Source organism: Flavobacterium sp. Root186 (assembly GCF_001428525.1).
Taxonomy (GTDB): Bacteria; Bacteroidota; Bacteroidia; order Flavobacteriales; family Flavobacteriaceae; genus Flavobacterium.
In genome coordinates this window covers 634,385-823,737 of sequence record NZ_LMHW01000013.1, presented here as the reverse complement: position 1 = coordinate 823,737, position 189,353 = coordinate 634,385, and the positions used below count along the sequence as shown (strand labels likewise).

The 189,353-nt window shown below is 32.7% G+C and carries 170 protein-coding genes and 4 pseudogenes; 98 read left to right on the top strand and 76 right to left on the bottom strand.

Features of this window, described 5'->3' with window-relative positions; all coding sequences use genetic code 11:
* The 7 genes and pseudogenes from ASD98_RS16910 to ASD98_RS16880 all read left to right on the top strand — a co-directional run.
* Positions 1–207: pseudogene (locus ASD98_RS16910) on the top strand (glucosamine-6-phosphate deaminase); the annotation flags it as partial.
* Between the two features lie 182 nt (positions 208–389).
* Positions 390–623 (top strand): DUF3820 family protein, encoded by a 234-nt coding sequence (locus ASD98_RS16905; RefSeq protein WP_053473755.1) that lies wholly within the window; start codon positions 390–392, stop codon positions 621–623.
* A gap of 102 nt (positions 624–725) precedes the next feature.
* Positions 726–1,142, top strand: a complete 417-nt coding sequence (locus ASD98_RS16900) for a hypothetical protein (RefSeq protein WP_056206470.1) — start codon at positions 726–728, stop codon at positions 1,140–1,142.
* Positions 1,143–1,359: 217 nt separating this feature from the next.
* Positions 1,360–2,973: a CTP synthase gene (locus ASD98_RS16895; protein ID WP_056206468.1), complete on the top strand. Its 1,614-nt coding sequence runs from the start codon at positions 1,360–1,362 to the stop codon at positions 2,971–2,973.
* 82 nt (positions 2,974–3,055) lie between these two features.
* On the top strand, positions 3,056–4,969 hold the full coding sequence (gene yidC / locus ASD98_RS16890) for a membrane protein insertase YidC (RefSeq protein WP_056206467.1): 1,914 nt from the start codon (positions 3,056–3,058) through the stop codon (positions 4,967–4,969).
* Between the two features lie 146 nt (positions 4,970–5,115).
* On the top strand, positions 5,116–5,835 hold the full coding sequence (locus tag ASD98_RS16885; protein ID WP_056206465.1) for a toxin-antitoxin system YwqK family antitoxin: 720 nt from the start codon (positions 5,116–5,118) through the stop codon (positions 5,833–5,835).
* A 125-nt stretch (positions 5,836–5,960) separates the two neighbouring features.
* Positions 5,961–6,518 carry a DUF4956 domain-containing protein gene (locus tag ASD98_RS16880; protein ID WP_056206463.1) on the top strand — a complete coding sequence of 186 codons (558 nt, stop codon included), beginning with the start codon at positions 5,961–5,963 and terminating at the stop codon, positions 6,516–6,518.
* Here the strand turns inward: ASD98_RS16880 and ASD98_RS16875 are convergent.
* A complete protein-coding gene (locus ASD98_RS16875) occupies positions 6,515–8,392 on the bottom strand; it encodes a PEP/pyruvate-binding domain-containing protein (protein WP_056206461.1) in 1,878 nt (625 codons plus the stop codon). The two genes, ASD98_RS16880 and ASD98_RS16875, sit on opposite strands and share 4 nt — an antisense overlap.
* A gap of 142 nt (positions 8,393–8,534) precedes the next feature.
* On the opposite strand from ASD98_RS16875, the gene mnmA reads away from it, so the two are divergent.
* The 4 genes from mnmA to ASD98_RS16855 are packed head-to-tail and all read left to right on the top strand — an operon-like array spanning position 8,535 to position 12,751.
* Positions 8,535–9,722, top strand: a complete 1,188-nt coding sequence (gene mnmA / locus ASD98_RS16870) for a tRNA 2-thiouridine(34) synthase MnmA (RefSeq protein WP_056206458.1) — start codon at positions 8,535–8,537, stop codon at positions 9,720–9,722.
* 43 nt (positions 9,723–9,765) lie between these two features.
* A complete protein-coding gene (locus tag ASD98_RS16865) occupies positions 9,766–11,367 on the top strand; it encodes a S8 family serine peptidase (RefSeq protein WP_056206456.1) in 1,602 nt (533 codons plus the stop codon).
* Between the two features lie 8 nt (positions 11,368–11,375).
* Positions 11,376–12,320 (top strand): nitronate monooxygenase family protein, encoded by a 945-nt coding sequence (locus tag ASD98_RS16860; RefSeq protein WP_056206454.1) that lies wholly within the window; start codon positions 11,376–11,378, stop codon positions 12,318–12,320.
* 20 nt (positions 12,321–12,340) lie between these two features.
* Positions 12,341–12,751 (top strand): hypothetical protein, encoded by a 411-nt coding sequence (locus ASD98_RS16855; RefSeq protein WP_056206452.1) that lies wholly within the window; start codon positions 12,341–12,343, stop codon positions 12,749–12,751.
* A gap of 84 nt (positions 12,752–12,835) precedes the next feature.
* On the opposite strand, the gene ASD98_RS16850 is transcribed toward ASD98_RS16855, so the two are convergent.
* From ASD98_RS16850 to ASD98_RS16835, 4 genes are all read right to left on the bottom strand, one after another.
* On the bottom strand, positions 12,836–14,806 hold the full coding sequence (locus ASD98_RS16850) for a DUF3857 domain-containing protein (RefSeq protein ID WP_056206450.1): 1,971 nt from the start codon (positions 14,804–14,806) through the stop codon (positions 12,836–12,838).
* Positions 14,806–16,740 (bottom strand): DUF3857 domain-containing protein, encoded by a 1,935-nt coding sequence (locus ASD98_RS16845; RefSeq protein WP_199866307.1) that lies wholly within the window; start codon positions 16,738–16,740, stop codon positions 14,806–14,808. Before ASD98_RS16845 ends, ASD98_RS16850 begins: the two co-directional genes overlap by 1 nt.
* Complete coding sequence (locus ASD98_RS16840; protein WP_056206446.1) at positions 16,715–19,969, bottom strand: toxin-antitoxin system YwqK family antitoxin; 3,255 nt, start codon at positions 19,967–19,969, stop codon at positions 16,715–16,717. The genes ASD98_RS16845 and ASD98_RS16840 overlap by 26 nt, the downstream gene beginning before the upstream one ends.
* 226 nt (positions 19,970–20,195) lie before the next feature.
* Positions 20,196–20,633: a DUF4268 domain-containing protein gene (locus ASD98_RS16835; protein WP_056206444.1), complete on the bottom strand. Its 438-nt coding sequence runs from the start codon at positions 20,631–20,633 to the stop codon at positions 20,196–20,198.
* A 92-nt stretch (positions 20,634–20,725) separates the two neighbouring features.
* Between ASD98_RS16835 and ASD98_RS16830 the strand changes: the two genes are divergently transcribed.
* Positions 20,726–21,379, top strand: coding sequence for a CoA pyrophosphatase (locus ASD98_RS16830; protein ID WP_056206443.1), 654 nt, complete (start codon positions 20,726–20,728; stop codon positions 21,377–21,379).
* 123 nt (positions 21,380–21,502) lie between these two features.
* On the top strand, positions 21,503–22,312 hold the full coding sequence (locus ASD98_RS16825) for a 1-acyl-sn-glycerol-3-phosphate acyltransferase (protein ID WP_056206441.1): 810 nt from the start codon (positions 21,503–21,505) through the stop codon (positions 22,310–22,312).
* Positions 22,313–22,481: 169 nt separating this feature from the next.
* Here ASD98_RS16825 and ASD98_RS16820 read toward each other — a convergent pair whose 3' ends face one another.
* The 3 genes from ASD98_RS16820 to ASD98_RS16810 all read right to left on the bottom strand — a co-directional run bounded on the left by ASD98_RS16820 (position 22,482) and on the right by ASD98_RS16810 (position 24,839).
* Positions 22,482–23,114 (bottom strand): hypothetical protein, encoded by a 633-nt coding sequence (locus ASD98_RS16820; protein WP_056206439.1) that lies wholly within the window; start codon positions 23,112–23,114, stop codon positions 22,482–22,484.
* An 8-nt stretch (positions 23,115–23,122) separates the two neighbouring features.
* The gene (locus tag ASD98_RS16815) at positions 23,123–23,617 is read right to left on the bottom strand and encodes an RNA polymerase sigma factor (RefSeq protein ID WP_007810116.1); all 495 of its coding nucleotides are present in this window, start codon (positions 23,615–23,617) and stop codon (positions 23,123–23,125) included.
* A gap of 160 nt (positions 23,618–23,777) precedes the next feature.
* A complete protein-coding gene (locus tag ASD98_RS16810) occupies positions 23,778–24,839 on the bottom strand; it encodes a DUF3810 domain-containing protein (protein ID WP_056206437.1) in 1,062 nt (353 codons plus the stop codon).
* 177 nt (positions 24,840–25,016) lie between these two features.
* Here ASD98_RS16810 and ASD98_RS16805 point away from each other — a divergent pair, with 177 nt between their 5' ends.
* Positions 25,017–26,477: an aminoacyl-histidine dipeptidase gene (locus ASD98_RS16805; RefSeq protein ID WP_056206435.1), complete on the top strand. Its 1,461-nt coding sequence runs from the start codon at positions 25,017–25,019 to the stop codon at positions 26,475–26,477.
* 240 nt (positions 26,478–26,717) lie between these two features.
* Here the strand turns inward: ASD98_RS16805 and ASD98_RS16800 are convergent, their stop codons facing one another.
* From ASD98_RS16800 to ASD98_RS16785, 4 genes are all read right to left on the bottom strand, one after another.
* Positions 26,718–28,028, bottom strand: coding sequence for a DUF389 domain-containing protein (locus ASD98_RS16800; RefSeq protein WP_056206433.1), 1,311 nt, complete (start codon positions 28,026–28,028; stop codon positions 26,718–26,720).
* Between the two features lie 198 nt (positions 28,029–28,226).
* The gene (locus ASD98_RS16795) at positions 28,227–29,000 is read right to left on the bottom strand and encodes a carboxypeptidase-like regulatory domain-containing protein (protein WP_056206431.1); all 774 of its coding nucleotides are present in this window, start codon (positions 28,998–29,000) and stop codon (positions 28,227–28,229) included.
* Positions 29,001–29,249: 249 nt separating this feature from the next.
* Complete coding sequence (locus ASD98_RS16790; protein ID WP_056206430.1) at positions 29,250–31,160, bottom strand: DEAD/DEAH box helicase; 1,911 nt, start codon at positions 31,158–31,160, stop codon at positions 29,250–29,252.
* 194 nt (positions 31,161–31,354) lie between these two features.
* Positions 31,355–31,933, bottom strand: coding sequence for a non-canonical purine NTP diphosphatase (locus ASD98_RS16785; RefSeq protein WP_056206427.1), 579 nt, complete (start codon positions 31,931–31,933; stop codon positions 31,355–31,357).
* A gap of 81 nt (positions 31,934–32,014) precedes the next feature.
* On the opposite strand from ASD98_RS16785, the gene ASD98_RS16780 reads away from it, so the two are divergent.
* Complete coding sequence (locus ASD98_RS16780; RefSeq protein ID WP_056206425.1) at positions 32,015–33,793, top strand: ABC transporter ATP-binding protein; 1,779 nt, start codon at positions 32,015–32,017, stop codon at positions 33,791–33,793.
* Here the strand turns inward: ASD98_RS16780 and ASD98_RS16775 are convergent.
* Positions 33,774–34,157 carry a DUF2809 domain-containing protein gene (locus ASD98_RS16775; protein WP_056206423.1) on the bottom strand — a complete coding sequence of 128 codons (384 nt, stop codon included), beginning with the start codon at positions 34,155–34,157 and terminating at the stop codon, positions 33,774–33,776. The genes ASD98_RS16780 and ASD98_RS16775 overlap by 20 nt on opposite strands.
* 236 nt (positions 34,158–34,393) lie before the next feature.
* On the opposite strand from ASD98_RS16775, the gene ASD98_RS16770 reads away from it, so the two are divergent.
* The 5 genes from ASD98_RS16770 (at position 34,394) to ASD98_RS16750 (ending at position 38,237) form a co-directional block, all read left to right on the top strand.
* Positions 34,394–35,572, top strand: coding sequence for a glycoside hydrolase family 88 protein (locus ASD98_RS16770; protein WP_056206421.1), 1,179 nt, complete (start codon positions 34,394–34,396; stop codon positions 35,570–35,572).
* 11 nt (positions 35,573–35,583) lie between these two features.
* Positions 35,584–35,988 carry a hypothetical protein gene (locus tag ASD98_RS16765; RefSeq protein ID WP_056206418.1) on the top strand — a complete coding sequence of 135 codons (405 nt, stop codon included), beginning with the start codon at positions 35,584–35,586 and terminating at the stop codon, positions 35,986–35,988.
* Positions 35,989–36,192: 204 nt separating this feature from the next.
* Complete coding sequence (locus tag ASD98_RS16760) at positions 36,193–36,624, top strand: hypothetical protein (protein WP_056206415.1); 432 nt, start codon at positions 36,193–36,195, stop codon at positions 36,622–36,624.
* A 141-nt stretch (positions 36,625–36,765) separates the two neighbouring features.
* On the top strand, positions 36,766–37,542 hold the full coding sequence (locus ASD98_RS24145; RefSeq protein ID WP_199866306.1) for a hypothetical protein: 777 nt from the start codon (positions 36,766–36,768) through the stop codon (positions 37,540–37,542).
* A gap of 2 nt (positions 37,543–37,544) precedes the next feature.
* Positions 37,545–38,237: a hypothetical protein gene (locus ASD98_RS16750; protein WP_056206414.1), complete on the top strand. Its 693-nt coding sequence runs from the start codon at positions 37,545–37,547 to the stop codon at positions 38,235–38,237.
* 51 nt (positions 38,238–38,288) lie between these two features.
* On the opposite strand, the gene ASD98_RS16745 is transcribed toward ASD98_RS16750, so the two are convergent.
* Together ASD98_RS16745 and ASD98_RS16740 are read right to left on the bottom strand one after the other, a co-directional pair.
* The gene (locus tag ASD98_RS16745) at positions 38,289–39,803 is read right to left on the bottom strand and encodes an FMN-binding glutamate synthase family protein (protein ID WP_056206412.1); all 1,515 of its coding nucleotides are present in this window, start codon (positions 39,801–39,803) and stop codon (positions 38,289–38,291) included.
* 35 nt (positions 39,804–39,838) lie between these two features.
* Positions 39,839–40,618, bottom strand: coding sequence for an NYN domain-containing protein (locus tag ASD98_RS16740; protein ID WP_056206411.1), 780 nt, complete (start codon positions 40,616–40,618; stop codon positions 39,839–39,841).
* A 200-nt stretch (positions 40,619–40,818) separates the two neighbouring features.
* Between ASD98_RS16740 and ASD98_RS16735 the strand changes: the two genes are divergently transcribed.
* The 3 genes from ASD98_RS16735 (at position 40,819) to ric (ending at position 42,649) form a co-directional block, all read left to right on the top strand.
* Positions 40,819–41,268 (top strand): Rrf2 family transcriptional regulator, encoded by a 450-nt coding sequence (locus ASD98_RS16735; RefSeq protein WP_056206410.1) that lies wholly within the window; start codon positions 40,819–40,821, stop codon positions 41,266–41,268.
* Positions 41,269–41,292: 24 nt separating this feature from the next.
* Positions 41,293–41,814 carry an azurin gene (gene azu / locus ASD98_RS16730; RefSeq protein WP_056206408.1) on the top strand — a complete coding sequence of 174 codons (522 nt, stop codon included), beginning with the start codon at positions 41,293–41,295 and terminating at the stop codon, positions 41,812–41,814.
* A gap of 112 nt (positions 41,815–41,926) precedes the next feature.
* Positions 41,927–42,649, top strand: a complete 723-nt coding sequence (ric, locus tag ASD98_RS16725) for an iron-sulfur cluster repair di-iron protein (RefSeq protein WP_056206406.1) — start codon at positions 41,927–41,929, stop codon at positions 42,647–42,649.
* 298 nt (positions 42,650–42,947) lie between these two features.
* Here ric and ASD98_RS16720 read toward each other — a convergent pair whose 3' ends face one another.
* The 3 genes from ASD98_RS16720 to nirK are packed head-to-tail and all read right to left on the bottom strand — an operon-like array spanning position 42,948 to position 45,793.
* Entirely contained in the window at positions 42,948–43,541 is a 594-nt protein-coding gene (locus ASD98_RS16720; protein ID WP_056206403.1) for an SCO family protein, read from the bottom strand.
* A gap of 10 nt (positions 43,542–43,551) precedes the next feature.
* The gene (locus tag ASD98_RS16715) at positions 43,552–44,334 is read right to left on the bottom strand and encodes a formylglycine-generating enzyme family protein (protein WP_056206401.1); all 783 of its coding nucleotides are present in this window, start codon (positions 44,332–44,334) and stop codon (positions 43,552–43,554) included.
* Positions 44,335–44,350: 16 nt separating this feature from the next.
* A complete protein-coding gene (gene nirK, locus ASD98_RS16710) occupies positions 44,351–45,793 on the bottom strand; it encodes a copper-containing nitrite reductase (RefSeq protein ID WP_056206399.1) in 1,443 nt (480 codons plus the stop codon).
* A 293-nt stretch (positions 45,794–46,086) separates the two neighbouring features.
* Between nirK and ASD98_RS16705 the strand changes: the two genes are divergently transcribed.
* Together ASD98_RS16705 and ASD98_RS16700 are read left to right on the top strand one after the other, a co-directional pair.
* Positions 46,087–47,346, top strand: a complete 1,260-nt coding sequence (locus tag ASD98_RS16705) for an aminotransferase class I/II-fold pyridoxal phosphate-dependent enzyme (RefSeq protein ID WP_056206397.1) — start codon at positions 46,087–46,089, stop codon at positions 47,344–47,346.
* Between the two features lie 124 nt (positions 47,347–47,470).
* The gene (locus ASD98_RS16700) at positions 47,471–47,956 is read left to right on the top strand and encodes a hypothetical protein (RefSeq protein ID WP_056206395.1); all 486 of its coding nucleotides are present in this window, start codon (positions 47,471–47,473) and stop codon (positions 47,954–47,956) included.
* Between the two features lie 98 nt (positions 47,957–48,054).
* Here ASD98_RS16700 and ASD98_RS16695 read toward each other — a convergent pair whose 3' ends face one another.
* Together ASD98_RS16695 and ASD98_RS16690 are read right to left on the bottom strand one after the other, a co-directional pair.
* Positions 48,055–49,173, bottom strand: a complete 1,119-nt coding sequence (locus ASD98_RS16695) for a hypothetical protein (protein ID WP_056206393.1) — start codon at positions 49,171–49,173, stop codon at positions 48,055–48,057.
* 43 nt (positions 49,174–49,216) lie between these two features.
* Positions 49,217–50,188, bottom strand: a complete 972-nt coding sequence (locus ASD98_RS16690; protein WP_056206390.1) for a transporter — start codon at positions 50,186–50,188, stop codon at positions 49,217–49,219.
* Between the two features lie 124 nt (positions 50,189–50,312).
* Here ASD98_RS16690 and ASD98_RS16685 point away from each other — a divergent pair, with 124 nt between their 5' ends.
* The 5 genes from ASD98_RS16685 to ASD98_RS16660 all read left to right on the top strand — a co-directional run bounded on the left by ASD98_RS16685 (position 50,313) and on the right by ASD98_RS16660 (position 56,866).
* Positions 50,313–50,600 carry a DUF4834 family protein gene (locus tag ASD98_RS16685; protein WP_056206387.1) on the top strand — a complete coding sequence of 96 codons (288 nt, stop codon included), beginning with the start codon at positions 50,313–50,315 and terminating at the stop codon, positions 50,598–50,600.
* Positions 50,601–50,651: 51 nt separating this feature from the next.
* Positions 50,652–53,114: a YfhO family protein gene (locus ASD98_RS16680; protein ID WP_056206386.1), complete on the top strand. Its 2,463-nt coding sequence runs from the start codon at positions 50,652–50,654 to the stop codon at positions 53,112–53,114.
* Positions 53,115–53,411: 297 nt separating this feature from the next.
* Positions 53,412–54,695: a glycosyltransferase family 4 protein gene (locus ASD98_RS16670; RefSeq protein WP_056206382.1), complete on the top strand. Its 1,284-nt coding sequence runs from the start codon at positions 53,412–53,414 to the stop codon at positions 54,693–54,695.
* Between the two features lie 77 nt (positions 54,696–54,772).
* Positions 54,773–56,242 (top strand): oligosaccharide flippase family protein, encoded by a 1,470-nt coding sequence (locus ASD98_RS16665; protein ID WP_056206380.1) that lies wholly within the window; start codon positions 54,773–54,775, stop codon positions 56,240–56,242.
* 324 nt (positions 56,243–56,566) lie between these two features.
* Positions 56,567–56,866, top strand: a complete 300-nt coding sequence (locus ASD98_RS16660) for a hypothetical protein (RefSeq protein ID WP_053473773.1) — start codon at positions 56,567–56,569, stop codon at positions 56,864–56,866.
* 90 nt (positions 56,867–56,956) lie between these two features.
* Here ASD98_RS16660 and uvrA read toward each other — a convergent pair whose 3' ends face one another.
* Positions 56,957–59,752, bottom strand: coding sequence for an excinuclease ABC subunit UvrA (gene uvrA, locus ASD98_RS16655; protein ID WP_056206378.1), 2,796 nt, complete (start codon positions 59,750–59,752; stop codon positions 56,957–56,959).
* A 386-nt stretch (positions 59,753–60,138) separates the two neighbouring features.
* Between uvrA and ASD98_RS16650 the strand changes: the two genes are divergently transcribed.
* From ASD98_RS16650 to ASD98_RS16615, 9 genes are all read left to right on the top strand, one after another.
* Entirely contained in the window at positions 60,139–62,940 is a 2,802-nt protein-coding gene (locus tag ASD98_RS16650; RefSeq protein ID WP_304438204.1) for a triple tyrosine motif-containing protein, read from the top strand.
* 241 nt (positions 62,941–63,181) lie between these two features.
* Positions 63,182–66,217 carry a TonB-dependent receptor gene (locus ASD98_RS16645; protein WP_056206375.1) on the top strand — a complete coding sequence of 1,012 codons (3,036 nt, stop codon included), beginning with the start codon at positions 63,182–63,184 and terminating at the stop codon, positions 66,215–66,217.
* 11 nt (positions 66,218–66,228) lie between these two features.
* Positions 66,229–67,728: a RagB/SusD family nutrient uptake outer membrane protein gene (locus ASD98_RS16640; protein ID WP_056206373.1), complete on the top strand. Its 1,500-nt coding sequence runs from the start codon at positions 66,229–66,231 to the stop codon at positions 67,726–67,728.
* Between the two features lie 12 nt (positions 67,729–67,740).
* Complete coding sequence (locus ASD98_RS16635) at positions 67,741–69,345, top strand: hypothetical protein (protein WP_056206371.1); 1,605 nt, start codon at positions 67,741–67,743, stop codon at positions 69,343–69,345.
* 11 nt (positions 69,346–69,356) lie between these two features.
* Positions 69,357–71,018 carry a family 16 glycosylhydrolase gene (locus tag ASD98_RS16630; protein WP_056206368.1) on the top strand — a complete coding sequence of 554 codons (1,662 nt, stop codon included), beginning with the start codon at positions 69,357–69,359 and terminating at the stop codon, positions 71,016–71,018.
* Positions 71,019–71,089: 71 nt separating this feature from the next.
* On the top strand, positions 71,090–71,848 hold the full coding sequence (locus ASD98_RS16625) for a family 16 glycosylhydrolase (protein WP_056206366.1): 759 nt from the start codon (positions 71,090–71,092) through the stop codon (positions 71,846–71,848).
* 312 nt (positions 71,849–72,160) lie between these two features.
* Positions 72,161–72,745 (top strand): RNA polymerase sigma factor, encoded by a 585-nt coding sequence (locus ASD98_RS16620; RefSeq protein WP_053473705.1) that lies wholly within the window; start codon positions 72,161–72,163, stop codon positions 72,743–72,745.
* A 50-nt stretch (positions 72,746–72,795) separates the two neighbouring features.
* Positions 72,796–72,939: a hypothetical protein gene (locus ASD98_RS24140; RefSeq protein ID WP_165590706.1), complete on the top strand. Its 144-nt coding sequence runs from the start codon at positions 72,796–72,798 to the stop codon at positions 72,937–72,939.
* A gap of 633 nt (positions 72,940–73,572) precedes the next feature.
* Positions 73,573–74,637: a tetratricopeptide repeat protein gene (locus ASD98_RS16615; RefSeq protein ID WP_056206364.1), complete on the top strand. Its 1,065-nt coding sequence runs from the start codon at positions 73,573–73,575 to the stop codon at positions 74,635–74,637.
* 16 nt (positions 74,638–74,653) lie between these two features.
* Here ASD98_RS16615 and nth read toward each other — a convergent pair whose 3' ends face one another.
* Entirely contained in the window at positions 74,654–75,310 is a 657-nt protein-coding gene (nth, locus tag ASD98_RS16610) for an endonuclease III (RefSeq protein WP_056206362.1), read from the bottom strand.
* A gap of 98 nt (positions 75,311–75,408) precedes the next feature.
* Between nth and bcp the strand changes: the two genes are divergently transcribed.
* A complete protein-coding gene (gene bcp / locus ASD98_RS16605) occupies positions 75,409–75,861 on the top strand; it encodes a thioredoxin-dependent thiol peroxidase (protein ID WP_056206361.1) in 453 nt (150 codons plus the stop codon).
* A 313-nt stretch (positions 75,862–76,174) separates the two neighbouring features.
* Here the strand turns inward: bcp and ASD98_RS16600 are convergent, their stop codons facing one another.
* A complete protein-coding gene (locus ASD98_RS16600) occupies positions 76,175–77,635 on the bottom strand; it encodes a hypothetical protein (RefSeq protein WP_056206359.1) in 1,461 nt (486 codons plus the stop codon).
* Positions 77,636–77,725: 90 nt separating this feature from the next.
* On the opposite strand from ASD98_RS16600, the gene ASD98_RS16595 reads away from it, so the two are divergent.
* The 3 genes from ASD98_RS16595 to ASD98_RS16585 are packed head-to-tail and all read left to right on the top strand — an operon-like array spanning position 77,726 to position 79,480.
* Positions 77,726–78,490 (top strand): MBL fold metallo-hydrolase, encoded by a 765-nt coding sequence (locus ASD98_RS16595; RefSeq protein WP_056206357.1) that lies wholly within the window; start codon positions 77,726–77,728, stop codon positions 78,488–78,490.
* 12 nt (positions 78,491–78,502) lie between these two features.
* Positions 78,503–79,006 carry a hypothetical protein gene (locus ASD98_RS16590; RefSeq protein ID WP_056206355.1) on the top strand — a complete coding sequence of 168 codons (504 nt, stop codon included), beginning with the start codon at positions 78,503–78,505 and terminating at the stop codon, positions 79,004–79,006.
* A gap of 48 nt (positions 79,007–79,054) precedes the next feature.
* Entirely contained in the window at positions 79,055–79,480 is a 426-nt protein-coding gene (locus ASD98_RS16585; RefSeq protein WP_242412126.1) for a hypothetical protein, read from the top strand.
* A 133-nt stretch (positions 79,481–79,613) separates the two neighbouring features.
* Here ASD98_RS16585 and ASD98_RS16580 read toward each other — a convergent pair whose 3' ends face one another.
* The 4 genes from ASD98_RS16580 to ASD98_RS16565 form a co-directional block, all read right to left on the bottom strand.
* Positions 79,614–80,258 carry an alpha/beta hydrolase gene (locus ASD98_RS16580; protein WP_056206351.1) on the bottom strand — a complete coding sequence of 215 codons (645 nt, stop codon included), beginning with the start codon at positions 80,256–80,258 and terminating at the stop codon, positions 79,614–79,616.
* A 109-nt stretch (positions 80,259–80,367) separates the two neighbouring features.
* On the bottom strand, positions 80,368–80,694 hold the full coding sequence (locus tag ASD98_RS16575; protein WP_056206566.1) for a hypothetical protein: 327 nt from the start codon (positions 80,692–80,694) through the stop codon (positions 80,368–80,370).
* A 4-nt stretch (positions 80,695–80,698) separates the two neighbouring features.
* Positions 80,699–81,949, bottom strand: a complete 1,251-nt coding sequence (locus ASD98_RS16570) for a dihydroorotase family protein (protein WP_056206349.1) — start codon at positions 81,947–81,949, stop codon at positions 80,699–80,701.
* Between the two features lie 69 nt (positions 81,950–82,018).
* Positions 82,019–83,947 carry a BatA and WFA domain-containing protein gene (locus ASD98_RS16565; protein WP_056206347.1) on the bottom strand — a complete coding sequence of 643 codons (1,929 nt, stop codon included), beginning with the start codon at positions 83,945–83,947 and terminating at the stop codon, positions 82,019–82,021.
* A gap of 246 nt (positions 83,948–84,193) precedes the next feature.
* Between ASD98_RS16565 and ASD98_RS16560 the strand changes: the two genes are divergently transcribed.
* A complete protein-coding gene (locus ASD98_RS16560) occupies positions 84,194–85,306 on the top strand; it encodes a lactonase family protein (protein WP_056206565.1) in 1,113 nt (370 codons plus the stop codon).
* A gap of 135 nt (positions 85,307–85,441) precedes the next feature.
* Here the strand turns inward: ASD98_RS16560 and ASD98_RS16555 are convergent, their stop codons facing one another.
* From ASD98_RS16555 to ASD98_RS24430, 4 genes and pseudogenes are all read right to left on the bottom strand, one after another.
* Entirely contained in the window at positions 85,442–86,794 is a 1,353-nt protein-coding gene (locus ASD98_RS16555) for a DEAD/DEAH box helicase (RefSeq protein ID WP_056206563.1), read from the bottom strand.
* A 168-nt stretch (positions 86,795–86,962) separates the two neighbouring features.
* Entirely contained in the window at positions 86,963–87,727 is a 765-nt protein-coding gene (locus ASD98_RS16550; RefSeq protein ID WP_056206344.1) for a TIGR02757 family protein, read from the bottom strand.
* Between the two features lie 144 nt (positions 87,728–87,871).
* Positions 87,872–88,321, bottom strand: a pseudogene (locus tag ASD98_RS24435) (ABC transporter ATP-binding protein); the annotation flags it as partial.
* Positions 88,322–88,525: 204 nt separating this feature from the next.
* Positions 88,526–88,750, bottom strand: a pseudogene (locus ASD98_RS24430) (ATP-binding cassette domain-containing protein); the annotation flags it as partial.
* 114 nt (positions 88,751–88,864) lie between these two features.
* Between ASD98_RS24430 and ASD98_RS16540 the strand changes: the two are divergent.
* Positions 88,865–89,584, top strand: coding sequence for a phosphodiester glycosidase family protein (locus ASD98_RS16540; protein WP_056206341.1), 720 nt, complete (start codon positions 88,865–88,867; stop codon positions 89,582–89,584).
* 92 nt (positions 89,585–89,676) lie between these two features.
* Positions 89,677–89,973, top strand: coding sequence for a hypothetical protein (locus ASD98_RS16535; protein WP_056206339.1), 297 nt, complete (start codon positions 89,677–89,679; stop codon positions 89,971–89,973).
* On the opposite strand, the gene ASD98_RS16530 is transcribed toward ASD98_RS16535, so the two are convergent.
* The 6 genes from ASD98_RS16530 to ASD98_RS16505 form a co-directional block, all read right to left on the bottom strand.
* A complete protein-coding gene (locus tag ASD98_RS16530) occupies positions 89,970–90,272 on the bottom strand; it encodes a DUF6787 family protein (RefSeq protein WP_053473691.1) in 303 nt (100 codons plus the stop codon). The two genes, ASD98_RS16535 and ASD98_RS16530, sit on opposite strands and share 4 nt — an antisense overlap.
* A 30-nt stretch (positions 90,273–90,302) precedes the next feature.
* On the bottom strand, positions 90,303–90,743 hold the full coding sequence (locus ASD98_RS16525; protein ID WP_056206337.1) for a DUF6146 family protein: 441 nt from the start codon (positions 90,741–90,743) through the stop codon (positions 90,303–90,305).
* Between the two features lie 190 nt (positions 90,744–90,933).
* Complete coding sequence (locus ASD98_RS16520) at positions 90,934–91,497, bottom strand: DUF937 domain-containing protein (RefSeq protein ID WP_056206335.1); 564 nt, start codon at positions 91,495–91,497, stop codon at positions 90,934–90,936.
* A 103-nt stretch (positions 91,498–91,600) separates the two neighbouring features.
* Positions 91,601–92,551, bottom strand: coding sequence for a D-2-hydroxyacid dehydrogenase (locus ASD98_RS16515; RefSeq protein ID WP_056206562.1), 951 nt, complete (start codon positions 92,549–92,551; stop codon positions 91,601–91,603).
* Positions 92,552–92,674: 123 nt separating this feature from the next.
* Positions 92,675–93,745, bottom strand: a complete 1,071-nt coding sequence (gene serC / locus ASD98_RS16510) for a 3-phosphoserine/phosphohydroxythreonine transaminase (protein ID WP_056206333.1) — start codon at positions 93,743–93,745, stop codon at positions 92,675–92,677.
* Between the two features lie 92 nt (positions 93,746–93,837).
* Positions 93,838–94,911, bottom strand: coding sequence for an acyl-CoA reductase (locus ASD98_RS16505; protein WP_056206330.1), 1,074 nt, complete (start codon positions 94,909–94,911; stop codon positions 93,838–93,840).
* Positions 94,912–95,070: 159 nt separating this feature from the next.
* Here ASD98_RS16505 and ASD98_RS16500 point away from each other — a divergent pair, with 159 nt between their 5' ends.
* A complete protein-coding gene (locus ASD98_RS16500; protein ID WP_056206329.1) occupies positions 95,071–95,424 on the top strand; it encodes a 4Fe-4S dicluster domain-containing protein in 354 nt (117 codons plus the stop codon).
* A gap of 161 nt (positions 95,425–95,585) precedes the next feature.
* The gene (locus ASD98_RS16495; protein WP_056206327.1) at positions 95,586–96,743 is read left to right on the top strand and encodes a hypothetical protein; all 1,158 of its coding nucleotides are present in this window, start codon (positions 95,586–95,588) and stop codon (positions 96,741–96,743) included.
* 129 nt (positions 96,744–96,872) lie between these two features.
* Here the strand turns inward: ASD98_RS16495 and ASD98_RS16490 are convergent, their stop codons facing one another.
* Positions 96,873–99,506 carry a TonB-dependent receptor gene (locus ASD98_RS16490; protein ID WP_056206560.1) on the bottom strand — a complete coding sequence of 878 codons (2,634 nt, stop codon included), beginning with the start codon at positions 99,504–99,506 and terminating at the stop codon, positions 96,873–96,875.
* Positions 99,507–99,800: 294 nt separating this feature from the next.
* Here ASD98_RS16490 and ychF point away from each other — a divergent pair, with 294 nt between their 5' ends.
* The 9 genes from ychF (at position 99,801) to ASD98_RS16445 (ending at position 111,385) form a co-directional block, all read left to right on the top strand.
* Positions 99,801–100,895 carry a redox-regulated ATPase YchF gene (gene ychF, locus ASD98_RS16485; protein ID WP_053473683.1) on the top strand — a complete coding sequence of 365 codons (1,095 nt, stop codon included), beginning with the start codon at positions 99,801–99,803 and terminating at the stop codon, positions 100,893–100,895.
* A gap of 330 nt (positions 100,896–101,225) precedes the next feature.
* The gene (locus tag ASD98_RS16480; protein ID WP_056206325.1) at positions 101,226–101,903 is read left to right on the top strand and encodes a TIGR02117 family protein; all 678 of its coding nucleotides are present in this window, start codon (positions 101,226–101,228) and stop codon (positions 101,901–101,903) included.
* A 282-nt stretch (positions 101,904–102,185) separates the two neighbouring features.
* Positions 102,186–103,103 (top strand): YihY/virulence factor BrkB family protein, encoded by a 918-nt coding sequence (locus ASD98_RS16475; RefSeq protein ID WP_056206323.1) that lies wholly within the window; start codon positions 102,186–102,188, stop codon positions 103,101–103,103.
* 106 nt (positions 103,104–103,209) lie between these two features.
* Entirely contained in the window at positions 103,210–103,734 is a 525-nt protein-coding gene (locus ASD98_RS16470; protein ID WP_056206322.1) for an NADPH-dependent FMN reductase, read from the top strand.
* Positions 103,735–103,737: 3 nt separating this feature from the next.
* Positions 103,738–104,718, top strand: a complete 981-nt coding sequence (locus ASD98_RS16465) for a transglutaminase domain-containing protein (RefSeq protein ID WP_056206320.1) — start codon at positions 103,738–103,740, stop codon at positions 104,716–104,718.
* Between the two features lie 81 nt (positions 104,719–104,799).
* Positions 104,800–105,975, top strand: a complete 1,176-nt coding sequence (pncB, locus tag ASD98_RS16460; protein WP_056206318.1) for a nicotinate phosphoribosyltransferase — start codon at positions 104,800–104,802, stop codon at positions 105,973–105,975.
* A 161-nt stretch (positions 105,976–106,136) separates the two neighbouring features.
* The gene (locus ASD98_RS16455) at positions 106,137–108,005 is read left to right on the top strand and encodes a DNA topoisomerase IV subunit B (protein WP_056206316.1); all 1,869 of its coding nucleotides are present in this window, start codon (positions 106,137–106,139) and stop codon (positions 108,003–108,005) included.
* 283 nt (positions 108,006–108,288) lie between these two features.
* Positions 108,289–108,639: a hypothetical protein gene (locus ASD98_RS23855; RefSeq protein ID WP_128414852.1), complete on the top strand. Its 351-nt coding sequence runs from the start codon at positions 108,289–108,291 to the stop codon at positions 108,637–108,639.
* Positions 108,640–108,664: 25 nt separating this feature from the next.
* On the top strand, positions 108,665–111,385 hold the full coding sequence (locus tag ASD98_RS16445; protein WP_056206313.1) for a DNA gyrase/topoisomerase IV subunit A: 2,721 nt from the start codon (positions 108,665–108,667) through the stop codon (positions 111,383–111,385).
* A gap of 45 nt (positions 111,386–111,430) precedes the next feature.
* On the opposite strand, the pseudogene ASD98_RS16440 reads toward ASD98_RS16445, so the two are convergent.
* A pseudogene (locus ASD98_RS16440) lies at positions 111,431–112,234 on the bottom strand (AAA family ATPase); the annotation flags it as partial.
* A gap of 13 nt (positions 112,235–112,247) precedes the next feature.
* Here ASD98_RS16440 and ASD98_RS16435 point away from each other — a divergent pair.
* Positions 112,248–112,811, top strand: a complete 564-nt coding sequence (locus tag ASD98_RS16435) for a hypothetical protein (protein ID WP_242412125.1) — start codon at positions 112,248–112,250, stop codon at positions 112,809–112,811.
* A 65-nt stretch (positions 112,812–112,876) separates the two neighbouring features.
* On the opposite strand, the gene ASD98_RS16430 is transcribed toward ASD98_RS16435, so the two are convergent.
* The 9 genes from ASD98_RS16430 to murQ all read right to left on the bottom strand — a co-directional run bounded on the left by ASD98_RS16430 (position 112,877) and on the right by murQ (position 122,076).
* Positions 112,877–114,661, bottom strand: coding sequence for a cytochrome-c peroxidase (locus tag ASD98_RS16430; protein WP_056206309.1), 1,785 nt, complete (start codon positions 114,659–114,661; stop codon positions 112,877–112,879).
* 68 nt (positions 114,662–114,729) lie between these two features.
* Positions 114,730–116,208 (bottom strand): hypothetical protein, encoded by a 1,479-nt coding sequence (locus tag ASD98_RS16425; RefSeq protein WP_056206307.1) that lies wholly within the window; start codon positions 116,206–116,208, stop codon positions 114,730–114,732.
* Positions 116,209–116,370: 162 nt separating this feature from the next.
* Positions 116,371–116,997, bottom strand: coding sequence for a PolC-type DNA polymerase III (locus ASD98_RS16420; protein ID WP_056206305.1), 627 nt, complete (start codon positions 116,995–116,997; stop codon positions 116,371–116,373).
* Positions 116,998–116,999: 2 nt separating this feature from the next.
* Positions 117,000–118,922, bottom strand: coding sequence for a DUF294 nucleotidyltransferase-like domain-containing protein (locus ASD98_RS16415; protein ID WP_056206303.1), 1,923 nt, complete (start codon positions 118,920–118,922; stop codon positions 117,000–117,002).
* Between the two features lie 185 nt (positions 118,923–119,107).
* Positions 119,108–119,479, bottom strand: coding sequence for a hypothetical protein (locus ASD98_RS16410; RefSeq protein WP_056206301.1), 372 nt, complete (start codon positions 119,477–119,479; stop codon positions 119,108–119,110).
* Between the two features lie 183 nt (positions 119,480–119,662).
* Complete coding sequence (locus ASD98_RS16405; protein ID WP_056206299.1) at positions 119,663–120,238, bottom strand: DUF1572 family protein; 576 nt, start codon at positions 120,236–120,238, stop codon at positions 119,663–119,665.
* A 2-nt stretch (positions 120,239–120,240) separates the two neighbouring features.
* Positions 120,241–120,813: a pentapeptide repeat-containing protein gene (locus ASD98_RS16400; RefSeq protein WP_056206297.1), complete on the bottom strand. Its 573-nt coding sequence runs from the start codon at positions 120,811–120,813 to the stop codon at positions 120,241–120,243.
* A 67-nt stretch (positions 120,814–120,880) separates the two neighbouring features.
* Positions 120,881–121,102, bottom strand: coding sequence for a DUF6095 family protein (locus ASD98_RS16395; protein WP_056206557.1), 222 nt, complete (start codon positions 121,100–121,102; stop codon positions 120,881–120,883).
* Positions 121,103–121,263: 161 nt separating this feature from the next.
* On the bottom strand, positions 121,264–122,076 hold the full coding sequence (murQ, locus tag ASD98_RS16390; protein WP_056206295.1) for an N-acetylmuramic acid 6-phosphate etherase: 813 nt from the start codon (positions 122,074–122,076) through the stop codon (positions 121,264–121,266).
* 176 nt (positions 122,077–122,252) lie between these two features.
* Here murQ and ASD98_RS16385 point away from each other — a divergent pair, with 176 nt between their 5' ends.
* Together ASD98_RS16385 and ASD98_RS16380 are read left to right on the top strand one after the other, a co-directional pair.
* Complete coding sequence (locus ASD98_RS16385; RefSeq protein WP_056206293.1) at positions 122,253–123,395, top strand: helix-turn-helix domain-containing protein; 1,143 nt, start codon at positions 122,253–122,255, stop codon at positions 123,393–123,395.
* Between the two features lie 156 nt (positions 123,396–123,551).
* Positions 123,552–125,939 carry a TonB-dependent receptor domain-containing protein gene (locus ASD98_RS16380; RefSeq protein ID WP_056206291.1) on the top strand — a complete coding sequence of 796 codons (2,388 nt, stop codon included), beginning with the start codon at positions 123,552–123,554 and terminating at the stop codon, positions 125,937–125,939.
* Between the two features lie 73 nt (positions 125,940–126,012).
* Here ASD98_RS16380 and ASD98_RS16375 read toward each other — a convergent pair whose 3' ends face one another.
* Together ASD98_RS16375 and ASD98_RS16370 are read right to left on the bottom strand one after the other, a co-directional pair.
* A complete protein-coding gene (locus ASD98_RS16375) occupies positions 126,013–126,681 on the bottom strand; it encodes a ZIP family metal transporter (protein ID WP_056206289.1) in 669 nt (222 codons plus the stop codon).
* A gap of 93 nt (positions 126,682–126,774) precedes the next feature.
* Positions 126,775–127,539: a bifunctional 2-polyprenyl-6-hydroxyphenol methylase/3-demethylubiquinol 3-O-methyltransferase UbiG gene (locus tag ASD98_RS16370; protein ID WP_056206287.1), complete on the bottom strand. Its 765-nt coding sequence runs from the start codon at positions 127,537–127,539 to the stop codon at positions 126,775–126,777.
* A gap of 133 nt (positions 127,540–127,672) precedes the next feature.
* Between ASD98_RS16370 and ASD98_RS16365 the strand changes: the two genes are divergently transcribed.
* The 3 genes from ASD98_RS16365 (at position 127,673) to ASD98_RS16355 (ending at position 129,931) form a co-directional block, all read left to right on the top strand.
* Positions 127,673–128,836: a class I SAM-dependent RNA methyltransferase gene (locus ASD98_RS16365; protein ID WP_056206285.1), complete on the top strand. Its 1,164-nt coding sequence runs from the start codon at positions 127,673–127,675 to the stop codon at positions 128,834–128,836.
* Between the two features lie 147 nt (positions 128,837–128,983).
* Positions 128,984–129,220 carry a hypothetical protein gene (locus tag ASD98_RS16360; RefSeq protein WP_053473652.1) on the top strand — a complete coding sequence of 79 codons (237 nt, stop codon included), beginning with the start codon at positions 128,984–128,986 and terminating at the stop codon, positions 129,218–129,220.
* 18 nt (positions 129,221–129,238) lie between these two features.
* Entirely contained in the window at positions 129,239–129,931 is a 693-nt protein-coding gene (locus tag ASD98_RS16355) for an aspartate/glutamate racemase family protein (protein WP_056206284.1), read from the top strand.
* An 82-nt stretch (positions 129,932–130,013) separates the two neighbouring features.
* On the opposite strand, the gene ASD98_RS16350 is transcribed toward ASD98_RS16355, so the two are convergent.
* Genes ASD98_RS16350 through rlmD form a run of 3 tightly spaced genes read right to left on the bottom strand, consistent with a single transcriptional unit; the run spans position 130,014 to position 132,809 of the window.
* Positions 130,014–130,838, bottom strand: coding sequence for a DUF6048 family protein (locus ASD98_RS16350; protein WP_056206282.1), 825 nt, complete (start codon positions 130,836–130,838; stop codon positions 130,014–130,016).
* Positions 130,810–131,382: a DUF6452 family protein gene (locus tag ASD98_RS16345; protein WP_056206280.1), complete on the bottom strand. Its 573-nt coding sequence runs from the start codon at positions 131,380–131,382 to the stop codon at positions 130,810–130,812. The genes ASD98_RS16350 and ASD98_RS16345 overlap by 29 nt, the downstream gene beginning before the upstream one ends.
* 14 nt (positions 131,383–131,396) lie before the next feature.
* The gene (rlmD, locus tag ASD98_RS16340; protein ID WP_056206278.1) at positions 131,397–132,809 is read right to left on the bottom strand and encodes a 23S rRNA (uracil(1939)-C(5))-methyltransferase RlmD; all 1,413 of its coding nucleotides are present in this window, start codon (positions 132,807–132,809) and stop codon (positions 131,397–131,399) included.
* A gap of 333 nt (positions 132,810–133,142) precedes the next feature.
* Here rlmD and ASD98_RS16335 point away from each other — a divergent pair, with 333 nt between their 5' ends.
* Positions 133,143–134,018 (top strand): sensor histidine kinase KdpD, encoded by an 876-nt coding sequence (locus tag ASD98_RS16335; RefSeq protein ID WP_242412124.1) that lies wholly within the window; start codon positions 133,143–133,145, stop codon positions 134,016–134,018.
* Between the two features lie 371 nt (positions 134,019–134,389).
* Here ASD98_RS16335 and ASD98_RS16330 read toward each other — a convergent pair whose 3' ends face one another.
* The 3 genes from ASD98_RS16330 to epsC all read right to left on the bottom strand — a co-directional run bounded on the left by ASD98_RS16330 (position 134,390) and on the right by epsC (position 137,192).
* Positions 134,390–135,376 carry an aldo/keto reductase gene (locus ASD98_RS16330; RefSeq protein ID WP_056206274.1) on the bottom strand — a complete coding sequence of 329 codons (987 nt, stop codon included), beginning with the start codon at positions 135,374–135,376 and terminating at the stop codon, positions 134,390–134,392.
* 135 nt (positions 135,377–135,511) lie between these two features.
* Entirely contained in the window at positions 135,512–136,399 is an 888-nt protein-coding gene (cysM, locus tag ASD98_RS16325; protein ID WP_056206273.1) for a cysteine synthase CysM, read from the bottom strand.
* A gap of 1 nt (position 136,400) precedes the next feature.
* Entirely contained in the window at positions 136,401–137,192 is a 792-nt protein-coding gene (gene epsC / locus ASD98_RS16320; RefSeq protein ID WP_056206272.1) for a serine O-acetyltransferase EpsC, read from the bottom strand.
* A 190-nt stretch (positions 137,193–137,382) separates the two neighbouring features.
* Between epsC and ASD98_RS16315 the strand changes: the two genes are divergently transcribed.
* Complete coding sequence (locus tag ASD98_RS16315; RefSeq protein WP_056206269.1) at positions 137,383–138,084, top strand: DUF1003 domain-containing protein; 702 nt, start codon at positions 137,383–137,385, stop codon at positions 138,082–138,084.
* 16 nt (positions 138,085–138,100) lie between these two features.
* Here the strand turns inward: ASD98_RS16315 and ASD98_RS16310 are convergent, their stop codons facing one another.
* Positions 138,101–138,367, bottom strand: coding sequence for a DUF2752 domain-containing protein (locus ASD98_RS16310; protein ID WP_242412132.1), 267 nt, complete (start codon positions 138,365–138,367; stop codon positions 138,101–138,103).
* Positions 138,368–138,489: 122 nt separating this feature from the next.
* On the opposite strand from ASD98_RS16310, the gene ASD98_RS16305 reads away from it, so the two are divergent.
* Positions 138,490–138,675, top strand: a complete 186-nt coding sequence (locus ASD98_RS16305; RefSeq protein WP_056206265.1) for a hypothetical protein — start codon at positions 138,490–138,492, stop codon at positions 138,673–138,675.
* Positions 138,665–139,216: a Smr/MutS family protein gene (locus ASD98_RS16300; protein WP_056206263.1), complete on the top strand. Its 552-nt coding sequence runs from the start codon at positions 138,665–138,667 to the stop codon at positions 139,214–139,216. Before ASD98_RS16305 ends, ASD98_RS16300 begins: the two co-directional genes overlap by 11 nt.
* Positions 139,217–139,334: 118 nt before the next feature.
* On the opposite strand, the gene ASD98_RS16295 is transcribed toward ASD98_RS16300, so the two are convergent.
* On the bottom strand, positions 139,335–140,345 hold the full coding sequence (locus ASD98_RS16295; RefSeq protein ID WP_056206261.1) for a hypothetical protein: 1,011 nt from the start codon (positions 140,343–140,345) through the stop codon (positions 139,335–139,337).
* Positions 140,346–140,431: 86 nt separating this feature from the next.
* Here ASD98_RS16295 and ASD98_RS16290 point away from each other — a divergent pair, with 86 nt between their 5' ends.
* Complete coding sequence (locus ASD98_RS16290) at positions 140,432–141,556, top strand: cysteine desulfurase family protein (protein ID WP_056206258.1); 1,125 nt, start codon at positions 140,432–140,434, stop codon at positions 141,554–141,556.
* A gap of 50 nt (positions 141,557–141,606) precedes the next feature.
* Here the strand turns inward: ASD98_RS16290 and ASD98_RS16285 are convergent, their stop codons facing one another.
* Together ASD98_RS16285 and ASD98_RS16280 are read right to left on the bottom strand one after the other, a co-directional pair.
* On the bottom strand, positions 141,607–142,179 hold the full coding sequence (locus ASD98_RS16285) for an L-threonylcarbamoyladenylate synthase (protein ID WP_053473636.1): 573 nt from the start codon (positions 142,177–142,179) through the stop codon (positions 141,607–141,609).
* A gap of 39 nt (positions 142,180–142,218) precedes the next feature.
* Positions 142,219–143,295, bottom strand: a complete 1,077-nt coding sequence (locus tag ASD98_RS16280) for a DegT/DnrJ/EryC1/StrS aminotransferase family protein (RefSeq protein ID WP_056206257.1) — start codon at positions 143,293–143,295, stop codon at positions 142,219–142,221.
* Between the two features lie 253 nt (positions 143,296–143,548).
* Here ASD98_RS16280 and ASD98_RS16275 point away from each other — a divergent pair, with 253 nt between their 5' ends.
* The 7 genes from ASD98_RS16275 (at position 143,549) to ASD98_RS16245 (ending at position 149,360) form a co-directional block, all read left to right on the top strand.
* The gene (locus ASD98_RS16275; RefSeq protein ID WP_056206255.1) at positions 143,549–143,779 is read left to right on the top strand and encodes a phosphopantetheine-binding protein; all 231 of its coding nucleotides are present in this window, start codon (positions 143,549–143,551) and stop codon (positions 143,777–143,779) included.
* Between the two features lie 4 nt (positions 143,780–143,783).
* Entirely contained in the window at positions 143,784–144,839 is a 1,056-nt protein-coding gene (locus tag ASD98_RS16270) for a ketoacyl-ACP synthase III (RefSeq protein ID WP_056206253.1), read from the top strand.
* Between the two features lies 1 nt (position 144,840).
* Entirely contained in the window at positions 144,841–145,578 is a 738-nt protein-coding gene (locus tag ASD98_RS16265; RefSeq protein WP_056206251.1) for an SDR family NAD(P)-dependent oxidoreductase, read from the top strand.
* 5 nt (positions 145,579–145,583) lie between these two features.
* Entirely contained in the window at positions 145,584–146,669 is a 1,086-nt protein-coding gene (locus ASD98_RS16260; protein WP_056206249.1) for an aromatic ring-hydroxylating dioxygenase subunit alpha, read from the top strand.
* Positions 146,659–147,666, top strand: a complete 1,008-nt coding sequence (locus tag ASD98_RS16255) for a 3-oxoacyl-ACP synthase III family protein (RefSeq protein ID WP_056206248.1) — start codon at positions 146,659–146,661, stop codon at positions 147,664–147,666. Before ASD98_RS16260 ends, ASD98_RS16255 begins: the two co-directional genes overlap by 11 nt.
* Before the next feature lie 2 nt (positions 147,667–147,668).
* Positions 147,669–148,304 (top strand): sialic acid O-acetyltransferase, encoded by a 636-nt coding sequence (locus ASD98_RS16250; RefSeq protein ID WP_056206246.1) that lies wholly within the window; start codon positions 147,669–147,671, stop codon positions 148,302–148,304.
* Positions 148,305–148,391: 87 nt separating this feature from the next.
* A complete protein-coding gene (locus ASD98_RS16245; protein WP_056206243.1) occupies positions 148,392–149,360 on the top strand; it encodes a glycosyltransferase in 969 nt (322 codons plus the stop codon).
* A 3-nt stretch (positions 149,361–149,363) separates the two neighbouring features.
* Here the strand turns inward: ASD98_RS16245 and ASD98_RS16240 are convergent, their stop codons facing one another.
* Positions 149,364–150,383: a glycosyltransferase family 2 protein gene (locus ASD98_RS16240; RefSeq protein WP_056206241.1), complete on the bottom strand. Its 1,020-nt coding sequence runs from the start codon at positions 150,381–150,383 to the stop codon at positions 149,364–149,366.
* Positions 150,384–150,502: 119 nt separating this feature from the next.
* On the opposite strand from ASD98_RS16240, the gene ASD98_RS16235 reads away from it, so the two are divergent.
* Positions 150,503–151,366, top strand: a complete 864-nt coding sequence (locus tag ASD98_RS16235) for a hypothetical protein (RefSeq protein ID WP_056206239.1) — start codon at positions 150,503–150,505, stop codon at positions 151,364–151,366.
* A 4-nt stretch (positions 151,367–151,370) separates the two neighbouring features.
* Here ASD98_RS16235 and ASD98_RS16230 read toward each other — a convergent pair whose 3' ends face one another.
* Complete coding sequence (locus ASD98_RS16230; protein WP_056206237.1) at positions 151,371–152,444, bottom strand: glycosyltransferase family 1 protein; 1,074 nt, start codon at positions 152,442–152,444, stop codon at positions 151,371–151,373.
* Between the two features lie 84 nt (positions 152,445–152,528).
* Here ASD98_RS16230 and ASD98_RS16225 point away from each other — a divergent pair, with 84 nt between their 5' ends.
* Complete coding sequence (locus ASD98_RS16225; RefSeq protein WP_056206234.1) at positions 152,529–153,299, top strand: hypothetical protein; 771 nt, start codon at positions 152,529–152,531, stop codon at positions 153,297–153,299.
* Here the strand turns inward: ASD98_RS16225 and ASD98_RS16220 are convergent.
* The 3 genes from ASD98_RS16220 to ASD98_RS16210 all read right to left on the bottom strand — a co-directional run bounded on the left by ASD98_RS16220 (position 153,277) and on the right by ASD98_RS16210 (position 156,055).
* A complete protein-coding gene (locus ASD98_RS16220; RefSeq protein ID WP_056206232.1) occupies positions 153,277–154,065 on the bottom strand; it encodes a glycosyltransferase family 2 protein in 789 nt (262 codons plus the stop codon). The genes ASD98_RS16225 and ASD98_RS16220 overlap by 23 nt on opposite strands.
* Positions 154,066–154,067: 2 nt before the next feature.
* On the bottom strand, positions 154,068–155,132 hold the full coding sequence (locus tag ASD98_RS16215; RefSeq protein WP_056206229.1) for a glycosyltransferase family 9 protein: 1,065 nt from the start codon (positions 155,130–155,132) through the stop codon (positions 154,068–154,070).
* Positions 155,133–155,239: 107 nt separating this feature from the next.
* A complete protein-coding gene (locus tag ASD98_RS16210) occupies positions 155,240–156,055 on the bottom strand; it encodes a 2,3,4,5-tetrahydropyridine-2,6-dicarboxylate N-succinyltransferase (RefSeq protein WP_056206227.1) in 816 nt (271 codons plus the stop codon).
* A gap of 275 nt (positions 156,056–156,330) precedes the next feature.
* Here ASD98_RS16210 and ASD98_RS16205 point away from each other — a divergent pair, with 275 nt between their 5' ends.
* The 3 genes from ASD98_RS16205 to ASD98_RS16195 all read left to right on the top strand — a co-directional run bounded on the left by ASD98_RS16205 (position 156,331) and on the right by ASD98_RS16195 (position 159,129).
* Complete coding sequence (locus ASD98_RS16205; protein ID WP_056206225.1) at positions 156,331–156,963, top strand: PAS domain-containing protein; 633 nt, start codon at positions 156,331–156,333, stop codon at positions 156,961–156,963.
* A gap of 131 nt (positions 156,964–157,094) precedes the next feature.
* Complete coding sequence (ruvX, locus tag ASD98_RS16200; RefSeq protein ID WP_056206223.1) at positions 157,095–157,511, top strand: Holliday junction resolvase RuvX; 417 nt, start codon at positions 157,095–157,097, stop codon at positions 157,509–157,511.
* Between the two features lie 124 nt (positions 157,512–157,635).
* The gene (locus tag ASD98_RS16195) at positions 157,636–159,129 is read left to right on the top strand and encodes a malate:quinone oxidoreductase (RefSeq protein WP_056206220.1); all 1,494 of its coding nucleotides are present in this window, start codon (positions 157,636–157,638) and stop codon (positions 159,127–159,129) included.
* A gap of 64 nt (positions 159,130–159,193) precedes the next feature.
* On the opposite strand, the gene ASD98_RS16190 is transcribed toward ASD98_RS16195, so the two are convergent.
* Positions 159,194–161,416, bottom strand: a complete 2,223-nt coding sequence (locus ASD98_RS16190) for an FUSC family membrane protein (RefSeq protein ID WP_056206217.1) — start codon at positions 161,414–161,416, stop codon at positions 159,194–159,196.
* A 199-nt stretch (positions 161,417–161,615) separates the two neighbouring features.
* Between ASD98_RS16190 and def the strand changes: the two genes are divergently transcribed.
* The 3 genes from def to mazG all read left to right on the top strand — a co-directional run bounded on the left by def (position 161,616) and on the right by mazG (position 163,623).
* Positions 161,616–162,206, top strand: a complete 591-nt coding sequence (gene def, locus ASD98_RS16185; protein WP_056206215.1) for a peptide deformylase — start codon at positions 161,616–161,618, stop codon at positions 162,204–162,206.
* 62 nt (positions 162,207–162,268) lie between these two features.
* Entirely contained in the window at positions 162,269–162,757 is a 489-nt protein-coding gene (locus ASD98_RS16180) for a DUF5606 domain-containing protein (protein ID WP_056206213.1), read from the top strand.
* Between the two features lie 95 nt (positions 162,758–162,852).
* Complete coding sequence (gene mazG / locus ASD98_RS16175) at positions 162,853–163,623, top strand: nucleoside triphosphate pyrophosphohydrolase (RefSeq protein ID WP_056206210.1); 771 nt, start codon at positions 162,853–162,855, stop codon at positions 163,621–163,623.
* 1 nt (position 163,624) lies between these two features.
* On the opposite strand, the gene ASD98_RS16170 is transcribed toward mazG, so the two are convergent.
* On the bottom strand, positions 163,625–164,305 hold the full coding sequence (locus ASD98_RS16170; protein ID WP_056206208.1) for a Crp/Fnr family transcriptional regulator: 681 nt from the start codon (positions 164,303–164,305) through the stop codon (positions 163,625–163,627).
* A gap of 199 nt (positions 164,306–164,504) precedes the next feature.
* Here ASD98_RS16170 and ASD98_RS16165 point away from each other — a divergent pair, with 199 nt between their 5' ends.
* The 8 genes from ASD98_RS16165 (at position 164,505) to ASD98_RS16130 (ending at position 173,133) form a co-directional block, all read left to right on the top strand.
* Positions 164,505–166,892, top strand: a complete 2,388-nt coding sequence (locus tag ASD98_RS16165; protein WP_056206206.1) for a heavy metal translocating P-type ATPase metal-binding domain-containing protein — start codon at positions 164,505–164,507, stop codon at positions 166,890–166,892.
* A 114-nt stretch (positions 166,893–167,006) separates the two neighbouring features.
* Complete coding sequence (ccoS, locus tag ASD98_RS16160; protein WP_056206203.1) at positions 167,007–167,198, top strand: cbb3-type cytochrome oxidase assembly protein CcoS; 192 nt, start codon at positions 167,007–167,009, stop codon at positions 167,196–167,198.
* A 3-nt stretch (positions 167,199–167,201) separates the two neighbouring features.
* On the top strand, positions 167,202–169,388 hold the full coding sequence (gene ccoN / locus ASD98_RS16155) for a cytochrome-c oxidase, cbb3-type subunit I (protein ID WP_056206201.1): 2,187 nt from the start codon (positions 167,202–167,204) through the stop codon (positions 169,386–169,388).
* Between the two features lie 7 nt (positions 169,389–169,395).
* Positions 169,396–169,590, top strand: coding sequence for a CcoQ/FixQ family Cbb3-type cytochrome c oxidase assembly chaperone (locus ASD98_RS16150; RefSeq protein WP_053473606.1), 195 nt, complete (start codon positions 169,396–169,398; stop codon positions 169,588–169,590).
* Between the two features lie 2 nt (positions 169,591–169,592).
* The gene (locus ASD98_RS16145) at positions 169,593–170,534 is read left to right on the top strand and encodes a cbb3-type cytochrome c oxidase N-terminal domain-containing protein (RefSeq protein ID WP_056206199.1); all 942 of its coding nucleotides are present in this window, start codon (positions 169,593–169,595) and stop codon (positions 170,532–170,534) included.
* A 10-nt stretch (positions 170,535–170,544) separates the two neighbouring features.
* Positions 170,545–171,963, top strand: coding sequence for a cytochrome c oxidase accessory protein CcoG (ccoG, locus tag ASD98_RS16140; RefSeq protein ID WP_056206197.1), 1,419 nt, complete (start codon positions 170,545–170,547; stop codon positions 171,961–171,963).
* A 13-nt stretch (positions 171,964–171,976) separates the two neighbouring features.
* On the top strand, positions 171,977–172,426 hold the full coding sequence (locus ASD98_RS16135; RefSeq protein WP_056206195.1) for a FixH family protein: 450 nt from the start codon (positions 171,977–171,979) through the stop codon (positions 172,424–172,426).
* A 5-nt stretch (positions 172,427–172,431) separates the two neighbouring features.
* Positions 172,432–173,133 carry a sulfite exporter TauE/SafE family protein gene (locus tag ASD98_RS16130; RefSeq protein WP_056206193.1) on the top strand — a complete coding sequence of 234 codons (702 nt, stop codon included), beginning with the start codon at positions 172,432–172,434 and terminating at the stop codon, positions 173,131–173,133.
* Here ASD98_RS16130 and hemN read toward each other — a convergent pair.
* From hemN to ASD98_RS16105, 5 genes are all read right to left on the bottom strand, one after another.
* Positions 173,130–174,494, bottom strand: a complete 1,365-nt coding sequence (gene hemN / locus ASD98_RS16125) for an oxygen-independent coproporphyrinogen III oxidase (protein ID WP_056206191.1) — start codon at positions 174,492–174,494, stop codon at positions 173,130–173,132. The genes ASD98_RS16130 and hemN overlap by 4 nt on opposite strands.
* A 128-nt stretch (positions 174,495–174,622) precedes the next feature.
* On the bottom strand, positions 174,623–175,093 hold the full coding sequence (locus ASD98_RS16120) for a hypothetical protein (RefSeq protein ID WP_056206189.1): 471 nt from the start codon (positions 175,091–175,093) through the stop codon (positions 174,623–174,625).
* A 113-nt stretch (positions 175,094–175,206) separates the two neighbouring features.
* Positions 175,207–175,554, bottom strand: coding sequence for a hypothetical protein (locus ASD98_RS16115; protein WP_056206187.1), 348 nt, complete (start codon positions 175,552–175,554; stop codon positions 175,207–175,209).
* Between the two features lie 113 nt (positions 175,555–175,667).
* The gene (locus ASD98_RS16110; protein ID WP_056206186.1) at positions 175,668–176,090 is read right to left on the bottom strand and encodes a DoxX family protein; all 423 of its coding nucleotides are present in this window, start codon (positions 176,088–176,090) and stop codon (positions 175,668–175,670) included.
* A gap of 121 nt (positions 176,091–176,211) precedes the next feature.
* A complete protein-coding gene (locus ASD98_RS16105; RefSeq protein ID WP_056206185.1) occupies positions 176,212–177,840 on the bottom strand; it encodes an acyl-CoA carboxylase subunit beta in 1,629 nt (542 codons plus the stop codon).
* Between the two features lie 188 nt (positions 177,841–178,028).
* Here ASD98_RS16105 and ASD98_RS16100 point away from each other — a divergent pair, with 188 nt between their 5' ends.
* From ASD98_RS16100 to ASD98_RS16090, 3 genes are all read left to right on the top strand, one after another.
* Positions 178,029–178,619 (top strand): TetR/AcrR family transcriptional regulator, encoded by a 591-nt coding sequence (locus tag ASD98_RS16100; protein WP_056206184.1) that lies wholly within the window; start codon positions 178,029–178,031, stop codon positions 178,617–178,619.
* 69 nt (positions 178,620–178,688) lie between these two features.
* On the top strand, positions 178,689–179,147 hold the full coding sequence (locus ASD98_RS16095) for a hypothetical protein (protein WP_056206182.1): 459 nt from the start codon (positions 178,689–178,691) through the stop codon (positions 179,145–179,147).
* A 2-nt stretch (positions 179,148–179,149) separates the two neighbouring features.
* Positions 179,150–179,461, top strand: a complete 312-nt coding sequence (locus ASD98_RS16090; RefSeq protein WP_056206180.1) for a DUF3817 domain-containing protein — start codon at positions 179,150–179,152, stop codon at positions 179,459–179,461.
* Between the two features lie 268 nt (positions 179,462–179,729).
* Here the strand turns inward: ASD98_RS16090 and lpxD are convergent, their stop codons facing one another.
* The 3 genes from lpxD to prfB all read right to left on the bottom strand — a co-directional run bounded on the left by lpxD (position 179,730) and on the right by prfB (position 182,661).
* Positions 179,730–180,728 (bottom strand): UDP-3-O-(3-hydroxymyristoyl)glucosamine N-acyltransferase, encoded by a 999-nt coding sequence (lpxD, locus tag ASD98_RS16080; RefSeq protein ID WP_056206175.1) that lies wholly within the window; start codon positions 180,726–180,728, stop codon positions 179,730–179,732.
* 332 nt (positions 180,729–181,060) lie between these two features.
* Positions 181,061–181,507: a peptide-methionine (R)-S-oxide reductase MsrB gene (gene msrB / locus ASD98_RS16075; RefSeq protein ID WP_056206174.1), complete on the bottom strand. Its 447-nt coding sequence runs from the start codon at positions 181,505–181,507 to the stop codon at positions 181,061–181,063.
* Between the two features lie 55 nt (positions 181,508–181,562).
* Positions 181,563–182,661 (bottom strand): peptide chain release factor 2 gene (prfB, locus tag ASD98_RS16070; RefSeq protein WP_128414851.1). Its coding sequence is split into 2 segments (ribosomal slippage): positions 181,563–182,597 and positions 182,599–182,661, totalling 1,098 coding nucleotides; the frame shifts between segments, so codons are not numbered across the junction.
* A gap of 344 nt (positions 182,662–183,005) precedes the next feature.
* On the opposite strand from prfB, the gene ASD98_RS16065 reads away from it, so the two are divergent.
* Positions 183,006–184,025 (top strand): low specificity L-threonine aldolase, encoded by a 1,020-nt coding sequence (locus ASD98_RS16065; RefSeq protein WP_056206169.1) that lies wholly within the window; start codon positions 183,006–183,008, stop codon positions 184,023–184,025.
* 132 nt (positions 184,026–184,157) lie between these two features.
* Here ASD98_RS16065 and ASD98_RS16060 read toward each other — a convergent pair whose 3' ends face one another.
* Entirely contained in the window at positions 184,158–184,478 is a 321-nt protein-coding gene (locus tag ASD98_RS16060; RefSeq protein ID WP_053473588.1) for a YbaB/EbfC family nucleoid-associated protein, read from the bottom strand.
* 69 nt (positions 184,479–184,547) lie between these two features.
* On the opposite strand from ASD98_RS16060, the gene ASD98_RS16055 reads away from it, so the two are divergent.
* The 3 genes from ASD98_RS16055 to ASD98_RS16045 all read left to right on the top strand — a co-directional run bounded on the left by ASD98_RS16055 (position 184,548) and on the right by ASD98_RS16045 (position 189,089).
* Entirely contained in the window at positions 184,548–186,683 is a 2,136-nt protein-coding gene (locus ASD98_RS16055; RefSeq protein WP_056206167.1) for a S9 family peptidase, read from the top strand.
* A gap of 70 nt (positions 186,684–186,753) precedes the next feature.
* Complete coding sequence (locus tag ASD98_RS16050) at positions 186,754–187,794, top strand: PLP-dependent cysteine synthase family protein (protein ID WP_056206165.1); 1,041 nt, start codon at positions 186,754–186,756, stop codon at positions 187,792–187,794.
* Positions 187,795–188,180: 386 nt separating this feature from the next.
* Positions 188,181–189,089 carry a LamG domain-containing protein gene (locus tag ASD98_RS16045; RefSeq protein WP_056206162.1) on the top strand — a complete coding sequence of 303 codons (909 nt, stop codon included), beginning with the start codon at positions 188,181–188,183 and terminating at the stop codon, positions 189,087–189,089.
* Positions 189,090–189,353: the final 264 nt, after the last annotated feature.

Genomic DNA, 189,353 nt, shown 5'->3' with positions numbered 1-189,353 from the left:
CCGATGAGCCCTGATCAGGTTTTGGCAAAACGTCACGGAATCTTCAAACACCAGTCTCAAAAAGATGGAGTTGTTTTTCAGGGAACAGACGCCAGAGAATTTTGGCAGAGAGCTGAAGACCGAAACAGCGAAACAGCAGCTTTGTATCAGCAGCTAGGTTTAGCCACTTATGCAGCAATGGAAGCTTTCGTGAGATGGCACTACTAAGAAGCTAAGGTTCTAAGTTTTTATATTCGCTACAAATTCACGAATTGATTTGAGTATAATTCATGAATTCGTGGCGAAACACTATCTAAAAAGAAAAATTAGAATAACTTTGTACGTAATAGAAGCAAGAAGAAAGAATGAGTTTGTATTTTCTTTCTTCTTGCTTCTTTTTTCTTTAAAAAATGGAACAAGACAAAAAACTTCTCATAAAATTAGCGCATACCAAAATGCCTTTCGGTAAATACGAAGGTCGTTTTTTAATCGATTTACCAGAATATTATGTCGTTTGGTATCACAATAAAGGTTTTCCAAAAGGAGAATTGGGGCAGCAGTTACAGCTTATTTATGAGTTGAAATTAAATGGTTTGGAAGAGTTAATTCGAAATATCAAAAAGCAATATCCAAAAGGGCAGTAATCTAAAAAAAAGACTGTTTTAATTGTTAGTAACTTTGTTTCAGTGTATTAACTTCTTTTTAGTGTTTTTATATTTTTACAAGTAAATATTAAAGACCTAATAATGAAAAATAATTTTCAGTCCTCAAAAACAGGAGAAAGCGAAAGTAAATTGGCAATAATAGTGGCCGTATTAGCAATTATTTTTGTCTTTATACCACATTTAGTTTTTACGATAATTTATATAGTGCTGGCTATTCTCGCAATAATTTTCGGAGCAATTGGTTTATCACAAGCAAAAAAAGCAAACGTTTCAGCCAAACTTGCAAAAATAGGATTAGGGTTAGGAATTGGATTGATTTTTATTCCTTTAATAGTATATTTTTCTATCTTTTTTGCTGTTAAATCTGATTATGTGAAAAATAAAGTATCTCAAAGTCAGGTAGAAGCTATTAGAGAAGATATAAAACGCCATCGTGATTCTGTAATCAAGTCTGAAAAAATAAGTAAGGATACTGCTCAGGTTAAAAACTTAAAATAATTGGTTTTGGACATTATATATTGGTAATATATAAATCCATTTTAAAGATATTTCTTAAAAATACTGCTAATAAAAGCTTAAAATTATCGATTACAAAACCAAGTAATCAATCTGTTTAAAAATTTGCAAATTATCTCATTCTCTAATTGATAAATTATCTAATTAAATTTGTACTTTTGCCAAGTTTTTTACACAACTACTTACAAACAACAACAGAATGAATCAAACAAAATATATTTTTGTTACAGGCGGTGTGACTTCTTCATTAGGAAAAGGAATCATTGCAGCATCTTTAGCAAAATTGTTACAAGGAAGAGGATACCGTACAACTATTCAAAAATTTGATCCGTATATTAATGTGGATCCGGGAACATTGAACCCTTATGAGCACGGAGAATGTTATGTAACAGATGATGGTGCGGAAACAGATTTAGATTTAGGTCATTACGAGCGTTTTCTTAACGTTCCTACTTCTCAGGCAAATAACGTTACAACAGGAAGAGTTTATCTTTCGGTTATTGAAAAAGAAAGAAGAGGAGAATTTTTAGGAAAAACAGTTCAGGTTGTCCCTCATATTACAAACGAAATTAAAGACAGAATGCAATTGCTGGGTAAATCTGGCGATTATGATATTGTAATTACTGAAATTGGAGGAACTGTAGGTGATATTGAGTCTTTACCTTATATTGAGTCTGTTCGTCAGTTAGTTTGGGAATTAGGAGAAAATAACGGAATTGTTATTCATTTAACATTAGTTCCTTATTTAGCCGCTGCTGGAGAGTTGAAAACAAAACCAACACAGCACTCCGTAAAAACTTTGATGGAAAGCGGAATCAAAGCAGATATTCTGGTTTGTAGAACTGAGCACGAATTGTCTCAGGAATTACGTCAAAAACTAGCTTTGTTTTGTAACGTTAAAAAAGAAGCAGTTATTCAGTCAATTGACGCTTCGACGATATATGAAGTTCCAAATTTAATGCTTGAAGAAGGATTAGATGTTGTAGCTTTGAAGAAATTAGATTTACCTAAAAAAGCATCTCCGGATTTAAAAACATGGAATACTTTTTTACGCAGATTAAAAAATCCTAAACAAACTGTAAATATTGGTTTGATTGGAAAATATGTAGAAATGCAGGATTGTTACAAATCTATTTTAGAGGCCTTTATTCATGCAGGTGCTGCAAATGAAACTAAAGTAAATGTAATTTCTATTCACTCAGAACATATCAATATTGATAATGTTGCTGAGAAATTAAGTGTTCTTGACGGGGTTTTAGTTGCTCCTGGATTTGGTGAAAGAGGGATTGAAGGAAAAATTGAAGCAGTACGTTATGCACGTGAAAATAACATTCCGTTTTTCGGAATTTGTTTAGGAATGCAGATGTCTGTTATCGAATATTCAAGAAATATTTTAGGTTATGCTGAAGCCAATTCTACTGAGATGAACGATAAAACGCCTCATCCGGTTGTGAGTTTAATGGAAGAGCAAAAAAATGTTACAGACAAAGGCGGAACAATGCGTTTGGGAGCTTGGAAATGTGATATTAAACCAAATACGCTGGCACACAGGATTTATGGTGAAACAACCATTTCAGAGCGTCACCGCCACCGTTATGAATACAATAATAAATACGCAGATGAATTGCAAAAAGCTGGTCTAAAAGCTTCTGGAGTTAATCCTGATACTGGATTAGTAGAAATTGTAGAGCTTGATAACCACCCGTTTTTTATTGGTGTACAATATCACCCCGAATACAAAAGTACGGTAGCAAATCCGCACCCGATTTTTGTGAATTTCGTAGCTGCTGCGGTAAATGCGCATAAAAAATAATAATTAATATTCTCAGAGGTTGTAACTTTTAAGCTATAATCATAACTAATAACTTCTGACGGATAACTTTTTTAAATAAATAATGGAAGAAAAAAAATTTGACCTTAATTCAATCATTGGTTTTGTATTGATATTCGGAATTCTGATTTGGATTATGTACCAAAATCAGCCTTCTGATAAAGAAATTGCTGCTGAAAAAGCCAAGAAAGAATTAGTAGCTAAACAAGAAGCTCAGGCAAAAGCTGATAAAGCTAAAACTGTTGCTGCACCAGTTGTAGCTGCAACACCAGGCGATACAGTTCAATTAGCACAATTACAAAAAACTTTAGGCGGATTTGCATATTCTGCTACGCTTCCTTCTGCAAAAGACTCTTTTACAACTATCGAAAACGAGAAGATTAAACTTAAAATCGCTAATAAAGGTGGTTATATAGTTGAAGCTGTTCTAAAAGAATTCAAAAAATTTGAGAAAAATTCGGGACAATTAGTAGAGTTGATCAAAGACAACAATGCTAATTTAAACATTCAATTACAAACGATTGATAATAGAACTTTAAATTCTAAAGATTTATTTTTTGAACCAACGTTGACTAAAAATGGTGCAGACCAGATTTTAACAATGCGTTTAAAAGCAGGAGCTAACGAGTTTTTAGAATATAAATATATATTAAAACCAAACGATTATTTAGTTGGTTTTGACATACGTTCTCAAGGATTAAATAAAGTTTTAAATTCTTCTAAGCCGTTAGATTTAGAGTGGAATTTAAAAACATACAGAAATGAGAAAAGTATTTCTTATGAAAACCGTTATGCCGAAATTTATTACGAACATGAAGATGGGAAAATAAATTATGCAGGTTTAGGTAAACATGAAGAAGAGACAGTTGAAAAAGTAAGTTTTATAGCTTATAAACAACATTTCTTTACTTCTATTTTAGTAACAGACAAACCATTTGCAACATCTAAATTAGAATCAACTAATTTAGTGAATGATGAAAAAATAGATACGGTATTTACTAAACAGTTCAAAGCAAACGTTCCTTTAGCATTTTCAAATGGTGAAATTGATTATAAAATGCAATGGTATTTTGGACCAGCAGATTATAAAGTTTTAAAATCTTACGATAAAAATTTCCAAAAAATTATTCCATTAGGATGGGGAATTTTTGGTTGGATTAACAGATTAATTTTTATTCCGTTGTTTGGATTCCTGAGTTCAACAATTGGATTGTCATTAGGTATTGCAATTATTATCTTTACTATTATTATCAAATTGGCTATGTCGCCAATTACATATAAGTCGTTTTTATCACAGGCTAAAATGAAAGTTTTACGTCCGGATATTACTGAATTGGGAGAAAAATACAAAAAAGACCCAATGAAAAAACAACAGGAAACAATGAAACTGTACAACAAAGCAGGAGTAAACCCAATGGCAGGATGTATTCCGGCATTGATTCAGCTTCCGTTTATGTATGCATCTTTCCAGTTTTTCCCATCAGCTTTTGAATTAAGACAAAAAGGCTTCCTTTGGGCAGACGATTTATCATCTTTTGACTCGGTTGTAAAATTACCTTTCAATATTCCATTGTATGGAGACCATATTAGTTTGTTCCCAATTTTGGCGGCAATTGCAATTTTCTTTTATATGAAAATGACTTCTGGAGATCAGCAAATGGCTGCGCCTCAGCAGGAAGGTATGCCGGATATGGCAAAAATGATGAAAATCATGATTTATGTTTCGCCATTAATGATGTTAATTTTCTTTAATAGTTATGGTGCAGGTTTAAGTTTGTACAACTTTATCTCGAACTTAATTACTATCGGAATTATGTTTGTAATTAAAAATTACATCGTAGACAGCGAGAAAATTCACGCTCAAATTCAGGAGAATAAATTAAAAGAGCCTAAAAAACCAAGCAAGTTTCAACAACGTCTTCAGGATGTGATGGAGCAGCAGGAAGCAGCTAAAAAGACTCAGAATAAAAAGAAATAAATTTTAAAAATCCCGATTAGATCGGGATTTTTTTATTTTAAGAAGTGTGTTTCCTTTTCAAATAACAAATGAAAATTTTAACTTTGAAAATGACAAAACATACTTTATGAAACTAATTTTCGTTTAAGTTAAAAATTGAATACAAGATGATTTCTAAAAAAATAATAATTGGGCTGCTATTACTAAATGTTTTCTTTGTAAATGCCCAAACGGAGTTTAATAAATTAGATGTTAACGGAAAGAAAGACGGTGTTTGGAAAGGTGTTTACGAATCAAAACGCCCGAGATATGAAGGAACTTTCAGTCACGGAAAAGAAACTGGAATTTTTAAATTTTTTGATGATACTAAAAAAGGAGATGTAATTGCAACGCGCGATTTTACAGCTAATGATGGAAGCTCATATACTATTTTTTATGATCAGAATAAAAATATAGTAAGTGAAGGAAAAGAAGTTGGAAAGGAAAGAGAAGGCGAGTGGAAATATTATCACAAAGCTTCTAAGGTTTTGATGACTTCAGAAACCTATAAAAAAGGGAAATTACAAGGTTTAAGAACGGTTTATTATCCGAACGCTAAAGTTGCTGAAGAAATGACGTATGTAAATGGTTTAAAAGAAGGAAATTATAAAAAACTAGGACAAAACGGGACTATTCAGGAACAATCTGTTTTTAAAAATAACGAGTATGAAGGTGATGCTGTTTTTTATGATGCAGATGGTGCTGTAGCTTCTAAAGGAAAATTTGTAAAAGGAAAAAAAGCCGGAATGTGGCAGTTTTATACGAATGGGAAATTAACTAAAGAAGTTAACATGAGCGATCCAAAAGCTAGTTATAAAGCCGATTCAAAACCTAAAATGGGTAATTAAGCTATTTATATATTTAAATTTTTAAGCCACGAATTCACGAATTTATTATAAAACAAAAATTCGTGAATTCGTGACTGATTTTTTATCTAATTGTTTAAATTTGATTGTGCTAATATTTTGATTCAATGGATTTAAACGAACTTGCAGGAAGATTTTTTTTATTGTTTTTTTCGATTTTGGTTTTGTACTTTTTCTCAAACAGAAAAGATAACGAAACTATAAATCCGTTGATGGTTATTGTTGGTCTCTGTACTTTTTCGCTTTGCTATTTATTCACAAAAATTGAAATTGGAGTTGGGATTGGCTTTGGTTTATTTGCTATTTTTTCAATTTTAAGATTTCGAACGCAATCATTTACTGTAAATGCGATTATCTTTCTTTTTGCCACAATTACGCTTTCTATTTTAGACATTATGTATCCTTTTGAAAAAATAGAAATACTCTTATTTTTTCAAATTATCATCATTGGCTTTTATGTAGCAGCGTCTATTATCGTAAACAGAAAAGCTTCAAAATATCTCAATACTGTCGATGTGAAAATTCCGCTCATCAACGATTTCTCTTTAGAAAATGGAAATATCCGCAAAGCAGTTCAGGAAAAAATCAATATTCAGGATTTTGATTTTAAAATTGTTTTGGTCAATACAGTGACGAACGAAATAGATCTTTTAGTATTCTATTAATTATTAAATGGACGAACCTGTTTGATATATAAATCCCGATTTTCGCCAACAATTTTAAATTCTATATCTACAGGATGAAAGAGGTTTTTTCGCCAATAGCGGTACATTTTCTCTTCAATTTTACGGCTCACAAGAAAAAGCCTGCTCATTTCTTTTCTGCTTAATAAAGGCTCATTATTATTGATATTTGAGTTTGAAGTATAATCGACATCAAAATCCTCATCGTCAGTTCCGGAGTTTAAATGATACGCTACAAACTGCTCGCAGATTTCGCCTTTTTCTGGTTTTACAACAGAGTTTTCTCCTTTTTGAATATTTACTGTAATTCCGGGAAAATTTTCTCTGAAAATATTTTTCGTGATTACAACGCCATTTGCTAATTCATCTGGAAAAGAACGATGAACCAAAACTCCCATGGCAATATTTTGCTGATCGATTCCAAAAAGTTCTCTTTCATTATACGAAGCTTCATTCCATACGCTTGCCCAAACTTGTTTAATTGCTTTTTCGAATGTTTTAATGCTGTCTCCAAGAATTCCGGTTTTAGAATCATATAATCCGGCGCCGTTAAAATCGTCCAAATCTTCTGCATTTGTTGAGGAACGAAACCTGAAATTTTTGAATTTGGCATTTTTAAACGTTACATTCAATTTTGAAATTAATTCAGGATCAGCCGGTTCTTTTTTAATAGCATCACGAATCTTTTTCAATTGCTGATTTACCCAAACCGTTGAATCTTTTTTGGTAGAATTCAAGAGTTCTTTTATTAAAGGTGAAATCGATTCTTTCTGAATATGTTTTGTATAAAAATAGAACGGAATAGCGTGCGCATCTTCGGGCGTTTTAAAAGGAATTTCTTTTGAAATAGCAATCAAATAGGACATGTTTTGGGCTTTTGATCCAATATAATTAACGCCTTTTTTAGGAATTTTAGATAAATCAACTAAATCTGTAATCGTGTTGTCAATTGTCAATTTTTTCTTTTTGGAATTCGTTTTAATAACAATCTTTTTATCAGTTTCTTTTATAAAAAAAGTATCAACCTGAATTTTTAATTCTACTTTTTTAGAAAGTAATTTTTTAATGTTTTCATCTTTTAAGGCCAATGTATAAGCCATAATTGGAATTTTTCTGTTCTTGCCCAGCAGCACTAAATGACTAAGCGGCGTCTGCAATTCGTTAACAATAATTCCTCTTACATTGGGTAAAATATCCGGCGTACCGTCTAAAACTATAATTTCGTCAGGATTTGGTTTTACTTTATCGAGATCTTTGATTTTATATTGTTTTAAAATGCCGACATTACTTCCAGAAACGACTTCCTGATATTTTATTTCATTAAAAATGTAATCTGATTTTACACACGGAATTTTAAATTGTTCCAGACGAAACCATTCCATCTGCTCAGGATTATTTAAATAAAATTTTAAATTTTGACCAATAAATGTGGATTGAATTACTAAGTTGAAAAAACGTTCAATTAATGGAATTGGCATGTGATCTGAAGCGGCAAGTTCAAAAATCCATTTATCAGTTCCTTTAATATGATTGAGATTTCCCAGTAAAAAATCCCTGTCTTTTAAAGTATTGCTGTAATTCTCATTATTAAAAATTTGCAAGTCGTAATTGTATCGCAGATAATTGGTTACAAAATCATAATGCAGCGGAATCAAAGTGCTGTTGAAATAATACATTTTTTGTTTCCTTAAATCATAAACAACTTTTACCGATTCGATATTGGAGAATTTATCAGATAAAGGTTTTCCTCTAAATGCTTTATACGCTTCATAATCAGCTAAGGATGATGAATATCTTTGTGCACTTAAAGACATGAAAATGAAAAAGAATAATAGGCCGTAAATGTATTTTTTCATGACAAATGTATTGAATATTAAAAGTAAGTATTTAAACAATAAGTTTTATCTACCACGGGATTATATAAACTAATTGAAACCGATTAGATTTTCTAAAATATGGCGTATCTTTGCACCCTTGTAAAATTATAAAGATTTTAAAATGAAACGTGTAGTTGTTGGTCTTTCTGGTGGAGTAGATTCTAGTGTTGCCGCATATTTATTGCAGCAGCAAGGATACGAAGTTATTGGGCTTTTTATGAAAAATTGGCACGATGATTCGGTTACTATTTCTAACGAATGTCCTTGGTTAGAAGATAGTAACGATGCTTTATTGGTGGCTGAAAAACTTGGAATACCGTTTCAAACTGTCGATCTAAGCGAAGAGTACAAAGAAAAAATCGTTGATTATATGTTCAACGAATACGAAAAAGGAAGAACTCCAAATCCTGATGTGCTTTGTAACCGCGAAATCAAATTTGATGTTTTTATGAAAATCGCATTAAGTCTTGGTGCCGATTATGTTGCTACTGGACATTACTGCCAAAAAAGTGAAATTGAGGTTGACGGAAAAACGGTTTATCAATTGATTGCCGGAAATGATGTAAACAAAGATCAATCTTATTTTTTATGCCAGTTGTCGCAGGATCAATTGTCTAAAGCATTATTTCCAATTGGTGCGTTGACAAAACCAGAAGTTCGTGAAATTGCGGCAGAAATGGAATTGGTAACTGCCGAAAAGAAAGATTCGCAAGGACTTTGTTTTATTGGAAAAGTTCGTTTACCGGAGTTTTTACAGCAAAAATTACAGCCGAAAGAAGGTACAATTGTTCAGATCGATAAAAACGATCCGATTTATAATGTTGAAAAATCAGCTGAATTATCTTTAGAAGAAGATTTAAAAATAGAAGCTCAAAAGCTGCATTATCTTCCAACAATGGGAAAAATTATGGGCAAACACCAAGGTGCACATTATTTTACTGTTGGCCAAAGAAAAGGATTGAACGTTGGCGGAACTACAGATCCGTTATTTGTAATTGCTACCGATGTTGAAACTAATACAATTTATACTGGTTTAACTAGCAATCATCCTGGATTGTTTAAAAAAGCTTTGTTTGTTGGAGAATCCGAAGTACACTGGGTTCGTGAAGATTTGAATTTAAAAGCAGGCGAAAAAATGGAAGTTATGGCGAGAATTCGTTACCGTCAGCCATTGCAAAAAGCGATACTTCATCAATTTGAAGACGGAATGTATGTTCATTTTGAGGAACCACAATCTGCAATAACAGAAGGGCAGTTTGTTGCCTGGTATTTAGAGAATGAATTAGTTGGTTCGGGAGTAATTTCTTAGCTTTATACTTTTTTACGAAGGATTTCCTTTTAAAAGAGTATATATGAAACATAGCTTTACTTTTCTTTTATTATTGTTTTCGATTGTAATGTTTTCTCAGGAAGAAGATGCCTGGGTATATTTTACAGGAAAACCAAATTCGCAGGATTTTTTCAATAATCCCTCGCTGACTCTTTCGCAGAGATCATTAGATCGCCGTACGGCACAAAATATTGCATTAAATATTACGGATGCACCTCTGGAAACTACTTATGTAGATCAGATAAAAGCAAGTACAGGTATAACTGTAAAGGCTCAGTCTAAATGGTTGAATGCTCTTCATGTTAGAGGAACTCAGACTAATATTGATGCATTAAAACTGCTTTCATTTGTTAGTAAAGTAACTTTTGCAAATAAGAATTTGAATGTAACTTCAAAAAAAGTTTCAGAAAACAATATTGCAGCGGTAAAAAATAAGCTGGAAACTACAATTGATTATGCATACGGAAGTTCTGCAAATCAAATTCAAATGCTTAACGGACAAGTTTTGCATCAACAGAATTATACAGGTTCCGGAAAAGTAATTGCAGTTTTAGACGGAGGGTTTCCAGGCGTAAATACAGCAGAACCTTTTAAGCGACTTCGTGACAATAATTTAATTTTAGGTGGCTATGATTATGTCAACCGAAACACAAATTTCTATTCTGGAAGCGATCACGGAACTTTAGTTTTATCAACAATGGGTGGTTACATAGAAAACTCTTTGGTAGGAACCGCTCCAGATGCATCTTATTATTTATTTATTACTGAAGATGGTGCATCAGAAAATCCTGTTGAAGAATCGTACTGGGTTGAAGCTGCAGAACAGGCAGATGCTTTTGGAGTGGATATAATTACAACTTCATTGGGTTATTTTGGCTTTGATAATGCAAATTATAGTCATACTTATAGTGACATGAACGGCATAACAAATTTTAGTACAAAAGGTGCTGAACTGGCTTTTAGCAAAGGAATTATTGTTTTGGCTTCTGCCGGAAATGAAGGGAATACTGCTGAAAAGCATATTGGCTCACCTGCAGATGGCGTATCTGTTCTTACAATTGGTTCAGTAAATTCTGTAAAAGTTAAAGCTCCTACTAGTTCTATTGGTCCAAGTTTTGACAATCGAATAAAACCAGATATAATGGCACAAGGAGTGGCCGCAGTAGTTTCAAGTACTACGGGAACTATTGGTACGGCTAACGGAACTTCTTTTTCATGCCCAATTATGGCAGGAATGGTCGCTTGTTTATGGCAGGCTTTTCCAACGAAAACAAATCAGGAAATTAGACAAATGATTATTCAATCTGCAGATAAATATACTGTTCCGGATAATAATTATGGTTACGGAATTCCCAATTTTGGATCGACTTTAAGCGTTGATACTTTTCAGTCTTCATCGGATTTTTCAGTTTATCCAAATCCGGCGAAATCCAATATTTCTTTTTTGTTTACTGATGAGACTGCTTCTGTGTCCATTTATTCTATTTTGGGACAAAAGCTGATTGAAAAAGAAATAACAAATCAAAATCCGGTTCTTTCTGTTGAAAGCTTAACCAGCGGACTGTACTTTTATACTTTTAAATCTGGAGCTTTGCAGAAAGCAGGAAAAATAATAAAACAATAATAGTTTTAATGAACAGAATTACACAGCTTTTCAATATAAAATATCCAATCATTCAAGGAGGAATGATTTGGAATAGTGGTTATAAATTAGCATCTGCAGTAAGTAATGCGGGAGGTTTAGGTTTAATTGGAGCAGGATCAATGTATCCTGATGTTTTAAGAGAACATATTCAGAAATGCAAAAAAGCAACTGACAAACCGTTTGGCGTTAATATTCCGATGTTATATCCCAATATTGAAGAGATCATGAATATCGTGGTTGAAGAAGGTGTAAAAATCGTTTTTACATCGGCAGGAAATCCTAAAACCTGGACTTCATTTTTAAAAGAAAAGGGGATAACGGTAGTTCATGTTGTGAGCAGCAGTGTTTTTGCACTAAAAGCACAAGAAGCAGGTGTTGATGCCATTGTTGCCGAAGGCTTTGAAGCTGGCGGACACAACGGTCGTGACGAAACTACTACTTTAACTCTAATTCCGATGGTTAAGGAAAAAATACAAATTCCAATTATTGCCGCAGGCGGAATCGCAACAGGAAGAGGAATGCTTGCGACAATGATTTTAGGTGCTGATGGAGTTCAGGTTGGAAGTCGTTTTGCGGCATCCATAGAATCTTCGGCTCACAATAATTTTAAAGAAACTATAGTTAGTATAAAAGAAGGAGATACTCAATTGACTTTAAAAGAATTAGCTCCGGTTCGATTGGTAAAGAATAAATTTTATAATGATGTTCAGGCTTTGTATGAAAAATGCCCTTCTAAAGAAGAATTAGCAGCACTTTTAGGAAGAGCAAGAGCCAAAAAAGGAATGTTTGAAGGTGATCTTGAAGAAGGTGAACTTGAAATAGGACAAATTGCCGGACTGATTCATGAAATTTTACCTGTAGAACAAATTGTTCAACAAATGATAGCGGATTTTAAAGCTGCATGCCAAGAAAAAGCTACATTTGAGTTTTAATTACCTGCAAGAAATATTTTATGAATTCTATTCGCACTTATATACTAGTATTGTTTTTGGCTTTTGGATTACAACAGGTTCAGAGTCAATCCTATCATTTTAAAACTTCAGGATTTAGTGTTTTAGAAAAAAATGAAAAAGGAAAGTGGGGGCAGTGGTCTAATCTTGATTTGGTTAATCTTTCTGTAATTCTTGATACTGACAAACACAGGATTGTAGTATATTCTCAGGAAATACAGCTTTTTAGTATTCTGGATTATATCGAACGAGAAGAAAACGATACAGATATTGTGTATTCTTTTATGTGTAAAGACAATGACGGACGAGAATGCAAACTTTCAATTATTACACGTAAAAAACAAGATAACCGCAAACAGCTTTATATCAACTACGACGATCATATTATTGTTTATAATATTTTTACGGTATAAAGAAATAATTAAAATACAAAACCCGACAATTTAAAAACTGTCGGGTTTTGTTATTTAAAGCAACATTATAATTACTGAAAAACTTTATTGTGTTACGATAACCACAATTTTATTAAAATCTGCAGCTGCATTTATAACTGCTTTGTACTGGTCGAAGCTGGTTAACGGGTAATTGATAATATTGTAAAACTCTGTGTTTTCAATTGTTACCACGTTTTTGTCTTGAGAATAATTACTTGTAAAAGCAGCTTCAGTTTTACCATTAAGATCTGTTTTGAAATTCATTACAAATTTATCCAGGTTTTTAATGGTTGCACCTTCGGGTAAAATAATTTTAATTTTTCGGGTGTAATAATGCGGATAATCGATTTCTACAGGAAGCGCTCTTTTGTTTTCCTGATAAAATTCCATTTGTCTCCCAATTGTCTGCCCTACAGAAAATAAATAATTTCCTCCAGCTTTTTGCATCATTTCTTTTCCATCAAATGTTAGATTTAATTTATATGGTTTTTTACCAATAAATTCAGTACCATCATTCTCTGTAGTAAGTGTTTTATATTCAGTTTGCAGCGTATAATTTTCAGAAATGGTTTTTAGCATGGTTTGATATTGATCGTTAGAAACAAAATCTTTTATTGGCTGAAAATTTAAACCAGAATATCCTCCATAAGTCATATTACTTGTAATTAATGGATTTTCGATATCTTTTGTAAAATCGGCTGTAATATCCATGTAATCATGTGTAATTTCTGTTCCCGGAATTTCAATAAAATTTATTTCTCCAATTCCCATAGAGAGACCGGCAAAAATTTTCTCTTTAATAAATAAACCATTATTGTTTCCTAAATAACTAGGGAAGAGTGGTAGTCTGTATTCTACTTCAGTAGGTGTTAGGTATTTTTTGATATTTGGAAAGTAAAACAAAAACTCATCTAAATTTTCGTAACTCTCAAAATCTTTATCAAAAGGAATTTTATATCGATTTGAGGTAAAAACAAGATTCTGTTCGATTTTAAAATATTTAAAAACCGCAGCATATAATTTAATAATATCTAAACTGTTTGCTTGTTTTGAGCTGATAATATCGCTTAGACCAGCTTTAGAGTCTGCGTATTTATCATAAATAATTGTTTTTTTAATCTTATTTTCAATGTTCCAGATTTGTTCCTGAGGATCTTTAGACACAGGAATATTTCCGCAGAAAGATGTGATAGCCTTTTCTTGTTTTTTATCCAGTACAGGATTAATTAATTCAAAGGTTGTTGTGGCATATTCTTTAAAATTGCTTAGGTTTTTTTGACCTGAATAAAGATTTGCATCTAATTTGTATCTAAAGAGTTTTAGTTTTACATCTCTATTAGAATATGCTTCGTCATCATTTAAGCCTATAATATCTTTTTCAGAAATAGTTAGAACTTTTTTATGTTCAAACTTTTTTTCATCTAAAACAGGTTCACTTAAACCGTTATAAGATTTGGTTTTGAAAACAAGATGAGCCGGAGTGATTAATTCGAAGTTAAATTCGCTGATTGGATATTCATCCTGCATTTTAACCGTGTTTCCTTTTAAATCTGGTGCTTCTTCTATAATATACAATTTTTCAATAACAGAACCTTTTTCAAGTCCGTTAATCGCAAAGTAATTGTATTTCATTCCTTTTTCCTGATCAACTTCTTCTTTAATGTCTTTTTTATCCAGAACGCTTATTTTTCCATTCTTTAAAATTACACGCACTTTTGTAACCAAAACATTTTCGTTATCACCAAAGGGAATATAAATTTTGTTATTTCGTTCGATGGCATCGTCTGAGTTTATATACTTTTTTTCATGTATCAAACGGTATTGTTTTGCAGTGTTTTTGTCTACTACAACTTCTATTTTTAAATTACGGCTTAGAATTACTTCCTTTTCGTTTTCATAATTTTTAGGAATTTCAATCTTTGTATCTTTTTCGTTCCAGTTATAGTCCTTAAAAGTGTAATCCTGAGCAAAGAAAAACGTAGTGTTGAGCAATGCCGCAAAGAAAAAAATGGTTTTTAATAATTGTTTTTTCATTATTTTTCGAGTAAAATTATAGTTTCGTTATAATTAGTTTTTAATTTTTTGATTGTAGCATTCCAAGGCTCAAAATCAGGTTTGTTCAGTAATAATTTCTTTACCGTAAGACTTACATTGAGATATAAAATATTGTTTTTCAATTCATAAATGAAATTTGCTTTTACATAATCATTATCTAAATCAAAGTTTTTTGGCAGATATTTTATAGTATTATTTTTTGGAATTTCTAATGTATACTGCGTTGAGAATTTTGTTAAATATTCAAATTCGTATGGTGAAACGCGATCTTTTGAAATGATTACTTTTTCTAAAAATTTATCAAGGAATAAATTGACATATGTTTCCTTATCTACTTTTACAATATAATTATCGAGATCAAAATTGTAACTTATGGTGTATGGTAAATCTTTATTAGAAAGGTTTTCTTCTTTAAAATCCTTCAGGTTAAATTTATTATTGCCTTTTAAAACTAAAGATTTAATCATATCCTGGCGTGTTTTGTTTGATGCATCGCCAATTTGCATTAAAACATGACTTCGGTTGTAGCCATAACGATCAATTTTTGCGTTTCCGATTAATTTACTGTTTTCAATTTTTAGGTTTACAACTTCCTTAATTTCATTTAAATCGCCTGAAATGACTGGAACCGGATAAATCTTGTATTGATCATTTTCTGTAAAAAGAACTTCTTTTCCCTGAATAAAAGCAGTAGGAATTCCGTAACGGGTTTCTTTATCTGTACCATCAAGAAAAATATAATCATTATCTTTTTTAAAAATTGCGATCATATGATTGTCTACAGACGGAGTGGCCAAATCATTGTAAGAATAAGGAATACTTCGGGTTCCAATCCAGGCAATAGTTACATTTTTTAGACCCGCATATTGAGACATAGTAGATATTAGGTTTGCCATATCCTTGCAGTCACCAAATTTTCTTTCAAAAACTAAGCTGGCTTCACGAGGAATAAAACCTTCATAACCATCCTCAAAAGCAATATATTTGATGTTTTCTTTTACCCAATAGAAAATACTTTTAACTTTTTCTTCTTCTGTATTTTTCTCTTTTGTAATGTCAAGTGTAAGGGCTTTTAAATCAGGATCTTCTTTTTTGTTTAGATCTTTTACAAATGATTTGTAATAGTTGTATAATTCATTTATCTCGCCTAAAACCGGAGTCGTTTTATTATTTATTGTATACTCCTTAATGTAGAAATCAACATGAGGTACTATATATAAATATCCGGGAGCACTATCTTCAAATTTAGCTGGTTTTATGTTTGAAGAAGCCCATTTGTGTATCAACTTCCCTTTTTTTTCAGTTTTAGAATAGGTAATCGTTTTATCCGGATCATTAAAAATTTTATAATCTATAACAACATTTTTGTCTGTTCTCACTTCTAAAACAGAATTTTGAATAGGCAGACCTCCTCCAAATATATATTTATGAAGCAAATGCGGGTCTAAAAACTGAGTCTGGTAATGATAAACTTTTTTAGCTCCGGGTTCTATGCTTGGAAATGTAAGCTGACGTTCTTTAACGTCATTGTAGAATATAGAGCTTTGCTCAGATTGTTTTTCAATAGTCTGAGTTACTTTTAGTTTTTTTTCTTTTCCGTTATCACTTAAGACCGTATAAGCATCATAACTTTTTAAGGGAATTAATCCAGAATAGGAAAAAGATTCCTTGTTATTAATGATACCATTTTGATTCAAAATCATTGACTCATAATGTGTGTCTTGTAAAATTTTCAATCCATTGTTTTCAATTGAAATATCATACAGTTCAGAGTTATCAATGACAACTTCATTATAATCCGGATATAAAATTTTAGTATCCTGAAAAGACTTTTGTGCTGTAATTATAGTAGAATATGCAACAATAAAAATGGTCAGGAAAAAAGATTTATTTGATAATATCGACCAATTCATCTGAATCATATTTTTTAGTTTGTACTAGTTTTCCAGCGTTATAAATTAATGTGTTTCCGTGTAATTCGTCATTTTTTAGCGAAATGTCTGCCCATAGCTGTCCATCTTCTTTAAAGTATTGCTGCTGACCGTCGTAGTCATTATTAACAAAATGCTCTTTTTTATAGATTTTTCCATTTGCATAATATTCAATACGATCACCATCAAGCACGCTGTTACGATAGTTACATTCATAATCTGCTTTTCCATCGATATTGTTAATGATAAACTTGCCATCAATATTTCCTTTGACAATATTAAACTGAATAGCAGTTTTTCCATTAGGATATAATGATGAGACTTGTGCCGTTTGATTTTCAATTAAAACTTTTTCGTTTAATTCGCCAGTCTTATTTTTTTTGATAAAGAATTTTGGAATATTGTTTTCATATCCTACAATTAACACTGGTTCGCCTTTCTGATTGAAATAAGTCACATTTCCTTCATCAATATCGTTCAGGTGATTACTTTCAGATAACTTAGATTTGTTACTGTAATATCTTGTGGTTTTTCCGTTTTCAAGACCAAGAGTATATTCTAAAGTCAGCCTTAAATTACCCACATAATCGTAATACTTGTTTAAGCCATTTAATTTACCATTGTAGTAATTGTTCTCTACCAGAATTGACCCCAGCGGACTATACGCTTTGTAAGCGTTTTGAAGAACACCATTTTTGTACTCGCTCTCTACAATTTTAGTTTTAAGTTTGTCTTCTGCAGTAAATTTTCCGTTTAATACGCCATTAATGTAATTGCAGTTTTTTGTATAAATTCCATTATTGAAAGTCGTGCTAAAATTTCCTGTTTTATTTTTAAAGTCAATACTATTTTCAATCTTGTCATTGCCATCAAATGTATTCGTGTGAGTTAAATAACCGAATAAATAAGTATCAATACTTGATATTTTTCCGTTTTGAGAGTATATAATTTTATCAGAATTAAATTCGTTGTTAATTATAAAACCTTCTGAAAGGGTTTTACCATTTGAGTAAAAAGTTGTAAAAGGACCATTTTGCTCTCCTTTATCATAATGATAAATCTGGCTTAATTTATTAGCACTATAAACCTCATAAATCCCGCTAATTGTGTCGTTAACAAAGTTATTTATAGAAGAAACATCTCCGTTACGAGTATAATTTGTAGCAATACCATTGTTTTTTCCATTGCTGTATGACTCTTTTAAGCGTACTATTTCTGAACCATATAAATACTTCCATTCGCCGCTCTTTTTTCCTTTTTCAAAATTCCCAACTATACGTGGTGACCCATTATAGTTTTTTACTTCGAAATTCTTTTTACTTAAACTAACTTCTGTCCCCGCAGGAGATTTTGCAGTAAATTGAAGCCCCGATTTTAATTCACCAGCTTTGTATTTTTCTTCAAAAAATTTATTTCCCTGATTATCAAAGTAGGCATAGCTTTCCATTTCTTCTTTATTGTTGTATAAAGTTTCAGATGACTTGTTGCCATTTTCGCCGTATTCAACAGACTTGGTAATTTTACCGGCAGTATAACTGTTTTCTCTTTTTAAAGTTTTGTTTGGATAATAGCTTTTAAATGTTCCTTCGATCACTCCGTTTTTATATAAAGCTTCAGATTGAATTGTTTTACCATCATAGTATTGAACATAATTACCTTCAATACTATCATTAATACAACTATATGTTTCTAAAATATCTCCTGATTCATTGTAATGAACATATTTACCATTCAGTTTGTTTTTAGAATATTCCATTTCACTTTTCTTGGTTCCGTTTTCATACAAACAAATAAAGGTCCCGTCTTTTTCTCCATTAATGAAATTTACTTCACAATTTTTACCTCCGTTAGGATAATATGATGTGCTGAGTCCATTTAAAACATCATCCTTATAATTCTCAGTTAAAGAAATATTTCCATTTTCATAATAAGTAGTTCTTTTTCCGTTTAGTTTTCCGGCTGTAAACGATTTTTCTTCAATAAGGTTTCCTTTAGTATTAAAGAATTTTTGTAAACCATCGAGAACGCCGCTTTTAAAATTAAGTTCGCTTCCTAAATTTTCATATTCATTTAGATATTTACATTTACCATCAAATAATCCGTCTACTTGTTTTCCAACTATATATGGTCTGTGCTTGTCAATAGAAACGATTACCTCTTCGGTATTTCCAAACATATCCAGATTTCTTTTTCCAAAAACGGACCAGAAGTCTTTTTGAATATAATCATCGTTAAAAGAGTTAATTTTTTTCTTTTGCTTATTTAATTCCTTGCCAACTCTGTCTTCTATAGAAAGCAGACTATAATAAGAATAACCTTCTAACTGATTTTTTTCAACCATTTGTTTGATCCATGGAATGTAGGTTGTTTCAAAAAAACCATCTTCCATTTTATGCCCGGCAGCATATTCAGCAACAGCCTGAACTTGTCTGGTTAGATTATCATCTATGCTTGATTTAATTTTATATACTTTTTTTAAGGGTAATTGATTTCTTAAAATAGTTTCTATTTCTTCAAAATTATCACCAGATTTAGAGAAAACAACTTTATTATCAGCGATATAATTCTGACCATAGTTTGCATTTAAATTTGTGATAGCCTGATTAGCATAAGGACCCATTGGAGAAAGAACCAGATAAGTCATAAGTGCTAATGTACCTTCGGTAATTTTCCCGTTATCAAAAGCTGTAACTCCTAATAAATAATGAGAAGATGCATGGTTTGGGTTTTTTGTAAGGATGTCCTTTAAAACATCTACAGCTTTTTGAGATTCGTCTTTTCGTATATATAGAACAGCGAGATTGTACAGAAATACAGATGAATTGCCTAAATATTTTTTTCCTTCGTTGAATATTTTTTCAGAAGCTTCATATTCTTTTTCATTACTTAAAAAAATAGCATAAATCTGAAAGAGTTCAGGATTTTCGTCCATTTTTCCTTTTTTATGCAAATCTTCGAGAAAAGCTTTTAGTTCACTTTTTTTCTCCTGTGCACTAAGTGTTAATGCAATTTCATACTGAGCAGTTAAGTATTTAGGATCAGTTTTACTAATTTTTTTGTATTCCTTTAATGCTTCATCATATTTTTTTTCATTGTGTAAATTGACACCTTTATTAATAATGGAATCGGTGTTGTACACAAAAGCATAATCAGTTTGGGAATAGTTTTTTGAAAATAAAATTAAAAAAAGGAACAGTAAAAATTTTCTCATTGTATAGGTTTAGGTTTTTCCAAATATAAAAATTTTGACCTAATATGCACCTAGTATAAATACTTCTTTATAAATTATTTTTACAACCGAAAAAAAAACTTTGTACGGCTATGTTATATGGCTTAATAGAAGTAAAAAAAATACCCCGGCAAATTTAAAAATCCACCGGGTTCGCTATATAATAAAAACTTAGAACCTTAGCACCTGAGAACCTCAGGACCTTTTTCTAAGATTCAATATCCTTAATAAATTCATCATATTCCAGATAAAACATTTCAAGAGCATGCATGTTTTCGCTGAAGAAATCAAAAATAGCATCCCAGTTATTGCGATTGCTAAAACCCACTCCCAGTTTTTCAACCCAAATTCTGCTGATAGTTTTACCACTTTCTAAAGTGTAGTTTTTCTCGAAAACTAAATCTTTAATAAATTCCTCTTCGAGAATATTTTTTAAAGCTTCTATTTTTTCAAAATAAGCATTTCGTTTTTCATCGCTTCGGTGTTCGATGTCAATTAAAACCTGCGCTTTTTTATTGTCTACATAAAATTTAAAAGAGAAATCTTTGATTTTGGTATCATAAAGAACCCATTTTCTTGGATACTTTTCTGCAAAAGCAACCCAAAATTCCCTTTTTATTCTTTGTGATTCTTCTCTGCTGTACATTTTTAAGGCTTTGTTTTAGAAAACTTGTAGAACCGCATTTTCTAGAGTATATTTATATTTTTAATTTGAAAGTACAAAAATAAACTTTGAATATGGATTTTCAAGATTTTTTGCAATATGTTCCTAATTTAATTCCAGTTGAACTCCCGGCAGAATCCTCACACGCAAAAATGGCGCCTCTGGAACGCATTCAGGCGTTGAAAAATTTAGATATTGACGCAAAAAATCCAAGAATTGCTGCCGTTATGATGTTGTTTTATCCCAAAAAAGAAAAAACACATTTAATTCTAATTGTTCGAAATGCATACAATGGTGTTCATTCTTCGCAAATTGCATTTCCGGGCGGTAAATATGAACTCACAGATCGTGATTATCAGGAAACAGCTTTAAGAGAAACTAGCGAAGAAGTTGGTGTTCTTCCTGAGAAAATTGAAATCATAAAGCATTTTACACCTATGTATATTCCGCCAAGTAACTTTCTGGTGCATCCTTATTTAGGAATTGCTAAAGAAGAACTTGCATTTTATCCCGATGTCCGAGAAGTAGCCGATGTTCTCGAATTGCCATTATCTGTTTTTTTAGATGATGAAATTATAATCGAAACCAAATTATCAACTTCTTATGGAAATGATATTTTAGTTCCTGCATTTAATATTCAAAACCATATTGTTTGGGGGGCAACCGCAATGATTTTAAGCGAATTGAGAGATGTTCTAAAATTTACTTTTTCAGAAAAATCACAATAACCTTAATTTAACATTTTGATAATCATTGAGATATGGATTTATTTCGTAAATTGTGTATTAGTATTGCTAAAAGAATAATTTTTGTATGTTTGCGACTTAACCTAAAAAATACAAAACAACGTTATGGGATTGTTTAAACGAAATCCTTTTGGGCATATATTATTCATCAAGAAATGGTTAATCCGTATTTTGGGAGCCATGACTCATAGAAGATATAGAGGTTTTAATGAATTACAGATTGAAGGATCTGAAATTATTAAAACACTTCCGGAAAGAAACGTTTTGTTTATATCCAATCACCAAACTTATTTTGCAGATGTTGTGGCGATGTTTCACGTGTTTAACGCAAGTTTAAGCGGACGTCAAGATACTATTAAGAATATTGGTTATTTGTGGCAGCCCAAAATGAATATTTACTACGTAGCAGCAAAAGAAACAATGCAGGCCGGATTACTGCCAAGAATTTTAGCTTATGTGGGAGCAATTACCGTAGAAAGAACATGGCGCGCAAAAGGTGTTGATGTTACTGAAAAACGTGACGTAAACCCAAATGATACCGAAAATATCCGTATTGCCCTTGAAGACGGCTGGGTTATTACCTTTCCGCAGGGAACAACAAAATCTTTTAAGCCGGTTCGTAAAGGAACAGCGCATATAATCAAACAGCATAAACCTATCGTAATTCCTATTGTTATAGATGGTTTCCGTCGTTCTTTTGATAAAAAAGGACTTCGTATGAAAAAGAAAAATATCCTGCAGTCTTTCATTATCAAAGAACCTCTTGAAATTGATTATGAAAACGACACAATCGAAGAAATCGTAGAAAAAGTAGAATACGCTATCGAACAGCACCCATCATTTTTAAAAGTAATTCCAGCCGAAGAAATCAAAGCGCAGGAAGAACTAAATAAATTTAGACAGTGGGAGTATTAGGAATTTTAGATTTCTGATTTTAGATTGTTTTTTTTGTTTCAAGTTTCAGGTTTCAAGTTTCAAGTTTCAAGTTGCCTAAATAAAACTTAGAACCTTAGTATCTCAGAACCTTAGAGCCTTAAAAAAGGAAATCTTTGAACCTTTGTGCCTCTGAACCTTTGTACCTAAATTAAAAATCTATTTTCTTCAACTCCTTATAATTCACGTATAATCTGCGTAATAAAGTCCCGTACAACAATCTGTAAAAACACCAGAACAATCCAAAGAAACCTAATATTACTAAGGTTAAAATTCCAATTGTGGTAAACATTGCTTTTCCGTTCATAGCAAGTTTTTCTCTTAAAAAAGCCATATCAGGATTGTAAACAAAAGCAATGAAGAAACTTAAGATCGATGTAATTACAATCATTCCTAAATTGTACCAAACATAATACTGAACTGTTTTTCTGGTTCTTAAAATGGCACTCATTAAAGATTTGGTGGCAACAGTTGTAGAAATTGTAGTGTAGTTTTTATAAAAGATAAATACAAATATCAACCCGACTAAATAATTTAAATAAGTTAAATATTCAAGCGTAACCACAATTTCAGGATGATTTATTTTTCGCAAAACATCATCAGTATTGATAAATAAGTTTGAAAAAGTCCAAAACGAAATCTCCAAAATACTGATAATCAAAATCCATTTCACAATTGAAGATGATTTTTTGTGAATCATTTTATAGATTTCTTTTTCAGAAATTTGTTCAAAAGAATCAGAGTTCTTTTTCCAGTCTTTTTTTAGTAAATCCAGTTCTTTCATAATAATTTTTAAGGATTTAGTATTTTTTTAAGTTTCCCTTTAATTCTGTTCATTTTCACGCGCGCATTCACTTCGCTGATTCCTAAGGTTTCGGCTATTTCTTGATAATCTTTGTCTTCTAAATACATAAAAACTAATGCTTTTTCGATGTCGTTAAGCTGATAAACAGCTTTGTACATCAATTTAATCTGTTCTTCCTCTTCATAGTTGTAATCAACATCTTTTACAAAATGCTGATGACTCTCATAATCTACGGTAGATATGGTTCTTTTGGTTTTGCGATATAAGGTAATGGCAGTATTTAAAGCGACACGATAGGTCCAGGTCGAAAATTTACTGTCGCCTCTAAATTTTGGATAAGCTTTCCAGAGCTGAATAGTGATTTCCTGAAACAAATCTTTATGAGCATCTTCGCCGGCAGTATATAATCTACAAATTTTGTGGATTATATTCTGATTTGCCTGCAATTGCGCAACAAATGACTGTTCTAGATTTTCGCTCATAAAAGTATTAGTAGTGTTGAAATCATTTTTGTTACAGGGCTTGACTTTTTTTCGCCACGAATTTCACAAATTTCTCAAATTGCTTCTCAAAATAGTAAAGATAAAGTTGAGTTTTAGTTTTTATAAATTTGTGATAATTCGTGCAATTCGTGGCAGCTTGCTACAGTTGTCGCGTTTTGTAGTAATTAATCATCAAATCTATAAACTTACTGTAACTTTCCATTCCATCTTTCTGATTGTTTGATTTTAAGAAACTATCATATACAAAATGAAAACCTTCATCAATAAAAGTATCATATTGTTTCCAAAAATCCTGACTTTCCTGATAATTTTTTAAAATACCCGGATTAACCTGTTTTTTTAAAATCTCGAAGATTTTCTCGTTTTTAAACTTCCAAATTCCCAGGCAATAACGCAAAGCAAAACTATATCCTGAATATTGAAAATATAAATTGTCATTTTTTACAGACGCCAAAACGCCTATAAAATTACATTCGTTCTCACTGGCAAAACCTATCTGATGTGCCATTTCGTGAGATGCTGTAAGCGGAAAAGAATACATTGGTAACAAATTATTCACCTGTGCCTCATTTGTAAAAGGGTTCAAATAACCGCCAAATCCCATATAAGTTAATGGTACACTGAACAGCGATTTTTTTACGCTTAAAGTCTCATATTTAAAATAAGGATGTTCTTGAGCTAAATTGTCATATCCATTTAAATTTATCTTAAAAACTTCTTCCTGAGTATATGGAAAACTAATTTTTTCGCTTTTGTTTTTTGTAATTTTAAACTGAATTTCATTCGTTTTGACAATCAGTCTTTTTGTAAAGGCCAATAAATCAGCATCGGTATATTCTCTTTTAATTTCCATTTTTTCGAAAAGAGGTTTGCGATAATAATTGAAAGCCCAAAGCACATGAAAGAAAAAGTAAAAAACAGAAATCTTGCCTATAATTTTTAAAAGATGATCTTTCCAATCTGTCTTCCATGTTTTTCGAATTCTCCAAAACCAGCTTATCATAGATAAGATTAAAACTGCGTAAATACAATCGCCAACAGAAAATGAAATTTTGCCTAAAAGCATTCTTGAGAAATGCGAAATTCTAATGTATAAATTATTGCTGTAAAGGCCTTCTACAAAATCAGGAAAAAATGGCAGGATTTTTAAAAAGATAATCTGAACTAAAAGAAATAAGGGTAAAATATATTTTGATTTCACAGTACAATTTTTGGATACGTAAATATAAATACAATTATTATAACTAAAAAAGAATTGTATTTGTGGAATTTGGTTTTAAAGATGATAATTAGTGGTAATTCGTGAAATTTGTGGCGAAAAAAAATATAAACTTTGTAACTTTGACATTCTTAATTGTTAAACTTCAAACAAAATATAATGAGTCAGGAAATAAGAAATCTGGAACCAAAAACACTTTGGAACAAATTTGCAGATTTAAACGCCGTTCCGCGTCCGTCAAAGAAAGAAGAGCGTGTAATCGAGTTTATGAAAAACTTTGGAAACAGCTTAGGTTTAGAAACTTTTGAAGACGAAATTCGAAATGTAATCATTAGAAAACCGGCAACTCCGGGAATGGAAAACCGTAAAGCCATTGTAATGCAAGGTCACTTAGATATGGTTCACCAAAAAAATGCTGATACCGTTTTTGATTTTGATACGCAAGGAATTGATATGTATGTGGATGGTGACTGGGTTCGTGCTCGCGGTACAACGCTTGGTGCTGACAATGGATTAGGAGTGGCAACAATTATGGCAATTTTAGAAAGCAAAGACATTCCGCATCCTGCAATTGAAGCTCTGTTTACAATTGATGAAGAAACTGGAATGACTGGTGCTTTAAATTTAAAAGGAGGAATTCTTCAAGGTCAGATTTTATTGAATCTGGATACTGAGGAAGATGATGAAATTGATATAGGATGTGCTGGTGGAATCGATGTAACGGCTACAAGAGGTTATAATGAAGAAGAAGTTCCGGAAAGCTCAGTTGGTTATACTATTACCGTAAAAGGCTTAAATGGAGGTCATTCTGGAATGGATATTCATAAAGGTTTAGGAAACGCTAATAAAATCATGAACCGTTTATTATTTGATGGTTTTGAAAATTTTGGATTACAGGTTTCTGAAATTAACGGAGGAAGTCTTAGAAACGCAATTCCTAGAGAAAGCGTTGCTAAAATTATTATCTCTCAAATGTTTGATGAAGCGTATATTTATGATATGCAGGAAATTATTTCTGATATCAAAGCAGAATATAAAACAACCGAACCAAATTTATCTATAGAGATCGTAAAAACTGATTTACCTGAAAAAATAATGGATTTAGGTGTTCAGGAAGGAATTATCAGAGCGATTTATGCTGCGCAAAATGGAGTTTATAAAATGAGCGCCGATATGGCTGATTTGGTTGAAACTTCAAATAATATTGCTCGCGTTATTGTAAAAGACGGAGAAATTTTGGTGGGATGTTTAACACGTTCTTCTGTAGAATCTTCAAAATTTGATTTGGCTAATTCGTTGCGTTCTGCTTTTGAATTAGTTGGATGCGAAGTTGAACTTGCTGGTTCTTATCCAGGATGGACTCCAAACGTAAATTCAGAAATATTAGAAGTTTTAAAAGAAATTTACGAAAAGCAAAATGGCGAGCAGCCAAAAGTTGTGGCTTGTCATGCTGGTTTAGAATGCGGAATTTTAGGAACAAATTATCCGGATATGGATATGATTTCTTTTGGGCCAACCATTCACGGAGCACATTCTCCAGACGAAAGAGCTAGTATTTCATCTGCGCAAAAATATTGGAAATTTGTATTAGAAATCCTTTCGAATATTCCAGTTAAATAAAGTTTTAAGTTTACAGTTGCAGTTTTCAGTTTCACTAGAGACTGAAAACTGCGACTGTAAACTAATTAATCTCTTTTAGGAGAATTTTTCTTCTCTCTTTTTTCTTCTTTCTTTTCTTTAGCCGTTTTTAACGGTTCTTTTTTTGTCGTTTTTTTAGCATCCTGACTCTTTGCCATAATATTTTGATTTAGATAATTAACTTATTTTAAAGTAAATATAAGTCCTATTTTTGATTTTATATTATTTATTTTGTTGATATACTTCAATTGAATCTTTTGCGAGTCTTTCTTTTAGCCATGCTTTTAATTTTTTTTGCGTTTCTAAATTGATATCTTTTTTGCTTTGGTAAAGAATAATTGGAATTACTTTCAAGTTATCTGTTTCAGTTTCAAAAGTATAATTTCCAATTGCAAGAGAACTTAATTCAGGAAACAGAATCTTTGCTTCATTGTTAATTTGATTGGTGTTGAACTGATATTTAGATAATTGATTTCGAAGATTGTTAATAATAACATCTTTTTGGTCTACGACATTTTGATTGTTGTTTATTTGATTCAGTATATCTTTTCTTAAATTCACTGTATCTTGTCTAATAATCAGTTTTGTATTGGTTATGTTATAATCTGCCAGTTTTTTATTGAGATCGGAAATTTCAATATCGTTGAATTTTTTAGTTAAAAACGCCAATTCAATTCTTCTAGGGCTGACATTATATCTTATTTTTTTATAAATAATAGGGTAATCATTGTTTAGGAATTCATTCTGAATAAAAACTTCAGTTTTAGAAGTATAGCTTTTTTGATCATACAATTGATAGGCAAAATAAATACTTGGCATAATTAAGAGTAAAATTAAAACTGACACGCCGTATTTAACTCGTTTTTCATGTTTCAAATCAAGTTGTTTTGCAATTGGATAATTTAAGTATTTGACGATCATAAAAGTTGCAATACATATAAAAACACAATTGATAGCATAAAGGTACATTGCACCCAGGAAATACATATAATTTCCAATTGCCAGGCCATAGCCGGCTGTGCAAAGAGGAGGCATTAAAGCAGTTGCAATAGCCACTCCGGGAATTGGGTTTCCTTTTTCTACTCTTGTTACGGCTATTACGCCTACTAAACCTCCAAAAAAAGCAATTAAAATATCGTAAATATTTGGGGATGTTCGAGCTAATAATTCGGATTGAGCTTCTTTAAACGGACTAACATAAAAGTAAATTGCTGAAGTGGCTAAACTTACTGCGGTTGCGATTATAAGGTTTTTAATTGATTTTTTTAAAAGTTCAAAATCATACATTCCTAAACCAAAGCCCGCACCAACAATTGGTCCCATTAAGGGTGAAATTAGCATTGCTCCAATAATTACAGCAGTTGAATTTACATTTAAGCCAACAGAAGCAATAATGATAGCACAGGCCAGAATCCAAATGTTAGAACCCCTAAAAGATACAGAACCTGATATGTTTTCTATTACAGATTTTTTGTTTTCTTCTCCTTTATGAAGATCAATAAAATTTAAGATTTTTTGAGTTAGATCTGTCATGGTATTTATTAGAATTACAATCGAAATTCCAATTTTCGATAAAAGTAAGTATGTCTAATTTAATGAAAAAAAGATTAAATACTGCGTTTATCCATTTAAATCTATAAGACAGTAGAAAAAAATAAAATTGTTTTTTGACGAAAAAAAATCCTCAATTTTTAAATTGAGGATTTGTGCGTTTATTATAAAAGTAAAATTTTAATTCCTTTTTAATACTTTATATTGTTCATAGCAGCCACTTATGGCATCTAAAATCTGTAAGTCATTTGCAGATTGAATAAAGGCATCAGAATAGTTGCAGCGATGCATGATTTCAGGAATTTCATCTTTGCTAATTCCCAAAAGAACTGCTATGGTTTCACGATCGTATTTAGTTTCTAAAAGATTTCTAATTGTATCGTCTTTTTTCATGTCCTTAAGTTTTTTAAGTTCCCGGCTGTTTTTTCCAAAGAAATTATAAAGCATATCAGCAGGATTAAAAATAGAACCCAATACTTTTCCAAAAGCATTTGGAGAATATTCACCAGCTTCATAACCTTGTGTAAGGCCTGAAATACTGTAACGGTAATTTTCTTTCGTTGGGATTAACTTCGAATCAATTTCAAGATAACCGGTCAAATTAAAAGGAGCAATAACAACTTCTTCAAGAGCAATTGCTTTTTCAGTAAGCTGAATTCGAGTTACTTTATTTTTTATCCAGTCATTTGTTACTCTGATTCTAAGAGATTGAAATCCTAAAAGAGAGAAATGAATTGTATCATTAGGCTGTACATCAATTTCAAAATACCCTTTTGCATCAGATTTTGCGCCGCGTACTTTATTGGTGTTAATGATATTTACATTTGAAAGAGGCTGTTTGCTATCATCATTTATAATATAACCTGAAACCCTTTGCGGAGTTGTAGATTCAGCATCTTGTGCAAAACTTATGGCAGAGAATAGTAAAAAAAAGAAAACTGCGAAATATTTCATATCCTGATTTAAAGCACTAAAAGTAGTAAATCGAGATTAATTATTTCGCAGTCTTTGAATATAATTATCAGAAAATTAACAAAGCAGGCGGTCTCGCTTTTAGTATTAAGTAAAAAGGATGAGAAAGATTTAAATTAAGTTATTAGAATTGCAAAACTCATCAATTCAAATAAAGGGCTTCTGCATAAAAAAAATCCCAAATTCCAATTATGTCTGGAATTTGGGATTTTGTATTTAAGATAATTAAAATTAATCTCTTCTTGGTCTTCTTGGTCTTGGTGAATCACCAAAGCTTTCAGAACGTCTTGGAGCTCTATCAGAACTTCCTTCGTTTCTTGGAGCTGAGCTTCTAAAACCACCTTCTCTTTTAGGAGCAGATGAATTTCTATCGCTTCTGAAACCACCTTCTCTAGGAGCTGAATTTCTGTCGCTTCTAAAACCTCCTCCAGAACCTTCACGTCTTGGAGCAAAATTTCCTTCTCTTCTTGGGCCTCCAGAGCTTCTTCCGCCACCAGAACGTCCGTTATGGTCACGTCTTCCGCCGCCGTCATTTTTAGAAATTTCAACATTAATACGACGTCCTTCTAATTGTACGTTGTTTAATACTTCCATAACTTTATCAGTATGCTCAGGATCAGTGTTAAAGAAAGAGAAACCTTCTTTTACATCTACTTTGAAAACGTCATCACGACCTAAGTCTAACGTTTCTTTCAGGTAATCTTTAAGAGTCATCCAATCGAAGTTGTCTCTTGAACCAATGTTTACAAAGTAACGAACTGCTCCGTTATTATTGAATTCTCTTGGCTCAGAATCGCTTCTTTCGCGTCTTTCTCCAGATTGAGTTGAAATATCTCTGTTCTTTTTGTAGTAAGCAATAAAACGGTTAAATTCTACTGAAACCATTTTCTTAATCAATTCTTCTTTAGATAAACCTTCAAGAACATTGTTAATTGCTGGTAAATAGTTGTCAATTTCGTGATCAACCTCAGTATCCTTAATTTTGTTTGCTAAGTGCAATAATTGAATTTCGCAGATTTCAATTCCAGATGGAATAGATTTTTCTTCGAATTTTTGTTTGATGATTCTTTCGATAGAAGAAATTTTACGCAACTCACTTTTTGTAACAATTACAATAGAAGTTCCTAATTTTCCAGCTCTACCAGTACGTCCAGAACGGTGATTGTAAGTTTCAATCTCGTCAGGAAGCTGGTAATTTACTACGTGAGTAATATTATCAACGTCAATACCACGTGCAGCAACGTCAGTAGCAACAAGCATCTGAATTTGTCTTCCACGGAAAGATTTCATTACACCATCACGTTGCGCCTGAGATAAATCTCCGTGCAATGCAGCAGCGCTATATCCATCTTCAATTAATTTTTCGGCTACAGCCTGTGTATCTCTTTTAGTACGACAGAAAACCACAGAAAAAATATCTGGATTTGCATCGGCTAAACGTTTTAAAGCTTCGTAACGATCACGGGCATTTACTAAGTAAAATTCGTGAGAAACTGTTGCAGAACCTGAGTTCTTAGCACCAACAGTAATTTCTACCGGTTCGCTCATGAATTGTTTTGCAATTCTGGCAACCTCTTGCGGCATAGTTGCAGAGAACAACCATGTGCTTTTTTGATCTGGAGTATCTGATAAAATAGATACGATATCCTCATAAAATCCCATGTTCAACATTTCGTCAGCCTCATCCAAAATACAGTAATCTATATTTTTAATGTTTACTAAACCTCTGTTAATCATGTCTTGCATTCTTCCTGGAGTTGCCACAATAATTTGTGCTCCTCTTTTAATGTCTCTAGCTTGCTCTGTAATACTAGCCCCGCCGTAAACTGCTACCACATTAATACCTTTCTCGTATTTTGAGTAGTTTTTAAGTTCGTTGGTAATCTGTAAACAAAGTTCTCGTGTTGGCGATAAAACTAATGCTTGTGTATTTCTGTTGTCAGCATCAATTTTTTGAATTAGCGGAAAACCGAAAGCTGCCGTTTTCCCTGTCCCTGTCTGAGCCAACGCAACCATATCTGTGTCTTTTTCCAATAATAGGGGAATCGCTTTCTCCTGTACTTCTGACGGATTCTCAAATCCTAGATCTAAAATCGCCTTCAGTAACGATTCATTCAATCCTAATTGTTCAAATTTATTCATATGTGTATTTAAAATAGGGTGCAAAATTACTGTTAATATTCCACATAAACTAATGCATTTTTAAGAATTATACATTTGTTATGATTTGATTATCAAAAAGTTATGTTTATCGCAAAATCAATTTGATAAGAAAATGAATAATTTTACGTCTAGTAATATAAAATTTACCCTTTAAAATGTTGTATTTTAAACAATTATTTTGTGGAGTTCAGGAAATCAATTAGTTGCTGAGTTGCTTTTGCACGATGACTGATTTTATTTTTGATTTCTGAAGATAATTCGGCAAAAGTTTCACTGTAATTTTCAGGCTGAAATATCGGATCATACCCAAAACCATGATTTCCGGTTTTATTTAAAGTAATATTTCCTTTTGCCAAACTGGTAAAAAGATGCTGCTTTCCTTCTAAATTTAAAGCAATAACGGTCTTGAACTGTGCGCTGCGGTTTTCTTCATTTTTTAAAGCCTCCAAAAGCTTGTTCATATTATCGTCGGCATTTTTTTGTTCTCCGGCATATCGTGCGGAATAAACTCCGGGTTCTCCGTTTAAAGCTTTCACTTCCAAACCGGTATCATCAGCAAAACAATCATAACCATATTTTTCGGTTACATAATTGGCTTTTAAAATCGCATTGCCCTCGATTGTATCAGCAGTTTCAGGAATTTCTTCGTGACAGCCAATATCTTCTAAGCTTAATAATTGAATAGATCCGTTTAGAATGCTTTGAATTTCCTTGATTTTATTTAAATTATTTGAAGCGAAAACCAGTTTCATATTTTGTATATTTAGGTGTAAGACTATTTAAACACAAATTTAGAATTCTTATATTTGATATATTACCTAAAATTAAAATAAATGCAATTATCAGTACTGTATAAAAAAATAATGCCATTTGTAAAACCGTACAAAAAAATGGTAATTGCAACTTTACTGCTCACATTTTTAGGTTCATTTGCAGCGCAGGTAAATGCCTTAATATTAAAATATACAGTTGACACAATCAATAATTTAATGGTCGCGCATGAACCTTTATCAAAAGGATTTCATTTATTGGGTATAATTAGTATCGTATTGCTTACTAAAGAGTTGGTAAACTCAATTGTACAATTCGGGCAAAAATTCTACGGAGAAAAACTCCGTATTTTTATAACCCGTGATATCTCGCAGACAATTGTAGAAAAAATTCTAAGTTACAGAATGGAGTTTTATACTTCTGATGAAAATGAAAGCGGAAAACTCCAAACCAGAATAGATCTTGGGATTAGCAGTTTAACACGATTAGTTCAAAACTTTTTTATTGATATTCTGCCCTTATTTGCCAATGCTTTTGTGGCTTTGGTTATTATGTTTTATGCCAATGTTTATGTGGGTTTGGTAAGTTTGTGTATTATTCCGATTTACTTTTACATAAGTCAATTACAAGCTGCAAAACTGAGCGGTTTCAGACGAAGAATGCGTAATTATCGCGAAACCAAAAATAACGGAATCATAAGTTTAATAGAATCGATAACAGTAATTAAATCTTTTGTGCGCGAATCGACTGAAGCAGACCGCCATGAAAAAATTCAATACGAAATGACCGAAAATCAACTGGCAACCAGAAAAACCAGTTTTATTTTTGAAAGTATTAAAAGTTTTGTCGAGCAGATAGGAGTGGTGATTATCATAATTTTGACTGCTTATTTTGTTTTAAATAATCAAATGACAATTGGTGCCATAATGTTTCATATTATGTTGTTTAATAATGTTTCGTCGCCAATTAGACAATTGCACCGAATTTATGATGAAGTAAACGATGCTTTAATTTACTCAGAAGGTTTTTTTGATATTTTAGAATCTGAACAGGAAATAGAAACCAGCGGCGATTATATTCCGGAAAAAATTACCGGATTAATTGAGGTAAAAAATGTTGATTTTGTTTATCCAAACGGAACTCAGGCACTTTATGATATTAATTTTACAGTAAAACCTAACGAAACGACTGCTTTGGTTGGATTAAGCGGAGCCGGAAAAAGTACGATTATTAATTTACTGGATAAATTTTATCAGCCTTCATCCGGACAAATCTTTTTAGATGGAATTGATTTAGTGGATTATGACACTAATTTTCTCCGTAAAAATATTGGATTAGTACTTCAGAAAAATCACATTTTTAAAGGCACAATTGGGGAGAATATTTTATACGGAAATCCGGAAGCGTCACAACCGGAAGTTATTGAAGCTGCAAAACAAGCCTACATTCACGAACAAATTATTCAATTGCCAAAAGGCTATGATTCTGATGCGCATTTACTTTCTGGAGGACAGCAGCAGCGGATTGCTATTGCGAGACTTTTTCTGAAAAATCCGCCTATAATTTTTCTGGACGAACCAACCGCAAGTTTAGATGCAATTGCTACTGAACAAATTAAAAAATCTTTAGACGCAATTAAAAAAGACAGAACTGTGATTATTATATCGCATAGCATTTCTCAAATTATCGATGCCTCCAATATTATTGTTTTAGAAAAAGGAAGATGTGTCGAAAAAGGAACGCATGATGAATTGTATGATAATAAAGGAGCATATTATCAAATATTCATGGCAATGGCGAACAGCTTAAATATTGAGAAAATTACGCAGACTTTTGATTGAGGTAATTCAAAGCCTTTTTTTCAATAAGAAAAGCGATAATAATTCCAAAAGTATAAGCTAAAATATCTGACCAGAGAAAACCTTGCCCCAATACATATCTTCCAAAAAGTGTTTTTCGAAGTTCAATAATCCATTCTGCCTGATAAAGCTGCAAAAACTCGATGCAGTAACATAGTAAAAGAGAAAATAAAGCAACTATAAGGGCTTTTTTATTTGGAAGAAATATTCTAACCAAAAAATAAATCATAACGGCATAAAGAAAGTCGCCAATCCATAAAGGAATAAAGGAGATTTTCCTTGAAAGGATTCCAAGAAGAATGGTGCAGAGAAATAAAACGAAATACTGGATTCTGGATTTTTTCAAAGTTCTAGGTAGGTTTGGTTAGGAGCAAATGTATATTAAATCTGTTTAAATCTGCGTGCCATTACGGTCCAGCTTTTCAACTTTTGTTAGTGCGGTTGCTTCCGTTCCTCGCAATGACAAGAAAAAAAGTAAAATAAAATACATTTTTAGGGAACGAAAAATACAAAGACTAAAATAAGTTTACTTTATTTCATAAATTTATCGTTTCGAAAAACTATCTATCTAAAAATAACCACATGAATGCAAAATTTTTTACTCTGATTACAGCTTTATTTCTTCTTGGAAATCAGGGTTATTCTCAAAAAGACAATTCGTTTAATGTTAAAAGACAATTGGATTATTGCGCAGAGCAGGCTTCAAAAACATTAAAAGTAATTCCGGATGACGGAACTTCGCCAAGAACGGTTCCGAATGGAAGCAAAGACTGGAAATTTGTAAATTACAAAGACTGGACAAGCGGATTCTGGCCTGGAGAATTGTGGTTTTTGTATGAAGCTACAAAAGATAAAAAATGGGAAAAAGAAGCAGATAAATTTACTCGTTTCTTAACGCCTTTGTCTGTTAGTAAAGCTGCCGATCACGATTTGGGTTTTCAGGTTTTTAATAGCTTCGGAAACGGATACAGATTGACAAAAAATGCAGCATACAAAGAAATCATTTTAAAAACAGCCGATACTCTGGCAACACTTTTTAATCCAAAAGTGGGAACAATTCAATCTTGGCCTCACAATAAAATGGGAGGCCACAACACAATCATCGATAATATGATGAATTTAGAATTGTTGTTTTGGGCATCTAAAAATGGCGGAAATAAAAAACTGTATGATATTGCTGTAAAACATGCCGAAACGACAATGGCAAATCATTTTAGACCAGATAATACTTCATATCACGTTATAATTTATGATTATGAAACCGGTAAAAAAATAAAAGGAAGAACCGCGCAGGGTTATAGCGATGATAGTATGTGGGCGCGCGGGCAGGCGTGGGCAATTTACGGATTTACAATGGTTTACAGAGAAACAAAAGATCCTAAATTCCTTGATTTTGCACATAAACTGACTCGTGTTTATCTGGATAAATTGACAACAGAAGATTTAGTTCCGTATTGGGATTTTAATGCACCAGATATTCCAAATGCTCCAAGAGATGCTTCTGCGTCAGCAATTGTTTCTTCTGCACTTTTAGAATTAAGTTCTTATACGAAGGATAAAACACTGAAAAACGAATATTTGACAAAATCTAAAAAAATGATTGTTTCGCTTTCAAATAATTACCAAAGTCACGATGTGAATTCAGCATTTTTATTGCATTCAACTGGTCATAAACCTGCCGGAAGCGAAATTGACTGCTCTATAAACTATGCAGATTATTATTATCTTGAGGCTCTTTTAAGACTTCAAAAATTAAAATAAAATTTTAAATTATGAATAGGAAAGTAAGTCAGATTATATGTACCGTTATTATGGTTTTGATGCTTGTAAGCTGTAAAAACGCAAAACAAAAACTTCAGGAATATGTAATAACTTATAACAGTACAGCTGCAAATTTTAAAGCTGAAGATGTTACGCTTACAACTGCAAGAGGATATATTAATGATGATAAAATCGAATTGCGATTTGAAACTAATTTAGGACAAAATGCAGCTAATAAAGCAAAAGCGGAGTCGTCGTTTCCGAAACTATTAAAAGAAATGATTAACAAAGATCAAATTCCTAAACAACTGGTTGAAGAAGGTGTTCAGTTTGATACCTATTTTTTAGCCGATGATAATACCGTTTTTGTAAAACAAATAATCAACAAAGAATCTCTGGCTGAATTGCTAAAATAATATTCAGCTTATATTTATTAAATCCTCTTCAAACAATTTTAAAGAGGATTTTTTTAGTTATTAAGTTAATTCTTTTCATTCTTTCATTAAGACAATTGATTTGTAGTTAAATAGTTACATTTTAAACTTTTACGGCTTCACTTTGCTTTTGTGTTATAATTTTGTTATGTTTGAGTTAAAAATAAACCAAAAACCTAAAAAATTATGAAAAAAATTACCCAAATCGCATTTGCTTTTGCTATTGCATTATTGCTGGTAAGTTGTAAAAATACCAAGCAAAAAATTCAGGAACATGTAAGTACCTACAATAACTCATCTTCCATAAAAGGTAACGGGATTACCAGTACTTCTGCGAAAGCATTTTTAAATGATAATAAAATTGAAATTAGAATTGAGACAAACTTAGAAGGTGATGAAGCTAATAAGCAGGCCGCTGCTAATTCATTTCCTGATTTGCTAAAAGAAATGATTAAGAATGATCAGATCTCTACAGAATTAATTGGCGAAGGTGTAAAGTTTGATGTTTACTTTTTGGCCTACAATAATATTATTTTAGCTAAAAGAACAGTTGATAAAGAAGAATTAGCAGTTTTAGAAGGAACTGCAGCAGGAAATAAGGAAACAGCCAAACTTTAAGTTAAAATTAAAGTATTGAAAATAGCCTCTTTGTAAATCAGAGAGGCTATTTTCTTTTGGTTAAGAAAAATAATTCTTTTGGATTAATTCTAACATTAAGTTATGTTTGTGTAAAAGTCTACTTAATAAAATTTTAAAACTATGATCAAAAAAATTACCCAAATCACATGCACGATTGCTATTGCTTTGTTTTTAGTAAGCTGCAAAAATACCAAGCAAAAAATTCAGGAATACGTTAATACGTTTAATAATTCGAGTGCGCTTTTTCATAATGATATTATCAGCAGCGCAAGTGCAAAAGCTTTTTTAAATGAAAATAAAGTTGAAATAAGAATTGATACTAATTTAGAACAAAACGAATCCAGTAAATCTATTTATAATCAAATGTTTCCGGCTTTACTTAGTGAAATGTTGAAAAGCGATGAAGCCTCAATGGAACTAATTAAAGAAGGAGTTACATTCGAAATGTTTTTTTTAGCCAATAATAGTACAATACTTGCTGAATTGAAAGTAGATGAAAAAGAGTTAAATCGAATATTAAGCAAAAATGCTACAACTTCTATAGATAGAAAAGAACTTTCAAGTTCTGGTATGAATCCTGAGATGCAGCAAATGCTGGCTATAATGAACCAAAATATGCCAATTGTAAATGAAGACGGAACAAAAATCCTGAAAATTGAAATTAGCGATAAAAATGAATTGGTTTATAAAATTGAAGTGCCAAAACAATATTCTGAATTGCTTAAAGGAGAAGGAGCAAAAGTTTTAATGAAAGAAAGTATTTTGAGAAGCAGTGATTTAAAAACTATTCTGGGGTCTATACAGCGTTATAACATTACAACAATAAAATATGTATACCAGGATACAAAGGGTAAATTGGTAAATGATATTGTTTTGACAGGAAAAGACTTGAAATAATCATGGACGAAAGATCAACCTGGAGAACCGTATTAAGTGTTTTATCTGTTATAATTTTAGGTGGCAGACTCTTGTATACTTGTTCCAATATGAATAAGCCCCGTTATGAAAATGATCCTGTAATGGAAAGTTTTCGAAATTCTCAGGAAGCCATGAAAGAGAATTTTAGACAGCATCAAGAAATGCAAAGGAAAATGTCTAATGCTATATTGTATTCTAATTATGAAAGTTTAGATAGTTTATCGGCTTTGCAAAAAGATAATTACGGTATTCAAAAGCTAGCAAAAGATTCACTAATATACATTGCATTAGATACTCAGATAAAAATACCAAAGGATTTTTATCTTCAAAACAGGCACGATGATTCCTTGCGAATGGCGTTTAAATCGCCGGATAATCTAAATGTTTTTATTCACGATTTTGAATCTAAAGGAGAAATAGAACCAAGTTTTAAAAGCTTAAAAAACAGTGCTAATCTGCAAAAGTTTAAAGTAGAAAATACTATTGGAGATGTTAAGGCGATATCATACAAAATAACCAAAGAAAGTAAAAGATATAATGGTTATGCTTTATGCTTTAAAAACGACGGATATCTTAATTTCTACGAATTCGAAAGTAATAAACTTCCTCTTGATAAATTAAAAGGGCGTGCAATTGAATTCTTTTCTCAAAATTTGAAAGAGAAGAAAAAATAGATTTCTTAAAATTAAAAAAGCCTCTTTGTAAATGCAAAGAGGCTTTTTGTTTTAATTACGTTTGGTAACGTTTGTCAAATTATCAGGGAAGTACAATTCTGATAGATTTGTAAATTCATCACCACGCATAAAGATATTAATGTCTACATCTGCAAAAGATGTTTTTCCGGCCGCGGCCAAAAGTTCGTTTGCAGAATGAAGTGTATTTTTATGAAAATGATAAACACGATCTGATTTATCGGTTACAACCAAACCTTTCATCAGCATTTTGTTTTGAGTGGCAACTCCGGTTGGACACTCATTATTATGACAGCGCAAAGCCTGAATACAGCCCAAAGAGAACATGAAACCTCTAGCACTATTACACATATCTGCTCCTAAAGCAACGGCGTGCAGGATTGAATATCCCGAAATAATTTTTCCGCTTCCTATAATGCGTATTTTGTCACGAATATTTAAACCAATTAATGTTTTGTTTACGAAAATCAAAGCCGGTTCAAAAGGCATCCCTACGCCATCTGCAAATTCTAAGGGTGCAGCTCCGGTTCCACCTTCGGCACCATCAACCGTAATAAAATCAGGGTAAATATCTTCGGCGATCATTTCGTGACAGATTGCCTCAAATTCAGCTGTGTTTCCAATACATAATTTAAATCCAATAGGTTTTCCATTTGATAAATCACGTAATTGTTTCACAAAATGCAGAAGTCCTTTAACATCAGAAAAAGCATGATGTCCGGGAGGAGAAAGGATCATTGTGTGTGGCTCAACACCTCTTATTTTAGCAATTTGTTCCGTATTCTTAGCGGCCGGAAGTACACCGCCATGTCCTGGTTTTGCACCTTGCGAAAGCTTAATTTCAATCATTTTAACATTCGGAAGATTGGCTTTTTCTGAAAACTTTTCAGGGCTGAAATTTCCTTCGGCATCACGGCATCCGAAATATCCGGTTCCTATCTGCCAGGTAATATCTCCGCCTCCGGCAAGATGAAATTCAGTTAAACCTCCTTCTCCTGTATTTTGATAAAAGTTTCCTTTTTTAGCACCAATATTTATGGCACGAACCGCATTTTCGCTCAGTGAACCAAAACTCATGGCCGAAACATTAAATAAAGAAGCTAAATAAGGTTGTTTACAATCTTTTCCGCCAACTAAAACACGCGGTAATTCTTCATTTACTTTTGCCGGAAAAATAGAATGCTTTATACCTTCATAAGTTTCAGTATTTAAGTTTTGCTGTGTTCCAAAAGGCGTACTCGAATCAATATTTTTGGCTCTTTGATAAACAAGTGAGCGCTGGTTTCGTGAAAAAGGTTTTCCGTCTGTAGATCTTTCGATAAAATACTGCTGAATTTCCGGAGCAATCATTTCAAATAAATATCTGAAATAACCCAAAACCGGAAAGTTCCTTAAAATAGCATGTTTTTTTTGAGAAGCATTATAAGCTCCAATAATCAATAAAATTGGGATAATAAAAACGAGTAGATAACCTCGACCCGTGTAATGATAAATTGCAAGAACAATTAGAAACAATAAGAATCCGTAAATAAAGAATTTTTTTCTCATGTTTAGATAATAATAGTAATAAGGTAATAATTTAATTAGTTGAACCGTAATCTGACATAGACATGTTTAATGCCTTTTTTATCAGATTCTCTTTCGTCGATTTCAAGAATATCGGTTAATGATTTGAGCATTGGCGTAAGCTTAGAATAACCATAATTCCTTGGGTCAAATTCTGGTTTTTTCTTTACTATCAAATTGCCGACATCGCCAAGAAATGCCCATCCGTCATCATCTTCAATATCTTCAATTGTAGCTTCGATAAGGTCAATGGTTTGTTTGTCTACTTTGTGAAGTGCTTTTTCGGCAGGTTTTTCTACAGGTTTTTTGGTGTCTGTTGTGGCTGCTTTTGGTTTTTTCTTTTGAATGGCGCCGTCTAAAACCTCAATATAAATAAATCTGTCACAGGCAACAATAAAAGAACTTGGGGTTTTCTTTTCGCCAATACCAATTACTTTCATACCAGATTCTCGAAGCCTAATCGCCAGACGGGTAAAATCGCTGTCGCTGGAAACAATACAAAAACCATCTAATTTTCCAGAATAAAGCAAATCCATCGCATCGATAATCAATGCCGAATCCGAAGAATTTTTTCCAACCGTATAACTATATTGCTGAATAGGAGTAATAGCATGCTCCAGTAAAACCGCTTTCCATCCGTTTGCATTTGGCTTGGTCCAGTCTGCATAAATTCGTTTTGTTGTTGGAGTTCCAAACTTTGCAATTTCTTCCATCATCCCCTTTACATTGCTGTAGGGCACATTATCCGCGTCAATAAGAACAGCTAATTTTAATTCTTTTGAATTGCTTACAGGCATTTTTTAGGTATTAGAAATTAAGTACAATCAAAGTTAAAATTAAAATTCGTTTTTAGGTGAATTTGTTGGTGAATAAGTGTTTTTGACCGTGTTAATTATTTTGGTTATAAATAAGGTTTCTGTTATAAAAATTAATTAAAGATAAATTTGTCTTTTATAACAAATTTGAATACATTTGTAAGGAATTAATTAATCAGTATATGTTTTCAAAAGCGTGTGAGTACGGAATTAGGGCTTCTATTTTTATAGCAACCAAATCTTCGGAAGGAATTAGGGTTGGAATAAAAGATGTTGCTAAAGAAATTGATTCGCCTGAACCTTTTACTGCCAAGATTATGCAGATTTTAACTAAAAACGGAATCATTTATTCGGCAAAAGGAGTAGGAGGCGGTTTTGAAGTTTCGAACGAAGCATTAAAATCGATAAAATTAATTCAGATTGTCGATGCCATTGATGGAAATGCTATTTATAAAGGCTGTGGAATTGGCCTGAAAGAATGTTCTGAAATTCATCCTTGTCCCGTACACAATCAATTTAAAAAAATACGCGAACTGCTTTTGGCTATGCTCACTAATACCACTTTAGAAGAGCTGGCGCTTGGCGTAAATTCTGGAGATTTTTATTTAAAGATCTTTAATAAACCCGAATAAATCTTATAATTTAAATACATAATAATGAATAAAAGAGTCACAATTTCGATGGTAATGCTAATGGGATTTTTAGCAGTAACTTCTTGCGGAAAGAAAGAAGCAGCTCCTGCTGAATCAACAGAAATAAATGAAACAACATCAGATGAAGGTGTAAAGCCCGAAGCTGGAATTGAAAACGTTTTGGTTATTGAAGGAAATGATCAAATGCAATTTAATAAAAACGAACTAAAAGCTGTTGCCGGAAAACCTATTAAACTTACTTTAAAACATGTAGGTACAATTCCAAAAGAAGCTATGGGACATAATTTAGTAATTTTGCAGGAAGGAACAGATGAAGCTGCTTTTGCTGCAAAAGCGATAGAAGCAAAAGCTACAGATTATATTCCTGCTTCTGAAAAAGCTTCTATTGTTGCTCATACAAAATTATTGGGCGGAGGTGAAGAAGATACTATCGAATTTACAATTGATAAAAAAGGAACATACAACTTTTTATGTACTTTTCCTGGTCACGTGGCTATGATGAAAGGAGTATTAATTGTCGAATAAATTATAAACTCCAAGCCTTATTTTGGTATGGAGTTTTTTTTAAAACCAATAAAAGATAATTTTGTCTTTTATTTAAAGCAAAAAGAAATATCAATATTAATTTTTACGAAAAATGGAAAATTTAAAAAACAAAACCATCGGATCATTTGTGGCTCAGGATTATAGAACTGCTGCTGTATTTTCTAAATATAAAATAGATTTTTGCTGTAAAGGAAACAGAACGGTTTCTGAAGTATGTGAGAAGGAAGAAATTAATTCTGATGCACTGCTTCAAAGTATTTATGATGTTTTGCAATCAGAAAATAACAGCGGAATTGATTTTAATTCATGGCCTTTAGATTTATTAGTAGATTATATAGAAAAAACGCATCATCGTTATGTGGAAGAAAAAACACAGGTTCTGTTGACTTTTCTAGATAAATTATGCAAAGTTCACGGTTCAAATCACCCTGAATTATTTAGAATAAATGAATTATTTACTGGATGCGCAGGAGAATTGGCTCAGCACATGAAAAAGGAAGAACTGGTTTTATTTCCTTTTGTAAAAAGAATGGTAAAAACGAAAGTTGCCGACGGAATTTTATCACAGCCTTCTTTCGGAACGGTTTCAAACCCAATTGCCATGATGATGCACGAACATGAAAATGAAGGAGACCGTTTTAGAGAAATTGCAGATTTGACTAACAATTATACGCCTCCGGCTGATGCATGCACGACCTATAAAGTGACTTATGCAATGCTAAATGAATTTGAACAAGATTTACATAAACATATTCATTTAGAGAATAATATTTTGTTTCCAAAGGCGGTTGCTCTGGAAGAAGAATTTGCTTAACTATAATTTTAACTACAGAAGAAAAACACCGATAATAATACTATTTATCGGTGTTTTTTATATAGTGAATTTGTTATTTTCAATGAATTGAGATTTACTTAAACACATAGAAACATAGGTTTTAGAATATTTATAAAAAGAGAATTTAAAAAAATCTAGATTTTTACACATAGCTATTTTTGTTAATGCAAATGAAATGTCTTTTTTAAGTTTACAAAATCTATGTTTCTATGTGCTAAAAAAAAAGCATACCAAAAAATATGGATATGCTTTTTCACTAATCAACCTATTCAAAATTTTAAATCTTTTCTGCTTCTTTATTTATAGTTTCAATTGTTTTTTCATTGTTTACACCTAAACCTTCCTGCTGAAAAACTAATTCTCCATCTGGATTAAAAACGCTTATAATATTAGAATGCGAAAAATCTACAGGAGATATTTGTTTGTAATTAACGGCCAAAACAGCCGCAAATTCGCGAGTATCTTCTTCAGATGAACGAAGAAAAAGCCACGGATCCTGATTCATTTTATTTAAAATGGCAAAAGCTTTTAATTTTTCCGGCGTATCTGTTTTAGGATCAATACTTACTAAAATAAGTTTTACATTCTTTTTGGTGTTATTGTTAAGTTTTGCTTCAATATCCCGCATATCTGCAACTAATCTTGGGCAGGCGGCTTTGCAGCTTGTGTAAATCATTACCATAACAAGTACATTTCCTCTAAGGCTTTTAAGTTCAATATCATTTCCGTTTTGAGTCGTCCATTTTGATGGAAGATTATAGATGGATAAATCACTTATTTCCTTTTTTGTTACCGCAGTCTCTTTTTTATTTTCTTTACAGCTTTGTGCAGCAAACAGAAGAATAAAAACCGCAATTATTGTTTTTTTCATTGAAATTAATTTAAAGATTAACTTTTCGTTTTGTTGAACTGGCACACCTAAAACCAAGATTTCGGGTTGAATATTGCGCTTTAAGGCTTCCTCTAAAAGCGTAACGCATAAATGCAGCATAATCCGTTAAATCTGATGCATTTACAGAAGCGCTTCCGCAGAATAAATTGGTATCGCTGCTTTTGTCTTTTCTCGATTCTCCGGATAAAAAGATGCTGTTAAAATCGGATGTCCATTCCCAAACCAAACCATGCATATCGTAAACTCCCCAATAATTTTTAAACGTTTTTCCCACCTCATTTTCATAAGTTTTCGACTTTTCATACCAGGATAAAATGTAATTATTGAATTCTTTTTTGGTTCTGGCATCAATTGTTTTTGCATCGGACATCGCGGCATATTCCCATTCATCTATTGTTGGTAAACGTTTTCCCTGACATTCGCAGTATTTTTTTGCAGCAAACCAGGAAACAGCTGTTATCGGAGAATTTGATTTTGAACTGCCAAAATCAAAATCATTTTCCCAGTAAGACAAATAAGTTTTATCGGCAAAAATTCCTTTAATTTTTGATTTACTATACCCTGGATTTTTTTTAATGAAGCTCAAAAAGTCGGCATTGGTAACAGGATAAATGTCTAAATAAAAAGATGCTACAGATACCGGTTTTTTTGAAGAGGCTCCGTAAAGAGGAACAAAACGTCCCTCTTTAATCAGAACCATCCCAATTTCCTGAGCTTTTGTTATGCCTGTAAGCATCAGGAAAAAGGCAAGAATGAAAATATGTTTTTTCATGCTTTATTTTTGATTATTAGCGCAGTGCTTTTACCATTTCCGGAGTAATTTCTGTTTTGTTATTACCCCAGCTGTTATAGATATAAGTAAGAACGTTTGCTATTTCATCGTCAGATAAATTTTGGGCAGGCATTACATTATTGTATTTTTTTCCGTTAACGCTTACTTCTCCCGTTAAGCCATGCAAAATTGTTTTAATAGCACGTTTTGAGTCGGCATTTAAATAATCTGATTTTGCAAGAGGAGGAAAAGTGTTCGGAATTCCCTGTCCTTCAGATTGGTGACAGGCGAAACAAGTTGTACCAAAAATTTCTTTTCCAATTTTTATTCTCTCTTCGGTAGTTCGTTTAGGTGTTGCAGCTTTTGCAGTAGTACTTTCAGGCATTTTTTGAATCGTTCCGCCTTCTGGCAGATAAATTCCTTCCTGAATCGTTCCGGAATAAATGTTTTTATTTTCTTTTCCTTCCACTTTCAGCATTCCTAGCGCTCCTTTATTAAAGGCTCTAAAAATAGAATGGTCAACCAGAATAAAAGTTCCCGGAGTTTCTACTTTAAAGTCTACAATTGCAGCACCGCCGGCCGGAATTAAAGTGGTTTGAACGTTTTTATTAATTACGTTTCCGCCCTCAAGATGAACGTGGTCGAATATTTCTCCAATAACATGAAAAGAAGATACTAAGTTTGGACCGCCGTTCCCTACATATAAACGTACTGTTTCTCCAACTTTGGCCGTTAGCTCGTTTCCGTTTGTGAGCGAACCTACTTTTCCGTTAAATACAACATAATCAGGAGTTTCTTTTACGGCTTTATTCATATCGAATGGCTGCAGACCTTTTACGCCATATTCGCCCTGCGTATAGAAATCGCCCTGCATAACATAATATTCCTTGTCAACAGGAGGAAGCCCGCCTTCTGGTTCAACCAAAATTAAACCATACATACCATTTGCAATATGCATTCCCACAGGTGCTGTTGCACAATGATATACATACAATCCCGGATTGATAACTTTAAAGCTGAAAACTTTTTCATGTCCCGGGGCAACAAGAGAAGAAGTCGCTCCCCCGCCAGGTCCGGTTACAGCATGTAAATCAATATTATGCGGCAGTTTATTGTCGGGATGGTTTTTTAAATGAAACTCTACTTCATCGCCAACACGTGTTCTGATAAAACTCCCCGGTACAGAGCCTCCAAATGTCCAATACGTATATTTTACTCCATCGGTCATTGTACCTTCCTGCTCTTTGATTTCCATGTTTAATTTTAGTTTCATGGCAGTTCTGTTTCCCACGGGTTTTGGCACCATTGGCGGAGCCGTAAGTTCAGCATTCATTTCTCCTTCGGTCATTATATCAGTATAATTTACTGATTCTTCTTTTTTACAGCTTCCTAAAAGAATAGTAAAAAGTAAGCATAACAACATGTTCATTTTAATCGAAATGTCATTTTTCTTTTTCATAAGGTTTTGGTTTTATTTAGTTTTAAATCAGGAGTAAAAATAAAGGACTATTTTATCTTTTATTATGATAAAAGTCATGAAATACTTACTAATAAAACCTTTATATTAAATTAATGCGTACACTTTTATTACACTTAATTGTTTTAAATTCAATTCTTTAAGCAGATGTAAATTTTTTGTAAATTAATATTTTGATATTTTTTTAATAAAAACAAATGCCCAACTCTATTTTAGAATAATAATCATTATTTTTGCGACCTGTATAAATAAAATTATTACTTCAAAATATATTTATGGTAAAAGATTTATTCGAAAGAATTCAGGACAATAAAGGACCTTTAGGAAAATGGGCTTCTCAGGCAGAAGGTTATTACGTTTTCCCAAAGTTAGAAGGAGAGTTGGGTCCGAGAATGACGTTTCATGGAAAAAATATTTTAAACTGGAGTTTAAATGATTATTTAGGTTTAGCTAATCATCCAGAAGTTCGTAAAGCAGATACAGAAGCAGCAATTCAATATGGTGCGGCTTATCCTATGGGAGCTCGTATGATGTCTGGACACACAACTTATCATGAACAATTAGAAAATGAATTAGCTGATTTTGTAATGAAAGAGTCAGCCTATTTGTTGAATTTTGGTTATCAGGGAATGGTATCTATTATTGATGCCCTGGTTACAAAAAATGATATTATTGTTTATGATGTAGATTCACATGCTTGTATTATTGATGGTGTTCGTTTGCATATGGGTAAACGTTTTACATACAAGCACAATGATCTTGAAAGTATGGAGAAAAACCTGCAGCGTGCTACTAAAATGGCCGAAGAAACAGGCGGAGGTATTTTATTTATTACCGAAGGTGTTTTTGGAATGCGCGGACAGCAAGGAAAACTGAAAGAAATTGTTGCAATGAAGCAAAAATACAATTTCCGTTTATTAGTTGATGATGCGCATGGTTTTGGGACACTTGGTAAAACAGGTGCCGGAGCAGGTGAGGAGCAGGGAGTTCAGGATGATATCGATGTTTACTTCTCGACTTTTGCAAAATCAATGGCAAATATTGGAGCTTTTGTTGCTGCAGATAAAACAGTTATCGATTACTTAAAATACAATTTACGTTCGCAGATGTTTGCAAAAGCATTGCCAATGATTCAAACAATTGGTTCTTTGAAACGTTTAGAGTTATTGCGTAATTCATCTTCAATTAAAGATAAACTTTGGGAAAATGTAAATGCATTACAAAGCGGTCTTAAAGAAAAAGGATTCAATATTGGAGACACAAATACTTGTATTACTCCGGTTTATTTAGAAGGAAGTATTCCTGAAGCAATGGTAATGGTAAACGATTTAAGAGAAAACTATGGTATTTTCCTTTCTATTGTTGTTTATCCGGTTATACCAAAAGGAATTATTTTGTTAAGAATGATTCCAACGGCTTCTCATACTTTAGCAGACATCAAAGAAACATTAACTGCTTTTGAAGCTATTCGTGAGAAATTAGTTAACGGAATTTATAAGGAAATTGCAGAACGTACAACAGTAGACGTTTCGTAATTAATTTAAATAATAGATTTCCTTAAGTGGAAATTATGTAAAAAAATCCATTTGTTATACGAATGGATTTTTTTTATTTAAAGTAACTTTAATTCATAAATCACAAAATAAAAAACTCAGCATTATGAAAAAAGTATTAACACTAACGACCCTTATTTTAACGGTTCTTATTTCCTGTAAAAAAGAAACAACTACTACAGAGCCCGTACAAATTACACCAAGCCCTCCAAAAGAGGCTGAAATTGCCGAACCGGCTGGAGATCAATGTTACGCCTGGAGAGCAAATGGAAGCGTAATTGAGATGAGTTTTAATGTAAATTCTCACCAAGAAGTAAACGGAAAATTAAGCTATAATTTGGTAGGAAAAGATAAAAATGAAGGAACACTGATCGGAAATATGAAAGGCGACACCATAGTTGCCGATTATACTTTTAATTCTGAAGGTGTTTCATCAATTAGAGAAGTTGTTTTTTTACAAAAAGACGGAACTCTTATTGAAGGATACGGAGATGTTGTACAAGCCAATGATAAAGTATCATTTAAGGACAAAACAAAACTAAAATTTGATCAGAAAAATACGCTGACCAAAGTAGATTGCAAAGTGGATTAATGAATTGTTATTAAAGTGAAAAATCCATTCGTTTTGGGGGCGAATGGATTTTTTATGTTTACAGAAAACTGAACACTGAAAACTGCGACTGAAAACTTTTATAAGTACTTCAAATAAGTCTTTCTCTGGCAGTGAATTTTTGGGTCAAAGTTTTTCCAAAGTAAATGAATTGCGGTGTTTTCAGCTAATTCTGGAGTTCTAATGCAATTTTGAATTCCTTTTTCAGAAAAAGTTTTGAAATATTCATCAAAAATAATAGCTGTAACACCTTTATTTTGGTAATCAGGATGAACTCCAATAAGGTAAAAAACAACATCTTTACTTTTCTTTCTTGCCTTTAAAAGATGAAGAAAGCCAAACGGAAAAAGTTTTCCTTTAGCTTTTTGTAGGGCATCTGAAAAGCTTGGCATCACAATACTAAAAGCAACTAAATTATCATCTTTATCCACTACAAACTTTATATATTCAGGATTGATAAAGCTGATGTATTTCTTTTTAAAATATTCTTTTTGAACATCTGAAATCGCCACAAAAGAAGCTAGTTTAGCATAAGATTCATTAAACAAATCAAACATCTTGTCCACATGCGGCATTATGTCTTTTGTTTTGGTGAAAGTTAACGATCGAAGTCCGTAACGTTTTTTAATTAGTTCCTGAGCTTTCAGGAAAAATTCTGGTTTTACATTAGAGAAAGGGAAAATACTTTCGATATATTCTTTCTCAATTTGAAATCCTAATTGTTCAAAATGAGTAACATAATAAGGATTGTTATACCAGGTAATCATGGTTCCCATCTGGTCGTAGCCTTCCGTCAGAACTCCAACTTTATCTAAGTTAGAAAACCCCATTGGGCCTTCGGTATGTTCTAGATTATGTTTTCTTCCTAATTCGTAAACTTTTTCAAGAAGTGCTTTAGTAACCTCGATATCATCAATAACATCAAACCATCCAAAACGAACTTTCCTCTTATGCTGATTATTTACTTCTGCCCAGTTTATAATAGCCGTAATTCGTCCAACAATTTTATTGTCTTTGTAAGCTAGATAAAAATAAGCTTCTGCATTATCAAAAGCAGGATTTTTAGTTTTATCAAAAGATTCTAATTCATCAGCAATAATAGGAGGAACCCAATACGGATTGTCTTTATAAAGTGAGAACGGAAATTTTATATATTCGGTTAGTTCTTTTTTAGTTTTGGCTTCTTTTATTGTAATCATTAAGGTGGTATTAGCTCCTCTTTAAAAGGTTTGATTATTAAATTTATTCGTATTTAGCTTTACGTTTTCTTTCTTTTTCCTGATAATCTATTTGTTCTTCTTTATTATCTGAATTTTTCTTCGCTTTGTCTTTGTTTTTATTAGCGATTTGTTTTTCCTTGTACCATCCGTCATATCTCCACGAAAATCCAACTCCTCCATATAAAATAGAAGGTGTGTTTTTGAAATTAGTACTTATAGAAGCGTCAACCTGCATATTTGGAGACAAGAGATAGGCCGCACCGCCGCGAACAATGGCATCACTGTAAAAATCGCTTTTGTATCCTTGATTTTCAACAAAACCAGACCATTTGTCATTAAATCCGTGTGTTAAAGTTAAAATATAACCATAACTTGGGTAATCAGTACCAATATAATCTGCAATAATATTGGTTACAAAAACCCATCTTCCGCCGCCAAATAAGTTTTGAGTAACTAAGGCAACTTTTGGGGAAATATCTCCATTTGGAGAAAAATAATATGGATTATCTGCGCCAACAAAATTTGCACCGGCAAAAATAGAAACAGCCGGAATTAGTTCGCGCCATTGAAAACTGTGGTTTGCTTTGTAGCTATAGATATTAGCTTCTTTTTTGTAGTTTTTATAAGGATCATAAATTAGGTATTTTGCTCCTAAAACGGTCTGTCTGAAATTATTTTTTTTGTAGCTGGTATATGGAGTATCAAAGTTTTCCATTTGATACTGAACATCTAAAATAAATTCCAGCTGCTCAAAAAAAGCACCATACCTAACGGTTAAATCTGTACCAAAACCGGTAGCGTCATAATCTAATAAATCGTGTTTTTCTTTAATGCCATAAACACCAATTTCGCCCTGAATAACTGATTTTCCAACCGCATAAGCCGACATAGTTTCTCCCGGACGATTCGAATTAATCACATCTGTATATTGTGCGAAGAAAAATTGTGGTATTAAAAAAAGAAACGCAAAGAGTAAGTTTTTAATTTTCAACATAAATGTATTTTTTGATTAAAAGCTATAACGCATTTCAAATGTACTATATTTTATTATTTATTTAAGATTGATATTTTAATTTTAAACAACGGATTTACTAATTTTGGAAAAAAATTATATGATCATGCAAGAAGCATCTTTTACAAATTTGTTTAAAACGATAATGTGGATTATTGCGTTTTATTATATTTTTAAATTTTTAGCCCGAATCTTTTTGCCGGTATTAGTTAAAAAGGCGGTTGAAAAAGCAGGAGAAAATTTTCAAAGACAACAACAATACGGTCAGGATAATTCTTGGCAGCAAACACGTAATAACAATAATGATGAAATAATCATTAATACTGCTAATGCCAAAAAGCCGCGTGAAACCAAAAAGGTGGGCGATTATGTTGATTACGAAGAAATAGATTAAGTTTGCATCCTTGTAGTATTAGGATTCATCATTTAACCAAACCAGCCAAAATTGAAAATAGTAAATAAATTCTATCCGCACGCCCTTGTAATCCTGGGCTTCATTCTCGTTTCATTAATTTACTTTTATCCTGTTCTGCAGGGAAAACAAATTTACCAGTCAGATATTGCTCAATACACTGGAATGGCCAAAGAGCAAAATGACTTTAGAGCAGCAGAACATGCAGAGCCTTATTGGACAAATTCTGCTTTTGGCGGAATGCCTACATATCAGTTAGGAGCAAATTATCCAAACGATTTTGTGGGTAAAATAGATGATGTTTTGCGTTTTTTACCTCGTCCGGCTGATTATTTGTTTCTGTATTTCTTAGGGTTTTATGGTTTGTTGTTAGTTTTAAAAACAGATCCTTTAAAAGCTTTTATCGGCGCGATTGCGTTTGGTTTTTCTACCTATTTAATTATTATTCTGGGTGTTGGACATAATGCAAAAGCGCATGCAATTGCTTATATGCCATTGGTTATTGCCGGATTTATACTTGTTTTTCAAAAAAAATATATTTGGGGAGGTTTGCTCACCATGTTTGCGGTAGCGTTAGAAGTTAATGCAAACCACTTTCAAATGACCTATTATTTATTGATTTTTTTATTGATACTTTCAGGTTATTTTGCTTTTACTTTTATAAAAGATAAAGAATACAAACCGCTTTTAATTGCAATTGGAACTTTGGCTGTAGCCGGAATTTTTGCAATTGGTGCTAATGCAGGAAATTTATTGGCAACAAGTGAATATGCTAAGTTTAGTACACGAAGCAACAGCGAATTAACTTTCAATCCTGACGGAGGTAAAAAAGAAAATGAAAACGCTTTAAGCCGTGAGTATATTACGGAATACAGTTACGGAATTGCCGAAAGTTTCAATCTAATTGCTCCAAGACTTTTTGGAGGTTCCAATCATGAAAATATAGGTAAAGACAGTAGTATGTATACATTTATGACTGATCATAATGTAGAACCTTCTAAGGCAGAAAATTTTGTTTCAGCAATGCCTGCTTATTGGGGAGATCAGCCAATTGTTGCTGCTCCGGCGTACATTGGAATTGTAGTATTCTTTTTGGCAGTCTTAGCTTTATTTATTGATGACCGAAAAATTAAATATGTTTTTCTTTCAGGAGCATTATTCTCGTTAATACTTTCCTGGGGAAAAAATTTCTCACTGTTAACAGATTTCTTTATTGATTATGTGCCAATGTATGATAAGTTTAGAGCTGTATCATCTATTCAGGTAATCTTAGAATTATGTTTACCAGTTTTAGCAGTAATGGGAATTCAGTCGTTTTTTAAAGCAAAAGACGAACCTAAATTACAACAAAAAGCGCTTGTACAAACTGGAGTTTTTGGATTGGGAGTTATTTTAATTTTAGTAATTGCCAAAGGTTTCTTCCATTTTTCAGGAAGCAGTGACAACTATTTTCTTCAGATGTACGGACAAGAATTTGTTGATGTTTTAATAGAAGATAGAAAGTCTTTATATTCTGCAGATTTGCTGCGTTCAGGATTCTTTATCTTAGTAACATTTGGAACTTTATGGCTGTTTATTAAAAACAAATTTTCGCAGACAACAACTTTAGTTATCGTTGCTCTTTTAATGATTTTTGATTTGTTTTTTGTAGATAAAAAATATGTTTCTGCGAAAGATTTTGTCAGCCCTGTTCAAATTGCAGCTCCTTTTCAGGAAACACCTGCTGATGCTAAAATTTTAGAAGATACAACTCATTACAGAGTTTTTGATATAGATGGAAACATGTCGAGTGCGACAGCTTCTTATTTCCACCATTCTATTGGAGGATATCATGCTGCAAAACCAAGAAGAATGCAGCAATTGTTTGATTACCAAATTGGTAATAGATCAAAAAATATGAATCTTGAAGTGCTTAACATGTTAAATGTTAAGTATGTAATTCAGGCTGATTCTACAGGTGCACCAATACCAGCAGTTAATCCTGATGCAAATGGAAATGCTTGGTTTGTAAGTGCAGTTAAACTTGTAAATAAACCAGATGATGTAATGAAAGCTTTAGATCATATTGATACTAAAAAAGTGGCTGTTTTTAACGTGCATGAGCATGAAAGTAAATTTCAAAATGCCCGAATGAAGAAGCAATGGGACACAACCGGAACAATTAAAGTAGTTCAGTACAAGCCAAACTATATCAAATATCAATCAGATAATGCAAAAGATGGTTTAGCTGTTTTTTCTGAAATCTATTATAAAAATGGCTGGAATGCTTATATAGACGGAAAATTGACAGATCATTTTCCAGTTGATTATGTTTTAAGAGCAATGGAAATTCCGGAAGGAAAACATAAAATCGAATTTAAGTTTGAACCGCAGGTTATTAAAACAGGTGGAACAATTAATCTTGTAAGTTCAATTGGAATGTTTGTACTTTTAATTGGAGGTATTTATTTTGAGCGAAAAAAACAGAAACCAAATAAGAGTGAATTTAAAGTCTAATTTTTAGATGCTAATTTCAAAAATTTTAAAAATAGTTGTCTTTGTCATTTTTGATTTATTCGTATTTGTTTTTTGCGGAATTTATATGATGGGATATGATGACTTTTACAATGAAAGCCAAGGAGAATATTTTAGTTTTTCAAGTATGAAAACTGAATATAAAATTGTCTGGGGTTTTTATAATTTTTGGATTTTCTTAAACTGCTTACTTTTAATTTACATTATATATAAAGTATATAAGAAATTAGCTTTAAAATAAACTTTAACTTCGCACTTTAAAATAATAAACGATTTTCCTTGGAACAAAAAAAGCTCTTAATTATAACCTATTACTTTCCTCCAGCTGGTGGGCCGGGAGTACAGCGCTGGCTGAAATTTGTAAAATATCTGCCAGACTTTGGCGTTCAGCCTATTGTTTATGTTCCGGAAAATCCAACTTATCCAATTGTTGATGAAGGCTTAGTGAGCGAAATATCTGATAAAGTAATTGTTCTTAAAAATAAAATTTGGGAGCCTTACCAGTTAGCTTCTGTTTTTTCAAAAAATAAGACCAAAAAAATCAGTTCTGGAATTTTTCCACATAAAAAAAAACAGACCTTTTTAGACAAAGCTTTTCTTTGGGTACGTGGAAATCTTTTTATTCCTGATGCGAGAGTTTTTTGGGTAAAACCTTCTGTTTCCTATCTTGAAAAATATATTAAAGAAAACAATATTGATACAATTGTAACGTCGGGCCCGCCGCACAGTTTGCACTTAATTGGTTTAGAACTAAAAGAAAAATTAAATGTAAAATGGTTTGCAGATTTCCGCGATCCATGGACAACGATTGGTTATCATAAGGCCTTGCGTTTATCCAATTATGCCACTAAAAAACATAAAAACTTAGAGTATAAAGTACTTAACTCTGCTGACACCATAATTGTAACAAGTAAAACTACTAAAGCCGAATTTCAGGCTATCACCAATAAACCAATTTCAGTAATTACAAACGGTTACGATATTGAGAACGTTGATAAACAAACCTTAGATGATAAGTTTACACTTGCTCATATAGGTTCGTTTTTATCCGACAGAAATCCTAAATTTTTATGGGAATGTCTGGTTGAATTACTTCAGGAAATTCCAGATTTTAAAACGCATTTCGAAATTAAATTAATTGGCGCCGTAAGTCAGGAAGTTTTAGATTCTATCGAAGAATTTAAACTGAACGATTATTTAAATTTATTAGGATATGTTTCGCATAAAGAAGCTATTGCCCACCAAAAAAAGTCTCAGGTTTTACTTTTAATCGAAATAAACTCTGAAGATACCAAAAGTATTATTCCTGGAAAATTATTTGAATATATGGTCTCCAATCGTCCAATTATTGCAATTGGACCACAAGGTTCTGATTTTGCCGATATTATAAAAGAAACCAATACAGGCGTATTTTTTGATTATTCAGAAAAAGCGAAGTTAAAAAGTGTAATTTTGGACTTTTATAATCAATTTTTGGAAGGAAAATTACAAGCTAACGGTGTTGGTTTACAGCAATATTCCCGAAAAAATCTTACTAAGCAGTTAGTACAGTTGATTCATTAAAACAAGAATTTCAAAAATAAAAAGAGAGCAGAAAATCAAAAATCTAAACTCTACAATCTAAACTCTGCAATCAAAAAATGGGTATTGTCTTAAACCAGTCTTTTAAAAACACTATAATAACATACATTGGCTTTGGAATTGGGGCCATTAACACACTTTACCTATATCCAGTTTTTTTAGGCGCAACTTTTTATGGTTTAACTAATTACGTGACATCTTGTGCCAATGTGATTATGCCCTTGTTTGCAATTGGAATGCAAAATACTTTGGTTAAATTTTATTCACAATATCAAACTGAAGAAGAGAAATCCCGTTTTTTATCGTTTACTGTTCTATTCCCTTTACTATTAATAATTCCGCTTTTACTAATTGGTCTTGTTTTTTATGATGAGATTTTATTCTTTGTTTCAAAAAAGAATGCGATTGTAAAAAGTTATATATGGTTGATACCATTTATAGGATTGTGTATGGCGTATTTTGAAATTTTTTATGCCTGGCTGCGAGTAAATATGCATTCCGTTTTTGGAAATTTTGTTAAGGAAGTAGGCTTACGATTATTTTCATTGTTTCTATTGATAGGGGTTTACTACAATTGGCTTAGTGTAGAAGGTTTTGTGTACGCAACAGCAATTCTATATTTTTTGGCATTCCTGATAACCATGTTATATGCATTTAGTATTCAGAAACCAACTTTTCAGTTTACCATACCAACAAATACAAAAGATATATTAGTCTATACTTTTTATATTATTTTATCCGGAAGTGTTGCTAATTTGCTTTTGGATGGTGATAAAATGATATTAAATCAATATATGCAGATTGAGAATATCGCCTTCTATTCTGTGGCTACGTATATTGCTCTGGTAATTTCTGTTCCAAGTCGTGCAATGCATCAAATTGTATATCCAATTACGGCAAAATTAATGCACGAGAACAAACATGATGAATTGAATTTGCTTTATAAAAAGACCTCAATAAACCTGCAGATGGTTGGAGGTTTTGTAATGCTTTGCATATTTGTAAATATTAATCAATTGTACGAATTGGTTCCAAAAGAATACAGTGGAGGTATCGCAGTTGTATTTATGATTGGTTTATCTAAATATTTCGATTTGATTTTAGGAAACAATAATGCGATTATTTTTAATACTAAATATTACCGAATGGTATTGTATTTAGGATTAATGCTGGTTGTATTGACTGTAGTTTTAAACATGATTTTTATTCCAATTTTCGGGATTTTTGGTTCAGCTTTCGCAACTTTATTGTCTATTACATTATATAGTTTAGCTAAATTACTTTTTGTTGTCAAGAAACTTCATTTATATCCTTTTACAAAAGAAACACTTTCTTCAATGCTGCTAACGTTTGTATTGTTTCTTGTTTTCTATTTTTGGGAATTTCCATTTTATCAGCTTATTAGTATTGCCTTAAAATCAATTTTGGTAACCATTCTATATGTTTATCTAAACTATAAATTCAATATCTCTCCAGATATTAATAAGGTTATTGATAATATTTTTAGAAAGATCGGAATAAAGATTTAGGAACTTTTACTATTCATATGACTTTCAATTCCTAACTTGATTATTTAAGGGTGCAATTTTTTCATTATTGAAAATAAAAGCTGCTTTTTTATATAACATATTGAAAATGTGAAGGAATTCTTAAAAAATTCGCTCAATTTATTTTGTAATTCAATTTATTACAATTAATTTTATGTAGATTTTTATTACATCTCTTTCATTGACAGTATGAAAAATATTTGCATAAGGGCAATAAAAGTGGTGTCTTAATGTTTTTTTAAATTAAATAGCTATCCAAAATTGTTAAATTTAAGTATCACATGCAGACAAACCCAACAAATGATTATGAAAAGCAATAAGCTAAGTCAGGAACAAAGTGTACAGGTGTTTTCCAATATGATATCGAACAAAGTTCATAACGGATTTACATTAGAAGAGAGAAATGATGAATTACTTTTTGCAGTTCTTTCTAAAGGAGGAAAAGTAGTTAACCACAGTTTAAATTTCATGATTTTTTGTTTAACCCTCGGATTATGGTCATTTGCCTGGCTATATCTAACATTAGAGGCTTCCAAACAAAAAAAGGTATTAGTTGCCATTGACGAAGATGGTTTTCCTTTTGAAGAAAAATGCTTAGTAGCATAAATATTTTCGGTAAAATAGTTTAGCCATAAATTACAATCTAGATGAATGTAATTTATGGCTAACTTTTTTTATAATAATATCGGTTCTAGTTTATAATTTATCTTTTAAATAAATTCCTGTAACAGATTCTTTTATTTTAACAACATCTTCTGGCGTTCCAGTTGCTAATAAATGTCCTCCATTTTCGCCGCCTTCAGGGCCTAAATCAATAATCCAGTCGGCACATTTTATGAGATCTAAATTATGCTCAATTACAATTATCGAATGCCCTTTTTCAATTAAGGCATCAAATGAAGCCAATAATTTTTTAATATCATGAAAATGAAGTCCTGTTGTAGGTTCATCAAAAACAAATAGTGCTTTATCTTTTGTTGCACCTTTTACTAAAAATGAAGCTAATTTAATACGCTGTGCTTCACCACCGGAAAGAGTAGAAGAAGATTGCCCTAACTGAACATATCCTAAACCAACATCTTGCAGAGGCTGTAATTTTTGTGTAATTTTAGACTGCTTGTTTCTTTCGAAGAAAGCAATTGCATCATCAATTGTCATGGTTAGAATATCGTTGATGTTTTGATTATCAAAAGTAACTTCGAGAATCTCTTTTTTAAATCGTTTTCCACCGCACGTTTCACAAGGCAGCGAAACATCGGCCATGAATACCATTTCGACATTTATAGAGCCTTCTCCCTTACAAGTTTCGCAGCGGCCTCCGTCAACATTAAAAGAGAAATGTTTGGCCTGATATCCTCTTATTTTTGATAATTTTTCTTTTGCATATAAATCACGAATATCATCATACGCTTTTATGTACGTGACAGGATTTGATCTTGAACTTCTTCCAATTGGATTCTGGTCAACATACTCAATATGTTTTATTTGGGAAAAAGAGCCTGAAATATCACTGAACTGTCCCGCTTTTTCTGCAGCATTCTCCAGTTTTTTCTGCATAGCAGGAAATAAAATTTTCTTAATCAGCGTACTTTTTCCGCTTCCGGAAACTCCCGTTATAACCGTTAAAACATCCAAAGGAAAAGTAACATTAATATTTTTAAGATTATTTTCTCTGGCACCAATAATATCAATATGATTTTTGAATTTTCGTCTTTTCTTTGGAACAGAAATTTCTAAATCACCATTTAAGTATTTTGAAGTAAGAGAGTCTGATTTTAAAATTTCCTCATAAGTTCCCTGTGCAACCAAATTTCCTCCAAAAGTCCCGGCTTCGGGACCAATATCAATAATCATATCGGCAGCTTTCATGATATCCTCATCGTGTTCTACTACAATAACAGTATTTCCTAAATCGCGAAGAGAAAGTAAAACCTTAATTAATCGCTCAGAATCTTTTGGGTGAAGGCCAATACTTGGCTCGTCCAGTATATACATCGAACCAACCAAACTGCTTCCTAATGAAGTAGCAAGATTAATACGCTGCGATTCTCCTCCGGAAAGTGTAGCCGAATTTCGGTTTAATGTAAGGTAATCTAAACCAACTTCTGTCAAAAATGATAAACGATTATTGATCTCAACCATCAAGCGTTTGGCGATTTGCTGTTCGTAAACATTCAATTCGATGTTTTTAAAGAAAGTAACCAAATGTCTAATTGGAAGATCGACTAAATCTGAAACCGTTTTTCCGTTGATTTTTACATAGGAAGCTTCTTCGCGTAAACGTTTTCCACGGCAGGCGTGACATTTCGTTTTTCCGCGGTAACGCGAAAGCATAACACGATTTTGTATTTTATAATTTTTTTCTTCAAGTTCTTTAAAGAAATCATTCAGACCCTGAAAATATTGATTTCCTTTCCAGATTAACTCTTTTTGATCTTCTGAAAGTTCAAAATAAGGTTTGTGAATTGGGAAATCAAATTTATAAGCATGTTTTACCAGTTCATCTTTATACCAGCTCATACTTTCGCCGCGCCAAGGATAAATTGCACTTTGAAAAACGGATAAAGAAGTATTTGGTACAACCAAATCGGTATCAATTCCAATAATATTTCCGTAACCTTCGCAAACAGGACAAGCTCCGTACGGATTATTAAAACTGAACAAATGTACGTTTGGTTCCAGAAAAGTAATTCCGTCTAATTCGAAATTGTTAGAATAGGAAAATCTTTTTTCTGAACCTACTTCCTGAAGGAAGCAAATTCCTTTTCCTTCAAAAAAGGCAGTTTGGACGGCATCAGAAAGACGATTATAAAACTCTTCTTCTTCTTTAACCACAATACGGTCAATGATTAATAAAATGTCTTTATTATCCAGTTTATGTAACTCTGTTGGAGTAAATTCATCTAAACGAACCATTTCGTTATCGACTAAAATACGAGCAAAACCTTGCTGTAAAAGCACCTTAAGTTTGTCTTCAAGCAAACGGCCTTCTTCTAAATGAATAGGGGAAAGCAATAGCCAGCGGCTGTCGATTTCGAGTGTTTTTACATCAGAAACAACATCTGTTACGGTATTTTTTTTGACTTCCAGACCTGAAACGGGCGAATATGTTCTCCCAATTCTGGCGAATAAAAGTTTAATATAGTCGTAGATTTCTGTAGAAGTTCCAACGGTAGAACGAGCATTGGTTGTATTTACTTTTTGCTCAATTGCAATTGCAGGTGCAATTCCTTTTATGTATTCTACTTTTGGTTTGTCTAAACGTCCCAAAAACTGACGTGCGTATGATGATAAACTCTCAACATAACGACGCTGTCCTTCGGCATATAAAGTATCAAAAGCTAAACTTGATTTCCCTGATCCCGAAAGCCCTGTAATCACTACAAGTTTGTTTCTCGGAATAGCAACATCTACATTTTTTAAATTATGTACCTGTGCACCTTTTATTATAATATTTTGCTTTGGGTCGAGTGTAGAAAGATCAATTTGCATAAAAAAAGTCAATTTTTACAAAAGTAATCAATTTTGAATAGAGTTTTGTTAAGGATATTGTTCCAAATCTTAACAGAATTACCATGTTTGGTTTTGGTTAAATCAGATAGTTTAGTCATTGATTTCTATCAAGTGTGAGGGATATTGCTGTAATCCGTTTCCCGTGGTTGAAACCACGGGCTATATTTGAATATGTTTGAGAAATTGTTTGAAAACATAGTCAGCGGTTTCAACCGTTGGACGCAAGGCATATCATCACAATCTGTTTCAGGTGGTTGAAACCTGTGCTATGCTATAAAATCTTTTATTTTACTAAAAATTATTGTTTCACTTTAAAATATGCTATTTTAGAACTGTTTTAGTAATATTTAATATCCTGACCAAATTTGAAAACTAAACTATCTACCTTATTGTTTTTGATGAATTTCTTGCTTTTTTCGCAGGAACTTCCACCAATTGTAAAATATTCTTCATCTGTTTACGGAGCCGGAAATCAGAGCTGGATGATTTCTCAGGACGATGAAAATTATTTGTATTTTGCAAATAACGATGGACTTTTAGAATATAACGGAACCAGCTGGCAATTGTATCCGGGACCCAATGAAACTATTATCCGGTCTGTAAAAGTCATTGGAAATAAAGTATATACAGGAAGTTATATGAATTTTGGTTATTGGACCAGAAATGAAAACGGTAAATTAAAATATACATCACTAAGCGATAAAATTAAAAGTAAAATTTTAGACGATGAACAGTTTTGGAATATCTTAAAATACGATCAATGGATTTTGTTTCAATCTTTAAACCGAATTTATATTTATGATACTAAAACCAGAAAATTCAATATCATCGCACCAAAAAATGGTGTTATAAAGTCATTTTCGGCAAAAAATGCTATTTATTTTCAAACGATTAAAGAAGGGCTTTTTGAAATTGAAAGCGGAAGGGCAAAATTAGTTTCAGATAATCCAATTTTAAAGAAATTTACAATTGCGAATGTTTTTACGACTGATGATGGGTTGCTGGTTCAAACGCAGTTGGACGGAATTTACAAACTGGCTGGAAATTCCCTAACCAGAGTTGCTACAGATGTTGATGCAGAATTAAAATCAAGTTTCGTTTACAGCAGTCAGCGTCTTCAGGATGGAAGTTTTGCTTTAGGAACGGTTTCAAACGGAGTTTTTATTTTATCTGATAGCGGAAAACTAAAATATCACCTCACACAGAGTAAAGGTTTGAGCAATAATACAGCTTTGTCTCTTTTTGAAGATAAAGACCAAAATTTATGGGTTGGACTGGACAACGGAATTAACTGTATCAATATTCAATCACCAGTACACAGTTTTACAGACGATACGGGCGTTTTAGGAACGGTATACGCATCGGCGGTTTTTAACGGAATGCTTTACATTGGCACAAATCAGGGATTGTTTTGTAAACCAACCCAAAGTAACGCTGAATTTAAATTTATAAATGGAACAAAAGGTCAGGTTTGGTCACTGTTTACGTATGATAATACACTTTTTTGCGGACACGATTCGGGAACTTTTATAATTACAAATGATTCGGCAAGAAGTATATTTTCGGGTTCTGGAACATGGAAGTTTGAACCTTCTCCAACAAATAAAATTCAGTTAATTCAAGGGAATTATTACGGACTTTCAGTTTTAGAGAAAGTAAATAATCAATGGATTTTTAAAAATAAAATTCAGGGTTTTGATTATTCATCTCGATATTTTGAAATTACAAAAAATCTGGATGTTTATATAAGCCACGAATACAAAGGGATTTTTAGATTAAAACTCGATAAAGCGCTTTTAAAAACACATGATTTTTATACCTACAAATCTCCGGAAAAAGGAATTAGTGCTAGTTTGACCACTTTTAACAATTCAATTTATTATGCTTATAAAGGCGGGATTTTTAAATTAAATCCTAAAACAAGACAATTCGAAAAAGATACTGTTTTAAGTTCGATTTTTGAAAAAGACGAATATACATCGGGTAAATTAATTGTAGATCATTCCAATAAAATTTGGTTGTTTTCTAAAAACTACATTCATTATTTCTCTGCCAGTAAATTGAGCAATCAATTAAAACAGAATATAATTCCTATTCCGTCCTCATTAACCAATTCGATGCTGGGCTATGAAAATATTACACAAATTTCAAAATCAACGTATTTAATAGGCACAACAGACGGTTATTATACTTTAAATATCGACGATTTAAGTTTTAAAAATTACGATGTTTTTATTACCGATATATTGATAAATAAACAAAACGAAACGTTTAAAAATGTTGGTATTCAAAGTGAAGGTAGTTTTGATTCTGATGAAAATAACATTACGCTTAATTATACCGTTCCGGAATACAATAAATACATCAATTCTGAATATCAATATCTATTAGAAGGTTTTCAGGACGACTGGAGCGAGTGGAGTACAAAAGCTACGGTGAATTTTAAAAACCTTTCGCCGGGAAAATACACCTTTAGAGTGAGGGCAAAATATGCCAATACAATTCTGCAGAATACTGCTGTATATACATTTGTAGTTTTAAAACCTTGGTATTTGACCAATTTAGCTTGTTTTGTTTACTTTCTTTTGATTTTGGCAATGGCTTATTTTATTAATAAAGCATACCGAAATTATTATCAAAAGCAGAAAGAAAAACTTATTGAAGAAAATAATCTTTTACTGGAGATTCAGGAGCTTGAAAACGAACAGCAATTGATGAAACTTCGAAACGAACAGCTTTCGCAGGACGTTGATAATAAAAACCGTGAACTGGCGGTTTCGACGATGAGTTTAAACAGTAAAAACGAATTGCTGGCTTTTATTAAGGAAGATTTAAAGAAAACGTCTCAAAATGACAGTTCCAATATCAAATCTGTAATTAGTACCATTAACAAAAATATTACCGAGGAAGATTCCTGGAAGATTTTTAAAGAAGCCTTTGACAGCGCCGATAAAGATTTCCTAAAAAGGATCAAACAAATGCATCCGGCCTTAACTCCAAATGATCTTCGTTTATGTGCTTATCTTCGATTGAATCTTTCCTCAAAAGAAATAGCTCCAATGTTTAATATTTCAGTTCGAAGTGTTGAAATAAAAAGGTATCGTTTGCGCAAGAAAATGGATTTGCAGCACGAAATCGGTTTAGTTGAATATATTCTTGCTGTATAGGAATTCCAAAATTGGCTTAAAAAAACTATACATTACCACAACATTATGCTTTTGTTGGGAAATTGTAGCGGAAATGTTAAAGAAATTAACATTCACAAATTATAGCTACAGAGCGGTTTATTTTGTGATATCCTGAATTAAGACTAGATTTTTTTATGATGTATGTTTTTTGTTGAGGTTAATTTTATCGTTTTCATAAAGGGAACAGATAAATTTAACTTTCAATAAAAACTAACTAATTATGAAATCTAAATTATTACTAACAGTACTGCTGCTATGTACATCTTTTGCTTTTTCGCAGAACTTGGACGTTTCAGGTACAGTATTAGATGCGTCTGGCTTATCATTGCCAGGGGTAAATGTAAAAGTTAAAAATTCGTCTAAGAGTACAACCACGGACTTCGACGGATCTTTTAAACTAACCGATGTTCCAAAAGGAACTACAATTGTTTTCAGTTATATAGGTTACAGAACACAAGAAGTTGTGGTTTCTGGAACTAAGGTAACTGTAAAAATGGCCGACGACGCTAAGTCATTAGAAGAAGTCGTGGTTATTGGTTACGGTACTCAGAAGAAAAGAGAGGTTACCGGAGCCGTTTCTGTAATAGACAGTAAAACACTTGATGTTTTAAAACCTATTCGTGTTGAGCAGGCTTTACAGGGAACAATATCTGGTGTAAACGTTACGACGCAGTCAGGAGCGCCGGGAGCACCGCTAGATATTCGTATTCGTGGTATTGCTACAAACGGACAAAATGCACCAACAGCTATTATTGATGGCTATGTAGGAGATTTTGGTTTGTTGAATCCAAATGATATTGAAACCATCACCGTTTTAAAAGATGCTCAGGCTGCAATTTACGGAACTATTGGAGCAAACGGAATTATCTTGATTACTACTAAAATGGGTAAAAAGAATACTAAAACTAAAGTTTCTTTTAACAGCTATACAGGATTTCAGGAAACGTCAAGAAAACTTCCAACTTTAAACGCAACAGAATATGCATTGCTTTTAAATGAAAGCTATGCAAATGGAGGTAAAGACTTACCTTATCCAAATGTTAGTGCGCTTGGTAAAGGAACAGACTGGCAGGATGAAGTTTTTCAACATGCTCCAATCATAAATAATGATTTGACTATTTCTGGAGGATCTGAAAAAATCACTTATTCTATTAGTGGTTCTCATTTAGATCAGGAAGGTATTGTTGGCGGAGACAAATCAGGTTTCTTAAGAAATACTGCAAGAATTGCTTTAGGTGCGGATTTAAGCGATAAAATCAAATTAAAATCTAATGTTATCTATACTTATTTTACGAGAAAAACATTAAACGAAAATGGTTTAGGATCAGTTCTTTTCAATGCATTAAACGTTCCTGCAACTTTAAAACCATATAATGCTGACGGAAGTTTTTCTTTAGTACCAAGTACAACAGGTTTAGGAACTGAAATTATTAATCCGTTAGCGCAAATTGCTAATACTTATAACGATTATAATTATAAAAAGTTAAACGGTAACTTTGGTCTTGACTTTAAACTTTTCAAAGGCTTTACATTATCAAGTTCAATAGGTTTTAATACTTCAAATAGTGAATCGAAAGTTTTTGGTAAACAAATCAGCTATGGCGGAAAAGTATTTGATGTACAAAGAAGTTCAGTTACTCAAGGAGCTGTAAACGACAATGATTATTCATTTGACCTTTTTGGTACATATAATGCAAAGATTGCAGATTCTCATAACATTACCGGAACTTTAGGAACGACGATCTATAAACAATGGGGGAATGGTCTTTATGCTACTGGTTTTGATGTGCCAAATAACACTTGGGAAAATGCAGATATTTCTTTAACAAAAGGAACTTCAGAAACACTTACAAATAGTTCATACACATATGATCAAAGAAGACTTTCTTATTTTGGAAGACTTCAGTATGATTATAAAGGTAAATATCTACTTTCTGCAATGATTAGACGTGATGCTTCTACAAGATTTGGTCCAGGAAATAAAGTAGGTTACTTTCCTTCTTTCACGGCAGGTTGGGTAGTATCTGACGAAAACTTTTTTGGAGAACCTAAATTCTTAAATTTCTTAAAATTAAGAGCAAGTTACGGAACATTAGGAAATGACCAGATTCCTAACTACGGCTATTTAGGATTATTAACTGGTGAAGCAACCTATGTATTTAATAAGACTTTAGTAAACGGAACAGCAAATGGACAAACGCCAAACCCAGATTTAAAATGGGAAGAAGCTCAAAAGTTTGACGTTGGTTTAGACTTAAAAATATTAAATGATAAAGTATTTATTGTTGCCGATTATTTTATTGATACCAGAAAAGATTTGTTGATACCAAATATTCCGGTTTCAGGAATTAATGGTACAGGTGCACCAGGGGCAAGTTCTCCTACTTTAAATGCAGGTACAGTTAGAAACTCTGGATTTGAATTCTCAATTGATTATAAAGAAAAATTATCTGATGCGTTTTCTTTCAGCGTAGCTTACAACGTAACTTTCCTAAATAATAAAGTAACAGAAGTAAACAACGGAACCGGATTTCTTGAAGGCGGTGCTTTTGGTGTAGGACAGCCAGCTCCTTCGAGAATGGAAATTGGTAAACCAATGGGTTATTTCTACGGATATAAAACAGATGGAATTTTCCAAAATCAGGCAGAAATCGATGCACATCCTTCACAATTAGCTTTAGGAGCAAATGCTGCACCTGGAGATTTACGTTATGTTGATGTAAATGGCGATGGAGTAATTGATACAAAAGATAAAACAAATATTGGTGATCCAATTCCAGATGCAACAATGGGTTTCAATTTACAATTGAACTATAAAGCACTTGATTTTGCTGTGTTTACATTTGCATCTGTAGGAAATGATATGGTACGTAATTATGAAAGAACACTTTCTGATGCTAATCGTTTAAATTATGTTTTAGACAGATGGACAGGACCGGGAACAAGTAATTCTACTCCAAGAGTAACAACAGGAGCAACGGCAAATAATGTTTTTTCAAACTATTTTGTTGAAGATGCTTCTTACTTAAGAATTCAAAATGTACAAATTGGTTATACATTAAATCCTGCAATATCTCAAAAAGCTGCAATTTCAAAATTAAGACTTTATGCAGGAGTAAATAACCTTTACACCTTTACAAAATATAAAGGTTTTGATCCGGGTGCTTCAAACGGAGCTCCAATTGGAGGAGGAATTGATTATGGTTTCTATCCAATCCCAAGAACTTATTTATTGGGCTTAAACATTAATTTTTAATTTAAATTAAAATGAAAAAGTATTTATTTATACCTATTATAACACTGGCTCTGTTTTCGACCGTAACGACTTCTTGTTCGGATGAGTTTGTAGACCCAAAACCGGAATATTCTATAGATTCTGAAAATTATTTTAATTCGAAAGAAGAATATGATAACGCCTTAATTGGAGCTTACGATTTGCTTCAGTCTTCTTATGTAAATGTTTTATTAGGAGAAATTGCTTCAGATAATACACTTTGCGGCGGAGAAAGCCCAACAGACGTTATTGGTTTTCAACAGATAGACGACATGATTCATACACCAGTAAACAGCAATTTAAGAGATATCTGGAACTGGATGTTTGCCGGTGTACAAAGAGCAAATTATATTCTTGAATTTAAGGATAAAACAGATTTTGAAGGAAAAAACCAAGTTATAGCAGAAGCACGTTTTTTAAGAGCGTATTATCAGTTTGAGTTAGTTAAATGGTTTGGTGGAATCCCGATGAAAGGAGATGCAAGATTTAAAATTGGAGATGAAAAAATAATACCGCGTTCATCAATTCAGGAAGTATATGCTTCAATAGAGGCTGATTTGATTTTTGCGGCTGCAAATTTATCTCCAGATGCATCTCAAAAAGGCCGTGCAACAAAAGGCGCAGCACAGGCATTATTAGGAAAAGCTTATCTGTATGAAAAGAAATATGCTCAGGCAGCTCAGGCACTTGAAGCAGTTATTACTTCACAGAAATATTCTTTAGTAACAGATTATAACAAAATGTTTGAAGCTGATGGAGAAAATGGTGCAGAATCTGTTTTTGAAATTCAGTACACAGATGTTGAAGGAGCAGGATTCCCATGTTTACAATGTAGTGAAGGAAACGTAGCAGTTGGTTTTAGTGGTGTTCGTAATTATTCAGGACCATTATTCTCTTCAGGTTTTAGTTTCAATGTTCCAACACAGGAATCAGCAAATGCATTTCAAGCGGGAGATAAACGTAAAGATGTTGCTATTCTTGATATCGCTGCATGGGCAGAAGCTAATGCATCTTATGATAATGGAAAAGGTGTAAGCTTTGGAAAAGGAAATGAAGATACAGGTTTCTTTAACAGAAAATATTTACCAAGAAAAAGAAGTAAAGATGCTGCAGGAGATTTGAATTTAACAAATCCTAACAACTACAGAGCAATACGTTATGCAGATGTACTTTTGATGGCTGCAGAAGCGTATAACAAAGGAGGAATTGATGATGGAAAAGCAAGAACATATCTTAATTTAGTTAGAAGACGCGCTTTTGGTGATACCAATCATGATGTTACAACTTCTGGAGCTGCTTTAACGGATAATATCTTATCAGAAAGAAGACTAGAACTTTTTGGTGAAGGACATCGTTTCTTTGACTTAGTAAGAACTGGAGAAGCTGCTGGAAAAATAGCAGGTTTTAAAGCTGATAAAAACGAATTATTTCCACTTCCTATTGAAGAAATTCAATTTGCAAACGGAAACTGGGCACAAAATCCTGGATACTAAAAAATAGCAATTATGAAAAAAATACATTTTATTATACATCTTTTCGTTTTAGCGGCTCTTATAGGGTGCGCAAGCGATGACCTGGATATTGATTTAGACGGAATAGCTGCTCCGGCAAATGTTTCGGCTTTAGCAACAGTTACACAGGATAATACGGGAAAAGTTACTTTTTTACCAAAGAGTGAAGGAGCAACACAGTACAAAGTTGATTTTGGTGACGGAAGCCCTGTTTCCGATTTATTCAATACTGGAGGAACTGTATCTCATATCTATCAAGAAGGAGTTTACAAATCTAAAATTATAGCAGTTGGACTAAACGGAAAAACTACAGAAGTTGAAAAAGAAGTAGTAGTTTCATTTAGAGCTCCTGAAAATTTAGTAGTAGTAGTGACAAATGATTTATCGGTTTCTAAAAAAATAACAGTTACCGCAACTGCTGATTTTGCTCTTTTCTATGATGTTTATTTTGGAGAAGCTGGAAAACCAGACCCGTTGTCTGCTAATAATGGTGAGCCAGTGTCTTACACTTACCAAGCAGCAGGAACTTATACTATTAGAGTAGTTTCTAAAAGTGCTGCTAAACAAACTACTGAATATACTGCAGAAGTTGAAGCAAAATTGGTATTAAATCCAACAACATCGGCGCCAACGCCTCCTAGCAGACAAGCCGGAGATGTAATTTCTATTTACGGATCTAAATACGCAAATATTCCAGGAACTAACTTTTACCCGAATTGGGGACAAGCAGGAACTTTCTCTGAATTTGACCTTAATGGCGATAAAATGCTTAACTATATCAAGTTAAACTATCAGGGAATTGCATTGGCAGATGGTGTAACAATTGATGTTTCGGGTATGGAATACTTGCACATGGATGTTTGGACAGCAGATTTAGAGAAACTGGCTATATTCCCTATCAGTAAATCGAATGGAGAAAGAAAAGTAGAAAAAGATCTTACTTTAAATCAATGGACAAGTATTGATATTCCAATTTCAGCATTTACTAGTCAGGGTGGTTTCACAGTAGCTGATATCTTCCAGTTAAAATTAGACACAGCTCCAGTACCAGGTAAGAGCGTTTATATCGATAATATTTATTTCTATAAAGCTGCTGGAGAATCAATATCATTACCTATCGATTTTGAATCGGCAAACTTAACGTATACTTGGGGCGGATTTGGAAATGTAGATGCGTCTGTAGTTACAAATCCTAATAAAACCGGACTAAATGTTTCTAATAAAGTAGTTAAGTTAGATAAAAAGAACGGAGCAGAAACTTGGGGAGGAGCTAGTTTAAATTTTGAAAACCCATTTGATGCAACCAAAGGAACTAAAGTAAAAGTAACTGTATGGTCGCCAAAAGCCGGAGCAACAATATTATACAAAATGGAACTTTCGACTTCGCCGCCAGACGGAAATGGAAACCCAAGTGTTAATACAGAAGTTCAAGCAGTAACAACTGTTGCTAATGGATGGGAGGTTTTAACATTCGATCTTACCAGTTCAGCTTCTTTCAACAGTACTGTTAAGTATGACAGAGTGATTTTGTTCCCGGATTTTGGAAAAACAGGAACAGGAGAAACTTATTATTTTGATGATATAAAACAATCCAATTAATACAAGAAATCATGAACAAAAAAATAATTATAAAAATAGTATCGTTATTTACGATTCTCTTGATGATGGGTTGTCAAAAAGACGATTACACATTTGGATCAATAGATACGCCAACAAATCTGCAGGTAACTGCAGAAATTGTTGGAAAAACAGACGCTACCCCTTATGGGGACGGATCTGGAATTGTAAAATTCACAGCAACAGCAGACAAAGCTATTTCATTTAAATATGTTTATCCTGATGGGGGATCTGACAGTGCACCAACTGGAAAATTCACCAAAAGATTTACTAAAACCGGTGTAAACGTTTATACAGTAACTGTAATTGCTACAGGAAAAGGAGGAATAGCAACAACTACAACTATTGATGTTGAAGTTCAAAGTGATTTTAGTGATGAAGAAGCTGTACAACTATTAACAGGCGGAACATCTAAAAAATGGTATTGGTCTGCATCAGAACCAGGTCACCTTGGAGTAGGACAAAATGATGGAGATGCAGAGAAAAACTACTATGCAAATTACTATATGGCTGGACCATTTGAAAAAGCAGCATCTCCAAACAGCAGCTGTTTATACGAAAACGTATTAACATTCTCACTTGTTGGAGATCAGATTAAATATCTGTTGGATAATGGCGGCGCAACTTTCTTCAATAAAGATTTCGGAAGCGTAGGCGGAGCAACATTAACAGAAGATATGTGTTTAAGTTATAATACTACTGCAGTTAAAACAGTATCATTAAGCCCATCAGAATCAGTAGTTATGGCAAACCCTAAACATGCTGAACAAACCAGAGGAACAACAATGAACTTCTCTGACGGTGGATTTATGGGGTATTATATTGGTCAAAGTTCTTATGAAATCCTGTCAATTACAGCAAACAGAATGGTGGTAAGAGCCGTAATGGGAGGAAACCCTGCATTAGCTTGGTACCATATCTTTACAACTACACCTCCAAATCAAAACCCAACAACAGATTATACAAATCTTGTTTGGTCTGATGAGTTTAATACAGATGGAGCTCCAGATGCAGCAAAATGGAACTATGATTTAGGAAGAGGAGATAACGGCTGGGGAAATAATGAAAAACAAAATTATACCAACGCAGCAACAAACGTAAAAGTACAAGGAGGTAATTTAGTTATAACAGCTAAAAAAGAAGCTTCTGGCGGTGCAGATTATTCATCGGCAAGATTAAAAACCGATGCTAAATTTGCTTTTACTTACGGAAAAGTTGAGGTTAAGGCTAAACTTCCAAGCGGCGCAGGAACATGGCCTGCAATCTGGATGCTTGGACAAAACTATGCTTCTAAACCTTGGCCTGCCTGTGGAGAAATAGATATTATGGAACATGTTGGTAACAATCAAAATGTAATTCTTAGTACACTTCATTATCCTGGGCACTCAGGCGGTAATGGTGTCACAAGTTCTAAAACATATGCTAACGTTTCAACAGAATTTCATGTTTATAAAGTAATCTGGAGCCCTGCATCAGTAAACACTTATGTAGACGATGATTTACTTCATTCAGTTCCAAACGATGGTTCTTTACCTTTTAACAGCGACTTTTTCTTGATTTTAAATGTAGCAATGGGAGGTAATCTAGGTGGTAATATTGATGGAGCTTTCACTCAGTCTTCTATGGAGATTGATTATGTGAGAATTTATCAATAGAATATAAGTTAATTAATTAGTAATTCTAGAAGGTCAGTTTCGGCTGGCCTTCTTAATTTTAAAATTATACTATGAATAAAATAATTTTACTATTGTTAATCTGCAGCTTTTCATATGCGCAGGAAACAAAGAGGAAATTGGTCTGGGAAGAAAATTTCAATACTAAAAAATTAAATGAAAAAGTCTGGAATTTTGAACTCGGCGACGGCTGCCCAAATTTGTGCGGTTATGGAAACAACGAAAGACAAATCTATACTAAAACCAATCACGAATTTAAAGATGGAAATTTAGTTATTGAAGCCAGAAAAGAAGGGGAAAAATATACCTCGACAAAAATCACAACCAAAGGAAAAAAACAATTTCAATATGGCCGAATCGAAGCAAGGGCAAAACTACCTATCGGACACGGTTTATGGCCGGCTTTCTGGATGTTAGGTGCCAATATTGATGAGGTTAAATGGCCAAAAACAGGAGAAATTGATATTTTAGAATATATAGGAAGAGATCCGCATATGGTTTATACAACACTTCATACGCAGGACAGCCACGGAAATACTATCAATACAAAAAGAACAGAATTCCCAAATATTGAAGAAGGTTATCATGTATATGCAATTGAATGGGATAAAGATAAAATAGCCTTTTTTGTGGATTCAACTTTAGTCTATACATTCAATCCCGAAGTTAAAAATGAAGATACATGGCCATTTGATAAACCATTTTATATTATTGTAAATTTAGCCATTGGAGGTAATTTTGGAGGTCCAGAAGTAGATGATTCTGTTCTTCCTCAAAAATATTACGTCGATTACGTACGTGTTTACGAATAAAAAAATATAGAATAAAATTTTAGCTTAAAAGCAGATGTAAATAGCTTAAATGTTTAGTTGTAAGTTGTTTACATTTGTTTTTAAATCGTTTTTGAACAGCGTTTTTTTAACTATTTTTATCAAAAATGGACTCTGATGTAAAAAACTTAACGATATAATGTTAATTATTATTGTTTTTGTTTGCTTTTTAAAATAAATATTTGTTAAATTTGGTCACAATAATTAACATAACTCAAAAAAGATCGCGCCTATAAAATAAAATTACTTTTTAGAAAAATTACTCCAAATTATTAAAACTAAAAAAGTAGTATTATGGCTGATCTGCAAATTCCAGACGCTCTATTAGTAAAAAATTATGTTGAAGGCAGTGAAGCTGCTCTTGCAACATTAATAAAAAGGCACGAATCTAAAATATATGGATTTATATATTCTAAGATTGCTGATAGAGATATTTCAAATGATATTTTTCAAGATACTTTTATTAAAGTAATCAAAACCTTAAAAAGTAATTCCTATAACGAGGAAGGTAAATTTCTTCCATGGGTAATGCGTATTTCACATAACTTAATTGTGGATCACTTTCGCAAAACCAAAAAAATGCCAATGTACAGAGAAACCGAAGAGTTTTCAATCTTCTCTATCATGTCTGATGATTCATTAAATGTTGAAAGCAGAATGATTGTAGATCAGGTTGAGGTTGACTTGAAAAGGTTAATTGAAGAACTTCCTGAAGATCAGAAGGAAGTATTGGTTATGAGAATGTATCAGGATATGAGTTTCAAGGAAATATCAGAATTAACAGACGTAAGCATCAATACTGCATTGGGAAGAATGCGTTATGCACTTATGAATTTGAGAAAAATAATAGACAAACATCAAATTATTTTAACCAACTAATACTATTTTGAATATTAGCCCGTTATACTATTATAAAACATTTACATAGTATGGCGAAAATTTACTCAAAAAAAGCGTTAGCTTCTAAAGATTTGAAACCTAAAAAAGAAGTAATTTCTTTTTTACTAAGTTATTCACAAGCTTTAACAGTTGTGAAAATTGAAGATAAAAATTTTGAGATTATAGCTAATTAAAACAGCCCGCTGCTTTAGTCGGATGTTTATTTCGAAAGAAAAACCAAATGGTCGTTTTGGTTGAAAGCTCACTATTTGTATGCAAATACAGGTAGTGAGTTTTTTTATGGTTTTATATTCATGAATTTTATTCAGTTGAAATACATTCTAGTAAGTTTTTTTTCAATACTAATTTTTGTAATTACTACTGTATCTCTTCACTTTAACTAAGTTAACCTGAAATTTAATTTTTTACTTAGGATTATATTTTTGTTAAAATTTAATATTTTCAGTCAAAATATTTCTTTATTCAATAATTAATTTTATTTTAGTTAAAAAATAATCATTATTTTATAAAAACATAAGAATTTTTCGTATTAAAACATTTTGAATTACCTAATTATGTCCAACCAATAACCAAAAACCTATGAAGAAAAACTACTCTACCTTATTTCGTTTTGTTTGTTATACCCCTTAGTCATTTACTAAGAAGTTTGATTTTTTGAAAAATTAAATTTAGAGACTTATGGCAATTTCGATCTCTAAACCTTATTTTTTCATTTAAACGCAGGCTGAAGTGCTAAACTATCAGATTTGCAGCAAAATTCATTCAAAAACCTAAATCTATTTTAACAACCAAAACCCAACCGAAATATGAAAACGAACCTAAAGATGTTATCAATGCTGCTATTGATAAATGTCGCCGCATTTGCTCAAAATGATCAAATAAAAGAAGCGCAGTCTTTATACGATAAAGGAAAAAGCGAGGAAGCATTGGCGATTTTAAACAAAACAGAATATCTTATCCTTAACGCATCAGATGAAGCTAAATCTGATTATTATTTTTTAAAAGGAAATGTGTATAAGGATTTAGCTGGAAAAAATATAGATGCAGCTAATAATTTTACGTTTGCCTCACAGGCGTATCAGGATGTGTTTTTGTACGAAAACGAATCAGGAAAGTTTAAATTTACAGTTAAGGCAAATGCAGCTTTAAAAGCTATGAAATCTACTCTTGTTAATGGTGCAATGACTGATTTTAATGCCGGAAAATTCAAAGAAAGTGCTGAGAAAAGTTATAAAGTTTATTTGTTTGATAAAAAAGACACATTGAATTTATATAACGCAGCCGCATCTTCTATAAATGGTAAGGATTATGAATCAGCAGTAAAATATTATGAAATCTTAAAGAAAATTAATTTTTCCGGAAAGAGAATGATGTATTATGCTACCAACAAGAAAACAAAAGAAGAAGATTTTTTTGTTTCTATAAAAGCCAGAGAATCAGCTATAGAACAAGGGTTTTATGAAAAACCAAGAAACGAGTTAGTTCCTTCAAAAAAAATAGAGGTTAATAATAATTTAGCTTATGCGTATTTAGAGAAAAAAGATTATCCTAAAGCCGAAGTAATTTATAATTATGTTTTAGAGCTTAACCCTAATTACCTGGATGCCTATATAAATATGGCGTATTTGAAACTACAAGTCAAAAAAGATTTAGCTGATGAAATAGCTTCTTTAGGAACTTCACCTTCCGAAATGCAAAAATATGACAAACTAAACGCTAAAAAAGATGATATTGCCCGTAGTGCGATTCCGTATCTAAAACAAGCACTTATTATCGAACCAAAAAATCCAGAAGCAACAAAAACACTTTTGGGAGTATATCGATCACTTGATATGACAAATGAATACAATGCTCTAAAAAGCAGTATGTAGAATAAAAAAGAAGCTGCTAAACTTTCTTTTTAGCAGCTTCTTCTATTATAGATTTTTTACCAATTGTTCTTGTAATAATATCTTTCTCTAAACTCCAGCCTCTTGCAGGCGAATATTCACGTCCGTACCAAATAATCTGTAAATGCAGATCGTTCCATGTATCTCGTGGAAATAATCTTTTAGCATCCTTTTCAGTCTGAACAACATTTTTTCCATTCGAAAGATTCCATCTGTACATCAGTCTGTGAATATGTGTATCAACCGGAAAAGCCGGAACTCCAAAAGCCTGAGACATAACAACACTTGCTGTTTTATGTCCGACCGCCGGCAAAGATTCTAGTGCTTCAAAACTCTGCGGGACTTCACCGTTATATTTTTCAATTAAAATTTCAGATAAACCATGAATTCCCTTAGACTTCATTGGAGATAAACCACACGGACGAATAATTTCCTTAATTTCTTCAACAGACATCTTCACCATATCATACGGATTATCTGCCTTTGCAAACAAAAGAGGCGTAATTTGGTTTACACGAACATCTGTACATTGTGCTGAGAGTAAAACAGCAATTAATAAGGTATATGGGTCTTTGTGATCTAGTGGGACAGGTATAGTGGGGTAGAGTTCTTTTAACGTATTTATAACAAATTGTACGCGAGCTTCTTTATTCATTTCCGTAATTTTAAAGTGTAAAAATAGCGAATTATAAGTTATAAGCTATCTTTGTTTTTAAATCTAAACTCTAAAATTAACAATCTAAAATAATAGATATGACAACATTAAAAGCCGGCGATAAAGCACCAAACTTTTCAGGAACAGATCAGGACGGAAAAACACATAAATTGGCAGATTATGCCGGAAAAAAATTAGTAGTTTTCTTTTATCCAAAAGCAAGTACGCCAGGCTGTACGGCTGAAGCCTGTGATTTAAGAGATAATTTTCACCGTTTTCAGGCAAATAATTATGAACTTCTTGGAGTAAGTGCCGACAGTCAAAAAGCACAGTCAAAATTTAAAGATAAATATGAATTTCCTTTCCCATTATTAGCCGATGAAGATAAATCTGTTATCAATGCATTTGGTGTTTGGGGACCAAAAAAGTTCATGGGAAGAGAATATGACGGAATCCACAGAACAACTTTTGTAATCAACGAAAAGGGAATTATAGAAGAAGTAATCGAAAAAGTAAAAACAAAAGAACACGCTGCGCAGATTTTGAAATAGATTTTTTGTTTCAAGTTTGTTTTGTTTCAGGTTTCAAGTTTCGTTCTTTTGAGCTCATTTTTTTTAAACGCAAAGCACGCTAAGATTTTACGCAAAGTACGCTAAGGTTTTATATGTAAGCTTTTTATAAAAAAAGTAAAGTTCACAAAGCTTAATCGACACAAAGCTTTGCGAACTTTATACATTGTAAATGCCACCTATAAAAAAAACCTTAGCGTCCTTTGCGTTAAAATTATACGCAAAACACAACCTGAAACTTGAAACAAAAAAACCTGAAACAAAAAAAAAGTCCCAAATAAGGGACTTTTTATATTTAAGCTTTTTGCTCTAGTTCTTTTTGCGGATGATATCCAAAAAGATGATGTTCTTTTATAATTTCGGCAACTCCAGACGGAAGCATTGGTTCCCAGCCGGTTTTTCCTTGTCCAATCATTTTTAGTACTTCACGAGAGAATACATTTAATATGTTTGGATTATAGTCTTTAATGTCTACAACTTTACCGTTGAATTTAAAGAATTTGTACAATTCTTTCATTCTAGGATGAACTTTCAGGTTGTCAGAAGTAATAACTTCGCCATTATCACCTAACATTGGATATAAGAATACTTTCATGTCACGGTAGAATAATTTTCCGAAAGCTTCCAGAATTCCACCACTTAAATGTCGGTAGTATTTCTCATCAAAAATATCAACAAGGTTGTTTACACCCATTGCTAATCCCATACGGGCTTTCGTATAATTAGAAAAATACTCCACAACTTTATAATATTCCTGGAAATTAGAAATCATAACCGTTTGACCAAGTGAACAAAGTAACTCAGCTCTGTCCATAAAGTCACGTTCATCAATCTCACCATCCGAACGTAAATTCGAAAGCGTAATTTCAAAAACCACTAATGTATTGTCTTTTTCTACTTTATTTTCTTCGAGAAACATTTTTAACGATTTCTCATACATGTCAAGATTCACATTTGTAACCGGGCGGAAGCTTCCTCTAAAAGCAAGAAGATTCTTTTTGTATAAAACAGCTGCCGGTAAAACATTTTTTCCATCCGGATTGAACATTACGGCATCCGTCATACCGTTTTTAACCAGCTGTAAACTCATTAAACGATTGTCAACATCAGCAAAACGAGGTCCCGAAAAATTGATAGTATCTATCTCTAATTGATCCTTATCTAAGTGATCGTATAAATAACGCAGTAAACGTTTTGGGTCATTATATTTATAGAAAGCGCCGTAAATTAAATTTACACCTAAAATTCCGAGTGTTTCTTGTTGTAATCTGGCATCAGTTTCTTTAAAACGAATGTGAAGAATAATTTCGTTATATGCCTCGTCTGGTTCAATCTGGTATCTTATTCCAACCCAGCCGTGTCCTTTAAACTGTTTGGCAAAATCTATTGTTGCTACCGTATTAGCGTAGCTGAAGAAAAGTTTATTTGGGTGTTTTTCTCTGCTTAGACGTTCTTCGATCAGTTCTCCTTCAAACGTAAGCATTTTTTTAAGTCTGTTTTCGGTAACGTATCTTCCGTCACTTTCAATCCCGTAAACAGCATCACTAAAATCTTTGTCATAAGCCGACATCGCTTTTGCAATAGTTCCTGAAGAACCTCCGGATCTGAAAAAATGTCTAACTGTCTCTTGTCCAGCTCCAATTTCAGCAAATGTCCCGTAAATATTCTCGTTTAAATTAATGCGTAAAGCTTTGTCTTTTATAGAAGGAATCTGTTCGATGACCTTGTCACCTTTGAGTTTTATTTCTGTACCCATTTTATTTTAAATAGATTTGTTACAAAGTTAGTAAATTAGGGTTCTAATGAAAGAGAAATAATCCTATTTTTGTAAAAAAATTAAGTTCAATTGAAGGTCTATTTTTTAGGTACTGGTACTTCTCAAGGCATTCCGATTATCGGAATCGATCACCCCGTTTGTAAAAGCACTGATGCTAAGGACAAAAGGCTCCGCGTATCTATCTGGATTACATGGGACGAGCATTCATTTGTAATCGATTGCGGCCCCGATTTTAGACAGCAGATGCTTTCCTGCGGATGTCGTAAACTCGACGCCATTTTATTTACGCACGAACATGCAGATCATACTGCTGGTTTAGATGATATTCGTCCGTATAATTTCAGACAAGGCGAAATCCCGATTTACGGGCATAAGCGCGTTCTCGATAATTTAAGACGACGTTTTGATTACGTTTTTGAAACTGTAAATAAATATCCGGGTGCTCCAAGTGTAAAAACGATTGAAGTCAAAAACAACGAACCTTTTGCAGCTGGAGATAAAACAGCCATTCCAATAAACGTCATGCACGGTGATTTACAGGTTTTTGGATATAGAATCGACAATTTTGCTTATCTAACCGATGTAAAGACAATCGATTCAACTGAAGTTGAGAAACTTAAAGGTTTGAAAGTTTTGGTTGTAAATGCTTTGCGTGTTGAACCGCATGATACTCATTTTAACTTACAGGAAGCACTTGATTTTATCAATCTGGTAAAACCTGAAAAAGCTTATTTAACACACATCAGCCATGTTTTAGGTTTTCACGAGGAAGTGCAGAAACAACTTCCTGAAAATGTTTTTCTGGCTTACGATAATTTAGAAATTACAATTTAATTATACCATAAAATGAAAAAATCCTTAATGCTTTACCTTTTTATCCTTGCGATATTAATGAATGTTTTTACTTATATGTTTTACAGCCGAGAAGTAAAATTTGGTGAAGAAAGATATGAGAAAACAACTAAAAAGCTAAGAGACAGCATTAATTTAGTGTCTGCTAAATTAGCCGATGCAGATTATTTTTCTTTAGAACACAATGAAAATGCACAAAATTATTTTGATAACAGTGCTTCTGGAGGAAAAGTAATTTTATTTGAAAAACTAATTCCGGTTGTAACCGAAAAACTTTTAGATTTCAATGCAAATCCAAAAGGAAACCCATATACAGGACAAGATCAAATTGGTCCAAATAAATTTATCATTAATAAAGTAAAAATTTTAAACCACAGATGGATCATTGCGGATTACAGTAATGGTGAATTATGGGGAGAAGTCTTGTTAAAATATTTTGTTGATAACGATGATAACATTACTTTTGAAGTAAATCAAACTTGGTTATATCAAAAATAGGATTTTATAATCCTATTTTTTTTGACCAATTACTAAATAAATAGGATTATGAAAAAGATGTTTTTGTTTACGATTATTGCGGCTGCGACATTTTCTTGTGCAAAAAAAGTTTCACAAGAAAATACAACAGTTAAAGAGACACAGAAAGAAGTTTTAGTTGGAGGAGACTCTGATTCACACGGATGCAAAGGTTCGGCTGGTTATTCTTGGTCTACGCTTAAAAAAGAATGTATCCGAATTTTTGAAGGAACAAAACTATCACATACAGAAGAAACAGGTAAAACCTATACGACAGCTTCCTATGTAATTTTCGATGGAAACAAAGCAGAACTTTTCCTCGACACCCAAAAAGAATCTATCATTTTAGAGAGAAAATCAGAAGGAGAAGCTTGGAAAAAAGACGATTTAGAATTAATTCCTTGGAAAGGTTATGTTTTGAAAAAAGCTGGAAAGATTATTTATACAGGAGAATAATTTTAGAATTCAGTGTTCAGTTTTTTAGTGTTCAGTGATTTGCGTAATCAAAAAAACTTTGTCAAAGTTTCGAACTTTGACAAAGTTCTAGCTGTAAACTGCAACTGAACACTAAAAAACTGAACACTGAAAACTAACTAATCAGCCAATTCTTAAAATCAAAGAAATTCTGTGGAGCAACACCGTGACCAACAGGATATTCTTTATAAGTAACCGGAATATTTAATTTTTCTAAAATTGCCGGAGTTTTTCTAGCCCACTCAATCGGAATAACTTGATCTACAGTTCCGTGTGAAGCGAATATTTTAAGATTTTGAAAGTCGTTTTTCTCAAAACCTTCTTTAATGATTTCTTCATTAAAATAACCACTCATTGCTACAACTCTCTGAATTTTTTCAGGATAAGAAAGTGCTGTTGCATAACTTAAAATAGAGCCTTGACTAAATCCGATTAAAGTAACATTGTTGGCGTCAATAGGATAATTTGCCAGTAATTCATCAATAAAAGAAGCAATTACATCTCTTGAGTTTTTTGCTTGCTCATTGTCTGAAAATTTATTTTGGTCTGCATCAAAATTGATTGCGTACCAGGCATAAGCTCCATATTGTAAATCATAAGGTGCTCTTGCAGAAATGATATAGTAATTATCTGGAAGTTCAGAGGCAAAAGAAAATAAATCGGCTTCGTTACTGCCGTATCCGTGTAATAAAAGTAATACCGGATTTTTATCTAAAATAACTTTTGGCTCTTGTACTTTATATTCTAAAGATAGATTCATTTTTTTAATTGTGAATTGTAAGTTGTGAATAGTGAATTTTCAGCTTTTTTAAAGTTTCAAACTTTGAAAAAGTTATTGGAATTTGGGACTTTAAAAATTTGGAATTTACCTAACCTATAGATTTAAACCATTTTTGAAACAATTCACCAACTAATGGAATTGGTTTCATTTGGCCTTGAATAGCAGTGAAGATTCCGTATGTCCACAGAATTGAAATACAAATCCACATAGGGAAAGTGATTAAAAAGCTGTCAAAATTACTGATTATAGCTCCAAAAGAAATAAAAGTCAGCGATAAACCTAAAGCCTGGCGAATATGAAAAGAAGCAAAACTGTTTTTATTTTCAGAGTTCATAGACATTGCAATCAAAACGCCAATAATTAATATATAACTGGTAATGGCGATTGATTTTCCTTCTTCGATTGTATTGTTCATTGTATTATTTTGTAACAAGTTGATTTTGATTTAAAATTCCGTAAACAGAACCTTTAATTTCAGTTCCTAAAAAAGCAGAATTTTTAGATTTTGAAAGAATGTTTTCTTTTTCAAAAGTTGATTTTCCTTCTGGAGTAAAGAATGTGAAATTGGCTTTTGCACCTTCTTCGATTGTATTATTTTCAAGACCAAAAATTTCCCTTCCCGAAGTTAGTTTTGCAACTACAGTTTCTAATGGTAAAACACTCAACAATGCTCCAAAAGTGCTTTCTAAACCAATAGTTCCGTTTTTAGCAGTATCAAATTCCATTTTTTTGAATTCAATATCAATTGGATTATGATCTGATGTAATCATATCGATAGTTCCGTCTGCAATTCCATTTAGTAAAGCTTGTCTGTCAACTTCAGTTCGTAATGGCGGAGTCACTTTAAAACGTGTGTCAAAACCGTCTAACTTTTCATCGGTTAATACCAAATGATGTACAGAAACACTTGTGGTTACGTTTAAACCTTTTATTTTAGCCTCTCTAATTAACTGAACCGATTTTGCTGTAGAAATCGTCGGAATATGAAGTTTTCCGCCTGTGTATTCCAGTAAAAATAAGTTTCTCGATATTTGTAGTTCTTCGGCTAGATTTGGAATCCCTTTTAAACCTAATCTTGTCGAAACTATTCCTTCATTTGCAACCCCGTTTCCTTTTATATTTGGATCTTGTGAGTAAGTAATTACTAAACCATCAAAGTCCTGAACATATTGCAATGCAATTTTTAACAAATTGGCATTATCAATACTTCTGTTATAATCTCCAAAAGCAATCGCTCCGGCTTTTTTCATATCATAAAGTTCTGCCATATCTTTTCCTTCGCTGGCTTTTGTTAAAGCACCAATTGGGAAAATTTCCGTAGCAAAACCATTTGCCTTATTTTTTACAAAATTTACCTGAGACTGATTGTCAATAATCGGGAAGGAGTTGGGCTGTAAAGCAATTGCTGTAAAACCGCTTTTTGCAGCTACATTTAGTCCGTTTGCAATGGTTTCTCTGTCTTCGTAACCTGGTTCACCAAGAGAAACACTGCTGTCAAACCAGCCTTGAGAAATATGAAGATCGTCGAATCTTACTACTTCTGCCTCATCGTTTGGAAGAGAAACTCCTATTTTTTCTATTAAACCATCTGCAATTAAAAGATCAACGGTCTGGTTATGAAACGGACTTTTTGAGTCGATAATTTTGGCGCTTTTGATGATTAGTTTCATATATAGATATTTTTTTGTCGTAAAATGATTTTTGTAAAAAGTAAAACGCTTTAGAAATAATCGTGAAATCTATTTTACAAATTTGATGATTGCCATTTCTAATGCTAAAAATAACAGTGCAAAGATAACAAACCATTTCCAAATTTGGCTGTCAGTTCGCTCAGTTTGTAAGGTGTTAAAAATGGTCGAAATCGTATCAGCGGTTTTAAAATCAGCAACTACATTTGTATTTACCTGACTTAAATCGCTTTCGGTTCTTTTATAATTGAAGCTCAAATTTTCAATCCATTCTTTTTTATCAAAAATGCTGTAATTCCCCGCTGTTTCCGGGAAATCATTAAACGTTAATTTGACTTTATTATTTAAAATCTGCTGAATCGGAATAAACGAATCTTCCGTTCCTTTTACTTCTAGAATAGCATCTTTTGTCAATAAAATATCAACAAAATACGGTTGATTATTTCCAATTACTAAAGCATTCACTCCAGTTTTTTGATTGTTTTGGGCTATTTTATAGAACAACGGAACAATTAACGGTGATTGCTGAAAGTTTGAATTTGCTGCATTTATGGGTGCCGAAAATACTGTAATTCCGGCCGTCGGGTTTTGAATTGCCGTTACAAATGTACTTTGATCGTCATAAGATAAAACAGCTGGATATGGACTTGAAATATCAAATGAATTGTTTGTTTTTGGATATTGAAAATTCGTGATTTTATTTTCGAAAACGCCAGAAAATAATGGATGATCAAAATTAATTTTGGTAATTAGTTTATTTTCTGTTTTAAGATTGTTAAACTGAACTTTTCCAAAATTTCCTAAAAAAGAATTCAGGTTTGAAACCGAACTTTTTTCAGAAGGAATAATAACCAAGTTTCCGCCTTTAGAAACAAATGCCTTTAAAGTTGTCTGTAAAGCTTGAGGAATTTCAACTAATTCATTTAAGATTATCGTATTTTGTTTTTCTAAACTATTGTAGTCTAAAGAACTAATAGAGTAATTACTATAATTGAATTCAGAAGAAGTGTAAATCCTCGAAAGGAAATTACTTTTTTCAGGTTCACCAATACTGATTACGTTTGTTTTTTTGTTTTTAGAAATGCTGAAGAACAATTTATTATCGTAAGTTAAACCGTTATCTTCAATAGAAACGTAACCATGAAAAGCTTCTTTTGGAATAGTGAAGTTGATTTTCTTTTTCTTCGAATTAAAATTGATAATCGTTTTGGCTATCAATTTATTTTGATTGTATAAAGCGGTTGAAATTGGTTTGAAATCTTCTCCGTAACCGGATAAATTTACACTTATATCGTAGAAATTCTCTAAAGTCTGATTGATGTAAACGCTGTCAATGGAAACATTATTTTTTTGTTCAGCTTCCGGAATTATAAAATACGGTTTTTCTTCCGAATCAATGTTTTTAGTATCATTCTCGGTTAAACCTACAGCATCAGAAATAATTATAATATCTTTTTTATGTGCCGATTTATGTGCTTTTACTTTTGCCATAATCGATGAAAGTTCAAATGGCGCTGCACTGTATTTTAGATTCTGTAAAGCACTTTTAGATGATTTAATATCGGTATTCCAATAATTTTCTGTGTTTGTCAGCAACGAAAACTGAGCAGTCTCTGGTGTATTTTCCAGTAATTCCTGTACAGCACGTTTTAGTAACTCTCCTTTTTTACCTTTTGCCTGCATACTAAACGAATTGTCTAAAATAATGTACATTTCGTTTGAGGCATTCTTGCTGTCTTTTGCTTCAAAAAAAGGCTGCGCAAATGCAATAATAGCACACGTAAGCAACAAAAGACGAGTGGCAAGCAATAATCGTTTTTTGATTTTAGAACTTTTACGAGTCTGAATAGCAAGTTCTTTTAGAAAACGAACATTGGTAAAATAAGAGGTTTTAAATCTTCGTAATTGAAATAAATGAACCAAAATTGGAACAATCAATAAAAAAAGAAAGTATAGAATTTCGGGATGTTTAAAGTGCATTCTGGCTTCGATTTACTTCGCTACTTTTATTTTTCACGAAGATACTGGTCAAAAATACAAATTTTTTAGTTGAACCATATAAGTTCCTGTAAGAGATTATAAGTAAAAAATATTTAAGTGTTCTAAAATGAACTTATATAACTTATAGGGTGAAAATCCTTTTCGAAAAATGTAACTTTTCTGTTTTTATTTGTAATGATCTAAAAGATATTATTGCTTATTTTAGCGTATTCAAAAAAACAAACTATGAAAAAAATATATTTAGTATTATTTTCAGCTTTGGCATTCAACACTGCAAAAGCTCAAAATAAATTTAACCTTTTGGTTGGAACTTATACCAATACATGCCAGAGTAACGGAATTTATGTTTATGAATTTGATGCAAATTCGGGTGAATTTAAACTTAAAAATTCTTCAGAAAATGTAGTGAGTCCGAGTTATTTATCGGTTTCAGCAGATAATAAATTTATCTATGCAGTAAACGAAAACGGAGCACAAAGTACTGTAAGTGCATTTGGATATGATTCTTCATCAGGAAAAATTAATTTTTTGAATAAAAATGATGCTTTAGGAGCAGATCCTTGCCATTTAATAAATGATGATAAAAATGTGATTGTTGCCAATTATTCCGGTGGTAATATCGTTGTTTACAAAAAGAATGCTGACGGAAGTATTTCTGAAGTACAGCAATTGATTCAGCACGAAGGAAAAGGACCAAATGAAGCACGTCAGGAAAAAGCACACGTGCACATGGTTGTTTTTTCTCCAGATAAAAAGTTTGTTCTTTCTAATGATTTAGGTTTAGATAAAGTCTTTATTTATAAATACAATCCGGCTTCAAAAAATGAAATTCTGACTTTAAAAGGCAGTGTTGATGTAAAACCGGGAAGCGGCCCAAGACATTTAACTTTTAGCAAAGACGGAAAATTTGTTTATTTAGTTCAGGAATTAGATGGTACGCTGACAACTTTTAGCTATGATAAAACCGGAAGTTTAAAAGTAATTGCCGAAACCAGTATTTTACCAAATGGTTTTAAAGGCGGAACGGGCGCAGCAGCTATAAAAATATCACCTGACGGAAACTTTTTATATGTTTCAGACCGTGTAGACGCTAATGCTATTTCAGTTTATAAAATCCTTAAAAATGGAAGCATAGAACTAGTAGAGCAGCAAAGTACTTTAGGAAAAGGCCCAAGAGATTTTTCTATTGATCCAACAGGAAATTACCTTTTAGTTGGACATCAATATACTAATGACATAGTTATTTTTAAAAGAGATATAACAACAGGAAAAATTACAGATACAGGAAAAAGAATTCAATTGTGTTCGCCTGTTGGTTTGGTTTTTACGAAGATATAGTTTTTTAAAAAAGGTTCAGAGGAACAAAGGGACAAAGAAAAAAATGCTCAAAAGAAAATTTAAATTTTTCTTTTGAGCATTTTTTTCTCTAGTTCAAATCTTTGTTCCTCTGAACCTTTGTCCCTTAAAAAAAAACTATTTATCCTTATCTTTTCTCTTCTTATCTCTCGTTTTTAACATATTTCGATTGACAGAACCGTGGGTTTTCTTTTTTGTTTTTGAAGGCCCTCCTAAATTGACTTTTTTATTCTTTTTAGATTTTTCATGAAAAGCTCCGTCTCCTTCGAGTTTTACTTTTTTCATTAAAAACTTAATAGGCTGTTTGTCTTTTTCAGGTTCGATTAATTTTGATGAAACTTCAACTTCTTCAGGAAAATCAGTAATATCAAGTTCCTGGTTCATTAAAACTTCGACTTCAATTTTAAATTCCTCTTCTCTTGGCGTTACAAAGCTAATCGCTGTTCCAGTTGCATCTGCACGGCCTGTACGACCAATTCTATGCATATATAATTCTGGTAATTCCGGAAGTTCGAAGTTAATTACGTGCGAGATATCAGAAATATCCAAACCTCTCGCCATAATATCGGTTGTAATTAAACCACGCAGATTTCCTTCCTGAAATTCTGCCATTGTACTCAAACGATAATTTTGAGATTTATTGGAGTGAATTACACCAAATTGACCTTCAAAATCTTCTTCAATGCGTGTGTGAAGCATATCTGAGATCTTTTTATTATTTACAAAAACCAAAATACGACTCATGCTTTCGTCGTTCTGTAATAAATGTTTTAACAGATTTACTTTCGTATTGAAATTGGGTACGTTATAGGTAATTTGAGTAATTTTTTCAAGTGGAGTTCCAGATGCTGCAAGCGTAACTTCTTCTGGAAAATCAAAATAATCGTTTAATATATCATCAACTTCATCCGTCATTGTTGCAGAGAATAATATATTTTGACGTTTTGTTTTCATCATCGCCAAAAGTGAAGTCAGCTGTGGTCTGAAACCAAGATTCAGCATTTCGTCAAATTCGTCGATTACTAATTTTTGAGTTTCATCAAAACGAACAACTGCGTCTAGAGCTAAATCCATTGTACGGCCCGGAGTTCCAACTAAAATATCGATACCTTCGTAAACGGCTTTTTTTTGTGTATTGATGTTTACACCTCCATAAATTCCGAGTGTTTTAACCGACATGTATGTGGTTAATTTTTCTACTTCTTCTACAACCTGAACTACTAATTCGCGGGTTGGAACCAGAATTACGATCTTAGGTGTATTGGTATTAGTAAATTTGTAAAGTTTTAAAAGAGGCAGTAAATAGGCAAATGTTTTACCGGTTCCGGTTTGTGCAATTCCCATCATATCGCGTCCTGACATGATTACAGAGAAAGATTTTTCCTGAATAGGAGTAGGCGTAACAAAGCCTAATTCGTCAACAGCTTTTTGTAATGATTTTGGGAGATTGAATTTTTCGAAAGTGCTCATTTGCATTAAATTTTGTGCAAATGTACGTTAAATTCATGGTTTTTTCGTTGATTTTGTTTTTTGATAATGAAGTGTCACCCTGAGCAAAGTCGAAGGGACATGCCAATTGGGGTGTGGGCTTCGACTTTGCTCAGCCTGACAATTAGTGTGTTTTGGATTTTAAGCAGCTTAAAAGCCTTCAAAAACACCTAGGCCAAACAAAGCAAAATCATACTTTACAGGATCTATAGCATCCATTTTGCGAAGTTTTGTATCTAATTCTGCTAAAGCTTTTGCATCATTTTGCTTTCGAGAAAGAATTCCTAGTTTGCGAGCAACATTTCCGGAGTGTACATCAAGCGGACAAGATAATACAGATGGAGAAATAGTTTTCCAGATTCCTAAATCGACGCCTTTTGTATCTTGTCGAACCATCCAGCGTAAATACATATTGATTCGTTTTGCGGCAGAATTATTTAGCGGATCTGAAATATGCTTTTGAGTTCGTGGTAAATGATCGATTTCGAAAAAGATCTTTTTGAATTCGCTTATACTTTTCTGCATGCTGTCTTTTTCCTGATTTTTAGCAAAAACAGCTTCCAGTCCGTTGTGGTTTTTGTAAATGTGTTGTAAACCTTTAATGAATCCGCCAAAATCTTTTCCGTTGAAGGTGCGGTGAACGAAGTTTTCTAATTGTGCTAAATCATCTTCAGAATGTGACATTACGAAATCGTAAGGCGTATTGCCCATTAACTCCATCATTTTATGCGAATTTTTGATAATCATTTTACGATTTCCCCAAGCGATTGAAGCGCTTAAGAAACCGGCAATTTCGATATCTTCTTTTTGGGAAAATAAATGCGGAATCTGCACGGGATCACTTTCGATAAAATCCTGATTGTTATATTGAATGACTTTCTCGTCGAGAAATTCTTTGAGTTCTTTTTGATTCATTTGAAATGAAATGTTCTTAATTTATTCGAATTTCCTAGCCCTGATGGGAGCGGCATCTCCCGATTTAGAAAAACAAGGCTTTTTAGCCGTAATTTTTGTTTATCGGGAATATAGCAGACAGCAGTCCCGATAGCTATCGGGATCCTAATTACTAATCTGGCCATCGACCATAACTAATTTTCGGTCGGCCATATTGGCTAATTCTTCGTTGTGGGTTACGATTACAAAAGTCTGTCCAAATTCGTCACGAAGCTGGAAGAACAATTGATGTAAATTTTCGGCAGAATGTGTGTCGAGATTTCCAGACGGTTCATCGGCAAAAATAACATCGGGTTTATTGATTAGGGCTCTTGCTACGGCAACACGCTGCTGCTCTCCGCCTGAAAGCTCATTTGGTTTGTGATGAATTCTGTGTGATAAACCTAGATATTCGAGGATTTTTTTAGCTTCTTTTTCGGTTTCGGCTTTTGGTTTATTAGCCATAAAAGCGGGAATACAAACGTTTTCTAAAGCTGTGAATTCTGGTAATAATTGGTGAAACTGGAAAATAAATCCCAGATTTAAATTTCTAAATTCTGATAGTATTTTGTCTTGTTTACTTTTCTTTTTGAAATATCTGTTGTAGTAAATGAACATTGAAACTATTGGTAAAAATAAGGCTCCAATTGTTGTTAATCTTAAAGTTTCATCTAAGATTTTAGTTCTGAAAAACAATAAAAAAACGGCCAAAATTATAATATAAATTGAGCCTGACCAAGTTATAATTTTAAATGTTTTTTCTTCCTTTGAATTATCATTTTCAATATCCTGCAGTTTTAAAATGTTTTCACCATTAATGGTTAATGATGACTCTGAGTTTCTTTCGGGGATATCTAAAGTTCCCAGGATTTGAAGTAAAGTCGTTTTTCCGGCACCGGAAGCTCCAACAATCGAAACAATTTCGCCTTTCTTAATATGTAAATCAACTCCCTTTAAAACTTCAAGTTTATCATAGAATTTGTGTATGTTTTTTGCGTGTATCATTTAGTGAAACTGTTTTTACAAAGAAACGAAGAATCTATGGATATAAAAATGTGTTGTAACAGAATTTTATGAAGTAATTTTACGTTTACTTTTAGTAATTCAATATTTGAAAAAATGAAATTAAAAATATTTCTATTTGCATTTATAATAGGTCTTGCTGCTGTTTTTGTTAGTGCTGAACAATATTCTGATGATTTATTTTTAACTTATAAAGTTGATATTAAAAAGCAGCATTTAAGATTGTTTTGGAAAGACGAAAGAGGAAAACGATTTGAAAGTATAGAGAACCTTAAACTTTGGGCAGCCACAAAGAATCTTAAATTAGATTTTGTCATGAATGCAGGAATGTACAAGGCAGATCATTGTCCTCAGGGACTTTATATTGAAAAACAAAAAGTGTTATCTCCTTTGGATACTACAAAAGCAGATGGAAATTTTTATTTAAAACCAAATGGCGTATTTTTTATCACGACTAAAAAAGCTGCGGTAATTTGTACGACGGAAATGTTCAGGAGTAATAAAGAAATAGAATTTGCAACCCAATCTGGACCAATGCTGGTTATAGGCGGTCAAATTCATCCAGCTTTTAAAGAAGGGTCAAAAAATGTAAATATTAGGAACGGAATAGGTATTTTGCCTAATGGAAATGCAGTTTTTGTATTGTCTAAGAAAGAGGTTAATTTCTATGATTTTGCGAGTTATTTTAAAAGTTTAGGTTGCAAAAATGCACTTTATCTAGACGGATTTGTGTCTCGTGCGTATCTTCCATCACAAAACTGGATTCAAACAGATGGAGATTTTGGTGCGTTATTTGCAGTAACCAGAAACAATTAAAAGTGGAAATTTTGAAATTAAATTTAATATTGAAATAAAATGTTTATAACAAATTATTTTTAATTTCGGAACAAACTCAAATCAAACTTAAAATGCAAGACTTAAAAGTTGTAGATGACAATAGAATGTCAAAATTAATTATTGGATTAATTTTGGACGGAATTGGTATGATTTCTTTTTCGATTCCGATTCTTGGCGAATTTTCAGATGTAATTTGGGCGCCAATCGCGGCTATAATTATGACGAGAATGTATAAAGGCAGAGTTGGGAAAGTTGCCAGTGTTTTAACTTTTATTGAAGAAGCAATTCCGTTTACTGATATCATTCCTTCTTTTACACTTACCTGGATTTATACTTATTTCTTTTCAAGTGAGAGAATGAAAGTTTAGTTTTTGAATAAAAACCCTAATCCCATGTTTTTGAGCATTTTCTTTTCGAAGTTCCAAAAGAATTTGAATTGCCCAAACACAGTTCCTATTGCGACTAACAGAACCTGATAAATTGGGAAAATTATAAGCAGTCGAATTAAGGTAAACCAGCCTCCAAAATCTTCTTTGGTAATTCCCAGCCAAACACAAAATGGTTTAGACAGCCAGGCAGAAGCCGATCCTGTGATGGCAAAAACGGTAAGTATTATAATGGCTTGTAAATTTGAGGTGATTCCCCAGCGTTCTTTTAGTTTATTCATTGCTATTTGTAATGATTACAAATATAGTAATTATCTTGAAGGAACATAACCCCAAAGTTTTTGTTTGTAAGTATTTTGAAAATAAATCATGTAATTGTAAATTAAGTAGTTTACCTCGTATCCGTAATGAATGTCAGGACGATAGTTAATCGACATTTCGTACAAATCCGGACTATAACGCTGTGGCTGTAATACGCGACTATTCCACTCGGTTATGTATAGATTATTTTTGTTTTCAAGATATTCTAATGAGTGGTAATTTCTAGGGTAAGCTCTTGATGCCAGCCAGCTGCTAAAACCGTTATCAATAATTATTACTTCATATTCTAAAGAGTCATTTGCAATTCTAACAGTATCATTTATTTTTTTGTTTGAATTTGAAGCAGCATCCGTACTCGCAATGTTTTGCGAAGTTGTTGAACAAGCAATTATTGTTAGTATTAAAATTAATATGGAAATACACTTTTTCATAACCTTAAAGTTACGAAATTTTTTTTAAAAAGGTTCAAAGTGGCAAAGGTTCAAAGTGGCAGAGGTTCAAAGTGGCAGAGGTTAACTTAACTATTTATAAAATAAAAACTGATTACAATTTTGTAATCAGTTTTTAGAATTTTTTAAAAAAAACCTTTGTCACTTTGAACCTTTGCAACTTTGTACCTTATTATTTACTTCCAAACAATTTCCCAATAAACCCGGCGATACCGCCTTTGCTTTTGGTAACTACAAGTACATCGGCTACGTCAAGTTTTCCGTCGTTGTTTTGGTCAAGGCCAAATTGAGTTCCGTATTTTGAAATGGTATCCATGATCCCAGATGCTTGCCCGCTGTTTCCTGAAATCGAATTGATGATATCAGAAATCTGAAAACTGCTGTCATTTGGATCTTTTGCTTTATTTACTAATGAACCTAAAATCTGCGGAATTAAGTTTGAAGCTACACCAGAAGAATCAGCGCTGCTTAAGCCAAATTTTTCGCCCAAACTTCCAGATAATTGCTGCGAGATTTGCTGTACGACAGGATTTGAATTGTCGATAGGGGAATTTCCATTGAATAAACCAGCAAGTTGTTCGCCTCCGCCTTCAGAAGCAATTTTTTTTAAGCCTTCAAAAATAGAATTGCTTGTTTCGCTTATTACGGCTTCGTTATGCTCATTTGGGACAGCATTGTTGTTTACAACAGCATCGCCTCCGTATTGCTGTACTAATTGGGTTAATTGTTCAAACATAATATTTTAAGAGTTTAAATTATACACCAAAATTAATTAAAAAGAAAGGGATTTACTACAAATGTGTAATAAATCCCTTTAAAGATAATGTATTTTTTAATTACTAGCTTAACAAAGTAATAATTTGTGAAGCTAATTCTGTACCAATTCTGTCTTGTGCTTCTCCAGTTGCAGCTCCAATGTGCGGCGTCAATGAGATCTTAGAGTGCATTAAGATTGCCATTTCTGGTTTTGGCTCGCTTTCGAAAACGTCTAAACCTGCAAAAGCAACTTTTCCTGAGTCTAAAGCTTTTACTAAAGCTACTTCATCAATAACACCTCCACGTGCACAGTTTACAATTCCAACTCCGTCTTTCAAAATTTCAAATTCTTTTTCGCCAATGATGTAACCATCTTGTGCCGGAACGTGTAATGTGATGAAATCAGACTCTTTAAACAATGATTCTAAAGATTGAGAAACGATTGTTGTTGTAATAGATTGTCCGTCGAAAAATTCAACTTTTACATCTACCTGCGGGATAAAACTATCAGCAGCAATAACTTTCATTCCTAAACCAAGAGCCATTTTTGCTGTAGCTTGTCCGATACGACCAATACCAACAATTCCAAGCGTTTTTCCTCTTAATTCAACTCCGTTTGCGTATGCTTTTTTCAAGCCGTCAAAGTTTGAATCTCCTTCAAGAGGCATATTTCTGTTTGAGTCATGCAAGAAACGAACACCAGAAAATAAGTGTCCAAATACCAACTCAGCAACAGATTCTGAAGATGAAGCCGGAGTATTAATTACATGAATTCCTTTGCTTTTGGCATAATCAACATCGATATTATCCATACCAACACCACCACGACCGATGATTTTGATTCCAGGACAAGCATCGATAATATCTTTACGAACTTTAGTTGCGCTGCGCACTAAAATTACGCTTACATTATTTTCATTGATAAAGTTAGCTACTTGTTCCTGAGCTACTTTTGTAGTTATAACTTCAAATCCGCCTTTTTCTAAGGCTAGAATTCCACTTTTAGAAATTCCGTCATTTGCTAATACTTTCATTTTTTGTGATATTTTGTTTATTTGGTTCATCGTTTAATTATTTAATTGATGAATCAAGTATTGAGTTTTCTTTTTGGTATTTTAAACTGAGACTGAGACTGAGACTGAGACTGAGACTGAGAACTAAACTTTAGACTCCAAAGCTTTCATTACATCAACTAAAACCTGTACACTTTCAATAGGCATAGCGTTGTAAATAGAAGCTCTGTAACCACCCACAGAACGGTGTCCTGGTAATCCAGAAATATTTGCAGCTTTCCATAAAGCATCAAAAGTTTCGGTATGATCCGGGTTGTTTAATAAGAAAGTAACGTTCATTTTAGAACGATCTTCTACCGCAGCAGCGCCTTTAAATAATGGGTTTCTGTCGATTTCAGCATAAAGTAAATCTGCTTTTGCGTTGTTTAATTTTTCAACAGCAGCAACTCCGCCTTTTTCTTTAATCCATTGCAATGTTAATAACGAAACATAAACAGCAAAAACAGGAGGCGTATTGTACATACTTTCTCCTTTGATATGTTTAGCGTAATCTAACATACTAGGAATAGTTCTTCCGTTTTTACCTAAAATTTCTTCTTTAATTACAACAAGAGTAGTTCCTGCAGGTCCCATATTTTTTTGAGCTCCAGCATAGATTAAATCAAACTTAGAGAAATCTAATTGACGAGAAAAAATATCAGAACTCATGTCGCATACTACCGGAACGTTAGTCGACGGGAATTCCTGCATTTGAGTTCCAAAGATGGTATTGTTACTTGTACAGTGAAAATAATCAGCATCACTTGGTATTTCGTAACCTTTTGGAATATGTGTATAATTATCATCTTTTGAAGAAGCTACAACAATAGTTTCTCCAAAAAGTTTTGCTTCTTTAATAGCCGCAGTTGCCCACGTTCCTGAATCTAAATATGCTGCTTTTCCGTTTTCTTTCAATAAGTTATAAGGAGCCATCAAGAATGCAGTACTTGCACCACCTTGTAAAAACAAAGCCTGATATCCTTTTCCCTGAAGTCCTAATAATTCTAAAGCCAGCGAACGAGCTTCATCCATAACAGCAACAAAATCTTTGCTTCGGTGCGAAATTTCAAGAATAGATAATCCTGAATCATTAAAATTTAAAATTGCTTTTGATGCCTTCTCAAAAACTTCCTGAGGTAAAATACTAGGTCCTGCGCTGTAGTTGTGTTTTTTCATGGTTGTTGTTAATAGTCGAAATTTTAAAAACGCAAATTTCGGCAATAGGAGCTGAAAAAGCGATAAATAATTCGAAATAATTAAACATTTTTTTACTTTGTTGTTAACAAAAACGTTATAGTATCAACGTTATCTGCATAATCCCACAATCGAGGATTTTGGGTTTGACCGAATGCAACACTATTTTCGGTTAAATTGCTGCTTACAATGCATTGAATTTGCTCTGCATCAGTTTCAAGACGCGATTTTAAATCTTCGAGATTTTCATAATATTCAAAGAAAATACTCGAAATAGGCGAGGCGTAGCTTGAATCTTCTTTTAAAGTCAAAAATCCGTTATCTAATAATTTGAAATTACTCATTAAGAAAACAGCTTTGTTATAATCATAATTGTTAGCATATTTTTCATAATGAATAACATCCTGATATTTAAAAATAGCCTGAAAAAAAGCATCAAATGAATAGCCGCTTGGAACAAAAAGTTTAGAGATATTGCGGCATCCTAAACCAAAATATCTAAAAATATCTTCGCCAAGAGCTTCTAATTCTTCGTGCGTTTCTTTTCCGTTAAGAACTGCTGCCGAATTTCTGTTTTTTCGAATAATGGAAGGTTTATCTTTAAAATAATATTCAAAATAACGAGCCGTATTGTTACTTCCGGTTGCAATTACAGTATCAAAATTTTCCAGTTTTCCATCCACGAAAGTGATTTTATCTTTTAAATTTTCATCCACGGCAATTAAATACTTCGCTAAAAAAGGCAGTAAATGCTGGTCGTTTGAGGATGTTTTTACCAAAGCTTTATTTCCGGTTATTAAAACAGAAAGAAAATCATGAAAACCAACTAGCGGAATATTTCCAGCCAAAATCAAAGCAACTGTTCTTTCCTTTTTGTCATCCTGAGCGAAGTCGAAGGAATAGTTTGAAATCCATTTGCTTATGTTTTCTTCTGTCAAAGCATCAGCCCAGGATTTTATTGCAAAATATACTTGTTCCGGTGTATACCAGCCATTATGAGATTGTGATAGATGTATTAGTTTTTCAAAATCATCAAAAAAGATATCGTTATATAAAACGTCAGATTTCTGTACAGACTGCTCTTCAGAAAACTGACTTAGAAATTTTCCTAATTCAACAAAAACACTTTTTTTTGTTTCTAATGTCATAATGTTTGTTTATGAATTGTTTTGATTGTAATTTTGCACAAAAATAAGGATAAATAAGTCGAAAGTCAAAAGTCATCAGGTCAAAGTGCTGTGAATGTCTTTTTTTGATTTCTTTGACTTTAGAACTTTAAGACTTTTAACTTTAAGAATAAAAAGACAATGGCAATAATTATAACTGACGAATGCATAAACTGTGGGGCTTGCGAACCAGAGTGCCCAAATACAGCAATATATGAAGGAGCAGATGATTGGAGATATAAAGATGGAACAAGCCTAAAAGGAACTGTAATTTTACCTGACGGAACTGAAGTTGATGCTGATGATGCACAGACTCCAATTTCTGATGAAATTTATTATATCGTTCCTGGAAAATGTACAGAGTGTAAAGGTTTTCATGATGAACCTCAATGTGCTGCTGTTTGTCCTGTTGATTGTTGTGTACCAGATGATAATCATGTAGAAGATGAAGAAACCTTGTTGAACAGACAAGCGTTTTTGCATGGAGATGAATAATCTTTTTGATATTAATATAAAAATCCCGAGCCCAAACTCGGGATTTTTTTTGCTTAATTCGGAATCTTAAAAACTTATTGTGTTGGTTTGTAATATTTTATATTTTAGTGCTTATTTTTTTAATAAAAATTTAATACTTTAGATGAAAATTTAATAAGCATATGAGGAAATTCATACTTTTATTTTTTGTTTTATTTAGTTTGACAGTTTTTTCGCAGGAAGAACAATATTCTATTGTAGTAAAAGATATAGAAACACAGCTTCCTATTGAAAATGCCACAGTTGTTATTCTAAAAACAAAACAAATATTATCCAGCAATAAAGAAGGTAAAGTAACTTTTATGCTTACCGGCGGTTCTAATGTACAGGTTTCAGAAACCAATTATGAAACTCTGACGGTACGCTGGACATCTTTAAACGGAGATCAAAAATTTATTGTTTATCTAAAAAGTAATAACAACAAACTAGATGAAATTGTTCTTTCTAAGCAGTCTCCACAAAAAGTACTTCAAAAACTTGTCGATAATTCATCAAAAAAACTGGCATCCTCTTACAGACTAAAAGTTTATGTAAGGGAGTTTTTTATGCTGGATAATAAATATTCTTATTTTAATGACGGATTGGTTAATTTTCAATTTTCAGGAAGTCCTTCGACAACACTTTTGGTGGAACAAAACAGATCATATGGTTTGCTGGAAACAGATGTAAGCGCAGATTTAAGAGGTTATGATTTGAATAATATCATGAAAAATTATAATGATTTTAAATATTTTGATCCGCTTTTAGATCCGAAAGCGAAAAAAGAATATGATTTTATTATCCGCGGTCATGCTAAAAACAAGGATTATTATGTAATGTATATTACGCCTCTTGATAAAGCAAAAGAGGCTATTGATAATTTTGAGATTATTTATGATCCTGAAAAGAAACTGATTATTGAGTTTAAAATCGATATTACACCGCAGAATCTGGATAAACTTGAAGAAAAGACCGAGATGAATTCTAAAAATATTACAAGATCATTCATTAATGTTGATTATAGGGTAGACGGGGAGAATTATTATTTATTGGGCTCGAATGAAGAAATAGCTTATAATCTTATTTTGAAAGATCAGGTAAAGAAAATTCAGGTTCGCAATAGTTTTATTACGACAAATTTCAACAGACAAAATTTTACTTATAAAGAAAGTGATGTTTTTAAAGAAAAATCGCTTTTTAATAAAAGAAATAAAATCCTGACCAATTATTGGGATATTTCGGGATTTGTGGCCACAGATGAAGAAAAAGCAATTATTGCATCTTTAGATTTTAAGTTGTGAGAGAGTAAAGAGTAAAGAGTGAGCTGTATTGTAGTTTGCTTTTATTAACATAAAAAAATCCTGAACGATTAGTTCAGGATTTTTTGTTTTTAGTATTGTCAGGCTGAGCGAAGTCGAAGCCCTTTTCTTTTAAAAATTAAATCCAAGTCTTGCGTAGTAATAAGCTCCGCTGAAACCCATTTGCACAGCATCCCAATATCCACCGGCTTCTGTGTTTCCTTGTTCGTCTTGTTTTGTTGGATAAACATTAAATAAGTTGTTGCTTCCAAGACTTAATTTTAAACTTTTTGTAACCTGATAGCCTACAGTTAAATCGGTAACTAATCTTGGGTTGTATACATCATCTTCGTCAGCATAATCAACTAAAACAACTTTACTGAAACGTGTAAAAGCTACGCCGGCGTCAAACTTACTTTTTGAATACGTTAAGTTTAAACCGAATTTACTATCTGGAGCTGAAGCTAATAAGAATGCTTTTTCACGCTTTCCGAAGAAAGTAGTTTCATCTAAACCGCCATTTTTTACTTTATCAATTTTCATATCGTTGATGTTTCCAACTAATGTTGCTCCAAAATGTCCAAAATCAAATGTTTTTTTCCAAGAGAAAACTAAATCCAGACCATGAGTGCTTGTATCAACTCCGTTAGCAAAAAACTGAGCTTCAGATACACCAAGATTTAATGCACTTGCATCGAAATATCCGGTAAGAACGATACGATCTTTTACCTTAATATAATATCCGTCAACTGTTGCGGTAAAGTCCCCAAAAGTAGATGTGAAACCTAAAGAAGCATTTACAGCTTTTTCTTCATTTAATTTACCAATTCCAAAAGCTCTTGTAACCTCACTGTCATTTGGAGCCAGTAAAACCTCAGTTGCACCACTTGCATTAAAGTTAGTGAAACGTAAATTATAATAAATTTGAGCTAAAGATGGTGCACGGAAACCTGTACTTAAAGACCCTCTTAAATTAAAGTGATCACCAAGTTTTAATCTCGAAGCTAATTTTCCGTTTACAGTACTTCCAAAATCGCTGTAATTTTCAAAACGAACAGCACCGCTTACCATAAAAGCATCGGTTACATCTAACTCACCATCAGCGTATAAAGAGAAGTTGGTACGGCTTTCATTTACTTCGTTTGCAGGGCTGTAACCTGGAAAACCCTGAGAACTTCCCGGTCTTGGTTCTCCTGTCACTGGATCAATTGGTGCGCTTTGTGTAGTTGGGTCTGTAATTGGCACGCCATTAGTATCGTAAGTAGTATAAGAACCTTCTTCTCCTGCAAAAATTTCAAATTTTTCGACTCTAAATTCAGTTCCAAAAGCAATATTGAAACCGCTAAGAACGCTGTCATAGTTTTTAGAAATATCAAAATTGGTTGTGTTTTGAAGTAAACTATGCCCTCCGGCGTCAAACTCGTGTGGAGATTTTTCTTCAAGGGAAGCATTTATAGTTCCTTTAATATCGTATTGAAATTTATTGTTACCAAAAGTATTACTCAAATCAAATTTCCATCCTCCGCCAGATTCAGTTTTAATTCCCGCTGCGATCGAATTATCATTAATTTTTGATGTAATTCTTGGGGTATAACCTCCCGGATAAACAGATTCGACAACTCTTTCTCCATCATTTCTGGTAAAAGCATACGCATCTGTATCTCTAAAGTTACTTCCTCCAAAAGCATAAAACTCCGTTTTATCAGCAATTGGGATCGCAAAATTGGCAAATAAATTTACGCCCTGCATTTCTGCATCACCAAAACCTTTTCTGAAATCGTATGCTGGTCTTAATGTTTTATTTTTGTTTAAAAATTCTCCCGTGAAATTGGCATATCCGCCTTTTGTACCTAATGCTACTCCATAATTAGCAGCAATTTTTACAGATCCACCATCAAAATCCTGATCTTTTCCGTATGAATTTCCATTTCCATTTTTGTCTAATCTATAACCTTTTGTGTTTGGAGTTCCAGGAAGGAAATCACCTTTTGCGTGTGTATTGAAAACACCATAAGTAATAGATCCTGTAAGTTCGTTCACATTGTCGTTTGTTATAATATTGATAACCCCCGCAATAGCGTCAGAGCCGTATTGTGCAGCAGCACCATCACGTAAAATCTCGATTCTTTTAATAGAAGCCGCCGGAATCGCATTTAAATCTGTTCCCGTATTTCCACGGCCGCGGGTTCCAAATAAATTGATTAAAGACGATTGATGTCTTCTTTTTCCATTAATCAAAACCAAAGTCTGGTCAGGTCCCATACCTCTTAAAGAAGCGGGATCGACGTGGTCAGCGCCATCAGATCCAGATTGTTTATTGGCATTAAAAGATGGGGCAACATATTGTAATAACTGATTGATTTCAATTTTACCACTTTGAGTTGTAACATCTTTTACATTAATAACATCAATAGGAACAGCAGAATTTACAACGGTTCTTTTACTACTTCTGGAACCTGTAACGACTACATCGCTCAAAACCTGTCCGCCGCTTTCGTCTAAAGTAACATCTACTTTATCGCCCGAAGCTGATTTTTCAACTGTTGCAAAGCCTACATAGGTAAAAACAAGAGTAGCACCTTCTTTAACTTTGATTTTATAACCACCTTCAAAATCGGTAGAAACACCATTCGAAGTTCCTTTTTCTACAATATTAACACCAGGAAGCGGTGTTCCGGTTTTGTCCTTAACGACGCCCGAGACTTCTTTTTGAGCAAAAAGAAACGCTGAATTCAGCAGAAGTAAAAATAATGCAATCTTTTTCATGGTTGTTGGTTTTTTGTTTGGTTTTTTGTTGATTACTTTTATAAAAGTAATATTTTTTAACAAAAACTTAATAATAAGTTTAAAATTTTTTAAGAATTACCCTAAAATTATATTAATGCACATTTTTACTTCGCTCACGAGGTATTAAATCTTATATTTGCAAAATTTTAAAGCCAAAAAATATCATTTTGGCAGAAACAAAAAAACACACGTAAATCATAATCCATTAAAATAGAGAGTTAATGGTGAGACTTTGATAAACTCAGAGTCCAATAAAATAAATAGAAACAACAGATGAAAGCAGGAATTGTAGGATTACCAAATGTTGGAAAATCAACATTATTTAATTGTTTATCTAATGCAAAAGCGCAGAGTGCAAACTTTCCGTTTTGTACAATCGAACCTAATATTGGTGTTGTAAACGTTCCGGATCCGAGAATCAACAAATTAGAAGAATTGGTAAAACCAGAGCGTGTACAAATGGCTACTGTTGATATCGTAGATATTGCAGGTTTGGTAAAAGGGGCAAGTAAAGGTGAAGGTCTTGGAAACCAGTTTTTAGGAAACATTAGAGAATGTAATGCTATCATTCACGTTTTACGTTGTTTTGATAATGATAATATTGTTCACGTTGACGGAAACGTAAACCCAATTCGTGATAAAGAAACGATTGATATCGAATTACAGTTAAAAGATTTAGAAACAGTTGAGAAACGTTTAGAAAAAGTAAATCGTGCCGCAAAAACCGGAAATAAAGAAGCACAAACTGAAAAAGCACTTTTAGACAGAATCAGAGAGGCATTATTACAAGCCAAATCAGCTCGTACTATTACACCTCAGGGTAATGACGAAGAAGTTTTAATGGAATCTTTTCAGTTAATTACTGCAAAACCAGTATTGTACGTTTGTAATGTTGACGAAAACTCAGCTGTAAACGGAAACAAATATGTTGACCAGGTTCGTGAATTAGTAAAAGACGAAGATGCTGAAGTTATCATACTTTCAGTAGGAGCAGAAGCTGATATTACAGAATTAGAAAGCTACGAAGAGCGTCAGGTTTTCCTTGAAGATATGGGATTAACAGAGCCGGGAGCGTCAGTTTTAATTCGTGCAGCTTACAAATTATTAAAACAGCAGACTTATTTTACAGCAGGTGTAAAAGAAGTTCGTGCATGGACTATCAATATTGGAGCTACAGCACCACAAGCAGCAGGAGTTATCCACACTGATTTTGAAAAAGGTTTCATCCGTGCCGAAGTTATTTCATACGAAGATTACGTTCAATACGGTTCTGAAGCAAAAGCAAAAGAAGCTGGAAAATTTAAAGTTGAAGGAAAAGAATATGTTGTAAAAGATGGTGATGTAATGCATTTCCGTTTTAACGTATAGTTTTAGAGAATAGAAGAAAGAATCAAGAAAATAGAAAAACTGCTGGAGTAATTCAGCAGTTTTTTTGTTTTTATTATTTAAGGTTTCTATTGTCAGGCTGAGCGAAGTCGAAGCCTCGCAAAGATTAGTTTCTCTCTTTATGGAGCCTCTTGCGTATCCTTCGACTTCGCTCAGGATGACAAAAATGAGAATAAAAAATCTGTGTGAATCCGCGCTTTCGCGAAAGCGAACCCGTGAAATCCGTGTGCCATTTTCAGGAAACAAAATTTTTGGCTCAAAAATTGGTTAAAGAAAAATTACCAATTACTAATTTAAAATAAACCAATCAAAATGCTAAAAAAAACTTTCAAAATTCTAAGCTGGACACTTTTCGGAATCTTTAGTTTTCTTGTCCTTTATGTAGTATCAGTTTATCTGATTTCTAAAATTACCGTTAATTCAGATGTTGCTCAGGTTGAAGAGCAAAATGCCATTCCAATTTACATTCTTTCAAACGGTGTTCATACTGATATTGTAGTTCCCGTAAAAAACGAAATTAAAGATTGGCGAAACGAAATTCAGTTTAACCAAACGCAATCAAAAGATTCATTAATGAATTACATCGCTTTTGGCTGGGGTGATAAAGGTTTTTATTTAGATACACCGGAATGGTCAGATTTAAAAGCAAGTACTGCCTGCAAAGCCGCATTCGGAATCAGTTCATCGGCAATGCATACTACATTTTTTAAACAATTAAGAGAAGGTGAGGACTGCAAACGCATTCTGATTTCAAAAGAAAATTATCAAAGTCTGGTTAATTATATTTCAGATAGTTTCAACGATCCAATTCATCCAGAATGGATAGAAGGTCATAGTTACGGAAAGAAAGATGCTTTTTATGAAGCAAAAGGAAGTTACAGCCTTTTTTATACTTGCAATACCTGGGCAAATAATGCTTTAAAAGCGGCAAATCAAAAAGCAAGTTTGTGGACAGTTTATGATAAAGGGATTTTTTGTCATTATAAATAATGTATAGTCGCTACGGGACAATCGGTATACGTCAGTTTTTTTTGGTTACCGATATTAAATCTCTACGAGATTATTCTGTTAGTAATGAATAGGTATTTATGCATTACAGGAAATTCCGTTAGGAATTAAATATCGGCAGCCAATGTTTTTTATACACATATAAAATATTCTGCTAGGAATATATGATTGGTAGATGGAAAAAATGTAAAATTCCATTAAAAAGCAAGAATCCAAAATTTTTCATTATTGCGTAAATTTGAGAGAATATCAAAAAATCAGCAAATGAAAAATCAAAATATTTTTTCGAAATCATGGTATTTGCTAAAAAATACATTTACAGAATTTAACGATGATAATGCCATTAAATTAAGCGCTGCATTATCCTATTATACCATATTTGCATTGCCGCCTCTATTAATCATTATTATCACAATCTGCGGATTCTTTTTTGGAGAAGAAGCAGTAACCGGACAATTGTACGGGCAAATAAACAGATTGGTTGGAAATAATGCAGCCGTGCAGATTCAGGAAGCTATAAAGAATGTTCAATTGTCCGACAGTAATGTTTTTGTAACCATTTTTGGTGTTGTAATGCTCTTAATTGGGGCTTCGGGAGTTTTTGCAGAAATTCAGAGCTCTATCAATTATATCTGGGGACTGCGTGCAAAACCTAATAAGGGTTTAAAAAAGTTCATTCAAAACAGGATAATGTCATTTTCAATGATTGCTTCGGTTGGATTTTTAATGCTGGTCAGTTTAATGCTCAATGCCACTCTTGATGTTTTAAATGCACGTTTAAAATTGTATTTTCCAGACAGCACCGTTTATTTTTTTTATTTCTTAAATCTGGTTATCGTTTTTGCCAGCATCACATTATTGTTTGCTATTATATTTCGAACTTTACCTGATGGAATTATTAAATGGAAAGATGCTTTTATTGGCGCTTCGTGTACTTCAATTTTATTCATGATTGGTAAATTTGCTATTGGGCTTTATTTAGGTAATTCTACTATTGCCAGTGTTTACGGGGCTGCAGGTTCCGTAGTTATTATATTGGTCTGGGTTTATTATTCGGCGATTATATTGTATTTTGGTGCAGAATTTACCAAGGTTTATGCAAAATCCTTTGGCGGGCAGATTTCTCCAAATGATTATTCGGTAGAAATAAAAAAAGAGATTTTTGAGATTGAAAACGTATAAAATTTATTTTAGTCATAAAAGACATACTATTAAGTTTTTATTAAAATAAAACGATATGACTTTTATGGCTTAATTTTTGAAAACATCAAATTATAAATACCACAATATGAAAATAATAGCCTTTGGAGGAAGCAACAGCCGTCAATCAATCAACAAACGTTTAGCGGCTTATGCAGCAAATTTGTTTGAAAATGCCGAAGTTGAGGTTTTAGATTTAAACGATTATGCCATGCCTCTTTTTAGTGTTGATCTGGAAAAAGAAATTGGTCAGCATGAAATTGCAAAAGCTTTTCTAAATAAATTGAAAGAAGCTGATATTTTGGTTGTTTCAATGGCAGAAAATAATGGAAACTATTCTGCTGCTTTCAAAAATGTTTTTGACTGGAGTTCCAGAATTGAGAAAGATGTTTTTCAGCATATTCCCATGTTATTATTGGCAACATCTCCGGGTGGTAGAGGAGGAGCATCTGTTTTAGGAATTGCTCAAACCCTTTTTCCACGTTATGGCGGGGAAATTAAAGGATCATTTTCTTTACCTTCTTTCAATGCCAATTTCGATTTAGAAGAAAATAAAATTTCAAATCCAGAGCTAGATCAGGAATTGAAAAATATCATAAAGTCAAGTTTTTAATACATGAATACAAGAAAGATTGGTTTTATATTCCTTTTGTTGAATATCATTTTTGCCTATTCAACATTTGCACAGAAATATAATGAAGTTGATAAAATCGTTTTAAAATATCCCAAAAATTTCAACACGACAGAAAAACTGGCAGAAAAAATCGATGAGGATTTTAAATCAGATTATGATAAAGCACGCGCTATTTACAGCTGGATTGCTTTTAATATAAAGTACGATTATAATGCTTTTTTGAATCCGCAGAGAACGCAGGGATTTAGTTATTCTACTGAAGCCGAAAAACAACGCAAAATTAAAGAACTGAATGACAGATTATGGCAAAAAGCCTTTAGCTCGAAAAAAGCAGTCTGCGAAGGTTTTACAGCTTTGTACCAGCATTTAGCCGAACTAACAGGATTAAAATCTGAAATAATCAGAGGAGATTCTAAAATTTCATTAAGAGATATTGGCAGAAAAACGACTTCTTCAAACCATGCATGGAATATTGTTTTAATTGATAAAAAATGGCGTTTGATTGATGTGACTTGGGGACAGGGTTATTTTGATAATAGTAAAGGCAGAATGGTAAATGATTTTTCATCGGTTTACTTTGATACAGATCCGGATTATTTCTTCGCTAAACATTTTCCTGATTCAGGTTCTTATTTGGGAGATAAATTAGATAAAGATGCTTTTCTTAATGGGCCTTTAATTTATAACAAAACAATCGAGAACGATTTTAAAATTAAATCTCCAAATTACGGAATAATCGAAGCTAAATATGGAGATAAAATAGATGTTGAAATTAAAAATTTGAGAAAGTCCGATCAGGTTTTTTATTTAAATAAAAGGAATCAGCCCGTTCTGATTAAAAACTCAAAAGAAAAAAGAGACGGTTTAGAATTTCAAATTCTCTATGACAATAATATTGGTGAATACATTACAATTTTTGTAAACACAAATAGTATTGTTTCTTTTAAAGTGGTTCAGAAATAAAGTCAACATTGTTTATTGGCAGATTTTCTTCTTTTATTGAATTGCCGTATCTTAGCAATTCAGGAATTGAATTAATGAGATATGGAGACTACTTTTTTGAAATCGATCTTAGACAATGATTTCTATAAATTTACAATGCAGCATGCTGTAATAAGGCTTTTTCCAAAGGCAAAGGTTCGATACGGATTTATCAATCGAGGAAAACATAAATTTCCGGCTGGTTTTGCAGATTTACTTCGTCGTTCTGTAGGCGCATTGGCTGATCTTCGTTTAACTAAAGAAGAAAAAAATTATCTGTCACATTACTGCCCATATCTTGATCCGACTTATTTAGATTTTTTGCAGGGATATAGTTTCGATCCGTCAGAAGTGCAGATTAGTCAGGAAGGTTCAGAAATTAAAGTTATCGTTGAAGGGTTTTGGTATCGGACTATTCTATGGGAAGTTCCGTTAATGGCCTTAATTTCGGAGCTTTTTTATAAATCAAATCATTTAATCCGTTTAAATGATGAAGCTATTAAAAACCTCACGAAAGATAAAATCGATAATTACAATAAATTAGGAGTTTCTATTTTAGAATTCGGCACAAGACGCCGTCATTCTTATGATGTTCATAATTTGGTAAACGAAACTTTAAGAACTTTTGGAGGACAAAGTTTCATAGGGACCAGCAATGTGCATTTTGCAATGGTCAATAATAAACGTCCGTTAGGTACCCATGCACACGAATGGTTTATGTTTCATGCTGCGCAGTACGGTTTTAAAATGGCAAATTCTATAAGCTTGGAACATTGGACACAAGTTTACGGCGGTGATCTCGGAATCGCCTTAACAGACACTTACACGACAGAGATATTTTTCAATCAATTTGATAAAAAATATTCGAAGCTTTTTGACGGTGTTCGACATGACAGCGGCGATCCAATTGAGTTTGCAAAAAAAGTAATTACGCATTATACCAAAATGGGAATTGACCCAAAATCAAAAGCAATTGTTTTTTCTGATTCCTTAAATTTTGATAAAGTAAAAGCAATAGCCGGTTTCTGTCAGGACAAAATAAAAATGTCATTCGGAATTGGAACAAATTTTACCAATGATGTAGGGCTTCCAGCCATGAATATGGTGATAAAATTAACCGATACAAAACCTGATAATTCACATTGGCAAGGTGTAGTCAAACTTTCTGATGAAAAAAACAAAAATACGGGAACGCCTGAAATGATTGCTTTGGCAAAAGAAGTGTTGGGAATCAAATAGTATTTTTTTGTTTCAAGGCTGTTTTTTTCTATTTTTAAAGTTTGTATTTTTTTAAAATCAATTTAAATAGAATTCAAAGCTGTTATTATTCATAACAAAAAAAAAATACGCTTTTATTTTTTGTGTAGAAATGGTACATTAGCCAAAAATCCAATTCATTTATGCTAGAGCAAAATCAATATAACGAAGATAATATCCGATCACTCGATTGGAAGGAACATATTCGTATGCGTCCCGGAATGTACATCGGGAAACTGGGGGATGGATCTTCGCCGGATGACGGTATTTATATTCTTTTAAAAGAAGTTTTAGACAACTGTATCGATGAGTTCGTAATGGGTTCGGGAAAAACTATTGAAGTGACTATCAAGGACAAAACGGTTTCTGTTCGTGATTACGGACGTGGAATTCCGTTAGGAAAAGTAGTCGATGTAGTTTCGAAAATGAACACAGGTGGAAAGTACGATTCTAAAGCTTTCCAGAAATCGGTTGGTTTAAATGGTGTCGGAACAAAAGCGGTAAATGCTTTGTCCAATTATTTTCGTGTAGAATCAGTTCGTGATGAGAAACAAAAAGCGGCTGAGTTTTCAGGTGGAAATCTGGTTTTAGAAGAAGATATAATCGAAACTACAAAACGAAAAGGAACAAAAGTAACTTTTACGCCAGACGAAACGATCTTTAAAAATTACAAATTCCGTATGGAATATGTCATTAAAATGGTCAAAAACTATTGTTACCTAAACAATGGTTTGACGATTATTTTTAATGGAGAAAAATATATTTCTGAGAATGGTCTTCGTGATTTATTAGAAGAAACAATCAGCGAAGATGATTTAGAATATCCAATTATCCATTTAAAAGACCACGACATTGAGATTGCCTTAACGCATAGTAAAACACAATACAGCGAAGAATACCACTCTTTTGTTAACGGTCAGAATACCACACAAGGAGGAACGCACTTAGCTGCATATCGTGAAGCAGTTGTAAAAACGATTCGTGAGTTTTATAATAAGAATTTCGAAGCATCAGATGTTCGAAAATCGATTGTGAGTGCGATTAGTATTAAAGTTATGGAACCGGTTTTTGAGTCTCAGACTAAAACAAAATTAGGTTCTACAGATATGGGTTCTGATGATGGAACGCCAGCAGTTTCTGTACGTACTTTTGTAAACGATTTTGTCAAAAACAAATTAGATAATTACCTGCATAAAAATCCGCCGACTGCAGAAGCTTTGTTACGCAAAATTCTTCAGGCAGAACGCGAAAGAAAAGAATTATCAGGAATTAGAAAACTGGCAACAGATCGTGCTAAAAAAGCCAATCTTCACAATAAAAAATTAAGAGACTGCAGAGCGCATCTTCCAGATACAAAAAACCCAAGAAACTTAGAAAGCACGCTTTTTATTACGGAGGGAGATTCGGCTTCCGGATCGATTACAAAGTCGCGTGACGTAAATACACAAGCGGTTTTCAGTTTACGTGGTAAGCCTTTAAATTCATACGGAATGACTAAAAAAATTGTGTATGAAAATGAAGAATTCAATTTATTGCAAGCTGCACTTGATATCGAAGACGGATTAGAAAAACTACGTTACAACAACATCGTAATCGCAACCGATGCCGATGTCGACGGAATGCACATTCGTTTACTTTTAATTACTTTCTTTTTGCAGTTTTTCCCAGAGTTAATCAAAGAGGGACATTTGTATATTTTGCAGACACCACTTTTCAGGGTTCGAAATAAAAAAGAAACGATTTATTGTTATTCTGAAGAAGAAAGAAAAGACGCAATCGAAAAACTAAAGCCAAAACCAGAAATCACACGATTTAAAGGTTTGGGAGAGATCTCGCCAGATGAGTTCAAGAACTTTATTGGAGACACCATCAGACTTGATCCGGTTATGATGGATAAACATACTTCGATTGAGCAATTATTGTCTTTCTATATGGGAAAAAATACGCCAGACAGACAGGAGTTTATTATCAAGAATTTGAAGGTTGAGATTGATGAGCTTGAGGAGGTTTAAGATTTTTCAAAATTTTAATTTAACGAAGAAGCTTTTAATTTTAATAATCATTTCAGTCCTAATTTCATGCAATAGAAATAAAGGTTTTGAAGATGAAATTAAAGGCGAAAAAGAATTAGATTATTCAGATGCTTTTGAATTTAAATTCAAAGCCATTAAAAAGATCGAAATATTTTCTTATCCAGACCGATTAGCTTGGGATACACTAAGGCATAGAAAAGAAATTATTCGAAATAATAAGATTGATTTCGATACTTCAATGATTAATGAAAAAGTTACATTATTGAAAGAAACTCAAATAAAAGAATTATTTGAGTTGATTAAAATTCATTGTAAAGTTGAAGGCGATGTTGCTCCTTATTCAAACTGTTATATACCAAGAAATTTAATTCTTTTTTACAATGATAAAAATAGAATTATAGGACATATTGAGCTTTGTTTTGAATGTGGAACTTCTGAATCTTCTAATAATCTGAGAGAAAATTGGGATTATTGTAAAGATGATGTAAAAGACTTTTTCAAAAAATCAGGTATCAAATATTTTGTTGATTCAAAAGAAAAGGAAGAAAAAGAAAGATTGTTTTTGGATAGTTTGAAAACAACTAAAATAGTTAACAATAAAGTTTTAAAATAAAATACTGAAATAATTCAGCATAAAAATGAAAGACGAAGAAGACGATAACATAATTCCAAACGACGACGAGAATAATTCAGATGAAAACCTGACAGATGACAATCAGGAAGGAGATGATGATGAGATTATCAACGTAGATGCGAAGCATTTTGAAGGACAGCATTTTTACGAAAATCAGGAAGAAGAAGGCGAGGACGTTATTACCAAAGTAACGGGAATGTATAAAGACTGGTTTTTGGATTATGCTTCTTATGTAATTCTGGAACGTGCAGTTCCGGCAATTGAAGACGGTTTTAAACCTGTTCAGCGTCGTATTATGCACTCTTTAAAAGAGCTGGATGATGGTCGTTATAATAAAGTTGCCAATGTTGTTGGTCACACCATGCAGTATCACCCACACGGAGATGCCAGTATTGGTGACGCAATGGTGCAAATAGGTCAAAAGGATTTATTGATTGACTGCCAGGGAAACTGGGGTAATATTTTAACGGGTGACGGAGCGGCAGCTTCGCGTTATATTGAGGCACGTTTATCTAAATTTGCTTTAGAGGTTTTATATTCTCCTAAAATTACAGATTGGGGCGTTTCGTACGATGGTCGTCGTGCAGAACCAAACAATCTTCCGGTAAAATTCCCATTGCTTTTGGCACAAGGAGCAGAAGGTATTGCGGTTGGACTTTCTACAAAAGTGCTACCTCATAACTTTAATGAGCTAATTGACGCTTCAATCAAAATTTTAAAAGGAAAACCTTTTACATTATATCCTGATTTCATGACACAAGGTATTGCCGATGTGTCAAATTATAATGATGGACTTCGTGGCGGGCGTGTGCGTGTTCGTGCTAAAATTTCGCAATTAGACAAAAATACATTGGTGATTACGCAGATTCCGTTTTCTACCAATACATCGACTTTAATTGACAGTATTTTGAAAGCCAATGATAAAGGTAAAATCAAAATCAAGAAAATTGAAGACAATACTGCAGCCGATGTGGAGATTTTAATTCATTTATTTCCAGGAGTTTCTCCAGATAAAACGATTGATGCTTTGTTTGCTTTCACGGCTTGCGAAACTTCTGTAGCGCCTTTAGGTTGTGTTATTGAAGATAATAAGCCGTTGTTTATCGGAGTTTCTGAAATGTTGAAAATTTCAACGCACAGAACGGTAGATTTGCTTAAACAAGAATTAGAAATTCATTTAGAAGAATTAAAAAATAAATGGCATTTCTCTACTTTGGAGAAAATCTTCATTCGTGAAGAAATGTATATTGATTTCAAATTATATTCTGATAGAGAATCACTTTATTCATATTTATACGATCGTTTTGAGCCTTTCAAAAAATCATTTGTCAGAGAAATTAATGATGATGATTTACAGCGTTTGACTCAGATTCCGATGATTCGTATTACTCGTTTTGACTCTGATAAAGCTGATGATTTTATCGCGAAGTTAGAAGACGAAATGAAAGAAGTAGAGCATAATCTGGAACATTTGACAGATTTTGCTATTGCCTACTTCACCAAATTAAAGGAGAAATACGGAAAAGGACGCGAGCGCCAGACAGAACTTCGTGTTTTTGATAATGTTGAGGCTACAAAAGTAGTTTTACGTAATACAAAACTGTTTGTAAACCGAGAAGAAGGTTTCGTAGGAACTAGTCTAAAGAAAGACGAATACGTTGCTGATTGTTCTGATATTGATGATGTAATTGTGTTTTTACGCGACGGTAAAATGATGATTACAAAAGTAGATACCAAAACTTTTATAGGCAAAGATATTATACATGTTGCTGTTTTTGATAAGAGTGACAAACGTACTATTTATAATATGATGTACCGTGATGGTAAATCAGGCCCTTCATATATAAAACGTTTTAATGTTACCGGAGTAACACGTGACAAAGCTTACGATTTAACAAACGGAACAAATGGCTCGCAAGTTGTATATTTTTCACATAATCCAAACGGAGAAGCTGAGGTTGTTACCATATTATTACGTCAGGTAGGAACAATCAAAAAGCTAAAATTCGATATTGATTTTGCTAAACTCGCTATAAAAGGACGTGCTTCAAAAGGAAATTTGGTAACGAAATATCCAATTAAGAAAATCGAATTAAAAGAAAAAGGAATTTCTACTTTACTGCCAAGAAAAGTTTGGTTTGATGACACCGTAAAACGTTTAAATGTTGATGCCAGAGGTGAATTGTTAGGTGAATTTAAACCAAGTGATAAAATCTTAGTTATAAGTCAGACAGGTAAATTAAAAGTGATTATTCCTGAATTGTCGACTCATTTTGAGGAAGATATGATTGTTTTGGAGAAATGGAAACCTAAGAAACCAATTTCTGCTATTTATTATGATGGAGAAAAAGAGCGTTATTTCCTGAAACGTTTTCTTGTTGAAAATGAAGGTAAAGAAGAAAGCTTTATTACAGACCATCCAAATTCGCAATTAGAGATTGTCTCTACAGATTATCGTCCGGTGGCGCAATTGGTTTTTGCCAAAGTAAAAGGAGTTCAAAAAGAAGATTTGCATATTGATATTGAGGATTTTATAGCTGTAAAAGGTTTTAAAGCCTTAGGAAATCAATTAACGACAGATAAATTAAAACAAGTTAATTTGCTGGATCCGCTGCCTTATGAAGAGCCTGTTGAAGAGGTTCCTGAGGCACCTGAAATTTCAGACGATGATTCGGTTGAAACGGAATTAGATGATGATGGTCAAATAGGACTCGTTTTAGAATAAATAACTAAAAAACGCTAAGAGAATTTCTTAGCGTTTTTTTTGATTTTATTGCCCTACAAAAATTTCTTCTTTTACCCATTTTATCATATCATTTTCTATTGTAACGATTATTTTATCGCCGTCTTTGACTTCGCCAGAAATGATTTTCTTAGCGAGGGGTCTTCTTAAATGACTTCTGATAATACTTTTTATTGGTCTTGCCCCATATTTAGCATTATAGCCATTTTCAGCGAGATAAAGTCTCACTTCCCTCGGAATTTCAACTTCGATATTAATGTTTTTGAGCAGGTCTGTAAATTCTTTTTTAAGATGAATCTCAAATATTTTCAATGCATTTTCTTTGCTGATAGGTGCAAAAGGTACAATCTCAGTTAACCTTCCTAAAAATTCTGGTCTGAAATAATTTCCCATAATCTCCATTAACGAAGTAGAGTTTGGAATTTTGCCTTCATTAAAAGTGTTTACAATGTGATCTGCTCCAATATTCGAAGTAAAAAGAATAATTGCATTCGAGAAATCGCCCTCTTTTCCTAATCGGTCGTGCAGTTTTCCTTCGTCCATAATTTGAAGAAAAACGTCATAAACAGAAGGATGTGCTTTTTCGATTTCATCAAATAAAACTATTGAATATGGCTTTTGACGAATTTTATTTACTAATAAACCGCCTTCTTCGTATCCAACATAGCCTGGAGGCGCTCCATACAGCAATGCAGCCGAATGTTCTTCTTTAAATTCAGACATATCAAAACGAATAATAGCACTTTCATCCTGAAATAGAAATTCGGCTAATGATTTTGCTAATTCTGTCTTTCCAGTTCCGGTTGGGCCTAAAAAAAAGAAAGATGCTATCGAAATCAATCAGTTGCTGGCTTCTGTAGAGCAACAGGCTAAAGAAAGCCGTTTTTTACAAAATAATGATCCTTATTTAATGATTAAACCTAAAAGTGATGAGAGTGTTGGAAAAGAGTTTTCAATAAATTACTGGTCAACCTGTGCAGAGGAAGGAAATGATATTAAAGCTGGAACTGTTTTAGAATGCAAAGATTTATTCTTTATAAGTAAAAATGTAACCCTAATGACAAATACAGTTGGCGGAAAAAACAAACAAAGCAATAAAGACAGAATTCTTGCGTATCGTAATGCCTTATTAACTCGTGGCAGAATCGTTACTTTTGCCGACATTAAAGCTTTTGGTTTTAATCATTTTAAAAATTCGATAGTAGATATTAAAATTGAAAAGGGAACTCGCAAAGAAATTTCAGTAAAAGCTGGTTTTAGCCGTACTGTAGATATATTCATAAAAACAGATCCAGAAGAAAAACAGTATTTATCAAATTCAGAGTGGGAATATTTGTGTGATAGCTTTATGAAAAATCTTAAAAACAGATCATCAAATGTATTTCCGTATCGTTTATTTGTAGACTAAATATTAAAATAAACGCCAGAAAATTTAATTTCTGGCGTTTAATAATTGGAAGTTATTACTGATCTTTATTGGTATTTTTGATCTGTAAGTGTTTTCATAAAAGCTACTAGGGCTTTTTCTTCTTTAATGGTTAAATTCAATTTGCCGAAAGGTAAAGTTTGATTTTTTACTTCATATCCTAAGCCTTGTCCTCCTCCTTTGTTGTAGAAGGAAACGACTTCTTCTAGAGTTTTAAAAATACCGTTGTGCATATATGGAGCTGTGATTACCGCATTACGAACTGTCGGGGTTTTAAAAGCACCAATTAATTGCGACATTTTATTGTATAAATAACGGCCTTTATCTGGACTTAATGTTTTTCCTGAAGCCTCATTTGGAGTTCCAATAACTTCGTGTTCGGTTTTAGAATAATTAGGCGGAACCGTTCCGTTAAATAAAGGCGTAAAATGACAAGTAGCACATTTTGCTTTTCCCATAAAAAGATTCATTCCTTCAATTTCTTCATTATTAAGACTGTTTTTGTTTCCTCGCATGTATTCATCAAATCGAGAATCGAATGAATTTAAAGATCTAACATAACTTGCAATAGCATTTTGAATCTGCCAAACTTCAGGTTTTGAGGTTTTTAGATATGCTTTTTTGAAAAATTTTATGTACTCGTTGTCCAGCTGAATTTTTGCGTGAATATTCTCCATAGAACCATGCATTTCATCTTTATTCTGGATTACATCTACACTTTGTTTTTCTAAATCTAACTGGCGCATATCCCAAAATTGGGCATTTTGTAATGAAGCGTAGGTTAGAGTAGGAGTATTTCGGGCTAAATTAGAACCTGTAAGTGAAACGTTTGTTTTCAAGCCGTCTGTAAATGCTTTTTCTGGATTATGACAGGTGGCACAACTACGATCATTATTTTTAGAAAGACTTTTGTCATAAAATAATTTTTCGCCTAAAATCGCTTTTTCTTTTGTGTAATCGTACTCTTCTGAAAGTACAAAAGCATTTACATCAAAAGCATCTTTGTCAAATAAAGTCATAATAGTTGGTTTTAACGGACTATTTTTCTTGACGTTCTTAATGTTTTCTACTTTCTGAAAAGCTTTCAGTTTTTTCGAAATCGGATTTAAATATTCAGTTATAAAAATAGCTCGGTTAAAGGCATTGAAATTACTATTTTTGGTGCAATACTTTTGTGCATTTTTAATCATTTCTCTTAATTCAGATACTAATTTGCTATCAATATTAATCTTTTCAAGCGTTTCTGGAATTGAGATTAAACTCTGTCCAGCTTCTGGAATTGAAGACTGCAAAATTGGACTGTCGAAACCTGTGATTCCTAACGTAATAACTCTAAAAACATTCTGCTGTATAGCATCTAGAACGTAATCATCACTAATTGTAATGACTTCAAAAGTGTTTTTTAACTGTTTAATATTAGATTGAAAAATATTTAATTCTCTAGTTAAATTTTCTTTGCTTTCAGTATTGTATTCAGGATAAATCATTTCTTCCATAACCTGAAAACCATGCGGTTCAAAAGATCTATTTTCTTCTAATTCCATTTCGTCCAAAGCCGGACCGTTCATAAATCTAGCGGTTTCGGGAATAAAATACTCAATTGCCCATTCGACTTTTTTGTAAACCAGACGAGACTTTTTAAATTGTTCTACAATTTTGTTCTGCGAAGAATTGCTGTTTACAAGTTTTTGAAATTGTGTAATTTCATTACTAAGTTTACTTAAATCAACAAGTAATTCCTGTTTAACTGTAGGCTTTGATGTTTCTCTTTCTTTGCATGAAAAGAAAAAAGAAAGCAGTATAAATAGAAAAGTAAAATATTTTAATTTCATAGCGGAGTTGTAATAGAAATAACCCTTATCGTAAAATAAGGGTTGCAAATAGATTTTGGTTGAAATTATTAGCGTTGTACGTTTCTAATAATTACAGTTTGTCCTCCCTCTTTGTTAGTTTGAGTTCCTGACCCATCAGCATTTTTAAATGCATCACTCTGCCAAGTATGAGGGTGAACATTTACTGTGAATGTATTAGGAACACCAATGATATCTGAAATGTCTTGCATAGCTCCAAATTCCCAGCTTCCAAATCTCATTTCGCCAGTTTGGTTATAAAGTGTGTTCCAAGCTGTATCTGTTCTTTTGTGGTTCATGTTTAACCACGCTTTGTTTTGTTTTGTAGCAATATTGTACTGCCAGATATATGAATCGTGTTTTGCATCTGCATAATAACTATCACCGTCTTCCTGAATGTATACATAGTTTTCAGTTACACATAAGTTATCAGGATTAATGATTCCAGTTCCAGGAGTACTGTCACCTTCAACAGCCAATTCCAAAGTTCCTTTTAATGGGTTTGAAGCGTCTAATTTTAATTTGTAAACTCTTCCCCACATGGTATATCCTTCAACAGGGGCATTGTTAGTTGCCTGACCAGTTGCAGTAAAATAAACTTCTCTATTGTTTGTTGCGCTTCCTTTTCTATAATCTACGTCTTCAACTCTTGAGAAACGAATCACTTTTAGATCATTAACCGTTGTATTGATTACCGCGCCAGTTAAATTTTTTGCATTTGAAATTTCAACAAATTCAACTGGATATGAATTGTTTAAAGTTATAGTCGTTTCAACCTGATTTCCGTCAGTTCTTTTTAAAGCATATAATTTTCCATTAGATAAATCGCCAACTGTACTAACATACATAATTAGCTGACCAGCACTTGCATGAGAGGTAGCATATGATTGATCTTCACCAATCAAAATAACTGTTTTTCCTGGAAAAGCTTCTTTTGGAAGCGGAACAGCGTTTTCCATACTTGCTTTTCCTAAAGCTGGTAAAACCCTGTCGGTTCTTGCTTTGTCAGAAGATAATCCTAATGGATTAATTCCGTGAACCATACTTTCCTGACCGCTTTCCCCAGCAGTTAAAAAGATTGGACCAAACCCGTGAATTTCTGGCGTAACCAAAGTCGCTGAACATAAACGAGTTAAACCTCCAACACCATCAACTAAATAATCTCCTTTTACAGGTTTGAAAGTTTTGTCTAAATAAACTCTAGAAACAGATTGAAGAATTTCATGATTAGTAATCATGATATATCCATCTCCATTTGGATCTTTCATTAATCCAGCACCATCTGGCTGGGCTCCGTACACGAAGGAAGGAGAATCTGGAAGCACATCTGAACTTGCAATTAAAGTACTTATTTTTAGATTTTCAAAGCCAGTCATTGCATATACAAATGCAGGAACTTTTGAATGAGAAGTAAAATCGATACTAGCGTTTACACTATTCGAAGAATCTTTGTCATCATTTTGACAGCTAATTGCAGAAAGTCCCGCAATTCCAAGCAAGGTAATAGATTTTAAAAAGTTAGCTTTCATAATTGTTTTTTGTTTTTTTTGATTAGAACAAAGCTATCTCTCAAAAACAAAATACAGGTTAAGCCTATTTTTTCTTATTGCTAATATTTATAAGTCTTATATTATTAAATGGTAAAAAAATTCATTTGAATGTAAATTTAAGACTCATAAAAAAATCTTAAATTATTTAAAAAGCTGATTCAAATTAACCGCTTTTTTTTCCCGCAGTTTTTTTACAATTTTAAGAAAAGCAATAGCAGTTATATAAGCATCACCCAAAGCAGTATGGCGGTCTTTTTTTGAAATATTAAACTTATCAGCAAGATCGTCTAGTGTATAATGATCTTTTCGTTCAAATAAATGTGATTTAATTAAAGTTTTTTTATATAAATAAGCTGTGTCTAAAGTTTTGTTGGTAAGTTGAGGTAAATTGTTTCTTTCTAATGCTTTGTTAACCATTGTAACATCAAAAATAGTATGATGGGCAATAATAATTGAATCTCCAAGAAAAGATAAAAATTGTTCTAAAGCTTCTAATTCAGAAGGACGTTTAATAATAAAATCTCTTAAAATTCCATGAATTTGGGCTGTAGATTTATCGTAATGATCTTGCTGTAGATAAATCTCAAAACTATCCTGAACTGAAATTATCCCATTTTGAAGGATCAGAGCTCCAATGCATAAAATGCGATCATTTTCATAATCGAATCCTGTCGTTTCAGTATCCAGAACAACAAACCGGGTTTCTTCGATAGTAATATTTTCATCAAAGAGATTTTCTTCTTTTTTCCAAAAACTAAATAAACCCATCGCTATACTAAATTTGAAATATTGAAACGCACCGAAATAAGTTCCTGAAGTTCTTTAATCGTTTTAAAAGTACGTTTCAGTTTAATTTTTTCCATTTTTGTTAAACTTTCCAAAGCTATAAACTGTCCCGAATCGTGATGTAAAAGTCCTTGTTTTGTTCTGAATTTCAATAAAGCTTTAAACGAATAAGAACACGATAAATACAATTCTCTATTATTTGGTTCTAGTTCTGCTAGTTTTTCAAAACGTTCTGCAGTATTACTGATCGATTTAACCGAATGTGATAAAATTAAAACACGCGCAGCATCTGTTAAAGGCATTAAAGCTCTTCTTTTAATATCAAAATTGTCTTTATTCGCTCCGTCTTGTTCAACTAAAAATTGTCTAAAAAAGCCGGTAGGAGAAGGACTTTGCAAAGCACCACTCACCAAATGCATATAAAAAATAGGGTTTGCTTTTACATTTTCAAAAATTGAATCTGATAATTGATTCACTATTTCAGTATCTCCATAAGTCCTACTGTAATCAAAGAAAATAAAGGAAAGTAAAACTTCATTTTTTCCAGGATTCGTAATCCAATGATGCACCTGATTTTTCCATTCATCCAAACTCATACACCATTTTGGGTTTGAGGCCATCATTTCAGCAGGGCAGTAATCGTAACCAATATCAAAAAGACCTTTATTGACTAGTGCAGCAAATTTTAAAAAATATATTCGTGTTTCATCCCTAAAAACTTCCGATACATTTTCATATACAATAGCATTATCCTGATCTGTATGCAGCATTTGTTCACCGCGGCCCTGACTTCCCAGTGCCAGCCATGCAAATTTAACCGGTGGCGGACTGCTCATTTTTTCTAAGCAAATTTCGATAACACGTGTGGTACAGGCTTCATTCAGTTCCGTTATGATTTTAGCAATCAAGGTCATCGGAATATTTTGGTCTAAATATCCTTGAAGCAATTGCATAATTCGGTTTCTGATAGGTTTGATCTCCTTTGTTTTTTTAGCCCTTTTTAAAGCTTTAATTAAAACAGCAGGATTATTTCCTAAAGCAACCATTACGTCATGTTTCGATAAAATTCCAACTGCTTTGGTATTAACAGTGCCATCTTTAGTAAGGCATAAATGACTGATACTACTTTTCATCATCGCCATCTGCGCCTCAGTAACTGTCATTTTTTTTGGATATGTAATAACAGGTTTCGTCATTATGGTTTCGGCCGTAGTGGTTATAGGAAAATCTCCGGTAACAATTTTATTGCGAAGATCTTTATCAGTCAAAATACCAATAGGAAGCATTTCATCTACAATTAAAATTGCTCCTACTTTTTTCTTATTCATTATCCTGGCAATTTCCTTAACTGTTGTTGACGGACTGCAGGTTACAATTTTTTTAGAATACTTAATTGGTGCTAAGTCAAATGAATCATTGCTCGAATGACGGTTTTCATTCAATAAATCGTCATCGCCATATAATTTATCTTTGTGAATATCTGAATACGGATTTCGGGTGTTTGAAGCATAACTTTCGATCAGGAAATTACCAACATTTCTATTTTCTAACGCATAAGGTTTGAAAACCGCGATTGGAATTGCATATAGAATACTTTCTTCATGGGCAACAGCTTCCATAATATAATTTTCCTGTGCCAAAAGTGGACGCAATCCAAAAATATCACCTTCATCACACATATCCAAAACGGTATTTTTTGTGCTTTTCTTTAGGGCAACGGCACCTTTGTGAACCACATAAAAAGAATCATGTGTTTGATCGTTTTCTGCAAAAATAACGGCGTCTCTATCTTTATAAACAATAGAAATCTGCTCCGAAAGTTTCTCAAGATCTTTAGGATGTAGGAAATTAAACGGCGGATAGTTTTTTAGAAAGTCAGCAACTCTTTGCGAAATGGTATTTTTCATTTGGTTAGATTAGAGTCCTAAAATACTATTTAAAATAGAAATGTAAAAGAAACACCTTTAATTTTTGAGTTACAAAGAGACAAAGATGCAAAGAGGACAAAGTTTTTTGCATAATAAAATAAAAACTTTGAGTCTTAGTGCCTTCGCGGCATAAAAAAAGCCCCAATTGTGGGACTTTAACTTTATTATTCAACTTTAAAAACCTTACCGCGTTGTTTTTCTTCAGAGCCTACCATTCCAAATTCAAAGGTATAAGAATCTTTTGCAGTCGTTAAAATTTTCATGCTGATTGCTTTTTCCTCGGCCATATTTTTTGGATGCTTTTTCTGTAAAATGTATTCACAGTCACTTACCCAACGTATTGTAGAGGTATCTGTTTTTCCGTCAAAAGTTTCGATTTCTATATCGTCTTTTCGTTCAAAAAAGGTCGTTTTTTTAACGCCATTTACTTCAAACTCAAATTTGAATTTACCGTTTTTGAAATCTTTACAATTGTGTTCAGCGTTATAACATGATACCAAAGCCAGTACCGGGAATAAGAATAGTATTTTTTTCATTTTAAATAAGTTGTTTTTTTAGGAGCTAATCCTGCTGTCCGCTATATCTTTTGCGGCGAACCCCGCCACAAAAGGATGCCGCTTCCATCAGGGCTAGAGCTGTCGTTTTCATGACACTCTGAGCGAAGTCGAGGGGATTTTTGTTTCATTAGGTCTTCGACTCGCTCAGATTGACAAACGTTTTTATTTCAATCTTTTTAATTCATCATCAGTAAAGTTCTTGATTTCTTTTTCTTTGGCAAACTTTTCGGAATTATAATTACCTGATTTATTCTTCGGAATTGATAAACTTTCCCAAGAACTCTTTTTTAATTGTTTAGCATAAAAAACAATCTGACCAACATGATAAGGATAATGTGCCAATTGTCGATTTATGGCTTCAATAACGGTGTGACCTTCATTTCGAATATAAATAATGTCTGAAAGCTGCTCAGGTTTTAAACTATTCAAAGCATTTTCTAAACAATTCCAGCCTTTGTTCCAAACTTCCAGAACTTCTTGTTTAGACTGTAAATCATTTTCAAATTCAGAGTCGCGATTTCTCCATTCTTTTTCACCATCAGACGTTAAAAAATCTGTCCAGCGCGAAAGCATATTACCGGAAATGTGTTTTACAATTGTTGCTATGCTGTTGGTATCTTCATTAACAGAAACAAAAAGCTGATCGGGCTCTAATTGCTCAATTGCTTTTTCGCCCAGTATTTTATAGTACAAAAATTGCTTTTTAACGCTTTCTAAATATGCCGTATCAACACTCATAACTATACAATTTTAATATCATATTTATCTAAAAGCCCCACAATTCCCTGAGTCGAAAACTGCGCTTTTCGCATAGCATTAAATTCAGGATCGATTTTATAATTGTAAGCGGTTCTAAAATCAACTGCTGCTAATTGTGTTTCATTAAAAATGGCGCCATCTAAATTACAGTCATCAAAAACAGAACTTGTTAGATTTGTTCCAACAAAAGTTACTTCGCGAAGAGAGGAATTTATAAACTTAGTTTTTGGCATTTTTTTGTTTGAAAATATGGCATAATCCAGCGTACATTCTTCAAAATGAACCTGAAATAAAAAATCATCACATTCGTGAAAAGCAATTCCAAGAAGTTTACAGTTTTTGAAAGCTACATTCTTTAAGCTCGTTCCCGCCAAACTTGTCATCGATAGATTGCAATCAATAAACTCACTGTCTAAAAAACTATTTTGGTTAAAATTACTGTTCGAAAAATCACAGTTTTTAAAAACACAATCTTCAAACTCCCGATTGTTTATTTTTTTATCGATATAAATAACTTTCTCGAATGTTTTTTGAATGTGAATTATTTCTTCCATTTTTTGTTTGGATAAAGATTAAAATTGCGGAGATGATCAAACTTGACAGGTTTATTTAGAAGATTTTTTAGTCATTAAACAAACTTTTCATAATAATTCTCAGCCCTAAAAAAATCAAAAGCATAGAACTCAAACAAGCCACAATTCCAATTCCGAGAACCAAATAATGCCAATTGGTATGCTGATTCATAAATGCATTATAAATCAATGAGGGCCCAAGAAACATCAAAGGCAGAGCGCCAGTTAAATATTTAATTCCTTTTCCTAATAGCTGTTTATTTGTACTCATTTTAAAATTTGTTTCAAGTTTCAAGTTTTCTTTGTTTCAAGTTTGAAAACCTTTGCGAACTCTGCCTTCTTTTATATTTATTTAAACTTTGTGAACTTTGCGAAAATACCTTTGTGATCTTTGTGTTAAAAAACACACATCTCACATTTTACAGAAAACTTTTACTTATTATAATTATCAACAGCATTTCTCACGCTGCCGTATTTTTTTAATAATTCTGATGCTTCTTCATACGAAACCGGAATTTCTCCCATAATCATTTTAACGCCGCGATCAACCAGTTTAATGTTACTCAACTGCATATCGACCATTTTGTTTCCTTTTACTTTTCCAAGCTGAATCATTGATGCGGTCGAAATCATATTTAAAACTAATTTTTGAGCAGTTCCGGCTTTCATTCTCGAACTTCCGGTAACAAATTCTGGCCCAACTACAACTTCAATAGGGAATTTTGCTGTCAGAGCTAACGGACTTCCTGCATTATTTGTAATACATCCCGTAACGATATTATTTTCATTGCAAGTTTCTAAACCACCAATAACGTACGGAGTAGTTCCAGAAGCTGCAATTCCTATTACGACATCATTTGCACCAATATTATGTGTCTGTAAATCTATCCAGGCTTGCGTTGCATTGTCTTCGGCATTTTCTACCGCACGACGAATAGCAGTGTCTCCGCCGGCAATAATTCCGTTTACTAAATCAAAAGGAACTCCAAAAGTAGGAGGGCACTCAGAAGCATCAACAACACCTAAACGTCCAGATGTTCCGGCTCCAATATAAAAAATACGGCCGCCTAATTTTAAATTAGCAACAACTTGAGCGACTAAAGCTTCGATTTGTGGTATTGCTTTTTCTACAGCATCAGGAACAGTTTTGTCTTCCTGATTAATATTAGTCAGCAGTTCGTGAACTGACATTTTCTCTAAATGTTCGTATTTTGAAGATTGTTCGGTTGTTTTTGTAAAGGTCATTTTTTGTCGAAATAGTTATCCTCCAAAATTAAACTTTTTTATCGCAAATCGGTAAAAATTAAGAAGCAAACTAGTTAACATTTTAAACTTTTTTACTGATTTTATTTCTTCTGAAACTATTTCAAAACCTTGGTGATTGAACTAAAATATTATATTTGTTAAATATTAAAAGATAAATGGATAAATTAGATTTGTTGCAGGGGATTGGCAGAATCTCGGTTTTTGTGTCTTTGCTGCTCGCCTTTTTTTTATTTACGGTCAAAACCGAGAATAAATTGGCTAACCGTTTATTTGCTTGGTTTTTTATTTTTTCTGCGATTGATCTTAGTGGCTTTTTCATTGAGGCGAGTACTCGTAGAGAGCTAAATTTTGAAATTTTTAGATCTACAACGTGTTTGTTTGAAATGCCTTTGTTTTATCTTTTTGTACTGGCCGTCTGTTATTCTGATTTTAGGTTAAGATGGAAACATTTAGTTCATTTATTCCCTTTTGTAATTGTTAATTTAGTTTTTATTCCGAGAATTTATCTAAGCCTAGATGTAGATAAAGATACTTTCGCTTCGGGGCTTAATTTAATGCCGGAGATTTACTTTATCCAGATTTTAGTAGAATTTCAATATGCATTTTATATTGTAGCTGTGTTTTTGATTGTGAAAAAGTACAGAGAAATCTACTTGGAAAATTATGCAAATGCAAGCACAGCGACTTATAAATGGCTTTTTCAGATTACATGCGTATTTTTAACGGCACACATTATTGTAGCATTAAAAAATTTATTGCGTTATAGTGGTTTCAGTGAAATATTTTTGTGGGCAAATGTTCTTGTAGGGACTATAGCTTTATTTATCACTTGTTGGTTTATAATGAAAGCTTTAAATCATCCTGAACTTTTTAGAGGAGTGAATTCAAAACTGAAACTAACAAAAGACATTCTGCCTGAAGTTGAAGAAAAACCAGAATTAGTAAATGGTCAAAAAGATTTGATAAACACTCAAATAACGACTTTAAAACAATATATGAACGAGAAAGAACCTTTTCTTGATCCGTCGCTTACCATTCAGGAATTGGCAAACCAAATTGATATTCCGGTTCGGGATTTATCTATTTTGATTAATCACCATATCGATCAGCATTTTTTTGATTTTGTGAATGAATATCGTATTCAAAAAGCCATGCATATTCTAAAAGATCAGTCTAAAAACCAGCTTACTGTTTTAGAAATTTTATATGAAGTTGGTTTTAACTCTAAATCTTCGTTTAATACTTCTTTCAAAAAATATACAAATTTAACGCCTACAGCATATCGAAACGCTTCATAATAAGTAGTTTGTAAAAAGTCGTACTTTGAGCCGAATAAAGTCGAACCAATTTCCTGAATAGAAATTGGTTCGACTTTTTTTTGTCGGTCGCGTATGGAGATTTTCTAAGGCAACTTTGCTTCAAATTAATCGAAACAAGTTTAAAAATTAGAAATCATGAAAAAAACAAACCTCCTTATCTTTTTACTATTGCCTTTATTTTGTTTAGCACAAGCATCATTTAAATTGAAAGGAAACATAACCAGCGAAACAACTTCATTAGAATGGGCAGATGTTTCCATCTTAAATTCAGAAGGAAAAATTATTGACGGAATGACAACTAAACAAGACGGCTATTTTGAATTTAATCTTAAAAAAGGATCTTATAAAATAGGAATCAATCTTTTGGGATTTACAGATTATGAAAAAGAAATTGCAATTGAAATGGATACTGATTTAGGGATAATTATTTTGGAAGAAAGTACAACTAATTTAGTAGAAGTTGTTATTCAATCAAAAAAGAAAACAGTTGAGCAGAAAACAGATCGTTTGGTTTACAATCTTGAAAATAATGTTACAACGGTTGGCGGAGATGCTTTAAGTGCTATTAATACAGCGCCTGGAGTTGTGGTAAAAAATGACATGATTACAATATTAGGAAAAGGAACTTCCAGAGTTATGATTGACGGAAGAATGATTGAATTGGCGGGCGAAGAATTGAATAACTTTTTGAAATCTATTTCGGCAAGTGATATTAAAAATATTGAAATTATAAGTAATCCGCCGGCAAAATATGAAGCGGAAGGAACTGGTGGATTAATCAATATTATTATGAAAAAAGGAGTACGTGATTCCTGGAAAAATACAACGACAGTTTCTTACGATCAGAATAAATACGGAATTTATACTTTGAGAGATAATTTCTATTATAATAAAAATAAATTCAGATTTTCTGCAAGCGTAAATGGAAAAACGGGTTACAAAAATGCGGATGAATCTTTAAAAATGTATTTTCCTGACGGACTTTCGGTTATGAAAAGTGAAACGAAAGTAAAAAATGAAAATCTTTCCGGAAAACTGGCTTTAGATTATGATTTTTCTGAACGTACAACTGTTGGTTTTCAGTTTTTGAATGATAGAAATAATCCAGATTTTGGATCGGATATAAGAATCGAGAAATATAATACTCAAAATCAATTAGAGAATGTTACGCTAAATGACAGTTATACAGACAAAGGTTCAGGAAATCAAACTTATAATGTGCATTTGATCACTAAACTTGATTCTTTAAATAGAAAATTATCTTTTGATGTAGATTATTTTAATTACAATTCAAAGTTTGATAGAAATTTTATTGCCAATAATTATACACCAGATATGACTTTTGTTGATGTAAATCAGTCTGGAAGAAATATCTCCAATCAGGATATTAACAATTGGAGTTTTAAAGCTGATATGGAACATCCGCTTCAAGCTTTAAATTTATCTTACGGTGCCAAAATGAGTTTTACAAATAGTATAAGTGATGTACTTTATTATAATACAATTACAGGAACTCCAGAATTAGATCCGGCACAGTCAAACCGATTTAAATACACCGAAAATAATCAGGCGGTTTATATTAATGGAGATAAAAAAATTGGAGCAAAATGGAATTTTCAAATGGGATTAAGATTAGAAAATACCCAGACAAACGGATTTTCTGAAACCATGAACCAGGAAACAGAAAATAATTATTTGAAATTCTTTCCAACAGTTTACGCTTCTTATAAGAAAAATGAAAACAATACTTTTAGTTTAAATTATGGAAAAAGAATCAACAGGCCACGTTTTGACTTATTAAATCCGTTTAAGGTTTATATTAATAGTAATAGTTATTCTGAAGGGAATCCGTTTTTGAGACCTTCATTTAGTGATAATTTTGAATTTGCTCATTCGTATAAAGAAGTTTTAAGAACAAGTGTTTTTGTAAATCTAATTGCAAACGGTTACGGAGTTTTGTTTACCTCAAATCCTGAAACGAATACACAAATTGTTACGCGTGAGAATTATTTTAAAAACTTAAATTATGGTATTGGTGAAAGTTATTCGGCGAATTTTGCAGAATGGTGGTCAAGTGAAAATTCATTGTACTTTTTAGGTGCAAAAACAGAATTTATTAAAGATATTAATGCCACTCCGTCAAATAGTTTGCAAATTGATTTTTCGACAAATAATACTTTTATGTTAGGCAAAACAACAAAACTGCAAATTGATTTTAGTTATAGTTCGCCTTTTAAAAGTGGTTTGTATGAAATAGGTTATGCGTCGAGTTTTGATATTGGTTTTAAACAAGATTTGTTTAATAAAACGATGCAGATTGCATTTTTGGCAAATGATATTTTTAATACGTCTTATTTAAAAGATTTTACATCGGTTGTAAATGGTGTAAAACAAGTTTACAGCCAAAATGAGAGTAATAGATTCGTTCGTTTGTCTGTGGTTTATAATTTTGGAAACAAAAAGATAAATGTAAAAGAACGTGCTTTTGGAAATCAGGATGAGAAAAAGAGAGTTGGTAATTAAATCGGATAATTAGTTAATGTGTCAATTAGAAAATTATCTCATTATCTAATCGACACATTGTCTAATTAATATATTATAAAAAGAATGCTAATAAAATTCCGAGAACGATCATCGAGACTTTGGCAACATTAAATTTATGTCCTTCGCTGCTTTCAAAAATAATTGTTGACGAAATATGGAATAAAATACCAATTACGATTGCTGTTATTTCAGTATAATAATCGTTTAAAATAGGAAGATATTCAGAAGCAACAGTTCCAAGTGGCGTCATGATGGCAAAAGTCAGCATGAAAGCAAAAATGGCTTTTTTGTTTAAATCGGCATTGATGAAAAATGTCGTTAAAATCACGGCAATTGGCAAATGATGAATAGCAATTCCAACGGCCAAATCATGATGATGACTTACCGGAAAACCTTCTAAAAAGGCATGAATGCATAAACTGATGAAAAGCAGCCACGGAATCTGAGACATTTTTGCATGACCGTGAACATGCCCGTGTTCAGCGCCTTTAGAGAAAAACTCTAAAATGATCTGAAACAAAATCCCGACCATTATAAACAAACCAATTTTATGATTGTGAGAGCTGTAAACTTCTGGCAGCAGATGCATTACAGTTAACGATAACAAAAATGAACCGCTAAATGCGAGCAGTAATTTTAAATTGGTTTTGTTGGTTGGTTTTAAAAACAAAGCCACACTATATCCTAAAAGTACAGAAAATAAGGGTAGTAGATAATTCATTTTTTGTTTAATCGGTTTTTTGTTTAATCGTCTAATCGGTTTTGGGTCAATTTGCTCAAGTGAATAAACAAATTAACAGTTAAACGATTAAAGCTATTTAAAAATCATGATTAATCTTTCGCTTTCGGTTTTATGGAATTTTTTGAGTTTGTAATCTCCAAAAATATCTAAAAGAAAAATTCCTGCTTCATCCATTAAATCCTGAAAATCTTTTAAAGTTAAAGCTTTTACTTTTTCGGTAAAATGAAATTTTCTGCCTTGGTCTTCAAAATCAATTTCTTTAAAAATATGACCGTCTTCAACATATCGTTTTATGTTAAAATCAATTCCGTCAACCGTTTTAACCTCTTCGGGAACTAAAGTTTCAATTACCTGATTTACATTCATAAAATCAATAACGGCGAATCCATATTCAGATAAACTTTCTCTGATTGCTTTAAGAGTTGTCAGGTTATCATCGTCATTTTCGAAGTAACCAAAACTTGTAAAAAGGTTAAAAATAGCATCGAATTTTTCTTCAAAAGGTTCACGCATATCGTGAACTTTAAAATGAAGATGCTCGTTACTGTTTTTGCTGGCTTCGGCAATGCTGTTTTCAGATAAATCAGCGCCTAAAACATTAAAACCTAATTGATTTAGGTAAATAGAATGACGTCCTTTTCCGCAGGCTAAATCCAGTACTTTTGCTTTTTCCGGAAGATTGAGATAATGCGTTAGATTATCCATGAAAATCTGAGCTTCTCTATAGTTTCTATCCTTGTACAGAATGTGATAATATGGAGTATCAAACCATGATGTAAACCAGTTTTCGGTATTTCTATCCTGATTTGGTGTTGATGAGTTGGGTGCGTCAGACATTTATTCTATTTCAATTAATATAAAGTCCCGCAAATTTAGTGTATTTTTGCCGAAAAATAACTATTTCGCGACGATACCTAAATAAACGGTAGTGCGTCTGCGATTGGAGTTGTTTTTTAATACAAAAATAAAGATGGAAGAAAATTTTAGAATGATAGCCAAATGTTTTTTTGGCTTTGAAGAGATATTAGAACAGGAATTGCGTACGCTTGGGGCTCAGGATGTTGAAAAAGGAGTAAGAATGGTGAGTTTTAAAGGGGATAAAGGTTTTATGTATAAAGCTAATTTATCGCTTAGAACGGCACTAAAAGTTCTAAAACCTATTTATTCATTTAGAGCTAATAATGAGCAGGCACTATATAAAGGAATTTCAGGAATAAACTGGTCTAAGTTATTAAATGCCAATCAAACTTTTGTGATTGATGCTACGGTGCATTCGACCTATTTTAACCATTCTGAATTTGTTTCTCAAAAATGTAAAGATGCGATTGTCGATCAGTTTAGAGAAAGAACAGGACAAAGACCAAGCATTGATAAACAATATCCTGATTTGAGAATCAATGTTCATATTGACAAGGATCAGGTTTCGGTTGCATTAGATACTTCTGGAAATTCTCTGCATCAGCGTGGTTATAGAACAGCAACGAATATTGCACCTATAAACGAGGTTTTGGCAGCTGGAATTTTATTATTATCGGGTTGGGAAGGACAAAGTCACTTTTTAGATCCAATGTGCGGTTCTGGAACTTTCCTTGCCGAAGCAGCGATGATTGCCTGCAATATTCCGGCAAACATTAACCGTAAAGAGTTTGCATTTGAAAAATGGAAAGACTGGGACAATGATTTATTTGATCAGATTGTAAACAGTTTGATGAAGAAAACAAAAGAGTTTCATTATACCATAAAAGGTTTTGATAAAGCGCCAAGTGCAGTAAGCAAAGCCAAAGATAATATTCGAAATGCGAATCTTGAAGATTACGTAACCATTGAGGACAATAACTTTTTTGATTCTGAAAAAGATGTAGAAGGAAAGCTTCATATTGTATTTAATCCGCCGTATGATGAACGTTTAGATATTCATATGGAAGAATTTTACAAAAACATAGGCGATACTTTAAAGAAAAATTACCCGGGAACAAACGCCTGGTTTATTACCGCAAATCTTGAAGCCTTGAAATTTGTTGGATTAAAACCTTCAAGAAAAATCAAACTCTTCAACGGAAGCCTTGAAGCGCGTTTGGTTAAATACGAAATGTACGAAGGAAGTAAGAGAACGAAATTTCAGGTTACTGAATAACAAAGGTTCTAAGATGCTAAGTTTCTAAGATTCTAAGAGATTTAGCTTGTGAATTTAATAATAAGATAATTTTGGTTCAAAACTTAAGTTCTAAAAGAAAAACCTTAGAACCTTAGCATCTCAGAACCTTAGCAACTTTAAAAAAAAATGACAAAACTACAAGTAAGAGCATTTCTATATCAATTAGGAAGTTTCGCAATTCTATTTATTTTAGGAAGATTTATAATTGCAGAATATACAGGATTAACCGGAATCTGGATTCCGATGACGTCGTTTGTTGCGGCGACTATTATTGCACCTAAATTTCAGGCCGTGAAAACAAAAGACGGCGAAAAACTGTTTATGAAATGGATTTTTATAAAAGGTATTAGAGTAATTGGATAAATTTTTAAAATCAGCAATATGAAGAAAATTGGACTTATTGGCGGTATAAGCTGGGTTTCGACCACAGATTATTACAAACTTATAAATCTTGGAATAAACGAAAAGCTGGGAGGTTTAAACTTCTCTGAATGTTTGGTTTATTCTTTTAATTATGCTGATATTAAAAAGAATAATGAGAATAACGATTGGGATTCTACTTTTAAAATGCTTTTTAAAGGTTGTGAATTTTTAAAATCGGGCGGGGCAGAAGCGATTATTTTATGTGCTAATACAATGCATTTAATTGCAGATAAACTTCAGGAAGCGATCGATTTGCCTGTCATTCACATTGCGGCCGAAACAGCAGTTGAAATTCAAAAACAACAACTTAAAAAAGTAGGTTTATTGGGAACTAAGTTTACAATGGAACTTGACTTTTTTAAAGATAAACTGGCTGCGAAAGGTATTGAGGCAATAATTCCAACCAACGAAAATGATAAAGATTTTATTCATTATACTATTTTCGATGAGTTAGGAAGAGGAATTGTAACCGATGAAATGAAAAAACGTTATATAGAAATTGCTAATGAATTGATTAAAAACGGTGCAGAAGGAATTATTTTAGGATGTACCGAAATTCCTTTAGTAATAAAAGAGGGAGATTTGTCAGTTCCTATTTTTAATACGACTTTAATACACGCAAAAGCGGCTGTAGAATTTCAGTTGTCTTAAAAAAGATAAAATTTTAAGCCACGAATTCACGAATCTAATATTTTAAATTCTTGAATTCGTGGCTTTTATTTTTTTGTAAAAACTACTTCTTTTTAGGAGCTTGTTTTTGAATTTCAGGTACGATTACCTTTTTCTTATAAATAGGAATGAAATAAGAAACGGTATAATTAAAACCTACACCAAAACTTCCGTCATAAGTTCTATTAAAGCCCGGAATATAAAGGTTATCAAAGCCCGATGGTTTATTGTTCATTACTAAAAGCTTAAGCTGAACGCCGAAACCAACGAATAAATTATCGAAAACTTCGGCTTTAATTCCTCCCGCAACTTCAATCCAGGCAGCACTTAAACCACTGTTTTTTTGATTTGCTTCTATTGATGGCTGTTCGCCCCAATAGGGATTTGCATTGTAAATTTTATAGCTGTTTAAATCTTGGCTAAAAGAACTAAATCCACCTCTTAAACCAATTGTTATAAGGTTTTCCATATCAAGCCAGTTGTCATACAAATTGTAGTCAAAACCTCCTTTAATATATGTTCCCGTTGCTGTAGAATTTATTTTGTCATCATCTGTAGTTTTGTCTTCAAAACCCAATTCGGCAGCTAAGTAGTATCTTTTTGTTAAACGCCAGTCTCCGGTAAATTCCACGCCTTTATAATCCTTATCATAAAAACCTCTGGTTAATTTGTATAAATCGACACCCACACGCAAACCGTAACGGTCTGTTTTGGGAGGAACAATAGTGTCTGGCTTAACTTCCTGAACAGCTGGTTTTGAAGCTTTGGCTTTTGGTTTTTCTGTAACTATTGGTTTTGTTGCCGTTGAATCTTTTATTTCTTGAGCATGTCCCAAAAGCATTGAAAAAACGAAACAAAGACTAAAATAATATTTCAAGGTGTGTTTCATCTTCCAGTTCAATGTTACGGGTTTTTAAATTTAAAGTCTTCATCCAAACACCATCTCCTGTATCAGGATCATCTGTACGTATATAGCCAGAAGTATTAGGATTTGCAGTAGTTTGTTCGTTAAGCATAAAAATAGTCTTAAAACCGCAGGCTCTGGATACATATGAAGTTTGACGTGTGTAGTTAAAAGTTATTATATCGCTGTTTGTTACATCCGGATTTGGATCATCAGAGTCTAATATAAATTTATAACTTGTAATATCTTCATCTATTTTTAGCGGTATCGAAATAGTATTTCCGTTTGCCAGATATTTTGTTGTAGATGTACCATTTTCGTTAAAAATAATTCCGTTAGGATCAGCGCCCGGGCCAATACCAATAACTCTTAAATTGGTTACACTTCTTGGTGCAGATGGATCTGCACTGCTAAAAAAATTAATTACTAATCTTGGAGTAGTAGGTGTGTTTGCGTCGCAAATATCATCTTTCTCACAGCTGGATAAACCAAATGTAAAGACTAATAAAAGAGAGATTATTTTTTTCATCTAGCGTTTTATAATTATCGAAGTTCTAAAAGTACAACATTTTCAACATGATGTGTCTGCGGAAACATATCAACCGGACGTACGCGGGTTACTTTGTATTTTTCGTCCATTAATGCTAAATCACGCGCTTGTGTTGCAGAGTTACAACTTACATAAACTACTTTTTTTGGAGCAATTTTTAAAATCTGATCAATTACAGCAGCATGCATTCCATCTCTCGGCGGGTCTGTAATAATAACATCAGGTTTTCCGTGCTGTGCAATAAAAGCTTCGTTGAATACTACTTTCATGTCTCCAACAAAAAACTCACAATTCGTAATATTATTGCGTTCAGCATTTGCCTTAGCATCTAAAATTGCTTCTGGAACACTCTCTACACCAATTACTTTTTTTGCTTTTTTAGAAACGAATTGAGCAATAGTTCCCGTTCCTGTATATAAATCGTAAACGGTTTCTTCTCCTGTTAACCCGGCATAATCACGCGTTATTTTATATAATTCGTAAGCCTGATCTGAATTGGTTTGATAGAAAGATTTAGCATTGATGCTGAATTTTAATCCTTCCATTTCTTCCAGGATATAATCCCTTCCTTTATAAAGTTTAATATCCTGATCGTAAATCGTATCGTTTTGTTTTGCATTTACCACATATTGTAAAGAGGTAATCTGCGGGAATTTTTCGTATAAATGATCTAAAACCAATTCGCGGCTTGCTTTATCATCTTCAAAAAACTGAATCAAAACCATGATTTCGCCAGTTGAAGCAGTACGAATCATTAAAGTTCTTAATAATCCAGAATGTTCTCTCGGATTAAAAAAGGCTAAATTATGCTCGTTTGCAAATGCTCTAATTTCGTTTCTGATTGCGTTTGAAGGATCTTCTTGCAAATGACATTTCTCAATGTCAAGGATTTTATCCCACATTTTCGGAATATGAAAACCTAAAGCATTTCGATTTCCTAAATCTTCTGTACTTCCAATTTCTTTTTCGGTTAACCAACGACTGTTTGAAAACGAAAATTCCATTTTGTTTCTATAGAAAAACTGTTTTTCAGAACCCAAAATAGTTTCGAATTCCGGAAGTTCAACCTTTCCAATACGCTGCAAATGGTTTTTTACCTCGTTTTGTTTGTAATACAGCTGCTGGCTGTATTTCATGTTTTGCCATTTACATCCGCCGCAAACACCAAAATGATCACAGATTGGTTCAATACGATGCTCAGAAAATTCGTGAAATTTCACAGCTTTTCCTTCGTAGTATGCTTTTCTTTTTTTAAATGTTTGTACATCAACAACATCGCCAGGAACGACATTCGGAATAAAGATTACTTTTCCGTCAGGAGCTTTTGCTACTGAGACTCCCTTTGCTCCGGCATCAAGAACCTGAATTTGATGAAAGACAACTTTGTCTGTATTTTTTCTTCCCATAGCGCAAAAATAAGGGTTTGTAAACTTTTACAAATTTTATTTTCATAATATTTTATCAAATTGTGTAATTTACTAGTTTAATAAACTTTAAAAGTTAACTTTGTTCCTGATATTCAGCCCCAAGCTACAATATATTATCAATAGTTTTGTTATGTTTTTATGAAGTTGTATCATAATCTTTCACAAATTAGCTTTCTTAAAAAAAGTTATGCGTTAAAATTTTTATTTGTCGCTTTTATAGGAATCCATATTCCATTAATTGGAATCTTATTTTTTGTTCTTTTTTTCGAACATACGATATCACCAGCATCGATTTTGATTTTTTCATTAATAATGACATTATTGGCAACCGCTGTAACTCTTTTAGTCTTAAAACAGCTGATAAGACCTATTTCGATCGCCTCAAGATCATTAGATGATTATAGAAATAAAAGAAAATTATCAATTCTTCCAACAGAATATACGGATGAAGCCGGACTGTTAATGTGTAATATTCAGGAATCTATTTATGAGTCTGAAAGTTTTATTAATGAAAAACAGGATTTAATTTACATGCTTTCACATGATTTAAAAAACTTTGCCGGAAATCCGCAGGGTTTGGCGAAACTAATCTTAAGCGAAAACCCTTCAGAATCTGTTAAACACTTGGCTGATTTAATTTGCGAGTCGACTAATTTGCAATTCCGATATATTGAAAACTTCATTAAACTATTAAAAGAACAAGATCAGGTTTTAAAAGTAAATCAGGAAACCAGAACGATTTATTTTGAAAATATGCTTCCTTTTATCAACGAACAGGTTGAACAGCGATTAATAGATAAAAATATAATCTTGAACTTAAGCGTTGAAGTCGACGAAGCTAAACTTTGGATTGATGAAGGTCTGCTGATTCAGGTTTTAGTAAATTTAATTAGTAACGCGATCAAGTTTTCTTATTTTGACAGCGATATTAAAGCCAGAATTTATAAAGAAGGCTCAAATCTTGTTATTACTGTTGCAGATAGAGGAATCGGTTTTGATAAAAATCAGATGGAAGAATTATTTAAAAAATTCACCAAAATGAGCCGTTTAGGAACTGCTAATGAATCCTCAACCGGAATCGGACTTTATTTATGCAAAAAGATTATCGAAAAAAATAAAGGCCGATTAAATGCCATAAGTGAAGGCAAAAATAAAGGTGCTGAATTTAAGATTGAGTTTGAGATTTAAGGATCTAAGATGCTAAGATTCTGAGTTTTTTTCTTTTTAAATCTTAATTTTTACTTGTTCGTCCATTAATTCTTCATCATCTCTTTCGCGGGAAAGAATTAACAGGCATACAATTTTTACATAAAAACTTATATTTTTCATGGTTGTGAGTTTGGGTAGTTTTATTATGAAGATGTTTGTTTTTTTAAAAGGTTGCGTATAAACGAAAAAAATATCCTAGTTATTTATATTTTTATGCAAAGAAGAAAACTTTAAGCTTATACAAAAGCTGTTTAAAGATATTTAAGCAATAAAATAGGGTAGATTTATAAAAAAAGCAGGGAAGTTTTATTTGAAACTTCCCTGCTTTTTTTGAGATTATCGATTACGTTTTACCAAAGATGATGCACAGCTGGTTTTATATACTTTTCGTAAATTTTATCCATTTCTGAAATTTTCTCCGAACTTAATTTTGGTAAATCATACGCTGATAAATTAGAAAGAACATGACTTTCTTTTGAAGCTCCGGGAATAATACAGCTAATTTCGTTAAAACTCAAAATCCATTGCAAAGCAATAGGAGCGAGGTTTTCATTTTCAGGAAACAAAGCTTTTAATTCATCAACAGCTTTTAGACCTAAATCATAATCAATTCCTGAAAAAGTTTCGCCTTTATCAAACGCATCTCCGTTTCTGTTGAAATTCCTATGATCTTGTACGTCAAAAGTGGTTTTCGCATCAAATTTACCAGTTAAAAGCCCACTTGCAAGAGGAACTCTCGCAATAATCCCGATGTCCTTCTTTTTAGCTTCAGAGAAAAATAATTGCGACGGACGCTGACGAAATAAATTGAAAATAATCTGAACCGTCGTTACATTCGAATATTCGATTGCTTTCAAAGCTTCTTCGACTTTTTCAACACTCACGCCCAAATTCAAAATTTTACCCTGATCCTTTAAACGATCAAACATTTCGAAAATTTCAGGCCGGTAATACACTTCAGTTGGCGGACAATGCAGCTGAATCAAATCTAAAGTTTCTAATCCGGTTCTTTTAAGGCTGTCTTCAACAAATTTTTGAAGTACTTTTGGCTGATATCCTTCATTCACATGTGGATTTATATGTCGGCCACATTTTGTTGCCACATAAATGCGTTCAGATCGTGAACGAACCACGCGTCCGACAGCAGTTTCGCTTAATCCGTTTTCATAAACATCGGCAGTATCAATAAAATTCACACCGTTGTCAATTGCTGTATTGATAAGTTCATCAGCGGTTTTATCGTTAAATCCCGAACCCCATTTACCTCCAACCTGCCAGGTTCCAAGTGAGATTTCAGATATATTAAAGTTTGTTTTTCCTAGTTTTCTGTAGAGCATTTTTTTAAGGTACTAAGTTATTAAGGTTCTGAGGGGCTAAGGGTTTTGAAAGGTTCTGAGATAGTAAGATTTTATATTCATAATTCTTTTTTAAAAAAACTTAGAACCTCAGTATCTCAGAACCTTAGAACCTTTTTAGTCAAATAAATCCGAAGACAAATATCTATCACCGCGATCGCAGATAACGGCAACTATAACTCCAGATTCTAATTTTTCGGCTATTTTAAGGGCTACGGCAACAGAGCCACCGCTGCTCATTCCGGCGAAAACGCCTTCTTCGAGTGCTAATCTTTTAGTCATTTCTCGTGCTTCTTCCTCGCTTACATCCACAACAGTATCTACTTTTGAAGCATCAAAAATTCTTGGTAAATATTCCTGAGGCCATTTACGAATTCCGGGAATTTGAGAACCGTCGCTTGGCTGTGCGCCAATAATTTGAACAGCAGGATTTTTTTCTTTTAAATAAGTAGAAGTTCCAATGATAGTCCCTGTAGTTCCCATAGCAGAGACAAAATGCGTTACAGTTCCTTCAGTATCATTCCAAATTTCAGGGCCTGTAGTTTTATAATGCGCTTTCCAGTTGTCATCATTCGCAAACTGATTTAACATGATATAACCGCCTTCAGCCACTTTTTTGTCGGCATAGTCCCTTGAACCAATGATTCCTTCTTCTGCAGGTGTTAAAATAACTGTAGCGCCATACGCACGCATAGTTTGTGTTCTTTCTTTTGTAGAGTCTTCCGGTAAAATTAATTCTATTTCTATTTGAAATAATTGTGCAATCATAGCAAGGGCAATTCCGGTATTGCCGCTTGTTGCCTCGATTAATTTATCTCCTTTTTTTATTTCTCCTCTTTCAAGAGCAGCGGCAATCATATTGTATGCCGCTCTGTCTTTTACACTTCCTCCGGGATTATTTCCTTCCAGTTTCAGTAAAAGCTTAACGTTTTTATTCTTAACCAAATTGACTGTTTCCATCAATGGAGTATTTCCAATTAGGTTTAGTAACTTCTGTGGACCCATTTTATTTTTTTTCTTTTATTTTAACTTCTGTTGTGGTGGTATTAAGTACAATCGAATCTTCGGGAATTGATTTAGTAACCCATGAATTACCGCCAATAATACTATTTTTTCCAATGATGGTTTCGCCTCCTAAAATTGTAGCATTGGCATAAATGCAGACATTTGCTTCAACGGTTGGATGTCTTTTCGCATTTTTCATTTCTTTACTAACGCTCAAAGCTCCCAGTGTAACACCCTGATAAATCTTAACGTGTTTTTTAATAACGCTGGTTTGACCAATAACAATTCCTGTGGCGTGATCTATAAAAAATGGAGAAGCAATATCAGCGCCTGCATGAATATCAGTTCCTGTGATTCTATGTGCATATTCGCTCATTAATCTTGAAAACAGCAATAAATCTAAATGATACAATTCGTGGCTTAATCTGTAAATAGCAATGGCATAAAAGCCCGGATATGCTAAATAAACTTCATCGATACTGTTTGATGCCGGATCATTTTCTAAAATATATTCGGCATCCTGATTTAATTTTTCTAAAACGCCTGGAAGTTTTGCCACAAATCTGTCCCAAATCGATTCGCATAAATTTTCTGGTTTTTTGCAGGCTAAAACAGCTATTTCTTTAAAGCGGATTTCAAGTTCATCAATGCTTTCGTCAAGAGCCGCATTCGAATCAAAAAGAGTGTAGAAAAGCTTCTCGGTAAAATCTTCTGTTTTGGTTTTGATACCGTAGTTTATATTTGAATGGCTTTTTAAAGCCTTAATATTTTGTATGATATTGTCTTTAGTCACAATAGTAAAATTGAGTGGATATTTTAAAACGTTAAAAGTAAGGCGTTTTTTGTAAATAAGGACACGATTTAACTAAAGAAATTTTGGCTTCAGAATTGTATTTGTGATAAATGAAAGATTGATAAATGGTTATATTTTATATGATTCTTAAGAAGTTAATTGTTTAAATTAGCGGATAAAATCTACAAAAATGAAAAATAATTCAACTTTTAAAAGTTCGATTTCTGATATTTCTTTCCCCGAAAGTGAGAAAATTTGCGGTATTTCTATTCACGATCCCATTTTAGGCCTTATTATAAAAGATCATCCTTCGTTTTGCGACGATGACTGTATTTCGGTTCAGGAATTGAATGAATACCGTCAAAAATATATTTCTAATTATCTGTCGACTGAAATTGGAACGCTTTCAGATCTTGAAAAAAGTGTTATTTCATCTTTAAAAGAAGATAAATCAATCGTAAGCATTGTTGAAGATGAGGATGAAAAAAGAAGTTTCGGACAAAGAATAGCCGATAAAGTGGCAGATTTTGGCGGAAGCTGGACTTTTATTATTTCGTTTGTATCTTTTATTATTGTTTGGATTGGCTCAAATGTTTATTTTTTGCTGGATAAAGGTTTTGATCCGTATCCGTTTATTTTATTGAATTTAATTTTATCCTGTATTGCTGCACTTCAGGCACCCGTAATTATGATGAGTCAAAATCGTCAGGAAGAAAAAGACCGAAACCGTGCCAAAAAAGATTATATGATTAACCTGAAATCTGAATTGGAAATAAGAATGATTCACGATAAAATTGACCATTTGATTATGCATCAGCAGCAGGAATTAATCGAAATTCAGAAAGTTCAAATTGAGATGATGAATGATATTTTGAATCAGATTAAGAAGTAAAACGAACCTGAAAATATCAAAGATAAAAGTGTTTGTAGTAATAACCTACACACATAAAAAAGATATTTATACCCGCAGCTTTCCAGATAATTTTTTGATAATTTCTGGATTTATCTAAAAAATATAAAGCCAGTAAAATTAAAAATAAGAGGGTAGTGTAGATGGCCGGATACATTTTAAAAGCGGCCGAAAACTCACCTTGAAAAAGTAAGAATAAAGAACGTTGAAAGCCACAGCCGAGACACTCAAAACCAAAGAGTTTTTTGAAGAGGCAGGGGATCATATATTTCTCTAAATTCACAGGTTAATTTTTTACAATTTTACAAAAAAATATTTGATAACATTTCAGAAGAAAGAAACTTCTATTTTAAAGTTTTATACTTTTGGATTCTTAAACTTTAGAAAATGAAAGCTTTTAAAATTTTAATTATGATTCTTGCCATTTCAGTTGCATTATATGAGCAGGTTTCTGATGATAAAAATATCTATATTATGGTAATTGCAATTGCAGTTTTTATGTATGGAATGATGCAGTTAAGCGCAAAAACGCCAAGTAAAAATCAAGAAAAAGAGGAGCAGGATGTTGAGTAAAGGAGATAAAGTTTCGGTGTTAGACGAAGCGATAAACGGAACAGTAGTTTCGGTTAAAAATAAAGAAGTTTTGATTGAAACTGAGGATGGATTTATGATGACATTTTTTGTCAATGAACTACTTAAGGTTCAGGATTCCAGTAATTTAATGAATTCTATTAAAAGAATTGATTTAGAAGAAGTTTCAAAAGAAAAAACAGAGCCAAAACCAAGAAGTTTTGTTAAGGAAAAGAAAGATAAACGTGAAATTGCAGCTCCGGAATTTGATTTGCATATTGAAAAACTGGTCCCAAATAAACGCGGAATGTCAAATTACGATATCTTAACGCTGCAGACAGAAACGGCAAAAAGACATATTGAATTTGCGATTAGAAACCGCATTCCAAAAATCGTTTTTATTCACGGCGTCGGTGAAGGGATTTTAAAAGCCGAGCTTGATTTTTTATTGGGTCGTTATGACGGAATTGATTTTCAAGATGCCAATTATCAAAAATATGGCTTAGGCGCGACGGAAGTTTATATTCGTCAAAATACTAAATAAAATGATTTTAAAATCTTAAAATCGTTTATTTTTAAACATAAAAAAAAGTCTGTTTTTGAATCTGATTTATTAAAAAACCGGATCAAAAAACAGACTTTTTTTGTAAGAATAATTTTTGTTATTTTTTAGCCGTAGGTGCAGTTACAGGTGCATCAGTTATTGTACCAAGAACAAAATCATCAGCTAAATAAAAACTGCTGTTTCCTTTTTTAAGAGTAACATTTTTTATGGTAATAGTGTGCTTGTAAACAATACTTGTTGTTCCTGTTGCTGTTGTTGTAACTTCAACGATACCATTGTTATCTACTACACTGTTCCATACTGTACTTACAGCCGGAGCTGATGGTGCTGGGCTTATACAAAAATACGAGCTGGTTAAAGTTCCTGTATTAGATTTAAAAGTAGTATACGTTATATTGTTTGCTGTTGCTGTTATTGCTGCAGATCTTGTACCTACTACTTGTTGAATAAGTGTTTGATCAAGGTTATTAACCTGCATATAAGAAGTTGGGTTAAAATTAAAAACTTGTTTCTTATCTGTACATTGTGTTGGTGCAGTTGTAAAAGTTAAATATAGCGGATCTGGTCCAGTAGTGTAATTTCCGAAAACAAATTCTTCTTCTGTTTGAGGACCTGCAGGTTTTAAGAAAGTAATGTTTCTAAAAACAATTTGATGATTATAACCTGTAATTCTTGTACTTCCGTCAGTTGTGCTTTTATCACCTGTAACCTGCGTTGATGTAATTTCAATTATACCCGCTGTAGCCTGCCATTCTTCCGTTACATTTGGTGTTCTTGGCGGTATTGTACCGCAAATATTATTAACCGCAACGGTACCATCGTAAGCTCTGTAAAGCACACGATAAGTTGAATTATTAATGTCATAAGTAAGTGGGGCTCCAATTGGAGTAGCATCATTTTTGATACTGTTTGCAGGCAGCTGAATTACTAATGATTCCTGAGTTTTTAATTTGTAAATTAGAGTTGGAGCAGTCTCGTCAGTGCTTGAATTAGGACAACTGGCCGAAGTTTGAATATCTTCAAAATTGATTGTATCTACTGTTAAATCGCCATCGTCGCAGCCGTTTAACAAAAGAGCCAATATTAAAAGGCTTGCATATTTTTTCATCGTAATTTTATTTGGGTCAAAAATAGTGAAAAATTTGGCAAATGATCTTTTAGATTAGACAATTGATATTTCATAACTTTGCATCAATGAAAAAAGTATACCTCGATAACGCCTCAACAACTGCTATGCGACCTGAAGTAATTCAGGAAATGACTAAAATTATGGCAGACGATTTTGGTAACCCGTCTTCTACGCATAGTTTTGGACGAAATGCTAAAACAGTTTTAGAACTTTCAAGAAAAAGTATTGCCAAGCATTTAAACTGCTCTGCACAGGAAATTATTTTTACTTCTGGCGGAACAGAAGCAAATAACTGGATTTTGAGATCGGCTGTTGAAGATTTAAAGGTAGAGCGTATTATAACTACTAAAATTGAACATCACGCTGTTTTGTACAGTGTTTTGGCGCTGCAGTCAGATTATAATATTCAAGTTGATTACGTAAATGTTAATCAAGACGGAAGTATTGATTTAACGCATTTTTCTAATTTACTTTCTGACGAAAAGAAAACGATTGTTAGTTTAATGCATGTAAACAACGAAACGGGAACTGTTTTAGATCTGGAAAGAGTGGGAGTTATTTGCAAACAATACAATGCTTTATTTCATTCAGATACTGTTCAATCGGTTGGGAAAACGGAAATCGATCTTCAAAAAATCCCTGTAGATTTTATTTTGGCAAGTGCACATAAATTTCATGGACCAAAAGGCGTTGGTTTTGCTTTTATTCGAAAAAATTCTGGTTTACAGCCCTTAATTTTTGGCGGAGAACAAGAAAAAGGACTCCGTGCCGGAACAGAAGCCGTGCATCAAATTGCCGGAATGGCAAAGGCTTTGTCTCTTTCGTATGAAAATTTAGATACAGAAAGAAATCATATTACTGACCTGAAAAAATATCTTATTGAACAATTGGAACTTAATTTTCCTGGTTTTAGAATTAACGGAAAAAAAGATGATTTCTATAATATCATTAATATAACGCTTCCTTTTTCTTCGGATAAAACTTCAATGCTTTTATTTAGTTTAGATATGAAAGGAATTGCAGTTTCCAGAGGAAGTGCCTGCCAATCCGGAAGTATAAAACCCTCACACGTTTTAAAAGAAATGCTTTCGGAGAATGATTTAAAATTACCAAATCTCCGAATTTCATTTAGTCATTACAACACAAAAGAAGATATTGATTGGTTGATTGAGAGCCTTAAAGTTGTTTAAAGTTTCAGGTTTCAGGTTTCGAACAGAACTTGAAACCTGAAACAAAAAAACTATTTACGAATAACTTTAACCTGCGAATCGTTTGTTAATTTGATGATTGTTGATGGTTTTCCGGCAATTTTGTCCTGATTTAGTTTTACGACATAATCAACACCTTTGATAATTTCGGGATTAATATCTTTGAAAGATATTGGAGTAGGCTGTCCTGAAATATTCGCAGAAGTTGAAACCAATGGTTTTTTCATTCTTTCCATTAATTTGAAACAAAAAGGTTCTTTTACCAATCTTATTCCAAGTGATTTATCAGCTGCAATAATATTATGCGCAACGTTTCTGGCTTCGTCTAAAATTAAAGTTGTCGGTTTTTCAGATAAATCCATAATCTGCCAAGCCACCTCAGGAACGTTTTTAAAAACGTTATAAATCATTTTTTCTCCATTCATTAAAACAATCATGCTTTGCGTTTCGGCGCGTTGTTTTAGTTTGTAAATTTTGGCGACAGCTTCAGGATTAGTGGCGTCACAACCTATTCCCCAAACAGTATCTGTTGGGTAAAGAATAATGCCGCCTTCTTTAATTACCTCGTAAGCATTGTGAACTTCAGTATTGATATCTTGATTCATGACCTAAATATTTTTAATAATAATAGCAAATGCTGTTTATTATGATGTTTGTGTATTTATAATTTGAGTTATATTTTCTAAATCCGCTTCAGGAATTCCTACATAAAGCGGTAAACATAAAATCCGCGATGCAATAGATTCAGAAACAGGCATTTTTTCTCCTTTTGTATATTCTATAGTATTCAAAGAAGGATAAAAATAACGTCGGGGAATTATATTTTCTTTTGCTAAAGCTTCTGAAACCTGCAATAAAGTCTCTTCAGAATCTAAAATTACAGGGTAATAACTATAATTCCATTCTGTGTTTTCTCTTATTTTTAAAGATTTTACAGCATTGAAATTTAAGTTGTTATTATAGTAGTCAACCACTTTTTTTCTTTCAGAAATAATGTGATCCATATAAGGAAGTACCGCCAGCCCCATTGCCGACTGCAGTTCAGAAATTTTTGCATTTATTCCTAAGCCATGAAAAGCTAAAGGACCATTATGCCCAAAATTATGGCTGTAGTAAAGTTGATGAAAAACAGCAGCATCGTTACAAAACATAGCGCCGCCTTCTCCCGTATGGAATAATTTAGTGGCGTGAAAACTACAGGTGCTTACATCGCCAAAATTAAATAGAGACTGGTTATTGAATTTAACTCCAAAACAATGTGCGGCATCATAAATAACTTTTAAATTATGTTTTTTTGCAATATTTTCAATGGCAATAACATCACAAGGATTTCCAAAAACATGGGTTGCTAATATGGCAGTTGTTTTTGGCGTTATTGCAGCTTCTATTTTAGTCTCGTCAATTGTTAAATAATTCGGATTGATATCTACAAAAACAGGTTTGCAGTTTTCCCATACAATTGCTGCAGACGTAGCAACATATGAAAATGGCGTAGTGATGATTTCACCGCCTTCTCCAAAGAGTTTTAATGCAATTTGAATAGGGATTGTACCGTTATTAGTAATTATCAAATTAGAAACGTTAAGAAGATTTTTAAGTTTATCTTCTAATTCTAAAGTAAGTTCGCCTCTATTTGTTAGCCAAACTTTATCCCATGCACGTTTTACATAAGAATTATATTCTTCTTGCGGGGGCAAAAAAGTTTTGGTTACAGGAATCATTTAATTATGGATTTAATGAGTTTAATTTATCATTACGGATAAACTATTGTTATATTTGCGGGGTAAAATTAGGAAAAGAAACCTTAATTTTTGGTATTAATAGCTATTATAACATTGCAGGAAGTTAAACTCGTTGTTAACGTGCTTGACAGACAAGGTTTTAAGAGGTTTTAATGAAATTAAAGGAATGCTTTTTTGATGTTTTCGAAAATCAATATTAAAAGAATAAACAAAAATAAATTATAGGATTACTATGGAAATCAACGCTTTTTTGAAAAATTTTGCAGATATTTTAGATGATACAGATGCGGCTTTAATTACACAGGAAACTGTTTTTAGAGATTTAGATGAGTGGAATTCATTAACGGCTTTATCATTAATTGCAATGGCTGATGAAGAATATTCTGTGAAGTTAACAGGAGATGATATTAAATCTTCAGATTCATTAAATGACATCTTCGAAATAATTAAAAATAAAGGATAATTAAATGGCCGTTTTTTCAATAAATGATATTGCAATAAAAGGTATTTCTTGCTGTGTTCCTAAAAATAAGGAACGCAATATTGACTTGGATATATTGACAAAGGAAGAAATTCAAAAATTTATAGATGTAACAGGAGTTGAAGAACGACGTATTGCTGCAAAAGAAATTTGTACGTCTGATTTATGCTGCGAATCTGCTGAAAAATTAATTAAAGATTTAAATTGGCAGAAAGACGAAATCGAAATTTTGGTTTTTGTTTCACAAACCGGCGATTATATTTTGCCAATTTCTGCGGCCATTCTTCAAGACAGATTAGGTTTATCTACCAATTGTATTGCTTTTGATGTTCCTCTGGGATGTTCAGGATATGTATATGGAATGTCTATTATTGCAGGAATGATGAAAGCAACAGGCTTAAAAAAAGGTTTGCTTTTGGCAGGAGATACAATTAGTAAAATTGTTTCAAATAAAGATAAAAGTACATTACCGCTTTTTGGAGATGCCGGAAGCGCAACCGCATTTGAACTTAACGAAAATACGGGAAACATGCTTTTTGATTTAGGAACAGACGGATCAGGTTATAAAACTATTATTGTACCCGATGGAGGATCAAGAAACAGAATAAACGCTGATTCTTTAGAAATAAAAATTATTGAAGAAGGAATTAGCCGTAATTCCTGTGATTTGGTTCTTGATGGTATGGATGTTTTTGGCTTTGGAATATCGCAGGGACCTAAAACAGTAAATAAGCTGTTAGAAAAATATGCAATTGATAAAGAAAAAATAGATTACTTTATTTTTCATCAGGCAAATTTGATGATGAATAAAATGATTGCCAAAAAATTAAAACTGCCAGTTGAAAAAGTTCCGTATTCCTTACAGCATTTTGGAAACACTTCATCTGCTACAATTCCGTTAACCATAGTGTCAGAATTAAAAGATAAAATAGAAAATAAATCTTCTAATTTGCTAATGTGCGGTTTTGGTGTAGGATTATCATGGGGAACTGTGTTTGTTGAAGATTGTCAAATAGAGGTTTTGGATTTAATCGAATTATAGAATGATTACATTACAAGATAAAAATATATTAGTTACGGGCGCATCTCAGGGAATTGGTAGAGAAATAGCAATCTCGGCTTCAAAACTAGGAGCAGTTGTTACTATAATAGGAAGAAATGTAGAAAAACTGCAGGAAACAATTTCATTATTAAGCGGAAACGGTCACAAAATGTATGCTGTTGACCTTTCTAATGCTGCAGATATTGATGAATTAATCTCGCAAAGTTTACCTTATGATGGTGTTATTTTTAATGCTGGTATTGTAGAATACCTGCCGGTTAAGTTTTTAAACGAAAGCAAAATAGATGCTGTTTTTTCTGTAAACTTTGATAGTAATGTTGTTTTAACTCAAAAACTAATCAAAAAGAAATTGCTAAATAAAAAAGCATCTCTTGTTTTTATATCATCAATTTCCTCAAAACTAGGCGTAGGCGGAACTGCTATGTACGCAGCGTCAAAAGCGGCATTAATATCTTTTTCTAAAGTATTGGCTACAGAGCTTGCTCCACAGGGAATTAGATCAAATAGTATTTGCCCCGGAATTGTTAAAACAGCAATGACAGAACAGGCAAGTGATGCAGCTTCTGAAGAAGAATTAAAAAAAGCCGAATTAGAATATCCGCTGGGATATGGAGAACCGTCAGATGTTGCCGGACTAGTTATGTATTTATTAAGTGATATGAGTAAATGGATGACTGGTTCTGACTTAGTTATTGATGGCGGATTCACATTAAAATAAAAATTATGAATTCAAACATACCTGCTTTTCATTATTATGATGACGCTGTTTTTGAGCAAGAAAACGATATGCTTTTTAAAAAAGTTTGGCATTTTGTTGGATTCAGATCAGATTTTTTAAATGATAATGACTTCATTGCTTTAAAAATTGCAGGCACACCAGTTGTGGTTCAAAATGTGAGAGGTGAGATTAAATCATTTTTAAATGTTTGTTCACACCGTTTTTCCATAATTCAGCAAGAAGCATCTGGAAACAGACCTTTGGTTTGTCCTTATCATGGATGGGCGTATGATAAAAACGGAATTCCAAGCGGAATCCCGAAAAAACCTTTGTTTAAAAAATTCTCTAAAGAAGAGCTTTGTGAAATGAAATTAAAGGAATTTAAAATTTCATTTTGTGGAGATTTATGTTTCGTTTCCTTACATGAAGACATTGAACCTTTAGAAAATTTTATAGGCGTATTTTATGATGAATTAAAGACGATGTCATTAAGCTTAGGAAATAGAATTGATGTTAATTCTATGGAAATAAATGCAAACTGGAAAGTTATTGTTGAAAATACGCTTGAAAGTTATCATGTAGGTTTAGTTCATGCTGAAACTCTTGCTAAATTAGAACCTTCGGGATTAGATTTTGCTTTTGATAAAAATAATTCAAGCTGGACAAGTGATTTGAATATAGTAAAAGATAAAGGAGGATATAAAAAAATCAATACGTATTATTCACCAAGAGGTTACGATATTGAAGGTTATAAACACATACTGATTTTTCCTAATTTGTTGATATCAAGTACGCATGGTATTTCTTTTAATTATTCTTTAATTGAACCAATTACACCAGATAGTACAAAATTTACAAGCTACGTTTTTACTACTGTTATAGATTCTGAAACCACACCAATTGTAATTAAAGCTTTTGAAGAATCTTTAATTGGTTTTAACAGACAAGTTTTTGATGAAGATAAAACGGTTTGTCAGCTTGTTCAACAAGGAGTAAGACATACAAATTTATCAGGAAAACTTTCTGATGAAGAAGAGCGAGTACATCATTTTCAAAAACAATATTTAAAATTCTTAGAAAATGAAAGCTAATATAAAAGCCATATCTTATTATCTTCCAGAGGAAGTTCTGTCAAATGATTTAATAAATAAAGAATTTCCGGAATGGGATATTGAGAAAATCAGTTCTAAAACCGGAATCAATTCAAGACATATAAGTGCAAAAGATGAATTTTCATCAGATATGGCAGTAAAAGCTGCAGAGCGATTATTTGCAGAACATAATATTGATAAATCTACGATTGATTACTTATTGTTTTGTACCCAAAGTCCAGATTATTTTTTGCCTACAACTGCTTGTATTATTCAGGATAAATTAGGCCTAAATACTTCAATAGGAGCTTTAGATTTTAACCTTGGATGCTCAGGATTTGTTTATGGTTTAAGTCTGGCTAAAGGTTTAATAGCGGGTGAAATGGCAAAAAATGTTTTGTTAATTACCTCAGAAACCTATTCTAAATTCATTCATCATAAGGATAAAAGTAACAAGACTATTTTTGGAGACGCCGCCGCTGCAACATTAATATCAAGCGAAAAAGGATTTTGTTCTCTCGATAAATTCATTTTTGGAACAGATGGAAAAGGAGCAGAAAACTTAATTGTAAAACAAGGAGGAATGCGTTTTCCGGTTTCTAATGAGAATGAAGATATTTCGGATGAATTTGGAAACGTTCGAAATGATAAAAATTTGTACATGAACGGTGCAGAAATTTTCAATTTTACAGGAGAATTTGTTCCGAAACTTACAGAGGCTATTTTAGAGAAATCAAACTTAACCAAAGAAGATATCGATTTATATATCTTTCATCAGGCAAATAAATATATGCTTAATCACCTGAGAAAGAAAATAAAAATTCCTGAAGAAAAGTTTTTTATTGCTATGGAAGAGTGTGGAAATACAGTTTCATCAACAATTCCGATTGCTTTATATGAAGCTCAAAAACAAGGAAAATTAATAGAATCCAAAAATTTGATATTGGCAGGATTTGGCGTAGGATATTCCTGGGCAGCTTGTAACTTAATAATTTAAAGATGAAAAATTTAATCATAATAGGAGCAAGAGGATATGGCCGTGAGGTATGTGGGCTTGCAAGACAATGTTCTGGTTATAATACTGAATATGCTATAAAAGGTTTCTTAGATGATAAATTAGATGCTTTAGATGGTTTTGAAAATTATCCTTCTATCATTTCATCGGTAGAGAATTATGAAATTCAGGATAACGATGTCTTTGTTTGTGCACTTGGAAGTGTGCAATGGAAAAAACATTATGTCCAAATAATTCTATCAAAAGGAGGTCAATTTATTAATTTAATTCACCCAACAGTAGTTTTTACATCAAACGTAAAATTGGGTAACGGTATAATTGTATTCATGTATTCTAATATTAGTAACGACTGTATACTTGATGATTTTGTAACAATCCAGGGATTTGTAGCAATCGGCCATGATTCTAAAATTGGGAAATGGTGTCATATAAACGCATATAGTTTTACCGGAGGCTATGCCATTTTGGAAGAAGAAGTATGCTTAAATACACGATCTACAGTTTTACCTAATATTATCGTTAGAAAAGGTGCAACAGTTGGTGCTGCCAGCCTTGTTATTAAAAACGTAAAAGAAAATACTACTGTTTTTGGAGTTCCTGCAAAAAAAATGGACTTTTAAAAATCCTTACTAAAGATTTAGATTTTTGTAAATCATAAAATAATGATGACAATAATACTAGCTTTTGTTTAGTGAATAAATTCAAATATGAGAGATCAAAACGACATCATTTCAAGTTGGAAAATTGATGATACACAGCCTTTAGTAAGTATTATTTGTACCACATTTAATCATGAAAATTTTATAAGTGAAACTTTAAATGGTTTTTTAATTCAAAAAACTACATTTCCATTTGAGATAATTGTGCACGATGATGCTTCTACAGATAATACTGCATCTGTAATTAATGATTTTGCTGCAAAATATCCTTTAATTATTAAACCAATTTTACAGAAAGAAAATCAGTATTCTAAAAAAGAGGTTAATATATGGAGCGATTTTACTTTTCCAAAGGCAAAAGGGAAATATATTGCATTGTGCGAAGGAGATGATTATTGGATTGACGAATTAAAACTGCAAAAACAAGTTGATTTTTTAGAAAACAATACGGAGTATGTAATTACCTGGACCGATTTTTATACTAAAAAAGATGCTGAGTTAATATCAAATGATTTTAATAGTACTTTGCCAGCCGTTTATACAATTGATTTCAATACTCTTTTTAAGCCGTATTGTACATATACCTTAACGAGTGTTTTCAAAAAAGATGCAGTTGATCCATTTGATTATAAAAAGTTTGAATACAGTAAAGATAATACACTATATGCATTAGCTCTTTGCAATGGAAAAGGAGCATTTTTAAATTTCCAAGGCGCAGTTTACAGGTGGCATTCTGGCGGGATTTATTCTTTACAAACGCCTTTCCTGCAGCGTTATTCATCTTATCTGAATTTAAAAGAAATATTTGATAAAATTCCACAGTCCAGAACACAAAACATTAAAAGAGTTTTGGAAACATTGCTAAAAGCTTCCGCTTTTGAAGCTTTGAAATTACGTAAAAACAAAGAGTTCAAAAACAGCAGAGATCATCAAAATGCTATAAATGAATTTTTAGATAAAGCTGGCTTGTCATTAAAAATGAAATACCTGTGGCGTTATATTAAATCAAACATTTAATTATTACTTACCAGTTAACGATTTAAAATAGAGAAGTATTTTATCAATGAAGTTTATTTTTTGAAATAATGTACTTTCGTTATTTTTCAAATGTTTATAAAATGAAAGTTTATAAGAACCCGAATTTCGGATAATGCGGATTAAATTTTTAGTGATATGTTTTTGAAAAATTTCATGATTAAAGTATCCTAACTTTTCATTTTGCGAAAGCAGAAATTTAGATGCATTAATAGTTTCTATAATTTCTTCTGGAAAAAGACCTTTTTTAAACGAAACAGCATTCAGGTAAAAATCGATTTTTCGATCTGCAGGATTTATTTCAAGTGCCGACAATTGATTTATTTTTACTTTTTTTACAGATCGGTTTACATTATCAATTTTTGTCTTACTGATATTGTTATTGTGTTGTCTGTAATTTAATAAAGATTCAGGAATATTATAAAAGTTAGTTTTAGCCAATAATCTGCTCCATAAATCATAATCCTCAACAGGAACATACTCATTATCGAATTTTAAATCGCCTAATACTTCTTTTTTAAACATTACAGTTGGATTCCCGATGTTACAACTGTGTAAAAAAGATACTTTTATGGCGTCAGAATTTGTATTATGTTTTATGATTTTATTTTTTTTTAACCCAAAAAAAGTAAACCATGTACCACAGACCCCAATTTCTGGATTGTTTTTTAAAACTGCAATTTGTTTTTCAAAACGGGTTGGTAAAGCAATATCATCAGCATCCATCAATGCAATATAAGTGCCTTTTGCTGCGTTAATACCTTCATTCCTAAGGTTTGCGGGTCCAATATTTTGTTCTTTGTCTATAATAATTATTCGATTATCTTTAGCTTGAAATTTTTTAATTATTTCTAAACTTTCATCTGTAGATTTATCGTTTAATATAATGAGTTCAAAGTCTGAGAATGTTTGATTTAAGATACTTTCAATGCTTTCTTGCAAAAATGAAGCAGCATTAAACACTGGAATTATCACAGAAATTTCAGGAAATTGAAGAATTTGCATGGTTTTTGTTTTAAAAGGCAAAGATAAGGTTTAAGTTAAAATTATCTTAAAAATTCGAAAGCAAATTTCATAGATAATTTCGGAATGTTTTTATCTTTGCCCCTAACAAATATAAATAAATGAAAAAAATTCAGGTCGGATTTTTAGTGTCGTATGATTATGAATTGCTTAAAATTGCTATTCCACAAGTATATAAAGAATCTGACTCAATTTTTTTAGCAATTGATAAGGAAAGAAAGACCTGGAAAGGAGAATCTTTTGTTATAGAAGACGATTTTTTTCAATGGTTAAGGTCGATTGATGTCGATTCTAAAATAGAAATATTAGAAGATAATTTTTATCATCCGGAACTAACCAGCATGCAGTGTGAGGTTTTGGAGCGAAAAATTCTTGCCGAAAAAATGGGCATCGGAAACTGGCTCATTCAATTAGATGCAGATGAATATTTTTTGGATTTTAAAGGATTTGTAAAATTCTTAAAATCTAAAAATCACTTTCTGGACAATCCAGAAAAAAATCAGGTTCAGATTTCTCCATGTCTTATAAATCTCTATAAAAGATTAGATAAGGGAGTGTTGTATGTTAAAAAACCAACCAAAATTATGGTTGCTACAAACTTTCCTAGTTATAAAATTGGAAGACAGACACGCAAGAGAATCATTTATTTTAAAGGTCCAATTTTACATGAATGCATATCCAGAACAAAAGAAGAACTGGAAATGAAGTTTAACAATTGGGGACATGATACCGATATCAATAAAGAAGAGTTTCTAAACAAATGGGAAACAGTAAATGAGTGCAACTATAAAAGTATGCGAAACTTCTTTTATATGGAACCGGAAAAATGGAAAAAACTAGCGTTTGTAAAAGGTTCAACTTTTAATGAAATCAAAAACAACCTTGACTTTTTTAAAGTCCTGCCCTCAGATTTTTTCATTTGGAAAAAAAATGTCGGGCAGTGGTTTAAACATTTAAATAAATAAGGATTTATTTTAAGATCTCTTTATACACATTAAAATATTCAGCAGCTGCAATTTTCCAATCGAAACTTGCAGCTCTTTTTTTTAGGAGACTTTCAATTTCGGTTTTATTATTGTCAAAATGGGTTAATCCGTTAAAAAGAATATCTTTCATATATTCAGCATCAAAATTATTCCAATAGTTGGAGACATCGCCTCCAATTTCAGGCAGTGAAGTTTTATCAGATAAAAATACCGGTTTACCAAAACTCATCGCTTCAATTGGCGGAAGTCCGAAACCTTCGCGAATTGACGGAAAAAGAAATGCCGTACAGTTTTTCATATAAAACTGTTTTCCTTCATCAGACACTTTTCCGGTTAAAAAAACCTGATTGCTTAAGCCATTGTCAGTAATCAATTTTTTGATTTCCTCACCGTATTTTTTATTGTTGTTTCCGGAAATAATTAAATTAAAATCTTTAATTAATTTCATCATGTTAATGATTGAACTGTAATTTTTTCGCTCAATAAAATCTCCAATCGAATAAAAGAAAGGTTTGTCGACAGGAACATCTGAAATAAAAGCAGAAGTGTCTAAAAGAGTCGAAATTGGGTTTCCATTATAAATAACATATTCAGGAACATTTGGTACATCAAAATGCTCGTGCGTATGTTTTTTTGCAAATTCTGAGATATAGGTAATGGCAGTTGATCTTTCTAATTTTTCTGCAAAAAGCTTCTTTAATTTAGGGCTTTTATCGTTTGAAACTTCTTCTACAAAATGAATATCATGAACAGTAAGCAGATAATTAATTTTGTGAAAAGGTTCAACTTTAATGTTTTGATTAACAGAATGCCATAAATCATATTTTTTTCGAATTCTAAACAACGGATGCCTTGAAAGACTGCTGTATTTATGGTATTTAAATTTATCCTTAAATTCGTCTTTTAGAAGCTCTGGTTTTGCACTGTTTAGTATTAATTCGTAATTATTAAAATCTAACGTAGATAAGCCTTTAATTAATTCATAATTAAAAGTTCCTAAACCTGATGCTCTGTTATTGATATTATGCGTCTCTAGAAAAATACTTTTTGGGGACATTCTTTTCTTTTTTTACGAAAGTACAATAATAATTTGAAGTCTTAAATCGTATCCGTATTTTTGTCCCCTTATAAAAAACTACTGATGAATTTTAAAGTAAATCCTTCTTTCGAAAATAGTGCTCCGTCAATTCTTGACACAATCAAAACGTTTGGCTCGTCTGGTGAACTTTTTGGAAATGGAGATCGTAATAAGATTAAATTGTTTGATTTAGACGGAAAGACAATAAATATTAAATCATTTAAAATTCCGAACATAGTTAACAAAATAGCATACAGATATTTTAGAAAGTCAAAAGCAAGACGTTCATTTGAATATGCTACTATTTTATTAGAAAAAGGAATTGGTACCCCAGAGCCAATCGCATTCCTTGAAAACTTTAATTTAGTCGGTTTAAAAGACAGTTATTATGCCAGCGAGCATTTAATTACAGAACTGACTTATAGAGAATTGGTAGAAATTCCTGAGTATCCTGATAACGATAACATTTTAAGACAGTTTACAAAATTTACTTTTGATCTTCATGAAAAAGGAGTAGAGTTTTTAGATCATTCGCCCGGAAATACATTAATTAAAAAGAACGAAAACAATATGTATAGTTTCTTTTTGGTCGATTTAAACCGAATGAATTTTCATGATAATATGAGTTTTGAGCAGCGCATGAATAATTTTAGCCGTTTAACGCCTAAAAAAGAAATGATCGCTGTTATGAGTAATGAATATTCTAAATTCTATACTGCTAAATCTGAAACAGAAATTTTCGAAAAAATGTGGCAGGCCACTTCTAATTTTCAGGAAGAATTTGCAAGAAAGAAAAGATTGAAAAAGAAGCTTAAGTTCTGGAAGAAATCTTAATTTGTTTCTGTATTTTTTTAAGTTCCTGAAAACGAACCGATACACTTAAAGCATTCAAGTAACAGATAATAATTCCCTTTCTTCCATCTAAAAAGCCGAGTCTCAATAAATATTGGTTTAAAAACTGATAAACAGGCCGAATATAGAAATGAAAAAAGTTAGGGTTAGTATTTTTTGTTAACTCTTCCTGCGCTTTTAGATGCCCGTAAAAAATCATTTTTTGCTTATAATCCTCGTAATTAGAATAAGAATGGTGTGTTAATTTGTGTTTTAATTTTCTAATTTCTCCTTTTACAATTAGTTTTTCGTGCACAATTTTATTGTTATTATAGCGTGCATTTTCTTTTCTAAATAGGCGAATAATTTTATCATTCTGCCAGCCGCTGAAATACAGTTTCTTGTTTTCGAAGATAAAATCTCTACTGAAAAAATAAGCAGAAGCACTTTTTGGCTGATTTATTTCGGTAATAATTTCTTGCTGCAATTCAGGGCTTAATCGTTCATCGGCGTCGATAAAAAGAATCCATGAATTTGAAGCTAAATCTATTGTATAATTACGCTGAAGGGCAAAATTATCAAAAGCACGCTGTACAATCTTCACATTTTGATATGTTGACGCAATTTCGAAAGTTTTGTCGGTACTAAAAGAATCTACAATGATGATTTCATCGGCAAAAGCCAAATTATCAAGAACCTGACGTATGTTAGATTCTTCATTATAAGTTATCAGTAAAGCCGATAAAAGTTGTTTTGGAGGCGAAATCATTTTTAGCTGATGTTTTTTTCTAGAAACGATTCAATTTTGTCTTTGAAAAATTCAGGTTTGAATTCCTCATATAAAGACAAAGCTTCTTTTTTAAGCATTTTTTCAGATTTCTGTCCAAATAAATCAGAACGATAATCTTTTAAATGCACAGATAAATGGTGGATTTCGTCTTCAAATGTAGCCCAGATTTTCTTTTCAATCCAAGGAGAAAAAATTATAAAAGAGGGTTTCCCTAAGGCTTTAGCCATATTTATTGCGCCGCCGTCATTTCCTATAATTAAATCACATTGATTCATAATCGCAATAAACGAACGTAAATCGCCTCCTAATAAATCAAAATATATTTTTTCCTGAGTTGAAGGTTTACAGGCGTTAAAAACGGTTTTTGCGTCTTCAATCTGCTTTGGGAAATAATTAAAAAGAATATTTACATCAGCATTATCTGCAATATAATCAACCACTTTCGACATAAATTCCAGCGGATATGTTTTTAATTTCTCGCTTCCCAAAAGGCTGATCATTACCGTTTTTCTGTCTTTGCGAACATTATGTTTTTCAAAAACCGCTAAAGCTTCCTGATTTTCTTTTTCAGAAACAAATAATTTTGGAATTGGATCTATTTCAACTTTTAAATCTAAAGGTTCTATTAATGAAAGCCTTCTTTCGATTGCCAATCCTAAATTGGTTTTAGGAAAAGGTGCAAAAGGAACATTATCTGTATAAAGAAAATTTCTTCCGGGTTTTTTATAGGAAATTTTTCTTTTGGCGTTGCTTAAAAATATTAATATCCAGCTTTCTAATTTTGAATAAGCATCAATAACTAAATCGTATTTTTCATTTCGAATTTGAAAACCAAGTTTCAATAATTCTTTTTTACTTTTTCGATGTTTTTCTTCAAATAAAATGATGTTGTCAATACTTGAATTACCTTCTAAAACCGGAGTTGTCGAAGCATAAACCAAATAATCTATTTGAGCATCTGGATAAGCAGTACGCAGATTATTGCAAATAATACTGCTGACTAAAACGTCTCCAATCATTTTTTGTTGAATAACAAGTATCTTCATCTAAAAAGGGAATCTTTTAATTGGTTACAAATTGAAGCAAAAAAAATCCAAATTCCAATCATAATCAATTGGAATTTGGATTTTTTAATTTATTTGTTCTTTATAAATTATACTGCAACGTCGTATTCGCGAAGTGCATTATTTAATGAAGTTTTCAAATCTGTAGATGGTTTACGAGTACCAATAATTAAAGCACATGGAACCTGAAATTCGCCAGCAGCAAACTTTTTAGTATAACTTCCAGGAATTACAACAGAACGTGCAGGAACAAAACCTTTCATTTCAACTGGTTCGTCGCCCGTAACATCAATAATTTTTGTTGAAGCAGTCAAACAAACATTAGCACCAAGAACAGCTTCTTTACCAACGTGAACACCTTCTACAACAATACAACGAGAACCAATAAAAGCACCGTCTTCAATAATTACCGGAGCAGCTTGTAATGGCTCTAAAACACCACCAATACCAACACCACCGCTTAAGTGAACGTTTTTACCAATTTGTGCACAGCTACCTACAGTTGCCCAAGTGTCAACCATAGTTCCTTCGTCAACATAAGCACCAATATTTACATAACTCGGCATCAAAATAACGCCGCTTGAAATATAAGCTCCGTAACGCGCCACAGCATTTGGTACAACACGAATTCCTTTTTCAGCATAACCTCTTTTTAGCAGCATTTTATCGTGATATTCGAAAATACCAGATTCCCATGTTTCCATTTTTTGGATTGGGAAATACATTACAACTGCTTTCTTAACCCATTCGTTTACCTGCCAAGCATCACCAACTGGTTCAGCAACACGTAATTTTCCTGCATCAACTAATTCGATAACTTCTCTAATAGCGTCAGTTGTAGTTTTTTCTTGTAATAAAGCTCTGTTTTCCCAAGCTTGCTCAATTATAGTCTGTAAAGAATTCATAGTTTAAATTTTTGGCAAAGATAACGTATTTGCTGAAAAGCAAAAAAGTAAACGGAATTGAAAGTGTTATAAGTATAACTTTTTGTTTTTAATTTGATAAATTAAATTTTTAGAATACAATTTTGATTTTAATCTTCTGTCACTAAAAGTTTTTTTTATATCAAAATATGACAAATATCAGATTCTTTGCTTTTTCTTCAATCTACTTTTGTCGGATTAATTCTGAGAAATCAGCATTAAAAATACCAATCCAAAACATATAAAATCTACTAAACATGAATCAGGAAAATCAACTTCGAACCCCAGTTACCGTTATCGATAAAGAAGTTACGTGGGATAAAACGCAGGTAATTATGAGCAAAACAAATGCCTTTGGTATTATTGAATATGCCAATGAAGTTTTTGTCGACGTTTGTGGTTACGAGGATTATGAATTAATGGGGCAGCCGCATAATATTATACGTCATCCCGATATGCCAAAAGTTATTTTTAAAGTGCTTTGGGAAAATCTTAAAAATGGAAAAAACTTTCATGCAATTGTAAAAAATCTGGCAAAATCAGGAAGATACTATTGGGTAATTACAGATTTTGATATTGCAAGAGATGAAAACGGCGTAATTGTAAATTATTTTGGAAGAAGACAAGCTGTTCCTCAAGAAGTGGTTGCAATGCATATTGAACCATTGTATAAAAAGTTGCTTCAAATAGAAGCGGCAAGCGGTGTAGAGTTTAGCGAGAAATATTTGATTGGTTTCTTAGAAGAAAAAAAGAAATCATATATTGAATATATAAAGGAGTTAATTTACGATCATGAAAAAAATCAGGCAAAGTTTGCTCATTATGAAGAAGAACAAGATGGAGAAGAAGAAGAGCATAGAGGTTTTTTCAGCAGATTATTTAATCGATAAATAAGAATAATTTTTAGTTTTAAATATTTAGGTTCGGGTCCGTTTTGATTTATTCAGAGCGGGCCTTTTGGTTTTAATTTAAAAGCAGCAATTTAAATAAGTTTATATTTGTATTGTTAAATTAAAATAAAATGCCAAGAATCCTCTCCATAGACTACGGACAAAAACGAACTGGAATCGCTGTTACTGACGAAATGCAGATTATTGCATCGGGTTTAACCACAATTCCTACTCATACTTTAATTGATTTTCTCAAAGATTATTTTGCTAAAGAAAAAGTAGAAGCAGTTTTAATTGGCGAGCCAAAACAAATGAACGGTCAGCCATCAGAAAGTGCATCTGTGATTAACGGTTTTGTAACTCATTTCTCGAATATTTTTCCGGAAATGAAAGTAATTCGTGTTGACGAGCGTTTTACTTCAAAAATGGCATTCCAAACTATAATTGACAGCGGACTTAGTAAAAAACAACGCCAGAACAAAGGACTTATCGATGAAATTTCGGCAACCATTATGCTTCAGGATTATCTTTCGTCTAAGCGTTTTTAAGTTTATTTTAGATTAAATCTTCATTTTTAGAAAAATTTATAATTTTCTAACTTTTATCATGTAAAAATTAGTTTTTTTTTGCGATTGAAAAAAGTACCTTTGCATTTTAAAACAAATTACTGTTATGCCTGACAATACAATACGTTCCAATAGTGAAGTAGTGCTTATTGGAGCTGGAATTATGAGTGCAACTCTTGGATTAATTTTGAAAGAGCTGCAGCCCGATATAAAAATTGAAATTTACGAAAGATTAGATGTGGCAGCGGCTGAAAGCTCGGATGCCTGGAATAATGCAGGAACCGGACACTCTGCCTTTTGTGAATTAAATTATACTCCAGAAAAAGCAGATGGAAGTATTGATCCAAAAAAAGCCATCAGCATAGCAGAATCTTTTGAAATTTCACGCCAGTTCTGGTCGTATTTAGTACAGCAGAATAAAGTTCCTTCTCCAGAAAATTTTATTAAAAGTGTTCCTCACATGAGTTTCGTTTGGGGAGATAAAAACGTCGAATATCTTAAAAAGAGATTCGAAGCACTTCAAAGTAATCCAATTTTTTCTGAAATGACATTCAGTACAGATTTTAATCAGCTGAAAGAATGGATGCCTCTTGTAATGGAAGGTAGAGAAGAAGGAGAAAAATTAGCGGCAACACACATGGAAATTGGTACCGATGTAAATTTTGGAGCCTTAACCAGAAGCATGTTTAATTATCTTGAAAAATTAGACGGAGTAACTTTATATTTTAATCACGAAGTTCAGAAATTAAGACAGCGTGAGGATAAATCATGGAGAATTAAAATCACCGATTTAGCTACAGGTCAAAAAAGAAAAGCATATACCCAATTTGTATTTATTGGAGCCGGCGGCGGTTCATTGCCATTATTAGAAAAAGCAAATGTTCCGGAAGGAGATGGTTATGGCGGTTTCCCGGTAAGCGGTCAATGGTTAAAATGTACAAATCCGGAAGTTATTGCAAAACATCAGGCAAAAGTTTACGGAAAGGCAAGTGTAGGTGCGCCTCCAATGTCTGTTCCGCATATTGATACACGTGTAATTGATGGTGAGAAAGCGCTTCTTTTTGGACCATTTGCTGGATTTTCAACACGTTTCCTTAAAAATGGATCTTATTTAGATTTGCCATTATCAATAAAAGCAAACAATTTAATTCCGATGCTTTCTGCCGGATTTCACAATATTCCACTAACAAAATATTTAATTGAGCAGGTGCGTCAGTCCCCAAAAGACAGAATGAAAGCACTTCGTGAATATTTGCCAAGTGCACGTTCTAAAGATTGGAAATTAGAAAAAGCCGGTCAGCGTGTACAGGTAATTAAAAAAGGTGAAAATGGCGGCGGAGTTCTTGAATTTGGTACAGAAGTTATTACTACACATGACGGGACTTTAGCAGTATTATTAGGAGCTTCTCCGGGAGCATCAACTGCAGTTGCCATTATGGTTGATTTAATCAGCAGATGTTTTACAAACCAAATCAAAACACCAGAATGGGAGGCTAAAATGAAAACAATGATTCCATCTTATGGAAAAACGCTAAATGATAAGCCAGAGCTTTTAGCAGAAATGAGAAAACATACTGCAGAAGTTTTAAAAATAAAATAAAACTTCAGTTTAATAAAAAAAGGACTTAGTTATCTAAGTCCTTTTTTTATTGGTAAAAACTATGTTAATCATTTTTTACTGCTTTTAATTCTTTTGTTATTTTTAAAATTTTCTCTGCAAGATTACTCATCCAGATTAATTGTTCAATAACCATCGAAGCTTCCTGCATTTTGGCCTGACGCGTTTCTTTATCTAATTCATCGTCAGTAGCAAGACGTGTGAAATTTTTACGTTTAAGTTCTTCAAATTGCAAAGTCACATCTTCTTTGTCAAAAAAAGTATCCGTTATAATAGTTTCGTTTCTTAAAATAGAAATCGAGTGTTCTAAGTTTAATAAAATAGTTTTTATAATATAATTGAAAGATTCTGATGCCGATGTTGTTTGATGTGATTGAATATAAGTCGATAAAGATGCTAAAGCAGATAAAAGAGAATGATTTAAAACCACCAATTTATTAACCAGCGGCATTGTTTTCTGTTTCGATTTTGGTTCCTGCATCATTCGTTGAAAAGAAGTCATTAAATTTCCTATTTCAACAAAAGCATTCTTTCGGGATAATCTGTAAGACGTTGGAATTTCACCTTTTTTATTATAAAAATCAGCAATTTCTTTAAGGTAATTACGATTTGCCCTGATCGAATTTTCAATATGAATTGGCGTATTGATAAATTCCCACGCCGGCCATAAAAACTGATTGGCAAGAAAAGCCAGAGTTGCTCCGGCAAGCGAATCTAATATTCTAAACTGAATTACCTCGACCACGTTTGGTGTTAAAATCCCGTAAATAAACACCACATACATTGTTACAAATGTGGCACTTATTTTGTAATTGATCTGGGTAAAGGAAATTCCTAAAAGCATACATACAATCGAGAAAATACTTAAAGCAACATGATTTTGAATTACAGAAACAATTCCAAATGCGAGAAGGCCTCCTAAAATGGTTCCGAAGATTCTATTATAAGAACGCTCTTTGGTTAAACCATAACCCGGACGCATGATTACTACAATCGTTAATAAAATCCAATACACATTTTGAAACGGCAGAAATTTTCCGATTATAAAACCAATTAAAATGGTAATTGTTAATCGAAGCGAATGCCTGAATATTGACGAAGAATAACTTAAATTTTCAATAAGAGTTCTTATAGGATAATATTGCGGTGTTAAGAATTTTTCTAATTCTTTGTCCTTATCTTTTAATTTATAAGACTGCATTGCGAGCGACAAAGCACGTTGGATAATTTTAATTTTTCCAACCTGATTTTTAGCATATTTCAGCATATTGGTCAGCATCAAAACACCTTCTGCAGCTTCTTCTTTACCTAAAGTTTTTTCGTAATCAAAAATGGCAAACTCAAGCGCATCTAATTCGTTTTTCAGATCATTTTTATCTACATAAACAGCGATATGATGCACATTTTTCGAAAGCTTTTTAAGTGTAGAGGCCAGTTTGTAAGCAACATTTTGATAAGTTCGAAGAACTTCGGGATGTTTTGCAAATTTTTCGTGAAGTTTACTGTGATCAAACGACGTATAAAGCGCCAATTCCTGAATTTCAACCAAAGTAATAAAGACCAAAAGCATTTTTCGATTTTGGGTTGTAGTTGCTGATGTATTTTGATTTCCAATCAGCATTTTTCTTAAATCCTCATGAATTAAATTGAGATCAACTTGTATTGCTAATTGTTTTTCTATGATTTTTTGACGATCAGCAGCCGGGCTCCATAAGTCGCCTCTTAATTTTAAATATTTTGCAGTCAGTTTTATCCCCTCGGCAATTTGTAATTCTACATATTTATAAGGTTGTACAAAATGAAAAACCAGCGATACTATAAGGTATAAAATCCCTCCCGTAAAAATAAACCCTGAATATTGAAAAGCTTCCCAGCCAGTATGTAAATGCCCAAATGATAATGAAATCGACAATAAAGCAGAAAACGAAACCAAAGTGGCACGCTGTCCGTAAACCGAAATCATAGAGCATAAAAACAATAAAAATCCTAAAAAGGGATAAAATAAAAGAGGAAAAGGGTAGGCAAGATTTACTAATAAATTTACACCCGAAACAATTAAAGAAGCAACAATCAATCCTTTGATTTTGTGGCTTAATGAACTCGGGATATCACTTGGATACGTATAAAAAGCACCAAGCGCAATAGTAAAACCTATTTCAAAATGCCCTAAAAAATTCAAAATTATAACAGGTACAACCGATGCAATAGTAACTTTTGATGCATTTAAAAAAGAAGTACTGTTTGTAAATTTCGAGATTCGATCGAGCATATCATGAGGTTTACTAGCAAAGTTAAGAATTGTACGAAATATTTTGGCATAATTATGGTGGAGTTTTCCAAAGCATATAAAAATTTGTTATAATGTGGCTTTACAGCTAATCGTTGACTATTTTTTACTATTTTTGCCAGCTGAAATATGTTAACCCTAATATAAGGTTTTCATTAGATAAAACATTAAATAATTACAAATGATTTTACCAATTGTAGGATATGGTGATCCTGTTTTAAGAAAAGTGGGAACGGCAGTTACGCCAGATTATCCAAACTTAAAAGAGACAATAGCAAACATGTATGAAACCATGTATAATGCTTTAGGAGTTGGACTTGCGGCACCGCAGGTTGGTCTTCCTATTCGTATATTTGTTATTGACACAACTCCTTTTAGCGACGATGAGGATTTACCAGAAAATGAGCAGAAAGATTTAAAAGGTTTCAAAAAAACTTTTATAAATGCTAAAATTGTTAAAGAAGAAGGTGAGGAGTGGAGTTTTAATGAAGGATGTTTAAGTATTCCGGACGTTCGCGAAGACGTTTACAGAAAACCAACTGTTACTATTGAATATTGCGAAGAAGATTTCGTAGTGAAAACAGAAGTTTTTGATGGTTTAATAGCAAGAGTTATTCAGCACGAATACGATCATATCGAAGGCATTTTATTTACGGATAAAATATCTTCTTTGAAAAAGCGTTTGATTCAAAAGAAATTAAAAAACATTACCGAAGGCAAGACTTTTCAAGAGTACAGAATGAAATTTGCTGCTGCAAAAAAAGGGAGATAAAAGTTCTAAATAATTAGAGCATTAATAAAAGACAAAAATTCTTAATACTAATTTTAATAAACATGAATTTAGACAAAATTTTAGCCATTTCTGGGAAACCAGGTTTATATGTATTGAAAGTGCAGACTCGTACAGGTTTTGTGGCAGAATCATTATTAGACGGAAAAAAAATCACAGTAAACTTAAAAAGTAATGTAAGCTTACTATCAGAAATTTCAATTTATACACACGAAGGAGAAAAACCATTGACTGAAGTAATGCAAAAAATTGCTGCTAAAGAAAACAAAGGTCAGGCGATTTCTCACAAAGAAGATAATGCAACTTTAGCCGCTTACTTCAAAGAAATTTTACCGGATTATGATGAAGAAAGAGTTTATCCTTCAGATATTAAAAAAGTATTAAACTGGTACAACACACTTCAGGCTAAAGGTTTAGTTACTGATTTAGCTCCGGCTGCTGCTGAAGCTCCGGAAGAAACTCCAGCTGTTGAAGAAAAACCAAAAAAAGCACCAGCTGCAAAAAAGCCAAAAGCTAAAAAAGAAGAAAAATAATTTTCTGAATTCAAATATATTGATCCCGTTAAGATATTTTTTAACGGGATTTTTTACTTTTACAGTATCTGGTCAATTCATAAAAAATTCAAAAAATGAGCAAAGAACTTCAACTCAAAGCTTTCGAAAGATTATTAATTATCATGGATGAACTTCGTGAGCAATGTCCTTGGGATAGAAAACAGACATTACAAACATTGAGACATTTAACGATTGAAGAAACCTATGAGTTAGGTGATGCCATTTTAGACAATGATTTAAACGAAGTAAAAAAAGAACTTGGAGATTTACTGCTGCATATTGTTTTTTATGCTAAAATAGGCTCAGAAACGAATGATTTTGATATTGCAGATGTCTGTAACGAGATCTGTGATAAATTAATTCACCGCCATCCTCATATTTATTCTGATACGGTTGTAAAAGATGAAGAAGAAGTAAAACAAAACTGGGAGAAACTAAAACTTAAAGAGGGTAAAAAATCTGTTTTAGAAGGTGTTCCAAGAAGTTTGCCGGCATTAGTAAAAGCAAGTCGAATTCAGGATAAAGTTAAAGGTGTTGGTTTTGATTGGGAAGAACCTCATCAGGTTTGGGATAAAGTTCAGGAAGAGCTAGAAGAGCTTCAAGTTGAAGTTAAGGCTGGCGATCAGGATAAAATTGAAGCCGAATTTGGAGATGTTTTATTCTCTATGATTAACTATGCAAGGTTTTTAAATGTTAACCCGGAAGATGCTCTGGAACGCACAAATAAAAAATTCATCAAGCGTTTTCAATATTTAGAAAGTAAAGCCGGCGAATTAGGAAAACCTTTAATGGATATGACTTTGGCAGAAATGGATGTTTTTTGGAACGAAGCCAAAAAGCAGTAATTTATTCAGCCATTCTTTTTAATGCCTTTACATTTTTAAGCATAATTTTTTTACCCACTAATTCAATTAACTCCAGTTTATTAAAATCAGATAATAAGCGGATGCAGCTTTCTGTTGCCGTTCCAATTATTCCCGCAAGTTCCTCTCTTGTAAGTTGTACTTTTAGAGTTTTATCTTCATTTTCTCCAAACTCATCATGTAAATGCAATAAAGTTTCTGCCAAACGTTGTTTTACCGTTTTTTGAACCAAGGCAATTTTATCATTTTCTGATTCTTTCAAATCTTCGCATACAGATTGCATCAAATTCAAAGAAAACTGATTATTGTTATTAAAGAAATGTAAGATTTCAGATTTCGGAATAAAACAAACTTCCATGTCAGCAATAGCCTTTGCAGATAAATTTGCAGGCTCATTACTAATCATCGAACGCTGTCCTAAAAGTTCTCCGGATTTTACAAGTTTAACGATTTGATCCTTTCCGTTGGCGCTCAATTTTGAGAGTTTTCCAACTCCGTCCTTAACGCAGAAAACACCATTAGTAACTTCGCCCTCTTCAAAAATAGCTTCGCCTTTTTTAATTGTGTAGGTAGTTTTGCTATTAGCTAATTTTACAACTTCATCTTTATTTAGGGCTTTTAAAGATGAAAGCTGACGAACAATACATTGATCACATTTATTCATAGCAGGAGTAATTTGGTACAAAATTAACCAATTCTTGCGGTATAAAAGTGCTTTTACGGCTAAAAATACGTAGAAAAAGGTATTATTTCGATTTGACAAATTATTTCATTAATTTAGGGTTAGATTTCTTTAGAACATGATAAATGTCATAGTTATAATCACCGCTTATTTGGAATTTTGCTAATTAAAAAAACAAATTATGAGCGAGCAGAGTTGCTTTCATTGCGGGTTAACCATTCCTAAAAATGAAGAAATCAATTTTGATGACAAAAAATTTTGTTGTACGGGTTGTAAAACGGTTTACGAAATTTTCAGTCAAAATGATTTAACCTGCTATTATGATTTTGAAAAATCGCCGGGTGCTACCCCCCAAGACATTCAGGGCAAATATGATTTTTTAGACAACGAAGCAATCTTAGCTAAAGTTCTCGAATTTCAGGAAGGAAATACTTCAATAGTTTCATTAAATATTCCGCATATTCACTGTAGTTCATGCATTTGGATTCTTGAAAACCTCAACCGTTTACAATTCGGAATCAGCACTTCACAAGTTAATTTCCCCGAAAAAAAGGTTCGGATCACCTTCAATTCAGAAACCGTTTCTCTAAAATCAATTGTATATTTATTAAATTCAATAGGTTATGAACCTTATATCAGTTTAGAAAATTACGAAACAGGCAAAAATAAAGTCGACAGAAGTCTAACTTATAAAGTAGGCGTTGCCTTTTTCTGTTTCGGAAATATAATGCTGCTTTCTTTTCCTGAATATTTTGAAATCAAAGAATTCTGGTTAGATAGTTATAAACCTTTTTTCAGAATTTTAATTTTTCTTTTAGCATTGCCAAGTTTTTTATATTCTGCAAGCGGTTATTACGTTTCAGCTTATCATAGTATACGAACCAGAATGTTAAACATTGATATCCCAATTGCTTTGGGAATTATTGTAATGTTTATCCGTAGTACTTATGATATGCTAATGGATCACGGTCCGGGATTTTTTGACAGTTTAGCCAGTTTGGTGTTCTTTATGCTGCTAGGAAAAATGTTTCAAACAAAAACTTATAGTTTTTTAAGTTTCGAAAGAGATTTTAAATCTTATTTTCCAATCGCGGTAACCAGAATCAATGCTGATTTTTCAGAAGATAGCGTTCCAATTTATGATGTTTTAAAAGGAAACAGACTATTGATTCGTAATCAGGAATTAATTCCGGTAGATGGAATTTTAATGAGCGAAAAGGCCGAAATTGATTATAGTTTTGTTACCGGAGAAGCTGTCCCAATTACAAAAAAATCAGGAGACAAAATATTTGCCGGCGGAAAACAAATTGGAAAAGTAATCGAAATGGAAGTACTGCATTCTGTTTCGCAAAGTTATCTGACTCAATTATGGAGCAACGAAATTTTTCAGAAAAAAGTAGAGCAAAAACACAAAACAATTACGGACGCTTTAAGCCGTTATTTCACTCCAATTTTACTGCTTATTGCCTTTGCGGGATTCGGTTATTGGATATTTATCGATGTCAATATTGCTTTTAATGTTTTTACAGCAGTACTAATTGTAGCTTGTCCTTGTGCACTTGCCCTTACGGCTCCGTTTACTTTTGGAAATATTCTCAGAATAATGGGAAAACAAAAAATGTATCTTAAAAACGCATTAGTAATCGAACAATTGGCTAAAGTCGATACAATTGTTTTTGATAAAACCGGAACTATTACGACGAACATAAAGTCAAATATTTTATATGAAGGAATTGATTTTTCAGGTGAAAATTTACAATTAATAAAAAATGTTCTTCGAGGATCAAATCATCCTCTAAGCAGGATGCTATATGATTTTTTGCCGGAATATGACAGAATTAAAATTGATGATTTTCAAGAGATTACCGGAAAAGGAATTTTGGCTTTTGCCGAAGAAAAAGAAGTGAAAATAGGTTCTTCATCGTTTGTTGAAAGCCCGATTTTGGACTCTTCAGAAATAGAACGAACCTCGCTGCATATTAAAATCAACAATACATATTACGGAAAATTCATCTTCCAAAATCAATATCGTGAAGGTCTTGAAAAATTGTTTGCAACACTTAACAAAGAATATAATATTAAAGTCCTTTCTGGAGATAATGACGGTGAAAAAGAAAATCTGGAAGCTATTTTACCTAAAAATACAGAATTAATTTTTAACCAAAAACCAGAGCAGAAATTAGAATTTATTAAGAAACTGCAAGAAACCGGAAAGAATGTTATGATGGTAGGAGATGGTCTAAATGATGCGGGAGCCTTGGCGCAAAGTAATCTTGGTGTTTCAGTTTCTGAAAACGTAAATGTATTCTCTCCGGCTTGTGATGCAATTCTTGATGCGGGTGAATTTTCTCGATTAAATTACTTCTTAAAACTCTCTTATAAATCGATCCTGATTATCAAAATGAGTTTTGGCTTATCACTTCTTTATAATATAGTCGGACTTACTTTTGCTGTTACCGGAAACCTGCTTCCTTTAGTGGCTGCAATCATCATGCCTTTAAGTACAATTACGATTGTAAGTTTCGTAACTTTTATGTCTAACTATTTAAGCTGTAGGAATTTATGTTAATTTTGAATAATTGTAAGATTATTTTTTTTAATTTTAACATTCTTCTATAAGCATGATAATTATCATATTTTAAACGCCTCTGACCTAGTAATTTTGTTAACATAAATTTACGGTATGAGTGTTATTTATCTTTTAATTTCAGTAAGTATTTTCGTGGCAATTTGCTTCTTTATTGCCTTTATCGCTGCTGTCAAATCTGGACAATATGATGACGATTATACGCCCTCGGTCAGAATTCTTTTTGATGACGAGACCAAAATTATTTCCCAAAATAATAATTCATCAATCGAAGAAAAACAAGTATAAATTATGGAAATGGAACAGTTTTATTACGACAACAAAATTGTAAAAAAATTCATTTACGCCACCATTCTTTTTGGAGTTGTGGGTATGTTAGTGGGACTGACCTTAGCGGTTATGTACCTTTTTCCCAATATTACAGATGGGATTTCATGGCTTAGTTATGGTCGTTTGAGGCCTTTACACACTAATGCTGTTATTTTTGCCTTTGTTGGGAATGCCTTTTTTGCAGGGATGTATTATTCAATGCAAAGATTGCTGAAAGCCAGAATGTTTAGTGATTTTTTAAGTAATCTGCATTTTTGGGGCTGGCAGTTAATTATTGTTGCCGCAGCCATTACATTACCATTAGGATATACTTCTTCAAAGGAATATGCAGAACTTGAATGGCCTATTGATATTGCAATAGCGTTAATTTGGGTTGTAATGGGAATTAATATGATAGGAACCATGCTGCGTCGTAGGGAACGTCATTTATATGTTGCAATTTGGTTTTATCTGGCAACATTTGTAACCGTTGCGGTATTGCATATTTTCAATAACATTGAAATTCCTGTTTCAGGATTAAAAAGTTACTCCGTATACGCTGGTGTTCAGGATGCATTGGTACAATGGTGGTACGGACATAATGCGGTTGCATTTTTCTTAACAACACCGTTTTTAGGATTGATGTATTACTTCGTTCCAAAAATTGCTAATCGTCCTATTTACTCTTATAGATTGTCAATTATCCACTTTTGGTCTTTAATTTTTATCTATATCTGGGCAGGGCCACACCACTTGTTATATTCTGCTTTACCAAACTGGGCTCAAAATTTAGGTGTTGCATTTTCAATAATGCTTATCGCTCCGTCTTGGGGAGGTATGATTAATGGACTTTTAACATTAAGAGGTGCATGGGATAAAGTTCGTGAAGAACCAGTTTTAAAATTCTTCGTAGTAGCCATTACGGGTTACGGAATGGCAACTTTTGAAGGCCCAATGTTATCTCTTAAAAACGTAAATGCTATTGCGCACTATACCGACTGGATCGTTGCTCACGTACACGTTGGTGCTTTAGCCTGGAACGGATTTATGTCATTTGCTATTATTTATTGGTTGATTCCACGAATGACAAAAACAGCATTGTTCTCTAAGAAATTAGCAAATTTCCATTTCTGGATTGGTACTTTAGGTATTATAGTTTATACAATTCCATTATACGTTGCAGGTTTCCAACAAGCATCTATGTGGAAACAATTTAACCCAGATGGTACTTTAACTTACGGAAACTTCCTTGAAACAGTAACTGCAATTATGCCAATGTATTGGATGAGAGCAATTGGAGGTAGTTTGTACTTAATAGGAATGCTGACATTGGTTTACAACATTATCATGACAGTTAGAGCTGGTGAAACAATTGAAGATGAATTAGCACAGGCTCCGGCATTACAAAAAATAAGCAGTAACAGATTAAGTGGAGAAAAATTCCATTCTTGGTTAGAAAGAAAACCAATTCAGTTAACCATTTTGGCTACAATCGCCATTTTAATTGGAGGAGTTATTCAAATCGTACCAACGATTATGGTAAAATCAAATATTCCAACTATTTCAAGCGTAAAACCATATACACCTTTAGAACTTGAAGGACGTGACTTATATATTAGAGAAGGATGCGTAGGTTGTCACTCACAATCAGTCCGTCCGTTTAGAAGTGAAGTTGAGCGTTACGGAGTTCAGTCAAAAGCAGGGGAATTTGTTTACGATCATCCATTCTTATGGGGGTCAAAACGTACAGGTCCAGACTTGTTAAGAGTAGGGGGTAAGTACAATGACAACTGGCATTTTAACCACATGTGGAATCCGCAAAGTACATCTGCAGGTTCAATTATGCCAGGATATAAATGGTTATTTGATAATAAACCTTTAGACATTTCATTGACTCAAAAGAAAATGAATGTGATGATTTCACTTGGAGTTCCTTACTCGCCAGAAGAAGTTGCAAATGCACAAAAAACATTAAGAGATCAGGCGGTTAAAATAGAGAAAAGCTTAGAAAATGATCCTGACTTTGTAAAAAGTTATGAAGACAGTCGTAAAAAAGCGGCTGCAAAAGGTGAAAAATTCATTCCGATGAATGAAAGAGAAATTGTTGCTTTGATTGCTTATATACAAAGACTTGGTACTGATATTAAAGTAAAAGAAACTTCTAAATAACAGCATTATGTTTGAACAAATAAAACACAATATGGAAACAATATCGGGTGTAGAAATTTACCCGATACTTTCCCTCTTGATTTTCTTTTTCTTTTTCGTAGGACTGGGCATTTGGGTGTTCTCTTATAAAAAAGATAAAATTCAGGAAATGAGTAATATACCTTTAGAAGAAGGGCAAGTTATAATCTCAAAAGATAGATAAAAATGAAAAAGTTTTTCCCAGTATATGTTAGAGTACCGCTGATTTTCTTCATCGTATTTGCTTTGATGGAATATTGTATAGATTCAGGTGACAGACCTGCTTTTATAAAATACCCAATGGTATCAGTCTTTTTATTTGTCTTTCTGTTTATTTTAATTGCTATCGAAGTTACGCTAAGTGCTGTAAATCGAGTAATGTATCAATTACTATCGCCAGAAGAAAAAGCAAAATTAGATTATGAGAATAGTTTAAGTCTTCAGGAAAGCACTTGGTTTAAAGAACTAATGCACAAGCTTACTAAGACAGAACCTATGTCTAAAGAGGCTGATTTATTGATGGATCATGATTATGACGGAATCAAAGAGCTTGATAATAATTTACCGCCATGGTGGGTTTATTTATTTTATATCTGTATCATTTTTGGAGTAATCTATGTAGTTCGTTATGATGTATTAGGAGCTGATGATCAGGAAATGGAGCTTAAAAAAGAAATGGCACAAGCTAAAATTGACGTCGAAGAATACTTAAAAACTGCTCCGGATTTAATGGATGAAAAGACGGTTGTTTTACTGACTGATGATGCAAGTCTGGCTGCAGGAAAAGAAATTTTCGCAATGAATTGTGCGGCTTGTCACAGAGCAGATGCAGGAGGACAAATTGGACCTAACTTAACAGATGACCATTGGATTTTAGGTGGAGGAATTAAAAATGTATTTCATACCATAACCAATGGTGGACGTGATGGAAAAGGAATGGTTTCCTGGAAAACAAACGGTATGAAACCAAAAGAAATTCAAAAAGTAGCGAGTTACATTTTATCATTGCAAGGATCAAATCCAAAAGAACCAAAAGCACCAGAAGGTGATGTTTGGGTAGATGAAAGTGCTCCTAAAACAGATGCAGCAGCCAATACAAAAAAAGATACCACAGAAGTTAAAAAATAATTAGAATATCATGTCAAATTTACCAGACGAAGCTTTTAGAGATACCATTGGAACAATAGATGAAGGTGGTAAAAGGAAATTTATTTTCCCGAAGAAACCGTCTGGTAAATTTTATGATTATCGAAAAATTGTCAGCTATATTTTATTGGCAATTTTGATAATAAATCCGTTTATAAAAGTAAACGGAAACCAGTTTATGATGTTCAATATTATTGAACGTCGTTTTAATATCTTCGGCTTTCCTTTTTGGCCGCAGGATTTTTACCTCTTTGTAATTTCAATGCTTATTGGCGTTGTCTTTATACTTTTATTTACTGTTGTTTTTGGTCGAATATTTTGTGGATGGATTTGTCCACAGACCATTTTTCTTGAAATGGTTTTTCGCCGAATCGAATATTGGATTGACGGAGACCGCGGTTCACAATCACGTTTAGCAAGACAGGAATGGAATGGTGAGAAAATCAAAAAAAGATTGACTAAATGGACTATTTTCTTTTTGATTTCTTTTGGTATTGCCAATATTTTTCTGGCTTATTTAGTTGGGAGTGATGCTTTACTATTAATGGTAGAGCAAGGACCAGTTCAACAGTCAAGTAATTTTATTGCACTACTTATTTTTACCGGAGTTTTCTATTTTGTTTTTGTTTGGTTTCGTGAACAGGTTTGTATTATTGCCTGCCCGTACGGAAGACTGCAAGGCGTTCTTTTAGATAACAAATCTATAAATGTCGCATATGATTTTGTAAGAGGAGAAAAAGAAACCGGAAGAGCAAAATTCAATAAAAAGGAAGACAGAGTTTTAACCGGAAAAGGAGATTGTATTGATTGTCTTCAATGTGTTCATGTCTGTCCAATGGGAATTGATATTCGAAATGGAACTCAATTAGAATGTACAAATTGCACCGCTTGTATTGACGAATGCGATCACATAATGGAAAGTGTAGGATTGCCAGAAGGTCTTATTCGTTACGCATCAGAAGATGAGATTGTTAAGAAAGAACCTTTTAAGTTTACTACGAGAATGAAAGGTTACAGTGCAGTACTTTTTATTCTATTGGGTGTTTTTGTCGGTATGTTGTTTTTAAGAACGGATGTTCAGGCCGTTATTCTGCGCTTACCTGGACAGCTTTTTCAGCATAAAGGAGATAAGATAAGTAATGTTTATACCTATAAAATTGTCAACAAAACCATGAAAGATTATAATGATATTCATTTTGAATTAATCGATCAGAAAGGTGAAATTAATAATGTAGGGAAAGAGCATTTTAAAGTGGCAAAAGAAGCTATTTCACAAGGAACTTTATTTATAGAAATAGATGAAGTTTTACTGGAAAGTGACAAAACTAATGTAAAAATTGGCGTTTACAACGGTAAAGAACTGCTCGAAACCACAACTACAAATTTCTTAGGACCACGAAGTTTTAATTAAAATATATAGTATCATGAAAATTAATTGGGGAACCGGAATTGTCATTGCATTTGCTTTGTTTATGACCTTTATTTTATACTTTGTTTTTGAAGTACAATCAAATAGTAAATATGATAATGATTTGGTAGTAGAAGAATATTACAAACACGACACTCATTTTCAGGAGGAAATGGCCAGAATTCAAAATGCACATGATTTGCAGCATAAACCTATAGTAAAGTTTGAAGAAGAAGGTGTAAAAGTTACTTTTCCTGCCACTTTTGAAAGTAATAAAATAAAAGGAAATATTTTATTGTACAGACCTTCAAACAAAAAATTTGATTTTAATACTGAAATCGCTTTGACCAATTCTTCAATACTAATACCGCAAAAAAAATTAATAAAAGGCCGTTGGGATGTAAATATGGAATGGCAGTATGAGGGTAAAAAATACCTAACAAAAGAAGTAATCTACGTAAATTAATAGAAATGTTATTTTCAGCATTCATATTAGGTCTTATCAGCAGTCTGCATTGCGTTGGCATGTGCGGGCCAATTGCTATGATGCTTCCTGTTGATCATAAAAATGAAGCTAAAAAAGTAACGCAGATTATTACCTATCATTTTGGAAGATTAACTGCTTATTCGACAATTGGTTTAATCTTCGGATTGTTGGGGAGAGGTTTTTTCTTAGCAGGAATGCAGCAAAAAATGTCTATACTTATTGGTATTACCATGATTTTAATTGTTTTAATACCTGAAAAAGTATTCGTTAAATACAATTTCTCAAAACCTGTTTACAAAGTTATTTCCAATATAAAATCAAGTTTAGGAAGTCAGTTTAAAAAGAAAAGCTACAAATCTCTTTTTACAATTGGTCTATTAAACGGATTCCTGCCATGCGGAATGGTTTATGTTGCCTTATTTGGGGCAATCGCTATGCAGAGTGCGAGCTTAGGAGTTTTGTATATGTTATTGTATGGATTAGGAACGATTCCTCTAATGACAGTTGTAGTTTACGTCAATTCATTATTAAAATTACCGTTTCGAAATAAAATTCAAAAAGCAATTCCCTATGTAGCGATTATAATTGGGGTGTTATTTATTCTAAGAGGTTTAGGTTTAGGAATTCCCTATTTATCTCCTTCAAATATGAGTTTATTTGTTCAGGGAACTCCGAATTGTCATTAAACCGTCATCGAAAACAAGTTAGTTTCCGGTGATTTTCTTTTTAAATGTAAATCAAAAGCCATACAAATATTACGGACAAATGGTCTGCCAGCTTTAGTAATTTTGATTCTATTTTCTTCAATTACAATTAATTGATCGTTTTCTATTTCTTTTAAAGCTATTAAAACTTGAGGTAATTCTTTAAAATATAAAGAATCTTTACTCCAGGAAGTTTCAAGTTCGCAGGTTAAATTCAAAATGTGTTTTCTTATGATAAGATCTTCCTCAATTAAAATATGACCTTTTACAACCGGAAGTTGATTCCATTCTAAAATTTGATAATAATCTTCCAGATTTTTAGTGTTTTGAGCAAAGCCATACCAGCTGTCACTAATCGAAGAAACTCCTAAACCAATCATAAGCTGTGTTTTTGAAGCACTGTAACCCATAAAATTTCGATGCATTTTTTTATTGTGTGCAGCATGAAATAGGCTGTCTGAAGATAAAGCAAAGTGGTCCATACCAATTTCATGATAACCATTAACAGAAAGTAACTGTTTGCCTATTTCATAAAGCTGTCTCTTTTCAGCATCTTTTGGAAGATTTTCATCATTGAATCCGCGTTGTCCATTTCCTTTGATCCACGGTACGTGAGCGTAGCTGTAAAAAGCCAGTCGGTCTGGTTTTAAGGAATTTGTTTTCTCAACCGTATCAACAACATCTTCTAATGTTTGAAAAGGCAGTCCAAATATAATATCGTGTCCGATAGATTTATAGCCAATTTCTTTTGCCCAAAAAGTAACCTTCGCAACATTATGAAAAGGCTGAATACGATTGATCGCTTTCTGCACTTTTTCTGAATAATCCTGAACACCAAAACTCACTCGGCGAAAGCCTAAATCATATAACTTTTTAAGTTGTTCGTAAGTCGTATTGTTAGGATGTCCTTCAAAACTAAATTCATGATTTTCAGCTTTATTAGCAAAACTAAAAATGCCATTAATAAGATGTTCTAAGTTATTGGTTGAAAAAAAAGTAGGTGTTCCTCCGCCTAAATGTATTTCTTTTATAAGAGGTTTTTCTGGTAGTAATCTGCAGTACAAACTCCATTCTTTTAAAAGTGCCTGAATGTATTTTTCTTCAACAGAATGATTTTTTGTAATTCGTTTATTGCATCCGCAAAAAGTACACATACTTTCGCAAAAAGGAAGATGAATATAAAGACTAATTCCGTTTTTTGAATTGCTTTCTGAAAATGCTTTTTGAAAAGATGTTTTCCATTCTTCAACTGTGAAAGCGGTTTCATTCCAATAAGGAACCGTAGGATAACTAGTGTATCTTGGGCCAGGTACATTGTATTTCTGGGTTAATGAAATTTTCATAAAGACGGATTTAGTTTACATCAAAATTACTATTTGAACCACAGACATAAAATGACAAATATCATGTATGAGACAAAAAAAAAGAGACTCATAAAGAGCCTCTTTCCTACTGAATTAAATAACTAACACTAAATAGAATCCTGAATGATTTTAAGCCATTTTTTGGCAAACATATGATCTTGATAAGCACTTATTTGTTTAATGCGGTCATCATCAAAATCATAGAATGGAATTGTAATTTTTTTAGAAGTTTCTCTATCCTGAAAATCATAATCAATTTTTACGATTGTGTCTGAGTTCCCTTCTGTAGTTAAAACTAATTTGCAAGATGAAACAGTTCTCAAATCGACATAGGTTGATTCTTGTTGATTTGGATTGAAATTCATCAAAATAAATTTTCTGTTTTTTTGATCAATCGTTAAAGTTTTATTGTTCTGAGATTCAGTCAAATCAAATTCCTGAGGATTGTTTGGGTTGAATTTCTTTTTGATATTTAAAATTTTAGTTTTGTTTGCTGCGCTCGATCGTGCTGAAAAATATATTGGGATGGCTACTATGACCGCAATCACAATACCAATTATGGTTACACTTGTTTCCATTTTTCTTTTTTTAAATTTGGTAAATAGTATGAAATTGTAAACAGTTTCGGGATAGAAACAGTTTAATTGCTTGTGAAGAATTGCTTCTCCAGATTAGAATTTCAAAGTTTTAATTACCAGAAAAAATGGAAGGCATAGAGCATTAATGTGATTTTTTTGCTCTGTGTAGAAAATTGGTTTGTAAAGTTAAATGCAGATTTAATTACTTTATGCTGCGGAACAACAATTAGTAAAGAATCAAACCATTTAATTGATGCGGGATGATCTGTTTTGATATTCGCCGCAAAGTGATAACTTCCCTGAGGCTGAATGAATGCTGAAGAATCTGCAGTTCCTTTTGAGAAATTGGTATCCGTTTTTTGACTTTCCGTTTTTTGCACAGGAAACTCGTTTGCCTGAGCGGCAAAAAGACCTATGATCAAAAGTGATACGAAAAGTATGGTTTTACGAATCCAATTCATGGTGGCGAATTTAGTTCATAAAACACAATAAATGAAATTTTAAGTGCTAATTACTTCTTAAAAATAGCTTTAATATTTTATCCTCAACCTTTAATAGTTGAGGATAAATATTTTTATTGCTGCATTTTAAAATAATAGTCGGCTGAGTGTTTTCCTCCTCCGTAGAATAAAAAGAACATGCAAAGTAAAAGAACTACTATAGCTAAAGCTAAGCTTTCAGAACGCATGTGTCCCATAAAGTTTACGAGAACAGCGCCAAATAGTATTGGTAATTGAGCTGCAATTGCCCAGCGGGTAAGTAGCCCAAAAACAATCATTATACCTCCAATCATGTGAGCGGGTGCAATATAATGCAGAAGAAACATTCCGCCTCCGAACCGATCAATTGGAGATATTAAATCATGTAAATACTGAACGTTTGTTACAAAAGAAACTCCTTTCATAAATAAAAAAACACCCAATATTATACGTACTAAATCTACTGGTAAATAAGTGTGGGCATTTGCCCACTTATTTAAGCTTTTGACATTTTCCATGATACTACGTAATTAAAATTATATATATAAAGTTACTAATTTTTAATGATATATTTAATTTAAGTATCTGGAAATAAGTTTTTTACTATTTATTTAACGCGTTATCTGTATTTATGAAATATTAAACCTGAATTACGCCCAGATTAAATGGTTTTTGAATAGGAGCATGGTTGGCAGCTTCGATTCCCATTGAAATCCATTTGCGGGTATCAAGCGGATCAATAATTGCATCTGTCCATAATCTAGAGGCTGCATAATATGGTGAAGTCTGCTCGTCGTAACGTGCTTTTATTTTATTAAAAAGTTCAGCTTCCTTGGCTTCATCTATAATTTCTCCTTTCGCTTTAAGCGAAGAAGCTTCAATTTGTGCTAAAACTTTTGCGGCCTGCGTTCCACCCATAACAGCAAGTTCTGCACTTGGCCAGGCAAATATTAATCTTGGGTCATAGGCTTTTCCGCACATAGCGTAATTTCCTGCACCATACGAATTCCCTACAATAACAGTAAATTTTGGTACAACCGAATTACTTACGGCATTTACCATTTTGGCACCATCTTTAATAATACCGCCATGCTCAGATTTTGAGCCAACCATAAATCCGGTAACATCTTGTAAGAATACCAACGGAATTTTCTTTTGGTTACAATTGGCAATAAAACGGGTTGCTTTATCGGCACTGTCAGAATAAATTACACCGCCAAACTGCATTTCGCCTTTTTTGGTTTTAACCACTTTACGCTGATTGGCCACAATACCAACTGCCCAACCGTCAATTCTGGCATAACCGGTAATTAAGGATTGACCGTAACCGTCTTTGTAAGTCTCAAATTCTGAATTATCAACCAAACGATTGATGATTTCCATCATGTCATATTGCTCATTTCGGGCTTTTGGTAAAATACCATAAATATCTTTTTGGTCTAGAGCAGGTTTTTCAGCTTTGATTCTGCTGTAACCGGCTTTATCAAAATCACCAATTTTATCGACTATACTTTTGATTTTATCTAAAGCATCTTTATCATCTTTAGCTTTATAATCGGTAACTCCTGATATTTCGCAGTGTGTTGTTGCTCCGCCTAAAGTTTCATTATCAATAGTTTCGCCAATTGCAGCTTTAACCAAATAACTTCCAGCAAGGAAAATACTGCCTGTTTTGTCCACGATTAAAGCTTCATCGCTCATAATTGGAAGATAAGCACCTCCGGCAACGCAGCTTCCCATAACGGCAGCGATTTGCGTTATTCCCATACTGCTCATTTGAGCATTATTTCTAAAGATGCGTCCGAAATGTTCTTTGTCAGGAAAAATTTCATCCTGCATTGGCAGATATACTCCGGCACTGTCTACTAAGTAAATAATTGGGAGTCTGTTTTCCATTGCAATTTCCTGTGCTCGCAGATTTTTTTTACCTGTAATTGGGAACCATGCACCAGCTTTTACAGTGGCATCATTGGCCACTACAATACATTGTTTCCCTTTTATATATCCTATTTTAATAACAACTCCGCCAGAAGGGCATCCGCCATGTTCAGCGTACATTCCTTCTCCGGCAAAACCTCCAATTTCAATATTTTCTGAATTTTCATCTAATAAATAAGCAATGCGCTCACGAGCCGTCATTTTTCCTTCGGCATGTAGTTTTTCAATTCGTTTTTCGCCGCCGCCCAATTTTACTTTGGCAAATTTTTGTTTTAGTTCTGAAAGTAATAGTTTATTGTGATCTTCGTTTTTATTGAAGTTTAAATCCATGATATAATATTGATTTTACAAAATAGTGTTGGCTAATTTACAAAATCAATTGAAATAAACCGATTGCTTTGTGAATTAAGAAAAAGTTTATAAATATTTTCTTCTGAGTTTTTTCAAAATGGATGGAAAGAATCATAAACCAATTATTTTCCTTTAATTTGCTTTTTCATACTAATTAGTATTTTTTTATGTCTAAAGCTGCTAATACCCGACTTACGATTCTTCATAAAGCATTTGAATTGATCTATACCAAAGGATATCAAACCACAAGTATTGATGAAATTATTGCCACAACTCAAGTAACAAAAGGCGCTTTTTATTATCATTTTAAAACAAAAGATGAAATGGGAATCGCCATTATTGAGGAGATTTTGAAACCAACCATGCAGGAACATTTTATAAAACCAACAGAATCTTCGCAAAATCCAATTGAAGATTTTTATAATATGATTTCATATTTATTACTCGAAGATCCTTTTTTGCAGGTAAAATACGGCTGCCCGGTTGGAAATCTTACACAAGAAATGACGCCATGGAATAACAGGTTTAGTGAAGCATTAGCTGAATTAGTAGATTTATGGAAAAAGACAATCATAAATTCAATCGAAAAAGGAAAAAAATCTGGTATAATTCGCAAAGATGTAATGGGTGAACAAGTTGCCTTTTTTATCTTATCCGGTTATTGGGGAATACGAAATTTCGGAAAACTTCAAAATGATAATTCTTCTTATCTTGTTTATTTAAAAGAACTTAGAAGTTATTTGAATGGTTTGAAATAAAATTATTTTTCAAAAACATACTAAGTAGTATGTTTTTAAATATATTTGCATTGTCTTAATCAAAAAACAATGTATCAAACTCTTTTAGTATGCCACTCTTTCATAAGATGGTTCGTATTGGTAAGCTTGTTATATTCTATTTATATCGCTTACAAAGGTTATTTTCAAAAACTTCCTTTTACCAAGAAAGATAACCTCATCCGGCATTGGACGGCTACAATTGCCCATATTCAGCTTATTTTTGGAATATTAGTTTATGTGCAAAGTCCGATTGTAAAATATTTCTGGAAGAATTTTAAAGAAGCTGTGCAAAATTTAGATGCTTCATTCTTCGGAATTATTCACATTGCCTTAATGTTAATCGCAATAGTTTTCATCACAATAGGTTCGGCTTTAGCCAAAAGAAAATTTTCTGATGAGCAAAAATTCAGAACGATGCTTGTATGGTTTTCTGTCGCCTTATTAATCATTTTTATTGCCATTCCGTGGCCATTTTCACCTCTTGCAAACCGACCTTATTTTAGATAATTATGAAAAACTTACTTCAGATAAATACCGGAAGATTACGAATTATTGGATTCCTTGAAGGAACTTCACTTTTAATTTTGCTTTTTATAGCAATGCCCATGAAATATATTTTTGAAATGCCATTTTTAACAAGACCGGTTGGTACAGTTCATGGCGCATTATTTTTACTTTTTATTTTCAATACTTTAAGCGTTGGAGTAGAGCAGAACTGGAAATTTGCAACTACAACCTGGAAAGTGCTTTTGGCTTGTGTAATTCCGTTTGGCACTTTTTACATTGATTCTAAAATTTTAAGTAAAATTCAAAACCAGTAAAAGTTATGATTTTTGTATTTAAAACAAATGTTGATAATATTTCGAAAGTTAAGAAGGTTGCACCAAAGCTGAATCAGTTATTTCCTAATTCAAAGTGGAATTTTGATCTCGAGGACTGTGATAATATTCTAAGATTTGAATGTAAAGATGATATTATCGAAAGGGTAATTTTTTTAATGAAAGTAATTGGCTTTGAATGTGAAGCTTTATAAAAACAAAAAACCAGAAGATTAACTTCTGGTTTTTTCTATATCATTTTGTAATTGAATTATTTTTTAGGAGCGCAAACCATTTGTTTTAGCATGGCCCATTGTTTTAAAGCATCACGAGCTTCAACCGCCGGATAACCCAGCATTGTTTTTCCTGCAGGAACATCTCCGGTAACACCAGATCCGGCTCCAATTACAGCTCCGTCGCCAATAGTAGTATGGTCTTTTATTGAAGCGCTTCCGCCAATAATAACACCGTTTCCTAAAGTTACAGAACCTGCTAAACCACTGTTTCCAGCCATAATACAGAATCTGCCTAATTTACTGTTATGTCCAATTTGAACCAAATTATCAATTTTACAGCCGTCCCCAAGAATTGTCGAACTGAATTTTCCGCGGTCAACGCAAGAATTTGCTCCAATTTCAACTCCGTTTCCGATAATGACATTTCCAATTTGTGGAATCTTTACTAAGCCTTTTTCAGAACAAGGACGAAATCCAAAACCGTCAGCACCAATTGTAGCATTCGGGTGAATAATACAATCACTTCCAATATGGCAACGCTCACGAACAACACTTCCAGACCAGATAATGGTATTTTTTCCAATGGTACATTCGTCCAGAATAGTAACATTTGGGTAAATTACTGCATTGGCACCAATTTCAACTTTTGGTCCAATATAACAGCCTGCACCAATTTTGGCACCTTCGCCAATAATTGCTGTTTCGTCTATTGTAGCTGTTCTATGGATATTATTATGAAAAATTGGAGTAGGCGGAGCAAAAAGGGCAAGAATCTGCGACATGGCCAAATCAGCATTTTTTACTTTAATAAAAGCGCGATTTTCTCCAGGTTCAATAGAAATGTCTTCGTTTACGACAGCAATAGAGGCATTTGAGGTTGACCAGTACTTTTCATATTTTTTATTTCCTATAAAAGAAATTTCTGAAGTAGTAGCTTTTTCTAATTGCTCTGTTGCGGTAACGCTCTGTGAAGTAGTGCCGTAAATTACACCATTAATTACTTCATTAATTTCTTGAATTGAATAGGATCTCATTGATAAATTTTATTCGACTTAGGGTTAATTTTTGTCAAATAAAATAAAATAGATTTTAATTACCTAATAAAATTTTTAAGTTTCTTAATAAATATTTAAAATAGAAGTCTAAATATTACAAAATTAACATTTTAACTATTAAATTTCTGCAAGTTTTTTAATAAATTGATTTGTGGTTGCTGCATTTTTGGGTGAATAATCTTAAGTTTTTTGTATAAAAAATAAATTAATTATTTGGTAAGTAGCAGCCTACATTTGTTTTGTTAATTGTTTCTCTTTGTGGGTATTAAAAAAAAAAGCGATCCACTTTTAAAAGGAATCGCTTGTTGAATTTATTCTTTAATTTTTGATAGAGATATTGCATTAATGCAGTATCGCAAACCACTTGGTTCTGGTCCGTCAGGGAAAACATGTCCTAAATGCGCATCACATACATTACAGACCACTTCCACACGAATCATTCCGTATGATTTGTCGGCATTATAACCAATTGCATTTTCTTTAATTGGCTGTGTAAAAGACGGCCAGCCCGTTCCTGATTCAAATTTTTCACTTGCATCAAAAAGAACCGTTCCGCAGCATTTGCACTCGTAAATTCCAGGATCAAATAAACTGCATAATTCAGAGCTGAAAGATCTTTCAGTTCCTTTTAAACGTGTTACCTGATATTCTTCGGGAGTTAAAAGCTGTTTCCATTCTTGTTCCGTTTTCTCCACTCTTTTTTCCGGAGCCGGATTTCCCTTATTTGTAAAATGAATTACATCTGCCCATTTTATCATAACTTTTTAGTTTTAAGGTTTCATGTTTACTGTAAACTGAGACTGAACACTGTGACTATTCTTCCTCTTTCTGCCCCATCATCATTAAAAATGCTTTTAGGAAAGGATCAATATTACCGTTCATTACGCCGTCGACATCACTAGTTTCGTAACCTGTTCGAACGTCTTTAACTAATTTATAAGGCTGCATTACATAATTACGAATCTGTGAACCCCATTCGATTTTCATTTTTCCGGCCTCAATGTCGGCACGCTGCGCTTGTTGTTTCTTTAACTCAATTTCATATAATTGAGAACGAAGCATTTGCATAGCACGCTGTCTGTTATCTTGCTGAGATCTTGTTTCGGAACATTGAATCTGGATTCCGGTTGGTTTGTGAACTAATTGTACTTTAGTTTCTACTTTATTCACATTTTGTCCTCCCGCACCACTTGAGCGCGACGTTGTAATTTCGATATCGGCAGGATTAATGTCGATTTCGATACTATCATCAACAAGCGGATAAACATAAACAGATACAAATGAAGTATGTCGTTTAGCATTACTGTCAAAAGGAGAGATTCTAACCAAACGGTGAACACCATTTTCTCCTTTTAAGTATCCAAAAGAATAATCTCCTTCAAATTCTAAAGTTACCGTTTTTATTCCGGCAACATCACCTTCCTGAAAGTTAAGTTCTTTTATTTTATAGCCATAACTTTCGCCCCACATCATGTACATACGCATCAGCATTCCTGCCCAGTCGCAGCTTTCAGTTCCGCCGGCTCCGGCAGTGATTTGAACAACAGCGCTTAAACTGTCGCCTTCGTCAGAAAGCATGTTTTTGAATTCGATGTTTTCTATATGACTTTGTGCAGCCTCATATTGTTCGTCTAATTCATCTGTAGAAAGCTCGCCTTCCTTATAAAAATCATAAGCCAGTTGTAATTCATCTGTAAGCGTTACAGCTTTGTCATAATCTTCAATCCATTTTTTCTTGTTTCGAAGATTTTTTACAATGTTTTCTGCTTCTTTGGCATTATTCCAAAAATCAGGCGCAAAAGTTTTTTCTTCTTCGTTTGCAATTTCGATTAGCTTGGCATCAACGTCAAAGATACCTCCTCAACGCACCAAGGCGTTCCACAATACCTTTTACTTGTTCGGCTGTTGTCATAAATTAATAAGTAGTTTTATTTGTTTTTTGTAGATATTACGTTAGTTTATTTCAAAAAACTAATGCGTAATTTCGTTATACAAAAATAAGATTTAGTTTTTAGAATACAGCATTAAATTATTGTACAAAAAAGATAAAGTCTAAAAAGACTTTTTTAGTAAATACAATTGTTTTAAAAAACAAGAAATCAAATTTTGAATTATTAATGCTAGTTTTATATGTTTTTTATAAATATTACGTTAATTTGGTTCTAAGTAATTCACAAGTTAAAATTTATTAAAACTTGGGATTAATAACAAACAGTAATACGTAATTTTGCTGTCCAAAATAGATATAGTTTTTATATGGAAATAAATTTAATTAGCGATACCATTACCAAGCCTTCATATGAAATGCTGCAGTATATGTTTAACGCTCAGGTTGGAGACGACGTATACAAACAAGATCCTACGGTTATTGAATTAGAGACAAGAATAGCCGAATTTTTTGGTATGGAAGCTGGACTTTTTTTTCCGTCAGGAACTATGGCGAACCAAACTGCAATTAAACTGCATACACAACCCGGAGAACAATTAATTGCCGATAAATATGCTCACGTTTTTCATTATGAAGGCGGCGGAGTTTCGTTTAACAGCGGAGTTTCGTGCTGTTTGTTAGATGGAGACCGCGGAATGATAAATGCTGCACAGGTAGCGGCTGCAATTAATGATCCCGAATTTTATCATAGCCCTCTAACAAGTTTAGTTTGTGTTGAAAACACAACCAATAAAGGCGGCGGAGCTTGTTATGAATTAGAAGATTTAAGAGATATAAAAAAAGTCTGCGATGCTAATAATTTAAAGTTCCATTTAGACGGAGCCAGAATTTGGAATGCATTGGTTGCTAAAAGACAAAATCCAAAGGAATTTGGAGCCATTTTCGATACTATTTCGGTTTGTTTATCAAAAGGTTTAGGTGCACCAATTGGTTCAGTTTTATTAGGAAGTAAAGCAGATATTCACCGAGCACTAAGAATCAGAAAAATATTGGGAGGCGGAATGCGTCAGGTTGGTTATTTAGCTGCAGCAGGATTATATGCTTTAGCTAATAATATTGAACGTCTTGCAGAAGATCATCGCAGAGCTAAAGAAATCGGAGCAATTTTAAGTACAAAATCCTGGATTTCTGCCGTAGAACCTGTAGAAACAAATATTTTGATTTTTTCATTAGCCGAAGGTTACAGCGACCAGCTTTTGATTGAAAAATTAAAACAAAAAAATATTTTAATAAGTTCCTTAGGACACAACAAACTCAGAATCGTTACGCATTTAGATTATAAAGAAGTAATGCATACCTATGTTTTAGAAATGTTTTCGAAGATTTAGGAAAAAAGGTTCAGAGTTGCAAAGGTTCAAAGGGACAAAGGTTAAAAAAAAGACGCACAATTAGTGCGTCTTTTTTTTGAGGTACAACAAAAGAAAACCTTTGAACCTTTGCAACTCTGAACCTTTGCCCCTTTATTTAAAAAGATTGTCCATTCCCGGAATCATCGGCATATCCATTTTTGCGACAGCGTCAAGTTCACTTTCGTTTACACTTGTTGCTCTTTCGATAGCTTTATTTAGCGTTACAATTAAATAATCTTCCAACTGTTCTTTATCTTCTAAAAGAGAATCGTCAACAGAGATTGATTTTATTTTTCTATTTGCAGTAATCGTAATTTTTAATAATCCGTCAGCGCTTTGTTCGTCAATTAAAACAGTATCAAGGCGTTTCTTTGTATCTTCAATTTTTTGCTGGGTTTCTTTAAGTTTTCCCATCATTCCCATTAAATCCATTTTTTGTTGATTTTTAAATTATTTCATACAAAATTAGTATATTGCTGTATTAAATCAATAGAATATTTTATGAAAAAATTAATTTTGTTCTGTTGCGTTTGTACTATTTTTGCTCCTTCGTATTTAAAAACAAATGCTCAATCAATGCAAGAAAATATACAGGCTCCAAAAGCCAAGGAAATTCCAAAAACATTAAAAAAACACAAAGAAACCCGAATCGATAATTATTTTTGGCTGAATGACAGAGAAAATCCGGAAGTTATTGATTATCTGAATAAAGAAAACGAATATTACCAGCAAATGACCATTCATACTAAAGGTTTTCAGGAATCTTTATATGAAGAAATGAAAGGAAGAATTAAAGAAGATGATTCATCAGTTCCTTATTTCTACAACGGATATTATTATATTACACGTTTTGAAACAGGAAAGGATTATCCAATTTTTTCAAGAAAAAAAGGAAGCCTTTCGGCAGAAGAAGAAATTCTGTTCAATTGTAATGAATTGGCAATAGGTCACGCTTATTTTAAATTAGGAGGTTTAAGTATAAGCCCTGATAATAAATTTGCCAGTTTTGGAACTGATATTGTTGGAAGAAGGATTTACACCATCCAGATCAAAAATCTTGAAACAGGAGAAATTCTATCAGATAAAATTGAAAATGCAACAGGAGGATCTGTTTGGGCAAATGATAATAAAACCATTTTTTATACCAAGCAGGATGAGGTAACTTTAAGATCTGACAAGATTTTCAGACATAAATTAAACACAGATTCTAAAAATGATGTTTTAGTTTACGATGAAATTGATGATACTTTTAATGTTTCTGTAAGCAAAGAAAAATCAAGAAAATATATTGTAATTGGTTCATCGAGTACTTTAACTACAGAATACAGAATATTGAATTCAGATAATCCGGATGGAGAATTTGAAGTGTTTCAGCCTCGTGTTCGTGGTTTAGAATATAGTATTTCTCATTATGAAGATTCATTTTATATCTTAACAAATAAAGACAAAGCAACCAATTTCAAGCTAATGAAAACGCCTGAAAATAAAACAGGCAAAAAAAACTGGGTTGATGTAATTCCGCACAGAGAAGATGTTTTGTTAGAAGATATCGAGATCTTTAAAAACTATCTAGTTGTAGAAGAACGCTCGAATGGTTTAAATCATATCCGAATTATGCCATGGAATGACGAACCGGATTATTATCTGCCTTTTGGAAGCGAAACCTACAATGCTTTTACAACAACAAATATTGATTTTGATACCGATATTCTGCGTTACAGCTACCAATCGCTTGCTACGCCATCATCTGTGATCGATTTTAATATGAAAACTAAAACCAAAGAAATTCTAAAAGAACAGCAGGTTTTAGGCGGAAAATTTGACAAAGAAAATTATGTCGAAGAACGAGTTTGGGCAACAGCAAGAGATGGCGTAAAAGTGCCAATTTCGATAATTTATAAAAAAGGTTTACAGAAAAATGGTAAAAATCCGTTATTGCTCTATGCATATGGTTCATACGGAATTACGATGGATACTTATTTTTCTTCAACAAGACTTTCATTATTAGATCGTGGTTTTGTGTATGCAATTGCGCACATTAGAGGAGGAGAAGATTTAGGAAGACAATGGTATGAGGATGGAAAACTGTTAAAAAAGAAAAATACCTTTACAGATTTCATCGATTGCTCTAAATTTGTAATAGACGAGAAATACACGTCATCAGAACATCTTTATGCTGAAGGTGGATCTGCAGGAGGACTTTTAATGGGTGTCATTGTAAATGAAGCACCAGAGTTATATAATGGAGTTATAGCGCAGGTACCTTTTGTTGATGTTATTACAACAATGCTGGACGACAGCATTCCGCTGACAACCGGAGAATATGACGAATGGGGAAACCCAAACAATAAAAAGTATTACGATTATATGTTGTCGTATTCACCTTATGACAATGTAAAAGCACAAAAATATCCTAATATGTATGTATCAACAGGATTGCATGATTCTCAGGTACAATATTGGGAGCCAGCAAAATGGGTGGCTAAATTAAGAGATTTAAAAACAAATGATAATCAATTGTTTTTAGATACTAATATGGACGCTGGACATGGCGGGGCTTCAGGACGTTTTGAGGCTTTAAAAGACTTAGCAAAAGAATTTAGTTTTTTATTAGATTTAGAAAAAATTAAAAGCTAATTAGAAAATTTTTGTTAAATTTGCAACCTATCAAGGCGTGTAAAAAACACCTTCGATTAACTATTTTTTTATGAAAGAAGAAATAAACGCTTATAATAATGTTTTAGAGTTAATAGGTAATACCCCGCTTATTAAACTAAATAAAATCACCGAAGACTTAGAAGGAAATTTCTACGCAAAGGTAGAAGCTTTTAATCCAGGTCATTCCTCAAAAGATAGAATAGCGTTATATATTATTGAAGAAGCCGAAAGAAAAGGAATATTATCACCAGGCGATACCATTATAGAAACTACATCAGGTAATACAGGTTTTAGTTTAGCCATGGTAAGTATTATAAAAGGTTATAATTGTATTTTGGCCGTGAGTTCGAAATCATCCAAAGACAAAATTGACATGCTGAGAAGTTTAGGCGCAAAAGTTTATGTCTGTCCGGCTCACGTATCTGCAGATGATGAAAGGTCATACTACAATGTAGCAAAACGATTACACGAAGAAACAAAGGGTTCAGTTTATATTAATCAATATTTCAATCAGCTAAATATTGATGCCCATTACAACACTACAGGTCCCGAAATCTGGGAACAAACAAAAGGACAAATCACACATCTTATTGCTTGCAGCGGAACTGGAGGAACAATTTCCGGAACTGCAAAATTCTTAAAAGAGCAAAATCCAAATATTAGAATCTTAGGAGTAGATGCTTTTGGATCAGTATTGAAAAAATACCATGAAACAAGAGAATTTGATAATAAAGAAATTTACCCATATCGTATTGAAGGTTTAGGTAAAAACTTAATTCCTTCGGCAACAGATTTTGATATCATCGATAAATTCATAAAAGTTACCGATGAGGAAAGTGCTCACTCAGCAAGAGAAATCACTCGTAAAGAAGGTTTATTTGTTGGATACACCTCTGGAGCAGTAATGCAGGCAATTAAGCAATATGCGGAAGAAGGTGAATTTACAAAAGAAAGTAATATTATCGCTATTTTTCCTGATCATGGTTCACGTTATATGAGTAAAGTATTCAGTGATGAATGGATGAACGAACAAGGATTCTTTGACAGCGTTAATGAAGAAGAAACCCAAAAAATTGAATTCGTAAAATAGGTCACTATTTTTCTAAAATTTAAAACTCCATTCGTTTTGCGAATGGAGTTTTTTTTATGTTGACTTTTAAATGATTAAGAGATTCACTAAAAAGAGGTACTATTATTTTAAAAGTTTAAATTATATAAATGTTAATTATTTTATTTTGATTGAGAAAACCGTATTTATACGTAAGATATTTTAATTGAAATTGAGGTTAATTTATAATTTTAAGAATTAATTCATTAGTATAATTAAAACTAATTTTATCGATAAAATCATTAGTTTTGGTTATTTTAACGATTATTTAGGTAGGTTAACGAAAAAATTTTCGACGAAAAGCATAATAGTATAGTTTAGCTGTGTATAAATGACACACTTTATTTATAACCCTAAATTCTGCTATTATGAAAAAATTTCTACTCTCAGTAATGTTTGTAAGTTATTTGAATGCGACTGCTCAAAATCCAATTCAGGAGTTTAATTTCAATGGGACTTTAAATAATGAATCGAACACAATTTCTTTTATGGGATCAAATGAATTTGTACCCGATAGATCAGGAATTGCCGGAAATGCTCAAAGATTAAACAATAAAGCGCTGGAAGCCGTGGTAGATAATCTGCCGCAAGGTAATAAAGCGAGAACTGTTAGTATTTGGGTTAAATTTAATGACATAGCTTCTGCAAATTATATCTGGGGTTATGGTTCAGCTTACAATGCCCAGTATTTTGGTTTACTGCAGCAATCGACAGTTTCTTCTAATTCAGATTTAAGTTTAGCGGGCTGGGGTGCTGCAAATGATGTTATTGTCTCGACTTCATTGGCAAAAGGTGTCTGGTATCAATATACGGTAACGTTTGACGGTACAGTTTCTAAAATATACCGAAACGGAGAGTTGTTAAAATACATAAATGGTTTAAAACGCTCTACAAAAGGCACTATTTTTAGATTAGGCGAAATAAACACATCGGTTGGCATAAACGCAGATGTAGACGATTTAAAGATTTATGATGTGGCTTTGACAGATGAACAGGTTGTGGAGTCTTATAATAGCTCTAAACCTCTAATAGTAGTCGCAGAAGCTGCAGCAGCTCCTAAAGCAAAAGGTACAGCTGCAAAATCTAAAACAGCAAAAACGCCATCAAGCAATATAATTGTGAGTAAAGATGTAAACGTGGGAGGTAAAAATATTGAGGTGTATTCGCAAGGACAAAAAGTAGTAGGGGATAATTTAATGACTATAAATGATCTTCCTGAGGGAACATATTTACTAAAGATTTCGAATGCTCCGGCAAAAAAAATAACATCAAAATAAGGCCATCAATTAATTTTTTTAAATAGTTAGTTTTTAAATATTGTTTAGTAGCAATTAGATTTTTTGGAATTAGGAAACAGCCTTTTGTATTCAGAAGGCTTTTTTTTAACCTGTCATATCTATATTTATTTGTATTTTGTGAGAATTCTGTATTTGTATGTAGGATTTGTTTGTTTATGCTGAATTAAAATTATAGTTTTAACAAAATTTGCAAATAAAATATTTAAAAATTTGTAATTATAAAAATTTGAATGATCAAATTGC

Coding starts and splice junctions, on each gene's coding strand:
- ASD98_RS16905 (WP_053473755.1), top strand. CDS start 390: ATGGAACAAGACAAAAAACTTCTCATAAAATTAGCGCATACCAAAATG.
- ASD98_RS16900 (WP_056206470.1), top strand. CDS start 726: ATGAAAAATAATTTTCAGTCCTCAAAAACAGGAGAAAGCGAAAGTAAA.
- ASD98_RS16895 (WP_056206468.1), top strand. CDS start 1,360: ATGAATCAAACAAAATATATTTTTGTTACAGGCGGTGTGACTTCTTCA.
- yidC (WP_056206467.1), top strand. CDS start 3,056: ATGGAAGAAAAAAAATTTGACCTTAATTCAATCATTGGTTTTGTATTG.
- ASD98_RS16885 (WP_056206465.1), top strand. CDS start 5,116: ATGATTTCTAAAAAAATAATAATTGGGCTGCTATTACTAAATGTTTTC.
- ASD98_RS16880 (WP_056206463.1), top strand. CDS start 5,961: ATGGATTTAAACGAACTTGCAGGAAGATTTTTTTTATTGTTTTTTTCG.
- ASD98_RS16875 (WP_056206461.1), bottom strand. CDS start 8,392: ATGAAAAAATACATTTACGGCCTATTATTCTTTTTCATTTTCATGTCT.
- mnmA (WP_056206458.1), top strand. CDS start 8,535: ATGAAACGTGTAGTTGTTGGTCTTTCTGGTGGAGTAGATTCTAGTGTT.
- ASD98_RS16865 (WP_056206456.1), top strand. CDS start 9,766: ATGAAACATAGCTTTACTTTTCTTTTATTATTGTTTTCGATTGTAATG.
- ASD98_RS16860 (WP_056206454.1), top strand. CDS start 11,376: ATGAACAGAATTACACAGCTTTTCAATATAAAATATCCAATCATTCAA.
- ASD98_RS16855 (WP_056206452.1), top strand. CDS start 12,341: ATGAATTCTATTCGCACTTATATACTAGTATTGTTTTTGGCTTTTGGA.
- ASD98_RS16850 (WP_056206450.1), bottom strand. CDS start 14,806: ATGAAAAAACAATTATTAAAAACCATTTTTTTCTTTGCGGCATTGCTC.
- ASD98_RS16845 (WP_199866307.1), bottom strand. CDS start 16,740: ATGAATTGGTCGATATTATCAAATAAATCTTTTTTCCTGACCATTTTT.
- ASD98_RS16840 (WP_056206446.1), bottom strand. CDS start 19,969: ATGAGAAAATTTTTACTGTTCCTTTTTTTAATTTTATTTTCAAAAAAC.
- ASD98_RS16835 (WP_056206444.1), bottom strand. CDS start 20,633: ATGTACAGCAGAGAAGAATCACAAAGAATAAAAAGGGAATTTTGGGTT.
- ASD98_RS16830 (WP_056206443.1), top strand. CDS start 20,726: ATGGATTTTCAAGATTTTTTGCAATATGTTCCTAATTTAATTCCAGTT.
- ASD98_RS16825 (WP_056206441.1), top strand. CDS start 21,503: ATGGGATTGTTTAAACGAAATCCTTTTGGGCATATATTATTCATCAAG.
- ASD98_RS16820 (WP_056206439.1), bottom strand. CDS start 23,114: ATGAAAGAACTGGATTTACTAAAAAAAGACTGGAAAAAGAACTCTGAT.
- ASD98_RS16815 (WP_007810116.1), bottom strand. CDS start 23,617: ATGAGCGAAAATCTAGAACAGTCATTTGTTGCGCAATTGCAGGCAAAT.
- ASD98_RS16805 (WP_056206435.1), top strand. CDS start 25,017: ATGAGTCAGGAAATAAGAAATCTGGAACCAAAAACACTTTGGAACAAA.
- ASD98_RS16800 (WP_056206433.1), bottom strand. CDS start 28,028: ATGACAGATCTAACTCAAAAAATCTTAAATTTTATTGATCTTCATAAA.
- ASD98_RS16795 (WP_056206431.1), bottom strand. CDS start 29,000: ATGAAATATTTCGCAGTTTTCTTTTTTTTACTATTCTCTGCCATAAGT.
- ASD98_RS16790 (WP_056206430.1), bottom strand. CDS start 31,160: ATGAATAAATTTGAACAATTAGGATTGAATGAATCGTTACTGAAGGCG.
- ASD98_RS16785 (WP_056206427.1), bottom strand. CDS start 31,933: ATGAAACTGGTTTTCGCTTCAAATAATTTAAATAAAATCAAGGAAATT.
- ASD98_RS16780 (WP_056206425.1), top strand. CDS start 32,015: ATGCAATTATCAGTACTGTATAAAAAAATAATGCCATTTGTAAAACCG.
- ASD98_RS16770 (WP_056206421.1), top strand. CDS start 34,394: ATGAATGCAAAATTTTTTACTCTGATTACAGCTTTATTTCTTCTTGGA.
- ASD98_RS16765 (WP_056206418.1), top strand. CDS start 35,584: ATGAATAGGAAAGTAAGTCAGATTATATGTACCGTTATTATGGTTTTG.
- ASD98_RS16760 (WP_056206415.1), top strand. CDS start 36,193: ATGAAAAAAATTACCCAAATCGCATTTGCTTTTGCTATTGCATTATTG.
- ASD98_RS24145 (WP_199866306.1), top strand. CDS start 36,766: ATGATCAAAAAAATTACCCAAATCACATGCACGATTGCTATTGCTTTG.
- ASD98_RS16750 (WP_056206414.1), top strand. CDS start 37,545: ATGGACGAAAGATCAACCTGGAGAACCGTATTAAGTGTTTTATCTGTT.
- ASD98_RS16745 (WP_056206412.1), bottom strand. CDS start 39,803: ATGAGAAAAAAATTCTTTATTTACGGATTCTTATTGTTTCTAATTGTT.
- ASD98_RS16740 (WP_056206411.1), bottom strand. CDS start 40,618: ATGCCTGTAAGCAATTCAAAAGAATTAAAATTAGCTGTTCTTATTGAC.
- ASD98_RS16735 (WP_056206410.1), top strand. CDS start 40,819: ATGTTTTCAAAAGCGTGTGAGTACGGAATTAGGGCTTCTATTTTTATA.
- azu (WP_056206408.1), top strand. CDS start 41,293: ATGAATAAAAGAGTCACAATTTCGATGGTAATGCTAATGGGATTTTTA.
- ric (WP_056206406.1), top strand. CDS start 41,927: ATGGAAAATTTAAAAAACAAAACCATCGGATCATTTGTGGCTCAGGAT.
- ASD98_RS16720 (WP_056206403.1), bottom strand. CDS start 43,541: ATGAAAAAAACAATAATTGCGGTTTTTATTCTTCTGTTTGCTGCACAA.
- ASD98_RS16715 (WP_056206401.1), bottom strand. CDS start 44,334: ATGAAAAAACATATTTTCATTCTTGCCTTTTTCCTGATGCTTACAGGC.
- nirK (WP_056206399.1), bottom strand. CDS start 45,793: ATGAAAAAGAAAAATGACATTTCGATTAAAATGAACATGTTGTTATGC.
- ASD98_RS16705 (WP_056206397.1), top strand. CDS start 46,087: ATGGTAAAAGATTTATTCGAAAGAATTCAGGACAATAAAGGACCTTTA.
- ASD98_RS16700 (WP_056206395.1), top strand. CDS start 47,471: ATGAAAAAAGTATTAACACTAACGACCCTTATTTTAACGGTTCTTATT.
- ASD98_RS16695 (WP_056206393.1), bottom strand. CDS start 49,173: ATGATTACAATAAAAGAAGCCAAAACTAAAAAAGAACTAACCGAATAT.
- ASD98_RS16690 (WP_056206390.1), bottom strand. CDS start 50,188: ATGTTGAAAATTAAAAACTTACTCTTTGCGTTTCTTTTTTTAATACCA.
- ASD98_RS16685 (WP_056206387.1), top strand. CDS start 50,313: ATGCAAGAAGCATCTTTTACAAATTTGTTTAAAACGATAATGTGGATT.
- ASD98_RS16665 (WP_056206380.1), top strand. CDS start 54,773: ATGGGTATTGTCTTAAACCAGTCTTTTAAAAACACTATAATAACATAC.
- ASD98_RS16660 (WP_053473773.1), top strand. CDS start 56,567: ATGAAAAGCAATAAGCTAAGTCAGGAACAAAGTGTACAGGTGTTTTCC.
- uvrA (WP_056206378.1), bottom strand. CDS start 59,752: ATGCAAATTGATCTTTCTACACTCGACCCAAAGCAAAATATTATAATA.
- ASD98_RS16645 (WP_056206375.1), top strand. CDS start 63,182: ATGAAATCTAAATTATTACTAACAGTACTGCTGCTATGTACATCTTTT.
- ASD98_RS16640 (WP_056206373.1), top strand. CDS start 66,229: ATGAAAAAGTATTTATTTATACCTATTATAACACTGGCTCTGTTTTCG.
- ASD98_RS16635 (WP_056206371.1), top strand. CDS start 67,741: ATGAAAAAAATACATTTTATTATACATCTTTTCGTTTTAGCGGCTCTT.
- ASD98_RS16630 (WP_056206368.1), top strand. CDS start 69,357: ATGAACAAAAAAATAATTATAAAAATAGTATCGTTATTTACGATTCTC.
- ASD98_RS16625 (WP_056206366.1), top strand. CDS start 71,090: ATGAATAAAATAATTTTACTATTGTTAATCTGCAGCTTTTCATATGCG.
- ASD98_RS16620 (WP_053473705.1), top strand. CDS start 72,161: ATGGCTGATCTGCAAATTCCAGACGCTCTATTAGTAAAAAATTATGTT.
- ASD98_RS24140 (WP_165590706.1), top strand. CDS start 72,796: ATGGCGAAAATTTACTCAAAAAAAGCGTTAGCTTCTAAAGATTTGAAA.
- ASD98_RS16615 (WP_056206364.1), top strand. CDS start 73,573: ATGAAAACGAACCTAAAGATGTTATCAATGCTGCTATTGATAAATGTC.
- nth (WP_056206362.1), bottom strand. CDS start 75,310: ATGAATAAAGAAGCTCGCGTACAATTTGTTATAAATACGTTAAAAGAA.
- bcp (WP_056206361.1), top strand. CDS start 75,409: ATGACAACATTAAAAGCCGGCGATAAAGCACCAAACTTTTCAGGAACA.
- ASD98_RS16600 (WP_056206359.1), bottom strand. CDS start 77,635: ATGGGTACAGAAATAAAACTCAAAGGTGACAAGGTCATCGAACAGATT.
- ASD98_RS16590 (WP_056206355.1), top strand. CDS start 78,503: ATGAAAAAATCCTTAATGCTTTACCTTTTTATCCTTGCGATATTAATG.
- ASD98_RS16585 (WP_242412126.1), top strand. CDS start 79,055: ATGAAAAAGATGTTTTTGTTTACGATTATTGCGGCTGCGACATTTTCT.
- ASD98_RS16580 (WP_056206351.1), bottom strand. CDS start 80,258: ATGAATCTATCTTTAGAATATAAAGTACAAGAGCCAAAAGTTATTTTA.
- ASD98_RS16575 (WP_056206566.1), bottom strand. CDS start 80,694: ATGAACAATACAATCGAAGAAGGAAAATCAATCGCCATTACCAGTTAT.
- ASD98_RS16570 (WP_056206349.1), bottom strand. CDS start 81,949: ATGAAACTAATCATCAAAAGCGCCAAAATTATCGACTCAAAAAGTCCG.
- ASD98_RS16565 (WP_056206347.1), bottom strand. CDS start 83,947: ATGCACTTTAAACATCCCGAAATTCTATACTTTCTTTTTTTATTGATT.
- ASD98_RS16560 (WP_056206565.1), top strand. CDS start 84,194: ATGAAAAAAATATATTTAGTATTATTTTCAGCTTTGGCATTCAACACT.
- ASD98_RS16555 (WP_056206563.1), bottom strand. CDS start 86,794: ATGAGCACTTTCGAAAAATTCAATCTCCCAAAATCATTACAAAAAGCT.
- ASD98_RS16550 (WP_056206344.1), bottom strand. CDS start 87,727: ATGAATCAAAAAGAACTCAAAGAATTTCTCGACGAGAAAGTCATTCAA.
- ASD98_RS16540 (WP_056206341.1), top strand. CDS start 88,865: ATGAAATTAAAAATATTTCTATTTGCATTTATAATAGGTCTTGCTGCT.
- ASD98_RS16535 (WP_056206339.1), top strand. CDS start 89,677: ATGCAAGACTTAAAAGTTGTAGATGACAATAGAATGTCAAAATTAATT.
- ASD98_RS16530 (WP_053473691.1), bottom strand. CDS start 90,272: ATGAATAAACTAAAAGAACGCTGGGGAATCACCTCAAATTTACAAGCC.
- ASD98_RS16525 (WP_056206337.1), bottom strand. CDS start 90,743: ATGAAAAAGTGTATTTCCATATTAATTTTAATACTAACAATAATTGCT.
- ASD98_RS16520 (WP_056206335.1), bottom strand. CDS start 91,497: ATGTTTGAACAATTAACCCAATTAGTACAGCAATACGGAGGCGATGCT.
- ASD98_RS16515 (WP_056206562.1), bottom strand. CDS start 92,551: ATGAAAGTATTAGCAAATGACGGAATTTCTAAAAGTGGAATTCTAGCC.
- serC (WP_056206333.1), bottom strand. CDS start 93,745: ATGAAAAAACACAACTACAGCGCAGGACCTAGTATTTTACCTCAGGAA.
- ASD98_RS16505 (WP_056206330.1), bottom strand. CDS start 94,911: ATGACATTAGAAACAAAAAAAAGTGTTTTTGTTGAATTAGGAAAATTT.
- ASD98_RS16500 (WP_056206329.1), top strand. CDS start 95,071: ATGGCAATAATTATAACTGACGAATGCATAAACTGTGGGGCTTGCGAA.
- ASD98_RS16495 (WP_056206327.1), top strand. CDS start 95,586: ATGAGGAAATTCATACTTTTATTTTTTGTTTTATTTAGTTTGACAGTT.
- ASD98_RS16490 (WP_056206560.1), bottom strand. CDS start 99,506: ATGAAAAAGATTGCATTATTTTTACTTCTGCTGAATTCAGCGTTTCTT.
- ychF (WP_053473683.1), top strand. CDS start 99,801: ATGAAAGCAGGAATTGTAGGATTACCAAATGTTGGAAAATCAACATTA.
- ASD98_RS16480 (WP_056206325.1), top strand. CDS start 101,226: ATGCTAAAAAAAACTTTCAAAATTCTAAGCTGGACACTTTTCGGAATC.
- ASD98_RS16475 (WP_056206323.1), top strand. CDS start 102,186: ATGAAAAATCAAAATATTTTTTCGAAATCATGGTATTTGCTAAAAAAT.
- ASD98_RS16470 (WP_056206322.1), top strand. CDS start 103,210: ATGAAAATAATAGCCTTTGGAGGAAGCAACAGCCGTCAATCAATCAAC.
- ASD98_RS16465 (WP_056206320.1), top strand. CDS start 103,738: ATGAATACAAGAAAGATTGGTTTTATATTCCTTTTGTTGAATATCATT.
- pncB (WP_056206318.1), top strand. CDS start 104,800: ATGGAGACTACTTTTTTGAAATCGATCTTAGACAATGATTTCTATAAA.
- ASD98_RS16455 (WP_056206316.1), top strand. CDS start 106,137: ATGCTAGAGCAAAATCAATATAACGAAGATAATATCCGATCACTCGAT.
- ASD98_RS16445 (WP_056206313.1), top strand. CDS start 108,665: ATGAAAGACGAAGAAGACGATAACATAATTCCAAACGACGACGAGAAT.
- ASD98_RS16430 (WP_056206309.1), bottom strand. CDS start 114,661: ATGAAATTAAAATATTTTACTTTTCTATTTATACTGCTTTCTTTTTTC.
- ASD98_RS16425 (WP_056206307.1), bottom strand. CDS start 116,208: ATGAAAGCTAACTTTTTAAAATCTATTACCTTGCTTGGAATTGCGGGA.
- ASD98_RS16420 (WP_056206305.1), bottom strand. CDS start 116,997: ATGGGTTTATTTAGTTTTTGGAAAAAAGAAGAAAATCTCTTTGATGAA.
- ASD98_RS16415 (WP_056206303.1), bottom strand. CDS start 118,922: ATGAAAAATACCATTTCGCAAAGAGTTGCTGACTTTCTAAAAAACTAT.
- ASD98_RS16410 (WP_056206301.1), bottom strand. CDS start 119,479: ATGAAAAAAATACTATTCTTATTCCCGGTACTGGCTTTGGTATCATGT.
- ASD98_RS16405 (WP_056206299.1), bottom strand. CDS start 120,238: ATGAGTGTTGATACGGCATATTTAGAAAGCGTTAAAAAGCAATTTTTG.
- ASD98_RS16400 (WP_056206297.1), bottom strand. CDS start 120,813: ATGGAAGAAATAATTCACATTCAAAAAACATTCGAGAAAGTTATTTAT.
- ASD98_RS16395 (WP_056206557.1), bottom strand. CDS start 121,102: ATGAGTACAAATAAACAGCTATTAGGAAAAGGAATTAAATATTTAACT.
- murQ (WP_056206295.1), bottom strand. CDS start 122,076: ATGACCTTTACAAAAACAACCGAACAATCTTCAAAATACGAACATTTA.
- ASD98_RS16385 (WP_056206293.1), top strand. CDS start 122,253: ATGGATAAATTAGATTTGTTGCAGGGGATTGGCAGAATCTCGGTTTTT.
- ASD98_RS16380 (WP_056206291.1), top strand. CDS start 123,552: ATGAAAAAAACAAACCTCCTTATCTTTTTACTATTGCCTTTATTTTGT.
- ASD98_RS16375 (WP_056206289.1), bottom strand. CDS start 126,681: ATGAATTATCTACTACCCTTATTTTCTGTACTTTTAGGATATAGTGTG.
- ASD98_RS16370 (WP_056206287.1), bottom strand. CDS start 127,539: ATGTCTGACGCACCCAACTCATCAACACCAAATCAGGATAGAAATACC.
- ASD98_RS16365 (WP_056206285.1), top strand. CDS start 127,673: ATGGAAGAAAATTTTAGAATGATAGCCAAATGTTTTTTTGGCTTTGAA.
- ASD98_RS16360 (WP_053473652.1), top strand. CDS start 128,984: ATGACAAAACTACAAGTAAGAGCATTTCTATATCAATTAGGAAGTTTC.
- ASD98_RS16355 (WP_056206284.1), top strand. CDS start 129,239: ATGAAGAAAATTGGACTTATTGGCGGTATAAGCTGGGTTTCGACCACA.
- ASD98_RS16350 (WP_056206282.1), bottom strand. CDS start 130,838: ATGAAACACACCTTGAAATATTATTTTAGTCTTTGTTTCGTTTTTTCA.
- ASD98_RS16345 (WP_056206280.1), bottom strand. CDS start 131,382: ATGAAAAAAATAATCTCTCTTTTATTAGTCTTTACATTTGGTTTATCC.
- rlmD (WP_056206278.1), bottom strand. CDS start 132,809: ATGGGAAGAAAAAATACAGACAAAGTTGTCTTTCATCAAATTCAGGTT.
- ASD98_RS16335 (WP_242412124.1), top strand. CDS start 133,143: ATGACATTATTGGCAACCGCTGTAACTCTTTTAGTCTTAAAACAGCTG.
- ASD98_RS16330 (WP_056206274.1), bottom strand. CDS start 135,376: ATGCTCTACAGAAAACTAGGAAAAACAAACTTTAATATATCTGAAATC.
- cysM (WP_056206273.1), bottom strand. CDS start 136,399: ATGGGTCCACAGAAGTTACTAAACCTAATTGGAAATACTCCATTGATG.
- ASD98_RS16315 (WP_056206269.1), top strand. CDS start 137,383: ATGAAAAATAATTCAACTTTTAAAAGTTCGATTTCTGATATTTCTTTC.
- ASD98_RS16310 (WP_242412132.1), bottom strand. CDS start 138,367: ATGATCCCCTGCCTCTTCAAAAAACTCTTTGGTTTTGAGTGTCTCGGC.
- ASD98_RS16305 (WP_056206265.1), top strand. CDS start 138,490: ATGAAAGCTTTTAAAATTTTAATTATGATTCTTGCCATTTCAGTTGCA.
- ASD98_RS16300 (WP_056206263.1), top strand. CDS start 138,665: ATGTTGAGTAAAGGAGATAAAGTTTCGGTGTTAGACGAAGCGATAAAC.
- ASD98_RS16295 (WP_056206261.1), bottom strand. CDS start 140,345: ATGAAAAAATATGCAAGCCTTTTAATATTGGCTCTTTTGTTAAACGGC.
- ASD98_RS16290 (WP_056206258.1), top strand. CDS start 140,432: ATGAAAAAAGTATACCTCGATAACGCCTCAACAACTGCTATGCGACCT.
- ASD98_RS16285 (WP_053473636.1), bottom strand. CDS start 142,179: ATGAATCAAGATATCAATACTGAAGTTCACAATGCTTACGAGGTAATT.
- ASD98_RS16280 (WP_056206257.1), bottom strand. CDS start 143,295: ATGATTCCTGTAACCAAAACTTTTTTGCCCCCGCAAGAAGAATATAAT.
- ASD98_RS16275 (WP_056206255.1), top strand. CDS start 143,549: ATGGAAATCAACGCTTTTTTGAAAAATTTTGCAGATATTTTAGATGAT.
- ASD98_RS16270 (WP_056206253.1), top strand. CDS start 143,784: ATGGCCGTTTTTTCAATAAATGATATTGCAATAAAAGGTATTTCTTGC.
- ASD98_RS16265 (WP_056206251.1), top strand. CDS start 144,841: ATGATTACATTACAAGATAAAAATATATTAGTTACGGGCGCATCTCAG.
- ASD98_RS16260 (WP_056206249.1), top strand. CDS start 145,584: ATGAATTCAAACATACCTGCTTTTCATTATTATGATGACGCTGTTTTT.
- ASD98_RS16255 (WP_056206248.1), top strand. CDS start 146,659: ATGAAAGCTAATATAAAAGCCATATCTTATTATCTTCCAGAGGAAGTT.
- ASD98_RS16250 (WP_056206246.1), top strand. CDS start 147,669: ATGAAAAATTTAATCATAATAGGAGCAAGAGGATATGGCCGTGAGGTA.
- ASD98_RS16245 (WP_056206243.1), top strand. CDS start 148,392: ATGAGAGATCAAAACGACATCATTTCAAGTTGGAAAATTGATGATACA.
- ASD98_RS16240 (WP_056206241.1), bottom strand. CDS start 150,383: ATGCAAATTCTTCAATTTCCTGAAATTTCTGTGATAATTCCAGTGTTT.
- ASD98_RS16235 (WP_056206239.1), top strand. CDS start 150,503: ATGAAAAAAATTCAGGTCGGATTTTTAGTGTCGTATGATTATGAATTG.
- ASD98_RS16230 (WP_056206237.1), bottom strand. CDS start 152,444: ATGTCCCCAAAAAGTATTTTTCTAGAGACGCATAATATCAATAACAGA.
- ASD98_RS16225 (WP_056206234.1), top strand. CDS start 152,529: ATGAATTTTAAAGTAAATCCTTCTTTCGAAAATAGTGCTCCGTCAATT.
- ASD98_RS16220 (WP_056206232.1), bottom strand. CDS start 154,065: ATGATTTCGCCTCCAAAACAACTTTTATCGGCTTTACTGATAACTTAT.
- ASD98_RS16215 (WP_056206229.1), bottom strand. CDS start 155,132: ATGAAGATACTTGTTATTCAACAAAAAATGATTGGAGACGTTTTAGTC.
- ASD98_RS16210 (WP_056206227.1), bottom strand. CDS start 156,055: ATGAATTCTTTACAGACTATAATTGAGCAAGCTTGGGAAAACAGAGCT.
- ASD98_RS16205 (WP_056206225.1), top strand. CDS start 156,331: ATGAATCAGGAAAATCAACTTCGAACCCCAGTTACCGTTATCGATAAA.
- ruvX (WP_056206223.1), top strand. CDS start 157,095: ATGCCAAGAATCCTCTCCATAGACTACGGACAAAAACGAACTGGAATC.
- ASD98_RS16195 (WP_056206220.1), top strand. CDS start 157,636: ATGCCTGACAATACAATACGTTCCAATAGTGAAGTAGTGCTTATTGGA.
- ASD98_RS16190 (WP_056206217.1), bottom strand. CDS start 161,416: ATGCTCGATCGAATCTCGAAATTTACAAACAGTACTTCTTTTTTAAAT.
- def (WP_056206215.1), top strand. CDS start 161,616: ATGATTTTACCAATTGTAGGATATGGTGATCCTGTTTTAAGAAAAGTG.
- ASD98_RS16180 (WP_056206213.1), top strand. CDS start 162,269: ATGAATTTAGACAAAATTTTAGCCATTTCTGGGAAACCAGGTTTATAT.
- mazG (WP_056206210.1), top strand. CDS start 162,853: ATGAGCAAAGAACTTCAACTCAAAGCTTTCGAAAGATTATTAATTATC.
- ASD98_RS16170 (WP_056206208.1), bottom strand. CDS start 164,305: ATGAATAAATGTGATCAATGTATTGTTCGTCAGCTTTCATCTTTAAAA.
- ASD98_RS16165 (WP_056206206.1), top strand. CDS start 164,505: ATGAGCGAGCAGAGTTGCTTTCATTGCGGGTTAACCATTCCTAAAAAT.
- ccoS (WP_056206203.1), top strand. CDS start 167,007: ATGAGTGTTATTTATCTTTTAATTTCAGTAAGTATTTTCGTGGCAATT.
- ccoN (WP_056206201.1), top strand. CDS start 167,202: ATGGAAATGGAACAGTTTTATTACGACAACAAAATTGTAAAAAAATTC.
- ASD98_RS16150 (WP_053473606.1), top strand. CDS start 169,396: ATGTTTGAACAAATAAAACACAATATGGAAACAATATCGGGTGTAGAA.
- ASD98_RS16145 (WP_056206199.1), top strand. CDS start 169,593: ATGAAAAAGTTTTTCCCAGTATATGTTAGAGTACCGCTGATTTTCTTC.
- ccoG (WP_056206197.1), top strand. CDS start 170,545: ATGTCAAATTTACCAGACGAAGCTTTTAGAGATACCATTGGAACAATA.
- ASD98_RS16135 (WP_056206195.1), top strand. CDS start 171,977: ATGAAAATTAATTGGGGAACCGGAATTGTCATTGCATTTGCTTTGTTT.
- ASD98_RS16130 (WP_056206193.1), top strand. CDS start 172,432: ATGTTATTTTCAGCATTCATATTAGGTCTTATCAGCAGTCTGCATTGC.
- hemN (WP_056206191.1), bottom strand. CDS start 174,494: ATGAAAATTTCATTAACCCAGAAATACAATGTACCTGGCCCAAGATAC.
- ASD98_RS16120 (WP_056206189.1), bottom strand. CDS start 175,093: ATGGAAACAAGTGTAACCATAATTGGTATTGTGATTGCGGTCATAGTA.
- ASD98_RS16115 (WP_056206187.1), bottom strand. CDS start 175,554: ATGAATTGGATTCGTAAAACCATACTTTTCGTATCACTTTTGATCATA.
- ASD98_RS16110 (WP_056206186.1), bottom strand. CDS start 176,090: ATGGAAAATGTCAAAAGCTTAAATAAGTGGGCAAATGCCCACACTTAT.
- ASD98_RS16105 (WP_056206185.1), bottom strand. CDS start 177,840: ATGGATTTAAACTTCAATAAAAACGAAGATCACAATAAACTATTACTT.
- ASD98_RS16100 (WP_056206184.1), top strand. CDS start 178,029: ATGTCTAAAGCTGCTAATACCCGACTTACGATTCTTCATAAAGCATTT.
- ASD98_RS16095 (WP_056206182.1), top strand. CDS start 178,689: ATGTATCAAACTCTTTTAGTATGCCACTCTTTCATAAGATGGTTCGTA.
- ASD98_RS16090 (WP_056206180.1), top strand. CDS start 179,150: ATGAAAAACTTACTTCAGATAAATACCGGAAGATTACGAATTATTGGA.
- lpxD (WP_056206175.1), bottom strand. CDS start 180,728: ATGAGATCCTATTCAATTCAAGAAATTAATGAAGTAATTAATGGTGTA.
- msrB (WP_056206174.1), bottom strand. CDS start 181,507: ATGATAAAATGGGCAGATGTAATTCATTTTACAAATAAGGGAAATCCG.
- ASD98_RS16065 (WP_056206169.1), top strand. CDS start 183,006: ATGGAAATAAATTTAATTAGCGATACCATTACCAAGCCTTCATATGAA.
- ASD98_RS16060 (WP_053473588.1), bottom strand. CDS start 184,478: ATGGATTTAATGGGAATGATGGGAAAACTTAAAGAAACCCAGCAAAAA.
- ASD98_RS16055 (WP_056206167.1), top strand. CDS start 184,548: ATGAAAAAATTAATTTTGTTCTGTTGCGTTTGTACTATTTTTGCTCCT.
- ASD98_RS16050 (WP_056206165.1), top strand. CDS start 186,754: ATGAAAGAAGAAATAAACGCTTATAATAATGTTTTAGAGTTAATAGGT.
- ASD98_RS16045 (WP_056206162.1), top strand. CDS start 188,181: ATGAAAAAATTTCTACTCTCAGTAATGTTTGTAAGTTATTTGAATGCG.